The sequence below is a fragment of the Burkholderia sp. 572 genome, assembly GCF_040545135.1.
In the GTDB taxonomy this organism is placed as follows: domain Bacteria; phylum Pseudomonadota; class Gammaproteobacteria; order Burkholderiales; family Burkholderiaceae; genus Burkholderia; species Burkholderia cepacia.
The window spans coordinates 1-226427 of the sequence record NZ_JBEPLH010000005.1; the positions used below are offsets into that span (position 1 = coordinate 1).

208 protein-coding genes, 7 tRNA genes, 1 other RNA gene, 5 pseudogenes and 1 riboswitch are annotated in these 226427 nt (G+C 65.7%); of the genes and pseudogenes, 111 read left to right on the forward strand and 110 right to left on the reverse strand.

The window, feature by feature from the left end:
* The 6 genes and pseudogenes from ABIC51_RS10875 to ABIC51_RS10900 all read right to left on the reverse strand — a co-directional run.
* Nucleotides 1–368, reverse strand: a pseudogene (locus ABIC51_RS10875) (acyl-CoA dehydrogenase N-terminal domain-containing protein); the annotation flags it as partial.
* A 98-nt stretch (nt 369–466) separates the two neighbouring features.
* The gene (locus ABIC51_RS10880; protein WP_175853251.1) at nt 467–1402 is read right to left on the reverse strand and encodes an electron transfer flavoprotein subunit alpha/FixB family protein; all 936 of its coding nucleotides are present in this window, start codon (nt 1400–1402) and stop codon (nt 467–469) included.
* Nucleotides 1403–1418: 16 nt separating this feature from the next.
* A complete protein-coding gene (locus tag ABIC51_RS10885) occupies nt 1419–2168 on the reverse strand; it encodes an electron transfer flavoprotein subunit beta/FixA family protein (RefSeq protein WP_021157446.1) in 750 nt (249 codons plus the stop codon).
* 228 nt (nt 2169–2396) lie between these two features.
* Nucleotides 2397–3191: a MetQ/NlpA family ABC transporter substrate-binding protein gene (locus tag ABIC51_RS10890; RefSeq protein ID WP_027788052.1), complete on the reverse strand. Its 795-nt coding sequence runs from the start codon at nt 3189–3191 to the stop codon at nt 2397–2399.
* Between the two features lie 31 nt (nt 3192–3222).
* Complete coding sequence (locus ABIC51_RS10895) at nt 3223–3876, reverse strand: methionine ABC transporter permease (protein ID WP_006486982.1); 654 nt, start codon at nt 3874–3876, stop codon at nt 3223–3225.
* A complete protein-coding gene (locus ABIC51_RS10900) occupies nt 3866–4900 on the reverse strand; it encodes a methionine ABC transporter ATP-binding protein (protein WP_027788053.1) in 1035 nt (344 codons plus the stop codon). The genes ABIC51_RS10895 and ABIC51_RS10900 overlap by 11 nt, the downstream gene beginning before the upstream one ends.
* Before the next feature lie 216 nt (nt 4901–5116).
* On the opposite strand from ABIC51_RS10900, the gene ABIC51_RS10905 reads away from it, so the two are divergent.
* Nucleotides 5117–6037, forward strand: a complete 921-nt coding sequence (locus ABIC51_RS10905) for an alpha/beta hydrolase (protein ID WP_175897852.1) — start codon at nt 5117–5119, stop codon at nt 6035–6037.
* Nucleotides 6038–6067: 30 nt separating this feature from the next.
* On the opposite strand, the gene ABIC51_RS10910 is transcribed toward ABIC51_RS10905, so the two are convergent.
* The gene (locus ABIC51_RS10910) at nt 6068–6991 is read right to left on the reverse strand and encodes a histone deacetylase family protein (RefSeq protein WP_021157450.1); all 924 of its coding nucleotides are present in this window, start codon (nt 6989–6991) and stop codon (nt 6068–6070) included.
* Nucleotides 6992–7034: 43 nt separating this feature from the next.
* Here ABIC51_RS10910 and mltB point away from each other — a divergent pair, with 43 nt between their 5' ends.
* A complete protein-coding gene (gene mltB, locus ABIC51_RS10915) occupies nt 7035–8378 on the forward strand; it encodes a lytic murein transglycosylase B (protein ID WP_174414538.1) in 1344 nt (447 codons plus the stop codon).
* A gap of 66 nt (nt 8379–8444) precedes the next feature.
* On the opposite strand, the gene ABIC51_RS10920 is transcribed toward mltB, so the two are convergent.
* From ABIC51_RS10920 to gyrA, 17 genes are all read right to left on the reverse strand, one after another.
* Nucleotides 8445–9811, reverse strand: a protein-coding gene (locus ABIC51_RS10920; RefSeq protein ID WP_088506925.1) for an IS3 family transposase whose coding sequence is annotated in 2 segments (ribosomal slippage) — nt 8445–9349 and nt 9349–9811 — 1368 coding nt in all. Because the reading frame shifts where the segments join, the coding sequence is not laid out codon by codon here.
* A 100-nt stretch (nt 9812–9911) separates the two neighbouring features.
* Nucleotides 9912–10814: a cysteine synthase CysM gene (gene cysM, locus ABIC51_RS10925; protein WP_027788056.1), complete on the reverse strand. Its 903-nt coding sequence runs from the start codon at nt 10812–10814 to the stop codon at nt 9912–9914.
* Between the two features lie 214 nt (nt 10815–11028).
* On the reverse strand, nt 11029–11376 hold the full coding sequence (locus ABIC51_RS10930; protein WP_060083941.1) for a ComEA family DNA-binding protein: 348 nt from the start codon (nt 11374–11376) through the stop codon (nt 11029–11031).
* A gap of 73 nt (nt 11377–11449) precedes the next feature.
* Complete coding sequence (rfaD, locus tag ABIC51_RS10935; RefSeq protein ID WP_027788057.1) at nt 11450–12442, reverse strand: ADP-glyceromanno-heptose 6-epimerase; 993 nt, start codon at nt 12440–12442, stop codon at nt 11450–11452.
* A 63-nt stretch (nt 12443–12505) separates the two neighbouring features.
* Nucleotides 12506–13456, reverse strand: a complete 951-nt coding sequence (gene rfaE1, locus ABIC51_RS10940) for a D-glycero-beta-D-manno-heptose-7-phosphate kinase (protein WP_051363294.1) — start codon at nt 13454–13456, stop codon at nt 12506–12508.
* 7 nt (nt 13457–13463) lie between these two features.
* The gene (locus ABIC51_RS10945) at nt 13464–14864 is read right to left on the reverse strand and encodes a UDP-glucose dehydrogenase family protein (RefSeq protein WP_027788058.1); all 1401 of its coding nucleotides are present in this window, start codon (nt 14862–14864) and stop codon (nt 13464–13466) included.
* Between the two features lie 90 nt (nt 14865–14954).
* Nucleotides 14955–16127 (reverse strand): lipopolysaccharide assembly protein LapB, encoded by a 1173-nt coding sequence (gene lapB / locus ABIC51_RS10950; protein WP_059485227.1) that lies wholly within the window; start codon nt 16125–16127, stop codon nt 14955–14957.
* Nucleotides 16128–16180: 53 nt separating this feature from the next.
* Entirely contained in the window at nt 16181–16474 is a 294-nt protein-coding gene (locus tag ABIC51_RS10955; protein ID WP_021157458.1) for a lipopolysaccharide assembly protein LapA domain-containing protein, read from the reverse strand.
* Between the two features lie 212 nt (nt 16475–16686).
* Complete coding sequence (locus ABIC51_RS10960; RefSeq protein ID WP_175897853.1) at nt 16687–17010, reverse strand: integration host factor subunit beta; 324 nt, start codon at nt 17008–17010, stop codon at nt 16687–16689.
* A 22-nt stretch (nt 17011–17032) separates the two neighbouring features.
* Nucleotides 17033–18745: a 30S ribosomal protein S1 gene (gene rpsA, locus ABIC51_RS10965; protein ID WP_027788061.1), complete on the reverse strand. Its 1713-nt coding sequence runs from the start codon at nt 18743–18745 to the stop codon at nt 17033–17035.
* Between the two features lie 142 nt (nt 18746–18887).
* Nucleotides 18888–19574 carry a (d)CMP kinase gene (gene cmk / locus ABIC51_RS10970; RefSeq protein ID WP_006476573.1) on the reverse strand — a complete coding sequence of 229 codons (687 nt, stop codon included), beginning with the start codon at nt 19572–19574 and terminating at the stop codon, nt 18888–18890.
* Nucleotides 19575–19587: 13 nt separating this feature from the next.
* Nucleotides 19588–20892 carry a 3-phosphoshikimate 1-carboxyvinyltransferase gene (aroA, locus tag ABIC51_RS10975; protein WP_175897854.1) on the reverse strand — a complete coding sequence of 435 codons (1305 nt, stop codon included), beginning with the start codon at nt 20890–20892 and terminating at the stop codon, nt 19588–19590.
* A gap of 13 nt (nt 20893–20905) precedes the next feature.
* Nucleotides 20906–21832: a prephenate dehydrogenase/arogenate dehydrogenase family protein gene (locus tag ABIC51_RS10980; protein WP_027788063.1), complete on the reverse strand. Its 927-nt coding sequence runs from the start codon at nt 21830–21832 to the stop codon at nt 20906–20908.
* 186 nt (nt 21833–22018) lie between these two features.
* The gene (pheA, locus tag ABIC51_RS10985; protein WP_048024358.1) at nt 22019–23101 is read right to left on the reverse strand and encodes a prephenate dehydratase; all 1083 of its coding nucleotides are present in this window, start codon (nt 23099–23101) and stop codon (nt 22019–22021) included.
* 33 nt (nt 23102–23134) lie between these two features.
* Nucleotides 23135–24217: a 3-phosphoserine/phosphohydroxythreonine transaminase gene (gene serC, locus ABIC51_RS10990; RefSeq protein ID WP_027788065.1), complete on the reverse strand. Its 1083-nt coding sequence runs from the start codon at nt 24215–24217 to the stop codon at nt 23135–23137.
* Nucleotides 24218–24372: 155 nt separating this feature from the next.
* Nucleotides 24373–24972: a DUF2059 domain-containing protein gene (locus ABIC51_RS10995; RefSeq protein WP_021157463.1), complete on the reverse strand. Its 600-nt coding sequence runs from the start codon at nt 24970–24972 to the stop codon at nt 24373–24375.
* 83 nt (nt 24973–25055) lie between these two features.
* Nucleotides 25056–27659, reverse strand: a complete 2604-nt coding sequence (gene gyrA / locus ABIC51_RS11000) for a DNA gyrase subunit A (protein WP_027788066.1) — start codon at nt 27657–27659, stop codon at nt 25056–25058.
* A gap of 527 nt (nt 27660–28186) precedes the next feature.
* Here gyrA and ompA point away from each other — a divergent pair.
* The 4 genes from ompA (at nt 28187) to ssrA (ending at nt 30825) form a co-directional block, all read left to right on the forward strand.
* Nucleotides 28187–28855: an outer membrane protein OmpA gene (ompA, locus tag ABIC51_RS11005; protein WP_021157465.1), complete on the forward strand. Its 669-nt coding sequence runs from the start codon at nt 28187–28189 to the stop codon at nt 28853–28855.
* 154 nt (nt 28856–29009) lie between these two features.
* On the forward strand, nt 29010–29708 hold the full coding sequence (gene ubiG, locus ABIC51_RS11010) for a bifunctional 2-polyprenyl-6-hydroxyphenol methylase/3-demethylubiquinol 3-O-methyltransferase UbiG (protein WP_027788067.1): 699 nt from the start codon (nt 29010–29012) through the stop codon (nt 29706–29708).
* Nucleotides 29709–29721: 13 nt separating this feature from the next.
* Complete coding sequence (gene gph, locus ABIC51_RS11015; RefSeq protein WP_060357168.1) at nt 29722–30438, forward strand: phosphoglycolate phosphatase; 717 nt, start codon at nt 29722–29724, stop codon at nt 30436–30438.
* 17 nt (nt 30439–30455) lie between these two features.
* Nucleotides 30456–30825: a transfer-messenger RNA gene (gene ssrA, locus ABIC51_RS11020) on the forward strand.
* 269 nt (nt 30826–31094) lie between these two features.
* On the opposite strand, the gene ABIC51_RS11025 is transcribed toward ssrA, so the two are convergent.
* From ABIC51_RS11025 to ABIC51_RS11035, 3 genes are all read right to left on the reverse strand, one after another.
* Complete coding sequence (locus ABIC51_RS11025; RefSeq protein WP_027788069.1) at nt 31095–31448, reverse strand: DUF4148 domain-containing protein; 354 nt, start codon at nt 31446–31448, stop codon at nt 31095–31097.
* A gap of 378 nt (nt 31449–31826) precedes the next feature.
* Entirely contained in the window at nt 31827–32096 is a 270-nt protein-coding gene (locus tag ABIC51_RS11030) for a hypothetical protein (protein WP_027788070.1), read from the reverse strand.
* A gap of 101 nt (nt 32097–32197) precedes the next feature.
* Nucleotides 32198–33304: a substrate-binding domain-containing protein gene (locus tag ABIC51_RS11035; protein WP_027788071.1), complete on the reverse strand. Its 1107-nt coding sequence runs from the start codon at nt 33302–33304 to the stop codon at nt 32198–32200.
* A 131-nt stretch (nt 33305–33435) separates the two neighbouring features.
* Here ABIC51_RS11035 and ABIC51_RS11040 point away from each other — a divergent pair, with 131 nt between their 5' ends.
* From ABIC51_RS11040 to ABIC51_RS11055, 4 genes are read left to right on the forward strand one after another with little or no spacing between them, the layout of a single operon-like run.
* A complete protein-coding gene (locus tag ABIC51_RS11040) occupies nt 33436–33936 on the forward strand; it encodes an NAD(P)H-dependent oxidoreductase subunit E (RefSeq protein ID WP_027788072.1) in 501 nt (166 codons plus the stop codon).
* A complete protein-coding gene (locus ABIC51_RS11045; protein WP_059590198.1) occupies nt 33933–35510 on the forward strand; it encodes a formate dehydrogenase beta subunit in 1578 nt (525 codons plus the stop codon). The genes ABIC51_RS11040 and ABIC51_RS11045 overlap by 4 nt, the downstream gene beginning before the upstream one ends.
* A 17-nt stretch (nt 35511–35527) precedes the next feature.
* Nucleotides 35528–38479, forward strand: a complete 2952-nt coding sequence (gene fdhF / locus ABIC51_RS11050) for a formate dehydrogenase subunit alpha (RefSeq protein ID WP_146253461.1) — start codon at nt 35528–35530, stop codon at nt 38477–38479.
* Between the two features lie 7 nt (nt 38480–38486).
* On the forward strand, nt 38487–38738 hold the full coding sequence (locus ABIC51_RS11055) for a formate dehydrogenase subunit delta (protein WP_027788075.1): 252 nt from the start codon (nt 38487–38489) through the stop codon (nt 38736–38738).
* Between the two features lie 8 nt (nt 38739–38746).
* On the opposite strand, the gene ABIC51_RS11060 is transcribed toward ABIC51_RS11055, so the two are convergent.
* Complete coding sequence (locus ABIC51_RS11060; RefSeq protein ID WP_027788076.1) at nt 38747–40390, reverse strand: FAD-dependent monooxygenase; 1644 nt, start codon at nt 40388–40390, stop codon at nt 38747–38749.
* Nucleotides 40391–40520: 130 nt separating this feature from the next.
* On the opposite strand from ABIC51_RS11060, the gene ABIC51_RS11065 reads away from it, so the two are divergent.
* Nucleotides 40521–42359: a tetratricopeptide repeat protein gene (locus tag ABIC51_RS11065; RefSeq protein WP_404842227.1), complete on the forward strand. Its 1839-nt coding sequence runs from the start codon at nt 40521–40523 to the stop codon at nt 42357–42359.
* A 90-nt stretch (nt 42360–42449) separates the two neighbouring features.
* On the opposite strand, the gene ABIC51_RS11070 is transcribed toward ABIC51_RS11065, so the two are convergent.
* Complete coding sequence (locus ABIC51_RS11070) at nt 42450–43745, reverse strand: MFS transporter (protein WP_059695985.1); 1296 nt, start codon at nt 43743–43745, stop codon at nt 42450–42452.
* On the opposite strand from ABIC51_RS11070, the gene ABIC51_RS11075 reads away from it, so the two are divergent.
* Together ABIC51_RS11075 and ABIC51_RS11080 are read left to right on the forward strand one after the other, a co-directional pair.
* On the forward strand, nt 43744–43998 hold the full coding sequence (locus tag ABIC51_RS11075; protein ID WP_124839606.1) for a hypothetical protein: 255 nt from the start codon (nt 43744–43746) through the stop codon (nt 43996–43998). The two genes, ABIC51_RS11070 and ABIC51_RS11075, sit on opposite strands and share 2 nt — an antisense overlap.
* Nucleotides 43999–44103: 105 nt before the next feature.
* Nucleotides 44104–45045 (forward strand): hypothetical protein, encoded by a 942-nt coding sequence (locus ABIC51_RS11080; RefSeq protein ID WP_354006481.1) that lies wholly within the window; start codon nt 44104–44106, stop codon nt 45043–45045.
* A gap of 78 nt (nt 45046–45123) precedes the next feature.
* Here ABIC51_RS11080 and ABIC51_RS11085 read toward each other — a convergent pair whose 3' ends face one another.
* Complete coding sequence (locus tag ABIC51_RS11085; RefSeq protein WP_027788080.1) at nt 45124–45816, reverse strand: DUF2968 domain-containing protein; 693 nt, start codon at nt 45814–45816, stop codon at nt 45124–45126.
* Nucleotides 45817–45931: 115 nt separating this feature from the next.
* A complete protein-coding gene (locus ABIC51_RS11090; RefSeq protein ID WP_175853265.1) occupies nt 45932–47119 on the reverse strand; it encodes a gamma-glutamyl-gamma-aminobutyrate hydrolase family protein in 1188 nt (395 codons plus the stop codon).
* Nucleotides 47120–47398: 279 nt separating this feature from the next.
* Here ABIC51_RS11090 and ABIC51_RS11095 point away from each other — a divergent pair, with 279 nt between their 5' ends.
* The 8 genes from ABIC51_RS11095 (at nt 47399) to ABIC51_RS11130 (ending at nt 55457) form a co-directional block, all read left to right on the forward strand.
* Entirely contained in the window at nt 47399–48079 is a 681-nt protein-coding gene (locus ABIC51_RS11095; protein ID WP_136469907.1) for a GntR family transcriptional regulator, read from the forward strand.
* A gap of 6 nt (nt 48080–48085) precedes the next feature.
* Nucleotides 48086–49462 (forward strand): amidase, encoded by a 1377-nt coding sequence (locus tag ABIC51_RS11100; protein ID WP_027788083.1) that lies wholly within the window; start codon nt 48086–48088, stop codon nt 49460–49462.
* Between the two features lie 140 nt (nt 49463–49602).
* Entirely contained in the window at nt 49603–50115 is a 513-nt protein-coding gene (locus tag ABIC51_RS11105) for a disulfide bond formation protein B (protein WP_027788084.1), read from the forward strand.
* Nucleotides 50116–50753: 638 nt separating this feature from the next.
* A complete protein-coding gene (gene xdhC / locus ABIC51_RS11110; RefSeq protein WP_027788085.1) occupies nt 50754–51758 on the forward strand; it encodes a xanthine dehydrogenase accessory protein XdhC in 1005 nt (334 codons plus the stop codon).
* Nucleotides 51759–51776: 18 nt separating this feature from the next.
* Complete coding sequence (locus ABIC51_RS11115) at nt 51777–52802, forward strand: adenosine deaminase (RefSeq protein WP_354006482.1); 1026 nt, start codon at nt 51777–51779, stop codon at nt 52800–52802.
* Between the two features lie 27 nt (nt 52803–52829).
* Complete coding sequence (locus ABIC51_RS11120) at nt 52830–53177, forward strand: hypothetical protein (protein ID WP_080982091.1); 348 nt, start codon at nt 52830–52832, stop codon at nt 53175–53177.
* A complete protein-coding gene (gene guaD / locus ABIC51_RS11125) occupies nt 53174–54490 on the forward strand; it encodes a guanine deaminase (protein WP_059695859.1) in 1317 nt (438 codons plus the stop codon). Before ABIC51_RS11120 ends, guaD begins: the two co-directional genes overlap by 4 nt.
* Before the next feature lie 178 nt (nt 54491–54668).
* A riboswitch (yybP-ykoY riboswitch) is annotated at nt 54669–54806 on the forward strand.
* A 78-nt stretch (nt 54807–54884) separates the two neighbouring features.
* Nucleotides 54885–55457: a TMEM165/GDT1 family protein gene (locus ABIC51_RS11130; RefSeq protein ID WP_021163944.1), complete on the forward strand. Its 573-nt coding sequence runs from the start codon at nt 54885–54887 to the stop codon at nt 55455–55457.
* Between the two features lie 54 nt (nt 55458–55511).
* Here ABIC51_RS11130 and ABIC51_RS11135 read toward each other — a convergent pair whose 3' ends face one another.
* Nucleotides 55512–56210 (reverse strand): DUF4136 domain-containing protein, encoded by a 699-nt coding sequence (locus ABIC51_RS11135; RefSeq protein ID WP_027788088.1) that lies wholly within the window; start codon nt 56208–56210, stop codon nt 55512–55514.
* 187 nt (nt 56211–56397) lie between these two features.
* Between ABIC51_RS11135 and pepN the strand changes: the two genes are divergently transcribed.
* The 7 genes from pepN (at nt 56398) to ABIC51_RS11170 (ending at nt 64249) form a co-directional block, all read left to right on the forward strand.
* Nucleotides 56398–59091, forward strand: coding sequence for an aminopeptidase N (gene pepN / locus ABIC51_RS11140; RefSeq protein WP_175897857.1), 2694 nt, complete (start codon nt 56398–56400; stop codon nt 59089–59091).
* Nucleotides 59092–59371: 280 nt separating this feature from the next.
* The gene (locus ABIC51_RS11145; protein WP_006485729.1) at nt 59372–60385 is read left to right on the forward strand and encodes a class 1 fructose-bisphosphatase; all 1014 of its coding nucleotides are present in this window, start codon (nt 59372–59374) and stop codon (nt 60383–60385) included.
* 206 nt (nt 60386–60591) lie between these two features.
* A tRNA-Thr gene (locus ABIC51_RS11150) sits at nt 60592–60667 on the forward strand.
* A 170-nt stretch (nt 60668–60837) separates the two neighbouring features.
* The gene (locus ABIC51_RS11155; protein ID WP_175897858.1) at nt 60838–61647 is read left to right on the forward strand and encodes a helix-turn-helix transcriptional regulator; all 810 of its coding nucleotides are present in this window, start codon (nt 60838–60840) and stop codon (nt 61645–61647) included.
* 144 nt (nt 61648–61791) lie between these two features.
* Nucleotides 61792–63525: an FAD-dependent oxidoreductase gene (locus tag ABIC51_RS11160; protein WP_175897859.1), complete on the forward strand. Its 1734-nt coding sequence runs from the start codon at nt 61792–61794 to the stop codon at nt 63523–63525.
* The gene (locus ABIC51_RS11165) at nt 63522–63734 is read left to right on the forward strand and encodes a hypothetical protein (RefSeq protein ID WP_027788092.1); all 213 of its coding nucleotides are present in this window, start codon (nt 63522–63524) and stop codon (nt 63732–63734) included. The genes ABIC51_RS11160 and ABIC51_RS11165 overlap by 4 nt, the downstream gene beginning before the upstream one ends.
* 260 nt (nt 63735–63994) lie before the next feature.
* Entirely contained in the window at nt 63995–64249 is a 255-nt protein-coding gene (locus ABIC51_RS11170; RefSeq protein WP_027788093.1) for a GlsB/YeaQ/YmgE family stress response membrane protein, read from the forward strand.
* A gap of 79 nt (nt 64250–64328) precedes the next feature.
* On the opposite strand, the pseudogene ABIC51_RS11175 reads toward ABIC51_RS11170, so the two are convergent.
* The 4 genes and pseudogenes from ABIC51_RS11175 to ABIC51_RS11190 all read right to left on the reverse strand — a co-directional run.
* Nucleotides 64329–64603 (reverse strand): annotated as a pseudogene (locus ABIC51_RS11175) (TlpA family protein disulfide reductase); the annotation flags it as partial.
* A pseudogene (locus ABIC51_RS11180) lies at nt 64577–64942 on the reverse strand (exo-alpha-sialidase); the annotation flags it as partial. The pseudogenes ABIC51_RS11175 and ABIC51_RS11180, both read right to left, overlap by 27 nt.
* Nucleotides 64930–67293: a TonB-dependent receptor gene (locus ABIC51_RS11185; protein ID WP_175897860.1), complete on the reverse strand. Its 2364-nt coding sequence runs from the start codon at nt 67291–67293 to the stop codon at nt 64930–64932. The gene ABIC51_RS11185 and the pseudogene ABIC51_RS11180, both read right to left, overlap by 13 nt.
* Before the next feature lie 126 nt (nt 67294–67419).
* A complete protein-coding gene (locus ABIC51_RS11190) occupies nt 67420–67809 on the reverse strand; it encodes a DUF2946 domain-containing protein (protein WP_027788096.1) in 390 nt (129 codons plus the stop codon).
* A 240-nt stretch (nt 67810–68049) separates the two neighbouring features.
* On the opposite strand from ABIC51_RS11190, the gene ABIC51_RS11195 reads away from it, so the two are divergent.
* Both ABIC51_RS11195 and ABIC51_RS11200 read left to right on the forward strand, forming a co-directional pair.
* On the forward strand, nt 68050–68154 hold the full coding sequence (locus tag ABIC51_RS11195) for a chorismate mutase (RefSeq protein ID WP_162269111.1): 105 nt from the start codon (nt 68050–68052) through the stop codon (nt 68152–68154).
* Between the two features lie 223 nt (nt 68155–68377).
* On the forward strand, nt 68378–68971 hold the full coding sequence (locus tag ABIC51_RS11200; protein ID WP_175897861.1) for a chorismate mutase: 594 nt from the start codon (nt 68378–68380) through the stop codon (nt 68969–68971).
* An 18-nt stretch (nt 68972–68989) separates the two neighbouring features.
* On the opposite strand, the gene ABIC51_RS11205 is transcribed toward ABIC51_RS11200, so the two are convergent.
* Nucleotides 68990–70129 carry an exonuclease domain-containing protein gene (locus ABIC51_RS11205; protein ID WP_060193907.1) on the reverse strand — a complete coding sequence of 380 codons (1140 nt, stop codon included), beginning with the start codon at nt 70127–70129 and terminating at the stop codon, nt 68990–68992.
* Between the two features lie 141 nt (nt 70130–70270).
* Nucleotides 70271–70474, reverse strand: coding sequence for a cold-shock protein (locus tag ABIC51_RS11210; protein WP_011351289.1), 204 nt, complete (start codon nt 70472–70474; stop codon nt 70271–70273).
* A 398-nt stretch (nt 70475–70872) separates the two neighbouring features.
* Here ABIC51_RS11210 and ABIC51_RS11215 point away from each other — a divergent pair, with 398 nt between their 5' ends.
* Both ABIC51_RS11215 and ABIC51_RS11220 read left to right on the forward strand, forming a co-directional pair.
* Complete coding sequence (locus ABIC51_RS11215) at nt 70873–71145, forward strand: hypothetical protein (protein WP_175862103.1); 273 nt, start codon at nt 70873–70875, stop codon at nt 71143–71145.
* A 498-nt stretch (nt 71146–71643) separates the two neighbouring features.
* On the forward strand, nt 71644–72789 hold the full coding sequence (locus ABIC51_RS11220; protein WP_060083963.1) for a porin: 1146 nt from the start codon (nt 71644–71646) through the stop codon (nt 72787–72789).
* Between the two features lie 83 nt (nt 72790–72872).
* On the opposite strand, the gene greB is transcribed toward ABIC51_RS11220, so the two are convergent.
* Entirely contained in the window at nt 72873–73436 is a 564-nt protein-coding gene (greB, locus tag ABIC51_RS11225) for a transcription elongation factor GreB (RefSeq protein ID WP_021163929.1), read from the reverse strand.
* A 129-nt stretch (nt 73437–73565) separates the two neighbouring features.
* On the opposite strand from greB, the gene ABIC51_RS11230 reads away from it, so the two are divergent.
* The 3 genes from ABIC51_RS11230 (at nt 73566) to ABIC51_RS11240 (ending at nt 73923) form a co-directional block, all read left to right on the forward strand.
* A tRNA-Arg gene (locus ABIC51_RS11230) sits at nt 73566–73642 on the forward strand.
* Nucleotides 73643–73709: 67 nt separating this feature from the next.
* Nucleotides 73710–73786: transfer RNA gene (locus ABIC51_RS11235), tRNA-Arg, on the forward strand.
* A gap of 60 nt (nt 73787–73846) precedes the next feature.
* Nucleotides 73847–73923 (forward strand) — tRNA-Arg (locus tag ABIC51_RS11240).
* Between the two features lie 187 nt (nt 73924–74110).
* On the opposite strand, the gene ABIC51_RS11245 is transcribed toward ABIC51_RS11240, so the two are convergent.
* From ABIC51_RS11245 to ABIC51_RS11260, 4 genes are all read right to left on the reverse strand, one after another.
* Complete coding sequence (locus tag ABIC51_RS11245; RefSeq protein WP_021164124.1) at nt 74111–76477, reverse strand: RelA/SpoT family protein; 2367 nt, start codon at nt 76475–76477, stop codon at nt 74111–74113.
* Between the two features lie 63 nt (nt 76478–76540).
* On the reverse strand, nt 76541–76744 hold the full coding sequence (rpoZ, locus tag ABIC51_RS11250; protein WP_006025620.1) for a DNA-directed RNA polymerase subunit omega: 204 nt from the start codon (nt 76742–76744) through the stop codon (nt 76541–76543).
* Between the two features lie 58 nt (nt 76745–76802).
* Nucleotides 76803–77486 carry a guanylate kinase gene (gene gmk, locus ABIC51_RS11255; protein WP_027788102.1) on the reverse strand — a complete coding sequence of 228 codons (684 nt, stop codon included), beginning with the start codon at nt 77484–77486 and terminating at the stop codon, nt 76803–76805.
* Between the two features lie 88 nt (nt 77487–77574).
* Nucleotides 77575–78498: a YicC/YloC family endoribonuclease gene (locus tag ABIC51_RS11260; RefSeq protein WP_175897862.1), complete on the reverse strand. Its 924-nt coding sequence runs from the start codon at nt 78496–78498 to the stop codon at nt 77575–77577.
* A gap of 173 nt (nt 78499–78671) precedes the next feature.
* Here ABIC51_RS11260 and rph point away from each other — a divergent pair, with 173 nt between their 5' ends.
* From rph to ABIC51_RS11305, 9 genes are all read left to right on the forward strand, one after another.
* A complete protein-coding gene (gene rph, locus ABIC51_RS11265) occupies nt 78672–79403 on the forward strand; it encodes a ribonuclease PH (protein ID WP_059695881.1) in 732 nt (243 codons plus the stop codon).
* A 1-nt stretch (nt 79404) separates the two neighbouring features.
* Nucleotides 79405–80031, forward strand: a complete 627-nt coding sequence (gene rdgB / locus ABIC51_RS11270; RefSeq protein ID WP_027788105.1) for an RdgB/HAM1 family non-canonical purine NTP pyrophosphatase — start codon at nt 79405–79407, stop codon at nt 80029–80031.
* 34 nt (nt 80032–80065) lie between these two features.
* Entirely contained in the window at nt 80066–81280 is a 1215-nt protein-coding gene (gene hemW / locus ABIC51_RS11275; protein WP_027788106.1) for a radical SAM family heme chaperone HemW, read from the forward strand.
* Nucleotides 81281–81324: 44 nt separating this feature from the next.
* A tRNA-Ser gene (locus ABIC51_RS11280) sits at nt 81325–81412 on the forward strand.
* Nucleotides 81413–81554: 142 nt separating this feature from the next.
* Nucleotides 81555–81950: a hypothetical protein gene (locus tag ABIC51_RS11285; RefSeq protein WP_027788107.1), complete on the forward strand. Its 396-nt coding sequence runs from the start codon at nt 81555–81557 to the stop codon at nt 81948–81950.
* A 188-nt stretch (nt 81951–82138) separates the two neighbouring features.
* On the forward strand, nt 82139–82432 hold the full coding sequence (locus ABIC51_RS11290) for a hypothetical protein (protein WP_027788108.1): 294 nt from the start codon (nt 82139–82141) through the stop codon (nt 82430–82432).
* Nucleotides 82433–82767: 335 nt separating this feature from the next.
* On the forward strand, nt 82768–83259 hold the full coding sequence (locus ABIC51_RS11295; RefSeq protein WP_027788109.1) for an energy transducer TonB family protein: 492 nt from the start codon (nt 82768–82770) through the stop codon (nt 83257–83259).
* A 295-nt stretch (nt 83260–83554) separates the two neighbouring features.
* Nucleotides 83555–84865 (forward strand): MFS transporter, encoded by a 1311-nt coding sequence (locus ABIC51_RS11300; RefSeq protein WP_021164135.1) that lies wholly within the window; start codon nt 83555–83557, stop codon nt 84863–84865.
* A 104-nt stretch (nt 84866–84969) separates the two neighbouring features.
* On the forward strand, nt 84970–85149 hold the full coding sequence (locus ABIC51_RS11305) for a hypothetical protein (RefSeq protein ID WP_175897863.1): 180 nt from the start codon (nt 84970–84972) through the stop codon (nt 85147–85149).
* A gap of 19 nt (nt 85150–85168) precedes the next feature.
* On the opposite strand, the gene waaC (ABIC51_RS11310) is transcribed toward ABIC51_RS11305, so the two are convergent.
* A complete protein-coding gene (waaC, locus tag ABIC51_RS11310; RefSeq protein ID WP_175897864.1) occupies nt 85169–86167 on the reverse strand; it encodes a lipopolysaccharide heptosyltransferase I in 999 nt (332 codons plus the stop codon).
* A gap of 170 nt (nt 86168–86337) precedes the next feature.
* On the opposite strand from waaC (ABIC51_RS11310), the gene ABIC51_RS11315 reads away from it, so the two are divergent.
* Nucleotides 86338–87897: a chloride channel protein gene (locus ABIC51_RS11315; protein ID WP_175897865.1), complete on the forward strand. Its 1560-nt coding sequence runs from the start codon at nt 86338–86340 to the stop codon at nt 87895–87897.
* A gap of 118 nt (nt 87898–88015) precedes the next feature.
* On the opposite strand, the gene ABIC51_RS11320 is transcribed toward ABIC51_RS11315, so the two are convergent.
* From ABIC51_RS11320 to ABIC51_RS11340, 5 genes are all read right to left on the reverse strand, one after another.
* Nucleotides 88016–88417 (reverse strand): YXWGXW repeat-containing protein, encoded by a 402-nt coding sequence (locus ABIC51_RS11320; protein ID WP_059485255.1) that lies wholly within the window; start codon nt 88415–88417, stop codon nt 88016–88018.
* A gap of 160 nt (nt 88418–88577) precedes the next feature.
* Entirely contained in the window at nt 88578–88832 is a 255-nt protein-coding gene (gene minE / locus ABIC51_RS11325) for a cell division topological specificity factor MinE (RefSeq protein WP_006486661.1), read from the reverse strand.
* 12 nt (nt 88833–88844) lie between these two features.
* Nucleotides 88845–89660: a septum site-determining protein MinD gene (gene minD, locus ABIC51_RS11330; protein ID WP_027788114.1), complete on the reverse strand. Its 816-nt coding sequence runs from the start codon at nt 89658–89660 to the stop codon at nt 88845–88847.
* Between the two features lie 59 nt (nt 89661–89719).
* Entirely contained in the window at nt 89720–90499 is a 780-nt protein-coding gene (gene minC, locus ABIC51_RS11335; RefSeq protein ID WP_146253443.1) for a septum site-determining protein MinC, read from the reverse strand.
* Nucleotides 90500–90668: 169 nt separating this feature from the next.
* Nucleotides 90669–91310 carry a GNAT family N-acetyltransferase gene (locus tag ABIC51_RS11340; protein WP_226129419.1) on the reverse strand — a complete coding sequence of 214 codons (642 nt, stop codon included), beginning with the start codon at nt 91308–91310 and terminating at the stop codon, nt 90669–90671.
* A 538-nt stretch (nt 91311–91848) separates the two neighbouring features.
* On the opposite strand from ABIC51_RS11340, the gene ABIC51_RS11345 reads away from it, so the two are divergent.
* Nucleotides 91849–93009 (forward strand): alkane 1-monooxygenase, encoded by a 1161-nt coding sequence (locus ABIC51_RS11345; RefSeq protein ID WP_027788117.1) that lies wholly within the window; start codon nt 91849–91851, stop codon nt 93007–93009.
* Here ABIC51_RS11345 and ABIC51_RS11350 read toward each other — a convergent pair.
* The 3 genes from ABIC51_RS11350 to serS form a co-directional block, all read right to left on the reverse strand.
* The gene (locus ABIC51_RS11350) at nt 92928–93242 is read right to left on the reverse strand and encodes a methyl-accepting chemotaxis protein (protein ID WP_502916214.1); all 315 of its coding nucleotides are present in this window, start codon (nt 93240–93242) and stop codon (nt 92928–92930) included. The two genes, ABIC51_RS11345 and ABIC51_RS11350, sit on opposite strands and share 82 nt — an antisense overlap.
* A gap of 142 nt (nt 93243–93384) precedes the next feature.
* Nucleotides 93385–93475 (reverse strand) — tRNA-Ser (locus ABIC51_RS11355).
* A 136-nt stretch (nt 93476–93611) separates the two neighbouring features.
* The gene (gene serS / locus ABIC51_RS11360) at nt 93612–94913 is read right to left on the reverse strand and encodes a serine--tRNA ligase (RefSeq protein ID WP_175862098.1); all 1302 of its coding nucleotides are present in this window, start codon (nt 94911–94913) and stop codon (nt 93612–93614) included.
* A 263-nt stretch (nt 94914–95176) separates the two neighbouring features.
* Between serS and ABIC51_RS11365 the strand changes: the two genes are divergently transcribed.
* Nucleotides 95177–95443: a DUF2164 domain-containing protein gene (locus ABIC51_RS11365; RefSeq protein ID WP_021163431.1), complete on the forward strand. Its 267-nt coding sequence runs from the start codon at nt 95177–95179 to the stop codon at nt 95441–95443.
* A 39-nt stretch (nt 95444–95482) separates the two neighbouring features.
* Here the strand turns inward: ABIC51_RS11365 and ABIC51_RS11370 are convergent, their stop codons facing one another.
* From ABIC51_RS11370 to ABIC51_RS11380, 3 genes are all read right to left on the reverse strand, one after another.
* Entirely contained in the window at nt 95483–96793 is a 1311-nt protein-coding gene (locus ABIC51_RS11370; RefSeq protein ID WP_027788118.1) for a replication-associated recombination protein A, read from the reverse strand.
* Nucleotides 96794–96969: 176 nt separating this feature from the next.
* On the reverse strand, nt 96970–97659 hold the full coding sequence (gene lolA / locus ABIC51_RS11375) for an outer membrane lipoprotein chaperone LolA (protein WP_027788119.1): 690 nt from the start codon (nt 97657–97659) through the stop codon (nt 96970–96972).
* A 46-nt stretch (nt 97660–97705) separates the two neighbouring features.
* Nucleotides 97706–100015 carry a DNA translocase FtsK gene (locus ABIC51_RS11380; protein WP_021163434.1) on the reverse strand — a complete coding sequence of 770 codons (2310 nt, stop codon included), beginning with the start codon at nt 100013–100015 and terminating at the stop codon, nt 97706–97708.
* 413 nt (nt 100016–100428) lie between these two features.
* Between ABIC51_RS11380 and trxB the strand changes: the two genes are divergently transcribed.
* From trxB to ABIC51_RS11395, 3 genes are all read left to right on the forward strand, one after another.
* A complete protein-coding gene (trxB, locus tag ABIC51_RS11385; RefSeq protein ID WP_021163435.1) occupies nt 100429–101391 on the forward strand; it encodes a thioredoxin-disulfide reductase in 963 nt (320 codons plus the stop codon).
* Between the two features lie 136 nt (nt 101392–101527).
* Nucleotides 101528–102307, forward strand: a complete 780-nt coding sequence (locus tag ABIC51_RS11390; RefSeq protein WP_027788120.1) for a Smr/MutS family protein — start codon at nt 101528–101530, stop codon at nt 102305–102307.
* The gene (locus tag ABIC51_RS11395; protein ID WP_027788121.1) at nt 102294–102917 is read left to right on the forward strand and encodes a trimeric intracellular cation channel family protein; all 624 of its coding nucleotides are present in this window, start codon (nt 102294–102296) and stop codon (nt 102915–102917) included. Before ABIC51_RS11390 ends, ABIC51_RS11395 begins: the two co-directional genes overlap by 14 nt.
* Before the next feature lie 89 nt (nt 102918–103006).
* Here the strand turns inward: ABIC51_RS11395 and ABIC51_RS11400 are convergent, their stop codons facing one another.
* The 4 genes from ABIC51_RS11400 to ABIC51_RS11415 all read right to left on the reverse strand — a co-directional run bounded on the left by ABIC51_RS11400 (nt 103007) and on the right by ABIC51_RS11415 (nt 107408).
* Nucleotides 103007–104125: an ABC transporter ATP-binding protein gene (locus ABIC51_RS11400; RefSeq protein WP_021163438.1), complete on the reverse strand. Its 1119-nt coding sequence runs from the start codon at nt 104123–104125 to the stop codon at nt 103007–103009.
* 112 nt (nt 104126–104237) lie between these two features.
* Complete coding sequence (locus tag ABIC51_RS11405) at nt 104238–105095, reverse strand: carbohydrate ABC transporter permease (protein ID WP_006476648.1); 858 nt, start codon at nt 105093–105095, stop codon at nt 104238–104240.
* The gene (locus ABIC51_RS11410; protein WP_027788122.1) at nt 105085–106023 is read right to left on the reverse strand and encodes a carbohydrate ABC transporter permease; all 939 of its coding nucleotides are present in this window, start codon (nt 106021–106023) and stop codon (nt 105085–105087) included. Before ABIC51_RS11410 ends, ABIC51_RS11405 begins: the two co-directional genes overlap by 11 nt.
* Before the next feature lie 137 nt (nt 106024–106160).
* Nucleotides 106161–107408, reverse strand: coding sequence for an ABC transporter substrate-binding protein (locus ABIC51_RS11415; protein WP_027788123.1), 1248 nt, complete (start codon nt 107406–107408; stop codon nt 106161–106163).
* Nucleotides 107409–107840: 432 nt separating this feature from the next.
* Between ABIC51_RS11415 and zwf the strand changes: the two genes are divergently transcribed.
* The 3 genes from zwf (at nt 107841) to ABIC51_RS11430 (ending at nt 111984) form a co-directional block, all read left to right on the forward strand.
* Nucleotides 107841–109310 carry a glucose-6-phosphate dehydrogenase gene (gene zwf, locus ABIC51_RS11420; protein ID WP_146253441.1) on the forward strand — a complete coding sequence of 490 codons (1470 nt, stop codon included), beginning with the start codon at nt 107841–107843 and terminating at the stop codon, nt 109308–109310.
* 87 nt (nt 109311–109397) lie between these two features.
* Nucleotides 109398–110078 carry a 6-phosphogluconolactonase gene (gene pgl, locus ABIC51_RS11425; protein WP_059695897.1) on the forward strand — a complete coding sequence of 227 codons (681 nt, stop codon included), beginning with the start codon at nt 109398–109400 and terminating at the stop codon, nt 110076–110078.
* Nucleotides 110056–111984 (forward strand): bifunctional transcriptional regulator/glucokinase, encoded by a 1929-nt coding sequence (locus tag ABIC51_RS11430; RefSeq protein ID WP_124545214.1) that lies wholly within the window; start codon nt 110056–110058, stop codon nt 111982–111984. The genes pgl and ABIC51_RS11430 overlap by 23 nt, the downstream gene beginning before the upstream one ends.
* Before the next feature lie 98 nt (nt 111985–112082).
* On the opposite strand, the gene ABIC51_RS11435 is transcribed toward ABIC51_RS11430, so the two are convergent.
* On the reverse strand, nt 112083–113300 hold the full coding sequence (locus ABIC51_RS11435; RefSeq protein WP_027788127.1) for a Bcr/CflA family multidrug efflux MFS transporter: 1218 nt from the start codon (nt 113298–113300) through the stop codon (nt 112083–112085).
* 255 nt (nt 113301–113555) lie between these two features.
* On the opposite strand from ABIC51_RS11435, the gene ABIC51_RS11440 reads away from it, so the two are divergent.
* The 9 genes and pseudogenes from ABIC51_RS11440 to ABIC51_RS11480 all read left to right on the forward strand — a co-directional run bounded on the left by ABIC51_RS11440 (nt 113556) and on the right by ABIC51_RS11480 (nt 121137).
* The gene (locus tag ABIC51_RS11440; RefSeq protein WP_027788128.1) at nt 113556–114008 is read left to right on the forward strand and encodes a hypothetical protein; all 453 of its coding nucleotides are present in this window, start codon (nt 113556–113558) and stop codon (nt 114006–114008) included.
* A gap of 191 nt (nt 114009–114199) precedes the next feature.
* Entirely contained in the window at nt 114200–115483 is a 1284-nt protein-coding gene (gene hemL / locus ABIC51_RS11445; RefSeq protein WP_014897811.1) for a glutamate-1-semialdehyde 2,1-aminomutase, read from the forward strand.
* 15 nt (nt 115484–115498) lie between these two features.
* Nucleotides 115499–116620 carry a bifunctional diaminohydroxyphosphoribosylaminopyrimidine deaminase/5-amino-6-(5-phosphoribosylamino)uracil reductase RibD gene (gene ribD / locus ABIC51_RS11450; RefSeq protein WP_027788129.1) on the forward strand — a complete coding sequence of 374 codons (1122 nt, stop codon included), beginning with the start codon at nt 115499–115501 and terminating at the stop codon, nt 116618–116620.
* A 40-nt stretch (nt 116621–116660) separates the two neighbouring features.
* Nucleotides 116661–116906 (forward strand): annotated as a pseudogene (locus ABIC51_RS11455) (riboflavin synthase family protein); the annotation flags it as partial.
* Between the two features lie 146 nt (nt 116907–117052).
* Nucleotides 117053–117571, forward strand: coding sequence for a DUF1993 domain-containing protein (locus tag ABIC51_RS11460; RefSeq protein ID WP_027788130.1), 519 nt, complete (start codon nt 117053–117055; stop codon nt 117569–117571).
* A 147-nt stretch (nt 117572–117718) separates the two neighbouring features.
* On the forward strand, nt 117719–118861 hold the full coding sequence (gene ribBA, locus ABIC51_RS11465; RefSeq protein WP_060083970.1) for a bifunctional 3,4-dihydroxy-2-butanone-4-phosphate synthase/GTP cyclohydrolase II: 1143 nt from the start codon (nt 117719–117721) through the stop codon (nt 118859–118861).
* A gap of 53 nt (nt 118862–118914) precedes the next feature.
* Entirely contained in the window at nt 118915–119433 is a 519-nt protein-coding gene (gene ribH / locus ABIC51_RS11470; protein WP_011351235.1) for a 6,7-dimethyl-8-ribityllumazine synthase, read from the forward strand.
* The gene (gene nusB, locus ABIC51_RS11475) at nt 119430–119867 is read left to right on the forward strand and encodes a transcription antitermination factor NusB (protein ID WP_027788132.1); all 438 of its coding nucleotides are present in this window, start codon (nt 119430–119432) and stop codon (nt 119865–119867) included. Before ribH ends, nusB begins: the two co-directional genes overlap by 4 nt.
* A gap of 73 nt (nt 119868–119940) precedes the next feature.
* Nucleotides 119941–121137 carry a pyridoxal phosphate-dependent aminotransferase gene (locus ABIC51_RS11480; protein WP_027788133.1) on the forward strand — a complete coding sequence of 399 codons (1197 nt, stop codon included), beginning with the start codon at nt 119941–119943 and terminating at the stop codon, nt 121135–121137.
* Between the two features lie 123 nt (nt 121138–121260).
* Here the strand turns inward: ABIC51_RS11480 and ABIC51_RS11485 are convergent, their stop codons facing one another.
* Nucleotides 121261–122370, reverse strand: a complete 1110-nt coding sequence (locus ABIC51_RS11485) for a lytic transglycosylase domain-containing protein (RefSeq protein ID WP_059685614.1) — start codon at nt 122368–122370, stop codon at nt 121261–121263.
* A 596-nt stretch (nt 122371–122966) separates the two neighbouring features.
* Between ABIC51_RS11485 and ABIC51_RS11490 the strand changes: the two genes are divergently transcribed.
* Nucleotides 122967–124523, forward strand: coding sequence for a UbiD family decarboxylase (locus tag ABIC51_RS11490; RefSeq protein WP_027788135.1), 1557 nt, complete (start codon nt 122967–122969; stop codon nt 124521–124523).
* Between the two features lie 58 nt (nt 124524–124581).
* The gene (locus ABIC51_RS11495) at nt 124582–125250 is read left to right on the forward strand and encodes a LysE family translocator (RefSeq protein ID WP_027788136.1); all 669 of its coding nucleotides are present in this window, start codon (nt 124582–124584) and stop codon (nt 125248–125250) included.
* Between the two features lie 124 nt (nt 125251–125374).
* Here ABIC51_RS11495 and ABIC51_RS11500 read toward each other — a convergent pair whose 3' ends face one another.
* Nucleotides 125375–125677: a hypothetical protein gene (locus ABIC51_RS11500; protein WP_021157078.1), complete on the reverse strand. Its 303-nt coding sequence runs from the start codon at nt 125675–125677 to the stop codon at nt 125375–125377.
* Nucleotides 125678–126204: 527 nt separating this feature from the next.
* On the opposite strand from ABIC51_RS11500, the gene ABIC51_RS11505 reads away from it, so the two are divergent.
* Both ABIC51_RS11505 and ABIC51_RS11510 read left to right on the forward strand, forming a co-directional pair.
* A complete protein-coding gene (locus ABIC51_RS11505) occupies nt 126205–127134 on the forward strand; it encodes a Rossmann-like and DUF2520 domain-containing protein (RefSeq protein WP_027788137.1) in 930 nt (309 codons plus the stop codon).
* Between the two features lie 75 nt (nt 127135–127209).
* A complete protein-coding gene (locus ABIC51_RS11510) occupies nt 127210–127773 on the forward strand; it encodes a YggT family protein (protein ID WP_027788138.1) in 564 nt (187 codons plus the stop codon).
* 12 nt (nt 127774–127785) lie between these two features.
* Here ABIC51_RS11510 and ABIC51_RS11515 read toward each other — a convergent pair whose 3' ends face one another.
* The 5 genes from ABIC51_RS11515 to ABIC51_RS11535 all read right to left on the reverse strand — a co-directional run bounded on the left by ABIC51_RS11515 (nt 127786) and on the right by ABIC51_RS11535 (nt 130766).
* The gene (locus ABIC51_RS11515) at nt 127786–128136 is read right to left on the reverse strand and encodes a DUF190 domain-containing protein (protein ID WP_059695990.1); all 351 of its coding nucleotides are present in this window, start codon (nt 128134–128136) and stop codon (nt 127786–127788) included.
* A gap of 23 nt (nt 128137–128159) precedes the next feature.
* Nucleotides 128160–128546 carry a fluoride efflux transporter CrcB gene (gene crcB, locus ABIC51_RS11520; RefSeq protein WP_027788140.1) on the reverse strand — a complete coding sequence of 129 codons (387 nt, stop codon included), beginning with the start codon at nt 128544–128546 and terminating at the stop codon, nt 128160–128162.
* Nucleotides 128547–128727: 181 nt separating this feature from the next.
* Nucleotides 128728–129600, reverse strand: coding sequence for an SIR2 family NAD-dependent protein deacylase (locus tag ABIC51_RS11525; RefSeq protein ID WP_060193887.1), 873 nt, complete (start codon nt 129598–129600; stop codon nt 128728–128730).
* Between the two features lie 189 nt (nt 129601–129789).
* Nucleotides 129790–130170, reverse strand: coding sequence for a TIR domain-containing protein (locus tag ABIC51_RS11530; RefSeq protein ID WP_060083975.1), 381 nt, complete (start codon nt 130168–130170; stop codon nt 129790–129792).
* Nucleotides 130167–130766, reverse strand: coding sequence for an NUDIX domain-containing protein (locus ABIC51_RS11535; RefSeq protein WP_354006483.1), 600 nt, complete (start codon nt 130764–130766; stop codon nt 130167–130169). The genes ABIC51_RS11530 and ABIC51_RS11535 overlap by 4 nt, the downstream gene beginning before the upstream one ends.
* Nucleotides 130767–130848: 82 nt before the next feature.
* Here ABIC51_RS11535 and ABIC51_RS11540 point away from each other — a divergent pair, with 82 nt between their 5' ends.
* The 3 genes from ABIC51_RS11540 to ABIC51_RS11550 all read left to right on the forward strand — a co-directional run bounded on the left by ABIC51_RS11540 (nt 130849) and on the right by ABIC51_RS11550 (nt 132905).
* On the forward strand, nt 130849–131604 hold the full coding sequence (locus tag ABIC51_RS11540; RefSeq protein WP_059685625.1) for a DeoR/GlpR family DNA-binding transcription regulator: 756 nt from the start codon (nt 130849–130851) through the stop codon (nt 131602–131604).
* A gap of 150 nt (nt 131605–131754) precedes the next feature.
* The gene (locus tag ABIC51_RS11545) at nt 131755–132366 is read left to right on the forward strand and encodes a chromate transporter (protein ID WP_124839589.1); all 612 of its coding nucleotides are present in this window, start codon (nt 131755–131757) and stop codon (nt 132364–132366) included.
* Complete coding sequence (locus ABIC51_RS11550; RefSeq protein WP_354006484.1) at nt 132363–132905, forward strand: chromate transporter; 543 nt, start codon at nt 132363–132365, stop codon at nt 132903–132905. Before ABIC51_RS11545 ends, ABIC51_RS11550 begins: the two co-directional genes overlap by 4 nt.
* 83 nt (nt 132906–132988) lie before the next feature.
* On the opposite strand, the gene scpB is transcribed toward ABIC51_RS11550, so the two are convergent.
* The 3 genes from scpB to ABIC51_RS11565 form a co-directional block, all read right to left on the reverse strand.
* Nucleotides 132989–133798: a methylmalonyl-CoA decarboxylase gene (gene scpB / locus ABIC51_RS11555; protein ID WP_060193881.1), complete on the reverse strand. Its 810-nt coding sequence runs from the start codon at nt 133796–133798 to the stop codon at nt 132989–132991.
* Nucleotides 133795–135018, reverse strand: coding sequence for a CaiB/BaiF CoA transferase family protein (locus tag ABIC51_RS11560; RefSeq protein ID WP_060051941.1), 1224 nt, complete (start codon nt 135016–135018; stop codon nt 133795–133797). Before ABIC51_RS11560 ends, scpB begins: the two co-directional genes overlap by 4 nt.
* 61 nt (nt 135019–135079) lie before the next feature.
* Complete coding sequence (locus tag ABIC51_RS11565; protein ID WP_146253427.1) at nt 135080–136402, reverse strand: MFS transporter; 1323 nt, start codon at nt 136400–136402, stop codon at nt 135080–135082.
* A 170-nt stretch (nt 136403–136572) separates the two neighbouring features.
* On the opposite strand from ABIC51_RS11565, the gene ABIC51_RS11570 reads away from it, so the two are divergent.
* The 3 genes from ABIC51_RS11570 to ABIC51_RS11580 all read left to right on the forward strand — a co-directional run bounded on the left by ABIC51_RS11570 (nt 136573) and on the right by ABIC51_RS11580 (nt 138708).
* Nucleotides 136573–137493 (forward strand): LysR substrate-binding domain-containing protein, encoded by a 921-nt coding sequence (locus tag ABIC51_RS11570; RefSeq protein WP_060174674.1) that lies wholly within the window; start codon nt 136573–136575, stop codon nt 137491–137493.
* A 123-nt stretch (nt 137494–137616) separates the two neighbouring features.
* Entirely contained in the window at nt 137617–137958 is a 342-nt protein-coding gene (locus ABIC51_RS11575; RefSeq protein ID WP_021157064.1) for a DMT family transporter, read from the forward strand.
* A gap of 123 nt (nt 137959–138081) precedes the next feature.
* Nucleotides 138082–138708 carry a LysE/ArgO family amino acid transporter gene (locus tag ABIC51_RS11580; RefSeq protein ID WP_301765772.1) on the forward strand — a complete coding sequence of 209 codons (627 nt, stop codon included), beginning with the start codon at nt 138082–138084 and terminating at the stop codon, nt 138706–138708.
* An 11-nt stretch (nt 138709–138719) separates the two neighbouring features.
* Here ABIC51_RS11580 and ABIC51_RS11585 read toward each other — a convergent pair whose 3' ends face one another.
* From ABIC51_RS11585 to ABIC51_RS11595, 3 genes are all read right to left on the reverse strand, one after another.
* A complete protein-coding gene (locus tag ABIC51_RS11585; protein WP_354006485.1) occupies nt 138720–139880 on the reverse strand; it encodes an enolase C-terminal domain-like protein in 1161 nt (386 codons plus the stop codon).
* Between the two features lie 370 nt (nt 139881–140250).
* A complete protein-coding gene (locus tag ABIC51_RS11590) occupies nt 140251–140595 on the reverse strand; it encodes a cupin domain-containing protein (RefSeq protein ID WP_027788152.1) in 345 nt (114 codons plus the stop codon).
* A gap of 235 nt (nt 140596–140830) precedes the next feature.
* Nucleotides 140831–141736 (reverse strand): Imm71 family immunity protein, encoded by a 906-nt coding sequence (locus tag ABIC51_RS11595; RefSeq protein WP_354006486.1) that lies wholly within the window; start codon nt 141734–141736, stop codon nt 140831–140833.
* Between the two features lie 255 nt (nt 141737–141991).
* On the opposite strand from ABIC51_RS11595, the gene ABIC51_RS11600 reads away from it, so the two are divergent.
* Nucleotides 141992–142066, forward strand: a tRNA-Gly gene (locus ABIC51_RS11600).
* Nucleotides 142067–142199: 133 nt separating this feature from the next.
* A complete protein-coding gene (gene trmB, locus ABIC51_RS11605) occupies nt 142200–142967 on the forward strand; it encodes a tRNA (guanosine(46)-N7)-methyltransferase TrmB (protein WP_021157058.1) in 768 nt (255 codons plus the stop codon).
* Nucleotides 142968–143078: 111 nt separating this feature from the next.
* Here the strand turns inward: trmB and ABIC51_RS11610 are convergent, their stop codons facing one another.
* The 3 genes from ABIC51_RS11610 to ABIC51_RS11620 all read right to left on the reverse strand — a co-directional run bounded on the left by ABIC51_RS11610 (nt 143079) and on the right by ABIC51_RS11620 (nt 144886).
* Nucleotides 143079–143909, reverse strand: coding sequence for an undecaprenyl-diphosphate phosphatase (locus ABIC51_RS11610; protein WP_146253422.1), 831 nt, complete (start codon nt 143907–143909; stop codon nt 143079–143081).
* 81 nt (nt 143910–143990) lie between these two features.
* A complete protein-coding gene (locus tag ABIC51_RS11615; RefSeq protein WP_027788156.1) occupies nt 143991–144572 on the reverse strand; it encodes a DUF1439 domain-containing protein in 582 nt (193 codons plus the stop codon).
* The gene (locus ABIC51_RS11620; RefSeq protein WP_034195806.1) at nt 144569–144886 is read right to left on the reverse strand and encodes a YkgJ family cysteine cluster protein; all 318 of its coding nucleotides are present in this window, start codon (nt 144884–144886) and stop codon (nt 144569–144571) included. The genes ABIC51_RS11615 and ABIC51_RS11620 overlap by 4 nt, the downstream gene beginning before the upstream one ends.
* Nucleotides 144887–145059: 173 nt before the next feature.
* On the opposite strand from ABIC51_RS11620, the gene hemN reads away from it, so the two are divergent.
* The 18 genes from hemN to ureG all read left to right on the forward strand — a co-directional run bounded on the left by hemN (nt 145060) and on the right by ureG (nt 161788).
* Nucleotides 145060–146451 carry an oxygen-independent coproporphyrinogen III oxidase gene (gene hemN / locus ABIC51_RS11625; protein ID WP_060357141.1) on the forward strand — a complete coding sequence of 464 codons (1392 nt, stop codon included), beginning with the start codon at nt 145060–145062 and terminating at the stop codon, nt 146449–146451.
* Nucleotides 146452–146521: 70 nt separating this feature from the next.
* Entirely contained in the window at nt 146522–146779 is a 258-nt protein-coding gene (locus ABIC51_RS11630) for a hypothetical protein (protein WP_021157053.1), read from the forward strand.
* Nucleotides 146780–146883: 104 nt separating this feature from the next.
* Nucleotides 146884–147540 (forward strand): protein-L-isoaspartate O-methyltransferase family protein, encoded by a 657-nt coding sequence (locus ABIC51_RS11635; protein WP_027788158.1) that lies wholly within the window; start codon nt 146884–146886, stop codon nt 147538–147540.
* A 14-nt stretch (nt 147541–147554) separates the two neighbouring features.
* Complete coding sequence (locus tag ABIC51_RS11640) at nt 147555–147878, forward strand: rhodanese-like domain-containing protein (RefSeq protein WP_011351193.1); 324 nt, start codon at nt 147555–147557, stop codon at nt 147876–147878.
* A gap of 431 nt (nt 147879–148309) precedes the next feature.
* Nucleotides 148310–149617: an urea ABC transporter substrate-binding protein gene (urtA, locus tag ABIC51_RS11645; RefSeq protein ID WP_059685649.1), complete on the forward strand. Its 1308-nt coding sequence runs from the start codon at nt 148310–148312 to the stop codon at nt 149615–149617.
* Between the two features lie 139 nt (nt 149618–149756).
* On the forward strand, nt 149757–151376 hold the full coding sequence (gene urtB, locus ABIC51_RS11650; protein ID WP_027788160.1) for an urea ABC transporter permease subunit UrtB: 1620 nt from the start codon (nt 149757–149759) through the stop codon (nt 151374–151376).
* A 1-nt stretch (nt 151377) separates the two neighbouring features.
* Entirely contained in the window at nt 151378–152565 is a 1188-nt protein-coding gene (urtC, locus tag ABIC51_RS11655; protein ID WP_021161913.1) for an urea ABC transporter permease subunit UrtC, read from the forward strand.
* On the forward strand, nt 152562–153419 hold the full coding sequence (urtD, locus tag ABIC51_RS11660) for an urea ABC transporter ATP-binding protein UrtD (RefSeq protein ID WP_027788161.1): 858 nt from the start codon (nt 152562–152564) through the stop codon (nt 153417–153419). Before urtC ends, urtD begins: the two co-directional genes overlap by 4 nt.
* A gap of 4 nt (nt 153420–153423) precedes the next feature.
* Entirely contained in the window at nt 153424–154116 is a 693-nt protein-coding gene (gene urtE, locus ABIC51_RS11665) for an urea ABC transporter ATP-binding subunit UrtE (RefSeq protein WP_111940358.1), read from the forward strand.
* Between the two features lie 266 nt (nt 154117–154382).
* Entirely contained in the window at nt 154383–155114 is a 732-nt protein-coding gene (locus ABIC51_RS11670) for a type IV toxin-antitoxin system AbiEi family antitoxin domain-containing protein (protein ID WP_124545230.1), read from the forward strand.
* The gene (locus ABIC51_RS11675; protein ID WP_048024230.1) at nt 155114–156106 is read left to right on the forward strand and encodes a nucleotidyl transferase AbiEii/AbiGii toxin family protein; all 993 of its coding nucleotides are present in this window, start codon (nt 155114–155116) and stop codon (nt 156104–156106) included. The genes ABIC51_RS11670 and ABIC51_RS11675 overlap by 1 nt, the downstream gene beginning before the upstream one ends.
* Before the next feature lie 223 nt (nt 156107–156329).
* Complete coding sequence (locus tag ABIC51_RS11680) at nt 156330–157205, forward strand: urease accessory protein UreD (protein WP_354006487.1); 876 nt, start codon at nt 156330–156332, stop codon at nt 157203–157205.
* A 236-nt stretch (nt 157206–157441) separates the two neighbouring features.
* Nucleotides 157442–157744 carry an urease subunit gamma gene (locus ABIC51_RS11685; RefSeq protein WP_006491064.1) on the forward strand — a complete coding sequence of 101 codons (303 nt, stop codon included), beginning with the start codon at nt 157442–157444 and terminating at the stop codon, nt 157742–157744.
* Nucleotides 157745–157752: 8 nt separating this feature from the next.
* Nucleotides 157753–158058, forward strand: coding sequence for an urease subunit beta (locus ABIC51_RS11690; RefSeq protein ID WP_021161917.1), 306 nt, complete (start codon nt 157753–157755; stop codon nt 158056–158058).
* Nucleotides 158059–158086: 28 nt separating this feature from the next.
* Nucleotides 158087–159793, forward strand: coding sequence for an urease subunit alpha (gene ureC / locus ABIC51_RS11695; RefSeq protein WP_175862083.1), 1707 nt, complete (start codon nt 158087–158089; stop codon nt 159791–159793).
* Nucleotides 159794–159817: 24 nt separating this feature from the next.
* Nucleotides 159818–160459, forward strand: coding sequence for an urease accessory protein UreE (ureE, locus tag ABIC51_RS11700; RefSeq protein WP_059709737.1), 642 nt, complete (start codon nt 159818–159820; stop codon nt 160457–160459).
* Nucleotides 160446–161126: an urease accessory protein UreF gene (locus ABIC51_RS11705; RefSeq protein ID WP_042976674.1), complete on the forward strand. Its 681-nt coding sequence runs from the start codon at nt 160446–160448 to the stop codon at nt 161124–161126. Before ureE ends, ABIC51_RS11705 begins: the two co-directional genes overlap by 14 nt.
* 14 nt (nt 161127–161140) lie before the next feature.
* Nucleotides 161141–161788, forward strand: a complete 648-nt coding sequence (gene ureG, locus ABIC51_RS11710) for an urease accessory protein UreG (protein ID WP_027788168.1) — start codon at nt 161141–161143, stop codon at nt 161786–161788.
* A 63-nt stretch (nt 161789–161851) separates the two neighbouring features.
* On the opposite strand, the gene waaA is transcribed toward ureG, so the two are convergent.
* The 4 genes and pseudogenes from waaA to ABIC51_RS11730 form a co-directional block, all read right to left on the reverse strand.
* Nucleotides 161852–163210: a lipid IV(A) 3-deoxy-D-manno-octulosonic acid transferase gene (gene waaA / locus ABIC51_RS11715; RefSeq protein ID WP_354006488.1), complete on the reverse strand. Its 1359-nt coding sequence runs from the start codon at nt 163208–163210 to the stop codon at nt 161852–161854.
* A 37-nt stretch (nt 163211–163247) separates the two neighbouring features.
* Nucleotides 163248–164132 carry a Kdo hydroxylase KdoO gene (gene kdoO, locus ABIC51_RS11720; protein WP_021161704.1) on the reverse strand — a complete coding sequence of 295 codons (885 nt, stop codon included), beginning with the start codon at nt 164130–164132 and terminating at the stop codon, nt 163248–163250.
* 57 nt (nt 164133–164189) lie between these two features.
* Complete coding sequence (gene waaC / locus ABIC51_RS11725; protein WP_021161705.1) at nt 164190–165185, reverse strand: lipopolysaccharide heptosyltransferase I; 996 nt, start codon at nt 165183–165185, stop codon at nt 164190–164192.
* Nucleotides 165186–165336: 151 nt separating this feature from the next.
* Nucleotides 165337–166047, reverse strand: a pseudogene (locus ABIC51_RS11730) (transposase family protein); the annotation flags it as partial.
* 251 nt (nt 166048–166298) lie between these two features.
* On the opposite strand from ABIC51_RS11730, the gene ABIC51_RS11735 reads away from it, so the two are divergent.
* Nucleotides 166299–167948 carry an FAD-dependent oxidoreductase gene (locus ABIC51_RS11735; RefSeq protein ID WP_175897877.1) on the forward strand — a complete coding sequence of 550 codons (1650 nt, stop codon included), beginning with the start codon at nt 166299–166301 and terminating at the stop codon, nt 167946–167948.
* Nucleotides 167949–168116: 168 nt separating this feature from the next.
* On the forward strand, nt 168117–168323 hold the full coding sequence (locus ABIC51_RS11740; protein WP_080982151.1) for a hypothetical protein: 207 nt from the start codon (nt 168117–168119) through the stop codon (nt 168321–168323).
* Between the two features lie 2 nt (nt 168324–168325).
* Here ABIC51_RS11740 and ABIC51_RS11745 read toward each other — a convergent pair whose 3' ends face one another.
* The 3 genes from ABIC51_RS11745 to ABIC51_RS11755 form a co-directional block, all read right to left on the reverse strand.
* Complete coding sequence (locus tag ABIC51_RS11745; RefSeq protein ID WP_175862080.1) at nt 168326–169372, reverse strand: acyltransferase family protein; 1047 nt, start codon at nt 169370–169372, stop codon at nt 168326–168328.
* Between the two features lie 253 nt (nt 169373–169625).
* Nucleotides 169626–170504 carry a class I SAM-dependent methyltransferase gene (locus ABIC51_RS11750; protein WP_059695942.1) on the reverse strand — a complete coding sequence of 293 codons (879 nt, stop codon included), beginning with the start codon at nt 170502–170504 and terminating at the stop codon, nt 169626–169628.
* Between the two features lie 914 nt (nt 170505–171418).
* A complete protein-coding gene (locus ABIC51_RS11755) occupies nt 171419–172813 on the reverse strand; it encodes a phosphomannomutase/phosphoglucomutase (protein WP_059695944.1) in 1395 nt (464 codons plus the stop codon).
* Between the two features lie 263 nt (nt 172814–173076).
* On the opposite strand from ABIC51_RS11755, the gene ABIC51_RS11760 reads away from it, so the two are divergent.
* Genes ABIC51_RS11760 through ABIC51_RS11780 form a run of 5 tightly spaced genes read left to right on the forward strand, consistent with a single transcriptional unit; the run spans nt 173077 to nt 178513 of the window.
* Nucleotides 173077–174333, forward strand: a complete 1257-nt coding sequence (locus tag ABIC51_RS11760; RefSeq protein WP_027788175.1) for a lipopolysaccharide biosynthesis protein — start codon at nt 173077–173079, stop codon at nt 174331–174333.
* Nucleotides 174330–175154: a glycosyltransferase gene (locus tag ABIC51_RS11765; protein WP_060193859.1), complete on the forward strand. Its 825-nt coding sequence runs from the start codon at nt 174330–174332 to the stop codon at nt 175152–175154. The genes ABIC51_RS11760 and ABIC51_RS11765 overlap by 4 nt, the downstream gene beginning before the upstream one ends.
* 51 nt (nt 175155–175205) lie before the next feature.
* Nucleotides 175206–176342, forward strand: coding sequence for a glycosyltransferase family 4 protein (locus ABIC51_RS11770; RefSeq protein WP_146253414.1), 1137 nt, complete (start codon nt 175206–175208; stop codon nt 176340–176342).
* A gap of 14 nt (nt 176343–176356) precedes the next feature.
* Nucleotides 176357–177379 carry a UDP-glucose 4-epimerase GalE gene (galE, locus tag ABIC51_RS11775; RefSeq protein WP_175897878.1) on the forward strand — a complete coding sequence of 341 codons (1023 nt, stop codon included), beginning with the start codon at nt 176357–176359 and terminating at the stop codon, nt 177377–177379.
* A gap of 27 nt (nt 177380–177406) precedes the next feature.
* A complete protein-coding gene (locus tag ABIC51_RS11780; protein ID WP_027788179.1) occupies nt 177407–178513 on the forward strand; it encodes an MraY family glycosyltransferase in 1107 nt (368 codons plus the stop codon).
* Nucleotides 178514–178598: 85 nt separating this feature from the next.
* Here the strand turns inward: ABIC51_RS11780 and ABIC51_RS11785 are convergent, their stop codons facing one another.
* From ABIC51_RS11785 to ABIC51_RS11800, 4 genes are read right to left on the reverse strand one after another with little or no spacing between them, the layout of a single operon-like run.
* Entirely contained in the window at nt 178599–180482 is a 1884-nt protein-coding gene (locus ABIC51_RS11785) for a polysaccharide biosynthesis protein (RefSeq protein ID WP_027788180.1), read from the reverse strand.
* A 12-nt stretch (nt 180483–180494) separates the two neighbouring features.
* On the reverse strand, nt 180495–181511 hold the full coding sequence (locus ABIC51_RS11790; RefSeq protein ID WP_175853319.1) for an MraY family glycosyltransferase: 1017 nt from the start codon (nt 181509–181511) through the stop codon (nt 180495–180497).
* 5 nt (nt 181512–181516) lie between these two features.
* Nucleotides 181517–182479: a UDP-glucose 4-epimerase family protein gene (locus ABIC51_RS11795; protein ID WP_175853321.1), complete on the reverse strand. Its 963-nt coding sequence runs from the start codon at nt 182477–182479 to the stop codon at nt 181517–181519.
* Nucleotides 182476–183330, reverse strand: coding sequence for a glycosyltransferase family 2 protein (locus ABIC51_RS11800; RefSeq protein ID WP_059695953.1), 855 nt, complete (start codon nt 183328–183330; stop codon nt 182476–182478). Before ABIC51_RS11800 ends, ABIC51_RS11795 begins: the two co-directional genes overlap by 4 nt.
* A 746-nt stretch (nt 183331–184076) precedes the next feature.
* Between ABIC51_RS11800 and ABIC51_RS11805 the strand changes: the two genes are divergently transcribed.
* The 8 genes from ABIC51_RS11805 (at nt 184077) to ABIC51_RS11840 (ending at nt 195752) form a co-directional block, all read left to right on the forward strand.
* Nucleotides 184077–184904 carry an ABC transporter permease gene (locus tag ABIC51_RS11805; RefSeq protein ID WP_027788184.1) on the forward strand — a complete coding sequence of 276 codons (828 nt, stop codon included), beginning with the start codon at nt 184077–184079 and terminating at the stop codon, nt 184902–184904.
* Nucleotides 184905–185021: 117 nt separating this feature from the next.
* Nucleotides 185022–186449 carry a mannose-1-phosphate guanylyltransferase/mannose-6-phosphate isomerase gene (locus tag ABIC51_RS11810; protein ID WP_059695955.1) on the forward strand — a complete coding sequence of 476 codons (1428 nt, stop codon included), beginning with the start codon at nt 185022–185024 and terminating at the stop codon, nt 186447–186449.
* A 116-nt stretch (nt 186450–186565) separates the two neighbouring features.
* On the forward strand, nt 186566–187174 hold the full coding sequence (locus ABIC51_RS11815; protein WP_175897879.1) for an acyltransferase: 609 nt from the start codon (nt 186566–186568) through the stop codon (nt 187172–187174).
* 1 nt (nt 187175) lies between these two features.
* Complete coding sequence (locus tag ABIC51_RS11820) at nt 187176–188414, forward strand: glycosyltransferase family 4 protein (protein WP_059695957.1); 1239 nt, start codon at nt 187176–187178, stop codon at nt 188412–188414.
* Nucleotides 188415–188546: 132 nt separating this feature from the next.
* Nucleotides 188547–189854, forward strand: a complete 1308-nt coding sequence (locus ABIC51_RS11825) for an ABC transporter ATP-binding protein (protein WP_175853323.1) — start codon at nt 188547–188549, stop codon at nt 189852–189854.
* The gene (locus ABIC51_RS11830; RefSeq protein ID WP_226129415.1) at nt 189854–193528 is read left to right on the forward strand and encodes a polysaccharide pyruvyl transferase family protein; all 3675 of its coding nucleotides are present in this window, start codon (nt 189854–189856) and stop codon (nt 193526–193528) included. The genes ABIC51_RS11825 and ABIC51_RS11830 overlap by 1 nt, the downstream gene beginning before the upstream one ends.
* A gap of 14 nt (nt 193529–193542) precedes the next feature.
* Nucleotides 193543–194643 (forward strand): non-hydrolyzing UDP-N-acetylglucosamine 2-epimerase, encoded by a 1101-nt coding sequence (gene wecB, locus ABIC51_RS11835; RefSeq protein WP_027788190.1) that lies wholly within the window; start codon nt 193543–193545, stop codon nt 194641–194643.
* On the forward strand, nt 194634–195752 hold the full coding sequence (locus ABIC51_RS11840) for a glycosyltransferase family protein (protein WP_027788191.1): 1119 nt from the start codon (nt 194634–194636) through the stop codon (nt 195750–195752). Before wecB ends, ABIC51_RS11840 begins: the two co-directional genes overlap by 10 nt.
* 153 nt (nt 195753–195905) lie before the next feature.
* Here ABIC51_RS11840 and rfbD read toward each other — a convergent pair whose 3' ends face one another.
* From rfbD to rfbB, 4 genes are read right to left on the reverse strand one after another with little or no spacing between them, the layout of a single operon-like run.
* Nucleotides 195906–196790, reverse strand: coding sequence for a dTDP-4-dehydrorhamnose reductase (gene rfbD / locus ABIC51_RS11845; RefSeq protein ID WP_027788192.1), 885 nt, complete (start codon nt 196788–196790; stop codon nt 195906–195908).
* A gap of 7 nt (nt 196791–196797) precedes the next feature.
* On the reverse strand, nt 196798–197349 hold the full coding sequence (gene rfbC, locus ABIC51_RS11850) for a dTDP-4-dehydrorhamnose 3,5-epimerase (RefSeq protein WP_027788193.1): 552 nt from the start codon (nt 197347–197349) through the stop codon (nt 196798–196800).
* Nucleotides 197334–198227, reverse strand: a complete 894-nt coding sequence (gene rfbA / locus ABIC51_RS11855) for a glucose-1-phosphate thymidylyltransferase RfbA (RefSeq protein ID WP_027788194.1) — start codon at nt 198225–198227, stop codon at nt 197334–197336. Before rfbA ends, rfbC begins: the two co-directional genes overlap by 16 nt.
* An 11-nt stretch (nt 198228–198238) precedes the next feature.
* Nucleotides 198239–199300 (reverse strand): dTDP-glucose 4,6-dehydratase, encoded by a 1062-nt coding sequence (gene rfbB, locus ABIC51_RS11860; RefSeq protein ID WP_027788195.1) that lies wholly within the window; start codon nt 199298–199300, stop codon nt 198239–198241.
* A 340-nt stretch (nt 199301–199640) separates the two neighbouring features.
* Between rfbB and ABIC51_RS11865 the strand changes: the two genes are divergently transcribed.
* Entirely contained in the window at nt 199641–200480 is an 840-nt protein-coding gene (locus tag ABIC51_RS11865) for a symmetrical bis(5'-nucleosyl)-tetraphosphatase (RefSeq protein ID WP_124817141.1), read from the forward strand.
* A 45-nt stretch (nt 200481–200525) separates the two neighbouring features.
* On the opposite strand, the gene ABIC51_RS11870 is transcribed toward ABIC51_RS11865, so the two are convergent.
* The 8 genes from ABIC51_RS11870 to ABIC51_RS11905 form a co-directional block, all read right to left on the reverse strand.
* On the reverse strand, nt 200526–201383 hold the full coding sequence (locus ABIC51_RS11870) for a lysophospholipid acyltransferase family protein (RefSeq protein ID WP_059695972.1): 858 nt from the start codon (nt 201381–201383) through the stop codon (nt 200526–200528).
* 19 nt (nt 201384–201402) lie between these two features.
* Nucleotides 201403–202692: a dihydroorotase gene (locus ABIC51_RS11875; protein ID WP_175853329.1), complete on the reverse strand. Its 1290-nt coding sequence runs from the start codon at nt 202690–202692 to the stop codon at nt 201403–201405.
* Nucleotides 202693–202753: 61 nt separating this feature from the next.
* The gene (locus ABIC51_RS11880; protein WP_006476735.1) at nt 202754–203785 is read right to left on the reverse strand and encodes an aspartate carbamoyltransferase catalytic subunit; all 1032 of its coding nucleotides are present in this window, start codon (nt 203783–203785) and stop codon (nt 202754–202756) included.
* A 73-nt stretch (nt 203786–203858) separates the two neighbouring features.
* Nucleotides 203859–204371 carry a bifunctional pyr operon transcriptional regulator/uracil phosphoribosyltransferase PyrR gene (gene pyrR / locus ABIC51_RS11885; protein ID WP_059695976.1) on the reverse strand — a complete coding sequence of 171 codons (513 nt, stop codon included), beginning with the start codon at nt 204369–204371 and terminating at the stop codon, nt 203859–203861.
* On the reverse strand, nt 204358–204807 hold the full coding sequence (gene ruvX, locus ABIC51_RS11890; protein WP_027788201.1) for a Holliday junction resolvase RuvX: 450 nt from the start codon (nt 204805–204807) through the stop codon (nt 204358–204360). The genes pyrR and ruvX overlap by 14 nt, the downstream gene beginning before the upstream one ends.
* The gene (locus ABIC51_RS11895) at nt 204804–205382 is read right to left on the reverse strand and encodes a YqgE/AlgH family protein (RefSeq protein ID WP_027788202.1); all 579 of its coding nucleotides are present in this window, start codon (nt 205380–205382) and stop codon (nt 204804–204806) included. Before ABIC51_RS11895 ends, ruvX begins: the two co-directional genes overlap by 4 nt.
* 194 nt (nt 205383–205576) lie before the next feature.
* Nucleotides 205577–206878: a FimL-related protein gene (locus tag ABIC51_RS11900; protein WP_060372244.1), complete on the reverse strand. Its 1302-nt coding sequence runs from the start codon at nt 206876–206878 to the stop codon at nt 205577–205579.
* Nucleotides 206879–206981: 103 nt separating this feature from the next.
* On the reverse strand, nt 206982–207152 hold the full coding sequence (locus ABIC51_RS11905; protein WP_004186709.1) for a rubredoxin: 171 nt from the start codon (nt 207150–207152) through the stop codon (nt 206982–206984).
* 254 nt (nt 207153–207406) lie between these two features.
* Between ABIC51_RS11905 and ABIC51_RS11910 the strand changes: the two genes are divergently transcribed.
* Nucleotides 207407–208273: a hydroxymethylpyrimidine/phosphomethylpyrimidine kinase gene (locus ABIC51_RS11910; RefSeq protein ID WP_027788204.1), complete on the forward strand. Its 867-nt coding sequence runs from the start codon at nt 207407–207409 to the stop codon at nt 208271–208273.
* 188 nt (nt 208274–208461) lie between these two features.
* Here the strand turns inward: ABIC51_RS11910 and groL are convergent, their stop codons facing one another.
* The 4 genes from groL to ABIC51_RS11930 all read right to left on the reverse strand — a co-directional run bounded on the left by groL (nt 208462) and on the right by ABIC51_RS11930 (nt 212208).
* Nucleotides 208462–210102, reverse strand: a complete 1641-nt coding sequence (groL, locus tag ABIC51_RS11915) for a chaperonin GroEL (protein ID WP_021163332.1) — start codon at nt 210100–210102, stop codon at nt 208462–208464.
* Nucleotides 210103–210148: 46 nt separating this feature from the next.
* Complete coding sequence (groES, locus tag ABIC51_RS11920) at nt 210149–210442, reverse strand: co-chaperone GroES (RefSeq protein ID WP_011351136.1); 294 nt, start codon at nt 210440–210442, stop codon at nt 210149–210151.
* Between the two features lie 657 nt (nt 210443–211099).
* Complete coding sequence (locus tag ABIC51_RS11925; RefSeq protein WP_175897881.1) at nt 211100–211870, reverse strand: response regulator transcription factor; 771 nt, start codon at nt 211868–211870, stop codon at nt 211100–211102.
* A gap of 140 nt (nt 211871–212010) precedes the next feature.
* Nucleotides 212011–212208, reverse strand: a complete 198-nt coding sequence (locus tag ABIC51_RS11930) for a hypothetical protein (protein WP_027788206.1) — start codon at nt 212206–212208, stop codon at nt 212011–212013.
* A 204-nt stretch (nt 212209–212412) separates the two neighbouring features.
* On the opposite strand from ABIC51_RS11930, the gene ABIC51_RS11935 reads away from it, so the two are divergent.
* The gene (locus tag ABIC51_RS11935; RefSeq protein ID WP_175862076.1) at nt 212413–213096 is read left to right on the forward strand and encodes a GntR family transcriptional regulator; all 684 of its coding nucleotides are present in this window, start codon (nt 212413–212415) and stop codon (nt 213094–213096) included.
* 290 nt (nt 213097–213386) lie between these two features.
* Here ABIC51_RS11935 and ABIC51_RS11940 read toward each other — a convergent pair whose 3' ends face one another.
* From ABIC51_RS11940 to ABIC51_RS11955, 4 genes are all read right to left on the reverse strand, one after another.
* Nucleotides 213387–214280, reverse strand: coding sequence for an EAL domain-containing protein (locus ABIC51_RS11940; RefSeq protein ID WP_175897882.1), 894 nt, complete (start codon nt 214278–214280; stop codon nt 213387–213389).
* Between the two features lie 4 nt (nt 214281–214284).
* Nucleotides 214285–220404 (reverse strand): YadA-like family protein, encoded by a 6120-nt coding sequence (locus ABIC51_RS11945; protein ID WP_175897945.1) that lies wholly within the window; start codon nt 220402–220404, stop codon nt 214285–214287.
* Between the two features lie 675 nt (nt 220405–221079).
* A complete protein-coding gene (locus ABIC51_RS11950; protein WP_175853333.1) occupies nt 221080–221229 on the reverse strand; it encodes a hypothetical protein in 150 nt (49 codons plus the stop codon).
* 138 nt (nt 221230–221367) lie between these two features.
* Complete coding sequence (locus ABIC51_RS11955; RefSeq protein ID WP_167562607.1) at nt 221368–221676, reverse strand: H-NS histone family protein; 309 nt, start codon at nt 221674–221676, stop codon at nt 221368–221370.
* Between the two features lie 259 nt (nt 221677–221935).
* Here ABIC51_RS11955 and ABIC51_RS11960 point away from each other — a divergent pair, with 259 nt between their 5' ends.
* Nucleotides 221936–222865 carry a response regulator transcription factor gene (locus ABIC51_RS11960; RefSeq protein ID WP_226129593.1) on the forward strand — a complete coding sequence of 310 codons (930 nt, stop codon included), beginning with the start codon at nt 221936–221938 and terminating at the stop codon, nt 222863–222865.
* Nucleotides 222866–222954: 89 nt separating this feature from the next.
* On the opposite strand, the gene ABIC51_RS11965 is transcribed toward ABIC51_RS11960, so the two are convergent.
* The 3 genes from ABIC51_RS11965 to ABIC51_RS11975 form a co-directional block, all read right to left on the reverse strand.
* The gene (locus ABIC51_RS11965) at nt 222955–223125 is read right to left on the reverse strand and encodes a hypothetical protein (RefSeq protein WP_155627521.1); all 171 of its coding nucleotides are present in this window, start codon (nt 223123–223125) and stop codon (nt 222955–222957) included.
* A gap of 244 nt (nt 223126–223369) precedes the next feature.
* Nucleotides 223370–223507: a hypothetical protein gene (locus ABIC51_RS11970; RefSeq protein WP_155627520.1), complete on the reverse strand. Its 138-nt coding sequence runs from the start codon at nt 223505–223507 to the stop codon at nt 223370–223372.
* A gap of 537 nt (nt 223508–224044) precedes the next feature.
* Complete coding sequence (locus tag ABIC51_RS11975; RefSeq protein ID WP_175897883.1) at nt 224045–225607, reverse strand: tetratricopeptide repeat protein; 1563 nt, start codon at nt 225605–225607, stop codon at nt 224045–224047.
* Between the last annotated feature and the right edge of the window lie 820 nt (nt 225608–226427).

Here is a 226427-nt window from a genome sequence, read left to right on the forward strand (position 1 = left end):
GCGAACGACAGGTTCGACGCGTTCAGCATCTCGATGCACGGCGTCGCGATCAGCTTCGGCAGCCCCTGGCCGTCGTATTCGGACGGGTGCTGCAGTCCCTGCCAGCCGCCTTCGACGAACTGGCGGAACGCTTCGCCGAAGCCCGGCGTCGCGGTCACGACACCGTCCTTCCAGCTGCTCGGATTGCGGTCGCCTTCGACGTTCAGCGGCGCCAGCACCTCGCCGCAGAATTTCGCGGACTCGTCGAGCACGGCCTGCGCCGTGTCGTAACCGGCGTCCTCGAAACCCGGCAGTTGCGCAACGGCGTCGATGCCCGCGAGTTCCTTCAGCACGAACAGCATGTCCTTGACGGGGGCGTTATAGCTCATGGTGTGTCTCCCTCTTCTCTCTTCTGTCGATGGCGAAAAAAAGGGGCGCTCGTCGCGCCCCTCTTCTCGTGTGCTTACCGCCTGAGCGTCACACTGCGTCAGCCGAGCTCGTTCACGAGCTCCGGCACGAGCGTGAACAGATCGCCGACGAGGCCGTAGTCGGCCACGCTGAAGATCGGCGCTTCCGGATCCTTGTTGATCGCGACGATCACCTTCGAATCCTTCATGCCGGCCAGATGCTGGATCGCACCCGAGATGCCCACCGCGATGTACAGCTGCGGTGCGACGATCTTGCCGGTCTGGCCGACCTGGTAGTCGTTCGGCACGTAGCCAGCGTCGACTGCCGCGCGCGATGCGCCGAGTGCCGCCGACAGCTTGTCCGCCAGCGGCTCCAGCACCTTCGTGTAGTTCTCGCCGCTGCCCAGACCGCGGCCGCCCGACACGATGATCTTCGCGCTCGTGAGTTCCGGACGGTCCAGCTTCGTCACTTCACGGCTGACGAACTGCGACTTGCCGGCGTCTGCCGCCGCTTCGATCTTCTCGACCGACGCGCTGCCGCCAACGGCGGCCACCGGATCGAAGCCCGTCGCACGCACCGTGATGACCTTGATCGGGTCGCTCGACTGCACCGTCGCGATCGCGTTGCCCGCGTAGATCGGGCGCTCGAACGTGTCGGCACTGTCAACCGCCGTGATGTCCGAGATCTGCGCGACGTCCAGCTTCGCGGCGATACGCGGCGCGATGTTCTTGCCGTAAGCAGTCGCCGGCGCGAGGATGTGCGAATAGTCCTTCGCGATGTTCAGCGCGGTCGCTTCGACGTTTTCCGCGAGGCCCGCTTCGAGTTGCGGCGCATCGGCCAGCAGCACCTTCGATACACCCGCGATCTTCGCTGCCGCGTCGGCTGCGCCTTGCGCATTGTGGCCTGCGACCAGCACGTGAATGTCACCGCCGATCTTCGCTGCCGCCGCCACCGTGTTCAGCGTCGCGGCCTTGATCGACGCGTTGTCGTGTTCTGCAATCACCAGAATCGTCATTTCTTTCCGCTCCCTCTTACAGCACCTTGGCTTCGGTCTTCAGCTTCTCGACCAGCGTCTTCACGTCCGGCACCTTCACGCCGGCTGCGCGCTTCGGCGGCTCGGCCACCTTCAGCGTCTTCAGACGCGGCGCGACGTCCACGCCGAGGTCTTCCGGCTTCACCGTTTCCAGCGGCTTCTTCTTCGCCTTCATGATGTTCGGCAGCGTCACGTAGCGCGGCTCGTTCAGGCGCAGGTCGGTCGTCACGACCGCCGGCAGCGTCAGCGACAGCGTTTCCGCGCCGCCGTCGACTTCGCGTGCAACCGTTGCCTTGCCGTCCGCGATCGTGACCTTCGATGCGAACGTCGCTTGCGGGAGACCGGCCAGCGCGGCCAGCATCTGGCCCGTCTGGTTCGAATCGTCGTCGATTGCCTGCTTGCCGAGGATCACCAGTTGCGGCTGCTCCTTGTCGACCAGCGCCTTCAGGATCTTCGCGACGGCCAGCGGCTCGACGCTGTCGTTCGATTCGACGAGGATCGCGCGATCCGCGCCGATCGCCAGCGCCGTGCGCAGCGTTTCCTGCGCTTGCGTCACGCCCACCGACACCGCGATCACTTCGGTCGCGACGCCCGCTTCCTTCAGGCGCACCGCTTCTTCCACCGCGATTTCGTCGAACGGGTTCATCGACATCTTCACGTTCGCGATGTCGACGCCCGTGTTGTCCGACTTCACGCGGACCTTCACGTTGTAATCGACCACTCTTTTCACTGGCACCAGGATTTTCATGCACACGCTCCAAAGTTACGAATACGACCAGAGGCCATTCTATAGCGAGGCCTCATGACTGCGCGGCCAAGCGGACCCAACCATCATGGTTGTCGAGGATACCGCTTCTTGACGACGCGCCAATGATAGCGAACGATCGTTCTATTTTAAAAGAGAAAAAACCCGGACGCAAAGCCCGGGTTTTCGATCATCGACTCTAATCTCTCCGGGCGTCCCGTTGTTCGCCCGTTACCAGGCGGCAATGACCGCTCCGCCGAACTTGCCTTCGATGAACTGCTTCACATCGGCCGAATGATAGGCCGCGATCAGTTTCGCCACCCACGGCTTGTTCCGGTCCGCCTCGCGGATCGCCAGGACGTTCGCGTACGGGCCGCTCGGCCCTTCGATCGCGATCGCGTCCTGTTTCGGTTTCAACCCCGCTTCCATCGCGTAGTTGGTATTGATCGCGGCCGCGTCGACGTCGCCGAGCGAACGCGGAATCTGCGCCGCATCAAGCTCGACGATCTTCAGCTTGCGCGGATTGTCGACGATATCGAGCGGCGTCGCCTTCAGCCCCGCGTCCGCACGCAGCTTCAACAGGCCCTGCTTCTGCAGCAACAGCAACGCACGGCCGCCGTTGGTCGGATCGTTCGGAACCGCGATGCGCGCGCCCGGCTTCAGTTCGGCCAGCGACTTCACGCGCTTCGAGTAGATGCCCATCGGGAACGTGACGGTATCCGCGACCTTGATCAGCTTGTAGCCGCGATCCTTCACCTGCGCCTGCAGATACGGGTCGTGCTGGTAGCTGTTCGCATCGAGGTCGCCCGACGCAAGCGCGGCGTTCGGCTGCACGTAATCGGAGAATTCGACGATGCGGATGTCGAGGCCGCTCTTCGCCGCGACCTTCTTTACCGCCTCCATGATCTGCGCGTGCGGCCCACCCGTCACGCCCACCTTGATGGTTTCGGCCTGCGCGTGCGCACCCGCGAACAGCGCGGCTGCGCCGAGTGCCACCGCGAACTTCAGCATGAAGCGTCGTTGCATCGTCTCTCTCCCCTAACGGATCAATTTCGTCTTATTTGTGGCTCAGCCGGCGGACGAGCCAGTCGCCGAACGACTGCACGATCTGCACGAACACGATCAGGATCGCGACGACCGTCCACATCACTTCCGGCAGATAGCGCTGATAACCGTAGCGGATCCCGAGATCGCCGAGCCCGCCGCCGCCGATCGCGCCCGCCATCGCCGAATAGCCGACCAGCGACACGAACGTGATCGTCAGGCCCGCGACGACGCCCGGCAGCGATTCGGGCAACAGCACCTTGAAGACTATCTGCGACGTGGTCGCGCCCATCGATTGCGCGGCCTCGATCAGCCCGCGGTCGACTTCGCGCAACGCCGTCTCGACGAGACGCGCGATGAACGGCGCGGCCGCGAGCGTCAGCGGCACGACCGCCGCGGCCGTGCCGATCGACGAACCCGTGACGAGCCGCGTAAACGGAATCACAGCGACCAGCAGGATGATGAACGGCGTCGAGCGGACGGCATTCACGATGCCGCCGAGCACGCGATTCACCGCGAGGTTCTGCAGCACGCCCTGGCGGTCGGTCAGGTAGAGCAGCACGCCGAGCGGCAGGCCGACGAGCGCGCCGACCGCCCCGGAGATGCCGACCATGATCAGCGTCTCCCAGAACGACTGCACGAACATATCGAACATCTCACTCAACATACGAAAGCTCCTCTACCACCACACCTTGTTCGCGCAGGAACGCGAGCGCCTGCCCGACCTTGCCCGGCTCGCCGCCCGCGAGCACCGCGAGCGAACCGAATGCCTGACCCTGGATCTCGTCGATCTGGCCATGCAGGATGTTGAAATCGAGTTCGTACCGACGGATCGTTTCCGACAGGATCGGCTGGTCGACGCCCGAGCCCGTAAACGCCAGCCGCAGCAGATGCCCGCTGCCGGTCTTCAGCCGCTCGGCCACGCGCGCCTTCAGCGCGGGCGGCAACTCCTGCGCGATCACGTCGCCGATCAGCGCGCGCGTCACCTCGTGATGCGGCTGCAGGAACACGTCGATCACGCGGCCTTCCTCGACCACGCGCCCCGCATCGAGCACCGCGACGCGATCGCACACCTGCTTGATCACTTCCATCTGGTGCGTGATCAGCACGATCGTCAGGCCGAGTTCGCGGTTGATGCGCTTCAGCAGGTCGAGGATCGAGCGCGTGGTCTCGGGATCGAGCGCGGACGTCGCTTCGTCCGACAGCAGCACCTTCGGCTGGCTCGCGAGCGCGCGTGCGATGCCGACGCGCTGCTTCTGCCCGCCGCTGATCTGCGACGGATAGCGATCCTTCTGCGCGGACAGCCCGACGAGGTCGAGCAGCGGCAGCACCGCGGCCTCGATGTCGGCACGGCTTGCGCCGGCCAGCTCGAGCGGCAGCGCGACGTTGTCGAACACCGTGCGCGACGACAGCAGGTTGAAGTGCTGGAAGATCATGCCGATCTCGCGTCGCGCCTCGCGCAGCGCGCCAGCCGACAGCAGCGTGAGATCGAGCCCGCCGACGACGACATTGCCTTCGGTCGGCCGCGTGAGCAGGTTGATGGTGCGCACGAGCGTGCTCTTGCCGGCGCCGCTTCGGCCGATGATGCCGAACACCTCGCCCTGCGGGATCGTCAGGTTGATGTTGCGCAGCGCCTCGACCCAGCCGCCCGGCCCGGGAAATCGCTGCGAAAGATTGCGTAATTCGATCATGTAAACAAAACGGCGGCCGGCCGGCGAGTTGGCCCGCCAGTCGGCCGCCGATGCATCTGGAATAACCGTCGATTTTACCGCAAACCCCTCATTCCCCTTAATAATCGATTTCGATCTTTTCATAACCGCACGAAATTAGAGGGATGCCGCTGGCGCGCCACGACGATGCCGCGACTATGATCCGGAACACCAACCAACCGACAGGGGACACGCCAGATGACCGCCACCACCACGCCGGCCGCCGCACCTGCCACCGCCGGACCGGCGCCATCGCCCCCACCCGCGCCGACGATGGGCCGCCTGCGTACCGCCGACGGGCTCGAACTGGCGTCGTACCGCTGGCCGGCTGGCGACGGCACCGAGCCGCCGCGCGCGACGATCGCGCTCGTACATGGCCTTGCCGAACACGCGGGTCGTTATGCCGCGCTCGCCGGCCGGCTGAATGCGGCCGGCATCGAGGTGCTCGCGATCGACCTGCGCGGGCACGGCCAGTCACCCGGCAAGCGCGCCTGGGTCGAGCGCTTCGACGGCTACCTGAACGATGCGGATGCGCTGGTCGCCGAAGCCGCACGCGGCAATTCGCCGCTGTTCCTGATGGGGCACAGCATGGGCGGGGCGGTCGCGGCGCTGTACGCGATCGAACGCGCGCCGGCACGCGGCCACGCGCTGACGGGCCTCGTGCTGTCGAGCCCGGCGCTCGCGCCGGGACGTGACGTGCCGCGCTGGATGCTCGCTGTGAGCCGCGTCATCAGCCGCATATGGCCGACCTTCCCCGCAATCAGGATCGATGCCGCGCTGCTGTCGCGCGATCCGGCCATCGTCGCAGCCAATCGCGCCGATCCGCTCGTCCATCACGGCCCGGTGCCCGCGCGCACCGGCGCGGAGATTCTCGACGCGATGGCACGCATCGAAAGCGGTCGCGGCGGGCTGCGCGTTCCGGTGCTCGTCTATCACGGCACCGAGGACAAGTTGACCGAACCCGACGGCAGCCGTGCGTTCGGTGCGCGCGTCGGCTCGCCCGATCGCACGCTGACGCTGTACGAAGGCGGCTTTCACGAAACGATGAACGATCTCGAACGCGATCGCGTGATCGACGCGCTGATCGCGTGGATTCATGCGCACGTGCCGGCGCGCTGAGCGCGCCCGGCCCGGCCGGTCACGCGATCGTCAGATGCCGGCCAGTACGCGCAGGTGCGCGACGACGCTGCGCCCGAGCGCGGACAGGTTGTAGCCGCCTTCGAGGCAGCTCACGATGCGCCCCTGCGCATGCCGGCGCGCCACCTCGACGATCTGCGCGGTCAACCATTCGAAGTCGGCTTCGACGAGGCCGAGGTTGCCGATGTCGTCCTCGCGATGCGCATCGAAACCCGCGGACACGAACAGCATCTGCGGCTTGAACGCATCGAGGCGCGGCAGCCAGAACATGTCGACGGCTTCGCGGATCGCCATCCCGTTGCTGCGCGCGGGCATCGGCAGGTTGACCATGTTCGGCGCCTGGTGATCGACGCCCGAGAACGGGTACAGCGGATGCTGGAAGAAACTGCACATCAGCACCCGCTCGTCGTTCGCGAATGCCGCCTCGGTGCCGTTGCCGTGATGCACGTCGAAATCGATGATCGCGACACGCTCCAGACCGTGTACGTCGAGCGCATGTCGCGCGGCAATCGCGACGTTGTTGAAGAAGCAGAAACCCATCGCGCGCGCAGGCTCCGCATGATGGCCGGGCGGACGCACACCACAGAACGCATTCGCATAGCGGCCTTCGATCACCGCGTCGGTCGCCGCGATCGCGGCGCCGGCCGCACGCAGCGCCGCGCGCCACGTATCGCGGTTCATCAGCGTATCGGGATCGATCTCGACGTAGCCGTCGACCGGCGTCATGCTCCGGATGTAGTCGATGTGCGCCTGCGTATGCACCCGGCCCAGCGCCACCTCGCTCGCGAACGGCGCGGTTTCGTGCACGATCAGATCGTCGATGCGGCTCGCGATCAGTTGATCCTGGATCGCCGACAGGCGGGCCGGACATTCCGGATGCCATTCCCCCATCTCGTGCAGCATGCAGTCGGGGTGCGTATAGAAAGCGGTTGCCATAAGCTGTCATCCGCGGCGCACGGTGCGCCGCAGGTCTCCATCAATGATGTCCATCGTCTGCCGCGAATTCGCCGCTAACTTACCACAACGGGGGCCTGCCACGCCCCGGCGCGCCGGATCCGTCGGGTATACTGCGCCGAACCCAATCGCCCTGTCCGCCCGCTTCGACATGAATTCCAGCAAGCCTGCCGCCCTTCTCTCCGCGCTGTTCCGTGTTCGCGCTCCGCTCGTCGCGGCCGCTGTCGTCGCGGCCCTCGGCACCGCGCCCGCCGGCGCGCAGACGCAACCCGCGAAGCCCGCGGGCACGCTCGTCGCACAGGCCCAGCCGCAACAGCCGACGCCGCAAGGCCAGACCTTCGAAGAGGAAATCGTTCCGCAGCGTTACGCGAACAACGCGAAGGTCGACGCGTTCATCGACGAGATGGTCAGCCGCAACGGCTTCGACTCCGCGAGCCTGCATGCGCTGTTCTCGCGCATCAGCTATTCGGCGACAGCGGTCAAGCTCGTGAAACCGGCCCCGTCGCCGACGGTCAAGAACTGGCGCGTCTATCGCTCGCGCTTCATCGAGCCGATCCGCATCAACGCGGGCGTGAAATTCTGGAAGGCGAACCAGGCAACGCTGCAGCGTGCATCCGAGCAATTCGGCGTGCCGCCCGAGGTGATCGTCGGCATCATCGGTGTCGAGACGATCTACGGCCGCTACATGGGCAATTTCCGCGTGCTCGACGCGCTGACGACGCTCACGTTCGACTATCCGGACACGCCGAATCGTGACAGCCGCCAGGCGACGTTCCGCAAGAACCTCGAGGATTTCCTGGTCTGGACCCGCGACAACCAGCTCGACCCGACGACCGTGCTCGGTTCGTATACGGGCGCGATCGGGATTCCTCAGTTCCTGCCGAGCAGCATCCGCGAATATGCGGTCGACTTCGACGGCACGGGCCATGTCGACCTGCGCAGCAGTCCTGTCGATGCGATCGGCAGCGTCGCGAACTACCTGAAGCAGCACGGCTGGGAAACCGACCGACCGGTGGTCTGGCAGATCACGCCCGACACGGGCAGCCTGGGGATCGCACAGGCCGCCGCCGACGGCCAGCCCGAACCGCACTGGGCACTGTCGCAACTGCTGCGCGCGGGCATGACGCTGAACGAGCCGACGGTCAACATCACGACCGAAGCCGGCACGCCCGTGACGGTGGTCGACCTGCCGTCGCCGGGCCGCGCGACCGAATACATGCTCGGGCTCAAGAATTTCTACGTGCTGACGCGCTACAACCGCAGCTTCTTCTACGCGCTTACCGTGTACCAGCTTGGCGAGGCCGTCAAGGCGCAGATGGAAGCGAGCGGCGCACTTCAGCCGAGTACCACCGATACACAGTCGCAGTAAGCACCGCCCGCCCAATGAAAAAGCGCCGCACAATGAACTGACCCCACGAAGTTGGACAGTTAAAAATTAGGCGGCGGCCAAGGCCTGGGTCCTGTATTGCACGGGACTCAGGCCTTTCAATTTGAGCCTGATTCGTTCGTGGTTGTAGTAATGGATGTAGTGATCCAGCGTCTGGCGTAACTGCTCCACGCAAGTGAAGCGTTGTGGCCGATAGCACTCGGACTTTAGCGTCCCGAAGAAGCTTTCCATCGCGGCATTGTCAAGGCAGTTGCCCTTGCGGGACATGCTCTGGGTCAGCTTGCGTCGCTTCAACTGCCGACGGAACGCCGGCATCCGATATTGCCAGCCCTGATCCGAATGCAGCAATGGTCGCTCCTTGCGTCCGAGTTTGGTTAAGGCCTTCTTCAACATGTCGCTGACCAGCTCGAAGCTTGGACGTCGATCCATCTGGTAAGCCACGATCTCGCCGTTGTACAGATCCATCACCGGCGACAGATACAGCTTCTGGCCGCCGACATTGAATTCCGTCACATCCGTCACCCACTTTTGGTTGGGCTGCGTAGCACTGAACTGACGTTGCAGCAGGTTGGGTGCGGCTTGGCCAACCTCACCTCGCCAGGAGCGGTATTTCTTCGGGCGCACCAGGGACTTCAGTTGCAATTGCTGCATCAGCCGTTGTACGGCTTTGTGGTTGACCAGGTGACCGGCCTGCCGGATGGCAGCCGTGACGCGCCGATAGCCGTAGCGTCCCTTATGGCGTTCGAACACCGTCCGGATCTTCGTCTTGAGATCAGCGTGTCGGTCGTCGGCGTCCAACGTTCTGAGTTGGTAATAGAACGTGCTACGCGCCAAACCAGCCACCTTCAGGAGCGCGGCCACCGGATGATGTTGTCTGAGCTCACGCACTATTTGCGTTTTTTCTTTTGCGCTGCCTGATTCTTCGCTTGCAGCAGCGCATCGAGCTTTTTTAGGTAGGCCACCTCCGCGCGCAGAGACTCGATCTCTTTGAGTAGTTCCTCGCGTGGGCGGGTGTCCGGTGCTTTAGCTTCGGTGGGCTGGTCGGGCTGAGAGGCGGTCATCTTTCGAGGACGCCCTCGCGGCCGGGGCGTCAAAGCGTTCATACCGCCCTCATCATACAGACGCGCCCAGCGCGCCACGCTACCTGCATCGCGAATGTCATATAGCGCTGAGACTTCGCGCAGGGACAGCTCATCGCGCCACATGTGCTGCAACACCCGCAGCTTGAACTGTGCGTCGTAGCTGCTGTATTTCCTCTGCAGTCCCGCACGGCCATGCGTGCGGTACGCCGCAACCCAACGCTGCAGCATCCCGTGATGGATGCCGTGACGGGCTGCCAGTGCATCAAAACCAATATCGCCACGCAGATACGCGTTGACCACCTGCTGTTTGAACTGCTCGTCGTACTTCGTCATGAAAAACACCCCAAAGGTCGGATCGATGTCCAACTTTTGGGGTGCAGTTCAACAAGCGGCGCTTTCTTTTCGTACGCGCGCAACGCGCATCTGCTCGCGTTCAGGCAGGAAACACGCCCGTCGACAGGTAGCGGTCGCCGCGATCGCAGACGATGAACACGATCGTCGCATTCTCGACCTGACGCGCGATGCGCATCGCGACTTCGCATGCGCCGCCCGACGAAATGCCCGCGAAGATGCCTTCGACGGCCGCGAGGCGGCGCGCCATCGTTTCCGACGCAGCCTGGCTCACGCTCTCGACGCGGTCGACACGGCTGCGATCGAAGATCGTCGGCATATAGGCTTCCGGCCACTTGCGGATGCCCGGAATGCGCGAACCGTCTTCCGGCTGCGCACCGACGATCTCGATCGCCGGATTTTGCTCCTTCAGATAGCGCGACGTGCCCATGATCGTGCCCGTCGTGCCCATTGCCGACACGAAGTGCGTGACGCGCCCTTCGGTATCGCGCCAGATTTCCGGGCCCGTCGCTTCGTAGTGCGCAATCGGATTGTCGGGGTTCGCGAACTGGTCGAGGATCACGCCCTTTCCTTCGCGCTGCATCTCGTCCGCGAGATCACGTGCCAGTTCCATCCCGCCCTTCACCGGCGTCAGGATGATTTCGGCACCGTAGGCGGCCATGCTCTGGCGGCGCTCGACCGACAGGTCCTCCGGCATGATCAGCACCATCTTGTAGCCGCGGATCGCCGCTGCCATCGCGAGTGCGATACCGGTGTTGCCGCTGGTCGCCTCGATCAGCGTGTCGCCCGGCTTGATGCGCCCGCGCGCCTCGGCCTTGCTGATCATCGACAACGCCGGGCGATCCTTCACGGAACCGGCCGGATTGTTGCCTTCGAGCTTCGCGAGCACCACGTTGTTGCGCGCGCGAATCTCGTCGTCCGGCAAGCGGACCAGTTGGACGAGCGGCGTATTGCCGATCGTGTCTTCGATAGTTTTGTAAGCCATGGATATACCGTGAGTACGAGGCCGATCAATCGATCGATTGTAAACCAGCACCGCTGCTCGCGCCGGCAACCCCATTGCGGCGATGGAATACGCATGCCGCGCAACGCGTGGACGCCGCATGCGCCGTGCCCACGCAAAAAACCCGCGGCATGCCGCGGGAAGCCGTCGCAACGACGGCGACTGAAGGAGCTTGTTGTCGGCTGCGCGCGACGCGTTACTTCTGCGTGGTGGTGCGGGCAGGTGCGGCCGCAGGCTTGCCGGCGGCCGGCTTGCCCGTGGCCGGCTGCGCGGCACCCGTGCCGGCCGCACCGATCGTCAAGCCTTCCTGCTGAAGCCGCTCGACGGTATGGCCGCCCATGCCTTTCACGCGTGCGGCGAGATCCTCCGCATTCCTGAACGGACCGCGTGCGCCGCGTTCGTCGAGAATCGCCTTTGCCCGCGCCGGGCCGATACCCTTGATGCCGACGAGCGCATCCTCGTTGGCGGTGTTGACGTCGACGGCCGCCCAGGCCGAGGCAATCGTGCCGAGCATTGCCGCTGCGGCCAACCATTTTCTGATCATGTGCTGGATCTCCGATGAATACGGCCGGCGGCTGCCGACCGTGAGACCCAGTCTATCGATGCAACGCTTCCGTTTAAACCTGGCCGGATAGCCAACGCACGTAGCGGTCGACGCCTTCCTGCACGGTCAGGAACGGTGCGTCGTAACCGGCCGCGCGCAGTTTCGTCTGGTCGGCCTGAGTGAAGCACTGGTACTTGCCGCGCAGCGCATCGGGGAACGGCACGTATTCGATCAGCCCTTGCTCGACCTGCTGCGCGAGCGTCAGCGGCGGCAGGTTGTCGAGCGCGCGCAACGTATTCACGACCGTCGACGCGATATCGTTGAACGGCTGCGCACGGCCGGTTCCGAGGTTGAAGATGCCCGACTTCTCCGGATGATCGAAGAAGAACAGGTTCACCTTGGTCACGTCCTCGATCGACACGAAGTCACGCGTCTGCTCGCCCGGTGCGTAGCCGTTGTACTCGCCGAACAGCTTCACCTTGCCTTCCGCACGGAACTGGTTGAAGTTGTGGAACGCGACCGACGCCATGCGGCCCTTGTGCGTCTCGCGCGGGCCGTACACGTTGAAATAGCGGAAGCCGGCGATCTGGCTCTGCGCGGTCGGCAGCACACGACGGACCACCTGGTCGAACAGGAACTTCGAATAGCCGTAGACATTCAGCGGCGCCTCGACGTCGCGCTCCTCGACGAATCGCGTCGAGCCGCCGTAGGTCGCCGCCGACGACGCGTACAGGAACTGCGTGCCCTGTGCGAGGCAGGTGTCGAGCAACGCGCGGCTGTAGCGGAAGTTGTTGTCCATCATGTAGCGGCCGTCGGTTTCCATCGTGTCCGAGCACGCACCTTCGTGGAACACCGCGCGCACCTTGCCGAAATCGCCGCGCGCGAAACGTTCGACGAATTCCGACTTGTCCAGATAGTCGTCGATCTCGCAATCGACGAGATTCCGGAACTTGTCCGCGCGCGTCAGGTTGTCGACCGCGATGATGCGCGTCTCGCCGCGCTCGTTGAGCGCCTTGACGATGTTTGCGCCGATAAAACCGGCTGCGCCGGTGACGATGAGGGTCATGATCGTCCTGCCTGAAAAGTGCGAGCCATGCGTGCGGCGCGCTCATCGCGCCGCCGCATGCGCTCAATGAAACAGTTCGTCGTAGTCCACCGTGGCCGTGCCGAGCTTGCCGACCACGATGCCTGCCGCGCGATTCGCGAGCACGACGGCGTCGACGAGCGGCACGCCTGCACCGAGCATCGTCGCGACCGTGGCGATCACGGTATCGCCCGCGCCCGACACGTCGAACACCTCGCGCGCGAGCGCCGGTGCGTGCAGTTCGCCGGTGGCGGAAAACAGCGTCATGCCTTCTTCCGAACGCGTGAGCAGCAGCGCGTCGATGTCGAGTTCCGCGCGCAGCTTCGCGACACGTGCGCGCAGATCGTCTTCCGATTTCCACTGCCCGACCACTTCGCGCAATTCCGCGCGATTCGGCGTGATCAGCGACGCACCGCGATAGCGCGCCCAGTCGTCGCCCTTCGGGTCGACGAGGACGGACTTGCCGGCCGCGCGCGCCTTCTCGATCATCGTCGTGACGTGCGTCAGGCCGCCTTTCGCGTAATCCGACATCAGCACGACGTCGTGCTGCGGCAGCAGCGCATCGAAGCGCGCGAGCCCCGCGAGCAGCACCTCGTGCGTCGGCATGGCCTCGAAGTCGACGCGCAGCAGTTGCTGCTGGCGCGCGAGCACGCGCAGCTTGATCGTGGTCGGCAGCGCCGGGTCGCGCTCGAGATGCGGCGTCACGCCGCTGCTGCCGAGCAGTTCGACGATGCGCTCGCCGGGTTCGTCGCACCCGACGACGCACAGCAACCCGGCCTGGCCGCCGAGCGTCACGGCGTTGCGCGCGACGTTGGCCGCACCGCCGAGCCGCTCTTCCTGGCGCTGCACGTGCACGACCGGCACGGGCGCCTCGGGCGAAATGCGATCGACGTTACCGAACCAGTAACGGTCGAGCATCACGTCGCCGACGACGAGCACGCGCGAGCGCGCGAGTTGCGCACGCGGCACCGGAACGACCTCGCGGAGAGTATTCATCGTGTGATCAGCCACGGGAGGACGACTGGGGATCGACATACGGCCGGCCGATCGCGTAGTAGTCGATGCCGAGTTCGGCCATCGCATCCGGCTCGTACAGGTTGCGCCCGTCGAAGATCACCGGCGCCTTCAGTTCCGCCTTCAGGCGCGTGAAATCAGGGCTCCGGAATTCCTTCCACTCGGTCACGATCACGAGCGCGTCCGCGCCCGTCACGGCGATGTCCTGCGTGTCGACGAGATGCAGCCGCGCCAGCGCGTCCGGATCGGTACCGAAATCGAGCGCAAACACGCGCCGCGCCTCGTCGACCGCGACCGGATCGTACGCACGCACGGTCGCGCCGCGTTCGAGGAGCGCGGCGATCAGGCGGCGGCTCGGCGCCTCGCGCATGTCATCGGTGTTCGGCTTGAACGCCAGGCCCCAGACCGCGAACTCGCGGCCGGTCAGGTCGGCACCGAAGCGCTGCTCGATCTTGCCGATCAGCACGTCCTTCTGCGCATGGTTGGCTGCCTCGACGGCTTCCAGGATGCGCAACGGCTGGCCGTTCTCGCCGGCCGTGCGAATCAGCGCCTGGACGTCCTTCGGGAAGCACGAGCCGCCGTAGCCGACGCCGGCGTACAGGAAGTGATAGCCGATGCGCGGATCGGAGCCGATCCCGCGGCGCACGGCCTCGATGTCGGCGCCGACCTTGTCGGCGAGATTCGACATCTCGTTCATGAACGAGATACGCGTTGCAAGCATCGCATTCGCCGCATATTTCGCGAATTCCGCCGAACGCACGTCCATGTAGATCGTGCGCTCATGGTTGCGGTTGAACGGCGCGTAGAGCTTCTTCATCTTCTCGCGCGCGATCGTGCCCGTCTCGTCGTCGTCGACGCCAATGATGATCCGGTCCGGACGCATGAAGTCCTCGACCGCGGCGCCTTCCTTCAGGAACTCCGGGTTCGACACGACCGAGAAGCGATGCGCGACGCTGCCTGCCAACCCGCGGGCGGCAAGCGCTTCGTCGACCACGCCGCGCACGCGCTGTGCGGTACCGACCGGCACCGTCGACTTGTCGACGATCACCTTGAAGCCCGTCATGTGGCGGCCGATGTTGCGCGCGGCTTCGAGCACGTACTGCAGGTCGGCCGAGCCGTCCTCGTCGGGCGGCGTGCCGACGGCGATGAACTGGATCTCGCCGTGCGCGACGCTTGCCTCGATGTCGGTCGAGAAGCGCAGGCGCCCCGCTGCGCGGTTGCGCGCGATGATGTCCAGCAGCCCAGGTTCGTGAATCGGCATCCCGCCGTTGTTCAGGATGTCGATCTTGCGCGGATCGACGTCGAGGCAGAATACGTCGTGGCCGATCTCCGCCAGGCAGGCGCCCGTGACGAGACCGACATAGCCGGTGCCGATGATGGTGATTTTCATAGATGTTCCGGTACTTCCCGGTAATTGACTAACTTGGCCGCCGGGACGAACCCGGCGGCAACCGCAGCGCGTTGGCTCCGCGTGCCGGGATCAGCCCGGCATCGCAGGATCGACGCGACGCGGCGCATAGGTTTCCCAGCCGCTGCAGCCCGGACACTGCCAGTAGAAATTGCGCGCCCGGAAACCGCAATTCTGGCACGTATACCGTGGCAAATTCTTGGTGCGCTGCTTGATCAGCGCACGCATCATTTCAAGTTCCTTACGGCGCGGCTCGTCGGCCGCCGCGATCTGCGCATCGAGCAGGTGCAGCATCCCCGACAGGTTCGGCGACTTCTCCATCTGCGTGCGCGCGAGCGTGTGCGCCGCGTCCTGGCCGCGCAAGCCCGCGATGTGCTGGTATGCGATGTCGAGCAGGTCGTTCGACGGATAGCGGTCGACATAGCCCATCAGCAGCTCGGCGCCTTCGGCGTTCTTGCCGAGCGCGACGTACGCCTTCATCAGCTTGTCGGCGACGAGCGGCAGATACGCCGGATTCTGCGCTTCGACGCGCTTCCAGTGCTCGATCGCGGCCGCGTGGTTGCCCTCGGCCGCCGCGGCGTCGCCGGAGAGGATCGTCGCGCGAACGTTCTGCGGGTTCACGGTCAACGCGAGGCGCAACTGTTCGGCAGCCGCTGCCGCGTTCTTGCGCTGCAGCGCATCCTGCGCAAGTTCGCAGTGAAACTGCGCAATTTCGACGCCGAGCGGTTTGTCGCTCATCGACTCGATGCGCTTCGCCGTATCGATCGACTTGTTCCAGTCCTTCTCGATCTCGTAGATCGTCAGCAGCGCCCGCTGCGCGCCGAGTGCGTAATCGCCGTCGGCGAGTTTGTGGAACGCCTCCTCGGCGCGATCGAGCAGGCCGGCCTTCAGGAAATCCTGGCCGAGTTCGTACAGCGCGTGATCGCGCTCGTTGACCGGCAGGTCCGTGCGGCTCAGCAGGTTCTGGTGCACGCGGATCGCGCGGTCGGTTTCGCCGCGGCGGCGAAACAGGTTGCCGAGCGCGAAGTGCAGCTCGACCGTCTCGGGATCCAGCTTGGCGACCTCGATGAACGCGTCGATCGCCTTGTCGGGTTGTTCGTTCAACAGAAAATTCAGGCCGCGGAAATACGAGCGCGGCAGGTTGGCACTCTCCGACAGGAGATTCTTAAGGTCATAGCGTGACGCCGCCCAACCGAGCGCGAACGCGACCGGAATCGCGAGCAACCACCAGAAATCCAGATCCATGCGAAATATCGAAGCAGAGACGAAAACCGCGCGATGATCGCGCGGCGTCCGTGTTAAATGACGGGCGGCATCGGCGGCTGGTCGATGACGGCCGGCGTTTCGCGTGCCGCGCGCAGATCGCGCTTCAGGCGCCCGTTCTCGAGACGCAGGCGGAAGATCGAAGGCAGCGCGGACAGCAAGCCGGCCAGCAGCCCCACGGCGAAGAACGCGAGGCCGATCAGGATCAGCGGCGCCTGCCATGAATAGCCGGCCACGAAATTCAGCGTCGCGGTTTGCGTATTGGCCAGCGCAAGCACCAGCAGCAGTACGAACACCAATACCCGGATCAGCCAGACGATAAACTTCATGAAGCCCTCTCTTTGTTGAGGTTTGCCGCGGCGCGCGCGACTCCCCTTCGTCGCGCCGAATCGACCCGTATTGTAAAGGAAGCGTTTCCGCGGCTGCGCACATCCTGCACGCACCCGTTGCGTCGCAATCGCCGGAAATGAAAAAAGCGCCCGCAAGGGGCGCTTTTCTTTTCAGCCTTCGCCGGATGGGTTCCGGGCAATCCGGGTGACGCTCAACGCTCGTCGTCCGGATCGTCAGCCTTCAGCGGCTCACCGGTGCGGCCGTCGACGCGTTCCCGCAATTCCTTGCCAGGCTTGAAGTGCGGCACGAACTTCTCGGGCACCTGCACTTTCTCCCCTGACTTCGGGTTGCGTCCGACGCGCGCCGGGCGACGGTTGAGGCCAAAGCTGCCGAAACCCCGAATTTCGATACGATGCCCTTTCGCCAGAGCGTCAGACATCGCATCGAGCATCGTTTTCACCGCGAAATCCGCATCCTTGAGGACAAGTTGCGGAAATCGCGATGCCAGCTGCGCGACCAACTCGGATTTGGTCATACTTCAGCAGACCTCGTGAGGCTTACTGGTTCTGGCCGTCGAGCTTCGCCTTCAGCAGCGCGCCGAGGTTGGTCGTACCGGTCGCAGCAGCGCTGGTGTCCGACTGCAGGCCGCGGATCGCTTCCTGTTGTTCAGCCGAATCCTTCGCCTTGATCGACAGGTTGATGCCGCGCGACTTGCGATCGATGTTGATCACCATCGCGTTGACCTTGTCGCCTTCCTTCAGCACGTTGCGTGCGTCTTCGACGCGATCCTGCGAGATTTCCGACGCACGCAGGTAGCCTTCGATGTCGCCCGTCAGCGTGACGACCGCACCCTTCGCATCGACCGTCTTCACGACGCCGTCGACGATCGAGCCCTTGTCGTTCATTGCAACGTAGTTGCTGAACGGGTCGCCTTCGAGCTGCTTGATGCCGAGCGAAATACGCTCCTTCTCGACGTCGATACCGAGCACGATCGCTTCGACTTCGTCGCCCTTCTTGTACTTGCGAACGGCTTCTTCGCCGGCTTCGCTCCACGACAGGTCCGACAGGTGGACCAGGCCGTCGATGCCGCCCGGCAGACCGATGAACACGCCGAAGTCGGTGATCGACTTGATTGCGCCCGTGATCTTGTCGCCCTTCTTGAAGTTGCGGCTGAAGTCATCCCACGGATTCGGCTTGCACTGCTTCATGCCGAGGCTGATACGACGACGGTCTTCGTCGATCTCGAGGACCATGACTTCGACTTCGTCGCCCAGCTGGACAACCTTCGACGGAGCAACGTTCTTGTTGGTCCAGTCCATTTCCGACACGTGGACGAGGCCTTCGATGCCCGATTCCACTTCGACGAATGCGCCGTAGTCGGTGATGTTCGTGACCTTGCCGAACAGGCGCGTGCCCGACGGGTAACGGCGCGAGATGCCTTCCCACGGATCGTCGCCCAGTTGCTTGATGCCCAGCGAGACGCGGTTCTTCTCTTGGTCGAACTTGAGGATCTTCGCGGTGACTTCCTGGCCAACCGACAGGACTTCGCTCGGGTGACGCACACGACGCCATGCGATGTCGGTGATGTGCAGCAGGCCGTCGATGCCGCCGAGGTCGACGAACGCGCCGTAGTCGGTGATGTTCTTGACCACGCCGTTGACGATCGCGCCTTCCTTCAGCGTCTCGAGCAGCTTCGCGCGCTCTTCGCCTTGGGTTGCTTCGATCACTGCACGACGCGACAGCACGACGTTGTTACGCTTGCGATCGAGCTTGATCACGCGGAACTCGAGCGTCTTGCCTTCGTACGGGGTCGTGTCCTTGACCGGACGCGTGTCGACCAGCGAACCCGGCAGGAACGCACGGATGCCGTTGACCATCACGGTCATGCCGCCCTTCACCTTGCCGGTGATCGTGCCGGTGACGAGTTCGTTGTTGTCGAGAGCCTTTTCCAGCGACAGCCACGATGCAAGGCGCTTCGCCTTGTCGCGCGACAGGATCGTGTCGCCGTAGCCGTTTTCGAGTGCGTCGATCGCGACGGACACGAAATCGCCCGACTGCACCTCAACCTCGCCCTGATCGTTCAGGAATTCCTCGATCGGAATGTAAGCCTCGGACTTCAGGCCTGCATTGACGACCACGAAGTTGTGGTCGACGCGCACGACTTCGGCGGAAATCACTTCGCCGGCGCGCATGTCTTGGCGGGTCAGCGACTCTTCGAACAGAGCCGCGAAAGATTCAGTATTCGGGGTGGAGGTTTGCAGGTCGGACATAAAAATCTGATTGTGCATGGATCGCTGTGCCACGCCGGCCGGAATGGCAGGCTGAAAGGGCCAGATCGACGACCACACGGGGTTAAGGGTTCGAAACACGCTCCGCGCTTGCGACGCGGAACACCTACTGCTACCCGCCTTCTCAGGCGGGCTGGCCGAGCGCCCGGTACCACTGCAGCACCTGGTCGACCGCTTCATCGACCGAAAGCGCCGACGTATCGAGCAGCTTGGCATCTGCCGCAGGCTTCAGCGGCGCGGCCGCGCGATTGCTGTCGCGCGCGTCACGTTCACGAAGATCCCGGAGCAAGTCATCTATATTAGCAGAAAAACCTTTTTGCATCAATTGCTTATGCCGTCTGGTCGCGCGCGCCTCGGCGCTGGCCGTCAGGAACACCTTCAACACGGCGTCCGGGAAGATCACGGTGCCCATGTCGCGCCCGTCTGCAACGAGGCCCGGCGTCTTGCGGAACGCGCGCTGACGCGCGACGAGCGCGGTGCGCACCGGCCCATGCACGGCAATCGCCGATGCGCGGTTGCCGACCGCTTCGGCACGGATGTCGTTCGACACATCGACGCCGTCGAGCTGCGCGCAGCCCTCCCGGAACGTGATGTGGAGATCGTCGATCAGCTTCACCAGCGCGTCGATGTCCTCTGCCGCGATGCCGTAGCGCACGCTCGCGAGCGCGGCGAGGCGGTACAGCGCGCCGCTGTCGAGCAGGTGGAAGCCGAGATGCGCGGCGACGAGCGCGGCGACGGTGCCCTTGCCGGAAGCAGTGGGACCGTCGATCGTGATGACGGGAGTCGGGTGAAAGGGTCGGGTCGATTTCATCGGAACAGTCGGGTCAGGCTTTGGCGAGCGCGGCGAAGCGGTCGAAATAGTCGGGGAACGTCTTGCCGACGCACTTCGGATCGTTGATCCGCACGGGCACACCGCCCAGGCTGACGAGCGAAAAGCACATCGCCATCCGGTGATCGTCGTACGTGTCGATCGCCGCGTTCGGCGTGAGCTTTTCCGGCGGCGTGACGACGAGATAGTCAGGACCTTCCTCGACGATCGCGCCGACCTTGCGCAGTTCGGTCGCCATCGCCGCGATGCGGTCGGTTTCCTTCACGCGCCAGCTTGCGATGTTGCGCAGCGTGCTCGGGCCGGCGGCGAACAGCGCCGCGACCGCGATCGTCATCGCCGCATCGGGAATCAGGTTGAAGTCCATGTCGATCGGCTCGAGCTTGCCGTGGTCGTGGCCGATGCCGCGCACTTCGATCCAGTCGTCGCCCATCGTCACGTTCGCGCCCATCTGCATCAGCGCGTTCGCGAAGCCGACGTCGCCCTGGATGCTCGCGCGCCCCACGCCCTCGACACGCAGCGGCCCGCCGCCGAGCGCGCCGGCCGCGAGGAAATACGACGCCGACGACGCGTCGCCCTCGACCATGATCTGCCCCGGCGATTTGTAGCGAACCCCGGCCGGCACGACGAAGCGCTGCCAGCCGTCGCGCTCGACGGTCACGCCGAAGCGCTCCATCAGCCGGATCGTGATGTCGATGTACGGCTTCGAGATCAGCTCGCCGTCGATCTCGACGACGATCCGGCCGTCCTTCGCCTTCACGAGCGGCAGCGTCATCAGGAGCGCCGTCAGGAACTGGCTCGACACGTCGCCGCGCACGCGGATCGGCGCATCGACCGAGACCGTCGCGGGTTTGATCCGCAGCGGCGGGAAGCCTTCGTTCAGCTCGTAGTCGATCTGCGCGCCGATCTGGCGCAGGCCGTCGACGAGATCGCCGATCGGCCGCTCGTGCATGCGCGGCACGCCGTGCACGCGATAGTCGCCGCCGTTCACCGCGAGCGCGGCGGTCAGCGGCCGCACGGCCGTGCCCGCGTTGCCGAGGAACAGGTCGGCCGTCTTCGCGGTGAATGCGCCGCGCGTGCCCGTGACGACACAGGTATCGCCGTCGCGCGCGAGCTTCACGCCGAGCTTGCCGAGTGCGTCGAGCATCACGCGCGTGTCGTCGGAGTCGAGCAGGTTGGTGATCGTCGTTTCGCCTTCGGCCAGCGCCGCGAGCAGCAGCACGCGGTTCGAAATGCTCTTCGAGCCGGGCAGGCGCACGGTGCCCGATGCGCTGGAGTACGGGCCGAGATCGAGATAGTCCATGGGAATCGTCCTGTTATTTCTTGACCGGTTCGGCAGCGGGCGCGCCGCCGCGCTCCTGCCATGCCTTGCGCGCGGCGCGCGAACGCGTGAACACGGCTTCGAGCGCCGCGCCGTCGCCGGCGTCGATCGCCGCGCGCAGCCGCGTGAGCACGCGCGTATAGCCGTCGAGCTCGTCGAGCAGCGCCGCGCGATTCGCGACGCACACGTCGCGCCACATCTCCGGGCTCGACGCCGCGATGCGCGTGAAATCGCGGAAACCGCCCGCCGCGTACGAGAATTTAAGTTCCGCGTCGGCCTCGCCGAGGATCTGCTCGACGAGCGCGAACGACAGCACGTGCGGCAAATGGCTGATCGACGCAAACACGCGATCGTGCTGCTCCGTGCTCATCGTGCGCACGTCGGCGCCGGTCGCGCGCCACATCGCGTCGATCCGCGCGACGGATTCGGGCGCATTCTCCGGCAGCGGGCACAGCACCACGTTGCGACCGACGTACAGATCCGGCAACGCGGCCTCGACGCCGCTCGACTCGCGACCGGCAATCGGATGCCCCGGCACGAACTGCGCGATGCGTGCGCCGAGCGCGTCTCGCGCGGCCGCGACGACATCGGACTTGGTGCTGCCGGCATCGGTGACGATCGTCGCCGCTTCAAGCCACGGCGCGATGCGCTTGAGCAACGGGCCCGTTTGCGCAACGGGTGCCGCCAGCAGCACGAGATCGGCGCCCGCCAGCGCGTCGCGCAATTGCGCGTCATCGTCGAGTGCCGCCGCGCGATCGATCACGCCGAGCGCGAGCGCGCGCTCGACCGACGCACGCGAACGCCCCACGCCGACGACCTCGCCCGCACCGCCCGGCGCGCGTTCGCGCAGCGCGCGGGCTAGCGATCCGCCGATCAGGCCGACGCCGAAAATGACCAGTTTGTTGAATGCAAAGCCTGACACGACAAGAGCCAAGTTACGCGCGCGGAACGACGCCCCGCATGCGGAATTCCAGATTCCGGGCAACGGGCCCGCACCCGGCGCAACCTGCGCCGGACGCGGGCCGAACCCGCCTTCGGCAGCGCCAACCGGCCTGCCCTGCCTGCCTCGCCGCAACGCCTGCCCGAGCAGGCGACGGGCCGCCGCGCATCAGCGTGCGCGCGGATACGAACCGAGTATCTTCAGGAACGCGGCCTTCTGGCCGAGTTCCGCGAGCGCGGCCGCCACCGCCGCATCGTCCCGGTGCCCTTCGATATCGATGTAGAAGTAGTACTCCCACGTGCCGACGCGCGCCGGGCGCGACTCGAAGCGCGTCATCGACACGCCGTGCCGCGCGAGCGGCTCGAGCAGCTTGAACACGGCGCCCGGCTCGTTCTTCACCGACACGATCAGCGACGTCTGGTCGTGACCGCTTTGCCCGGCCGGCTGCTTGCCGACGATGACGAAGCGCGTGCGGTTGTGCGGATCGTCCTGAATCAGCGAGAACGCGATCTGCAATCCGTAGTGCGCGGCCGCACGGTCGCCCGCGATCGCCGCGACGGTCGGATCGGCCGCCGCGAGACGCGCGGCCTCCGCGTTGCTCGCCACGGCTTGCCGCTCGAGCTGCGGCGCATTCGCCGCGAGCCACTGCTGGCATTGCGCAAGCGCCTGCGCATGCGCGCAGACGCGCTTCACGCCGTCGAGCGTGCCGCCCTGCGTCAGCAGGTTGTGATGGATCGGCAGCGCGAGCTCACCGCTGATCAGCAATTGCGTCTGCAGCAGCAGGTCGAGCGTGCGCGACACGGCGCCTTCGGTCGAATTCTCGACCGGCGCGATGCCGTACGCAGCAGCCCCGGCCTCGACCGAGCGGAATACTTCGTCGATCGACGGGCACGGCAGCCCTTCGATCGACTGGCCGAAATACTCGAGCATCGCCTGCTCGCTGTACGTGCCGACCGGCCCGAGGAACGCGACGTGGATCGTCTGCTCGAGCGCGCGGCTCGCGGCCATGATCTCGCGCCAGATGGCGCTGATGTGCTCGCTCGCGAGCGGCCCCGCGCTCATATCCTGCAACCGCGCGATCACCTGCAGCTCGCGCTCCGGCCGGAACACCGGCGCGTTGAAATGCTTCTTGACCTCGCCCACCTCCAGCGCCACCGCGGCGCGCTGGTTCAGGAGCGCGATCAGCTGCGCATCGATCGCGTCGATGCGATCGCGCAGCGGTTTCAGGCGGGAATTCAGTTCGTCGTCCATGCGTTTTGCCGTGCTGTTTGAACAGCGCCGCCGTCAGGCGCCGCGCTGCTCGAAGTCCTTCATGTACTCGACGAGCGCTTTCACGCCCTCGAGCGGCACCGCGTTGTAGATCGACGCCCGCATACCGCCGACGGACTTGTGGCCCTTCAGCTGCAGCAGCCCGCGCGCCTTTGCGCCGGCAAGGAAGTCTTCGTTGCGCGTTTCGTCGGCCAGGAAAAACGGCACGTTCATTCGCGAACGTGCTGCCGGCTCGACCTTGTTCAGATAGAAACTGCTCGCATCGATCGTGTCGTAGAGCAGCTTCGCCTTTTCGATATTGCGGGCCTCGATCGCCTCGAGACCGCCCTGCCGCTTCAGCCACTGGAATACCAGACCCGCGATGTAGATCGCGTAGGTGGGCGGCGTGTTGTACAGCGAGTTGTTCGCGGCGATGGTCTTCCATTCGAACGCGGACGGGCAGATCGACAGCGAGCGGTCGAGCAGGTCCTCGCGCACGATCACGAGCGTCACACCGGCCATCCCGATGTTCTTCTGCGCACCGCCGAACAGCACACCGTACTTCGCGACGTCCATCGGACGCGACAGGATATGCGACGAGACATCCGCGACCAGCGGCACGTCGCCGAGATCGGGAATCTCGAACGTCTCGACGCCGTCGATCGTCTCGTTGGTGCACAGATGCACGTAGGCCGGATCGTCCGACAGTTGCCATTCGGCGCGCGCGGGCGCACGCGTGAAGCCGTTTTCCGTCTTGCCGGTTGCGGCGAGATGCGGCGTGCCGTATTTCTTCGCTTCGCTGAACGATTTCTGCGACCACGAGCCCGTCACGACGAAGTCGGCCGTCTTGCGCGAGCCGAGCAGGTTCATCGGCACGATCGCGTTTTCGGCAATACCGCCGCCCTGCAGGAACAGGATCCGGTGGCTTGCCGGCACGCCGAGCAGGTCGCGCAGGTCGGTCAGCGCGGCCTCGTGGATCGACATGAACTCCTTGCCGCGATGGCTCATCTCCATCACGCTCATACCGCTGCCGTGCCAGTCGAGCATTTCGTCGGCGGCTTGCCGCAGCACTTCCTCGGGCATCGCCGCAGGGCCGGCGGAGAAATTAAAGACGCGCATCGTGAAAACCTCGGAGGGACGCGACCGGCTCGCCGCCGGCAGAACGCGCCAGAAAAGAAATGGCCGCTTGCGCTCGCGCGCAAACGGCCATTATCGCACTGTCGTCAGGCTCCCGCCAAACCCGGCCGAACGGCCGGTGGCGTGCCCGGACGGCTTTACTTGCCCGGCTTGACTGCTGCGACTTCCTTGTCAGCCTGCGTACGCGTTGCCTGGATCGCTTGCGGCATGTACTTCTGCATCAGGCCGTTGACCACGTCGCGACCGACCTGATCCTGAACCTGGATGAACTTGCGGCCCGTCGGGCTCTTGTAGAACGTCGTCAGATCCTTGATCTCCGACGTGCTGTAGTACTTCGCGTAGGCGTCGTACTGAGCCGACATCGCGTCGTTCTGGAACTGTTGCGTACCGAACACCTTGCCTGCGCCGTCGACCAGCTTCGGCACCGCGTTCTTCTGCAGCGTCGGAACGGCAGCTTGCTTCTGCTTGTCGTTCAGCGTCTTGTTTTCCGACAGCGCGTCCGACAGGATTGCCGGCACGAGTTGCTTGGCCTGCATTTCGGCGCTGTTGCCGATTGCCGACACGAGCTTCGGCGCGTCGATCGCGTCGAGCAGATCCTTGATCGCAGCCTTCTTGTCGGCGTCGATCGGCGCAGCTGCCGCGGCAGGCGCCGGTGCGGAATTCGACAGCGCTTGCGCCATCGCGAACGTCGGCACCAGTGCAGCCAGCAGGACCAGTTGCTTGAATTGCTTTTGCATCATCACTCCCTTTTGGAAATATGAATGGTTGCTCGCCGGCCGCGGCGCTTCACGCCCGCGGCGGCCAGAGTCTCATCCGTTCTTCAGGCTTCGCCGTCCGACGCCTCGTCGGCCTCGCCATCGCCCTCTTCAGCCTCCGCGATCTGCTGCAGGCCGGAGAGCTTGGTACCCTCATCGAGACTGATGAGTGTAACACCTTGCGTGGCACGCCCCATCTCGCGAATCTCCGAGACACGGGTGCGAATCAACACGCCGGCCGTCGTGATCAGCATGATCTGATCTTCGGCGTCGACGAGCGTTGCAGCCACGACCTTGCCGTTACGCTCCGACGTCTGGATCGCGATCATACCCTTCGTGCCGCGGCCGTGACGCGTGTACTCGGTGATCGGCGTGCGCTTGCCGTAGCCGTTCTCGGTCGCGGTGAGCACCGTCTGCTCCTCGCTGCCGGCAACCAGCATCGCGATGACCTGCTGCCCGTCCTCGAGCTGCATGCCGCGCACGCCTCGTGCTTCACGCCCCATCGGACGCACGTCGTTCTCGTCGAAGCGCACGGCCTTGCCGGAATCGGAGAACAGCATCACGTCGTGCGCACCGTCGGTGATCGACGCGCCGATCAGGTAGTCGCCCTCGTCGAGGCCGACCGCGATGATGCCCTTCTTCATCGGACGGCTGAATGCCTCGAGCGGCGTCTTCTTCACGGTACCGAGCGACGTCGCCATGAAGATGAACTTGTCGGCCGAGAACTCCTTGACCGGCAGCACGACGTTGATCTTCTCGCCTTCCTGCAGCGGGAACATGTTGACGATCGGGCGGCCGCGCGAGTTCCGCGAACCCTGCGGCACTTCATAGACCTTGACCCAGTACACGCGGCCGCGGTTCGAGAAGCACAGGATGTAGTCGTGCGTGTTCGCGATGAACAGCGTCTCGATCCAGTCGTCTTCCTTCATCTGCGTCGCCTGCTTGCCGCGGCCGCCGCGCTTCTGCGCGCGGTACTCGGACAGCGGCTGCGACTTCACGTAGCCCGCGTGCGACATCGTGACGACCATGTCCTGCGGCGTGATCAGATCCTCGGTGTTCAGCTCGGTCGCGTTCAGCTCGATCTTCGAGCGGCGCGCGTCGCCGAATTCGGCCTTCACCGAGGTCAGCTCCTCGCCGATCATCGTCGTGATCCGCTCGGGGCGTGCGAGGATGTCCAGCAGGTCGGCGATCTGCGCCATCACTTCGCGGTACTCGCCGATGATCTTGTCCTGCTCGAGGCCGGTCAGGCGCTGCAGGCGCATCTGCAGGATTTCCTGGGCCTGCGTGTCGGACAGGCGGTACAGCCCGTCGCTCTGCATGCCGAACGCCGGGTTCAGGCCTTCCGGGCGGTACGCGGAGCGGCCGCCGGCCGCCGCGTTCTCGCTCTCGGCGCGCGTGAGCATCTCGCGCACGAGCGACGAATCCCACGGCTTCGCCATCAACTCCGCCTTCGCGATCGGCGGCGTCGGCGCTGCCTTGATGATCGCGATGAACTCGTCGATGTTGGCGAGCGCGACCGCGAGACCTTCGAGCACATGGCCACGTTCACGGGCCTTGCGCAGTTCGTAGATCGTGCGGCGCGTCAGCACTTCGCGTCGGTGCGACAGGAAGCACTGCAGGATTTCCTTCAGGTTCAGCAGCTTCGGCTGGCCGTCGACCAGCGCGACCATGTTCATGCCGAACGTATCCTGGAGCTGCGTCGCCTTGTACAGGTTGTTCAGCACCACTTCCGGCACTTCACCGCGCTTGAGCTCGATCACGACGCGCATGCCGCTCTTGTCGGACTCGTCGCGGATGTCGGAGATGCCTTCGAGCTTCTTCTCGTTGACGAGTTCGGCGATCCGCTCGAGCAGCGAGCGTTTGTTCACCTGGTACGGCAGCTCGTCGACGATGATCGCCATCCGCTGGCCGCGGTCGATCTCCTCGAAGTGCGTGGCCGCGCGCATCACGACGCGACCGCGCCCGGTGCGGTAGCCGTCACGCACGCCGGCGACGCCGTAGATGATGCCGGCCGTCGGGAAATCCGGCGCCGGGATGATCTCGATCAGCTCGTCGATCGTCGCTTCCGGGTTACCCAGCAGATGCTGGCACGCGTCGACGACTTCGTTCAGGTTGTGCGGCGGGATGTTGGTCGCCATACCGACCGCGATGCCCGACGAGCCGTTGATCAGCAGGTTCGGGATGCGCGACGGCAGGACCGACGGCTGCATTTCGTTGCCGTCGTAGTTCGGCTCGAAATCGACCGTTTCCTTGTCGATGTCGGCGAGCAGCTCGTGACCGATCTTCGCCATGCGAATTTCGGTGTAACGCATCGCCGCGGCATTGTCGCCGTCGATCGAGCCGAAGTTGCCTTGCCCGTCGATCAGCATGTAGCGCAGCGAGAAGTCCTGCGCCATCCGCACGATCGTGTCGTACACCGCGGTGTCGCCGTGAGGATGGTACTTACCGATCACGTCACCGACGATACGCGCCGACTTCTTGTACGCGCGGTTCCAGTCGTTGTTCAGTTCGTGCATCGCGAACAACACGCGCCGATGCACGGGCTTCAAGCCATCGCGGACATCCGGGAGGGCACGTCCGACGATCACGCTCATCGCGTAATCGAGATACGAACGGCGCATTTCCTCCTCTAGGGAGGTGGGCAGGGTCTCTTTGGCGAATTGATCCATGTATCCGTATCGTTTCGGAGCGAAGACGGCGAACGCCTTTCGCGTGGGCGCTGCATGCGCAACGCAACGCGAGATTCTAACATGCGCCCATCAGCCGCCAATTCGCCGCCCCCTCTATATATAAATAGCGAAAATCGCGGCCACGTCGATTCGACCGAAATCGCACGCGACTCGACGCCGCCGGCGATCCCGTCACACTTGTTTCATGCGCACGAGTAAACAACCACGCACATTCGCGCAATTTCGCCGACACACTCTTGACAATCTCTAAAAGTTGCGGCAGGGCGGTGTTGCGCATGCACCACAAAGTTGAAGCGATCTTAGGGTGGGGAGGATTTTTTTTCGTAGGAAGGGAACGATATGGCAAAATGCCAACGCACTGAAAGTTAGACGCTGCTCGAAGTCTACACAGAGCGGTGCCGCGTTTTTTGTGCCGCACCAATGTTATACTTCGAGCAATGTATGACTTGTCACCGTCAACAGGCTCGCAGTAAACCTGCGGTAATCTCAATTTCGAGAGGAGAAATATGAATAAACTTTCAAAGCTCGCGTTCATTGCAGCTACCGCAGTTATGGCTGCATCCGCTTCGGCACAGTCGGTGCCGGCGTCGCGTCAAGCCGTCAATGACAACTGGGTGAACGGCACGGGCGAATGGGTGTGGATGAACGGCACGAACGAGCTCTGCTGGCGCGATGCGTTCTGGACGCCGGCCACCGCCAACGCGAAGTGCGATGGCGCACTGGTCGCCCAGGCACCGCAGCCGCCGGTCGCTCCGGTCGCTCCGGCTATCTCGAGCCAGAAGATCACGTATCAAGCTGACGCACTGTTCGACTTCGACAAGGCAACGCTCAAGCCGCTGGGCAAGCAAAAGCTGGACGAACTGGCTTCGAAGATCGAAGGCATGAACACGGAAGTGGTCGTCGCAACGGGCTACACGGACCGCATCGGTTCGGACAAGTACAACGACCGTCTGTCGCTGCGCCGTGCGCAAGCCGTGAAGTCGTACCTGGTCAGCAAGGGTGTGCCGGCCAACAAGATCTACACGGAAGGCAAGGGCAAGCGCAACCCGGTCACGACGGGCTGCAACCAGAAGAACCGCAAGCAACTCATCGCCTGCCTCGCACCGGATCGCCGCGTGGAAGTCGAAGTGGTTGGTACGCAAGAAGTCCAGAAGACGACCGTTCCGGCAAACTAAGCCGCGGTTTTCGACTGCTTCAAAGCCCCGCCCCGGCGGGGCTTTTTCTTTGACGCCCGTCCAGGCGCCTGCCGCTTCGCCGCTCGTCTGCTTCTTATATACTCGGGGCTGACGAATCGCAGTACCGCCCTCCTCTCGTAGCCCGTTTGCCGACATGACCAACGCCGATCCGCACGAACTCCAGAAATTCAGCGACCTCGCCCATCGGTGGTGGGATCCGAACGCCGAATTCAAGCCGCTGCACGACCTGAACCCGGTCCGCCTCGGCTGGATCGATGCGCATGCGCACCTCGCCGGCAAGCGTGCACTCGACGTCGGCTGCGGCGGCGGCATCCTGTCCGAATCGATGGCCGGACTCGGCGCACAGGTGAAAGGTATCGACCTGTCGACCGAAGCGCTCGGCGTCGCCGACCTGCACAGCCTCGAAAGCGGCATCACTGTCGACTATGAAGCCATCGCAGCGGAAGCGATCGCCGCGCGTGAACCGGGCACCTATGATGTCGTCACGTGCATGGAGATGCTAGAGCACGTGCCGTCTCCCGGCGATGTCGTCGCCGCGTGCGCGACGCTCGTGAAGCCGGGTGGCTGGGTGTTCTTCTCGACGCTGAACCGCAACCTGAAGGCCTACCTGTTCGCCGTGATCGGCGCGGAGTACATCGCGCAAATGCTGCCGAAGGGCACGCACGACTACGCGCGCTTCATCCGCCCGTCGGAACTGGCCGGCTTCGTGCGTGCGACGGATCTGCACATCGTGGAGATCAAGGGCATCACGTATCACCCGATCGGCAAGCGCTTCGCGCTGTCGAACGACACCGACATCAACTACCTCGTCGCGTGCCGCCGCGGCGCGTGACCCTCCACCCTGCATGACGACTCCCCTCTCGACCGCGCGGGCTGCACTCGACGAACCGCGCCTGCTGCACTGCGATGCCGTGCTGTTCGACCTGGACGGCACGCTCGCCGACACGGCCCCCGATCTCGCGGCGGCCGTCAACAAGATGCAACGCGTGCGCGACCTGCCCGAAACACCGCTCGACGTGCTGCGGCCGCTGGCCTCGGCCGGCGCGCGAGGCCTGCTCGGCGGCGCGTTCGGCATCGATCCGCACACGCCCGGTTACGAAGCGATGCGCGACGAGTTCCTGGCCAACTATGCGACGGATCTGTGTGTGCATACGACGCTGTTCCCCGGCATCGGCGACGTGCTCGACGAACTCGATGCACGCGGTGTGCGCTGGGGGATCGTCACGAACAAGGTGATGCGGCTCACGGCGCCGCTCGTCGAGTTGCTCGGTCTCGCGCCACGCGCGGCCTGCATCGTCGGGGGCGACACAACGCCGCACCCGAAGCCGCATCCGGCCCCGCTGCTGCATGCGGCCGACCAGTTGACGCTCGCGCCCGCACGCATCGTCTACGTCGGCGACGATCTGCGCGACATTCAGGCCGGCAGCGCCGCCGGCATGGCGACGATCGCGGCCGCGTACGGCTACTGCGGCGACGGCGCCGCACCGGCCGACTGGCAAGCGCAACATCTCGTCGACACGACACTGCAACTGCGCGAACTGCTGCGCGATGTTGGGCTATAATGGTCGATCTTATCCGCGGGGGCGACCTGGTTTCGACAGGGGTTGTGAAGCGGCTAGGGCATGTCGAGGACCCGTCACCTCGTTAATCAATGGGAAAATCGTAACTGCAAACGACGATACGTTCGCACTGGCAGCCTAAGGGCCGCCGTCCTCTGCCTAGTTCACTGACGGGCTAGTGTCGCAAGACCGGTAGCAATACCGCCAGAGGTCATTTACGTCAGTTAAGCCCTGTCGGCGTCGCGACGCCAGGGTCGAAAACCTAGCGAATCGCCGTAGTGCAGCGTGTTCGTCCGCGTCGCTGCGGTTAAATCAAATGACTGAACTAAACATGTAGAACTAGTCGTGGAGCGCTTCTGGACGCGGGTTCGATTCCCGCCGCCTCCACCAAATTCCGCGCTCGTCGCACAAACCCCGCATGACGCAAGTCTGCGGGGTTTTTTGTTGCCGCCGAAACGCATGCCCCCTTCCCCTTCCGAAAAAGCGCCCAGCCACGGACGGGCCGGGCGGAATGCCACCGGTATTCCGGCGACAGGAGGTGACGGATGTCCTGCCGCGCCCGCACAATCATCGATCGCGCCAGGCGGCGGCCGGCCCGGGTGCCGCAGTGCCGGACGCGTCGTCGCACCAGCACTCACGCACACCGGGCGATGTGCGGCTTAGCTGCCGCGATACAGCGACTTCATTTCTTCAGCGGTGGCCGGGCGCACGCCCATTGCACGCGAACCCGATGCCGACGCACCTTGCGCCTGTGCACCGTAACCGCTGGCGTCGGCGCCTTGCGCTTGCGCCATCGCGCTGCGCTGTTGCTCGGCAACACGCGCCGTTGCGGCCTGGATCGCTTCCGGATAATGCGGATCTTCGCCGCGAGCGGAGTTGTAACCTGCCTGCTGCAACTGGACCAGTTCGGCGCGAACCTGCGCGCGGGTGATCGTCGAACCCGACTGGGCAAACGACACGACCGGGGCAACGAGAGCGGCAGCAACGACAACAGCTTGAACGAGCGACTTCATGATGACCTACCTCCAGATTTGTCTGTGTTCGCGGTGAACACCTTGTTCATCGCTGACAACCCGAAGTTTATGTAGGCGGATGCTTAAGAATAAGGCAGGTTTCTGGAAGACATCCTTCCTGATTTACGGGTTAACCCTAAATCCCCACCAGGCCGACGATGCGCGCATGCAGGCATCGCCCGACACCGAATCGCATGAAGATTCCGCCGGAAAGCAAAAGCCCCGCGAAGCGGCAACACTTCGCGGGGCTCGGACAGAACCGGAATCCCACGGGACTCCGGCAGTCGCCGGTCAACCGGCCAGGCCAGTACGTGGACGCAACGCCCGTCAAGCGAACCGGCGCCGCATGACCCTTGCGGACGTACTCCGTCCGCCCGGTTACTGGCTATCCATCGGACACTTCAGGTTGCAGCCGTTCGGATCGCCCAGGTCGCCCTTACGGCGCAAGGCCGACTTCTTGCCGCTCTGGTATTTCTGCGACGGCGTCGACGCTGCGAACGGCATCTGCGGATGCTCGTTCAGGCGAAACTGTTCGCTCAGGATACCGCCAGGCACACCGGGGGAATTCTGCGCGAGCGCGAACGGCGAAACAGCGGCCAGCAGCCCCGCGGTCAACGCTGCCGCGGCGAGGGGAACGGAAAATTTCATGGCGGGATGACGCTTGAACGGCGTACTTGTTGGAACGTTGGTCAAGCGGCAAGCGTAGCGCAAATCCCCCGCTGCTGCAGCGCGGTTCGATCGCGCGCGCGTTACCGCGAATTGCCGCCCGGCACGCTCGCGCCGTCGCCGCCGGCCAGCCCCGTCGCGATGCTCGTCAACGTTCCGCACGCAGCCGGATCGTAGCCGTCGAGATGCGCGACGCGCTCGACGAAGCGCGCGTCGCGCAGCAGCGCCAGTACGCCGGCAAGCGGCCGCGCGTCGAGCCGCGCGCGTTCGCACGCGAAGTAATAGTCCTCGTCGACGACCGGGATGAAATCGAGCCCGAAATGATGGGCGGCAGGTTCGACGCCGAAGCCGAGATCGGCCATCCCGCTCGCGACGAACGCCGCGATCGCCGAATGCGTGAGCTCGGCCGATGCGTAGCCGTCGATGCGCTCGGGATCAATGCCGATCGCGCGCAGCGCGAGGTCCAGCAGCATGCGCGTGCCCGACCCCGGCTGGCGGTTGACGAAGCGGATGTCATTGCGCGCGAGATCCGCGAGGCCGCGAACCTGCTTCGGGTTGCCGCGCGGGACGAACAGCCCCTGCTGGCGCCGAGTCAGGTGGATCAGCACATGGCGCGTATCGTCGAGCCACGGCCGGTAGATTTGCGCGCACTGTGCACGAAACGCACCGCGCGGCAGATGGAAGCCCGCCAGGTCGCACTCGCCGCGGGCAAGCGCCTGCACGGCCTCGACGCTCTCGCGATACTTGATGTCGACAGCCGCCTGCGCATCGACGAGCGCGGATACGAGCGTCGCGACCGCGTAGCCGTGCGACGCATGAATGCGCACGGCGCCGTCGCGCTGCGCGAGCCGCCGGTTCAGGTCGCTCGCCACCTCGGCCGCCAGCGTCCGCAGGTTACCGTCGAGCCGGCTGCGCGCGAGGCGTTGCGCATCGACGACCGCCTGCCCGAGCGCCGACAGCGTCGAGCCCTTGCCGCGCGCGGTTTCGATCAGTTCCCCGCCGATGCACGCCTCCAGCGCGCGCAGCATGCCCCACGCGTGCCGGTAGGACAGCCCTTTCGCGTGCGCGGCCTGCGCGATGCTGCCCGTGTCGGCCACGAGTTCCAGCAACGGCGCGACATCCGACAGGCTGGCCGCACGGCCTTCCGTGTCGCGTACGGTCAGATACGCGTCGCATTCGATTCGAACCAATTATGCACTCCGATTTCCTATTGCGACCGCCAAATCTTCCGCTTATCGTTGTTCAAAATCAATCAGAACGAAGTCGAAGTGCGCACTATATGAATTCAGAGCGCATATGAGATTTTGGAGGAGCACAACCGATGTCCCCGAATTCCGAAGCGCCCGACGCGCTCGTCGAGCGCCATGCGCGCGCCGGCCGGTCGCTCGTGGCGATCCTGCACGCGATCCAGGACGACGCGGGCTACGTGCCGCCGGGCTGCGTCGCGCCGCTCGCCAGGGCGCTCAACCTGTCGCGCGCGGAAGTGCACGGCGTACTGACTTACTACCACCACTTCCGCACCGCACCGCCCGCCCGCGTGACGATCCAGATGTGCCGTGCCGAAGCGTGCCGCAGCATGGGCTGCGAAGCGCTGGCCGCGCATGCGGAAGCCCGCACGGGTTGCCGGTTCGACGCGGCGCACGGCGATGTCGCGAACGCGCATGCGCCCGGCGACGTCGCGCTCGAATCGGTCTACTGCCTCGGACTGTGTGCGCAATCGCCGTCGCTGACGGTCAACGGCGTGCTGCACGCGAAGGTCACGCCGGAGAAATTCGACGCGCTGCTTGCCGAGGCGGTCGCCCATACCCCGGAGGCCGCATGACGACCCGCATCTACGTTCCGCGCGATTCGTCCGCACTGGCACTCGGCGCCGACGCGCTCGCCGCCGCCATCACGGCGGAAGCGCAGCGGCGCGGCGTCGCCGTCGAGCTGGTCCGCAACGGTTCGCGCGGGCTGCTGTGGCTCGAGCCGCTCGTCGAGGTCGGCACGGCCGCCGGCCGCGTCGGTTATGCGAACCTGTCGGCCGCCGACGTGCCGGCCCTGTTCGACGCAAACTGGCTCGACGGCGGCACGCATCCGAGCGGTGTCGGCCTCGTCGACGCATTGCCCTATCTCGCGCGCCAGCAACGCCTCACGTTCGCACGCATCGGCCTGACCGATCCGCTGTCGATCGACGACTACCTGCAATACGAAGGCCTCGCCGGCCTGAAGAACGCGCTCGCGCTCGACGGCGACGCCGCGTGCGAAACGCTGATCGAATCGGGGTTGCGCGGCCGCGGCGGTGCCGCGTTCCCGGCCGGCATCAAATGGCGCACGGTCCGGCAAGCCAGCGCCACGCAGAAATACATCGTCTGCAATGCAGACGAAGGCGATTCGGGCACGTTCTCCGACCGCCTCATCATGGAATGCGATCCGTACTGCCTGATCGAAGGGATGATCATCGCGGGCGTCGCGACCGGCGCGACGGTCGGCTACATCTACGTGCGCAGCGAATACCCGCATGCAATCGCCACGCTCGAAGCCGCGATCGTCCGTGCACGCGAAGCCGGCTGGCTCGGCGAGCACGTGCTCGGCTCCGCGCATGCGTTCGAGCTGCACGTCGCGAAAGGCGCGGGCTCGTACGTGTGCGGCGAGGAAACGGCGCTGCTCGAATCGCTCGAAGGCAAGCGCGGCGTCGTGCGGGCGAAACCGCCGCTGCCCGCGCTCGCGGGCCTGTACGGCCAGCCGACCGTCATCAACAACGTGATCACGCTCGCGACGGCGCCCGTGATCTTCGCGCGCGGCGCCGCGTTCTATCGCGACTACGGGATGGGCCGCTCACGCGGCACGCTGCCGTTCCAGCTCGCGGGCAACATCCGCCACGGCGGCCTCGTCGAGCTCGCGTTCGGCGTCACGCTGCGCGAGCTGCTGTTCGATTTCGGCGGCGGCACGGCAAGCGGCCGGCCCGCGCGCGCCGCCCAGGTCGGCGGCCCGCTCGGCACCTACCTGCCCGACCACCAGTGGGACGTGCCGCTCGACTACGAAGCGTACACGGCGATCGGCGCGGTCGTCGGGCACGGCGGCATCGTGCTCCACGACGATACGTCGAACCTCGCCGAGCTGGCCGAATACGCGATGAAGTTCTGCGCGATCGAGTCGTGCGGCAAGTGCACGCCGTGCCGGATCGGTTCGACACGTGGCGTCGAGACGATCGCGCGCATCCGCCACGGCGACACGTCGGAGCGGCAGGTCACGCTGCTGCGCGACCTGTGCGACACGATGCTGGCCGGTTCGCTGTGCGCAATGGGAGGCATGACACCCTACCCGGTGCTGTCCGCGCTCGACCATTTCCCCGAAGATTTCGGGCTCGCCGCCGGCAAGGACGCCGCGTCGGGTCCGGTCAAGGCTGCGGCCTGACCCAGAAGGAGCCCTGCATGTCCCTCGACACGAACAACGTCCGCCAAGGCGGCTGCGGCTCGGGCCAATGCGCGTGCAAGAGCGCCGCGCAAGCGCGTGCCCGCGACCCGTTCGACGATACCGACTACGGCACGCCGCAACGGCATGCCGATACCGACGTCACGCTCGAAATCGACGGCCAGCCGGTCACCGTGCCGGCCGGCACGTCGGTGATGCGCGCGGCGATCGAAGCCGGCGTCAACGTCCCGAAGCTCTGCGCGACCGATTCGCTCGAACCGTTCGGCTCGTGCCGGCTGTGCCTCGTCGAGATCGAAGGCCGGCGAGGTTATCCCGCCTCGTGCACGACGCCGGCCGAAGCGGGCATGAAGGTGCGCACGCAGTCGGACCGGCTGCAGTCGCTGCGTCGCAACGTGATGGAGCTGTACATCTCCGACCATCCGCTCGACTGCCTCACCTGCCCCGCCAACGGCGACTGCGAGTTGCAGGACATGGCGGGCGTCGTCGGGCTGCGCGAAGTGCGCTACGGCTTCGACGGCGCGAATCACCTGAAAGACCGCAAGGACGAGTCGAACCCGTACTTCACGTACGACCCGTCGAAGTGCATCGTCTGCAACCGCTGCGTGCGCGCCTGCGAGGAAACGCAAGGCACGTTCGCGCTGACGATCGCCGCACGCGGCTTCGAATCGCGCGTCGCCGCCGGCGAAAGCGAATCGTTCATGGCGTCGGAATGCGTATCATGCGGCGCATGCGTCGCCGCCTGCCCGACCGCCACGCTGCAGGAAAAAACGGTCGTGCAACTCGGCCAGGCGGAACACTCCGTCGTCACGACCTGCGCGTACTGCGGCGTCGGCTGCTCGTTCAAGGCCGAGATGAAGGGCACGCAGGTCGTGCGCATGACGCCGCACAAGAACGGCCTCGCGAACGAAGGCCATGCGTGCGTGAAGGGACGCTTCGCATGGGGCTACGCGACGCACAAGGACCGCATCACGAAGCCGATGATCCGCGAGAAGATCACCGACCCGTGGCGCGAAGTCAGCTGGGACGAAGCGCTCGCCTACGCGGCAACGCAATTCCGCAAGCTGCAGCAGAAGTACGGCCGCGACTCGATCGGCGGCATCACGTCGTCGCGCTGCACGAACGAGGAAACCTACCTCGTGCAGAAACTGGTGCGCGCCGCATTCGGCAACAACAACGTCGACACCTGCGCACGCGTGTGCCACTCGCCGACGGGCTACGGCCTCAAGACGACGCTCGGCGAATCGGCCGGCACGCAGACGTTCGCGTCGGTCGGCCAGGCCGACGTGATCGTCGTGATGGGCGCGAACCCGACCGACGGGCACCCGGTGTTCGGCTCGCGGCTGAAGCGGCGTGTGCGCGAAGGTGCGAAGCTGATCGTGATCGACCCGCGCCGCATCGACGTCGTCGACGGCCCGCACGTGAAGGCCACCCACCATCTGCAGCTGCGCCCCGGCACCAACGTCGCGATCGTCAACGCACTCGCGCACGTGATCGTCACCGAGGGGCTCGTCGACGACGCGTTCGTCGCCGAGCGCTGCGAGACGCGCGCATTCGAACAGTGGCGCGAATTCGTATCGCGTGCCGACAACTCTCCCGAGGCGACCGCCGACGTGACGGGCGTGCCGGCGGAACGGGTCCGTGAAGCCGCGCGCCTCTATGCGACGGGCGGCAATGCCGCGATCTATTACGGGCTGGGCGTGACCGAGCACGCGCAGGGCTCGACGACGGTGATGGGCATCGCGAACCTCGCGATGGCGACCGGCAACGTCGGCCGCGAAGGCGTCGGCGTCAATCCGCTGCGCGGCCAGAACAACGTGCAGGGTTCGTGCGACATGGGCTCGTTCCCGCACGAGCTGCCCGGCTACCGGCACATCAGCGACACGATCGTGCGCACGCAGTTCGAACAGGCGTGGTCGGCCACGCTGCAACCCGAACCGGGGCTGCGCATCCCGAACATGTTCGACGCGGCGCTCGACGGCAGCTTCAAGGGGCTCTACTGCCAGGGCGAGGACATCGTCCAGTCGGACCCGAATACGCAGCACGTCGCAGCCGCACTGTCGGCCATGGAGTGCATCGTCGTGCAGGACATCTTCCTGAACGAGACCGCGAAATACGCGCACGTGCTGCTGCCCGGCTCGTCGTTCCTCGAGAAGGACGGCACGTTCACGAACGCGGAACGCCGCATCTCGCGCGTGCGCAAGGTGATGCCGCCGCTCGCGGGCTACGCCGACTGGGAAGTCACCCTGATGCTGTCGCGCGCGCTCGGCTACGAGATGGACTATGCGCATCCGTCGGAAATCATGGACGAGATCGCGCGACTCACGCCGACGTTCTCGGGCGTGTCGTACGCGAAGCTCGACGCGCTCGGCAGCATCCAGTGGCCGTGCAACGAGCACGCACCGGAAGGCACGCCGACGATGCACATCGACGCATTCGTGCGCGGCAAGGGCAAGTTCGTGATCACGCAGTTCATCGCGTCGCCGGAGAAGGTCACGCAGCGTTATCCGCTGATCCTGACGACGGGTCGCATCCTGTCGCAATACAACGTCGGCGCGCAGACGCGCCGCACCGAGAACGTCCGCTGGCACGAGGAGGATCGCCTCGAGATCCATCCGCACGACGCGCAGGATCGCGGGATCCGCAGCGGCGACTGGGTCGGCATCGAGTCGCGCGCGGGGCAGACGGTGCTGCGCGCGCTCGTGACCGAACGCATGCAGCCGGGCGTCGTCTATACGACGTTCCACTTCCCCGAATCGGGTGCGAACGTGATCACGACGGACAGCTCGGACTGGGCGACGAACTGCCCCGAGTACAAGGTGACGGCCGTCCAGGTGCTGCCCGTCGCGCAGCCGTCCGACTGGCAGAAAGCCTACGCACGCTTCAACGCCGAGCAGCTCGATCTGCTCGAGCGCCGTGCGGCCGCGACCGCCGGCGTGACCACGGGCAAGTGAGGAAGCGATGGACAACGGACACCTGATCGACATGGCCAACCAGATCGGCGCATTCTTCGAATCGATGCCCGATCGCGACGAAGCGCTGGCCGGTATCGCCGACCATATCCGGCGCTTCTGGGAGCCGCGGATGCGCCGCGCGCTTCTCGCGGCGCTCGACGATCCGTCATGCGAGGCCGCGCAACGCGCGGCACCGATCGTGCGCGACGCGATCGCCGCGCACCGCGCGTCCCTCGTGCCTGCCGCGGCAAAGGCCTGACCGCCCCGCTACGCGGGCCGCGACATGCCCGCGAACCAGCTTTCGCAGTGACGCAGCAACGCGTTCGCGTCGGTCGCCGTGCGCCCGCGCGCGGCCACGTAACCGTCGGGCCGGAGCAGGTAAAACGACGGCCGTGAGCGGCCGTATTCCTGCGCAAGCCCGGCATCCCCGCCTTCGGCATCGGTGACGCGCCAGACGCGCACCGCGTCCGGCATGATCCGTTCGAGCCCCTGCGCGAGCACCTGCGCATCGGCCGGTATCGGCGGCAACGCGCCGGCGTCGACGTCCGGCGGCTCTTCCAGCAGCAGCAACGTGAAGCTCGCCGGATCGTGCAGGTCGTATAGCCGCGCCGTGCCGGGCGCCTGACCGAGCGGCCCGTCGACCACGCGCACGTATGCATCGGGTGCCCGCTCACCTGCGCGCGGCCCGCCGTCAAGCACGCGCTCCAGCGTGAGCGGGCTCTTCCGGTACTGCACGCCGAGTTCGCTGACCGTACGCCGCACGGCGTCGCGCATCGGCCCGAACGACGCCAGCAGCGGCACGACATGATCGCGCAGCAGCTTCATCGCGCCGCGCTCGGCTTCGACGACCTGCGTGACGAAACCGGTCTGTCGCAACACGTCGCGCTCGATCGGATGACGTTCCGCGTGATACGTGTCGAGAAGCCGCTCTGGCGTGCCCGCGCCGAGCACGCGCGCGAGCTTCCAGCCAAGATTGAACGCTTCCTGGATGCCGGTGTTCATGCCCTGCGCCCCGGCCGGGCTGTGGACGTGCGCGGCGTCGCCCGCGAAGAACACGCGGCCGTGACGCAGCCGGTCGACCATCCGGCTGTGCAGGTGAAAATAGGACGACCACGCGAGATCGCTCGGCGAGATCGACGCGCCGGCACGGGCACGCACGATCGCGTCGCATTCCGCGAGCGACGGGACCGGCGCATCGGACGACGCGTCGCTGCCGGGCGGCCGGTCGGCCACGAGCCGGTAACGGCCGCCGCCCATCGGAAACAGGCCGGCCATGCCTTCGGGCGTCGCGAACAGGTGGATCTCTTCGTCCGGCCAGTCGGGTATCGCCGCGAAATCGGCGAGCAGGAACGTCTGCTCGAACGCCTGCCCGGTGAAGCCCAGGCCGAGCAGATGCCTGACCGTGCTGTGCGCGCCGTCGGCGGCGATCAGGTACGACGGCGCGAACGATTCGTCACGACCGTCGGCGCGGCGGATCGACACGTCGAGCGACGCGCCGCCCGCATCGCATGCGGTCAGCGTCGCGCCGCGCTCGACCGTCACGCCGAGCCGGGCCAGATGCTCGGCGAGCAGGCGCTCGGTGACGGTCTGGTCGAGAAACAGCAGGTACGGATAGCGCGTATGCAGCGGATCGAAATCGAGCCGCGCGATCACGCGGCCGTCGGCATGGAGCGCGGCTGCATGCGCACGATGGCCGAGCGCGAGAAACGGTTCGACCGCGCGATGCTGCTCCAGCAGTTCGAGCGTGCGCGCCTGGATGCCGATCGCGCGCGAATGCGGCGCGGGCGCGGCAAGCCGATCGATGATGCGCACCGGCACGCGGGCTCGCGCGAGGCTCATCGCCGCGGCAAGGCCGGTCGGCCCCGCACCGACGATCAGCACGGGCAGGATATCGGGCAGTGTGTCAGCCATGAGAACCTCGATGACACGCGATCCTGCAAGTCTACGCCGCTCCACGTGACGGGGCCATATGCCGATCGGCCGACGCGCGGCGGCGCCGCGCGGTGTGGGAAAATACGCCCTTTCCGTCAGTTTTCGCGTCATGGATACCGCATTCGACCGAGCGTATGCCGCACACCGCGCGGGCCGCCTCGCCGAGGCCGAGCACGGCTATCGCAACGCGCTCGCCTCCGATCCCGCCAACGCCGACGCGCTGCATCTGTTCGGCGTGCTGCGGCACCAGCAGGGCCAGCACGCCGAGGCGGCCGACCTCGTCGGCCGCGCCGTCGCGCTGCGTCCGGACGATGCCGCGCTGCAGCTCAATCTCGGCAACGCGCTGAAGGCGCTCGGCCGGCTCGACGAAGCGGTCGACCGCTTTCGCAACGCGCTGACGCTCGCGCCCGAATTTCCGCTCGCGCACTACAACCTCGGCAACGCGTATGCGGCGCTGCAGCGCCACGACGATGCGATCGACGCATTCGGCCGCGCGCTGCGGCTCACGCCCGACGATGCATCGATCCACAACAATCTCGGCAACGCGCTGAACGCTCTTGGCCGCCACGACGATGCGCTCGCCGCGTTCCATCGCGCGCTCGAGTTGCGGCCGGGGCATGCGGGGGCGCACAACAACCTCGCGATGGCGCTGAACGCGATGGGCCGCGCCGACGATGCGATCGCGCACTTCCAGGCCGCGATCGCCGCGCAGCCGCGCTTCGTCGCCGCGCACTTCAATCTCGGCAACACGTTCGACGCGGTCGGCCGGCATGCCGAGGCCGCCGCCGCGTTCGAAGCCGCGCTCGCGCTGCATCCGCCGTTTCCGCTCGCGCTGTTCGGGCTCGCGAACGCACTGAGCGCGCAGGCGCGCCACCGCGACGCGCTGCCCTTCTACGAGCGAGCGGTCGGTCTCGATCCGTCGTTCAGCCTGGCCTGGCTGAACCTCGGCAACGCACATCACGCGCTCGGTGCGCACGAGATGGCGCTACGCGCATTCGACCAGGCGCTGCGTGTCGCCCCCGATCTCACGCTGGCACAGCTGCACCGCGCGGTCACGCTGCTGACGCTCGGCGACTTCACGCGCGGCCTGCCCGCCTATGAAGCGCGCCACGACACGCCGGGCGCGACGCCGCTCGGCACGCTGCCGCGCTGGCAAGGCGAACCGATTGCGTCGCGTACGCTGCTGATCCGCGCGGAACAGGGCTTCGGCGACACGCTGCAGTTCGTCCGCTTCGTGCCGCTCGCCCGCGCGCGCTGCGCGCGCGTCGTGCTCGAAGTCCAGCCGGAACTCGTTACGCTGCTGGCGCCGGCGGCCGCGCGCTGGCGCGTGACCCTCGTCGCACAGGGCACCACGAAACCGCCCGCCGCGGATGTCGCCTGCACGCTGATGAGCTTGCCGTTCCTGCTCGGGCTTCAGGCGGAGGACATCGTCGCGGGCTCGCGCTACCTCGACGCCCCCGACGGCGCCGGCAGGCGTTTTCGCGGCTCGCTCGGCGGGCAGTCGAAGCGCAAGTTCGGCCTCGCATGGTCGGGGCGCCGGCAGGCGCAGGAAAACCGCTCGATGCCGTTCGACGCGCTCGCGCCGCTGCTCGCGCTGCCGGATATCGACTGGATCGTGCTGCAACCCGCACTCGACGAGGACGAACGCGCGCGCGTCGACGCGCATCCGCGCGTGCACCGGTTCGACGGCCGGTTGAACGACTTTGCCGACACGGCCGCGCTGATCGAACGGCTCGACGGCGTCGTCACGATCGATACCGCGGTCGCACATCTCGCCGGCGCGCTCGGCAAGCCACTGTGGGTCATGCTGCCGTTCGCGCCCGACTGGCGCTGGTTCACCGGCGACAACTGCCCGTGGTATTCGCAGGCCAGGCTCGCCCGCCAGCCCGCACCGGGGCAATGGCTCGACGTGGCGGCAGCAGTCGCCGGCATGCTGCGCGAAGCCTGAACGCGGACGAAAAAAGGGAGCGCCGTTTACCCGGGCTCCCTTTGTCCATGCGACGCGCGCGGCCGGCGCCGCGCGACATGTGCTTGCCCGTCAGGCCGCCTTGTACTGGTTGCGAGCCTCGGGCGTGCGATACAGCACGAGTGTCGCGATCAGCCCGCAAATCGCGGCAACGCTCAGCCACAGCCCCGGCGCGGCCTTGTTGCCGGTCTGATGAATCAGCAGCGTCGAGATCGCGGGCGTGAAGCCGCCGATCGTCGTCGCCAGGCTGTATGCCAGCGAGAAACCGGCCGTGCGCACGTCGGCCGGCATCACTTCGGTCAGCGCGACGACCATTGCGCCGTTATACGACGCATACAGGAATGACAGCCACAGCTCGACCGCGAGCAGCCGCAGGAACGACGGATCGCCCACGAGCCACAGCACGGCCGGGTAAGCCGACAGCAGCGTCAGCACGGTAAACGCAATCAGCACCGGGCGGCGACCGATGCGGTCGGACAACGCACCGGACAGCGGCAGCCACACGAGATTGGAAATCCCCACGCAGACGGTCACGACGAGCGCGTCGAGCGACGACAGGTGCAGCACTTCCTTGCCGAACGTCGGCGTATAGGCGGTGATCATGTAGAACGACACCGTCGTCATGATCACCATCCCCATGCCCGCCACCACGACGCCCCAGTTGTCGAGCATCGAACGCATGATCTCGCCCATCGTCGGACGATGACGCTTCGCGAGGAACTCGTCGGTCTCCTTCAGCGAACGCCGGATCAGGAACAGGAACGGCACGATCAGGCAGCCGATCAGGAACGGAATGCGCCAGCCCCACGCGGTCATCTCCTCGACCGGCAGCGCACGGTTGAGCAGCACGCCGACGAACGCGGCGAACACCACGGCCACCTGCTGGCTGCCCGACTGCCACGACGTATAGAACCCCTTGTGGCCCTTCGTCGCGATCTCCGACAGGTAGACCGACACGCCGCCGAGTTCGACGCCCGCCGAAAAGCCCTGCAGCAGCCGGCCGAGCAGCACGAGCACCGGCGCGAGCACGCCGATCGTCGCGTAGCCGGGTATCGCGGCCACCGTGAGCGTGCCGAGCGCCATCAGCCCGAGTGTCAGGATCAGCCCCTTGCGCCGGCCGTGGTGATCGATGTACGCACCGAGCACGATCGCGCCGACCGGGCGCATCAGGAAGCCCGCGCCGAACACCGACAGCGACAGCATCAGCGACGCGAATGCGTTGCCGCTCGGAAAGTAGGTTTTCGCGATGGCCGACGCGTAATAGCCGTAGACCATGAAGTCGTACATTTCCAGGAAGTTGCCGCTGACGACGCGGAACACGGTGCGGAATTTCGATTCCTGCGTGATGGCGTGTGACGCTGTGGACATGTTTTTCTCGCTCAGCTCGGATGGCGCGAATCCGCGCCGCATGGATCCGACGACGCACGCGGCGCCGGGCCGGCGCGCACGGGCATCGCTGCCCGCCGGCGGCGCGCCGCGCGACGACGCGCGCACCGGCATGGTTCGCGCATCATGCCACGCCAACCCGACATTTGCCTTGTGCCGCCGCGACCGTTGCCATTGCCGTCGCGGCACTCTTCTCGTACGAGTCGCCCAGAATCGGAAGAAAAAATCGGATTGATCTGATCGACCTGCTCTCGCCGCCTGACCACAATGTCACGATTTGCGACGACATTTCCGCGCCGCGGCCGGCAAGGTTGCCCGTGTCGCACGGCGTACCGCCCTCATGACCCCATCGCCACTCGTCCCCGTCGAAGGCGCACTCGCCCGCCCTCGCGTCAAGCCGCTCGATATCGCTCCGTCGTTCGGCCGCGAATGGACCTTTCGCGGCGCGCCCGGTGCACAGCCCGACAGGCACTGTCTCGCCACGCTGACGACATCCTGCATCGACGTCGACCGGCCGCACAGCGCGTGCCGCTGGCAGCCGCGGCCCGTGGCGTTATCGATGCCGGTTTCGGCTGGCGCGCCGGTCGTGCCGGCCGGCGTTGCCGGCACGCGCATCCGCCGCTCTCACGACCGGCGTGCGCGGTACGCGATCTGCTGGAGCATCGGCGCGCTCGGCATCATCGGCTGGCTGATCGCCGCATATGAACCGCCCGCGGGCTTCGGGCCCACATACGCGATTCAAGCGGCCGGCAGCGTGCCGGATCACGCCAGGTCGTGGTCCGGCACCGTGCAGGTCGCGACGGTACAGCCGGGTACGTCGACGAGCACTCCACCGCAGCGCACGATGGCCGCGCCTGTCGCGACAACGGCCGAAGCGCCGCAGGTCATGCACCACGTCACGCGTCGTCCGGCACCGCTTCGTCCCGACGCAACGTCCAACGTGCCGCCCACGGCCGTTGCATCGTCACTCCGTTCGAACGACAAACGCGGCGCGACGGCAGCACCGGCCCGGCCCGCGACCCCGTCGCGGCTGGCCGCGCGCCCACCGGTCCGGAGCAGCGCGGTTGCCCCACGCGCACATGATCAGTTCGCCCCCGCGTCGCCCGCAATCGCCGAACCACGCGACTCGCTCGACGATCCGCTCACGCTGATCGCAATGGCAAGCGCGCTGCGCGCTACCCAACCCGAGCGCCCATCGCACACGCCCGCCGCCGGTTTCGACTGGACGGCACAACTGTCCCACCGCCGCCTGACCGATACGCCGGACGCGTTCGCGCGCTGACGGCCGCACCATGAAAAAACCCGGCGAAGCGCGCTTCGCCGGGTTTTGCCCGTCTCTCTCCGTCCGTCCGACGAATCGTTACTTGTGTGCCGGCAGCCCCGTCTCGGTCTGCTTCTCGAGTTGCCGCACCTGCTCCTGCAGATCACGCAACTGCATCTGCGCGGCCCGCTTCTCGACCTGCAGCGCCTGTGCCTGCTCCTGCGCCGAACGCTGCCGTTGCGCGACTTCGGCCTGCTGGCTACGCGCAACGCTCAGATCGGCCTGCAACTGCTGCGCACGGTTCGCCTGCAGCGCGATCACGCGCTCGAGAAACGCTTTCTGCGCCTCCAGCTCGGTACGACGGATCTCGATATCGGCGAGTTGTACGGTCTGCTGAACGAAGTTCGCGTACACCATCTCCGCGCGGCTCTTCTCCTGCGACCGGATCACACGCCACAGGTGCTTGTCCTGGAACAGCGCGACGTAGTACGTCATCTCGCGCGGATCGAACATCAGGCTCGCACCGTAGCTGCCGTTGTACGTCGTGCGCATTTCGACGATCCGGCCATCATGCAGCATCTGCGTCAGCTCGGCGACGTTGCCTTGCGCGGATGCATCCGTCGCCACCGTGGCGGACGCCGCCGCGTCGCCGCGCAGGCTCGTGACCGCCGGGCGCGTACCGGCGGCCGGCGCGGTCGCGTCGGCGGACCAGGCCGTGCCTGCTTGCGTGCAGGCAGCCAGCGCAACGATCCACGTTGCGCATCGTGCAGGGGAGAAATTTCGGAAAACCAACGTCGGACTCCGGCGAACGAATCGGAACTCGCGATTATCGTTCAAAACGAAATGGCCGCATCTCGAATTTATCGGGATGCGGCCGGCCTTCGTACGACGCGAAGAAAGTGGCTGGCTACAGGCGGGTTTCGCGCGCCGCGCGCAGGAACGCATCGAGCAGCGGCGTGCAGTCGAGCAGCTCCGAGCCGCCGGCGCGATGGAACTCGGGGTGCCACTGCACGCCGACGACGAACGGCGAACGCCGATGACGAATGCCCTCGATGATCCCGTCGCCCGCCGACACGGCCTCGATGTTCAGATCACGGCCGAGATCGCGGATCGCCTGATGGTGAATCGAGTTGACGATCGCCTCGCTGCGCCCGGGGAACATGCTCGCGAGCGTCGACGAATCGGGAAAGCGGATCGCGTGTCGATGCTGGTCGTAATGCTCGCTCACGTGCGCATTCGCGGTGGGCACGTCGGTGGCGATGTCCTGGTACAGCGAGCCGCCGAACGCGACGTTGATCAACTGGCAGCCGCGGCACACGCCGAGGACGGGTTTGCCGGATTCGACGAACTCGTGCAGCAGCTCGAGTTCGTACATGTCGCGCACGCGATCGCCCGGCCATTCGGGGCGGGCGTCGGACGCGGCGTAGGTTTGCGGCGATACGTCGGCGCCGCCCTGCAGCAGCAGCCCGTCGAGATGCTTCGCGTAGTCGCGCAGGCGGATGTTGCTCGGGTGAATCATGCCCTGGTGGCCGACGGTCGGAATCATGAACACGAGCACGTCGCGCGACATCACCCAGTGCGCGATCGATTCCTCGAGATACTGCAGTGTCTTGCCCCGCAGCCCCTTCGCTCCCGGTTCCGGATGGAAGATCCGCGCCGACACGCCGATGCGCAGCGTGCGCTGGGTGATGCGCTGGCCGGCGCGGTCGAACAGCCGGCGCGCGCGCGCGGCCACGATCCGGCCGAACACCGACCACGGCGTGTCGCTCTGCTTCAGGTAGGCCGGCGGCGCATTCTGCGCGCTCGCCGGCGGCGGCCGCGGCGTGTCGAAGTCGGGCTGCGCGCCGAACCCCGGCGGCGGCGCGCCATGCTTCGGCGGCGTGGCAACAGCGCCATCGATGGCGGTGCCCGTTGCACCGGGCGCACCCGGCTCGGACGCCGCCGTGACCGGCGACGCGCCGTCCGCGGCGACGTTCTGCGCGGCGGCCTGGGCTGCCGGCGCATCGGGCGCTTTCGCCGGATCGGTACGGGAGGAATCGGAAGAAACGGAGGAGGTGCCGGGCAGACCGGCCGGGGAAGGCGTGTTTTCGCTCATGACGATGGTCTGGTACGTCGCTCACGCGTATGGATAAACGAGGATTCATTATGCGTCAGCGCACGATCGCGCGGCAAACCTGCAACATCCTGTCGATATTGTTGCAAGTCGGCGGCAAACTGCGCCGGCAAGCGCCCCGTCCCTCGCGCCGGTAAGCCGGTGCACCGCCGCCGGTACTGGACACCAGTGATATATCACAATAATATCCAGCCATCGTCCACGCTTCCCGATCGCCCGCGCCATGATCGCGCCCCGTCCGGCCGCCGCGCCGCACCCCGCATGAATGCCCTGACCGACGTCACCCGCGACCGCCCCGCCGCACCGGCAGCCAGCCTCGCCGACCGCGCTTATGCGCTGATCCAGCGCGACATCATCACGATGCGCCTGAAGCCCGGCGCCGCACTCAACGAAGCCGACCTCGTCGCCCGCACCGGGATCGGCCGCACGCCGGTGCACCAGGCCGTGCATCGGCTCGTGCTCGAAGGGCTGCTGTCCGTGATGCCGCGCAAGGGATTGATGGTGCAGCCGCTGTCGCTCGACGACATCGTCGCGGTGATCGACGTGCGGCGCATCAACGAAGCGCACTGCGCGGAACTCGCCGCGCGCCATGCGGCGCCCGACGATCTCGCGCGCCTGGCCGCGCTGCTCGACGAAGGACAGGCATGCGTCGACACGCACGACGTCGAGGGCATGATGGAACTCGACCGCGCGTTCCACCAGGCGATCGCCGCGGCCGCGCGCAATGCGGTTCTCGCCGAGATCCTGCGCGCGCTGCACGAACGCTCGCTGCGCTTCTGGTTCGTCACGCTGTCCGAACCCCACCATCTCGCCGACGTCCAGCACGAGCATCGCGAACTGTTCGACCGGCTGTCCGCGCGCGATGCCGCCGGCGCACGCGCGGCCGTCGAAAACCATATCGACTCGTTCCGCTCCACGCTTCTTCAACATCTTCGCCCCTGAGCCGCCATGACCACTTTCACGCCCTTTCCCCCGCTCGCCCAGCTCGCCGCCGATCTCGCCGCCGGCCGGACCACGAGCCGCGCGCTCGTCGACACCGCGCTCGACCGGATCGCCGATCCGTCGGGCCAGGGTGCGGTCGTCTTCACCGAAGTCGATGCCGACAACGCGCGTGCCGCCGCCGACGCGCACGACCGGCTGCGCGCCGCGGGCACCGTGCTGTCGCCGCTCGCGGGCATTCCCGTGTCGGTCAAGGACCTGTTCGACGTCGCGGGCCAGGTGACGCGCGCGGGTTCGCGCGTGCTCGACGGCGCGCCGGCCGCGCGCACCGATGCGGTCGCCGTCGCCCGGCTCAAGCGGGCGGGCGCGGTGCTGGTCGGCCGCACCAACATGAGCGAGTTCGCGTTCTCGGGGCTCGGGCTGAATCCGCACTTCGGCCACCCGCGCTCGCCGTACCACCGCGACGTGCCGGGCGACGCACGGATTTCCGGCGGCTCGTCGTCCGGCGCGGCTGCATCCGTCGCCGACGGGATGGCCGCCGTCGCGCTCGGCACCGACACGGGCGGCTCGATCCGCATTCCGGCCGCGCTGTGCGGGCTGACGGGATTCAAGCCGACCGCGAGCCGGATCCCGACACAAGGCGGCGTACCGCTGTCGACGACGCTCGACTCGTTCGGCCCGATCGGCCTGACGGTCGCCTGCTGCGCGCTCGTCGACCGGATGCTCGCGGGCCTCGAACCGCACGTGCCGGCCGCCCGGCCGCTCGAGGGCGTACGGCTCGGCGTGCTGACGAACTACGTGACGGACGGTGTCGATGCCGACGTCGCGGCCGCGCTCGACGCCGCGCTCAAGCATCTCGAAGCCGCCGGCGCGATCGTCACGGAAGTGCGCTTCCCGGCGCTCGACCGGCTGCCGGACGTCAACCGCTTCGGCTTCTCGCCGATCGAGGCCTACGCATGGCATCGCCCGCTGCTCGCTCGGCATCGCGACCAGTACGACCCGCGCGTGCTCACGCGCATCCTGAAGGGCGAACCCGCGAGCGCGGCCGACTATCTCGACCTGCTCGCCGCGCGCACCGCGATGCTCGACGAAGCCGCGCACACGGTCTGGGCGCGCTTCGATGCGCTCGTCGCGCCGACGGTGCCGGTCGTGCCGCCGCGCATCGCCGACCTCGAAACGGACGACGCCGCGTTCACGCGCACCAACGCGCTGATCCTGCGCAACCCGAGCGCGTTCAACTTCCTCGACGCGTGTGCGCTGTCGCTGCCGTGCCATCCGCGCGACGCGGCGCCGGTCGGCCTGATGCTCGCGGCCGCACCGCATCGCGACGACGCGCTGCTCGCGATCGGCCAGGCCGTCGAGGCCGTGCTCAATACGATCCGCTGAACGCAGCCAGCCGAGCGCCGGCGGACAGGACGCGCGGTGCGGCAGGTTGCCGCACGCGCGCTGTCAGTTTCGTGCCAGACCGTTCGCGCTAAAATCGCGCGATTGTTTTCCGGACCGACCCCACGAGGAACCCCGCCGACATGAACGACTACACGCTCGCAATCCGCCGCGAACGCCGCCTGCTGATGCTGCTCGGCTGGGTGTGCATCGCCCTGCTGGCCGGTGCGCTCTACCTGCAGTACGTGAAGAACGAAGATCCCTGCCCGCTGTGCATCATCCAGCGCTACTTCTTCTGCGCGATCGGGATCTTCGCGTTCCTGGCCGCCGGGATCCGCAACTGGCGCGTCATCTGGGTGCTCGAGCTGCTGATCGCGATCGCCGCGGCCGGCGGCGTCGGCACGGCCGCCCGCCATCTGTCGATCCAGATGAATCCGGGCTTCAGCTGCGGCTTCGACACGCTGCAGCCGATCGTCGACAGCCTGCCGCCCGCGCAGTGGTTCCCCGGCATGTTCAAGGTCGCCGGGCTGTGCGAGACCGTCTACCCGCCGATCTTCGGCATCCTGCTGCCCGGCTGGGCGCTGATCGGCTTCGCCGCGATCCTGGTTGCCGTCGTCGCGAGCCTCTGGCGCCATCGTCGCAAGCTCGCGGCCTGACCGGCCGGTTTCGCACCGGCCTGCGCGCGGCCCGCTCACCCGGGCCACACGCCGCCAGCCGGCAAGCCCGGCACCGGAGCACTCGCCGAACCGGCCCGGCCGGTCGCCCCTGACCGGCCGTACCCGGGCGGCCCCGCGTAAACACCTACCTCGCCGCCACCCGGATAGCCGGGCGAACGCGCATCGCGCGACTTCCGCGCCCAGCCCCGCCACGCCTGCGTTTTGGCCCGATGTGCACGCATCGGCGCCCCGATCCCGGGCGGCGGGCCTATGATCGACATGATCGCCTCCTGATAGCCCGGATCACCGCCCCGCGATGTTCCCGCCGCCGTGCGGTGCTATCTTCGGGGCTGGATGGCGATCTACGTGCGCGAGGCCAGGCGGTCTCACCACCCCTGCGTAACGCGCGCCCGATCCGCAATGTCGACTGGATTCATCATGACAACGCAAACCATCCGCATCCGTCACCCTCATGGCGTCCGCGCATCCGGCGGTGCCGTCCGCGCGCACTGTCGCCGCGCCGCCGCACCGCATTCGCCGTGCGGCCGGCCCGCCCCGCCCCCGTCCGTCATCGTTGCCGCCACGCTCGCCAGCCCGCGCCGCGTGTCGTGCCGCGTCGTTTCGCACGGGGTGTGCTGATGGAAGCCTGGCTCGGCGATCTGCAGCAACTGCTCGCGCACGGCGAAGCCGCCGTGCTCGTGACGGTCGCGCACACCGACGGCTCCGCGCCGCGCGAAGCCGGCACCAAGATGCTCGTCACGCGCGACACGGCCCGCCATACGATCGGCGGCGGTCATCTGGAATGGAAGGCGATCGAGATCGCGCGGCATCTGCTGAAGGACGGCGCGCACGTGCCGCATGCGCGCCGGCTCGAACGGCTCGCGCTCGGCCCGAGCCTCGGCCAGTGCTGCGGCGGCGCCGTGGTGCTCGCGTTCGAGCGGCTCGACGTCGGCGATCTCGGCTGGATCATGTCGCTCGCGAAGCGTGTCGCGGCCGGCGCCGCGACCGTGCGTAGCGTATCATTCGGCCCCTCGCCGGGCGCGCCGCTGTTGAGCGAGCCCGAATCGGAAGCCGCGCGTGCCGACTGCCTGCTGTGGGAAACCGGCGGCGTGTCGCTGATGACCGAAACGATCGCGCCGTATGCGTTCCCCGTCGTGCTGTTCGGCGCCGGGCACATCGGCACCGCGCTCGTGAAGGTGCTGGCGACGCTGCCGTGCCAGGTGCGCTGGATCGACGGGCCCGATGCGGTGTTCCCGCCGGCCGACGCACTCGCCGGCATCGGCAACCTCGCGATCGAGGCGGCCGCTGCCCCGGCCGACGCCGTCGACACGGCGCCGCCGCAGTCCTACTTCGTCGTGATGACGCACGACCACGCACTCGATTTCGTGCTGGCCGAGCGCATCCTGCGACGCGGCGACTATGCATACTTCGGGATGACCGGCTCGCACGCCAAACGCGTGCAGTTCGATCATCGCCTCGCGGCGATCGGCATCGACCCGGCCCAGGTCGCGCGGATGCGCTGCCCGATCGGTGTCGAAGGCATCATCGACAAGGCGCCCGAAGTGATCGCGATCTCGGTGGCTGCGCAATTGCTGCAGGCCGTCGAAGCGAACGCGGCCGCGCAGGCTTCCCCTACCTACTGACCGACCAAGAACGACGCCATGACCCCGACACTCAAGGACAAGATCGCCCGCGCGCCGAAAGCGGAGCTGCACATCCACATCGAAGGCTCGCTCGAGCCCGAGCTGATCTTCGCGCTCGCGCAGCGCAACGGCGTGAAGCTCGCGTACGACTCGATCGACGCGCTGCGCGCCGCCTACGCGTTCACCGACCTGCAGTCGTTCCTCGACATCTATTACGCCGGCGCGAGCGTGCTGCTGACCGAGCAGGATTTCTACGACATGACGGCCGCGTACTGCGAACGCGCGCTCGCCGACAACGTCGTCCACACCGAACTGTTCTTCGATCCGCAAACGCACACCGAACGCGGCGTGCCGATCGAGACGGTAGTCGCGGGCATCGAGCGCGCACTCGCCGATTACGAGCAGCGCGGGCTGTCGAGCAAGCTGATTCTGTGCTTCCTGCGCCACCTGTCCGAAGAGGACGCGCTCGCGACGTTCGAATCCGCGCTGCCGCTGTTCGAGCGCTATCGCCATCGCCTGATCGGCGTGGGCCTCGACTCGTCCGAACTCGGCCATCCGCCGACGAAGTTCGCGCGCGTGTTCGACAAGGCACGCGCGCTCGGGCTGAAGCTCGTCGCACATGCGGGCGAGGAAGGCCCGCCCGCGTACATCTACGAGGCACTCGACGTGCTGAAGGTCGACCGGATCGACCACGGCGTGCGCAGCATCGAGGACGCGGCCCTGGTCGAGCGTCTCGCCAGGACGCGCACGGCACTGACCGTCTGCCCGCTGTCGAACCTCAAGCTGTGCGTGTTCGACGACATGGCGAAACACACGCTGAAGGCGCTGCTCGATCGCGGCGTCGCGGTGACGATCAACTCCGACGATCCGGCCTATTTCGGCGGCTACGTCAATGAAAACTACTTCGCGACGGCCGAAGGGCTGCAACTCACGGATGCCGAAGTCCATGCGGTGATCCGCAACGGCTTCGAGGCATCGTTCATCGAACCGGCGCAGCGCGACGCACTGTACGCGCGCCTCGACGCGTACTGGCAGGCCGCCTGACGGCCCGCATCGAGGAACGCCAGACAGATGAAACACGGCAACGGCATCCGCTTCGCAACCACCGGCCCGGCATCGCGCCGGAACGGTCGCGTGCGTGCCCGCGCGGCGAGCGCGCCATTCGTCGTCGCCCGCCCGTGCTTGCCGTCGCGGTTCGCCGCTGCGTTCGCTGCCGCTCCGGTCGCGAACGCAGCGGCTGCGAGGCCCGCCGGCAACCACTCGCCGGCGGCTTCGGCCGCCACGTTCGCCCGCGCAATCGCCTCCGGTCGTGCCGCACGCAGCATGCCGCTACCGCTCGCGAAACGCCGTCCCGCCGCCCTCCGGCGTCGATCGCTTTCTTCTGTTCGCCTTACCTTGATGCAGGACCATTTGTCATGACGCAAACCGCTTTCCGTTCCCAGCTGCTGACTTTCAACGGCGACCCGGCGCAATCGAGCCAGGCCGCGAACTACGAGACCGACGGCCTCCTGATCGTCGACGACGGCAAAGTCGTCGCGGCCGGCCCGTACGCGCAGCTCGCCGCGACGCTCGCGCGCGACGCGATCGTCCATGACCTGCGCGACAAGCTGATCGTGCCCGGCTTCATCGACACGCACATCCACTATCCGCAGACGGACATGATCGCGTCGCCGGCGCCGGGCCTGCTGCCGTGGCTGGACAAGTACACGTTCCCGACCGAGCGCCAGTTCGGCGATCCCGAGCATGCGCGCGAGGTGGCCGACTTCTTCGTCGACGAACTGCTCGCCTGCGGCACGACGAGCGCGCTCGTCTACTGCACGGTGCACAAGCAGTCGGCCGATGCGCTGTTCGCGGCGAGCGACGCGCGCGACCTGCGGATGATCGCGGGCAAGGTGCTGATGGATCGCAACTGCCCCGAATTCCTGCGCGATACCGCGCAATCCGGTTATGACGACAGCGCCGAGCTGATCGGCCGCTGGCACGGCAAGGGCCGCCAGATGTACGCGCTCACGCCGCGTTTCGCGCCGACGTCGACCGAAGCGCAGCTCGAGGCGTGCAGCGAACTCGCGCGCCGCCATCCGGACGTGTTCGTACAGAGCCACGTCGCGGAGAACGTCGACGAGGTGAAATGGGTGGCCGAGCTGTTCCCCGGCCATCGCAGCTATCTCGACATCTACGACCGCTACGGGCTGCTGCGCCCGCGCGCGGTGTACGGCCACTGCATCCACCTCGACGACGAAGACCGCCGCCGGATGGCCGAGACGCGCACCGTCGTCGCGCACTGCCCGACGTCGAACTTCTTCCTCGGCAGCGGGCTGTTCGATTTCGACAAGGCCGGTGAATACGACGTGCCGGTCACGCTCGCGACCGACGTCGGCGGCGGCACGTCGTTCTCGATGCTGCAGACGATGAACGAAGCGCACAAGGTCGCGCGGCTGTCGGGCCACCACCTGACCGCGACGCGGATGTTCTGGCTCGCGACGGCCGGCGCCGCGCAGGCGCTCGACCTCGCCGACACGGTCGGCACGCTCAAGCCGCGCACCGAGGCCGACTTCGTCGTGCTCGATCCGCAGGCCACGCCGCTGCTCGCGCGTCGCACGAAGCGCGCGGATTCGCTCGAGGAACTGCTGTTCGCGTTCGCGCTGCTCGGCGACGACCGCGCGGTGTACCGCACCTATGCGGCCGGCGAACTCGTCCACGAGCGCGGGGCGGCGCGCCGCCCCGCCGCGTAACGGCGTTCCGGGGGGTGTCACGGCAGGCGCGGGCGTCCGCCGCCGCGTCTGCCTGCGGCCGCTGCCCGCCTGCCGGGCCTGCTGTACGGCCGGAGCTTGCCGAACGCCAATCCCCGCCCGGACACCAGGCACCGCACCGCTCGACCGCTTTCCCGCGCGCGACACGCCGTGCTAGAATTCGCCGCTCATTGGGGAGTAGCCGCTCCGCTCGATGTCCCGCGCCCCCGGCGCGCATCGTGACGGAGGCGTCCGTCAACAGACTTGGCCTTGCGGCCATGGCGGGCGCAGCCACCTAGGCCTGGCGAGACCGATGGTTCACAGTGCGCCGCATCAGGGCCCGGCGCGCCGTGGATCGTCGCTCGCACGCACAACACCGGCCCGTGGAACCCCATACGTGTCTCAAGCCTTCCTGATCTCCACCGGCGCCGTCGCCCTCGCTGAAATCGGCGACAAGACCCAGTTGCTTTCCCTCGTCCTGGCCGCGCGCTATCGCAAGCCGGTGCCGATCATTCTCGGCGTGCTCGTCGCGACGCTCGTGAACCACGGTTTCGCCGGCGCGCTCGGCGAATGGCTCGGCGCGCTGGTCACGCCGTCGATCATGCGCTGGGCGCTCGCGTTCTCGTTCATCGCGATGGGGTTGTGGATCCTCGTGCCGGACAAGCTCGACGCCGACGAGGCCAATGCCAACCGCTCGCGGCTCGGCGTGTTCGGTGCGACCCTCGTCGCGTTCTTCCTCGCGGAAATGGGCGACAAGACGCAGATCGCGACCGTCGCGCTGGCCGCGCGCTTCCAGGACTACATCGGTGTCGTGGCCGGCACGACGTTCGGGATGATGCTCGCGAACGTGCCCGCGATCCTGCTCGGCGACCGTTTCGCGCACCGCCTGCCGACGAAGCTCGTGCACGGCATCGCGGCCGTGCTGTTCGTCGTGCTCGGCGCGCTGGCGCTGCTGGGCGTCGGGGTCTGACGGGGAAGAAAACGGCAGGCGCGGCCGGACGGCCGCGCCGAGGCTGATGCCGCGTTACTTGGCGGCGGCGCCCGAAGCGGGCGCAGCCGGCACCGCGCGCTCGTTGGCGGCCGGTGCCGCCGGGCCGCCGCGCTTGTCGACCGGCAGCCGGACCGAGCGGACCGCGCCGTTCGACAGCGGGAAATCGGCGAGCGCGCTGCGCGCGAGGAACGGCATCGCGTACAGCAGCGTGCCGTTGTCGCCGGTCGTGCGCGCGGACACGTTGTAGACCTCCTTGCCCGTCGCGCGCTCGGTGATGCGGATGCCGAGCGTGTAGTCGAACACCTGGTACGTCTGCGCGACATAACCGGCCGGCATCGGCCCCCAGGGCCCCCACGGGCCCCACGGCCCGCGCCGCCAGTACGGCCCCGGCCCGACGAACCACGGATCGTAATAGACGGGCTGCGGCACCGTCACGAGATCGCTGCCGACCGCATAGGTCAGCCCGACGAGATAGCGCGCCTGCGCCTGCGGCACCTGCCGGAACGCATACGTGGACAGCTCGTTCGCGACGATCGGCTCGTAGGTCGACTGCTCGATGCTGTTCTTCTGCGCATCGGTGCGGGTGAACGCATAGGTGCGTGTCGCGTCGCTGCCGCTCCAGTCGGAGAAGGCCGTGACCTGGGTCGTCACGTAGCTGGTGCAGCCGGTCAGCAGCGCCACGCACAGCACCGCCGCCCAGCCCGCACTGCGTTGAATCCATTCGCGTTTCATGTTGATCCTCTTCGATCCGTCACCCGTTCGTCGCACCGCGCGAACCGTAACGGGATGCCGATAATACGCGGACTCCCGGAACCGGTAAAAAGTTCGCCCGGCACGCAGCCGCAAGCCTTTGTACAATGGCCCGGTTCGCCCGGCCCGTGCCACGGGCCCGTCCCCCACTCCACCGATCTCGACGACCATGTCCGACAACGCTTCCTCCACCGTGATCCGCCGCGCCGACTACACGCCGCCGGCCTTTCTCATCGATGCCGTTGCGCTCGAATTCGATCTCGCGCCGGCCCGTACGATCGTCAGGAATACGATGCGCGTGCGCCGCAACCCGGACGCCGCGCCCGCGCCGCACCTGGAGCTGATGGGCGAAGCGCTCGAATTCGTCGGCGCACGGCTGGACGGCGCGCCGCATGGCGCCGTGCGCGCGCACGAGCACGGGCTGACCGTCGAGAACGTCCCCGATGCATTCGAGCTGACGCTCGAAAGCGCATGCGCGCCCGACCAGAATACGACGCTGTCGGGTCTCTATGTATCGAGCGGCAACTTCTTCACGCAGTGCGAAGCCGAAGGCTTTCGCCGCATCACCTACTTCCTCGATCGCCCGGACGTCATGGCGTCGTACACGGTGACGCTGCGCGCCGACAAGGCCGCCTACCCGGTGCTGCTGTCGAACGGCAACCTCGTCGATTCCGGCGACCTGCCCGACGGCCGCCACTTCGCGAAGTGGGAAGACCCGTTCCGCAAGCCGAGCTACCTGTTCGCACTGGTCGCCGGCAAGCTCGTCGCGATCGAGGAGAAGATCACGACCGGCTCGGGCAAGGAAAAGCTGCTGCAGGTGTGGGTCGAGCCGGCCGATCTCGACAAGACGCGTCACGCGATGGATTCGCTGATCCATTCGATCCGCTGGGACGAGAAGCGCTTCGGCCTCGAGCTCGATCTCGACCGCTTCATGATCGTCGCGGTCGGCGACTTCAACATGGGCGCGATGGAAAACAAGGGGCTCAACATCTTCAACACGAAGTACGTGCTGGCGAACCCCGAGACCGCGACCGACACCGACTTCGCGAACATCGAATCGGTAGTCGGCCACGAGTACTTCCACAACTGGACCGGCAACCGCGTGACCTGCCGCGACTGGTTCCAGCTGAGCCTGAAGGAAGGCCTGACGGTGTTCCGCGACCAGGAATTCTCGGCCGACATGGCCGCGGGCGACGCCGTCGAATCGGCGGCCCGCGCGGTCAAGCGCATCGAGGACGTGCGCGTGCTGCGCCAGTTGCAGTTCGCCGAGGATGCCGGCCCGATGGCGCACCCGGTGCGCCCGGAGAGCTACGTCGAGATCAACAACTTCTACACGATGACCGTCTACGAGAAAGGCTCGGAAGTCGTGCGGATGTACCAGACGCTGTTCGGCCGCGACGGCTTCCGCAAGGGGATGGACCTGTATTTCAAGCGCCACGACGGGCACGCGGTGACCTGCGACGACTTCCGCCACGCGATGGCCGACGCGAACGGGCGTGACCTCGCGCAGTTCGAGCGCTGGTACAGCCAGGCCGGCACGCCGCGCGTGTCGGTGCGCACCGCGTACGACGCGGCCGCGCGCCGCTATACCGTCACGCTCGCGCAGGGCTACGGCGACGCGTCGCCGGCCGCGCGCGAAACGCAGCAAGGGCCGCTGCTGATCCCGTTCGCGATCGGCCTGATCGGCCGCGACGGCCGCGACCTGCCGCTGCGCCTCGACGGCGAAGCCGCCGCGGCGGGCACGACGCGCGTGCTCGACTTCACCGACACCGAACAGACCTTCACGTTCGTTGACGTGCCGGAACAACCGCTGCCGTCGCTGCTGCGCAACTTCTCGTCGCCGGTGATCGTCGAGTACGACTACAGCGACGACGACCTCGCGTTCCTGCTCGCGCACGACAGCGATCCGTTCAACCGCTGGGAAGCCGGCCAGCGCCTCGCGACGCGCGCGCTGCTGACGCTCGCCGCGCGCGCCACCGCGAACGAGCCGCTCACGCTCGGCGAGAACTTCGTTGCCGCCTTCCGCCGCGTGCTGACCGACGCGACGCTGTCGCCCGCGTTCCGCGAACTCGCGCTGACGCTGCCGTCGGAAACCTACCTCGCCGACCAGATGGCGGAAGCCGATCCGGCCGCCGTGCATCGCGCGCGCCAGTTCGTGCGCCGCCAGCTCGCCACCTCGCTGCGCGCCGAATGGCTCGCCGCATACGAGCAGCACCAGACGCCCGGCGCCTACGAACCGACGCCCGAGGCTTCCGGCCGCCGCGCGCTGAAGAACCTCGCGCTCGCATATCTCGCCGAGCTCGAGGATCCGGCCGATGCCGTGCGCCTCGCGACCGCGCAATACGACGCGGCGAACAACATGACCGATCGCGCGGCCGCACTCGGCGCGCTGCTGTCCGCCGCGGCCGCCGGCGCGAACGAACCGGCCGAGCACGCGCTCGACGATTTCTACCGCCGCTTCGAGAAGGAAGCGCTCGTGATCGACAAATGGTTCGCGATGCAGGCCGCGCAACGCGGTACGCCCGCGCAGCCGACGCTCGCGAAGGTTCGCAAGCTGCTCGCGCACCCCGCGTTCAACCTGAAGAATCCGAATCGCGCACGTTCGCTGATCTTCAGCTTCTGCGCGGCCAACCCCGCGCAATTCCACGCGGCGGACGGCTCGGGTTATGCATTCTGGGCCGAACAGGTGCTCGCGCTCGACGCGATCAATCCGCAGGTCGCGGCGCGCCTCGCCCGCTCGCTCGAACTGTGGCGCCGCTTCACGCCCGCGTTGCGCGACCGCATGCGCGAAGCGCTCGAGCAGGTCGCGGCCGGCGCGAAATCGCGCGACGTGCGCGAGATCGTCGAGAAGGCGCTCGCGTAACGCAATCCTCCGCATCGCTCACACGCAAAAAAGCCGGTGCCGCCCATGGCGGCACCGGCTTTTTTTACTGCGTGAATACTGCCGGCCCCGGACGTAGTCGCGGGGTCTGACCGCGCCGCTTGCCGCCGCTGCATGGCGCGTCCCGTGCATCGTCGCTGCCGGAGACCGGGCCGATCCGGCCGCCCGGCCATGTAACCGGACGAAAAAAGCCGGCGGCACGGGAGGCGCGGCGGGTAAAATTGCGGCCATTCAAGGATTCTTTGGCCTTCTGGAGTCTGTCATGTCCATTGCCCGCCGCACCACGCTGTCGAAGTTCCTGATCGAACAGCAACGTGAGACCAACAACCTCCCCGCCGACCTGCGCCTGCTGATCGAAGTCGTCGCACGCGCGTGCAAGGCGATCAGCTACAACGTGTCGAAGGGCGCGCTCGGCGAGGCGCTCGGCACCGCCGGCAGCGAGAACGTCCAGGGCGAAGTGCAGAAGAAGCTCGACATCCTGTCGAACGAGATCCTGCTCGACGCGAACGAATGGGGCGGCAACCTCGCCGCGATGGCATCGGAAGAAATGGAAACCTTCTTCCCGATCCCGGCGAACTACCCGCGCGGCGAATACCTGCTCGTGTTCGATCCGCTCGACGGTTCGTCGAACATCGACGTGAACGTGTCGATCGGCACGATCTTCTCGGTGCTGCGCTGCCCGGACGGCAAGCAGGCAACCGAGGAATCGTTCCTGCAGCCGGGCACGCAGCAGGTCGCGGCCGGCTACGCCGTGTACGGCCCGCAGACGGTGTTCGTGCTGACGACCGGCAACGGCGTGAACTGCTTCACGCTCGACCGCGAAGTCGGCTCGTGGGTGCTCACGCAGAGCAACATGCAGATCCCGGCCGACACGCGCGAATACGCGATCAACGCATCGAACGCACGCCACTGGTACGACCCGGTCAAGCGCTACGTCGACGAACTGAACGCCGGCAAGGACGGCCCGCGCGGCGACAACTTCAACATGCGCTGGATCGCCTCGATGGTCGCCGACGTGCACCGGATCCTGAACCGCGGCGGCATCTTCATGTACCCGGCCGACAAGCGCACGCCCGATCGTCCGGGCAAGCTGCGCCTGATGTACGAAGCGAACCCGATGTCGTTCATCGTCGAACAAGCGGGCGGCGCCGCGACGACGGGCACGCAACGCATCATGGAAGTCCAGCCGACGGGCCTGCACCAGCGCGTGCCCGTGTTCCTTGGCTCGAAGAACGAAGTCGAGCGCGTGACCGGCTATCACGACGAAGCAAAATAATTGCACTGCAGCACTAGACGGAGGTGCGATGCGCAAGTACAATCGCGCCTCTTGATGTGGCCCTGACCGGTCGCATCACAGTGAAGTGAAAGCGGGAAGTCCGCCGGATCGATGGTTTCGCGAAGCAGCAGCAGCAAGCTGAAAAAAATTTCGCAAAACCTATTGCCAAGATCCCGGAAATCACCATATAATTTCATTTCTCTGCTGCCGGTGTAGCTCAGTTGGTAGAGCAGCGCATTCGTAATGCGAAGGTCGTAGGTTCGACTCCTATCTCCGGCACCAAGACATAAAGGCCTGACAAGCATCGCTTGTCAGGCCTTTTCTCTTTTCCGGCGCCGAAATCGTGCGCCCGCCCTCTCGCCTCACCCAGTCCGCTTGCGGGCATCCCCGGACTCCCGTATCACGCGCCGACGACTACAATCGCCGGACACTCCACCCTCGCCCCCTTCTTCATGCGCACCTGGCGTCTCGAGCGAGCGAATCTCGCCGCGCAGCTGGACGTGTCCCGCGCAACGTGCCTCGTCGCCGCGATCGGCGGCAACGAGCCGAACGCATTCGCGGCCGAAATCCTGAAGCTGTTCGACGACGCGCTGTCCATCACGCAGTGCACGATCTTCGCGTACGAGTTCGGCAATCGCCCGCGCACGATGTCGGTCGCCGATCATCGCGGAGGCCGCTACCTGCGCGATCTCGCCGACACCTACGCACGACATTTCTACACACTCGACGGCAACCAGCAGATCGTGTCGACCGCCCATCGCGGCACACACCGCCACGATCTGCTGCTGCACCAGCAGGCCGGCGACGAGATCGATCACGAAGCGTATCGTGCCGCTTGCTACCGCGGCCCCGACGTATCCGACCGGCTGGCGCTGCTGATGCAGCCCGGCGATGCGACGTGGCTGTCGATCAACCTGTACCGCGCGCATCGCAGCGGCGCATTCCAGCCGCGCGAGATCGCCGCGATCGAAGCGCTCGCGCCGCTGATCGCGCAGGCCGCAAGGCATCACTACGCGCTCGCCGGTGCCGCGCAGATCGGTATCCCGCAACGGATGCTCGCGCGACTGCGCCATGCATGCCCCGATTTGTCCAAGCGCGAGCTCGACGTGCTGCGCGGCGTACTCGACGGCCAGACCGCGCACGAGATCGGCGAGACGATCGGCGTGAAGGCATCGAGTGTCGTCACCTACCAGAAGCGCGCATACCGGCGTCTCGGCATCTCGAGCCAGCGCGAGCTGTTTGCGCTGTGCATGCAGCCGTGAAACGTCGCGGCCTGCGTTGAGCCCCTCGCTGTACCCGAATTGGGGACAACCGACGCACGACCGGCTTCCATACTGTCCCGACCTGTTGCGCGCATCTTTGCGTCGATGCGCGCACGTCGAGCCGGACAACCCTGGAAGCCAACGATGGATATCGACTTCAAGCCCTACCCGTTCGTCGCCGAGCGCCATCCCGCGCATCTGCCGGCCTGCGACGACGGTATCGATACGCACCGGCATCGCGTTGCGATCGTCGGCGGCGGCCCCGTCGGCCTGGCCGTCGCGCTCGGCCTTGCGAACCACGGCATCCGCAGCGTGCTGATCGAGGCCGACGACGCAGTCTGCCACGGCAGCCGCGCCATCTGCATCTCGCGGCGCAGCCTCGAGATCATCGAGCGGCTCGGTGCGCTCGACGACTTCCTGCGCAAGGGGCTGCCGTGGACCGGCGGGCGCAGCTTCTACCGTCGCGACGAAGTGCTGCATTTCACGATGCCGCAGGACGCAAACCAGAAGCTGCCGCCGATGGTGAATCTCGCGCAGTATCACATCGAGCAGTTCCTGCTCGACGCCGCGCTGCGCCGCCGCGAACTCATCGAGATCCGCTGGCAGACGAGAGTCACCGGTGTGACCCGGCAACCGGACGGCGTGCGACTCGACGTCGACACGCCGCTCGGCGGCTACGCACTCGACGCCGACCGGGTCGTCGCGTGCGACGGCGGGCGCAGCACGATGCGCGACGCGCTCGGCCTGTCGCTCCGCGGCACGAGCTACGAGGGCCGCTACGTGATCGTCGACATCGCGCTCGAAAGCGACCGGCCGACCGAACGACTGGCGTACTTCGACCCGTCGTCGAACCCGGGCTCGACGGTGCTCGTTCACAAGCAGCCCGACAACGTGTGGCGGATCGACTATCAGTTGCGCGACGATGAGGATGCCGAAGCCGCCGTGAAGCCGGAAAACGTGATCCCGCGCGTGCAGAACCTGCTCGACATGATGGGCGAGCGCGGCGACTGGTCGCCGATCTGGATCACGATCTACAAGGCGAATGCACTGACACTCGAACGCTATCGACACGGTCGCGTGCTGTTCTGCGGCGACGCTGCGCACCTCGTGCCGATCTTCGGCGTGCGCGGCGCGAACTCGGGCATCGACGATGCCGACAACCTGGCATGGAAACTCGCGTACGTGACGCACGGACTCGCATCGGACACGTTGCTCGACAGCTACTCGGACGAACGCGTGTTCGCGACGCACGAGAACCTCCGCTACGGCACCAAGAGCACCGAGTTCATGGCGCCGCCGTCGTTCGCGTTCGAACTGATGCGCAAGGCCGTGCTGTCGCTCGCGGTCCGGCATCCCACGCTGCGCTCGCTGATCAATCCGCGCCAGACGACGGCCATCGCGTATGCGACGTCGTCGCTCAACGCGGCCGAACACGACACGTTTTCGGCCGGCCCCGCGCCCGGCACGGTGCTCGCCGAATGCCCGCTGATGCTGTACACGGCACACGGCAGCGACGTGCGCCGCGGCCACCTGACCGACCTCGTCGCTCCGCGCTTCACCGCATTCTGCTTCACCGCCGACGGCGCGCCCGAGGCGACGCTGGCCGATCTCGAACGGCGCCTGCAGGCTGCGCGGATGCCGTTCGCGCTCGTCACGCTCGCACGGCATGCGGCGCCACGGCAACCGGCCTGCGGCGGCCATGACGTCGACGGCCGGCTGTTCGACATGTACGGCGCGCGCGACGGCACCGTCTATCTCGTGCGTCCGGACGGTCACGTACTCGGCCGCTGGCACGACGCGCGCGCCGGCGACGTGGCCGCCGCACTCGAACGCGCACTCCATCCTTGCGCATCGACCGATCCTCAGGAGACCGCATGATGACGGATACCGAACGCGACACCCTCTACACCGACCTGTGCCGCACGATGACGCGGATCGGTGAAGCCGATGCATCGCTCTTTCTCGCCCGCTTCGCACTGCTGTCGATCGAGGCGATCGGCGACACCGCGACCGTCGCACGGCTGATTGCCGACGCAAGCGACGGATTGCCCTCTGCGGGTATGCAGGCTTCGACGCTCGGACGATGACGCTCACGGCCGACCGGCTTCACCGGCAGTCATTCCTTACAGATTCATTTCGCCGCGCATCGCCCGTGCGCCAGCCTCGCCGTATGCAGACGAATTCCCTGGAAAATCCGGTTAAGGGTGCATAACATTACTTAACGATTCCGACCCGTCTATCGCGTTACATTGCGTGGGCGGCGCGGCGGGTCGCAATGCCGCCTTCATTCAGCTTGCGGCGACAGCCGACGTCCGGTCATTCGACACAACACAAGGAGAGGACCACCATGACTCATGGCTTGATTATGTGGCTCATCATCGGCGCGATCGCCGGCTGGCTTGCCGGCTTGCTCGTCAAGGGCGGCGGCTTCGGGCTGATCGTCGACATCATCGTCGGGATCGTCGGCGCAGTGATCGGCGGCTGGCTCGCCGGGCTGCTCGGCATCAGCATCGGCAGCGGTTTCATCGGATCGGTGATCGTCGCGGTCGTCGGTGCGGTGATCCTGCTGTTCGTGATCCGGCTATTCAAGCGAGCGGCCTGACGCTTCTCTCCACGCGCCTTCGGGCGCGTTTTCGCATCAGGCCGGCGCGCGGCCCGCTCGCCGCGCGCCACCGGCCCGTTCAGCGCCTGGCGCGCTGCAACCCGCCGTCGAGCACGTCAGCCGTCAGCAATCCGCTGCGCGTTTCGCGTGCGCCATCGCGCCCGATCCATACGGTGCGCGGCATCTCCCCTCTCCATCCCGCATCGAGCGCCGCGCTCAGCCGCTCGGGCATCGGCTCGGCGTTCGCGTACTGCGCGACCTGCGGCGGCAGATGCATCTGCACGAGTCCCGGGAGATCGCCGGGCCGTTGTCGTCGTACACATCCATTGCGACCATCGCGAGCTGCATGTCCGGACTCGTAGCGATCTTCGGACGATTCTCGACGCTCGTGTAGATCGGCTCCGGCATCGCGTTGACGGTGGCGGGCGCGGACAGCGTGCGGCCCGCGTCGTCGGACTGCGCGACGACGACATGCGCGCCTTCGACCCACGCGCCCCACAGCCGGTGATGCGCGTCGAATGCCGCCCCCGTCGCGAGCGGCTGCTGCTGCTGCGCGGGCGCAGCCTGCATGCTCATGTGCGCGGCGCGCGAATCGGCGGCCTTCGGCAGGACGTGGGCGTCGTGCGCCCCGGCAGTCGACAGCAACGCGCACCACAGCGCGCCGCCTGCCGCGGGCGATTTCACAGTGACCATTTCAGTTCTCCGTAGAAAGTACGGCCCGGATATGGGTGAAACACGTAGTAGCGGCGGTCCGTCAGGTTGTCGATGCCGACCGACGCGGTCCAGTGACGGTCGAAGCGGTAGCGCGCCTTCAGGTCGACGATCGTGAACGAGCTCGTACCGCCGTAGACGTCCGGGTTCACGTCGCTGTTGTCGAGCGTGTTGAACTGGCGGCCCGAATAGCGCACGCCGACGCTCGCGAGCCAGTGTTCGTCAAAGCGATACGACGCGAGCAGGTTTGCACGCATACGCGGAATACGCGGAAAGCGCGAGCCGACGTACGCGGGATTCGCGGCATCGGCGAAGATCTGCGCGTTGGTCGCCGACACGTTCGCGTCGAGACTGAGGCCGCGCAGCCCGACGTTCTCGCCGCTGAACGCAAGTTCGACACCGCGCACGCGCACGCGATCGACGTTCGAGATGTTGGTCACCGTCGTCGCACCCGACACCGTCGTCTGGCTGTAGATCGAATCGCGCAGATCGCTCTGGAACACGCTGGCACGCACGACGCCGACACCCACGTCGCGCTCGGCCGTGAAGTCCCAGTCGATCGCCTTTTCCGGCCGCAGGTTCGGGTTGTTGTTGACAATCGCGTTGTTCGAGATCGTGCCCTGGAACAGTTCGCCGACCGTCGGGTAACGCGTGCCCGTCGCGAACGACAGCCGGAAGCGCCAGACATCGGTCGCATCCCATTGCAACGCGACTTTCGGCGACAGCGCATTCGCGCTGCGATCCGCATAACCGAGCGTGCCGCTCGCGTTGCCGAGCGCGCCGCCGTACGCATCCCAGCGTTCGTAGCGCAGCCCCAGCGTCGCGAGCCAGCCCGGTGCGAAGCGCCACGCATCCTGCCCGAACAGCGCCTGCGTGCGCGTGTCGCCCCGATAGGTGCTCGCGAGCGACGTGGTCGGCCCGGCCAGCCAGTCGGCCGTGTTGTACGTGACGTTGCGCAGGAAGTAGTTGTCGTAGTGATAGCCGAACGTGAACGTGTGGCCCTTCACTTCCGGCGCCTCAGCCCTCAGGTCGAGCGTGCGCCAGCCGGTGCCGTCCCCCTGGAACAGCGTGCCTGCACCGCCCTGCACGATCGACGCCGAGCGCTGCACGTCGCGCGACACGTCGTACGCGGACACGACGCCCGACAGGCGCCAGCCTGAATCGAGCCGGCCGTTCAGCCCGAGCGCGTACAGCCAGTTCTCCTGGTCGCCGCGCTGCGGCGCGAAGGCATTCGGCGCAACGGTCATGTTCTGGCCACCGATCGACACGTTGCCGCCGTAGACCGGATTGCCGGCCGCATCGCGCAGAAAGGTTTCGCCGTGCTGCCGGTAATGGTTCTCCCAATGCCCGAGCGTGAGCGTCGCATCGACATGGTCGGTGAACGCGTAGCCAATCCGGATCGTCTCGTTGAGCTGTTCGGTCCGCTCGATCGTCTGCGCGCCGACGATCGTTCGCGGCTTGCCGTTGGGCCCGATGTCGGTCGCGGCGCCGCTCACGGGCACGGCGGCGCCGAGCTTCGGGTTGTACGCCGAATTGGGGCTCGCATATTGCATCGGCTGACCGTTGTTCTCGAGCCGGTCGAGCGACAGCGCGAACCAGAACCGCCCGACGCGGTTCGCGATCCGCGCGGTCTGGTGATTGCCGCCGAGGCTGTCCGCGAATCCGTAGCCGTCGTGGTAGCGCTGCGTAAAGAACTGCGTCGACAGCGACGCCTCGAGCTTTTCCGGCCGGCGCGTCGTGAGCAGCACGGTCGAGCCGATCGAGTTGCCCGGGTACAGCGCGGAAAAAGGGCCATAGAGCACGTCGACGCGCGCGATATCGTCAGGCGGAATCAGCGACCAGCGCGGTGGGTACGCGTAGCTCGAGCCGAGCAGGTTCGACAGCAGCACACCATCGGCGTAGACAAGCCCACGCGCGCTCTGCAGCTCGTTGAAGTCGCGACCGGCGAACACGCTGTTGCGGTCGCCGATATAGCGCTTGCGGACCATCAGGTTCGGTGCGTACTTGAGCGCGTCCTCGGTGGTGACGTTGGTATGCGATTCGATCTGCTCCCGCGTGATCGATGTGACGACGGCCGGCATATCCGGATCGACCGGTTGCCGCTGCGCGGTCACGCTGACCGTGGTCAGCGTACTACCGGTCGGCACCGGCGAAACGGCTGCAGCGGTGGATGCCGGCGCGACGGTATCGGCGGGACGCTCGACACCACGGCGGGCAGTGTCGACACGCGTATCGTCAGTTGGAGCCGCATGGGCGACAGGCCACGCGAAAGCGGCCGCGCATGCGAGCGCGAGCCGCCCGCGCGACGGCCGCGCGGCGAAGGAGGAGGACATGAGGGGATTCCTGAAAACGTGATCGAACGCCGCCGGACACGAGCGCGCGCACCACGCACGGACGGCGCGGCACGCGGCCCGGCCGCGAGCGGCACGCGCGCCACCGGGGCGCGCGGACGACATCAATCAGATCGGAGCGTTTTCAGGCGGCGCGCGGGGCTGCGCGAGACGGATACCCTTGCGGGGGCAATCGGGAATGACGGGTGCTGCCGCGCGGTAGGCGAACGTCCGCACGAAACCCGGCAGCGCGGGCAGGCTCGTACCGAGCGCCACGTTCGCCGCGAAGCCGGGGCAGTACACGCAGTGCGGCACGCCGGCATGGTCGAACGACGGCGCATCGTGATCGCCTCCGGCCTGCGCGAGCACGATCTGGCGGGCGCCCGCTGCACTGCACAACTCGAGCGTGAACTCGCCGGAGCCGCTCGAGGCGAGACGCGCATAGCCGACGACGGGCGACAGTACGTTCAGTACCAGCGCCAGCCATACGAGGCCGATCCATCGCGTCGTTCGTTTCATCGCGGTGCAGGAAAAAGTGCGCGCAAGTATAACAAGCGGCCCGATTGTTGCCGATTCCGCACGACTCGATAGTCGGCATCGCAGCGCGCGTCCGAGCGCATGTGCCGTTAATACAACAGAGACAAAATCTAACGATTCGCCACTGGCATAAATCCAAGCGCGAGGATGATAATCGTCGAACCTGCTGGAGAAATGACCATGGACGAAAGACCAACTCGCATGCCACCGCCGGAGCAAGTGATGAGCCCGGATCCGGAACCCGTCGGCGTGGAATTCCTCGCCGAATTGCCTGACCACGTACGGGCATTCTTCGACGAGCAGCACAAGCTGTACTCGCCGAAGTGAACGCCTGTTCGGTTCTGTAACCGCCACGTGTCGATCATCGCTATCGTGCGGTTCATCATTGCGCATCGCGCGCAACTCGCCTCGCACCCGGGCCGCAACAGCCTGACGGTGCCGGATCAGCTCGCCTGCTGATTCCTCTGTCGCGTCGCTACGCCGCGCGACTGTCTTCGTCTATCCTTCTGGTTTTCCACGTCCGGCCCGCCCGGCTCTCCCGATCGTTCCGATGAAGCAAGCCATTCGTGTCAGCGTCGCTGTCGCCGCGCTCGGCGTCGCCCTCTTTTCGTCCCCGCGCATCGCCGTTGCAGACGGCGACGACACCGCCCTCACCAACATCGTCGCACTCGCGTCGCAGCGCCTCGCGCTCGCTGAGCCGGTGGCTCGATGGAAATGGGCGAATCACAAGGCAATCGAGGACCGCCCGCGCGAAGCGGCGCTGCTCGAATCGGTCGGGAAGCGCGCGGCACAGGCCGGCGTCGATCCCGCGTTCGCGCGGACGTTCTTCGAGGATCAGATCGCGGCGAGCAAGGATGTGCAGAACGCCCTGTTCGCAACCTGGCGCACGACGCGGCCGCCGGAAGGCACGCCTCCCGATCTCGCGACCAGCACGCGCCCGGCGCTCGACCGGCTGACGCAGAAAATGCTCACGGGGCTCACGCAGGTTGCACCGCTGCGCGATGCGCCTGATTGTCAGGCGCGGCTCGCCCGCAGCATCGCGAACTGGAAGACACTCACGCGCTACGACTCCACGCAGACGCAGGCGCTCGACACCGCGTTGTCGCACATCTGCTCGGCCGGCGGCGCAAGCGCGATCGGCTGATACGGCGGTCGCGCCGGGTCAACCCGCTTGGCCCGCAGGCGTGAGTGCGGCGAGCGGAATCAGTTGCAGGCCGCGCGCGAGATGCGTCTGCAGCAGGCGGTGGGTGAAGGGTTCGAATGCGCCGGCTGCCCCGTCGGCCGCGAGCCGCGCGGCCGCGTCGAGCGATTCCGCGACGCCGAGATAGCGCCAGCCATCGATCACATGAAACAGGCGGCGCTCGCCGCTCGCCTCGAACGCAACGGCGCCTTCGAACGGCCAGGGTGCATTGCCGGTACGGGCGGTGTCGGCCGCAGGGCGCCGGTTGTACGACGGACGCAGCCCGGCGATCCATTGCGCTTCCGCGAGCATCGCCCCCAGTTCGTTACCCGTCTCGCGCCATTCAACGCGCCGTACCTGCTGCGCAAGCCGCATTTCCTTCGACGACCGACGCTCTCCCGTCAACAACGCGCGCAGCCGCTGCCGCACGCGTACGCTGCGGCCGACGTACAGTGGCGCGTCGCCCTCCCCGAACAGTGCGTACGCCCCGCACCCGGCCGGCGCGGTATCGAGCCAGGCTTCGGTCAGGTCGCCGCCCAGACGGAAGTGGCGCGTCGTGCGCGCGATCTGATCGCGCAGCCGCTCGAGCGGCACGATGTCGTGCAACTGGCGCCAGAACTGCCACAGGAGGTCGGCATCCGCCAGTGCCCGGTGGCGCGCAGCCGGCACGAGGCCGTGGCGCTCGATCAACGCGTCGAGCCCGTGCCGCGCTTCACGCGGGAACAGCGCACGCGACAGCCGCACCGTACACAGCACGTCGGGATTGAACGCGAAACCTGCGCGCTCGAATTCGGCCCGCAGGAAACCGCGGTCGAAGCTCGCGTTGTGCGCGACGAAAAGCTTGCCGTCGAGCCGCTCGAACAAGGCCGGCGCCAGCGATGCGAACGAAGGCGCGTCGCGCACCATCTCGTCCGAAATACCCGTCAGTTGCTGGATGAACGGCGGAATCGACTGCCCCGGGTTGACGAGCGTCGTCCACGTCGACACGCCGAGCGGGCCGATTTCGACCACGCCGATTTCGGTGATGCGGTGTTCGGCGGGCGAGCCGCCGGTGGTTTCAAGGTCGACGAAAACGAGCGGCTGTTCGCTGGCCGGATCGGACGGACGGGGGAAATCGGACATGAAAAGACTGGGAAACGATGCTTCCGTGAGTATGCACCGGCATCCCTGTTCGCGGCCAGCCCGAACCGTATTGTTCCGTCCCCGGAAAATGAAAAGCCCCCGCCATGCGGGGGCCGGACGTGATCGGCAATGCGTGGCGCGTCAGACGGCCTGGATATTCGCTGCCTGCTTGCCTTTCGGCCCGACTTTTACGTCGAACGAAACACGCTGGTTTTCCTTCAGCGTCTTGAAGCCGTCCATCTTGATTTCGGAAAAGTGCGCAAACAAATCTTCACCACCATTGTCCGACGTAATAAAGCCGAAACCTTTAGCATCGTTAAACCATTTCACGATACCGGTATCCATGTCTTCGTTCCCCACTCGATTAGATCAAAGAAGCTATTTTTATAGCCGTTTCCCGAAATCCCGAAACATCGCGCCAGCAACTGCACCAGCACCAGCACGCCGCCCGAGGACGGAGTGCTGACTTTATAAATTGGACAATCCGGGTGCGTCAAGAAAATTTTTGATGATCGTTTTATCAAAATAGTGCTAATGGCATTGGAATCGGTACACCATCGCCTTTTATTAATTGATTCGAGTCAAAAACCTGTCAACATTACCGGGGTGGGAGTTCCGATAATCTCGACCACGAAATTTCTACCGGGGACAAATCGCCTCGGTAAAATCCTCGGGTTTTTTCCGGGTTGCAGAAATGCGGGGACATTGCGATGCTCATCCAATGCGGAAGGAAGGAGAAGGTCATGTGGCTGGACGGAATCAAGCGCTTCGCGAGCCGGCTTGGGCGCGTACGCCGCAAGTCCCGCGCCCTGGCAGAGTCCGCGCGCGAAGCGCCGTGCGACACCGAGTTCGATACGACCTGGCACGGCGATCACTGGCAGAACCTGCTTGCATCGCCCCTCGATGCCCGTCACTACGTGATGGAAGACTGGACATACACGCCGCCCCCGAACGAAGCCAAGGAGGCCGCGCCTGCGGCCAAGCGCAAGCGCAAGCGGCGCTCGTACACGCAGTAGTGCGCAGCGGCGGGGCAAAAAAAAGCGCGACTGGGAAGTCGCGCCGACAAAGGTTTGGAGATCTTTTCCGTCAACGAAAAAGTCTGCTTCGGAAAGCAGAGATCGCAGTATAGCGAGAGAACAACCTTTCATTATCCATGCTCCACACAAACCTCTATTGCCGATGTGTCAATAATCGCGCTATGACCGCCGTCGCCAGCTGGTGATTACCTGTCGCGATCGCGCAACGTCCGTTACGCAGTCCTGAGCGCCATTTTCTTTCGCTGCATCGCCGCAAACCCTTGCTGGACAACCGTTTGCGCTCCCCCCTAGATCTTTGCGGATTCCAAAATACATTATTGCTTAAAGCGCGCCCCATCCCCGCTCCACGCACTCCTTACACTGCAGATGGCCTTTTGAAAAGCGCACCGCCGCTCTGCCGGACCGGCCGCAGCGTCAAGCACAACATGCCAGTCCGCAGCAGGTTCGATCGACATCATCCTGTTTGGAGACAGATCCATGAAAAAAACTCTGATCGTCACCGCGTTGTCGGGTGTATTCGTTACGGCAGCCCATGCCCAGAGCAGCGTGACGCTCTATGGCCTGATCGACGCCGGCATCACCTACACGAACAATCAGCACGGCCACAGCGCCTGGCAGGAAACGAGCGGTTCGGTCAACGGCAGCCGCTGGGGCTTGCGCGGCACCGAAGATCTCGGCGGCGGCATGAAAGCGATCTTCACGCTGGAAAATGGTTTCGGCATCAATAACGGCGCGCTGAAGCAGAACGGCCGCGAATTCGGCCGGCAAGCGTTTGTCGGTCTCGCACACAACAGCTACGGTTCGCTGACGCTGGGCCGGCAGTACGACAGCGTCGTCGACTATCTCGGGCCGCTGTCGCTGACCGGCACCCAGTACGGCGGCACGCAGTTCGCTCACCCGTTCGACAACGACAACCTGAACAACTCGTTCCGGATCAACAACTCGGTCAAATATCAGAGCGCGAACTACGGCGGACTCAAGTTCGGTGCGTTGTACGGGTTCTCGAACTCGACGTCTTTCGCGAACAACCGCGCCTATAGCGGCGGCGTGTCGTACAGCTACCTGGGCTTCAACTTCGCCGCGGCCTACTTGCAGTTGAACAGCGATGTGAACGCGCTCGCGCAGGCCGCGACCGACCCGGGCGCGGTGACCGGCGACTGGACCTTCGCCTCGCGCGTGCAACGCACCTGGGGCGCCGGCCTGAACTACGGGTTCGGCCCGGCCACGGTCGGCTTCGTGTTCACGCAGACGCGCCTCACCGGCATCCGCGCAATCAGCGCGGGGCAGTCCGGCGTGTCCGGTGGCATCACGGGCCTCGGCGGAACCGCGCGCTTCAGCAACTACGAACTCAACGGCCGCTACGCGCTGACACCGGCGCTGTCGCTTGCCGGCTCCTACACGTACACGCAGGGCCGCCTGGCCGGCGACAAGCCGACCTGGCACCAGTTCAACCTGCAAGCCGACTATGCGCTGTCGAAGCGCACCGACGTCTACCTGCAGGGCGAGTTCCAGAAGGTCAACAACGACGGCCTCGACCTCGGCGCCAACATCAACGGTCTGGGCGCCGCGTCATCGACCAACAAGCAGATCGCGGTCACGGCCGGCATGCGCCATCGCTTCTGAGCGACCGGCACATCCGCTGCATGCCGGATGACGAAGCGCCCCGTCGGGGCGCTTTTTCTTTGCCGGACTGCGCCGGGTATCGCTCAGGCGTTGTCCCGCGGCGGGTAGCGAACGTCGAGCACGTCGATCGGCTGCGGGCCGGCCGGTGTCATCAGCATGACGGTATCGCCGATCTTCGCCTTGATCAGCGCACGCGCAACCGGGGAAATCCAGCTGACGCAGCCGCGATCCAGATCGACCTCGTCGATCCCGACGATCGTGATCGTATGATCCTCGCCGTCCGGCGTCTCGTAATCGACCGTTGCACCGAAAAACACCTGGTCGACATTCTCCTGCCGGCTCGCATCGACGACTTCGGCAAGATCGAGCCGCTTCGTCAGGAAGCGGATGCGGCGATCGATCTCGCGAAGCCGTCGCTTGCCGTAGATGTAGTCGCCGTTTTCCGACCGGTCGCCGTTCGATGCGGCCCAGGACACGAGCCGCACGACCTCGGGACGCTCGACGTCGATCAGGTTCAGCAGTTCGTCCCTCAGCCGCTTGTGACCGGCCGGCGTGATGTAGTTCTTCGCGCCCGCCGGGATCGCGGGCTGGGCCTGGTCGAGATCGTCGTCGTCGCCGTCCGACTCTTTGACAAACGCCTTGTTCATGATGCAGATTCAACGTGGATGACTGATGCTCCAAGGGTACACGATGGGGGCCCCGGCAAGGCCGCGCAGAACAATTCGCGAATAAGGCTTCCCTTTTTATACAACCCTGCTATAATTTCGCTTCTGCGTGCGGCTGTAGCTCAGTTGGATAGAGTACTTGGCTACGAACCAAGGGGTCGTGGGTTCGAATCCTGCCAGCCGCGCCACTTTTTTCGAGGGCCTTCTGAACCGAAGGCCCTTTCAGTTCGAAGCAGTAGAAGTTTTGTTTTGCGTGCGGCTGTAGCTCAGTTGGATAGAGTACTTGGCTACGAACCAAGGGGTCGTGGGTTCGAATCCTGCCAGCCGCGCCACTTTTTTGGGGGCCTTCCCATCGCAGAAGGTTCCGACAGTCAAGCAGTACCGTTTTGCGTGCGGCTGTAGCTCAGTTGGATAGAGTACTTGGCTACGAACCAAGGGGTCGTGGGTTCGAATCCTGCCAGCCGCGCCACCTTAAAAGGGCTTTCCTCCGGGAAAGCCCTTTTTCTTTTCCACCTCCTCTTCCCTTGCTCACGACACGGCCCGGTCACAGGCGCCCTTGTCCAGCCACGCCGCACGTTCGCTCTTCGTACCGCACAAATGAAAACGGCGGCCATATTGGCCGCCGTCGATCAATCGCCCGCTTGTGCTGGCAAGCGTCAATAATCCTGCCGCTCGCGCTCGATCCGCATACCGCCGTCATGGCGCGCATGCGCGCCGTCGTCGGTCGAACGCTCGCGCATGATCCGCATCACGTCCGGATTGGTCCGCACGCGCCGCATCACGTTCGCGAGATGCACGCGGTCGCTGACCTGGATCACGAAGCGCAGTACCGTCGATTCGTGTGTCAGATCCTCGTCCATCGCGATATGCACGATGTTCGCGTCGGCCGACGTGATGTCCGCCGCCACGCGCGCAAAGATACCCTTGGTGTTCTTCACGAGCGCCTTCACCGCGACATCGAACAGGCGGCCCGGCTGCGGCGCCCATTCGACGTCGATCCAGCGGCCCGGATCGCGGCGGTGAATCCGCTGCGCCACGCGGCAATCGGTCGTATGAATCGCCATCCCCAGGCCGATGCCGATGTAGCCCATGATCGCGTCGCCCGGAATCGGCCGGCAGCACGCGGACAACTGCACGGACATCCCTTCGGTACCGGTAATCACGACCGGCGGCGCATGGTGCGCGGGATGCCGCTCGGACTTCGGCAGATCGTCGTCCGCGTCGCGGCCGCTCATCAGCACCTCGATGCGCTTGGCCATCACCGCGGCAACGCGACGGCCGAGGCCGATGTCCGCGAAGATTTCCTGACGGCTCTTGTTGCCCGTCCACTGCACGAGCTTCTCCCACACCTCCGGCTCGACATCGGCCAGCGCGAGACCATAGCCTTTCAGGCTCTGGTCGACCAGCCGCTCGCCAAGCTGCACCGACTCGTTCAGGCGCATCGTCTTCAGGTAGTGACGGATCGCCGAACGCGCCTTGCCGGTACGCACGAAACCGAGCCATGCGGGGTTCGGCTTCGAATACGGCGCGGTGATCACCTCGACGATGTCGCCGCTCTTCAGCTCGGTGCGCAGCGGCAGCAGTTCGTTGTTGATCTTCACGGCCACGCACTGGTTGCCGAGATCGCTGTGGATCGAATACGCGAAATCGAGCGCCGTCGCGCCGCGCGGCAGCGCCATGATCTTCGACTTCGGCGTGAACACGTAGACCGCATCGGGGAACAGGTCGATCTTCACGTGCTCGAGGAATTCGCTCGAATCGCCGGCTTCGCTCTGGATGTCGAGCAACGACTTCAGCCACTGGTGGGCGCGCTTCTGCACGTCACTGAGATCAGCGCTGCCGTTCTTGTACAGCCAATGCGCGGCGACCCCCGCCTCGGCAATCTCATGCATCTTGCGCGTGCGCACCTGAAACTCGATCGGTGCGCCGAACGGACCGACGAGCGTCGTGTGCAGCGACTGATAGCCGTTGATCTTCGGGATCGCGATGTAGTCCTTGAACTTGCCGGGCACGGGCTTGTACAGCGCGTGCAGCGCGCCGATGCACGTGTAGCAGTCGAGCGGGCTGTCGACGACGACGCGAAAACCGTACACGTCGAGCACCTGCGAGAACGACAGCTGCTTGTCGCGCATCTTGCGGTACACGCTGTAGATGGTCTTTTCGCGGCCGGTGATCTCGGCGTCGATCTTCGCGTCGGCCATCGCGCGCTGCGCGGCCTCGAGAATCTTGCTGATCACTTCGCGGCGGTTGCCGCGCGCCGCCTTGACGGCCTTCTCGAGCGTCGCGTAGCGATGCGGGTTGAAGTTCGCGAAGCTCATGTCCTGCAGCTCGCGATACGTGTTGTTCAACCCGAGGCGGTGCGCGATCGGCGCGTAGATATCGAGCGTCTCGCGCGCGACGCGGCGGCGCTTTTCCATCGGCACCGCGCCGAGCGTGCGCATGTTGTGCAGGCGGTCGGCGAGCTTGACGAGAATGACGCGCACGTCGCGTGCCATCGCGAGCAGCATCTTGCGGAAGTTTTCCGCCTGCGCTTCCTCGCGGCTGCGGAACTCCATCTTGTCGAGCTTCGACAGGCCGTCGACCAGTTCGGCGACCTTCGGGCCGAACCGTTCGGCCAGTTCGCTCTTGGTCACGCCCTGGTCTTCCATCACGTCGTGCAGGAGCGCTGCCATGACGGCCTGTGCGTCGAGCTTCCAGCCGGCACAGATTTCCGCGACGGCGACGGGATGGGTGATGTAGGGTTCGCCGCTCTGGCGATATTGACCGAGGTGGGCTTCGTCGCTGAAGTGGAACGCCGCCTTGACCTCTTTGATTTCTTCCGGAGCGAGATACTCGGCCAGCACGGCCGTCAGTTTCGCGATCGAAACGACGCCGTGCTTGCGCGGCTGCTCCGGTGTGGCGGTCGGCCCGAACAGATGCCGGAAGGACTGTTCGAGGACCGCGTCGATGTACTGGCGCGCAGGCGACTGGGCCGTGGCTTCGGTGGTCGAATCCGCGGAGGCGGACGATGGGGTGGTGCTCATATTCGCCTCCAGGTCGAGTCGTTGCGCGCGTGGATTACATGGCTGGAACGGGCCGGATGCGCGTTACACCGGCACCTTCTTCAGCATCTCGACGCCGACCTGGCCGGCAGCGATTTCGCGCAGCGCGACGACGGTCGGCTTGTCGCGGCTTTCGATCTTCGGCGTATGGCCTTGCGCGAGCTGCCGCGCGCGATAGGTGGCGGCGAGCGCCAGTTCGAAGCGGTTCGGGATTTGCTTCAGGCAGTCTTCGACGGTAATGCGAGCCATGTTGGTAATTCCTTCTGAATATAGTCCTTATTCTACCTTATGTCCCTCGTCCCCCGCGTCATTCCGCGTGGGGCAGATGGATGCCGAGCTCGATGAACAGCTCCGTGTGTCGCGCGTACTGCGAAGCAAAGCGCAGGCGCGTGGCGGCGACGATGCATTCGAGCTCCGCGAGCGCACGCTCGAAATTCTCGTTGATCACCACGTATTCCGCTTCCGACGCGTGCGCGATCTCGCTGCCGGCGGCGAGCAGGCGGCGCGTGATCACGTTCGGTTCGTCCTGGCCGCGCTTCTTCAGGCGCTCCTCGAGCGCGTCGAGCGACGGCGGCAGGATGAAGATGCCGACCGCGTTGCGGAACTGCTTCTTCACCTGCAGTGCGCCCTGCCAGTCGATCTCGAGCAGCACGTCGTGGCCGTTCTTCATCTGCTCTTCGATCCAGACGCGCGACGTGCCGTAGTAGTTGCCGTGCACTTCCGCGCTCTCGAGGAATTCGTGCGCCGCGTGACGCGCGCGGAAATCCTCGACCGTCGTGAAGTGATAGTGCCGGCCGTCCTGCTCGCCCGGGCGCGGCTTGCGCGTCGTGTACGAGATCGACAGGCAGATGTCGTTGTCCTTCGACAGCAGCGCATTCACGAGCGTCGACTTGCCGGCGCCCGACGGCGCGACGACCATGAACAGGTTGCCGGGATAGACGCCGCCGTGCAGCGAATGCGACGCGTGGACGTCGCGATGGGAATCGGTCATGACAGCCTCCGCCGGGCAGCCCCAAGGAGGCTGGCCGCCCCCTCGGGGGGCAGCGAACATAGTGAGCGTGGGGGTCGTTTCATCTCTGTTACTCCAGGTTTTGCACTTGCTCGCGCATCTGCTCGATCAACAGCTTGAGCGCCATCGATGCGTCGGCCAGTTCCTTCGCCGCCGCCTTCGAGCCGAGCGTGTTTGCTTCTCGATTCAGTTCCTGCATCATGAAGTCGAGACGCTTGCCGACGCGGCCGCCCTTCTCGATCACATGACGCGTTTCGTTCAGGTGCGCGGTGAGACGCGACAGCTCTTCCGCGATGTCGATCCGGATCCCGTACATCGTCACTTCCTGACGAATGCGCTCCGCGGCTTCCTCGCGCGTGACGATCGTCGCGCTGCCTTCGGGCGCCGCGATGCCGAGCGCTTCCTGCAGCCGTTCGACGATCTTCTGCTGATGCTTCGCGATCAGCTCCGGCACGAGCGGCGTGATGCGCGCGACGATCGCTTCCATCTCGGTGACGTTCGACAGCAGCATCGTCGCCAGTTGCGCGCCTTCGCGCGAACGCACGACGACGAGCTCGCCGATCGCTTCCTTGCCGCACGCGAGCACCGCGTCGCGGATCGCTTCCGCCGACACGCCGCTTTCGGCGATCACGCCGGGCCAGCGCAGGATCTCGCCCGCGCGCAGGCGGCCGACGCCCGGGAACGTGTCCAGCACCGAGCGCTCGAGCTCGGCGAGCTGGCCGAGCGCCGACTGGTTCAGCGCGCCGGCGCCGATGCTCTGCTCGCCGCGCTGCAGGTTGATGCGGATGTCGACCTTGCCGCGCGACAGCTTGTTCATCAGCATTTCGCGCAGCGCGGGTTCGCACGCGCGCACGTCGTCCGGCATCCGGAAATTCAGGTCGAGGAAGCGCGAGTTCACGGTGCGCAGTTCGACCGACACGCTGGTGCCGCCGTTACCGGTGGCCATCGCGAGTTCGCGCGTCGCGCTCGCGTAGCCCGTCATGCTGTAGATCATGGTTCGTCTCGCCGTCTGGGTGCCCTCGCGGGCGGGGATATGTCGAGGCGCCCGGCGCATCGGAAAGCGCGGGGCGGGAAGCGCGCATTATCCCATTTTTGGGAACCACCCCGCCGGGCAAGCCCGCCGTTCGGCGCTAAAATCGGGGTTTCCTCTCGTTCCGCGATTCCCACATGACGTCCTCCGTTTCCCGCCCGAGCGGCCGCCGCGCCGACGAACTGCGCAAGGTCGCCCTCACGCGCCACTACACGAAACACGCCGAAGGCTCGGTGCTGGTCGAATTCGGCGACACCAAGGTGCTCTGCACCGCGAGCGTCTCCGAACGCGTGCCCGATTTCCTGCGCGACCGCGGGCAAGGCTGGCTGACCGCCGAATACGGCATGCTGCCGCGCGCGACGCACACGCGCAGCGACCGCGAAGCCGCACGCGGCAAGCAGACCGGCCGCACGCAGGAAATTCAGCGCCTGATCGGCCGCGCGCTGCGCGCCGTGTTCGACCTCGAGGCGCTCGGCCCGCGCACGATCCACATCGACTGCGACGTGATCCAGGCCGACGGCGGCACGCGCACGGCGAGCATCACCGGCGCGTTCGTCGCCGCACACGACGCCGTATCGACGCTGATCGCGGCCGGCAAGCTCACGCGCTCGCCGATCACCGATCACGTCGCCGCGATCTCGGTCGGCGTGTACGAAGGCGCGCCCGTGCTCGACCTCGATTACGCGGAAGATTCGCGCTGCGACACCGACATGAACGTCGTGATGACGGGCGCCGGCGGCTTCGTCGAAGTCCAGGGCACGGCCGAAGGCGTGCCGTTCTCGCGCGCCGAGATGAACGCGCTGCTCGACCTCGCGCAAGGCGGGATCGCCGAACTCGTGCAGCTTCAGAAAGACGTGCTGGGCGCCTGACATGCCGGACGACCACACCATCGCACCGCTGTCGCGCATCGTCCTCGCGTCGAACAACGCCGGCAAGCTGCGCGAATTCACCGCGCTGTTCTCGACGGTCGGCATCGAGATCGTCCCGCAGGGCGACCTCGCGGTGCCCGAGGCGGAAGAGCCGTTCGGCACCTTCATCGAGAACGCGCTGACGAAGGCGCGTCACGCGTCGCGGCTCACCGGGCTGCCGGCGATCGCCGACGATTCGGGCCTGTGCGTGCGCGTGCTGCGCGGCGCGCCGGGCGTCTATTCGGCGCGTTATGCGCAGCGCGCGGGCCGCGACAAGGGCGATGCGGCGAACAACGCGTATCTCGTCGAGCAGCTGCGCGGCGTCGACGACCGGCGCGCATACTACTGCTGCGTGCTCGCGCTCGTGCGCCATGCGGACGACCCCGAGCCGCTGTTCGCCGAAGGGCGCTGGGCGGGCGAGATCGTCGATACCCCGCGCGGCGAGCACGGATTCGGCTATGACCCGTATTTCTATCTGCCTTCGCTCGGCGCGACGGCCGCCGAACTCGAACCGGCCGTGAAGAACACGCACAGCCACCGCGCGCTGGCGCTGAAGGCGCTGCTGGCGCGGCTCGCGGAGGAGGCATGAGCATGCCCGATACCCCTTCGCTGCGGGAGGTTGCATGAGCCAGGCCGCGGAAACCGGCGCACGCGTCGTCGCGACCTTCACGTCGCCCGGCCAGGTACGGCTCACGTCGCTGCCGCCGCTCGCGCTGTACGTGCATTTCCCGTGGTGCGTGCGCAAGTGCCCGTACTGCGATTTCAACTCGCACGAGTGGAAAGGCGAACGGTTTCCGGAAACCGAGTATCTCGACGCGCTGCGCGCCGATCTCGAGCAGGCGCTGCCGCTCGTGTGGGGCCGGCAGGTGCATACGGTGTTCATCGGCGGCGGCACGCCGAGCCTGCTGTCGGCCGCCGGCCTCGACCGGATGCTGTCCGACGTGCGCGCGCTGCTGCCGCTCGACGCCGATGCCGAGATCACGCTCGAGGCGAATCCGGGCACGTTCGAGGCCGCGAAGTTCGCGCAGTTCCGCGCGAGCGGCGTGAACCGCCTGTCGGTCGGCATCCAGAGCTTCAACGAAACGCACCTGAAGGCGCTCGGCCGGATTCACGACACCGCGCAGGCTCGCGCGGCCGTCGAGATCGCCGCGAAGAACTTCGACAACTTCAACCTCGACCTGATGTTCGCGCTGCCGAACCAGACGCTCGACGAATGCCGTACCGACATCGAAACCGCACTGTCGTACGCGCCGCCGCATCTGTCGCTGTATCACCTGACGCTCGAGCCGAATACCCTGTTCGCGAAGTTCCCGCCGGTCGTCCCCGATGACGACGCGTCGGCCGACATGCAGGAATGGATTCACGCACGTACGGCCGAGGCCGGTTACGGGCGCTACGAAGTGTCCGCGTATGCGAAGCCGAATCATCAGTGCAAGCACAACCTGAACTACTGGCGTTTCGGCGACTATCTCGGGATCGGTGCGGGCGCGCACACGAAGCTGTCGTTCCCGAACCGGATCCTGCGGCAGGCACGCTACAAGCATCCTGCGACCTTCATCGAGCAGGCGATGGCCGGCACGGCCGTGCAGGAAGAACGTGAAGTCGGCGCGCGCGACCTGCCGTTCGAGTTCATGCTGAACACGCTGCGGCTCGTCGAGGGCTTCCCCGTGCACAGCTTCGCCGAGCGCACCGGCCTGCCGATGAGCACGATCGAGCCGGCACTGCAGGAAGCGGAACGGCGCGGACTGATCGCACGCGATTTCGCGCAGATCGCGCCGACGCCGCTCGGCCAGCGTTTCCTCAACGACCTGCAGGAATTGTTCCTGCGCGACGATTGAGGGCATGAAGATCGCGGCATTTCGGTTACAATGCCGCCTCGTGTGGAAGCGTGGCCGAGCGGTTTAAGGCACCGGTCTTGAAAACCGGCGACGGGAAACTGTCCGTGAGTTCGAATCTCACCGCTTCCGCCAGGAAGTTTGCCAAACCCCGTCCATTCAGCGAATGACGGGGTTTTTTGTTGGTTCTCGTACGGCTTTCCCCCACGTTCCGACGCGTCCCGCCGGATGCCGTTACAATCCGGCGCTCCGATTCGCGAAACGGGAAACCCACGTCATGAAGCCCCTCATCGTCTCGTCGCTCGTCGCCTTGCTCGCGGCCGTCAGCACGCACGCGGCAGCCGACACCGCGTCCGGCAGCGACGCGCAAGCGTCGTGCGCGATCGCATACGTGTCCGGCGTCGGCGGCTCGCCGCGCGGCCTGAGCGAATACCTCGCGAGCCCGTCGCCGTACAACTACCTGAAAGACAACGACCTCCAGTGCAAGGTGGGAGACGACGGACGCACGTCGAACTGCACCGGCGTGACCTACCTGCGCAACGAACAGGTGAGCGTGTACGACGATTCCGATCCGGCGACGCTCACCGTCGTGGCACGCGTGGAGCTCGACCACGGCCAGAAATACCCGGTGATCATCGTCGTGCAGCGCAAGGACGCCCGCTGCAAACAATGATGCAGCGCCGCGCGCGAACCCGTTCGTCGAAACGGCACGGGCAGCAGCCCGTCATCGCGCCGCAGCGCGCCGGAAGCCTCCCGGCCAGCCGCTCGATCACCTAGAATTCGATCAACACGGCGACACGACCGCCGCCGCGTACTCGATGCCGCGCGCGCCACCCCAGCGTGCGGTACACGGAGATCGCCATGACCGAACTGTCGATACCGACGGAACACGTCGATTACGAAGGCTTCGAGGTCCATGTCGTGCCGGCTGCCGTGCCCGGCAGCGACACGCGCTACACCTACACCGGCTACGTATGCCATCCCGGCGCGAATCCCGCGTTACCCGGCCACGCGGTACCGTTCCATGCGGACGGCGAGGAAAGCTTCGCCAGCCTCGATGAAGCCGTCCACGAAGCCGTGCATGTCGGCAAGAGCATCATCGACGGCACGCACCCCGACCTGTCGGTCCTGTCACTCGTCACGCACGGTTTCTGAACCGGGCGACACGCGTCGCTGACGATTGCGCGGGCATCCGCCGCGGTGCTTGCCCGCTGCGCCGGATGCGCGCTGCCGAACCATCGCCAAGCGCCTGCGCGCCGGTCGCGTTCCTCGCCATGCTTTCAACCGTGCAACACGCGCACCGGGATGCGGACGTGCGGCAGCCGCGCGAGCGTGCCGTCACAAGTCACGTCACATTGCGATACGCAAGCGCACACTGCCTCGCCATCAGCGATCGCGACACCCGGCATCGCCCGTTATGTGTTTCTCCCGATGCCGGCTCGCGCCCGTGCGTCTATCATTTTTTTATAGTCACTTCTGGCTAGCCTCCCATGCGCCCCCTTTCCCGTTCGCGCGTCGACCGGCTGCGTGCAGTTGCACTGGCCGTCGTCGCCATGCTCGCGGCGTGCACGATCACGCCGCCTCCGTCGCTGCACTCGATCCTGACGATTCCGTCGATCACACGCAGTGGCAGCCTCGACCAATACCGCGTCGAAGTCGCGCAGCGTGTCGCCGAACGCAATCCGTCCGGCCTGCTGCACGGCACGCCGCAGGCCATGCTCCGTTCGCTCGTCGTCGTGGCCTTCACCGTCGATGGCAGCGGCCGGCTCGTCAACGCGTCCGTCTATCGCAGCAACGGCGACAGCGAAGCGGAAGCGCTCGCGCTCGCGTCGCTGCGCCGCTCGGCGCCGCTGCCCCCGCCACCGTCGCGGCTGCTCGACGGCAACGGCCGGCTCGAAATGATGGAAGGCTGGCTCTTCAACGACGACGGCCACTTCCAGTTGCAAAGCACCGCGTCGGCGCAGGCGCAATCGATCGACTGACCGGCCGCCGCACCGCGATTGCCGGTGCGCGGCAGCGCTGGCTATAATTTTCCGCAATCGCGCGGCCATCACGCCGCGCGCGCGTTCGTGCGCCCCACCCGGCATGCGAGCCGACCACGCCGGCACCGGGCGGCGGCGACGTACCCGTCTCCATCGTCGACCGGCGGGTGACGTCCGCGCCATGGCGCGCGTCCACGCCGCTACCGCATCGTCCGCTCGGCTGCCCCCCCGGCAGGTGTCCGCCTGTCCGACCGCACGCCCAGCCGACCGCCCTAACGACAAAACGGAGACATCCATGTCCGCATCCCCCCCGACCGTTGCACACGCAACCGGTTCGGCCGGCGCCGTCAGCCACCGGCGCATCGTGTTCGCGAGCTTCATCGGCACCGCGATCGAGTTCTACGATTTCTATGTGTACGCAACGGCTGCCGCGCTCGTCATCGGCCCCGTATTCTTTCCACACGGCTCCGCGACCGCACAGGCGCTGTCCGCGTTCGTCACGTTCGGCATCGCATTCATCGCGCGCCCGATCGGCTCGTTCCTGTTCGGGCACTTCGGCGATCGCATCGGGCGCAAATCGACGCTCGTCGCGTCACTGCTCGTGATGGGCGTATCCACCACCGCAATCGGCTTCGTGCCCGGCTACGACGCGATCGGCACGCTCGCGCCGGTGCTGCTGTGCGTGCTGCGCTTCGGCCAGGGGATCGGCCTCGGCGGCGAATGGGGCGGCGCCGCGCTGCTCGCGACCGAGCATGCGCCGCAGGGCAAGCGCGGCTGGTTCGGCATGTTCCCGCAGCTCGGGCCCTCGGTCGGCTTCCTGATGTCGAACGGCCTGTTCTTCGCGCTCGCGTTGTCGCTGTCGGACGAGCAGTTCCGCAGCTGGGGCTGGCGCATCCCGTTCCTGGTCAGCGCGGTGCTCGTCGCGCTCGGCCTGTACGTGCGACTCAAGATCACCGAAACGCCCGCGTTCCAGGCCGCGCTCGATCGCAACGAGCGCGTACGCGTGCCGGTCGCGACCCTCGTCACGCAACACTGGCAGCCGACGCTGCTCGGCGCGCTCGCGATGGTCGTCTGCTACACGCTGTTCTATATCTCGACGGTGTTTTCGCTGTCGTACGGCGTGTCGGCGCTGCATATTCCGCGCCAGAGCTTCCTCGGCCTGCTGTGTTTCGCGGTCGTGTTCATGGGACTCGCGACGCCGCTGTCCGCGTGGGCATCCGATCGCTTCGGCCGCAAACCGGTACTCGTCGTGGGCGCGATCGCCGCGCTGCTGTCGGGTTTCGCGATGGAACCGCTGCTCGGCAGCGGCTCGATGCCGCTCGTCGCGCTGTTCCTGACGATCGAGCTGTTCCTGATGGGCGTGACGTTCGCGCCGATGGGCGCGCTGCTGCCGGAACTGTTCCCGACCAACGTCCGCTATACGGGTGCGGGGGTCGCGTACAACCTCGGCGGGATCCTCGGCGCGTCGATCGCGCCGTACATCGCGCAACTGCTGGCGGCGCGCGGCGGGCTGTCGTGGGTCGGCGGATATGTATCGGTTGCGGCGGCCATCAGCCTGATCGGCGTGCTGCTGATGCGCGAAACGCGCGACGCGTCGCTCGTCTGAGTCTCCGGGGCGACCCGGGTTGCGCGGTGGCCGGCGCTGCCTATACTCGATCCCGGGTGCGCCGCCGCGCGCCCCCGGGATCCCGCCCCGAAGGAGCCGCCGCCATGAACATCCGCCTCGGCAATGCCGATCTCGTCCTGATCCTCGCGCTTGCGCTCGGTGGCGCGCTCCTGCTCGCGCTGCGCTTCCGGCCGAAGACGTGGCGCAGCCTCGTGTTCGAGGCGCTGCTGGCGAACCTGGCGGCGATCGCCGCCGTCGTCACGGTCGAGGCGCTGCTCGCCTGAACCGGCCCGCCCCGCTTCGTCAGGCGGTCAGTCGCGCGCGCTGCGCGCCGTAGGCCGGGCAGACCGTATCGATCGCGTCCAGCGCCTCCTCGACCAACGGCATCGCGCCCGGCTCGCCGATGGACAGGGCATTCGGCGCGCCGCCGATCCCGCAATGGTGCCGCGACGTCGCGACGAAAATCATCACGGTCGGCCGCTGCAACGCGTGCGCCATGTGCACGAACCCCGTATCGACCCCCACCACGAGCGCAGCCCGGCCAAGCGCCGCACCGAGTTCGCGCACCGTCATCGCGGGCAGCACGACCGCCCCCGGCGCGCGCGCGGCGATGTCCTGCGCGTCATCGTGCTCGGCAGCCGATCCCCACGGCAACAGCACGCGCACGCCGCGCGCCATCATCTGCGTGGCGAGCGCGGCCCAGTGATCGGCCGGCCATTTCTTGTCGGGGTTGGACGTTGCATGGAACAACAGCATGAACGGTGCGCCGTCGGTCACGGCCGTCGGCAGGTTCGCGTCCTGCGGCGGGACGATGCCGTACGTGGCGACACCCTCGGGCGCGTAACCGAGCGCCTCGCCCGCGCTCACGCGCATCCCGTGCCAGGCGTCGCAATCCGGCCGCGGGCCGAAGCGATGCGAATACGCGAAGCGTGCGCCCGTTTCGCCGAGATCCTGCGTCTGGTAGCCGATGCGGCGCGCGGCGCGCGCCAGCACCGAAATGATCGCGCTCTTGTAGACGCCGTGCAGGTCGATCACCGCATCGTAGCGGTGCGCCCGCAGCGCGCCGATCGACGCCGAGATCGCCTTCAGGTCGCCGCGATTGCGCATCTTCTTGAAACGGCGCAGCGGCGCGCAAAGGACATGGCTGACGCCCGGATGCCAGCGCACGACCTCCGCGCACGATTCGTCCACCGCCCAGTCGACCGTTACGCCGGGAAAGGCGCGATGCAGATCCGCGACGACAGGCAGCGTCTGGACGACGTCGCCGAGCGACGTCACTTTCACGATGAGGATGCGTTTCACGTTTGCGGGGAAGAGCCAGCCATTTGGGGATGCTAACGACGGATACCCGCCGCGAACATTACTCTTGAATTACATTTGCAACGAAATGCTACAAGCTTGCGAAACCCTGTCGCCCACTTTGCGGCCCCGGTTCCTTTTTATAATGTCTCCTTTGCCCGATGGCCCCGCCGATGCCACGCCCCGCTCTTGCCGCCCTTCCCGCCCTGTTTCCCGCCCTCACCCGACGCTCGCTGAGAATCTGGCGCCAGTACGGCGTTTTCTGGCTCGGCGCGATCGTCGTCGGCCTCGCGGCCGTGCTCTACGCGCGACTGATCGACTGGGGCTATGAAAGCTTCCGCACGATGCGCGATCACGCCGCGTGGCTGCCGCTGCTGCTGACGCCGGCAATCGCCGCGGTGTCGGTATGGATCACGCGCCGCTTCTTCCGCGGCGCTGAGGGCAGCGGCATCCCGCAGGTGATCGCGACGCTGCATGCGCGCCCGAGCGCGTTCGGCTCCCGGCTGCTGACGCTGCGCATCCTGTTCGGCAAGGTGCTGGTGTCGTTCCTCGGCATCCTGGGCGGCTTCACGATCGGCCGCGAAGGGCCAACCGTGCAGGTCGGCGCGGCGCTGATGTTCAACCTGCGGCGCTTCTACCCGCGCTCGAACGCGCAGATCGAACGCCAGCTGGTGCTCGCCGGCGCGGCGGCCGGGCTGTCGGCCGCGTTCAATACGCCGCTCGCCGGGATCGTGTTCGCGATCGAGGAACTGACGCGCAGCTTCTCCGCGCGCGCCAGCGGCGTGCTGATCACCGCGATCATACTCGCCGGCGTCGTCGCGCTCGGCCTGAACGGCAACTACACGTATTTCGGTACGATCGATGCCGGCCCCCATTTCCCGAAACTGCTGGCGCTCGCGGTGCTGGTCACCGCGATCGTGACGGGAATCGCGGGCGGGCTGTTCTGCTGGCTGCTGCTCAACACGGGACGCTGGCTGCCCGCGCGGCTGCTGGGCCTGTATCGCGAGCGGCCGATCGCGTTCGCCGCGCTGTGCGGCTTCGCGATCGCCGTCGTCGGCCTCGTATCGGGCGGCACGACCTTCGGCAGCGGCTATGCCGAAGCACGCGGCCTGCTCGACGGCAGCCAGCATCTGTCGGTGTTCTACCCGTTCCTGAAAATGGTGTCGATGGTCGCATCGTACCTGCCGGGCATCCCCGGCGGGATCTTCGCCCCTTCGCTGTCGATCGGCGCAGGGTTCGGCAACCTGCTGCACGTCGTGTTCAGCAACATGAGCCTGCCGATGCTGATCGCGCTCGCGATGGTGGGCTACATGGCGGCCGTCACGCAGTCGCCGATCACGTCGTTCGTGATCGTGATGGAGATGATCAACGGTCACGCACTCGTGATTTCGCTGATGGCCACCGCGTTGGTGTCGAGCCGCGTATCGCGCTTCTTCGCGCCGCCGCTCTACGAAACGCTCGCGCTGCGCTATCTCGCGCCGCCCGTCGCGGCCGCGGAACCGGCCGCGGCAGCCGCGGCGAGCACGACGGTGGCAACCGGCATCACCGAGCCGCAGGATGCGGCCGCCGCGCCCGCCGACCCGCTCGACACGCTGCGCGACGAAGGTGGTGAAGTGCCGCCCGCCGCCGCACCGACCGAAGGCGCCGCCGATGCGCCGGCGCCGCACGACGACGAGCCGGCCGCGGCCGGGACCAACGGCGCGGCGCAACCCGGCCCGCGCAACGCTCAGTAGATCACGACGGGTGCCGGCCGGTAGTACACGGGCCGCGCCGGCACGACGATGCACCCGGCCAGCGTGATCGCGACGAGCACGATGGCGATTGCGGTTCTTTTCATCGCCCGCCCCCCCATCACGCCCAGTGGCCACGGGTCCAGAACCAGTTCGGACCGCGCTGGTCCCAATGGCCCGGCACCCATTGCATGCCGACGCGCTCGGCCTCCCAGTGGCCGCCGATCCACACGTAGCGGCCATGCTCCCAGTGCCAGTGCCCGCGATCCCACACATAGCCCACGCGCGCGGACGGCACGACCTCGTAGCGCACCGGCGGCGGCGCATTCGGCGCGACGATGACGACTTCCTCGGTGCGCACGGCGACCGGCTCGGCGACGACCACGCGGCCCTGCGGCGCGATCACGGGTGTGCCGACGAGAATCTCGTCCGCATGCGCGGCGAGCGGCGCGACGACGGCTGACAGGCTCGCGGCAAGCAGGGCGAGCGAAACGATACGACGTTGAACAGTAGAGACAGCCATCACAACCTCCAGGTTGAACAAGTTACGCGAGCGTATTCGTTCAATGCGGGAGGACCGGTAACGGCCGACAGGCGCCGTGTTACGGCGTGCCCGAAAGTGCAACAGGGCGTAAGACGCGCACGGCGGCGAGTGCCGCCGTGCGGAGGGACACAGGTAGCACTCAGGCCTGCGGGATCTCGATCTTCACTTCGAGGACTTCGAGATCGTCCTGGCGCTCGAGGCTCACGCGGATGTCATCGTTCGAAATATGGACGTACTTCGAGATGACCGCGACCAGCTCCTTCTGCAGCGCCGGCAGGTAATCCGCCGGCGGGCGGCCGCCGACGCGCTCGTGCGCGATGATGAGCTGCAGGCGCTCCTTCGCGACCGATGCGGACTTCTTCTTCTCACCGAGGAGAAACGAAAGGATGGACATTGGCGGCCTCCGTTACTTGCTGCCGAAGAGGCGCTGCAGCAGGCCCGGCTTCTGGTAATCGGTGAAGCGCAGCGGCTTGTCTTCACCGAGGAAGCGCGCGACGACGTCCTTGTACGCTTCCGCCACGTCGGTGCCGTCGATATGCACGGCCGGCAAGCCCTGGTTCGACGCATGCAGGACGGCTTCCGACTCGGGCACCACGCCGATCAGCTTGATGCGCAGGATCTCGCTGATGTCCTCGAGCGACAGCATCTCGCCTTCGCTGACGCGCTTCGGGCTGTAGCGCGTGATCAGCAGGTGTTCCTTGATCGGATCCTTGCCTTCGGTCGCACGCTTCGTCTTCGACGACAGGATGCCGAGAATGCGGTCGGAGTCGCGCACCGACGACACTTCCGGGTTCGTGACGATCAGCGCTTCATCCGCGAAGTACATCGCGTGCAGCGCGCCCGCCTCGATGCCGGCCGGCGAATCGCAGACGATGTATTCGAAGTCCATCGCGGTGAGGTCGTTCAGCACCTTCTCGACGCCTTCGCGCGTGAGCGCATCCTTGTCGCGCGTCTGCGACGCCGGCAGGATGAACAGGTTCTCGCACTTCTTGTCCTTGATCAGCGCCTGGTTCAGGTTCGCTTCGCCCTGGATCACGTTCACGAGGTCGTACACCACGCGGCGCTCGCAGCCCATGATGAGATCGAGGTTGCGCAGGCCGACGTCGAAGTCGATCACGGCCGTCTTGTGGCCGCGCAGCGCGAGACCGGACGCAAAGCTCGCGCTCGTCGTCGTCTTGCCCACGCCGCCCTTGCCCGAGGTCACCACGATGATTTTTGCCATTTACCCAATACCCTGTGTTCGTCAATGAGAGCCGATCGATCCGGAGCGCACCGCGTGTATTACGTCAGGCGCAGCGGTTCAATCATCAGTTTTTCCTCTTCGAGCCGGATCTGCACCGCTTTCCCCAGTACATCGGCGGGCAACGGGTTCTCGGTTGTTCGATAGATACCCGCGATCGAAATCAGTTCCGGCTCGAGACACGTGCAGAAAATGCGCGCGTCGTGATTGCCGTGCACGCCCGCGAGTGCGCGGCCGCGCAACGGCGCGTAGATGTGGATATTGCCTTCCGCGATGATCTCCGCGCCGTGACTGACCGGCGCAAGCACCACGAGGTCTCCTTTCGCGTAAATCTGCTGCCCCGAACGCAACGGCCGGTCGATCACGAGCGTCTGGCCGCCCGGCTGGTTCGACACCGGCACCGACTCGGACGCCTGGTCGGGCGCCGCCGCGGCTGCTGCTGCGACGACGGCCTCGGCGACCGGCGACGCCTCCGCGCCCTCGGCCGGTTTCGCGGCCGGCACGCGGCGATCGCGCGCCTCGAGCAACGGCAGGCCGGCTTCCCCCGCCCAGCCCTGCGTGGCCAGCGCGACGACACCCACCGGGCGCATCCGCACGTCGTTCAGCATCTGGCGGATGTCCGCCAGCGCGACGCGTTCGCCGTCCGCCAGGCGGCGGACGTCGATCGCGACGACATCGTCGGCGAAAAACTCGGGAGTCGCTTCGAAGCGCTTGACCAGTTCGGTACGCAACGCATCGAGATCGGTCGTCTTCACGGTGAACAGCAACGTGTCGACCGATCCGCTGCGCAGCTCGAAGAATGGCGATTTTTTAAGCGACATGGACACTCTGCAAAAATTTTTTGCGTATTTTACAGGCGTCCACGCGCGCGGCCATTATTTTTGGGGAACCGGGTTGCAGCGGCCCGGGCGGGCGCGCAACCGGAAAGCGGGCTGGCAAGCGGGCGACCGGACCTTCATCGCGCCGCGCGGCCCGCGTTCTGACGTCGCGTCAGTGCTTCACCTGCGACACGTACAGCGATTTCATCGCGCCGGGCATCCGCGCGATCGGCGCGTGTTCGCCGGTGTTGCCGAAACCCGCGCGCTCGTAGAAGCGGATCGCGTTGCGGTTCGCATCGGCAATCCACGCGTAGACGTCCTGGGCGCCGCGCTCGGCGAGCCAGGCGGTGGCCGTCTCCAGCAGCAGCACGCCGCCGCGCAGATGGCGCACCGCGTGCGCGACCCACAGCTCGCTGACGAACGCACGCCGATCGGGCGTATTGTCGAAATACGCGCCGATCATGCCGGCCGGATGGCCTTCGGTATACAGCAGGAAAGTCGTCGACTCGTCGGACACGGCGCGCTGCGCGGCAATCGCCGACGCTGCGTTCGTTTCGACGTTCAGCAATTCGGCCTCCGGCGCTTCGCCGGGCGCGTAGGGCTCGCGCAGCGATGCAGCGCGGAGTTCGCGATACACGCCGCCCTGGTCGGCAACGATACGACGAACGGTCAAGGTCGAACTCATGCAGGCACAGCCCCCTTCGGACAGCAAGCTACTAGCTTCAACCGAAAGCGGGGCATGAGTCAAATCGTAATTTTCAAATGGCAGCGCGAATCGAAAGGCGGCAGGCACTGCGGGCGGCCATGCGGCCAGCCCGTGTGCAGGTGCAGCATCGGCGCATCGACGCGGCAAACGGATGACCACCGTGACGGCTTCATTCGACGCCTGGCACCAGTCGCCTTGCGGCAAGAGGCAGTCGCAGGTCGGGCCCCGTGAATTTCATCATGAAGGGCGTAATGATCCGTAATATTGGTAACACCGAAGCAAGCGACATGGGTCGCCATCCCGCTCCGTATATTGCGACGCAACATTTGTTGCGAACCTGCAGCGTCGACGCCAGTTCTCGTCACGGCACGCCATCCGTCTGACAAACCTGCCGCCCGCGCGGGCCGATCCGGTCATTCCCGCATGTTTCAATCGGCGTGCGCGGGCCCTTCCCTGCCTGCGCCGCACGCGCGCCGCCGTTTGGAGCCGCACGCCTAGTGCCGGAGTTTGGCAAGCGTGCACATGGGTCGTATAACAGGCAGAACCGGACGACGATCCGGTTCAACCGCGCGTGCGTCGCGGGCCAACGAGAATTCGAACAACCGTACAGGCGGCCGCCTTCGGGCCGGCCGGCAGGAGGGAGACAATGGCAATGACCGACGGATCGGCTTCGGGCTGGTCGGATGGCAAGCGTTACCTGTGGCTGCTCGGCGCACTGACGATCACGCTGCCGATTCTCGCCGCCCAGCTCGCGCTGTCGACGGGCCTGCACGTGTTCTGGTGGTTCGGCCCCCTGTTCGCATTCGGCGTGATCCCGATCCTCGACACGCTGATCGGCGACGATCGCGACAATCCGCCCGAGGCCGTGGTGCCACACCTCGAACGGGAGCGCTACTACCGGCTGATCGTCTATCTCGCGACCCTCGTCGAATACGTCGCGTTCTTCGCGTGCGTATGGATCGTCGGCACGCACGCGCTCGCCTGGTACGACTACGTCGGCTTCGCGCTGTCGCTCGGCGCCGCGACGGGCATCTCGATCAACACCGCGCATGAACTCGGGCACAAGACCGACCGCTTCGAGCGCTGGCTCGCGAAGATCACGCTCGCGCCGGTCGCATACGGCCATTTCTACGTCGAGCACAATCGCGGCCACCATGTACGTGTCGCGACGGCCGAGGATCCGGCGAGCGCGCGCTACGGCGAATCGTTCTGGGCCTTCCTGCCGCGCACCGTGACCGGCAGCATCCGCTCCGCGTGGCGGCTCGAGAAGGCCCGCCTCGAACGGCTCGGGCATTCGCCGTGGACCTGGCGCAACGAGGTGCTGCACGCATGGGCGATGACCGTCGTCGTGTGGGGCATCGCGATCGCGATGGCCGGCAAGGTCGTGATCCCGTTCCTCGTGATCCAGGCCGTCTACGGCGCGTCGCTGCTCGAAGTCGTGAACTACGTCGAGCACTACGGGCTCGGCCGCCGCAAGCTGCCGAACGGCCGCTACGAACGCTGCACGCCGCAGCATTCGTGGAACAGCAATCACGTCGTCACCAACCTGTTCCTGTACCAGTTGCAGCGGCATGCCGACCATCACGCGAATCCGACGCGCTCGTATCAGGCGCTGCGCCACTTCGACGATTCGCCGCAACTGCCGGCCGGCTACGCGACGATGATCCTGTTCGCGTACGTGCCGCCGCTCTGGTATCGCGTGATGAACCCGCGGGTGGTCGCGCACTACGGCGGCAACATGGCGCAATCGAACATCAAGCCGTCGATCCGCGCCCGGGTGCTCGCGCAATATCCGGCCACAGTTTGACTCTGCTCCTGCGACGCGGACGAGATCTCGCCGACGATCGTCGTGACGCGCTGCACCGCATCGACGATCTCGTGAATCGACTCGCCCGCGCGGCCGATCAGCACGGCGCCTTCGTCAACCCGCTGCGTCGACTGCTCGATGAGCCTCTTGATCTCCTTCGCGGCGACGACACGCGTCCCCGCGATCCGGACAGACTGAACTGCCGACGCTGGCCACTGCGCAGCAAGACGTATGGAACACGGTCGCTATCGTATCGGCACATTCCGATGCATCGATGGTCGATGCTGTTGCCACCGCAACGCCTTGCGACACACGATTTAGCAAGCCCAAAACGAAAAACCCCTTGATCCTTCCGGATCAAGGGGCTTCGTATTTTGGCGGAGAGGGTGGGATTCGAACCCACGGTACGGGGAAACCGTACGCCTGATTTCGAGTCAGGTACATTCGACCACTCTGCCACCTCTCCTTCCTTGCTGCTTTACTGCATTTCGCGTTTGGTCGTTTCCGCGAAAGAAAAGATTATAGAACGATCTCTTCGAATCTCACAAGCCCTTTTTGCAAATTTTTTTGCGAGGGCTTGAAGCGATCGCCGGCGCGCGACCTTACGACGCCTGTGCCGGCGCGTCGATACGCTCGATGCCGCCCATGTACGGACGCAGCACTTCCGGCACCGTGACCGAGCCGTCCGCGTTCTGGTAGTTCTCCAGCACCGCGACGAGCGTGCGGCCGACCGCAAGGCCCGAACCGTTGAGCGTATGCACGAGTTCCGGCTTGCCCTGTGCGTTGCGGAAACGCGCCTGCATCCGGCGCGCCTGGAACGCCTCGGTGTTCGAGCAACTCGAGATCTCGCGATAGGTGTTCTGCGCAGGCAGCCACACTTCGAGGTCGAACGTCTTCGCGGCCGAGAAGCCCATGTCGCCCGTGCACAGCGTGATCACGCGGTACGGCAGGCCGAGCTTCTGCAGGATCGCTTCCGCATGGCCGACCATCTCGTCGAGCGCCGCGTACGACGCATCCGGCGCGACGACCTGCACCATCTCGACCTTGTCGAACTGGTGCTGGCGGATCATCCCGCGCGTGTCGCGGCCATACGAACCGGCTTCCGAGCGGAAGCACGGCGAATGCGCGGTCAGCTTGATCGGCAACGCGGAGCCTTCGACGATCGACTCGCGCACGGTGTTCGTCAGCGAGATTTCCGACGTGGAGATCAGGTATTGCGTGACCTTGTTCTCCTCGCCGCCCTTCTCGACGCGGAACATGTCGTCCGCGAACTTCGGCAGCTGGCCCGTACCGTACAGGATCTCGGGGTTCACGATGTACGGCGTATACGCTTCGGTGTAGCCGTGCTGCTGCGTATGCGTGTCGATCATGAACTGCGCGAGCGAGCGGTGCAGGCGCGCGATCGAGCCGCGCAGCATCGTGAAGCGCGCGCCGGCGAGCTTTGCGCCGGTCTCGAAATCGAGGCCGAGCGGCGTGCCGACGTCGACGTGATCCTTCACCTCGAAGTCGAACTGGCGCGGCGTGCCCCAGCGGCGCACCTCGACGTTGTCGGCTTCGTCCTTGCCGACCGGCACGCTTTCATGCGCGACGTTCGGCATACCGAGCATCAGGTCGGACAGGCGCGCCTGGATGTCGCCGAGCTTGGCTTCCCCCGCCTTCATTTCGTCGCCGATCCCGCCGACCTCGGCCATCACGGCCGACGTGTCCTCGCCCTTGCCCTTCATCGCACCGATCTGCTTCGACAGGCTGTTGCGGCGCGCCTGGAGCTCTTCGGTGCGGGTCTGGATCGCGCGGCGTTCCGCTTCGAGGGCGGAGAACGCGGCGATGTCGAGGGTGTAGCCGCGATCGGCGAGGCGCTTCGCGACGCCGTCGAGGTCTTTGCGCAGCAACTGGATGTCGAGCATGGGAGGACTTGGAGAATCGTTGTGTAAGACGGGAATTCTAACGCACCGCAGGGCCGCCAAGGCACTGGACGGACGGACTATGCTGCAAACGGGCGATGACCGTGGCGCGATGGCCATGGCAGTATCGCGTTGCCGGCCCGCCCGTCGGCACCCGCGAAATCGCGCGGCATCGAAGCGCCGCGGATCGCGAAACGCCCGCGCGGGCCCGCGGCGGCGCATCGAGCAAGGCGCCCGCCCCACGTCACAGCACCCCAAGGAAGCCGATGGCCATCGAACTGGACAAGGAAATACGCGACCGCGCGATCGCGTCACTGCAACGCTATTTCACAGAAAACATGGATGAGCCGATCGGCAATATCCAGGCCGGCGCGCTGCTGCATTTCTTCGTCGAGGAGATCGGCCCGGTGATCTACAACCTCGCGATCGCCGACGCGCAGTCGAGCCTGCACACGCGCATCGCCGAACTCGACATCGAATGCCATCAGGAGCCGTTCGACTACTGGAAGAAGCAGCCGGCACGCAAGCGCTGACGCGAGCCACGAGCATGCCGGCCGCTCCGGGCCGCGCCGTCAGTCCTTCTTGCCAGCTTCGCGATCGAGTTCGCGCAGCCACGCAAGCTTGTCGGCGATCTTCGATTCGAGCCCGCGCGGCACCGGCTTGTACCAGCGCGGTTCGCGCATCCCGTCCGGCAGGTACGTCTCGCCGGCCGCATACGCATTCGGCTCGTCGTGCGCGTAGCGATAGGCGTGACCGTAGCCGAGTTCCTTCATCAGCTTGGTCGGCGCGTTGCGCAGGTGCACGGGCACCTCGCGCGACTTGTCCTGCTTCACGAACGCCATCGCCTGGTTGAACGCGTTGTAGCCCGCGTTGCTCTTCGCCGCGCACGCGAGATAGATCACCGCCTGCCCGAGCGCGAGCTCGCCTTCCGGCGAGCCGAGCCGCTCGTAGGTTTCGGCCGCGTCGTTCGCCACCTGCAGCGCGCGCGGATCGGCCAGGCCGATGTCTTCCCACGCCATCCGCACGATCCGCCGCGCGAGGTACTTCGGATCCGCGCCGCCATCGATCATCCGGCAGAACCAGTACAGCGCACCGTCCGGGCTCGAACCGCGCACCGACTTGTGCAGCGCCGAGATCTGGTCGTAGAAGTTGTCGCCGCCCTTGTCGAAGCGCCGCGCGTTCAGCGTCATCGCGCTGCTGACGAAATCGGCGTCGATCGTCGCGACGCCCGCCGACGTGGCCGCCGTCTGCGCCTGCTCGAGCAGGTTCAGGAAGCGCCGCGCGTCGCCGTCCGCATAACCGACCAGCGTATCGATCGCCTTGTCGTCGAACGCGAGGCCGTCGAGCGCGATTTCCTGTGCGCGCTTCAGCAACTGGCGCATCTCGTCGTCGTCCAGCGACTTCAGCACGTACACCTGCGCACGCGACAGCAACGCCGAATTGACCTCGAAGCTCGGGTTCTCGGTCGTGGCGCCAATGAAGGTCACGAGCCCCGACTCGACGAACGGCAGCAACGCGTCCTGCTGCCCCTTGTTGAAGCGGTGGATCTCGTCGACGAACAGGATCGTGTGGCGGCCGGTGCGGTTCAGCGTGTCCTTCGCCTGCTCCATCGACTCGCGGATGTCCTTCACGCCGCCGAGCACCGCGGACAGCGCGATGAATTCGCAGTCGAACGCGAGCGCGGTGAGCCGCGCGAGCGTCGTCTTGCCGACGCCGGGCGGCCCCCACAGGATCATCGAATGCGGCTTGCCCGATTCGAACGCGAGCCGCAGCGGCTTGCCTTCGCCCAGCAAATGCGTCTGGCCGATCACCTCGGCGAGCGTCTTCGGCCGCAGCGCCTCGGCGAGCGGCCGGCGCGGCTCGACTTGAAACAGATCGGACATGAACCCTCGCTCCACATCAAACAGTCGCGGCCGAACCGGCCGCCGGACCCGACATTATGACAGCCGCGCGACGGCACCGCCGTGCCTGCCGCCCGCGCCCGGTGCCCGCGCCCGAAAACAACACGGGCCTGCCGTCGCCGGCAGGCCCGTTGCGAACAAACGGCGTGCGGCGCCGGTCAGCCGGTAATCACGTCGGCGCCCTTCGGCACGACGAACTTGAACGTATCGCCCTTCAGCGGCGGATTCGTCTGGATGTTCGTAAACGTCAGCAGCGTGACGTTGCCGAACACGTCGTGCAGCTCCATCGCGGCGAGCGTGCCGTTGCGAAAGCCGATGCCGATCCGCTGGAACTGCGTGTCCTGCGCCTTCGGCAGCATCTCGAGCCACTCGATGCCACCCTTCTCGCCGGCATCGCGCAGCGTGTAGTTCTTGTCGAGATCGTTGCTGCCGAACAGGATCGCGGCCGGGCTCGCGCCCAGCGCGCCGTTCAGCTTGCGCTCGGTCACCTGGTTCAGGTCGCGGTCATACACGTAGAGCTTCTCGCCGTCGGCCTGCAGCACCTGCTGGTACGGCTTCTGGTACGTCCAGATGAACTTGCCCGGGCGCGCGAACACGAACGTGCCGCTCGAATTGTCGGTGGGCTTCGGCACGGCCTGCGCGGCGCTCGCGCCCTTCGCCGGCGCCTTGACGATCTGCTGCGTGAAGTCGCCCTTCGCCGAACGCACCTGCGACACGAACGCCTTCAGTTGCTCGGTGCCGCCCGCGAACGCGTGCGTCGCCGCGAGCATCAGCGATGCGCCGGCGAGCGCCGCGCCGAGCCAGCGCCGCGTCGAACGGAGGGACATTGCGAACGAATGTTGCTGCATATTGCGGTTTTCTCCCTGGGTGGCCGGCGCCGCGAACGCCGCGGACTCATTCCGCGTCGCGCGCCGGCACAAGAATTTCGCGGTTGCCGCTCGACGACATCGCCGACACGAGCCCCGACTGCTCCATCTGCTCGAGCAGCCGCGCCGCGCGGTTATAGCCGATCCGCAGGTGCCGCTGCACGAGCGAGATCGACGCGCGGCGGTTCTTGATGACGATCTCGACCGCCTGGTCGTACAGCGGATCAGACTCGCCGCCGCCTTCGCCGGTTCCCGCGCCGGCCGAGCCCTCGTCGCCGTCGGCGGTGCCGCCTTCGAGCAGGCCCTCGACGTAGTTCGGCTCGCCCTGCTCCTTGAGCTTCTCGACGACGCGGTGCACTTCGTCGTCGGCGACGAACGCGCCGTGCACGCGCACCGGCAGCCCGCTGCCCGGCGGCAGGTACAGCATGTCGCCCATCCCGAGCAGCGATTCGGCGCCCATCTGGTCGAGAATCGTGCGCGAGTCGATCTTCGACGACACCTGGAATGCGATCCGGGTCGGCACGTTCGCCTTGATGAGGCCCGTGATCACGTCGACCGACGGACGCTGCGTCGCGAGGATCAGGTGGATGCCGGCCGCGCGCGCCTTCTGCGCGATCCGTGCAATCAGTTCCTCGACCTTCTTGCCGACGACCATCATCAGGTCGGCCAGCTCGTCGATCACCACGACGATGTTCGGCAGGCGGCCGAGCGGCTCGGGATCTTCCGGCGTCAGGCTGAACGGATTCGGCAGCTTCTCCTCGCGCTTCGCGGCCTCGTCGATCTTGTTGTTGTAGCCCGCGAGGTTGCGCACGCCGAGCTTGCTCATCAGCTTGTAGCGGCGCTCCATCTCCGCGACCGTCCAGTTCAGCGCGTGGCCGGCCTGGCGCATGTCGGTGACGACCGGGCACAGCAGGTGCGGAATGCCTTCGTAGACGCTCATTTCGAGCATCTTCGGATCGATCAGGATCAGGCGCACCTGCTCGGCGGTCGCTTTATACAGCAGCGACAGGATCATCGCGTTGATCCCGACCGACTTGCCCGAGCCGGTCGTACCGGCGACCAGCAGGTGCGGCATCTTCGCGAGATCCGCGCACACCGGCTTGCCGCCGATGTCCTTGCCGAGGCTGAGCGTGAGCGCCGACGATGCGGCCGCGTACACCTCGGAACCGATGATCTCGGACAGGTGCACCGTCTGGCGGCGCTGGTTCGGCAGCTCGAGCGCCATGTAGTTCTTGCCGGGAATCGTCTCGACGACGCGGATCGACACGAGCGACAGCGAGCGCGCGAGATCCTTCGCGAGGTTGACGATCTGGCTGCCCTTCACGCCGGTGGCCGGCTCGATCTCGTAGCGCGTGACGACCGGGCCCGGATACGCGGCCACGACGCTCGCCTCGACGCCGAAATCCTTCAGCTTCTTCTCGATCAGGCGCGACGTGAATTCGAGGGTATCGGCCGAAATCGCCTCCTGCGCCTTCGGCGCGGGGTCGAGCAGCGACACCGGCGGCAGCGTCGAATCGCCCGGCAGGTCGGTGAAGAGCGGCACCTGGCGCTCGCGCTCGACGCGCTCGGACTTCGCCGGCGTGACGACCGGCGGCACGATCGTCACGGGCTCGTGATCCTCGATGCGCACGCGCTCCTCTTCGACCTTGCCTTCGCGGCGCACGGCCGCGGCCTCGCCGAGCTTGCGGTCGCGCTCGGCCTCGCGGCGCAGCTTCGCGACATTGACGGCGGACAGGATCGCACCGCCGACGCGCTCGGCGACCGACAGCCACGAGAAGCGGAAATACAGCGACAGGCCGATCGCGAGCAGGATCAGCAGCAGCAGCGTGCCGCCGGTGAAGCCGAACGCGTGCGACATCGCGCCCGCCACGGCCTCGCCGATCACGCCGCCCGGCGCGCGCGGCAACTGCACCTTCAGCGACCACATGCGCAGCGCCTCGATGCCGTCGCACGCCAGCACGACGAGCACGAACGCGAAGATTTCGGTGAGCCAGCCGATCGGCCGCTCGGGTTCGTCCACGACCGCCTCGTGACGCGTGATGCGGCGGTAGTTGACGGCGATGCGCCGCGCGAGCGGCACGATCAGCCAGTAGGCCGACAGGCCGAACAGCAGCAGGATGATGTCGGCCGTCCAGGCGCCGACGCGGCCGGCCCAGTTCGAGATGTGGTCCACCTGGGCGGCGTGCGTCCAGCTCGGATCGCGCCGGCTGTAGCTCAGCAGAGCCATCACCAGAAATGCGCAGAGCGCGACCTGGAGAATCCAGCGGATCTCCGTGAGGAGCTTCGACATCCGGTGCGGCAACGCCTGTGCCTGGGCGGAATAAGGAGCTTTTGCCATGAATCCGTATAAAGAGGACGGGCTGCGCGCCCGCCTGTCGTTCGATCCCGCATATTGTAAGCGCTGCACCGGGCCGCCAAGTGTAAATGACGGTTACATAACAGGGCCGGGGTACGGCCGGCGCGGCGCATGCTCTCCGCGGCGGCCCTTTCCGCCCTTTCACTCCGGTGCGCGGTCCGGCCGGCCGCCCGCAGCCGCGCCGCCCCGGGCGGGTGCCTCGCCCCGCCCGCCCCGCGTGCGCGACCGTTGCGCCGCGAGACACTATCGCCGCGATTGAAACTCTCGTTCGGCAACGCAGCAACGGGGCCTTTATAATGCGCGTCTGATACCCATCTATGACGGCATCCCGGTCAACCCGGATCGTACGGCGAGCCCTACCCCGCCCGCCGCAGCCGACTTTTACGGATTCGCACATGTCCACGCCCAAACACGCCAAAGTCCTGATTCTCGGTTCCGGCCCCGCCGGCTACACGGCTGCCGTCTACGCGGCACGTGCCAACCTGTCCCCGGTGCTGATCACCGGCATCGCGCAGGGCGGCCAGCTGATGACCACGACCGACGTCGAAAACTGGCCGGCAGACGCGAAAGGCGTGCAGGGTCCGGAGCTGATGGCGCGCTTCCTCGAGCACGCCGAGCGCTTCAACACCGAAATCGTGTTCGACCACATCCACACCGCGAAGCTGCACGAGCAGCCGATCCGCCTGATCGGCGACTCGGGCGAATACACGTGCGACTCGCTGATCATCGCGACCGGCGCGTCCGCGCAGTATCTCGGCCTGCCGTCCGAAGAACATTTCATGGGCAAGGGCGTGTCGGCCTGCGCGACCTGCGACGGCTTTTTCTATCGCGGCCAGGAAGTCGCGGTGATCGGCGGCGGCAACACGGCCGTCGAGGAAGCGCTCTACCTGACGGGCATCGCGAAGAAGGTCACGGTGATCCACCGCCGCGACAAGTTCCGCGCGGAGCCGATCCTGATCGACCGCCTGCTGGAAAAGGAAAAGGAAGGCGCCGTCGTGATCAAGTGGGATCACGTGCTCGACGAAGTGACGGGCGAGGATTCGGGCGTCACGGGCCTGCGCATCAAGAACGTGAAGACCGGTGCGACGGAAGACCTCAGCGTGCAGGGCGTGTTCGTCGCGATCGGCCACAAGCCGAACACCGACCTGTTCCAGGGCCAGCTCGAGATGAAGGACGGCTACATCCTGACGAAGAGCGGCCTGCACGGCAACGCGACGTCGACGAGCGTGCCGGGCGTGTTCGCCGCCGGCGACGTGCAGGACAACGTGTACCGCCAGGCAATCACCAGCGCGGGCACGGGCTGCATGGCCGCGCTCGACGCGCAGCGCTACCTCGAAAGCCTGCACGACAAGAAGTAAGCCGCGAGACCGCTCGCGCCGGGCGCTACAATGGCGTCCGCTGCCGCGAAGCGGGCTCGACCGGAAAGCCGCTGCCGCCGTGCAGCGGCTTTTTTTTGCCCGCGCGCCCGAACGCGCCTGCCCTGTGTACCGAATCATGGCGAAGAACCAGCCCCATCCGAGCGATCCCGCGAAGCGGCAGATCGCCGCCCGTCCCGCGAACCCCGCGCCCGTCGCGCCGGCGCCCGCGCCCGATCCCGCCGCATTGCGCGGCCAGGGGCTCGCGGGCCTCGGCGCATTGCGCAAGTCGCTGCAAGGCGAAGCCGATCGCCGCGAACGCCAACGCGTCGAAACGGCCAAGGCCGAGCGCAAGGCGGAAGCCGACGCGAACCTGTTCCGCAACGAGATCGGCGCGATCCAGCCGCTCAATGCCCCGCCGCGCGCGGCAGCCGGCCGCACGCCGCCCGACCCGGTGCCGAAGCAGACGCAGCGCGACGAGGAAGCCGTGCTGAACGCGACGCTGTCCGACGAATTCGATCCCGAGACGCTGCTCGACAGCGACGACTCGCTGTATTACCACCGCCCCGGCATCAGCCGCGACGTCGTGCGCAAGCTGAGGAGCGGCGCGTGGATCGTGCAGGCGCAGATCGACCTGCACGGGATGCGGCGCGACGAGGCGCGCGACGCGCTCGCCGAGTTCATCCGCGAAGCCGGCAAGAAAGGGCTGCGCTGCCTGCGCGTGATCCACGGCAAGGGGCTCGGCTCGATCGGCAAGGAACCCGTGCTGAAGGGCAAGGTGCGCGCGTGGCTCGTGCAGAAGGAAGAAGTGATCGCGTTCTGCGAGGCGCGCGGCCACGACGGCGGCGCGGGCGCGGTGCTGGTCCTGCTGCAGCCGTTCGCGGCACCCGCCGACCGGGGGCCGCGTGCCGCATCCTAGGCTGACGCTCGCGATCGCGGTACTGGAGGCGATCGCCACGCTGGCCTTTGCGATCTCGGGCTTCATCGAGGCGCGCAAGAACCGTCTCGATTCGGTCGGCACGTTCGTCGTGGCGCTCGCCACCGCGTTCGGCGGCGGCACGCTGCGCGACATCCTGCTCGAGCGCCGCCCGTTCTACTGGGTCGTGCACGACGACTACGTGATCGCGATCTTCGTGCTCGCGCTGTTCGCGCCGTTCGTGCTGCGCATGCTGTCGCGGCTGTCGGCCGAGCGGCTGCTGCTCGTCGCCGATGCGATCGGGCTCGGGATCTTCAGCATCTCGGGCACGGCGATCGCGCTCGATGCCGAGATGCCGCGCTTCATCGCGGTGATGATGGGCGTGATTACCGGCGTGGTCGGCGGGATCATCCGCGACGTGCTGTGCAACGACATCCCGCTGATCCTGCGCGATTCGCGGCCGTACGCGACCTGTGCGTTCGTCGGCTGCTGGTTCTACCTGCTGCTCGTGTGGCTGCAGTTCGATTCCGTGTACAGCGTGCTGCTCGCGACCGGCTTCATCCTCGTCGCGCGGCTCGCGACCTTCAAGTTCGACGTGCGGCTGCCGCACTGAGCGCCGCCGCAACGCCGGACGCATCGCCAGAAACAAAAGGGGCCGCTCACGTCGAGACGGCCCCTTCTTCGTTCAGCGCGAACGCTGCCTCACGCGATCCGCTCTTCCGACGCCGGATCGAACAGCACGGCCTTCGACACGTCGAACAGCAGCGACTGCGTCTGCCCCGGCTGCGGGTTCGCGGCCGGATGCACGCGGCTCACGATCCGCTTGCCGTTCACCTGTGCGAACACGTGCGTGTCCGGCCCGGTCGGCTCGGTCACGTCGACGCGCACGTCGATCGGCTGCAGCTTCGACGCCTCGCCGTGGTGTGCGTTGCGCGCATCGGTGATGCGCTCCGGACGCAGCCCGAGGATCACCTCGCGGCCGACGTGGCCGTTCATCCGCTTCGCGTCGAACGGCAGGTTCAGCGCGCTGCGCGCGAGGCCCGTGTCGATCTCGAGCGCGATCCCGCTGCCCTGCTCGACCAGCTTGCCGTTGATGAAGTTCATCGGCGGCGCGCCGATGAAGCCCGCGACGAACAGGTTCGACGGCGAATCGTAGATCTCCTGCGGCGCGCCGAACTGCTGGACCACGCCGTCCTTCATCACCGCGATCCGGTCGCCGAGCGTCATCGCTTCGATCTGGTCGTGCGTCACGTAGACGATCGTCGTGCCGAGGCGCTGGTGCAGCAGCTTGATTTCCGCGCGCATCTCGATGCGCAGCTTCGCGTCGAGGTTCGACAGCGGCTCGTCGAACAGGAACAGCGACGGATCGCGGGCGAGCGCGCGGCCCATCGCGACACGCTGGCGCTGGCCGCCGGACAGCTGGCCCGGCTTGCGGTCGAGCAGGTGCTGGATCTGCAGCATCTGCGACACGCGGTCGACGATCTGCTGCTGTTCGCTCTTCGGCACCTTGCGGATGTTCAGGCCGAACGAGATGTTCTCGCGCACCGTCATCGACGGGTACAGCGCGTAAGACTGGAACACCATCGCGATGTCGCGATCCTTCGGCGACAGGTCGTTGACGACCTTGCCGTCGATGCAGATCTCGCCGCTCGTGACCGTCTCGAGCCCGGCGATCATGTTGAGCAGCGTCGATTTCCCGCAGCCCGAGCCGCCGACCAGGATCAGGAACTGTCCGTCCTCGATCTCGATGTCGACACCCTTCAGGACCGGCACCCCGTTCGGGTAGGTCTTGTACACGTCACGGATGGAAAGGCTTGCCATGCTGTGAATCCTCTGTCTCGTCTCGCGCGGCGCACTCCGGCGCCGCGTCGGGTTCGTTTCGATGCGCCGCGCGCGAGGCGCGGCCGGTTCGTCGTATCGGATGAAGCCGCGCTTACCCCTTCACCGCGCCCGCCGTCAGCCCGCGCACGAAATAGCGGCCGGCGACGATGTAGACGAGCAGCGTCGGCAGCGCGGCGATGATCGCGCCGGCCATGTCGACGTTGTACTCCTTCACGCCCGTCGACGTGTTGACGAGGTTGTTCAGCGCAACCGTGATCGGCATCGAATCGACGCCGGAGAACACGATCCCGAACAGGAAGTCGTTCCAGATCTGCGTGAACTGCCAGATCAGGCACACCATGAAGATCGGCAGCGACACCGGCAGCAGGATCTTCGTGAAGATCGTGAAGAAGCCGGCGCCGTCGATGCGCGCGGCCTTCACCAGCTCGGCCGGCACGCTCACGTAGAAGTTGCGGAAGAACATCGTCGTGAACGCGATCCCGTACACGACGTGCACGAACACGAGGCCCGGAATCGTGTTGGCAAGGCCGAGCATCCCCTGCAGGCGCGCCATCGGCAGCAGGATCACCTGGAACGGGATGAAGCAGCCGACCAGCATCATCGTGAACAGCGCGTCGGCGCCGCGAAAGCGCCAGTGCGTGAGCACGTAGCCGTTGAACGCGCCGATCAGCGACGAGATCAGCACGGCCGGAATCACCATCTGCAGCGAGTTCAGGAAGAACGGCTTCATCCCGTCGCAGCGCACGCCGGTACAGGCGCCGCTCCACGCCTTCACCCACGGGTCGACGGTCCAGCTGGTGGGCGGCGTCAGCAGGTTGCCGGTACGCAGCTGGTCGAGATCCTTGAACGACGTCGACAGCATCACGTAGATCGGGAACAGGAAATACAGCGCGAACAGGATCAGTGCCGCGTAGATCACTGCCCGGCTGATCGTCATCTTAGGCTGCATTGCGGGTGCTCCTCGATTCCATATACATCAGCGGCACCAGCACCGCGACCACGGTCGCGAGCATCATCACCGAGGATGCCGCGCCGAGCCCGAGCTGGCCGCGGTTGAACGAAAACGTGTACATGAACATGGCCGGCAGCGACGACGACGTGCCCGGCCCGCCCGCCGTCAGCGCGACGACGAGGTCGAAGGTCTTGATCGTGATGTGGCAGAGGATCAGCAGCACCGAGAAGAACACCGGGCGCATGCTCGGGATCACGATCTTGCGGTAGATGGTCGGCAGCGTCGCGCCGTCCACCTGCGCGGCCTTGAAGATCTCGCTGTCGACGCCGCGCAGCCCCGCGAGGAACAGCGCCATCACGAAGCCGGTCGACTGCCACACGGCCGCGATGACCACGCAGAAGATCGCCTTGTCCGGATCGTCGAGCCAGCCGAACGAGAAGCTCGTCCAGCCCCAGTCGTGCATCACCTTCTCGAGGCCGAGGCCCGGGTTCAGGATCCACTGCCACGCGGTACCCGTGACGATGAACGACAGCGCCATCGGGTACAGGAAGATCGCGCGCAGCGCGCCTTCGTTGCGGATCCGCTGGTCGAGCAGGATCGCGAGGAACAGCCCGAGCGCGACGCAGATCGCGATGAACGGAATCCCGAACCACGCGAGGTTCGCGGCGGACGTCCACCACACGTCGTTCTGGAACAGGTCCGTGTAACGGCCGAAGCCGTCGAATTCGTAGTTCGGCAACAGCCGCGAATTGGTCAGCGACAGATAGCCGGTAATCAGGATGAAGCCGTAGATGAACACCACGGCGATCGCGACGCTCGGCGCAAGCACGAGCTTCGGGATCCAGCGATCGGCGAAGGCCGACATCGGCGACGTACGCCGTGCGGCGGCAGCGCCGGATCCGTTTCCGCTAAGAGGGGCAGCCACTTGATTCGACTCCTGGAACGAGGGCGGCGCAGGCCGGGCCGGCGCCGGTACGGCACGGGCCCGCGGGCGAGCCCGTTTGCTGCACATGCAAAAACGCCCGGCCGAGATAGCGTGTCCGGCCGGGCGCCTGTCGCGCGTTACTTGACCTTCGCGGCCTTCGCGAGCGCGGCGACCGCGCTCTTCGAATCCTGCTGCGAGTTCATGAACTTCGTCACGACGTCCGTGATCGCGCCGGCGGTCGCATCGCTCTGCGCCATCCCGTGTGCGAGCGACGGCACGAAGCCGCCCGACTTGATCGCGGTCTGCTCGTCGGCGTACGACTTCTTCGCGCAGTCGTCGAACTTGTCCATCTTCACGCCGAGGCGCACGGGCACCGAACCCTTCAGCAGGCTGAACTGCTCCTGGAAGTCCGGCGTCATGATCGTCTTCGCGAGCGCGAGCTGGCCCGGCGTCGCGGCCTTCTCGCCCTTCTGCTGGAAGAACACGAACGAGTCGACGTTGAACGTATACGCATTCGCCGTGCCCGGCACCGCCGCGCAGATGTAGTCCTTGCCCGCCTTCTTGCCGGCGTTCTCGAACTCGCCCTTCGCCCAATCGCCCATGAACTGCATGCCGGCCTTGCCGTTGATGACCATCGCGGTCGCGAGGTTCCAGTCGCGGCCGTTACGGCCGGTATCGAAGTAACCCTGGATCTTGCGCACCGTGTCGAACACGGACAGCATCTGCGGCGACGTCAGCGTCGCCTGGTCGAGGTCGACCAGCGCCTTCTTGTAGAACGCCGGGCCCTGCGACAGCACGACGTCTTCCCACAGCGTCAGGTCCTGCCACGGCTGGCCGCCCATCGCGACCGGCTGGATACCCGCGGCCTTCAGCTTGTCGGCCACCGCGAAGAATTCAGGCCAGGTGGTCGGCACCTTCGCGCCGACCTTGTCGAGCGCGGCCTTGTTGATGTACAGCCAGTTCACGCGGTGCACCGAGAACGGCGCCGCGACGGTGTGGCCCTTGTACTTGATGATCTTGTCGATTTCCGGCGGCAGGTTCTGCTTCCAGTCGCCGGCAGCGGAATCGATGTTGACGAGCACGCCCTGGTCGGCCCAGTCCTGGATCAGCGGACCCTTGATCTGCGCGGCCGACGGTGCGTCGCCGCTGATCACCTTGGTCTTCAGCGCGGTCATCGCCGCTGCGCCCGCGCCGCCCGCGACCGCGAAGTCCTTCCACACGTAGCCCTGCTTCTGCAGGTCGTCCTTCAGCACGCCGACGGCCTTCGACTCGCCGCCCGAGGTCCACCAGTGCAGCACCGTTACGTTCTCGGCTGCCTGCGCCGCCACGGCGCCAGCCATCAGACCTGCCGCGCAGAGCGCGCCCATGATCGAGCGAACTTTCATTACTTATCTCCTCCAGACTGAATCAACTCGTGAGGTTCCCTGACCGGGAACCGGCTTCTTGATAAACGACGGGGAAATCGAGCCGCGGGACGCATGCAGCGTACGGGGCCGATGACCGGCCGGGCTCTTACAGAAAGCGTGAATCGAGATTCAACGGCGTGTCTCCTCTTTGTGTTTCTGGCCCGCCGCGATGCTGCGGCGCGAGCCCGGGGCCGACGGCGCGCCGACGATGCGCGCCGTCAATGTCCGATAACATTCGGCACAAGGCGTTCCCGAAGGCGAAGCTCGCGCAGTTCATCGACCGCACTTCTTTTTTTCTTCACCCAGGTGCTACCCCTTGCGGCGGATTGTAGTTAAACTACAATTCAGTGTCAAAAATATTTTTATCGCACTACGGATCGCTTCCCAGCACCCCCAACACGGCGGAGACACATGCATACCGATTCCAGCTTTACCTTCGTACTTTTCGGCGGCACCGGCGATCTGTCGATGCGCAAGATCCTGCCCGCGCTGTTCGAAGCGCACCGTGCGAACATGCTGGCGGAGAGCGGCCGGATCGTCGCCGTGGCGCGTCACGAATCGGACCGCGCGGGTTATCTCGAGTGGGTCGACACGCACGTGAAGCCGCACGCGGAGAAAGCCGCCGGCAAGGCGCTCGACGAAACCGCATGGAAGTCCTTCCTCGATCGCATCGAGTACGTGAAGCTCGACCTCGGTCGCGCGGAAGACTACGTCGTGCTGCGCGACGCGATCGCATCGCTGCCCGGCATCCGCGTGTTCTATCTCGCGACGGGCCCGTCGCTGTTCGTGCCGATCTGCAAGGCGCTCGCGTCGGTCGGCCTGAACGAAGGCTCGCGCATCGTGCTCGAGAAGCCGCTCGGCTACGACCTGAAGTCGTCGAATGCGATCAACGACGCGGTCGGCGAGATCTTCACGGAAGGCCAGATCTACCGGATCGACCACTACCTCGGCAAGGAACCCGTGCAGAACCTGCTCGCGCTGCGCTTCGGCAATGCGCTGTTCGAGCCGCTGTGGCGCCGCGAATGGGTCGAGAGCATCCAGATCACGATCGCCGAGGAGCTCGGCGTCGAGGCACGCGGCGATTTCTACGACAATACGGGCGCGCTGCGCGACATGGTGCAGAACCACCTGCTGCAGCTGCTGTCGATCGTCGCGATGGAGCCGCCGCATTCGATGGATTCGGATTCGGTGCGCGACGAGAAGCTGCGCGTGCTGCGCGCGCTGAAGCCGGTCGATCCGCGCGACATCGGCAAGGTGGCCGTGCGCGGCCAGTATCATGCGGGCGTGATCAAGGGCGCGCAGGTGCCCGCCTACGCGACCGAGCCGGGCGTGAAGCCCGACAGCCAGACCGAAACCTTCGTCGCGCTGAAGGTCGAGATCGAGAACTGGCGCTGGGCCGGCGTGCCGTTCTTCCTGCGCACCGGCAAGCGTCTGGCCGACCGCGTCGCGGAGATCGTCGTCAATTTCCGCCCGGTGCCGCACTCGGCGCTTGGGCCCACCGCGTTGCGTCCCGGTTCGAACCGCCTCGTGATCCGGCTGCAGCCGAACGAGACGATCCGCCTGTACTGCCTCGCCAAGCAGCCGGGCGAAGGGATGAACCTCGCGAGCGTGCACCTCGACCTCGCGTTCGACCAGTTCTTCAAGGAAGGGCAAATGGAGGCGTACCAGCGCCTGCTGCTCGACGTGATCAACGGCCGTCTCGCCCTCTTCGTGCGCCGCGACGAACAGGAAGCCGCATGGCGCTGGGTCGAACCGATCCTGAACGAATGGGCCCGCACGTTGAAGCCGCCGAAGCCGTACGCGGCGGGCACGTGGGGGCCGGCCGCGGCGAGCGCGATGCTCGCGCAGCACGACACCTGCTGGCTCGAAGAAGAGAACTGATGTAAACGTCACCGCGCACGCCTTCGTACGCGGCGACGTGCCCCACGATTCGTACGATTTGAACAGACAAAGCAGTCCGGAGGAGATGTGATCGAGATCCACGCTTTCGACACCCAGGAAGCGCAAAGCGAAGCGCTCGCGCGCGCCGTCGGCGATGCGCTGCGCGCCGCGCTCGCCGGCCCCGCGCGCCCGACGCTCGCGGTGTCCGGCGGCACGAGCCCGCGCCCGTTCCTGCACACGCTGTCGCACGCGGCGCTCGACTGGGCCGGCGTCGACGTGACGCTGGTCGACGACCGCTGGGTGCCGGAGGACGACGCGGCCAGCAACGCGCGCCTGGTGCGCGACACGCTGCTGCAGCACGCGGCGGCCCCTGCCCGCTTCCTGCCGCTCGTCGACACGCGCAGCGCGCTCGACGCGCACGTCGCCGCGCTGAACGCGAACGCCGACTACCGCGTGCCGACCGTCGCGGTGCTCGGCATGGGCGAGGACGGCCATACCGCGTCGATCTTCGCCGATGCGCCCGAATGGGATCACGCGATCACGACGCCCGAGCGGTTCGTCGCCGTGCATCCCGGCGCCGCGCCGCATGCGCGCGTGAGCTTCTCGCTCGATGCGCTCAAGCGCGTCGACCGGCTGTTCCTGCTGATCGCGGGCGAACGCAAGCGCGCGGTGCTCGACGCCGCGGCCGCATCGCTGCAGAAGAACGCGATTTCCCAACTGGCCAACGACAAGGGGACCCAGCTCGATGTCTACTGGTGCGCAAAGTAAGGCCGTTGTCGCGGGCCAGCATGCCGACGGCCCGCGCCTGCTCGCGGACGTCGGCGGCACCAACGCGCGTTTCGCGCTGGAAACCGGGCCGGGCGACATCACGCAGATCCGCGTGTATCCCGGCGCCGACTATCCGACGCTCACCGACGCGATCCGCAAATACCTGAAGGACGTGAAGATCAGCCGCGTGAACCACGCGGCGATCGCGATCGCCAATCCGGTCGACGGCGACCAGGTCACGATGACCAACCACGACTGGAGCTTCTCGATCGAGGCGACGCGCCGCGCGCTCGGCTTCGACACGCTGCTCGTCGTCAACGATTTCACCGCGCTGGCCATGGCGCTGCCGGGCCTGACCGACGCGCAGCGCGTGCAGATCGGCGGCGGCACGCGCCGCCAGAACAGCGTGATCGGGCTGCTCGGGCCCGGCACCGGGCTCGGCGTGTCGGGGCTGATTCCGGCCGACGACCGCTGGATCGCGCTCGGCAGCGAGGGCGGCCACGCGTCGTTCGCGCCGCAGGACGAGCGCGAGGATCTGGTGCTGCAGTACGCGCGCAAGAAGTTTCCGCACGTGTCGTTCGAACGCGTGTGTGCGGGCCCCGGCATGGAGATCATCTATCGCGCGCTCGCCGCGCGCGACAAGAAGCGCGTCGCCGCGACCGTCGACACGGTCGAGATCGTCGAGCGCGCGCATGCGGGCGACGCGCTCGCGCTCGAGACGGTCGAATGCTTCTGCGGGATTCTCGGCGCGTTCGCGGGCAGCGTCGCGCTGACGCTCGGTGCGCTCGGTGGCGTGTACATCGGCGGCGGCGTCGCGCTGAAGCTCGGCGAGCTGTTCACGCGCTCGTCGTTCCGCGCGCGCTTCGAGGCGAAGGGCCGCTTCACGCACTATCTCGAGAACATCCCGACCTACCTGATCACCGCCGAATACCCTGCGTTCCTCGGCGTATCCGCGATCCTCGCGGAGCAGTTGTCGAACCGCTCGGGCGGTGCGTCGTCGGCCGTGTTCGAACGGATCCGCCAGATGCGCGACGCGCTGACGCCGGCCGAGCGCCGCGTCGCCGATCTCGCGCTGAACCATCCGCGCTCGATCATCAACGACCCGATCGTCGACATCGCGCGCAAGGCCGACGTGAGCCAGCCGACGGTGATCCGCTTCTGCCGCTCGCTCGGCTGCCAGGGGTTGTCGGACTTCAAGCTGAAGCTCGCCACCGGCCTCACCGGCACGATCCCGATGAGCCACAGCCAGGTGCATCTCGGCGACACGGCCACCGACTTCGGCGCGAAAGTGCTCGACAACACGGTGTCGGCGATCCTGCAGCTGCGCGAGCACCTGAACTTCGAGCACGTCGAGAACGCGATCGAGATCCTGAACGGCGCGCGGCGCATCGAGTTCTACGGGCTCGGCAACTCGAACATCGTCGCGCAGGACGCGCACTACAAGTTCTTCCGCTTCGGGATCCCGACGATCGCGTACGGCGACCTGTACATGCAGGCCGCATCGGCCGCGCTGCTCGGCAAGGGCGACGTGATCGTCGCGGTGTCGAAGTCGGGACGCGCGCCCGAGCTGCTGCGCGTGCTCGACGTCGCGATGCAGGCGGGCGCGAAGGTGATCGCGATCACGTCGAGCAACACGCCGCTCGCGAAGCGCGCGACCGTCGCGCTCGAGACCGACCACATCGAGATGCGCGAATCGCAGCTGTCGATGATCTCGCGGATCCTGCATCTGCTGATGATCGACATCCTCGCGGTCGGCGTCGCGATCCGCCGGGCGTCGACGAACGGCGAACTGCCCGAGGCCGTCGCCCAGGCAAAGGCACGCGCGAGCGACGACGAAACGGCCGACGTGCTCGACTGGCTGAGCCACGGCGCGTCGCCGGCGGCGAAGGACGTCGCGCGGGATTGACGCACGGCGCGGCGCAAGCCGCTTCCTGCCCCCAACGAAAAACGCCACCGGCGCATCGCGCGCGGTGGCGTTTTTCATGGTGCCGCCCGGCTGGAGGATCACGCCCCCGCTTTCACCGGCCGCCCGTGCCAGCGCAGCACGAGACAGCGCCCGGCGAAACACAGCACGCCCGTAACACCGATCGTCACCCCCATCGCGAACGGCGTGCCGTCCGCGAGCGCGCCGATCGCCACGCTCGCGATCGCGCCGAGCGCCAGCTGCATCGCGCCGAACACGGCCGCCGACGCGCCCGCATTGTGCGGATAACGATGCATGAGGTCGGTCGTGCAGTTCGCGGACAGGATCCCGACCACGCCGACGACGAAGAACAGGCACACGACGATCGACCACAGCCCGCCCCACCCCGTCAGCGCGACGAGCGCGACCGCGAGCGACGCGATGCAGCTCACCAGCGACGCGGCCGCGATGATGCGCAGCGAACCGACGCGGCCGACCAGCCGCGTGTTCGTGAAGTTGCCGATCATGATGCCGACCACGTTCAGGCCGAACAGCAGCCCGTAGTGCTGCGGCGACACGTGGAAATACTCGATGTAGACGAACGGTGTCGCGGTGATGTACGAGAACATCGACGCGAACGCCATCCCGCCGCACAGCATGTGCCCCCATGCGACGGGGTCGGACAGGATGCGCCCGTACGACGCGAACGACGCGAGCACGGCCGCGCTCTTGCGCCGCTCCTTCGGCCAGGTTTCGGGCACGCGCAGGTACGCGGTCGCCGCGCACACCGCGCCGAACACGGCCAGCACGACGAACACGCCGCGCCAGCCCGAGAAACGCAGGATCTGCCCGCCGATCAGCGGCGCGAGCAGCGGCCCGACCGCGGTGACGATCGCGACCATCGACAGCACCTTCGCCGCGTCGGTCGGCTCGTGCGCGTCGCGCGCGATCGCACGCGACAGCACCGACGCCGCGCCGGCGCCGAGCGCCTGCAGGAAGCGCACGAGGATCAGCATGTCGATCGAGTTCGACACGAAGCAGCCGATGCTCGCGAGCGTAAATAGCGCGATGCCGCCGAGCAGCACGGGACGGCGGCCCCACGTGTCGGACAGCGGGCCGTACAGCAGCATGCCGATCGAGAAGCCGGCCATGAAGCTCGTCAGCGTGCGCTGCGCGGCGCCGGGGCTGACGGAGAAGCCGTCGGCGATCGACGGCAGGCTCGGCAGGTACATGTCGGTAGCGATCGGCCCGCAGGCGGCGAGCGCGCCGAGCAACAGGATCAGCCGGGCATCGGGCCGGCGCCGGACGACGTGAGACATGGGTATCCGGAATGAAGCGCCGCGCGCATCGGGGCGCGCGTGGTGGTGAAGACGGGAGACCGCGCCGCGAACGGCGCGCTCGGGCCCATGATTGTACGCGCAACTTTTTTTAGTGCCGCCGGCCCGGCGCGCGACCGGCGGAAAAAACACCGGCACGGCGCCCGCCGCGCGGGATCGCGAGCAAGGATTCGATTAAGCTTGCAGCGCCTCGCTGCCTATTGTCTGATCCATTCAATTCGACACACGACCGAACCGATGACCGCTTTCCTGTTGATCTGGAGCCCCAAGAAATGGCCGTGGCCCGAACTGCCCGACGTCGCCGCGCGCGTGAAGGCCGGCGAGGCCGTGCATGACGTGTGGGGCTGCGGCTTCGCGCGCGGCGTCCTGCCGGGCGACCGCGTGTTCCTGCACCGTGTCGCGAAGGAACCCAAGGGCGTGTTCGGCTCCGGCTACGTGACGCGCGCGCCGTACGAGGTACCCGATCCAGCGACGAAGCGTGGCTACCGGCTGTGCATCGACTTCGTATACGACTGGCTGGTCGATGCGCACCAGGACGTCGTGATCCCGCGCGATGCGCTGCGCGTGCATCCGTACTCGGTACAGACCTGGGACGCGCAAAGCTCCGGCACCGTGATCAAGCCGATGGTCGAAGGCCCGCTCGAGAAACGCTGGGCCGAGCTGACCGGCAAGCGCAAACCGCCGCGATAACCGAAGCGGCCGCCGTGCCGCATCTGCCCCTCCTTTCCGGCCCCGGCCCGTGCAACCCCGCACGCGCCGAAAGGCCGCGGACCGCGCCGCGGGCCCGCCGCGCGCGTCTCCGGTACAATCGGACGATCGTTCCGCCCAGGCGCCGCGGCCCGTGCACAGGCCCCCGCGCCCTTCTCTCGCAGGTTTCGCTCATGTCCAACAATCAGATCCTCTTCGAACGCGCCCAGAAGACCATTCCCGGCGGCGTCAACTCGCCGGTGCGCGCATTCCGTTCGGTCGGCGGCACGCCGCGCTTCGTCGCGCGCGCGCAAGGCCCGTATTTCTGGGATGCCGACGGCAAGCAGTACATCGACTACATCGGCTCGTGGGGCCCGATGATCGTCGGCCACGTCCATCCTGAAGTGCTGTCGGCCGTGCAGAACGTGCTCGCCGACGGCTTCTCGTTCGGCGCGCCGACCGAAGCCGAGATCGAGATCGCCGAGGAAATCTGCAAGCTCGTGCCGTCGATCGAGCAGGTGCGGATGGTGTCGAGCGGCACCGAGGCCACGATGAGCGCGCTGCGCCTCGCGCGCGGCTTCACGGGCCGCAGCCGGATCGTCAAGTTCGAGGGCTGCTACCACGGCCACGCGGACAGCCTGCTCGTGAAGGCCGGCTCGGGCCTGCTGACGTTCGGCAACCCGACGTCGGCCGGCGTGCCCGCCGACATCGCGAAGCACACGACCGTCCTCGAATACAACAACGTCGCCGCGCTCGAGGAAGCGTTCGGCGCGTTCGGCGACGAGATCGCCGCCGTGATCGTCGAGCCGGTCGCGGGCAACATGAACCTCGTGCGCGGCACGCCGGAATTCCTCAACGCGCTGCGCGCACTGTGCACGAAGCACGGCGCCGTGCTGATCTTCGACGAGGTGATGTGCGGGTTCCGCGTCGCGCTCGGCGGCGCGCAGGCGTACTACGGGATCACGGCCGACCTCACCTGCCTCGGCAAGGTGATCGGCGGCGGGATGCCGGCTGCCGCGTTCGGCGGCCGCCGCGACATCATGGCCCACCTCGCGCCGCTCGGCGGCGTCTACCAGGCCGGCACGCTGTCGGGCAACCCGATCGCGGTCGCCGCGGGACTGAAGACGCTGCAGCTGATCCAGGCGCCGGGCTTCTACGACGCGCTCACCGCGCAGACGAAGCGCCTCGCCGACGGCCTCGCGGCCGAAGCGCGTGCGGCCGGCGTGCCGTTCGCGGCCGATTCGATCGGCGCGATGTTCGGCCTCTACTTCGCCGAACGCGTGCCGACCAGCTTCGCCGAAGTCACGAAGAGCGACACCGAGCGCTTCAACCGCTTCTTCCACCTGATGCTCGACGAAGGCGTGTATTTCGCGCCGTCCGCGTACGAGGCCGGCTTCGTGTCGAGCACGCACGACGACGCGGTGATCGACGCGACGCTCGCGGCCGCGCGCCGCGCCTTCGCGGCACTCGCTGCCTGACCCGGGGCCGCGCGCATGTTCTCGGATATCGATTTCGCCCACATGCAGCGTGCGCTCGCGCTCGCCGCGCGCGGCATGTACACGACGGCACCGAACCCGCGTGTCGGCTGCGTGATCGTCAAGGACGGCGACGTGATCGGCGAAGGCTTCACGCAGCCGGCCGGCCAGGATCACGCGGAAGTCCAGGCGCTGAAGGACGCGCGCGCGCGCGGCTACGACGTCGCGGGCTCGACCGTCTACGTCACGCTCGAACCGTGCAGCCATTTCGGCCGCACGCCGCCGTGCGCGAACGCGCTGATCGACGCGCGCGTCGCGAAGGTCGTCGCCGCGATGGAAGACCCGAACCCGCAGGTATCGGGGCGCGGCCTCGGGATGCTGCGCGACGCCGGCATCGACGTACGCTGCGGGCTGCTCGCGCATGAAGCCGGCGAACTGAACATCGGCTTCGTGTCGCGGATGACACGCGGCCGCCCGTGGGTGCGGATGAAGACCGCCGCGTCGCTCGACGGCCGCACCGCGCTGCCGTCCGGCGAAAGCCAGTGGATCACCGGCGAGGCCGCGCGCCTCGACGGGCATGCGTGGCGCGCGCGCGCCTGCGCGATCCTGACCGGCATCGGCACCGTGCGCGAGGACAACCCGCTGCTGACCGTGCGCGGGATCGACACGCCGCGCCAGCCGCAGCGCATCCTGGTCGACAGCCGCCTCGACCTGCCGCTCGACGCGCGGCTGCTCGAAGGCGCTCCGCTGCTGATCTTCTGCGGCCGGCTCGACGCCGCGGGCGAAGTGCGGGCGAAGGTGCTGAAGGCGCGCGGCGCGGAAATCGTGCCGCTCGCGAATGCGCACGGCAAGGTCGACCTGCCCGCGATGCTGGCGGCGCTCGGCGCACGCGGCGTCAACGAGCTGCACGTCGAGGCCGGCCACAAGCTGAACGGCTCGCTGCTGCGCGAACAGTGCGTCGACGAGTTGCTCGTCTATCTCGCACCGAGCCTGCTGGGCGCCGATGCGGCCGGCATGTTCGACCTCGCCGCGCCGGCGAGCCTCGACGCACGCACGCGGCTGTCGTTCCACGGGGTCGAGCGGGTCGGCGACGATCTGCGGATCCTCGCGCGCTTCACGCCGACGGACGCCGCGCACTGAACGGGATCGTCGCGATGTTCACCGGAATTGTCGCGGCCGTATCGAATCGATCCGGCCGCTCGACGCGTCGGCCGACGCCGGCGTGCGCCTGACCGAGCTGGCCGGCGGCCTCGACCTCGCCGATGTCGCGCTGGGCGACAGCATTGCGATCCAGGGCGCGTGCATGACGGTGATCGACAGGAGCGACACCGCGTTCGACGTCGACGTGTCGCGCGAAAGCCTGAACCGTACGGTCGGCCTCGCCCACCCCGGCGAAGTGAACCTCGAGAAGGCGCTGCGCGCGCACCGGCCCGCCCGCCGGCTCCATCGACCGAACGGCCAACGACGCGCACGGGTCATGCGGTCGCGCTAAGATGCGTCGACAGCGGTCTCGATACCGCAATGCACGACGCGCCGCGTAGCGGCCGCCCTCTTCCTCAAGGAGTCGCCCCCATGTCCATCTCGATGTACCAGGCTTCACTGCCCGTGCTGATCCGCGGCCTGACCAATCTTCAGCACATTCTCGGCAAGGCGCAGGCGCATGCGGCCGAAAAGCAGATCGATCCGTCGGTGTTCGTCGGCGCCCGCCTGTACCCGGACATGCTGCCGCTCGTCCGCCAGGTCTATATTGCGACCGACACGGCCAAGGGCTGCGCCGCCCGCCTCGCCGGCGCCGAGATCCCGAGCTATCCGGACGTCGAGCAGACCTTCGACGAACTGCACGCACGCATCCAGAAGACGATCGACTACCTGAAAAGCTTCGACGCCGCGCAGATCGACGGCAGCGAGACGCGCCAGATCGTGCTGAAGATGCGCGTCGGCCCGATCGAGTTCACCGGCCAGTCGTACCTGCTGAATTTCGTGCTGCCCAATTTCTTCTTCCACGTGACGACCGCGTACGACATCCTGCGCCACAGCGGCGTCGAGCTCGGCAAGCTCGACTACCTGGGCGGGCGCGACCAGCACGCCTGACGCGCGGCCGGGCAAGGCCCGGCCAGGCCTGCCGCGCAGGCCGGCCGCGGCGCTTTCCGGAGCGCTTGCCGGCGGCGCGCGGCCCCTGCCAGCCGAAACGCCGCCCGGCTGGCGTAAAATACGCACTTTCCTCTTTCTCGCCCCCTTATGACGCTCGCCTCCACGCTCGACATCATCGCCGAGCTGAAAGCCGGCCGGATGGTGATCCTGGTCGACGAAGAAGACCGCGAAAACGAGGGCGACCTCGTGATCGCCGCCGAATTCGTCACACCGGAAGCGATCAACTTCATGGCCAAGTACGGCCGCGGCCTGGTTTGCCTGACGCTGACGCAGGAACGCTGCAAGCAGCTGCACCTGCCGCTGATGACCTACCGCAACGGCACGCAGTACGGCACCGCGTTCACGGTCAGCATCGAAGCGGCCGAAGGCGTGACGACCGGCATCTCGGCCGCCGACCGTGCGCACACGATCGCCACGGCGGTCGCGCACGACGTGCGCCCCGAGCACATCGTGCAGCCGGGCCACGTGTTCCCGATCATGGCGCAGCCGGGCGGCGTGCTCGTGCGCGCGGGCCACACCGAGGCCGGTTGCGACTTCACCGCGCTCGCCGGCCTCACGCCGGCCGCGGTGATCTGCGAGATCATCAAGGACGACGGCACGATGGCGCGCCTGCCCGACCTGATCGAATTCGCGCAGGAACACAACCTGAAGATCGGCACGATCGCCGACCTGATCCAGTACCGCAGCCGCACCGAATCGATCATCGAGCGGATCGCCGAGCGTACGATGCAGACCGCGCACGGCACGTTCCGCGCGGTGCTGTACCGCGACCAGCCGAGCGGCTCGCCGCACATCGCGCTGGTGCGCGGTGCGCCCGCGCCCAACGTCGATACGCCGGTGCGCGTGCACGAGCCGCTGTCGGTGCTCGACCTGCTCGAAACGGGCGTGTCGACGCACTCGTGGACGCTCGACGCCGCGATGCGCGAGATCGCGGAGCGCGACCTCGGCGTGATCGTGCTGCTCAACTGCGGCGACACGAAGGAACACCTGATCGACGTCTTCAAGGCGTTCGACGAGGAAGAAAAGGCCGCTGTGCTGAAGCGCCGGCCGGTCGATTTCAAGACGTTCGGCATCGGCGCGCAGATCCTGCGCGATGTCGGCGTCGGCAAGATGCAGGTGCTGTCGAATCCGCGCAAGCTGGGCAGCATGTCCGGCTACGGCCTGGAAGTCACGGGCTTCATTCCGATGCCCGGCGGCGAAGCCAAGTCCTGCCCGGCGTCCAACGCGTAACCCGCCACGGCGCTTTCGCCCTATAACCGTTCATCCACACCACGGACAAGATCATGGAAATCGGACAATACCAACCGAATCTCGAAGGCGACGGCCTGCGGATCGGCATCGTGCAATCGCGCTTCAACGAGCCGGTGTGCAACGGCCTCGCCGACGCGTGCGTCGAGGAACTGGAACGCCTCGGCGTCACCGGTGAAGACGTGCTGCTCGTGTCGGTGCCCGGCGCGCTGGAAATCCCGCTCGCGCTGCAAAAGCTCGCGGAAAGCGGCCAGTTCGACGCGCTGATCGCGCTCGGCGCGGTGATTCGCGGCGAGACCTATCACTTCGAACTCGTGTCGAACGAGAGCGGCGCGGGCATCACCCGCATCGGCCTCGACTTCAACCTGCCGATCGCCAACGCGGTCCTGACGACCGAAAACGACGAGCAGGCCGTCGCGCGCATGACCGAAAAGGGTCGTGACGCCGCACGCGTCGCCGTCGAGATGGCCAACCTGACGATGGCGCTCGACCAGCTCGGCGATGACGACGAGGACGAAGAAGAAGACGAAGACGACGAAGAGGAGCGCGCATGAAGAAGAGCGCCCGCCGACAATCGCGCGAGCTGGCGACGCAGGGGCTGTACCAGTGGCTGCTGTCGAACGCGTCCTCCGGCGAGATCGACGCGCAACTGCGCGGCGCGCTCGGTTACGACAAGGCTGACAAGGAGCTGCTCGACGCGATCCTGCACGGCGTGATCCGCGAGCACACCACGCTCGTCGAAGCGCTGACGCCGTCGCTCGACCGCCCGATCGACCAGTTGTCGCCGGTCGAACGCGCGGTGCTGCTCATCGCGACGTTCGAGCTCACGCACCACGTCGAAACGCCGTACCGCGTGATCATCAACGAAGCCGTCGAACTCGCGAAGACGTTCGGCGGCTCCGACGGCTACAAGTACGTGAACGGCGTGCTCGACAAGCTCGCCGCGAAGCTGCGCCCCGCCGAAACGCAGGCGCGCCGCAACGGCTGATACCGTTTGGTCCGGAACGGGCGCGCATGCGCCCGTTTTTTCTTTCGTCACGCCCCCTCCCCCTGCCCGCCCGATGAATACCGCCACCGATTCGCTCGTCAAGCTCGCCGCACGCGTCGACGCGATCCAGCCCTTCTACGTGATGGAACTGATGAAGGAGGCACAGCGTCTCGAGTCCTCCGGGCGCGATGTTATCCACATGGGCATCGGCGAGCCGGATTTCACCGCGCCAGAGCCGGTCGTCGAAGCGGCTGCGGCCGCGCTGCGCCGCGGCGTCACGCAATATACGAGCGCGCTCGGCATTGCACCGCTGCGCGAGGCGATCGCCGCGCACTACGCGCGTGCCTACGGCCTCACGATCAGCCCGGAGCGGATCGTCGTGACGGCCGGCGCGTCGGCTGCGCTGCTGCTCGCGTGCCTCGCGCTCGTCGGGCGTGACGACGAGGTGCTGATGCCCGACCCGTCGTATCCGTGCAACCGGCACTTCGTCGCGGCGGCCGAAGGCCGCGCGGTGCTCGTGCCGAGCGGCCCGGACGCGCGCTTCCAGCTCACCGAGGACGACGTCCGCACGCGCTGGGGCGACCGCACTCGCGGTGTGCTGCTCGCATCGCCGTCGAACCCGACCGGCACGTCGCTCGAACCGGACGAGCTGAAACGGATCGTCGAAGCCGTGCGCGCACGCGGCGGTTTCACGATCGTCGACGAGATCTACCAGGGGCTCAGCTACGACGCGGCGCCCGTGTCGGCGCTTTCATTCGGCGACGACGTCGTCACCGTGAACAGCTTCTCCAAGTATTTCAGCATGACGGGCTGGCGGCTCGGCTGGCTGGTCGTGCCGCCCGCGCTGGTCGGCACGTTCGAGAAGCTGGCGCAGAACCTGTTCATCTGCCCGTCCGCACTCGCGCAGCACGCGGCGCTCGCCTGCTTCGAGCCCGCCGCACTCGACATCTACGAAGCGCGCCGGCTCGAATTCAAGCGCCGCCGCGATTTCATCGCACCGGCGCTCGAACGGCTCGGCTTCACGGTGCCCGTGATGCCGGACGGCGCGTTCTATGTGTATGCGCACTGCGGCGGCGTCGCCCACCCGGCGGCCGGCGACAGCGCCGCGCTCACGACGGCGATGCTGCACGATGCGGGCGTCGTGCTGGTGCCCGGCATGGACTTCGGTGTCCATGCGCCGCGCGACTATATCCGCCTGTCCTATGCGACGGCCTACTCGCGACTCGAGGAAGCGGTCGAACGGCTCGCGACGTTGTTCGGGCAGCACTGAGCCACGACTGAGCCTCGGCCGGCACGCCGGCGGCTTCTCGCGCCGCAAAAAGCAAAAGGCACCCTGATCGGGTGCCTTTTTCATGTCCTGCCGGCGGAACCGAGCAGTGCGTAGCGCCGGGCGTTACGCGCCGAGCTCCGAACGGTCGCCGTGCGACTTCGCGGTATCGACGCTCGCGTCGTCCTGCGGCGCGGCTTCCTTCGATGCCGCCGACTTCGCCGACGTCGTGGTTTCGAGCGTCGCATGCACGCGCTTCGCGCCGCCCGCTGCCGCCGTCACGGCGGCGGCCGTGACGATCGGCTTCGCCGGCGCCTGCGGCGCGTTGACCGGCACGCTGCGGCCGTGCGACACGTCGCGCAGGCGACCGCGCTCGGCCATCACCTTCGCGCCGTATGCGGTGTCGTCCGGGTTCGTCGAGCCGTTGTACAGGCGCAGGCCGTTCGCGAGCGAACCGCCACGTGCAATGCAGTCCTTCAGCACGAGCGCACCGACCTGGAGGTTCGCGAGCGGCTGCAGTGCGGTATCGGTGCCGCCGAAATACTCGAACTTGTCGGAATGGACCTTCGACATGACCTGCATCAGGCCCTTCGCGCCGACGCCGCTTTCGGCATACGGGTTGAAGCCCGATTCGATCGCCATCACGGACAGCAGCAGCAGCGGATCGAGGCCGACGTCACGGCCGGTCTGGAACGCAGCCTTGACGAGCTGGCCGAGCGGCTCCTGCGCGACGCGGTAACGGCGCGACAGGTAGGTCGCGACCAGCGCCTGCTCGCGATTCGACGCAAGCGCACGGTCGTCACGCGCATCGGCCGCCACGCGCTGGGTCGGGATCAGCTTCGCCAGCGCGACGGGCGACGGGCCGTTGCGGGCCGGATCGGATGCATCGCCCTGCGCGTTGGCTTCCGGTGCGACGTCGAGGCCGACCGCAAGCGCGTCCGTTTCAGGGCTGTCTTCCTGCTGCGGCTGCGCGCCGGCGGGCGCGAAGTTCGGCAGCGGATGGCCGGTCAGCAGACGGGCCGGGCCGGCTTGCACGGCCGCGGATACGACCGGCATCAGCTTCGCGGCAAGCGTGCCGCGCACGGTTGGCAGCAGCCACAGTGCGAGTGCAACCGCGACCGCGAGACAGCCGACAACGCTGAATAGATGGTGACTGACACGCGTCCCGCGACGCAGCATGCTGCGCACGAATTGCGCATGCTGCTCACTAGGACGCCACGATAACCAAGCGTTCATTCAGATCATCTCCCATGAACATGACTCGTGCGGCTCGCTCAGCTCGATGGCGAGACAGGTAACGCGCCGCGGAATCACGACGCCGCACGCCTTGGTTGGGACGTGCAGACATCGGGGAAACGGTATAAGTACCGTTCGAGGCCACGGTGTAAGAGGGCCGGCACCTTCGCACACTGGGCGAGGCGGGCATACGCGGTGGCACCCACGCAAAAAACCAGCGTCTGGTGGCGCTGGCTGAGACTACGACTAAGGCCGTCGGATACGCCGTGCAGGTATCGGCGGACGGTGACGCGCTGCGTCAAAGATCGGTGATTGGCGGCTCGAAGCCTTTTACCCTGCAGCCAATGTGAGCGGATTCTAGCAGGGTTTTATAGATCGTCAACACTATAAAACCTTGAAATTATAACAAAAAGTAATTTACGGACACTCTTCAGATCGCGAGCCCCGTGCCGTGGGGGGTTTGCGCGCGGTCGACTTTTTTCTCCGCCGGGCGGGCATGCGGCGGCGCGGGTAAAATCGTCGGTCGATTCGGGGCCGCAGCCGGCCGCTGCGCCCGCCCATCGCTGCCCGCCACCCGGGTGGCCCGGACCATCTTCATGAAATACAAAGACTTACGCGATTTCATCCAGCGCCTCGAGGCGCTCGGCGAACTGCGGCGCGTCACGCAGCCCGTGTCGCCCGTGCTGGAAATGACCGAGCTGTGCGACCGCGTGCTGCGCGCCGGCGGCCCTGCGCTGCTGTTCAACGCACCGACCGGCTACGATTTCCCGGTGCTCGGCAACCTGTTCGGCACGCCGCGCCGCGTCGCGCTCGGGATGGGCGTCGACGCGGGCGACGACGCCGCGCTCGATTCGCTGCGCGATCTCGGGCGCCTGCTCTCCGCGCTGAAGGAACCCGATCCGCCGAAGAGCCTGAAGGATGCCGGCAAGCTGCTGTCGCTCGCGAAGGCCGTGTGGGACATGGCGCCGAAGTCGGTGTCGTCGCCGCCCTGCCAGGAGATCGTCTGGGAAGGCGCCGACGTCGACCTGAACAGGCTGCCGATCCAGACCTGCTGGCCCGGCGACGCGGGGCCGCTCGTCACGTGGGGCCTGACGGTCACGCGCGGGCCGAACAAGTCGCGGCAGAACCTCGGGATCTACCGGCAGCAGCTGATCGGCCGCAACAAGCTGATCATGCGCTGGCTCGCGCATCGCGGCGGCGCGCTCGACTTCCGCGAATTCGCGCTGCGCAACCCCGGCAAGCCGTATCCGGTCGCGGTCGTGCTCGGCGCCGATCCGGCCACGACGCTCGGCGCGGTGACGCCCGTGCCCGATTCGCTGTCCGAGTACCAGTTCGCCGGCCTGCTGCGCGGCAGCCGCACGGAGCTCGCGAAGTGCCTGACGCCCGGCGTCGACACGCTGCAGGTGCCCGCGCGCGCGGAGATCGTGCTCGAAGGCTTCATTTATCCGCAGGAAGGCACCCCCGCCCCCGCTCCGGCCGGGGCACCGCCGCGCCCGGCCGGCAACGCGTCGGCCGCGTACGAGCACGCGCTCGAAGGGCCGTACGGCGACCACACCGGCTATTACAACGAGCAGGAGTGGTTCCCCGTGTTCACCGTCGAGCGCATCACGATGCGCCGCGACGCGATCTACCACTCGACCTACACGGGCAAGCCGCCCGACGAGCCCGCGGTGCTCGGCGTCGCGCTCAACGAGGTGTTCGTGCCGCTGCTGCAGAAGCAGTTCACGGAGATCACCGACTTCTACCTGCCGCCCGAAGGCTGCAGCTACCGGATGGCCATCGTCCAGATGAAGAAGAGCTACGCGGGCCACGCGAAGCGCGTGATGTTCGGCGTGTGGAGCTTCCTGCGGCAGTTCATGTACACGAAGTTCATCGTGGTCGTCGACGAGGACGTGAACATCCGCGACTGGAAGGAGGTGATCTGGGCGATCACGACGCGCGTCGACCCCGTGCGCGACACCGTGATGGTCGACAGCACGCCGATCGACTATCTCGACTTCGCATCGCCGGTGGCCGGCCTCGGTTCGAAGATGGGGCTCGACGCGACCAACAAGTGGCCGGGCGAGACCAGCCGCGAATGGGGCCGCCCGATCGAGATGGATGCCGCCGTGAAGACGCGCGTCGACCGGCTCTGGCAGGAGATCGGACTCTGACGCCACGCGGCCGGCGCCCGCCGGCCCGTGGATTGCCATTGCAACAAGAACAACGAAGATGACCTTTCCGCCCGCCTCCATGCTGTCCGACGGCTTCTTTCTGTCGCTGTCGCTCTGTCTCGACATCGGCCTCGTGAACGTCGCGATGCTGTCGCTGACGCTGTCACACGGCTTCCGGCCGGGCTTCTGGCTCGGCATCGGATCGTGCGTCGGCGATCTCGTCTATGCGGCGCTCGCGCTCGCCGGGATGGCCGTGCTGCTGCAGTTCGAGCCGGTGCGCTGGATCGTGTGGATCGGCGGCGGCGCGGTGCTGCTGTTCCTCACGTGGAAGATGGCGCGGGAAGCGCTGGCGCCGGCCAAGGCGGCGGGCGACGATGCCGAGGAGACGCCGCAGCCGCGCGCGAGCGCGCGGCGCAGCTTCCTGCGCGGCATGCTGCTCGCGATGTCGTCGCCGAGCGCGATCCTGTGGTTCGCGGCGGTCGGCGGCGCGCTGATCGCGAAAGCCGGCGCGACCACGCCGGCCACCGCATCGGTGTTCCTGTCGGGCTTTTTCCTCGGCGGCCTCGCATGGACGCTCTTCATGTGCACGCTCGCGAGCCAGGGCCGCAAGCGCGCGGGCGCGGGGCTGATGCGCGCGTGCCACATCGCGTCGGCGCTGCTGTTCGCGTATTTCTCGTATAGCGTGATCGTCGGCGGCTACCGCGACCTGATCGTGAACGCGGTGTAATCGCAGCCGGCCTGCACGGGCCGCGCACCGAGGCCGGGCGGCGGCCCGAAAAGAAAAACGGCGCAGCGCCCCGCTCGGGACGCTGCGCCGTTTTGCCACGCGCGGTCAGGCCGCGCGGGACGAATCAGCGACGCCAGCCGTGATGGCCCCAGCCGCCGTAACCATGGCGCCAGTACGGGCGACCGTAGTAGCCACCATAGCCGCCGACGACCACGGCGGGCGGCGGCGCGTAGTAAGCCGGCGCCGGCGCGTAATAGACGGGCGGAGGCGGCGGCGCGTAGTACACGGGCGGCGGCGGTGCATAGACGGGATACGCGGGTGCGACCGGGATACCGATGCCGACCCCGATCGACACGTGAGCCTGCGCAGCGCTTGCGGCACCCAGGCCCAGCGCGGCGGCGGCGATGAACGGAATGAGCTTTTTCACTTCGATTCTCCTGCTGGAGCGGTATTTTATGCGCCCCTGTCGGCAACGGCGGGCATGCACGTCGCATGGAAGCAATGTAGCGAAAACGCGCTCCTCACGTATCGGGCATTTGTTGCAAATTGCAATCGCACGCGGCCGGAACCGCCGTGCGGCGCGGCTCGCAGCACCTTCGGCGACCCTTGCGGGCCGCGCGGTTCCGTCCGACGAGTCGGGTCGCAACATCATGGCCGGTCAGTCTTACCGGATACGGCGCGTGCGGCGGGCGCGCGATCGTAATGAACGATTACAAATTTGAGACAAGATGCCGACGTTTCAAGCCGGACGCGGGTGCGATATGTTTCGGGGTCGGATTCCACGATCGTGAATCGACCGTGGTGCCGGGCGCCGATACACGCGTCGATAAATGCGTCGCTCGCGCCGCGTAGCGGCCGGCCACGCACGTGTCCGCACGGAAGTTGCCCTTTCGCGGACCCGCCGTCATTCCTGCGATACTGGCGGTTGCTTCGTTTTCGCTTACGTTCGCTGCCATGTCCGTCCCCGACACACCCCGCCTCGGCTTCATCGGCGCCGGCCGTCTCGCACGCTGTGTCGCGCAGCGCTTCGCGCAGGCCGGCTTTCCGGTCGTCGCGATCGCGAGCCGCACGCCCGCGTCGGCCGCGGCCCTCGCCGCGCGCATCGACGGCTGCCAGGCGGTCGACACGCCGCAGCAGGTCGCCGATGCCGCCGACCTGATCTTCCTGACGGTACCCGACGACCATCTCGCGTCCGCCGCCGCGGCGCTGCGCTTCGACGCATCGCGCGCCGCGCGGCAGGCCGTCGTTCACTGCAGCGGCGCGTCGGCCGTCGCGCTGCTCGATCCGGCGAAGCAGCAGGGCACGGCCACCGGCGGCTTCCATCCGCTCTACCTGTTCGGCGGCACCGACGCCGACCTCGCCCGCATCGACGGCTGCTCGGTCACGATCGAAGCCGACGGCGCGCTGCATGCGACGCTGATGCGACTTGCCGCCGCACTCGGCTGCCATCCGCTGTCGATTCCGGCCGGCGGCCGGATGCTTTATCACGCGGCCGCGCACTACGCGGCGAGCTTCGCGCTGTGCGGGCTCGCGGAAGCGGTCGAGCTGTGGCGCGGCCTCGGTTTCGACGAGGAAGCCGCGTTGCGCGCGCTGCTGCCGATGCTGGCCGGTACGATCGAGACCGCACGCGACAAGGGGCTCGCGAACGCGCTCTCGGGCCCCGTGTCGCGCGGCGATACGGGCATCGTCGAACGCCAGTTGGCACTGCTTGAAACGCTCGGCGGCGATCACGCGACGCTGTACGCGTTGCTGACGCGCCGCGCGGTCGCGCTCGCGGCGCAGCGCGCGGCGCCGCCGGCGTCGCTGCCGGCACTCGCCGAAGCCGTCGAAACGTCGCTCGCGCGCACGGCCGCGCACCCCTCCCCGTCGCGAGACGAGGCGTGATAAGGTGTCGGCCGATGCGCCGCCATCCGGCGTTGGCGGCCGCACGCTACTGACCGTATAAAAAGGATGCCAACGATGTTCGGCGAGATCGCCCGTTTTCTGCTCAATACCATCTTCACGCTGTTCGGCGCCGCGCTGATCCTGCGCGTCTGGATGCAGGCCGTCCGCGTGCCGCCGTACAACCCCGTCACGCAGGCCGTGCTGCAGGCGACCAACTGGCTCGTGCTGCCGCTGCGCCGCGTGATCGCGGGCGTGCGCGGCATCGACTGGGCCAGCGTCGTCGCCGCCCTCCTCACCGCGCTCGTCTATGTCGTGCTGATGGTCGTGATGGCCGGCTTCGACCCGGCCGCGGTGATCGCGACGCTCGTCGTGGTCGCGCTGCTCACCGTCGTGAAGTGGGCGCTCAATCTCGTGATCTGGATGACGATCCTGATGGCGCTGCTGTCGTGGCTCAACCCGCGCTCGCCGGCCATGCCGATCCTCTACCAGCTCACCGCGCCGTTCCTGAACCCGCTGCGCCGCGTGATCCCGAATCTCGGCGGCATCGACCTGTCGCCGATCCTGCTGTTCGTGATCGTGCAGGTGCTGCTGATGATCGTCACGCGCGCCGCCGTGTCGCTGACGATGTTCGGCATCTGACGCCGTCGCACCCTACACCGCCGGCCCCTGCGCCGGCGGTGCGCCGAGCGTGTCGATCACGCCGAATTGCGCCGGCATCATCGCGTAGCACACGCGCACCTTTTCCTGCGACAGCCTCGCGAGCAAGCGCTGCGCCTCGTCCTCGGTGACGATGAATTCGACCTCGATCGCGAGCGACCCCTGAAGTTCGAAGAAGCGGTCCTCGTGCAGCACGCGATGCTGGCCGAAGCCGGCCATCGCGCGAAACGCGGAACCGCCGGCGACGCCCATCCGGTTCGCCTCCTCCAGCAGCCATTCCCACAGCGGCTTCCAGTGCAGCCGGTGCTGCTCGTGCACGTAGAAGCGCAAGAAGACCCTGTCCATCGCTCCCTCCGATGGCGGCACGCTCAGGCCGCCGCGAGCCATGCGCGCGCGGTCCACATGCCGAGCGCCGTCAGCGCGAACGATCCAGTCAAGTGTAGGGCAGCCACCGCAAACGCCCATCCGAATTCGCCCTGCAACGCATGCGTCATCACTTCGACCGAATAGGTCGAGAACGTCGTGAGGCCGCCGAGAAAGCCCGTGATCACGAACAGCCGCCACTCGGGCGGCAACCCGACGCGGGTCGTGAACACGACGGCGGCAATGCCGATCACGTAGCCGCCGATCAGGTTCGCGGCGAGCGTGCCCAGCGGCACGGCGGGAAAGAATTCGTTGAGCGCGAGGCTCAGGAACCAGCGCAGCAATGCGCCGAGTCCGGCGCCGACGAAGATCGCGACGATCGAATAGAACAAGGGCGCTCCCGTTCGATGAAGCGGCTGGATTCAGCCGCCGGCCCCGGTCGCCCGGGATGATGTCCGGGCCGCACGCGGGCGGCACTGGCTGAACTGTATGCGGATTCGCGTCGCGCCTGCAACGGCCGCCGCCGGGATGCCCGCCCGTTCGCGTGGCGGGTACCCGCCCGTTCACACACGGTCACGCGCGTTGCCAGGCGGCGTCGAGCGCGCCCAGCGTCGCCAGCGCGCCGCCCTTCAGGCCGATCACGTCCGCCCGGCGCGCATGCGCTTCGCGCGCGTTGATGCGGATCACGTCGGCGCCGAGCCGTTCGCTCAGCAGGCGCACGGTCGGGATCGCGGTGCCCGCGCCGATCTCGACCACGGCGACACGCCCGGCCCGCGCGATCCAGTCTTCCAGCGCGCGTTCCTGCGCGTCGTAGCGCGCACCGAGCCAGCCGGTGTCGCCGAACATCAGGATGTTCGGCCGCGCAAGGCCGCCGCAGCGCGGGCAGCGCGGCATTTCGCCGACGAGGCGGCAGGTGGTTTCGTCGACGTCCGGCACGAACGGCGCCGCATCCCACGTGTCGTCCGAGCAGGGGCGCAGGCACTGCATGGCGTGGATCGAACCGTGGATCTCGACGATCCGCGCCGGATCGAAGCCGGCTTTCTGGAACTGGCCGTCGACGTTGCTCGTCAGGACGAAGCCGCCGTTCGGCATCGCGTCGATCCAGCGGCGCAGGATCGCGAAGCCCGCATGCGGCACCGTCGCACGGTAGAGCGCGAGGCGGTGCCCGTAGAAGCCCCATGCGAGCGGCGCACGCGCGCGGAACGCGTGCGGCGATGCGATCTCGTGGAATTCGAAGCGCTCGTGGCGCAGCGCCGGATACGCGCGCCAGAACCCGTCCGTGCCGCGAAAATCGGGCAGCCCGGAATCGACGCCGATACCGGCGCCGGCCGTCACGAGCAATGCGTCGGCGCGCGCGAGCGCGGCAACGGCGGAAGCGACGAGATCGGCGGGCAGTTGCGCGGCGGCAGTCGCGGCAGTGAAATCGGCGGAATCGGAGAGCGGCATGACGGGGCGTCGGTGGCGTCGGACGGTGCGCGGGTGGCGTCGCGATCATACGCCGGTTCGCGCGCGGCGCGGCATGCATGACATGCACGATGCAACGGCATGACGCGACGCTCGCCCGGCCGCGGGCGGTGCGGGCGAGCGACGCGCGGAGCCGCCTGCATCGCCATGGCCGGGCGCCTCCCCGCCTGTTCAGCGATCCGGATCGTCCTGCACGACCGGAATGTCGTCGACCGAGAAGTAGACGGCCTTGCCGAGCTGCCGCGCGAGGGCGACATCCGCGTCGGCGCCGCGCGACGCGCCGTCGATCCGCCATACCGCATCGCAGCGGCGCAGCAGCCGGTGCGCGGCCGGATACAGGAACGCCTCGCTGACTGCATCGCCGACCTGTCGCGACCCGGCCGCGACGGCAAGCGGCAGCGACACCCACTCGCCGATCATCGGCACATGCCCGCGGCGATACACGGCGAGCGCCGCCTCCTCCAGCCGGTGCAGGTTCGCGGCGATGCGCGCGGGGTCGCCGTCCGTGCCGCTGCGGTAAGGGCCGGCGACCAGCACGAGCAGCGGCGTCATGCCGTGCGCGCGCCGGCGGTTTCCCGCAGCGCGACGTACTGGAGCAGCATGATCGTCTTCGCATCGACGATCTCGCCGCGCTCGACCGCATCCAGCGCCGCCTGCAGCGGCATCTCGACGACCTCGAGATCCTCGCCCTCCTCCGCGACGCCGCCGCCGTCGCCGGTGCGCAGCGACGCATCGTATTCACCGACGAAGAAATGCAGCCTCTCCGTCACCGAGCCCGGGCTCATGAACGCCTCGAACACCTTGCGCACGCCGCGCACGCGGTAACCGGTCTCCTCCTCGGCCTCCGCGCGGATGCGCGCTTCGGGCGTCGCGTCGTCGAGCAGGCCGGCGGCGGCCTCGAGCAGCATGCCGTCGTGTCCGCCGACGAACGCCGGCATCCGGAACTGCCGCGTCAGCAGCACGTCGCCGGTATCGGCATTGCGCAGCAGGATGGTCGCGCCATTGCCGCGATCGTAGGTCTCGCGGCTCAGGCGCTGCCACGTTCCGTCGCGGCGCAGGAAATCGAACGTCACCTTCTTCAGCACATACCAGTCATCGGACAGCACCGTCGTATCGACGATGCGGACACGGTCCCGCGTTGCAGCCATCGCAGCCTCCGGTTCGACAAAAGACGGCGCCCATGGTAACGTGCAGATTCGTGCAATTTCAAGAAAATTCGTGCAAAACCCGATGCTGACGACACAACGCAAGAAAGCGATCCTCGACGCACTCGCGCGCGACGGCCAGGTGCTGGCGGTCGAGCTGAGCGCGCAATTCGGCGTATCCGAAGACACCGTCCGCCGCGACCTGCGCGAGCTCGCGGCCGAGGGCCTGCTGCAGCGCGTGCATGGCGGTGCGCTGCCGGCGTCGCCGGCCGTTGCGCCGTTCGCGCAGCGCGAAACGCTCGAGACGGCGGAAAAGCGGCGCATCGCGCGCCGCGCCGCGGAGATGATCGCGCCCGGGCAGGTGGCGATCGTCGATGGCGGCACCACCTCGGCGCTGCTCGTCAGCCAGTTGCCGGCCGACCTGCGCGCGACGATCGTCACGCACAGCCCGAGTGTCGCGGTGGCGCTCGCCGCGCATCCGTCGATCGAGGTGATCCTGATCGGCGGGCGGCTCTACAAGCATTCGATCGTCGCCGTCGGCGCGGCGGCCATGGAAGGCATTGCGCGCATCCACGCGGATCTTTATTTCATGGGCGTGACGGGCGTGCATCCGGTTGCGGGGCTCAGCACCGGCGATTTCGAGGAAGCGGCGATCAAGCGCGCACTGGCCGAACGCGCGGCCGAGACCGTCGTGCTCGCGTCGCAGTCGAAGCTGCGCGCGGCGTCGCAGTTCGTGATCGGCGAGCTCACGCTGGCGCACACCGTGGTGGTCGAAAAGGAAACCGACGCCGCGTTGACGAAGCCGATCGAAGCAGCGGGCGTGACGGTCGTGCGCGCGTAGCGTCGGTTGTGGCCGTGCCGGATGGGCCGGATATGTCCGTCGTATCACCTGCGTGCTTTCATCACGCCAACCCCTCGCCGATGTCAGCGTGCTGACAGCGTCCGCTTGCTAACATGGGCGCCCGCCCAATCGCCACGCACCGCACGCCCGATGCCACCGCCCTCCGCCACCTCCTCGTCGGCGCCGCCCGCAGGCAATGCGCCGCCGCCCGGCGTCCTCGCGCTTTTCATTGCGTTCTCGCAGATCGGCCTGACCAGCTTCGGCGGCGGGCTCAGCGGCCGGATGATGCGCGACTTCGTGTACGAGCGCCGCTGGCTCGACGAGGAGGCGTTCCTCAACGGCCTCGCGCTGTCGCAGGCGCTGCCGGGCGTCAACGTGAAGAACCTCGCGATCTGGATCGGCTACCGGCTCGCCGGATGGCGCGGCGCCGTGGCCGGCTTCACCGGCATCATCGCGCCGCCGGCCGTGCTGATCGTGTTGTTCGGCATCGCGTTCTCGACCCTCACGCGCTTCCCGCTCACGCACGTCGCGCTCGCCGGCGCGGCGGCCGCGGCGATCGGGCTGTCGATCTCGATGGCGATCACGGCCGTGCGTCGGCTGCCGCGCCGCGCGCTGCCGTTCGCGGTGACGGCGCTCACCTTCGTGTCGGTTGCGGTGCTGCACTGGCCGCTGGTGTGGACCGTGCTGGTCGGCGGCACGCTGAGCGTCGCGCTCGAATACCGCCGCGCGGCCGCCACACCGACCGGGCGCGACACACGATGACCGCATCGCAACGCTACGCCGCGCTGTTCGGCGTGTTCGCGCCGCTGTCGATCGCGACGATCGGCGGCGGGCAGGCGATCATCGCCGACATCCAGCGGCAGGTGGTCGACGTGCATCACTGGATGACCGCCACGCAATTCGTGAACGATTTCGCGATCGCGCGAATGGCGCCGGGCCCCGGCTCGCTGCTGGCGACGCTGATCGGCTGGCAGGTGGCCGGTTTCTGGGGCGCGGTGATCGCGACGCTCGCGCTGTTCGGCCCGACGGCGTTCCTGATCTACGGCGTCGCGCATCTGTGGCGGCGGCACCAGGGCGCGCGCTGGCAGATCGCGCTCGAGGCCGGCCTGCGCCCGGTCGCGGCCGGCATGATCCTCGCGTCGGTGTGGGTGCTGCTGCAGGCGCTCGACGGCGGCTGGGCCGCGCGCGCGATCGCGGTCGCGTCGACGCTGTGCGTGATGTATACGCGCGTCCATGCGCTGTTGTTGATCGCCATCGGCGCGCTGCTGCTCGTCGGCGCGCACGCGATCGGCGGCGCATAGCACACGCCGCCTCGCACCGCGGAACCGCTCGGGCACGTGAACGCAGGGAGCCTGTTCACGCCAATGGCGGGCCTGCGCCGGTCCTACCCGCCGCGAAACACCGGCGCGCGCCGCTCCGCAAACGCGCGCAGCCCTTCGTCGAAGTCCTCGCCTTCGCACGCGTGCCGGCGCAACTCGGCGATCCGTTCGAACGCGTCGGCCGGCAACGGCCGCGCGTCCTGCAGCACGCGCAACTGCTCCTTCACCGCGTGCACCGCGAGCGGCGCCTTGGCGGCGATCGTGCGCGCGACGTCGAGCGCCGCCTCGTCGACACCGCCCGCTTCCGCCAGCCGGTTCACGAGCCCGTGATGCGCGGCGCGTTCCGCATCGAGCGGCTGCGCGCAGAAGAACATCTCCTTCAGCACGTGGATCGGCAGGTTGTCGTGGAAGCGCAGCAGGCCGCTCGTCGAATACGGCAGGCCGATGTTCGCGGGCGTCATCGCAAAACGCGCATCGCGCGCCGCGACCACCAGGTCGCAGCTCATCACGAGATCGACCGCCCCGCCCCACGCCGACCCCGACACCGCCGCGATCACCGCACCCGGATAAGTCCGCACGCGCCGCAGCGCCCGTTCGAGCGGCTTGCCGTACGCGAGCGGATCGCGATCGTCGGCCAGCTCGCGCAGATCGTGCCCCGCGCTCCACACGTCGCCGCTGCCGTCGTTCGACAGGATCACGACGGGCGGAGGTCGGTGTTCGGCCAGCGCATCGAGGCGCGCGACGAGCGCATCGAGCAACGGCGCGTCGAGCGCATGCCGGCGCGCCGGATTCGCGAACCGCACGCGCGCGATCCGTTCGCCGACCATGTCGACCGTCACGCGCGACGCGCCATCGTGTTTCGTCGTGTCGCTCATTGCACGGCCTCCGCCACCGCTTCCGCCTGGAAGATCGCGCGCCCGGCCAGCAGCGTGTCGATCGCGTCGTCGTCGTAGCCCGCTTCGCGCAGCACGTCGACCGTATGCTCGCCGAGCAGCGGCGGCGCATGGCGCGTGCGCGGCGCCGGCACCGCGTCCCCCATCCCGCCGAGCGGCGTGACGACCTGGCGCAGCGTGCCGAGCGTCGGATGCACGACCGGTTCGACCAGCCCGCAATGCGCGAGCTGCGGATCGTCGAACACTTCGTCGAGCGTATTGATCGGCCCCGCCGGCAGCCCGGCATCGACGAAGCGTTGGGTCCATTCGCGCTTGCCGCGCGTGCGCAACCGGCCTTCAAGCAGCGCTTTCAGTTCGTCACGGTGCGCGACACGCGCATCGTTGGTCGCGAAGCGCGGATCGTCCGGCAGTTCGGGCAGATCCAGCAACTGGCACAGCCGCAGCCACATGTCGGTGGTGATCGGCGCAAGGTTGAGCGGCCCGTCGGCCGTCTCGAACACGCCGTACGGCGCGATCACCGCATGCGCATTGCCGGTGCGGCGCGGCACGTCGCCGAGGCTCAGGTAGCGTTGCCCGTGCACGCTCAGCAGCGACACGAGGCTTTCGAGCAGCGACGTGCCGACATGCTGCCCGCGCCCCGTGCGCTCGCGCTCGAACAGCGCCGCCATCACGCCGGTCGCGACCCACATCCCCGAGCTGAGATCGCCGATCGCGGTGCCCGTGCGGGTCGGCTCGCCGTCGGGAAAACCGGTGAGGCTCATCAGCCCCGCGTAGCCCTGCGCGATCTGGTCGAAGCCCGGCCAGTCGCGCAACGGGCCGCGCGGGCCGAACGCGGTGACGCTGCCCATCACGAGCCGCGGATCGCGCGCGCTCAGCGCGGCGTAACCGAGCCCCATCGCGTCCATCGTGCCGGCCTTGAAATTCTCGATCACGACGTCGGCCTGCGCGATCAGCCGGCGCACGACGTCGAGGCCGGCCGGCTGCCGGAAATCCACGCAGATGCCGCGCTTGTTGCGGTTGCAGGACAGGTAGTACGTGCTCACGCCGCGATCGAACGGCCCCCACGCGCGGCTCATGTCGCCGTGCGGCCCCGACTCGACCTTGATCACGTCGGCGCCGAGATCGGCGAGCACCATCGAGCAGAACGGCCCCGACAGCGCGCGGCTCAGATCGACGACCCTGATTCCTTGTAATGCCTGCATTCCGGACTCCTGATATTGACGACTGGGTGTGGCTTGTTTCCGAACGATCGCGGCGCACCGCTCATTCGGGCAGCGTCTGATGGCGCGTTTCGACCGCGAACGGCAGGATCAGGATGCCGAGCCCGAACGCGGCCGCGGTCCATGCGACCGGCACGCCGAGCGATCCGTAACCGTGAATCGCGGCGCCGAGCAGGAAGTTCACGCCTGCGCCGATGAAGCGGCCGACCGATGCGTTGAACGCGAACGCGGTGGCACGCACGCGTGTCGGGTACTGCTCGGGCAGCCACAACGAGAAGATCGCGAAATTGCCGCCGAAGAAACCGAGGAACGCGAGCGACACCATGAATGCCGCGAGCCCGTTCGGCTGGTAGAACGCCCAGCCGAACGCGAACACGATCGAACCGGCCATGCCCGCGAAATACACACCGAGCGCCGTGCGCCGGCCAAACCGTTCGGAGAGCCACGGCGCAACCAGGCAGCCGGCGATCGTCGCGCACGACAGGATCGCCGCGCCGATCGACGCGAGCCGCAGCGCGCCGATGTGATCGATGCCAGCACGCGCCGCCAGCGTCGTGACCGCGCTCGCCTCGTACACGGAGCCGGCCCACAGCCCGACGATCGCGACGCCGACCAGGCTCGCGCTCGTCAGCGTGCGGCGCAGGAAGGCCGGCGCGAAGATCTCGCGCAGCGGATGCGCGCGCCGCGCGTCGGCCACGTCGCCGTCGCGTGCGTCGTGCCGGCGCCACTGGCCGGGCTCCTTCACGCGCATCACGGTGAACACCGCGAGCAGCGCGGGCGCGAGCCCGCACAGGAACATCGCGCGCCACCCGTAGGTCGCGCCGATCGTGTAGTTCAGGCACGCCGCGATGAAGAAGCCGAAGTAGTAGCCCGTCTGCAGGTAGCCGGCGCCCATCTTGCGGCGATCTTCCGGCCAGCTCTCGGCCACGTAGGTGCCCGCGAGCGCCCATTCGCCGCCGACGCCGATCCCGGCGATCAAACGGCACGCGGCCAGTGCCCACACGTCGTGCACGAACGCGGCCGCGCCGGTGAACACCGAATAGATCAGGATGCTCGCGGCGAGCGTGCGCACGCGGCCGAAGCGGTCGGCGAGCGGCCCCCAGATGAACGACAGCCCCCAGCCGATCAGGAACAGCGCGAACAGGATCGAGCCGTACATCCCGAGATTCGCGGGCGTCGCCGCGATGCCGGACGCCGGCAGCAGTTCGGTCAGCGCGGGAATCAGCACGAGCGCGTAGATCACCGAATCCACGCCGTCGAGCACCCAGCCCGCATACACGGCCCAGAAGCCCTTGACCTGCTCGCGCGTGAGCGGCGTGCGCCGCGGCTTCGCGCCGGCCGCCGGCGCGTCGATCGCCTTGAACATCTTCGTCTCCTTGCCGGCGGGGCCGGCACTTTTGCCGCGTCCGGTCCGGGATGGCCGGCAGGCTGGCTCTTGTGTGAGACGAGTATAGAAACCCCATCGATCGGGGAAAAATATGATATTCATCTTGCTCGATCGGATTGGCTTATGGCTTGAATCGGGAGGCGGCGGCGATGGACTTGAGGCAGTTGCGCTATTTCGTGAAGGTCGTCGAATGCGGCAACGTCACGCATGCGAGCGAGGCGCTGCATGTCGCGCAGCCGGCGGTGAGCCAGCAGATGCGCAATCTCGAACAGGATCTCGGGATGCAACTGCTCGAACGCAGCGTGCGCGGCGTCGCGCCGACCGCCGCCGGCCGCACGCTGTACCGGCATGCGCTCGAACTGCTGCGCCAGGCCGACGGCACGCGCGAGCTGCTGCGCCGCGATGCCGACACACCGCAGGGCCGCGTGACGGTCGGGATGCCGTCGAGCACCGCGCGCGTGCTGGCCATTCCGCTCGCCCGCGCGGTGCGCGACCGCTACCCGGGCATCATGCTGGAACTGATCGAGGCGCCGAGCGCCGATCTCGACACGCTGCTCGAACGCGCGCGGCTCGATCTCGCGATCGTCGTCGACGCGGTCGAGACGCGCGGCATCGCGATCCACCGGCTGCTGACGGAAACGCTGTACCTGATCACGTGGCCCGAATTCCCGGTGCCGGACGATCCCGTGCCGCTCGACGCGATCGCGCGGATGCCGCTCGTCCTGCCGAGCGCGCCGAACACGATCCGCAACCGTGTCGAATGGGCGATGCGCGAGGCCGGGCTGTCGTACGAGATCGGCTTCGAGGCGAGTTCGACCGGGCTGCTGTTCGCGGCCGTGATGGCGCAGCTCGGCGTGACGATCCTGCCGTGGACGGCCGCGCACGTCGAGATCGAGGAGCGCAAGCTCAAGCTGTCGACGGTCGCGCACCGGCTGTTCGCGCGCGACCTGTCGCTGTGCTGGCACGATACGGCGCTCGTCAGCAACGCGGTGCAGAAGGTGAAAGCCGAGATCGTCCGGCTGTTCGACACACTCGGGCAGCGGCCGGAGTGGGCGGCCGGGCAGGCGTGACGGGCAGGCGGCATGCGTTGCCCTGCCGCGCCGTGTGGACTAAGCTCCTTTCATCCTGGGTACCGCTGACACCTCCACTTCTCCTCGCCGCTCGGTATAAGCGTCGGGGGAAGGAGGCCGTTCGTGTCCCCGCTCCAGTCTGCCTGGCTTCTGCTGGGCGTCAGTGTCCTCGCCGAAGTGCTCGGCTCCGTCGGCCTCAAATACTCGGCCGGCTTTTCCCGCCCGCTCCCGTCCGCGCTCACCGTCGTCTGTTATGCCTGCGCCGTCTGGCTGATGGCGCTCGCGACGAAGCGGCTCGAAATGGGGCTCGCGTACGCGAGCTGGGCCGCCGCCAGCACCGCGGCCACGGCCGTGATCGGCATCGTCTGCTTCGACGAATCGGTGTCGTCGCTGAAGCTCGCCGGCATCGCACTGACCGTTTGTGCGCTCGTCGCGCTCAACCTCGGCGAGGCGGCGACGCACTGACCGGTGGCGGGCCGGTCGTCGACGCATGGGCACCCGAGGCATTGACAGCGCCCCCGCGCGCCCCTTAACGTTTCGTTCATCGTAACCATCACCGGTTCAGCTTAAGAGGTTGTCGGCCCGCTCGTGCTCGACACCTCCGCCTTCATCGAAGGCCTGCTGCTTGGCGCCGGCCTGTTCACGTCGGTCGGCCCCAAGGACGCCTTCGTCATCAAGCGCTCGATCTCGAGCCCCCACCTCCTCTCCATCGCCCTCGTCTGCGCAGGCAGCGACGCGCTGCTGATCGTGCTCGGCGCGCAGGGGTTGTCGGCACTGCTGTCGCGGCATCCCGGTGTGGTATCGGCCGCGCTGTGGGCCGGTATCGCCTATCTCGCCGGTTATGGCCTGCTCGCGCTGCGCTCGGCGATCCGGCGGCGGCAGCCGGAGCACGTCGACGACTCACACGCGCGCCACGCCCCCGCGCTGTCGCGCACGCTGCTCGCGACGGCCGCGGTGTCGCTGCTCAATCCGTATGCGTGGATCGATACCGTGCTGCTGCTCGGCACCGTGATCGTGAGTCACGCGCCCGCCGAACGCGCGCCGTTCGCGTTCGGTGCGATGGCGGCTTCGCTCGCGTGGTTCCTGACGCTCGCCTATGGCGCACGCGCGTGTCGCGCGTGGTTTGCCCGTACGCTGGCGTGGCGCGTGCTCGATTTGTTCGTCGCGACGATGATGCTCGGTTTCGCTGCGCGTTTCGCGATCGACGCGCTTTAGCGCTTCGGGTGTCAACGGCCCGATACCGCGCGAAACGCGCGATGCGCGCCGGCATGCAGCTCGAAACCGATGCCCGACGCCTGCGGCGTGCGCGCAAAACCTGCGTCGACGGTTTCGCCATCGGCGAGCCCGCTGAACGGATCGAACGCGAACGGATTGACTTCCGCACCGCCGAGCCCGAGCGCTGCGACGACATGCAGCGAGAACAGGTGGCCGCCATGTGGCCAGAACGCGTCGCGCCGCCAGCCGCGCGATGCGAAGTGCTCGACGATCTGCAGGTATCCCGGCAGCCCGTAGCAATGCACCGGGTCGAACACGAGTACGTCGCGGTCGGGACGCAGGCCGCCGTAGCGGTCGAGCAGCTTCGCTTCCGCGAGCGAGAACAGCGCTTCGCCGGCCGCGATCGGCGGAGCGTAGCGCGTGGCGACGCCTGCCTGGAGCGGCAGGTCGAGCGGATCGCAGATGTCCTCGAACCACCAGAGGCCGAACGGCTCGAGCATCGCGGCCGCAATATCGACGGTCGTCGCGTCGTACGTGTTCATCGCGTCGACCGCGAGATGCGAACTGTCCGCCAACTGCGTGGCGGCCGCTTCGATGCGCCTGCTGTCCTGAGCGACGTCCGCGCCACCGATCTTGATCTTCGCGTGCGTGTAGCCGAGATCGGCAACGCGGCGCATCTCGTCCGACAGGCGCGCGAGATCGTCGTGCGGATAACGATAGCCGCCGCCCGCGTACACACGCACGCGCGGTGCCGCCGTGCGTCCAAGCCGGTCGGCCAGAAAGCGATTGAGCGGCAGGTCGGCGATTTTCGCGGCGGCGTCCCAGATCGCCATGTCGAGCGCGCCGATCGCCACGCAGCGTTCGCCGTGTCCGCCGGGCTTTTCGCCGGCCATCATCGCGCGCCACGCGCGGAACGGGTCGAGGTTCGTGCCGGCTTCGTCGGCGAGCGCGTCGGCGGCGGCCAGCAGGCGCGGCGCGAACCGTTCGCGGATCAGGCCGCCCTGCGCGAAGCGGCCGACCGATGCGTAGCCGTAGCCCGTCACGGGGCGGCCGTCACGCACGACGTCGGTGGTCAGCGCGACGACACTCGTCGTCAGGCCGCCGGATGGAATGGCCGGGTCGGCATAGCGGGAGACGGAAATCGTGCGTTCGCGGATGTCGGTGATACGCATGGTCGGGATTCCGGGGGTGGCGACCGGCGCAAGCGAACGAGGTACGCGATGCGACCGGAACGGTGGGCGGATCGCTGCATCATAGGGGTTTGGGCGATGACGCGCAGGCCGGCGCGGCGATCGCCTTTTCGAATCGGCCGGCGCACCGCCTGGACGGAATGCGCCGGTGTGTGCCGGCTTGAACGAGCACGCGGTCGACCGCGTCGCCGGGGCTGGCGCTTTGACCGCGCCCCTCGATACGAATGCCCCGGCCCACCGCGCACACCGCATCGGCTACGCTGTCGCGCGAAAACGTGCAGTCGCCCGGAGGGCGCGAACCTCGAAGGTATCCGGACGACGACGGTACGCGTGGTCGAATCTACCGGCCCGCTCAGGCAAAGACGAAGTACTTGCGCACCGTCTCCACCACTTCCCAGGTCCCCTTCATGCCGGGTTCGATCACGAACACGTCGCCGGCTTTCAGGTGCACCGACTCCTCGCCTTCCGGTGTGATGATGCAGTAGCCATCGAGGAAGTGGCAGTACTCCCATTTTTCGTAGTTCACCTCGAACTTGCCCGGCGTGCAGATCCAGGTACCCATGATCTTGCTGCCGTCCTTGGAGAGGTACGCGTTGAGGTTCACGGTGTGCGGATCGCCGCCGATACGCTTCCACTTGGTCGCGTCAAGGACCGGCGTCGGGCAGGTTTCGCGCAAAACGGTGATGAAATCGGACATGTCAGCTCCAGACTAACGTTCGTGTAAGAGGCTTGTCACGTTAGTGCGAAAGCGTGGTCGGGACTTGCATGCTTCCGACACCGACTCGTCTATTTTCGACACCGGCCCGCGGGCACACGCACGGCCGGCGCGTTTCGTTCGGCGTTGGCGCTGCGGTGCTGCCTGACGATGCGGTCGGGCTTTGTCAGTAACCGGTGCGCGGACAAGGCTCTCCTGGCAGGCCCCATAGCGTCGGTCAGGCGACAGGCTTGGGGAAGTAAGTTTCCTCCTCCGCCGGAATGCTGCCATCCCGGTAACGCTCGTCTTCCCACAGCAGCCGCCAGCGCACCGCATGTTCGTCGTTGGACCCTTCCAACAGGTACTTGTGGGCAACACTGCCTTTGAGGAAGTAACTCGGACAGCCCACCTTGCCGGACGGAAACCACGGCTCCCAGATCCCCTCGACAGGAATCTCGTGGTCGCTGCAAACGTCGCCGCTTGCGGATTCGTTCTTCGGCGGACAGGGAGGAAGCGATGCAGGATAGGTGCGACCGGGTGGCCAATATCGCCAAGCAGGAAGCGGCGCGTTTTCGAACATGGATTCATAGGTCCAGTGCTCAAATACGCGGGTCCCGCCATCCGCACGTGCTCCGTATGCAAGCATCCCGGTATAACCGAATCCGACCGTGCACTTGAGCGCGTAGCAAATCAATCTCTCGATCCATACCCCCTCCACGAACCCGGTGGCATACACCGGGTCCGAAAAACTGGTGTCCTTCAGTCCCAGCGAATGAAAAAACGGATCGTATTTACGACCGATTTCAAGCGCACTCCGTCCAAACAACAGGTCGCCACCGTGCTGGCTTCCTCTAACCAACGCGTCGTATGCGGCTCGTTTGTCGAGACCTCGGCGCAGTGCATCGATGCCCAGATCCATGCGCACCAGTGCCCCCGAGAAATCATGCGTGTAGGCTTCCTCAAGCTCGACCTGATTTGGGCTCGGTGTGTCCAGTTGTTTTGCGTACGCGCCGAGAAAGTCCCGATATCGTCCAACGGCGTATTCCAGGAACGTGACACTCGTCCATTTCTTGAGCAGATAAAAAGCCTTTGCCCGCGCATCCTGTTCCTGCTCGGGGGTCATGGTCAAAATATTCAACATCATTGAACCTGTTCGTCCGTCGATTGTTTGCCGCCATCGGCTATGCGGCACATCCATTGGGCCGTTGAAATTCGGCTCCGATGCTACAGCGCGCCGAAGGGATGTGCCTTCAGCCTGGACGGTAGATCCCGTGAATAGCGCGGGCTCATCCGCCACTGCGCGCGACGCCGCCGGTCCGGCATCGAGCCCTGTCAGTTGCCCTGCGCCAAACCACCCGCTTGCCATCCCCACCCGAACCCCTGTAGAATTGCGCGTTCTGCGGGCGTCGTATAATGGCCATTACCTCAGCTTCCCAAGCTGATGACGTGGGTTCGATTCCCATCGCCCGCTCCACTTTTCGGCTGCATCGCAGCCTGCGCAAAAGCCGCCTCGTCGAAGGCGGCTTTTTTGTACCATGTGCCGGTTCACCCGGCGCACTGCTGCGCGCAACGGGCCCTCGCCCGCAACCGAGCCTTTCTCTGTACCGATGATGCACGACGATCCGAACGAAGCCGGCCTGCCGCCGCACGACGACGCCATTCCCGACGAAGCCGCCGAAGGCGCCGACGCCGTCAATCCGCTGCACCACCGCCGCATCCGCAGCTTCGTGACGCGCGCCGGCCGCGTGTCGACCGGCCAGCGCCGTGCGCTCGACGAACTCGGCCCGCGCTTCGTGGTGCCGTATGCGCCGGAGCTGCCCGACTGGAATGCGGTGTTCGGCCGCAGCGCGCCGCGCATCCTCGAGATCGGCTTCGGGATGGGCGCGTCGACCGCGGAAATCGCCGCGAACCGCCCCGGCGACGATTTCCTCGGCGTCGAAGTGCACGAGCCGGGCGTCGGCGCGCTGCTGAAGCTGATCGGCGAGCAGGACCTGCCGAACATCCGCATCATCCAGCACGACGCGGTCGAGGTACTCGAGCACATGCTTGCGCCGGAAAGTCTCGACGGCGTGCACATCTTCTTCCCCGACCCGTGGCACAAGGCGCGCCATCACAAGCGCCGGCTGATCCAGCCGCCGCTCGTCGCGCATCTCGCGTCGCGCCTGAAGCCCGGCGCGTACATTCACTGCGCGACCGACTGGCAGAACTACGCTGAACAGATGCTGGAAGTGCTCGGCGCGGAACCGACGCTCGAAAACACCGCCGCCGACTACGCGCCGCGCCCCGACTACCGCCCGGTCACGAAGTTCGAACGGCGCGGGCTGCGCCTCGGCCACGGCGTGTGGGACCTGGTATTCCGCAAGCGCGCAGGCTGAGCCTTCCCGCTGCGGCGGCGCATGCCGCCCGAATCCGGATAAAAAAAGCCCGATCGGTTATCTGCCGATCGGGCTTTTCTCATTGGAAGCGCGCCCGCCTCCGTGTCCGCGTCACGCCCAGTTCAGCCAGCCGCTGTACCCGACCAGCAGCACGAACAGCCCGAACGCGATCCGGTACCACGCGAACACCGTGAAATCGTGCGTCGCGACGTAGCGCAGCAGCCAGCGCACGCACACGAACGCGCTGACGAACGCGGCGACGAGGCCAAGCGCGAACAGGCCGAGCGAATCGACGGTGAACGCCTGCCAGTCCTTGACGGTTTCATAGAGCGTCGCGCCGAAGATGATCGGAATCGCGAGGAAAAACGAGAATTCGGTGGCGACGCGCCGGTCGAGACCGAACAGCATCCCGCCGATGATCGTCGAGCCCGAGCGCGACATGCCGGGAATCAGCGCGAAGCACTGCGCGATGCCGACCTTGAGCGCATCGAGCGGGGTCAGCGCGTCGACCGACACCACGCGCGGCGGCTCGCTGCGTTCACGCTGCCGCGCCTCGGCCCACAGGATGATCGCCCCGCCCACGACGAGCGCGAACGCGACGGGTACCGGCGAGAACAGCACGGCCTTGATCTTCTTCTCGAGCAGGAGGCCGAGTGCGATCGCGGGAATCGTCGCGATCACGACGTTCAGCGTGAAGCGCCGCGCATCGGGCCGGCTGGGCAGCCCGGATATGATGGACGCGATCCGTTGCCGGTATTCCCAGCAGACCGCGAGAATCGCCCCGAACTGGATCACGACGTCGAAGGTCTTCGCGTGCGAATCGTTGAAATTCAGGAAGCTGCCCGCGACGATCAGGTGACCGGTGCTCGACACCGGCAGGAATTCCGTCAGCCCCTCGACGACGCCGAGGATCAAAGCCTTGCAGATCAGGATCCAGTCCATCCGTGGCCCAACTCCGAAATGGTCGAATGAATGGGCCACTCTTCCACGCGCGGCCCCCCTCCGGCCGGGCGCGGTTCGTCGTCACTTTTCGACGATCGCCACGCGTATGCCGTTTGTAAGAATCGTAATTGTACCGGGTTCGTAGTTCACCCCGGCAAATTGCAGCTGTTCGGGCTTGAACGTGTAGATCGGATAGTTGGTCAGCAACTGCGTCGCGAGCAGGCCCGCGGCCGCGCCGACCTGTTGCGCGTACATCTGCGCGTCGCCGTCGAGCGCGAGGCTGTCGACGGCCGGCGACTTCAGCACCACCGAACGGCTCGGTGCGTCGTAAGCAAGCTGGCCCGACACGGTGAACTTGCCGCTGACGGGCGCGCGCAGGAACGGGCTCGCGAAATGCGCGTCGAGCTGCACGGCGACGCGGTTCTGGTCGGGCAGCAGGTTGACGGCCGGGTTCGCGAGCGACACGTCGACGACCTGCGCGACCGTCTTCTGGTACGGGAACTTGCGGGCGACGGCCTTCTGCACGTCGCCGCGCGAGAAGGTGTAGTGATCGGGGATGAACGGGAAGGTCGACGCGCACGCGGCGAGCGACAGCGTCACGCCGACGGCGCCGACGGTTGCGGCGAGGAAACGGCGCCGGCCCGGCGCGCAAGGTGCGGTCATGCTGAACACTCTCCTGGTTGCGACGGCCGCGTCGCGGCCTCGAGACGCGTGAGCCACGCGAGCGCGTCGTCGCGCGACGCGCCGCACATGTCCGCGGCCGGCTGCAGCCCGGAACAGCACGCGGGCCGCTCGGGGCGGCCGAAGATCCGGCAGCGCAGGTCGTCGCCGAGCTGCACGCAGCGCACACCGGCCGGCTTGCCGTCGGGCATGCCCGGAATCGGGCTGGAAATCGACGGCGCGATGCAGCACGCGCCGCAGCCCTCGCGGCACGCATGCGGCGGCGGGACATCGGCAGGCGCCGGGCGGACAGGCATTTCGACGGACACTCGGCTCTCTCGAACGAACAACAAAAAAACGGTGCGGCAACCGGACGCGGTGCCGGCAGCCCCACCCCGCATTGTGCCATCGCCGGCTGCGACGTTATTACACAATGCAGCCCAATCGCGCGTTTATATACTCGAAAGCATCTAAAAAGCGCGAGACCACCATGCGTTCCGGTTCTGCCGACTCAATGTTCCGTCCCGATTTGCTCGCGAAATACGGCGCGAACGGGCCGCGCTATACGTCGTACCCCACCGCGCTGCAGTTCCGCGACGATTTCGACCCGGCCGACTACCTGCGCGCGGCGAGCGACCCCGGCGCCTCGTCGAGCGAGCTGTCGCTGTACTTCCACATCCCGTTCTGCAATACCGCGTGCTTCTACTGCGGCTGCAACAAGATCGCGACCAACAACCGCCGCCGCGCGCGCCCGTATCTCGAGCAGCTCAAGCGCGAGATGGCGCTGCAGGCCGCGCTGTTCGATCCCGCGCGCCCGGTCACGCAGCTGCACTGGGGCGGCGGCACGCCCACCTTCCTGTCCGACGACGAAACGGCCGAGCTGATGGTGGCCACGCGCGAGCACTTCGCGCTCGCACCGGATGCCGACGCCGAATTCTCGATCGAGATCGATCCGCGCACGGTCACGCCCGCCACGCTCGTCCACCTGCGCAATATCGGCTTCAACCGGCTGAGCCTCGGCGTGCAGGATTTCGACCCGGCGGTGCAACAGGCGATCAACCGCGTCCAGCCGCGCGCGATGACGGCCGACCTGCTCTCCGCCGCGCGCACGACGGGGTTTCATTCGGTGAGCGTCGACCTGATCTACGGGCTGCCGCACCAGACCGTTGCCGTCTTCGCGCGCACGCTGGAAACGATCATCGAACTCGCGCCCGACCGGCTGTCGGTGTTCGGCTACGCGCACATGCCGCACCTGTTCAAGATGCAGCGGCAGATCGACGATGCGACGCTGCCGCCGCCGGAAACGCGCATCGCGCTGCTCGGCCTCGCGATCGACATGCTGACGTCGGCCGGCTACGTGTACATCGGGATGGATCACTTCGCGCGGCCGTCCGACGAGCTCGTGCGCGCGCAGCGCAACGGCACGCTGCAACGCAATTTCCAGGGCTACAGCACGCGCGCGGATACCGACCTCGTCGGTTTCGGCGTGTCGTCGATCGGCAAGGTCGGCGACGTCTACGCGCAGAACGCGAAGGACCTGCCCGCCTACGGCGCCGCGCTCGACGCGGGCCGGCTGCCGATCGCGCGCGGCGTGCGGCTCACGCCCGACGACCGGCTGCGCCGCGACGTGATCACGCAGCTGATGTGCAACCTCGAACTGCCGTTCTCGCATGTCGAGGCCGCACACGGCATCCGCTTCGCCGATCATTTCGCGCGCGAGCTCGACGCGCTGCGCCCGTTCGAGCGCGACGGGCTGCTGACGATAGCGGGCGACCGCCTGACGATCCATCCGGCCGGCCGGATGGTCGTGCGCAACATCGCGATGGCGTTCGACGCGTATCTCGGCCAGACGCAGCAGCAGCGGTATTCACGCACGGTCTAGGGTCGGCCGGGCGCATGCGGACGGCCGGTTTGATACAGTGTGGGGCTTACGCCCCGCCAGAATCCGCACGATGCGCACCACCAAAGCGACCCACGCGGTCGAACGCCTGAAGACCCGCTCCGGCAACCCGCATTTCGCGGCCGTCGCGATGGCGGGCGGCCTGTTCTATCTCGTCGACCGCTCGGGCGGCACCGCCGAGAAGCGCTGCGAGCCGCTGCCGCTCGACGAGTTCGTCAAGTTCGTCGACGAATTCGGCCCCAAAAAACCGCGCAAGGCGAGCAAGCTCGACCTCGCATTCGAGGCGCAGATCAGGAAGAGCAAGGGGTAAAGGTCTGTTGCAGGCCGCCTGAAGGCTTTGCAGCCGCCCCGTTTGGTACAATCACGAAGTTTCTCTATCCCCGCTGATGGCCGACCAGGCTGCGTGACCACACCATGAATATCGAAAACGCGCGTTTCAACATGATCGAACAACAGATCCGGCCGTGGGACGTGCTGGATCTCGACGTCCTGGGCCTGCTGTCGATCGTCAAGCGTGAAAACTACGTTCCGGCCGAATACCGCGATCTCGCGTTCGCCGACCTCGAACTGCCGCTGCCGGGCGGCACCAGCAAGATGCTGTTCCCGCGCGTCGAAGCGCGCGTGCTGCAGGAGCTGGCCGTCAAGAAGCACGAGAACGTGCTCTTGATCGGCGCCGGTTCGGGCTACCTGGCCGCGCTGTTCGCGCATCGCGCCCGGCACGTGACGGCCGTCGAGATCGATCCGGCCATCGCGAAGTTCGCGGAAGACAACCTGCGCAACGACGGCGTGACCAACGCGGAAGTCGTCCTCGGCGACGGTTCGCGCGGCTGGGCCGGCAAGGCGCCGTACGACGTGATCTGCGTCGCGGGCGGCCTGCCCGTCGTGCCGCAGGAAATGCTCGAGCAACTGAAGGTCGGCGGCCGCCTGTCGGCATTCGTCGGCGGCCGTCCGGTGATGAAGGCGCAGATCATCACGCGCATCGACGACAAGCAGTACCGCGTCGCCGACGTGTTCGAAACCTACATCGATCACCTCGTCAACGCGATCGAGCCGTCGCGCTTCAAGTTCTGAGCAGCGGAGCCTCCATGCAGATCCTGACCGCCGCGATGCTCGCGGAATGGCTCGGCGACAAGGCGCGCCCCGCGCCGGTCGTGCTCGACGTGCGCGAACCGTGGGAAATCGCGACCGCGCACATCGCCGGCAGCGTGTCGATCCCGATGCAGCAGATTCCCGCGCGCAGCGAAGAACTCGACGACGAAGCGGAAATCGTCTGCGTGTGCCATCACGGGATGCGCAGCGCGCAGGTCGCGATGTTCCTCGAGTCGCGCGGCTTCACGAAGCTGTACAACCTGCAAGGCGGGATCGACGCGTGGTCGCGCGACGTCGATCCGTCCGTACCGCGCTACTGATCCCGCCGGTGGCGCATCGCGCGCCGCCGCACCGGCCGGCACATCGCCGCCGGTCATACCGACCCGCCGAACGGGCGCGCATGGCGCGCCCGTTTTTCTTTCCCGCTCCGGTTCGTCTCGGCGTCATCCGACCTGCGACGGCACCGCGCCGCCCCGCCCCGCTTGGCGTGAAGTCATGGTGCACGACCGTTCCCGCACCGCACGCAGGCACCGGAACGGGGAACCCCGACCGTGCACCATTTCCGCCCGCGCCCCTGCACCGCGACGGACCGCGCATGCTGCACGACGCGTCATGTGCCCCGCCGCGACGCCCCGCCCTGCCCCGCGCAGGCACGCCGGGCGTGCATCCGCACGACTGGCACATGCCTTGCGTTATCCGTTGGCCGACGCCGTCAAGGCGCACGCATATCCAACACGTCAAGGGGAACCCGATGAAACGTCGCAGTCTGTTGAAGTTCGGTTCGATGGCCGGCGCGCTTGCGCTCGCGGGCAAGAGCCCGTTCGCGCACGCGGCCGATGCGGGCACCGGCCCGATCAAGGTCGGCATCCTGCACTCGCTGTCGGGCACGATGGCGATCTCGGAGACGTCGCTGAAGGACACCGCGCTGATGACGATCGCCGACATCAACAAGAGCGGCGGCGTGATGGGCCGCAAGCTCGAGCCCGTGGTGGTCGATCCCGCGTCGAACTGGCCGCTGTTCGCCGAGAAGGCGCGCCAGCTGCTCACGCAGGACAAGGTCGCGTGCGTGTTCGGCTGCTGGACGTCGGTGTCGCGCAAGTCGGTGCTGCCGGTGTTCGAGGAGCTGAACGGGCTGCTCTACTACCCGGTGCAGTACGAAGGCGAGGAAATGTCGCGCAACGTGTTCTATACGGGCGCGGCGCCGAACCAGCAGGCGATCCCGGCCGTCGAGTACCTGATGAGCGCGGAAGGCGGCAGCGCGAAGCGCTTCTTCCTGCTCGGCACCGACTACGTTTATCCGCGCACGACCAACAAGATCCTGCGCGCGTTCCTGAAATCGAAGGGCGTGAAGGACGCCGACATTCAGGAGGTCTACACGCCGTTCGGCCACAGCGATTACCAGACCATCGTCGCGAACATCAAGAACTTCTCGCAGGGCGGCAAGACGACCGTGATCTCGACGATCAACGGCGACTCGAACGTGCCGTTCTACAAGGAGCTCGGCAACCAGGGGATCAAGGCGACCGACGTGCCCGTCGTCGCGTTCTCGGTCGGCGAGGAGGAACTGCGCGGGATCGACACGAAGCCGCTCGTCGGCCACCTCGCCGCGTGGAATTACTTCATGTCGGTGAAGAACCCGACCAACACGAAGTTCAAGGACCAGTTCGCCGCCTGGGTGAAGGCGAACAACCTGCCGGGCGGCGCGAAGCGCGTGACCAACGACCCGATGGAGGCGACCTATGTGGGCATCCACATGTGGAAGCAGGCCGTCGAGAAGGCGAAGAGCACCGACGTCGACAAGGTGCGCGTCGCGATGATCGGCCAGACGGTCGCCGCGCCGTCGGGCTTCACGCTCGCGATGGACGGCAACCATCACCTGCACAAGCCGGTGATGATCGGTGAGATCCGCGGCGACGGGCAGTTCAACGTCGTGTGGAAGACGAAGACGGCCGTGCGCGCGCAACCGTGGAGCCCGTACATCGCGGGTAACCAGGGCAAGCCGGACATCGTCACGTCGATCCCGGCGTTCCTGCGCCGGCAGCGCACGGCGCTCGCCTGACGCGACGCGGGGCGTCGCGCACCGGCGCGATGCTCCGCCCGCTTGCAGGCGCCGCCGTACCGGGCGCGCTTGCCGACGCACCGCAAGCGCCCGCGCATCGCCGCCCGCATCCGCCTTCCACGTCCGACAGGATTTCCCGATGCCTACACGCTTTCGCCGAGCCGCCGTCGCGATCGTCGCGTGCGCCGCCCTCGCGGGCGGGCTGCCGCGCGCCGCATTCGCGCTGACGGCTGCCGATACCGCCGCGCTCGCCGGCGACGACTTCGACGCGAAGACGGCCGCGGTCGAACGGCTCGCCGCCGATCCCGATCCGCGCGCCGTCGCGTTGCTCAACGCGCTGTCGAACGGCGACGCGCTCGCGACCGGCGACGGCCGCCTGCTGATCCAGTCCGGCGACACCGCACACGACGCGCTCTCGCAGGCCGCGACGCCGGCCGGCGACGCGCAGCCCGTGATGCTGAACAACCTGCTGCGCACGAAAATCGCGGGCGCGCTGTCGGGGCTCGCGCTCGCGTCGCCCGACGTCGCCGCGCGCCGCGACGCGATCGATGCGCTGCTGAAGTCGCCCGACCCGGCACTCAAGCCGATGATCGACCGAGCGCGCGCAAAGGAAACGGATCCCACGCTGAAGCGCCGCCTCGATGCATTGTGGGCGATCGCCGCGCTGCACGACGCCGATCCGGCGAAGCGCCTCGAAGCCGTGCAGGTGGTGGCCGCGCGCCGCGATCTCGACATGATCGAGCAGTTGCGCCCGCTCGTCGCGAAGAATGCCGACGGCAGCTACGCGGAGCCCGACGCGCGTGTGCGCGACGCCGCCCAGCAAGGGCTCGACGCATTGCACTCGCTGCAGCGCCGCGGCGAGATCGCGGGCACGCTGTTCGCGGGGCTGTCGCTCGGCAGCGTGCTGCTGCTCGCCGCGCTCGGCCTCGCGATCACGTACGGGCTGATCGGCGTGATCAACATGGCGCACGGCGAATTCCTGATGATCGGTGCGTACGCAACCTATGTCGTGCAGACGCTGATCCAGCGCTACGCACCCGGCGCGTTCGACTGGTATCCGCTCGTCGCCGTGCCGGTGTCGTTCGTGACGGCCGCGTTGGTCGGCATCGTGCTCGAACGGCTCGTGCTGCGGCACCTGTACGGCCGCCCGCTCGAGACCCTGCTCGCCACCTTCGGCGTGAGCCTGATCCTGATCCAGGCGACGCGGATGCTGTTCGGCGCGCAGAACGTGCAGGTCGTGAACCCGTCGTGGATGAGCGGCGGCGTGACGGTGATGCAGAACCTGATCCTGCCGTACAACCGCCTCGTGATCCTCGCGTTCGCGCTCGCGGTGGTGTTCGTCGCGTGGGCCGTGCTGACGAAGACGCGCCTTGGCCTGTTCGTGCGCGCCGTCACGCAGAACCGCCGGATGGCTGCGTGCGTCGGCGTGAAGACCGCACGCGTCGACGCGTACGCTTTCGCGTTCGGCGCCGGCATCGCGGGCCTCGGCGGCTGCGCGCTGTCGCAAATCGGCAATGTCGGCCCGGATCTCGGCCAGAACTACATCATCGATTCGTTCATGGCCGTCGTGCTCGGCGGCGTCGGGCAGATCGCCGGCACCGTGCTCGGCGGCTTCGGGCTCGGTCTCGTCAGCAAGGCGATCGAGCCGTTCTGGGGCGCCGTGCTCGCGAAGATCGCGGTGCTCGTGATGATCGTGCTGTTCATCCAGAAGCGTCCTCAGGGCATGTTCGCCCCGAAGGGCCGCAGCGCGGAGGCGTGACATGACTTCAATCACCGATTCGTTGTCGAAGCCGCTCGCCGACGCGCCGAAGCCCGCTGCCGCCGCCCGTGCGGAGAACGGTTTCGCGCTCGGCCTGCCGCCCCGCCCCGCGCTGCTGTCGCGCCGCGCGTGGCTCGCGCTGATCGCGCTGTGCATCGCGATCGGCATCGGCGTGCCGCTCGCCGCGCTGGTCGCGCCCGAGTCGAGCGCGTTCCATCTGTCCGCGTATGCGATGACGCTCGCCGGCAAGCTGATGTGCTACGCGATCGCCGCGCTCGCGCTCGATCTCGTGTGGGGCTACTGCGGCATCCTGAGCCTCGGCCACGGCCTCTTCTTCGCGCTCGGCGGTTATGCGATCGGCATGTACCTGATGCGCGAGATCGGCCGCGACGGCAAGTACGGCAGCGACCTGCCCGACTTCATGGTGTTCCTCGACTGGCACCAGCTGCCCTGGTACTGGAGCGGCACGCAGCATCTGGCCTGGGCGCTCGCGCTCGTCGTGCTCGTGCCGGCCGTGCTCGCCTGGGTGTTCGGCTTCTTCACGTTCCGCTCGCGCGTGAAAGGCGTGTACCTGTCGATCATCACGCAGGCGCTGACGTTCGCCGCGATGCTGCTGTTCTTTCGCAACGAGACGGGCTTCGGCGGCAACAACGGCTTCACCGACTTCAAGCGCATCGCGGGCTTCGCGATCACGTCGCCCGGTACGCGCACGGTGCTGTTGCTGCTGACGTTCGCGACGCTCGTGCTCGCGTTCATCGCCGCGCGCGCGATCGTCACCAGCAAGCTCGGGCGCGTGGTCACCGCGGTGCGCGACGGCGAGACGCGGCTGATGTTCCTCGGCTACAGCCCGCTCGCGTACAAGCTGTTCGTGTGGACCGTGTCGGCCGTTCTGTGCGGCATCGCGGGCGCGCTGTACGTGCCGCAGGTCGGCATCATCAATCCCGGCGAGATGTCGCCCGGCAACTCGATCGAGATGGCGATCTGGGTCGCGGTGGGCGGCCGCGGCACGCTGATCGGGCCGATCGTCGGCGCGTTCGCGGTGAACGGCGCGAAGAGCCTGTTTACCGCCTACTTCGCCGAATACTGGCTGTTCTTCCTCGGCCTGATCTTCGTGCTCGTGCCGCTGCTGCTGCCGCGCGGGATCATGGGCCTCGTCGAAACCGTGCTCGCGAAGGGGAAACGCGCATGAACGGAACGGCCCTCTACCAGTTCACGCCGCCGCCCGAGGACGAGCTGCTCGCCGTCAGCGGCACCGCATCGATGGGGCGCGTGGTGCCGCCGGGCATCGACACGTCGCACGGCACGATCCTCTACCTCGAGGATATCGAGGTGAGCTTCGACGGCTTCCGCGCGCTGAAGAAGCTGTCGCTCGCGATCGACGCGGGCGAGCTGCGCTGCGTGATCGGCCCGAACGGTGCGGGCAAGACGACGATGATGGACGTGATCACCGGCAAGACGCGCCCCGATGCGGGCAAGGTGTTTCTCGGCCAGACCATCGACCTCGCGCGAATGAACGAGCCGGAAATCGCGCGCGCGGGCATCGGCCGCAAGTTCCAGAAGCCGACCGTGTTCGAGCAGCATCCGGTGTGGGAAAACCTCGAACTCGCGATGCAGACCGACAAGGGCTGGCTCGCGTCGCTGCGCGCGCGGCTCGACCGCACCGCGCAGGCGAAGATCGAGGAGACGCTCGCGCTGATCGGCCTCGAAAGCGACGCGTATCGCGCGGCGGGCGAGCTGTCGCACGGGCAGAAGCAGCGGCTCGAGATCGGCATGCTGCTGATGCAGCGCCCTGCGCTGTTGCTGCTCGACGAACCGGCGGCCGGGATGACCGACCACGAGACGATGGAGCTCGCCGAGCTGCTGAACACGCTGCGCGGCACCTGCTCGATGATGGTCGTCGAGCACGACATGGAATTCGTCGCGGCGCTCGCCGGCGACACGGGCCGCGTGACGGTGATGGCCGAAGGCGCGGTCCTCGCGCAAGGCACCCTCGACCAGGTCAAGCGCGACGACGCGGTGATCGAGTCTTATCTCGGACGTTGATGCAATGCTGAAGATCGAAGCACTGAACCAGTACTACGGCGGCAGCCATATCCTGCGCAACGTGAGCCTCGCCGCCGACGACGGCAAGCTCACCGTCCTGCTCGGCCGCAACGGCGTCGGCAAGAGCACGCTGCTGCGCTGCCTGATGGGCGTCGTCGCCGCGAAAAGCGGCAGCGTGTCGTGGCGCGGCACCGCGCTCGGCGCGATGCCGCCGTATGCGCGCGTCGCGGCCGGGCTCGCGTACGTGCCGCAGGGCCGCGACATCTTTCCGCGGCTCACCGTCGAGGAGAACCTGCTCGTCGGCGCGGCGAGCCGGAAAGCACCGTCGAAGGTGCCCGACCGCATCTACGACCTGTTCCCGGTGCTGAAGGACATGCGCACGCGGCGCGGCGGCGACCTGTCGGGCGGCCAGCAGCAGCAGCTCGCGATCGGCCGCGCGCTGATGAGCGAACCGCAGCTGCTGATCCTCGACGAGCCGACCGAAGGCATCCAGCCGTCGATCATCCAGGATATCGGCCGCACGCTGCGCCAGCTCGTCGACGAAGCGAAGATGACCGTGCTGCTCGTCGAGCAGTATTACGACTTCGCCCAGTCGATCGCCGACCGCTACTGGGTGATGAGCCGCGGCGAGATCGTCGCTGGGGGTGATGCGCGGGACATGGAGACGAATGGCGTGCGCGAGTTGATCGCGGTGTGATGGACACCGGCTGGCCATCCTGCTGCCGGCAATCAGGTCTTTTTATTCAGACCCTTATTATTCGAGCGTTGAATATTTTCGGATTATCAAATAAGCAGTGCATTTCTCGCATGCAGTCAACGTGTCAGCCGGATCATCTCCTTCCCGAGGCGTGGCTTGAGGCATGACGGGATCCGGTGAATCTGGCGCGATAGCGTTATAAAATTGCAGATAATCAAACATACTCTGTATATACTGCAATCAGACAACGCTCTGATCACGCCACGATGAGCAATAAAACAGTCCAGCGGTTGATGCAGGAGACCCTGCGCGGTTACCCCATCGATTCTGAAATGCTTCGAAACATGGGCGTGAGCGCGGCTTTGGCGTCACATATGGTCAAGTCCGGCTGGCTGCAACGCCTTTCGAAAGGTACCTACCTGCTGACCGGCGACACGCCCTCTCGGGACGGCATCATCGCGCATCTTGGCCGACGCGTCCCCGGCATCCACGTCGGCGGCAAAACAGCCCTCGCCTGGCAAGGCGTTCGCCACAACATCGCATTCAAAGAGAAAGTCATTCTCTGGGGCCCGAGACCCTATCGCATCCCCTCATGGGTCGCGGAGCACATGCACTACACGTACCAGACCACTGCGTTGTTCGACGAATCGTTGCCCTATTCGTTCGGGCTGACGCAGCTTCCCGCCGGGGGACCCGACGTGCTTGTTTCCGTGCCGGAGCGAGCCATACTGGAGCTTGCAAGCGACATCGGAAAGGGACAATCATTAGAGGAAGCATCCAACCTGGTGATCGGATTGCGCAACCTGCGCGTCAAAACGCTGGACGTACTTCTACATCACTGTACGAGCGTGAAGGTAGTACGACTGGTGCGGGACCTTGGACAAGGTGCGGATTTTCCGTGGGCACGAGAACTCCAGAAGCACGTCAACCGTCTCGGCGAAGGCACGCGATGGTCGAACAAGATGAAAAACGGCAAGCGACTCACACTCAAACCGTGATGAACCAGACCTACGTAGACACCGTCCGGCTGATGCTCTCGATTGCACCGATCGTCTTCGACACGCCGCGCTTCGCGATGAAGGGCGGTACCGCACTCAACCTCTTTCTCCATGACATGCCACGTCTGTCGGTCGATATCGATGTCGTGTTCACCGATCGAGGCCTGAACCGCGAAGAAGCGCTCGATGCGATCGACCAGGAGCTGGATCGAACCCGGAAGCAAATCGAGGCCGAGGGACATGCGACGGAGTTCTCGGCCGCCTCGTCGTCCGGGAAAGCGAAGGGCGACGACGTGAAGCTCGTCGTCATTTCCGGCGCGACCGCCGTCAAGGTCGAGGTCAACTACATATTCCGGGGCACATTACTCGACCCCGTGCGGCGCCTCCTCACGAAGCAAGCCGAGGACACCTTCAGCACCAGCGTCGAAGTCCCGACGCTTCACGACGCGGAGCTCTATGGCAGCAAGCTGGTGGCCGCATTGGACCGCCAGCATCCGCGCGATCTTTTCGACGTGATGCATATGTATGCGCACCACGGGTTGCGCCCGGATATCGTGGATGCGTTCGTGGGCTATCTGTCCGGGCATAACAGGCCGATTCACGAAGTGTTGTTTGGACCGAAGCACTCGATGGCAGAGGCCTATGACTCCGATTTCGTCGGCATGACGGTCGAACCCGTCGACCTGGCGGTGCTCGAAACAACTCAAGAACGGCTCCATCGGGAACTACCCGCATCGCTCACGGAGAATCATCGTCGATTCCTGATATCGCTGGTCCGGGCCGAGCCGGACTGGTCCTTGATGCCATACGCGCATCTGCGCGAGTTGCCGGCCCTGAGATGGAAGCTCATCAACCTCGAGAATCTCAAAAAGAAAAAGCCGGAGGTGTTCGCACAGCAGGAGTCGGCGCTCCGCGAGAAATTCGCCGCGCTGGACAGCGAACACGCGTCAGCCGACACGGAGACCGACACCATGCCACCGAGCCAGGCGTAAACGCGCCAGCAGCGTGCCACCATTCTCGCGTCGCGTGGGCCCGTCGCACTGCTCTGACGCTCCACGGCATGGCGCGCCATCGGACATGTACGGCCATGCTTGTCACGCAGAAGATTGGGGATTCGACCCAACCCGGCGCTTTCAATGAAAGCCGCATCTGCATTATTGTTCCGGTAGCATCCACGTTCTTCGCACCCGCTTCCTCGTTTCCCGTTCGCCGCCGATGTCCGCCCCCGATTCGCATGCCCCGCTGTCCCGCCCCGCCGTCGCCAAGTCGTGGCGCGGCCGCCTCGAACTCGGCTTCGAGCGGCACGGCGTACGCACGACGCTCGCCCACCGGCTGCACGACGGCCCGTTGCGCGTGCAGCGGCCGCTGTATCCGGAAGGCGACGCGATCTGCCATGCGGTGATCGTCCACCCGCCGGGCGGCGTCGCGGGCGGCGACCGGCTCGACATCGACATCGCGCTCGGCAGCGGCACGCACGCGGTGCTGACGACGCCCGGCGCGACCAAGTGGTACAAGTCGAACGGCCTCGACGCGACGCAGCGCATCGGCGTCACGGTCGGCGACCACGCGAAACTCGACTGGCTGCCGCAGAACAACCTGTTCTTCGACGCGGCGCATGCGTCGCTCGCTTTCACGGTGACGCTCGGCACGGGCGCAAGCGCGATCGGCTGGGACGCGACGCAGCTCGGCCGGCAAGCAGCCGGCGAAACCTGGTCGGCCGGCCGCATCGTGTCGAGCGCGGCGCTCGTCGATGCCGACGGTCGGCCGCTGTGGACCGAACGCGCGCTGCTCGACGCGCACGATCCGCTGCGCGGTGCGCTGCAGGGCCTCGCCGGCTTTCCGGTATACGGCACGTTGTGGGCCGCCGGTGCCGCATGCGACGCCGCGCTCGCCGAATCGCTCGCGGCGCGGATGCCGTTCGATGCCACGCTGCGCGCGAGCGCGACCTGCGTGACGCCCGGCGTCGTGCTGGTGCGCGCGCTGTCGACGTCGATGGAAGCGCTGCAACGCCACTTCACCGACTGCTGGCTGCATCTGCGGCCGATCGTGCACGGCGTCGACGCACGGCCGCTGCGCCTCTGGCAAACCTGAGCACGGTCGCGCCACGCACCGTTTCGATGCAGCGCCGCGGCCGGCGCTGCACGTTGCCCATGCATCGCGCACCAGAAGCGCGCATCGCGCCGCGTTCCATGCACATGGCACGCGCCTTGCTGCTTACATAACCGATACACGACGCACGCAAAACGGCGCGGTGCTACGATGACCCGCGCGTCCGCCCCGTCGCCCACGCACCGATAAAAATTACGTTTTACTGAACGTTTGCCTTCATGAAACTGACTCCCCGAGAGAAGGACAAGCTGCTGATCTTCACGGCGGCGCTGCTGGCCGAGCGCCGTCGCGCACGCGGCCTGAAGCTCAACTATCCGGAGGCAGTCGCCTTCATCACCGCCGCGCTGATGGAAGCCGCGCGCGACGGCAGGACGGTCGCCGAGGTGATGCATTACGGCACGACGCTGCTCACGCGCGACGACGTGATGGACGGCGTGCCGGAGATGATTCCCGACATCCAGGTCGAGGCGACCTTCCCCGACGGCACGAAGCTCGTGACCGTCCATCACCCGATTCCGTGAGGCCCCGCATGATCCCCGGCGAAATCCTCACCGACGACGGCGAACACGAACTGAACGCAGGCCGCGCGACGCTCGCGCTCGTCGTCGCGAACACCGGCGACCGCCCGGTGCAGGTCGGCTCGCACTACCACTTCTTCGAAGTCAACGACGCGCTGTCGTTCGATCGCGCGGCCGCGCGCGGCTTCCGCCTGAACATCGCGGCCGGCACCGCCGTGCGCTTCGAGCCGGGCCAGACGCGCACCGTCGAGCTGGTCGCACTCGCGGGCGATCGTGCCGTCTACGGTTTTCAGGGCAAGGTGATGGGGCCGCTGTAAGCCGCGCCCCGCTCTTCAGGAACAGCACATGACATTACGCTTGAGCCGCCGCGCGTACGCGGAAATGTTCGGGCCGACGACGGGCGACCGCGTCCGGCTGGCCGATACCGAACTGCTGATCGAGATCGAACGCGATTACACGACCTACGGCGAGGAAGTGAAATTCGGCGGCGGGAAGGTGATCCGCGACGGGATGGGCCAGTCGCAGCGCGTGGCCGCCGACGTGCCCGACACGATCATCACGAACGCGGTGATCCTCGATCACTGGGGCATCGTGAAGGCCGACATCGCGATCAAGCACGGCCGCATCGCCGCGATCGGCAAGGCCGGCAATCCCGACATCCAGCCGGGCGTGACGATCGCGATCGGCGCGGCCACCGAGGTGATCGCCGGCGAAGGGCTGATCGTGACGGCCGGCGGCATCGACACGCACATCCACTTCATCAGCCCGCAGCAGATCGACGAGGCGCTCGCGTCGGGCGTGACGACGATGCTCGGCGGCGGCACCGGCCCCGCCACCGGCACCAACGCGACGACCTGCACGCCGGGCCCGTGGCACATGGAGCGGATGCTGCAGGCCGCCGACGGCTGGCCGATCAACCTCGGCTTCCTCGGCAAGGGCAACGCGAGCCTGCCGCAGCCGCTCGTCGAGCAGATCGCGGCCGGCGCGATCGGGCTGAAGCTGCACGAGGACTGGGGCACGACACCCGCCGCAATCGACAACTGCCTGTCGGTGGCCGACGACACCGACACGCAGGTCGCGATCCACACCGACACGCTGAACGAAGGCGGCTTCGTCGAATCGACGGTCGCCGCGTTCAAGGGCCGTACGATCCACACGTACCACACCGAAGGCGCGGGCGGCGGCCATGCGCCCGACATCCTGAAGGTGTGCGGCGAGTCGAACGTGCTGCCGTCGTCGACCAACCCGACGCGCCCGTACACGATCAACACGCTCGACGAGCATCTCGACATGCTGATGGTGTGCCATCACCTCGATCCGTCGATCGCCGAGGATCTCGCGTTCGCCGAATCGCGGATCCGCCGCGAGACGATCGCGGCCGAGGACATCCTGCACGATCTCGGCGCGCTGTCGATGCTGTCGTCCGACTCGCAGGCGATGGGCCGCGTCGGCGAAGTGATCATCCGCACCTGGCAGACCGCGCACAAGATGAAGGTGCAGCGCGGCGCGCTGCCGGAAGACGGCGCACGCAACGACAACTTCCGCGCGAAGCGCTACGTCGCGAAGTACACGATCAACCCGGCGCTCACGCACGGCATCGCGCACGAAGTCGGTTCGATCGAACCCGGCAAGTGGGCCGACCTCGTGCTGTGGGAGCCGGCGTTCTTCGGGATCAAGCCGACGATGATCCTGAAGGGCGGGATGATCGCCATGGCGCAGATGGGCGACCCGAACGCGTCGATCCCGACGCCGCAGCCGGTCCACTATCGCGAGATGTTCGCGACGCGCGGCGGTGCGCTCGCGCGCACGTCGCTGACCTTCGTGTCGCAGATGGCGGCCGATGCCGGTATCGCGGAACGCTACGGCCTCGCGAAGCGGATCGTGCCCGTGCGCAACTGCCGCAACGTGACGAAGGCCGACATGATCCACAACGCATGGCGCCCGTCGATCAGCGTCGATCCCGAAACCTACGACGTGATCGCCGACGGCCAGCTGCTCACCTGCGAGCCGGCCACGGTGCTGCCGATGGCGCAGCGTTATTTCCTGTTCTGATTGCCGGTTTCCGGTTCCTGTTTCATGCGCACCCTCGACAAACGTATCGCCCCGAACGTGAAACTCGCCGCGTCGCTCGTCGCGCGCGCGCCGACGCTCACGCTCGCCTATGACGCCCGCTGCAAGAGCCGCCTCGCGGCGACGCTCGACACCGGCGAAGATGTCGCCGTGCTGCTGCCGCGCGGCACGATCCTGCGCGACGGCGACGTGCTCGTCGCCGACGACGGCGCGCTCGTGCGCATCGCCGCGGCCGCCGAAACCGTGCTGCGCGTGCGCGCCGCCGATCCGCTCACGCTGATGCGTGCCGCGTACCACCTCGGCAACCGTCATACGCCGGTCGAGATCGGCGACGGCTACCTGAAGCTCGAGGCCGACCCGGTGCTCGCGGACATGCTGCGCCGGCTCGGCACGCAGGTCGAGGAAACGCAAGCGCCGTTCCAGCCGGAAGCCGGCGCGTACGGCGGCGGACACAAGCACGGGCACGATGCGACGTTCGCCGAGGATTACGCGCTCGCGCAGCAGGTGTTCGGCGAGCATCACGGCCACTCGCACTCGCACTCGCACGATCACGATCACGATCACGATCACGATCACGATCACGATCACGATCACGATCATCAGCATGGTCCCGGATGCACGCACGGCCACGGCCATGACCACCACTGAACTCGTCGCGCTGCTGCATCTCGCGTCGCCGGCGCTGCCGATCGGCGCGTACAGCTATTCGCAGGGCCTCGAAGCCGCGCTCGACGCGAACCTGATCCACGACGCCGATTCCGCGCGCGACTGGATCGCCAGCGGCCTGACCGACGTGCTCGCGCACGGCGAGCTGCCGTTCCTCGCGCACCAGCTCGCACGCTGGCACGCGCACGACACGCACGCGCTCGTCGCCGAAAATGCATGGTTCGTCGCGAGCCGCGAATCGGCGGAACTGCGCCGCGAGACCGAACAGATGGGCTGGTCGCTCGCGCAACTGTGCGCGTCGCTCGAATGGGGCGATGCCGCGCGCCGCGCGACGCTCGCGGCGATGTCGCCGATCGCGCTGCCGACAGCGTTCGCCTACGCGGCCGCCGCGCACGACGCGAGCGCCGACGCCGTGCTCGCCGCGTACGCATTCGGCTGGGTCGAGAACCAGACGTCCGCCGCGCTGAAGGCCGTGCCGCTCGGCCAGCTCGCCGGGCAACGCATCATCGTCGCGCTGCGCGGCGCGATCGACGCGGCCGTACGCCGCGCGCTCGCGACGCCGCCCGACGCCGTCAACACGTTCGCGCCGCAGCTCGGCATCCTGTCCGCACGGCACGAAACCCAGTATTCGCGGTTGTTCCGCTCCTGAACACGACACACGCCATGAACGCACCCGCTCCGTCCCCCGCCCGCCGCACGAAGAAACTGCCGCCGCTGCGCGTCGGCATCGGCGGCCCCGTCGGCTCCGGCAAGACCACGCTGCTCGAAATGCTGTGCAAGGCGATGCGCGAGCGCTACGACCTCGTCGCGATCACCAACGACATCTATACGAAGGAAGACCAGCGGCTGCTGACGGTTGCCGGCGCGCTGCCCGAGGAGCGCATCATGGGCGTCGAGACGGGCGGCTGCCCGCACACGGCGATCCGCGAGGATGCGTCGATCAACCTCGAGGCCGTCGACCGGATGCTGTCGCGCTTTCCCGACGCCGACATCGTGTTCATCGAATCGGGCGGCGACAATCTCGCGGCGACCTTCAGCCCCGAGCTGTCGGACCTGACGATCTACGTGATCGACGTCGCGGGCGGCGAGAAGATTCCGCGCAAGGGCGGCCCCGGCATCACGAAGTCCGACCTGCTCGTGATCAACAAGACGGACCTCGCGCCGCTGGTCGGCGCGAACCTCGACGTGATGGCGTCCGACACGAAGAAGATGCGCGGCGAGCGGCCCTACGTGATGACGAACCTGAAGGCGCTCGAAGGCGTCGCGGACGTGATCGCGTTCATCGAGAAGAAGGGTTTGCTGACGGTGTGAGCGGCGTGGCGGCGCCCTGCGACGCCGCCACGCGTGCCGGGGCGGCATCGCGCCGCCCGCCGTCTATGCTTCGTCGGCAGCGTCCTGCACGCCCGGCAGCGCATGCGCGCCGGCTTCGGCGGGCGGCAGCAGTGCCGCGAGCACGTCGACCGTGCGCGCGGTCGCGCCGCGGTGACGGGCAGCGAACGCCGCGCCGGCCGCACCCATCGCGATGCGCCGCGCGTTGTCGGCAAACAGCGCGTCGAGCACGTGCGCGAGATCGAGCGGATCCTCGACCTGCAGTGCCGCGCCGGCCGCGACCGCGTCGGCGGTCGCCTGCGTGAAGTTGAATACGTGCTTCCCGATCAGTACCGGCACGCCGACCGCGCACGCTTCGATCAGGTTCTGTCCGCCGAGCGGCAGCAGGCTGCCGCCGATGAACGCGATGTCGGCGGCCGCGTAATACGCGCCGAGCTCGCCCATCGAATCGCCGAGCAGCACCGTCACGTCGTCCGGCAGCGGCTCGGCGGCCGGACGGCCGGCCGCGAGTGCCGCCGCGTCGGCCGCCCATGCGGAGCGTCGCACGCACTTGAACCCGTTGCGCCCGACGAGCGCCTCGACCTCGGCGAAACGTTGCGGATGACGCGGCACGAGCACCAGCAGCGCGCCGGGCGTACGCATCGCGGCGAACGCCTGCAGCACCAGCGCCTCCTCGTTCTCGCGCGTGCTCGCGGCGACCCACACCGGCCGCGCGCCGATCGCGTCGCGCCACGCATGGCCGCGCGCCGCCAGTTCCGGCGGCGTCGTCATGTCGAACTTCAGGTTGCCGAGCACCGTCACGTTGCGCGCGCCGAGCGACGTCAGCCGCTCCGCATCGGCCGGGCTCTGCGCGAGCACGCGCGAGAAGCCGCCGAACACGTCGCGCGTCGCCGCGCCGAACTTCGCCGCGCGCCGGAACGAACGCGCGGACATCCGCGCATTGGTCAGCACCAGCGGCACGTCCGCGCGGCGGCACTCGTCGATCAGCGTGGGCCACACCTCGGTTTCCATCACGAGGCCGAGCGTCGGCCGCCACGCACGCAGGAAGCGTCGCACCGCGCCGGGCATGTCGTACGGCAGGTAACAGCGCAGCACGCGATCGCCGAAGATCTGTTCGCCGGTCGCGCGGCCGCTCGGCGTCATGTGCGTGAGCAGGATGCGCGCATCGGGACGCGCGCGCATCAGCGCGTCGATCAGCGGCTGCGCGGCGCGCGTCTCGCCGACCGACACCGCATGCACCCAGATCAGCGGCGCGCGGTCGTCGCGCGAGCGGCCCGCCACGTGGCCGAAACGTTCGGCGATGTGCTCGCGATAGCCGCGCTCCTTGCGCGAGCGCAAGTAGAGCCGGATGACCGCGGCCGGCGCGACGAGCCACCACAGCGCGCGATAGATCACCCGCAGCATGCAGCGGCCCTCGTGTTGCTTCGGAGAAGAGGCGCGCTCAAACCAGCGCCCTGCCCTTCAGGCGTTCGAGAATGCCGAGCGGCGCGCATTCGCGGCGAACCATCGCGTCGACCGGCAGGAAGAACGTCTGTTCGAGCATGAACTGGCCGGACATCACAGCGTGCGAAGTCTGATCCGAGAAACATATCCACACGCAACCCGGCGGAAACGGCATCGTCTCCTGCGGGCTGGTCTTCTGGTAGTCGAGATCGGCCTTCATGCTGTCGTGCAGGTTCAGCATCAGGTGGTCGTACGCGCTGCGCGGCGACTTCGTCACGTGCAGCAGGTTCAGCAGCCACGCGGCGCCCGGCAGCTGCGGCTTGATGCGCGGCAGGAAGCGCTTCGCGACATCCTCGAACGGCTCGCCGACGCGCCACACGCGCGGCACGCCGGCCGGGTTCACGTTCGTGAACACGCGCAGGATGCGCTCGCCGTAGTTGGGCCGCGACGGGAACGCGTCGACGTGCAGCCGGCTGTCGTCCTTGCGCCAGGATGTCTGGCGCGTCTCGACCTGCATCAGCCGCAGGCTCGTCGGCGCGACGCGCAGCTTGCCGCGGTATTCGGGAAACAGGCCGTCGACGAGCGTGCCGGCCTGCTGCTGGAAACGCGCGACGAGCGCGCGCACCGCCGACTGCGTGACGCTGTCGCCGAGCACGCCGGCGAGCGCGCCGCCGTTCGGCGCGAGGCTGATGTTCTTGCGTTTCGGGTCGGCGAGCGCCGGATCGAGCAGCGCTTCCTCGCCGCCTTCGATCGCGAAGCGTAGGTGCGGAAAATACAGCACCTTGCCTTCCTCGACGGCGGCCAGCAGCTGCTCGCGCGGCGCCGACAGGTTGTGTCCGCTCCAGTCGGCGGACGGGACTTCGATGATCTGGGATTCGCTCATGATCGGTTCGCTTGGGTTCGCGCGGGTGCGTGCGGGTTCGTGCGTATGGCGCGGGCGTTACAGGAGACCGAAGCCCGCGAGCGCCGACTTCACCTGCGCGATCGACGGGGGTTGCCCCGCCGTGCCGAGATTGACGACGTTCGGCGACCAGTAGCCGCCGGTCCGCCAGGCCGTCGCGAAATTGTACAGTTCGACCGTCGGACGCTTCAGCGCCGCCGCGATGTGAACCAGACCTGTGTCAACCCCGACGGTGGCGGCCGCGCCGTCGATCAGGCCGACCACGGCCGGCAGCGACAGCTTCGGCGGCACGATCGCCGCCGCGCCGAATTCCTTCGCGAGCCGCTCGCTGGTCGCGCGCTCCGCGTCGTTGCCCCACGGCAGCACGAGCGATGCGCCGCGCCGCACGAGCGCCTGGCCGAGCTCGATCCACGCGGCATCCGGCCACTGCTTGTCGGCACGCGACGTCGCGTGGACGAACACCACGTACGGCACCGGCAGGTTCAGGCCGAGCGCGGCCACCGCGAGCGCCGCCGCGCGCGTATCGAGGCCGAAGTCGACCGGATCGGCCGGCGTCGGCGCCGGGTCGCCCAGCGCGGCCGCGACGAGTTGCCGCGAGCGCTCGACGACGTGCGTGCGCGGCGCGATCGGCACCCGCTTGCGGTAAAAGAAACGCACGGGCCACTCGTAGCCGGCGCCGTCGGTGCGGTTGCCGAGCCCGACGAGCGGGCCGCGCGCCCAGCTCGCGACCCAGGCCGTCTTGATGAGACCCTGGCAATCGATCACGAGGTCGTACTGCTCGGCCGCGAGGCGCTGGCGGAACGCGCGGATCTCGCGCCACGTGGCGCCCGAGAACGGCTTCTTGCGCCAGCGCCGCAACGAAAACGGCAGCACGTTGCGCACGCCGTCGACGAGCTTCACAAGGTCGACGAAGCTTTCCTCGACGAGCCAGTCGATCTGCGCATCGGGGTGGCGGCGCCGGATATCGGCGATCACCGGCATGTTGTGCACGACGTCGCCCAGCGACGACACGCGCACGATCAGGATCTTTTGCACGCTGAAAAAACGCCGGCTGGCAGCCGGCGACAGGCATAAAGACGCGATTTTATCGCGCCCGGGGGGCCGATCAGGCGAAAAACTGAGGTCGGACTGAATTAGTGGCAGTCAACCGGTTCACGAGCAGTTGATAGCCCAACGCACAGTGTTACGACGCGCGCTCGGTGTGGCGAATCAGACCTGCTGGTGGCCTGCGAATCGCGACAGCGCGAAACAAGGCCTGCGTGACCAGATGTTTCGTCAGCCGTTCGCTCATCGCGTAACTGGCGATTTCACCGCGGTGCAGGTACCTCTGGCCGGCAGGACACAACCAACCCTCATCGATCACAAAAGAGGTGACGTCACCACACCAGACTTGATTGGGCACCGTCACCGAGACATCCTGGTTCAGCGGATTCGACGCGACAGGCAGGTCGTGCTTCGAATTCGTCGTGGCCTTGATCCGGCGCTTCTGCTTGCAGCGCTATCCTGATTTTCTGCGCAGCCTCCTGACCCGGTGCAAGCCGATTCGCACGCCACGTTCCTCCAGATGTCGCCGCAGGCGCTCCGGCCTGAAACTTTCCCGGATTCGCCGGTGGACCGTGAGCACCTCCGCTTCCTTGGCGAGGTTCCTACATGGTGGCCGCTCATCGGTACCCCCGGCACTCGGCACATTGGCGGCACGGGGTAGTCTCGTCGCATTTGTTCAATCCGCACCTCACCTCGACGCCTTCGCGAAGTACGTCGCGAACCTTTTGAGGAGGGCGCGCTCCGTTCTGACCTCGACCAGCCAACGCTTGGCCTGTGCCAGCTCGGCCTCCATTTCTGTCAGTGGCTTCCGGTGTCGGTCGACGACATCTTTCAGCTTGCCGGCCTTCGTCGCCCCCGCCCCCGGTTTGCCAGCATCTTGATCTGACCCTCACCATCTCCTGCCCCGTTTCGCCGCTCCTCGCGCGGCAAGGATCCGCAGGGTTCCAGTCGATAGTTTTGTGTCATCCGCAAGTGATAAACTCCGCGAACCTTTCGTAATACATCGTAACGTTTTTAATACGTCGTAATATTAAAGGCGCTCGCCGAGCCTGGTTCCTCGTCGCTCGATTCATCTAACCCTGTTTCTCTAACACTCGCGGTCACATGTTCGTAGTATTCGATAATGTTGCAAGCAGATTGCTGCTGGTCGGTTCGGTGCTCATTCTCGCGGCGTGCGGCCACGGTACCGACGAGGAACCACATGGGACGCCCGCTCCGCCCGTCGCCATGCCGGTGCCCGCGCCAGGATCCGACCCTGCGGATGTCCTCGTCTACGGTGCGACGCCGGGCGGTATATCCGCGGCACTGGAAGCCGCGAAACTGAAAAAGCGGGTCGTCATTCTGGAACCGACGAAACACGTCGGTGGGATGACGACGAGCGGGATCGGCGTGACAGACGCCTATCCCCAGGATCGTCTATGGGCAATGGGCGGTTTCGCGCATCGTTTCGTCGACGCGGTAAACACGCGCTACGGGAAGACCTGGACGATGGGCGGCATATTTCACGAGCCGCATGTCGCCGAGAGCATTCTGCTGCAGATGCTTGCCGACGCCCCGTCCGTTTCCGTCGAATACGGTGCCGAACTGGCGAGCGTTCAAACCGATAATCACGAGATCAAGGTCGTCCAGACGAGCAACGGACATAGTTACGCGGCGAAGATGTTCATCGATGCGAGCTACGAAGGCGATTTGCTCGAGAAGGCCGGCGTCGACCATACGCTCGGGCGCGAAGCGAAATCACAATATGGCGAACCCCTCGCCGGCGTTGGCCCCATTTCCATCAAGGACGGCGCGCGCGTGGATCCCTACGTTGTGCCAGGTCAACCGAACAGCGGATTGCTTCCGCATGTGGCGCCCAACAATCTCGGCGCACCGGGCACGGCAGACTCGGCCGTGCAGGCATATGGCTATCGGCTTTGCCTCACTGCGGATAAGGGAAACCAGATTCCCGTCGTCAAACCGGCCAACTACGATCCCAAGGAATTCGAACTGCTGGGGCGCGTCGCCCTGGCTCACCCGGAAATCGTCAAGACGTTCAACTACATCGCGAACGTTCCGATTCCTAACAACAAGTTCGACGTCAATAGCCTCGGCCTGCTATCTACGGACGAGATCGAGGGAAGCGCGGAGTATGCCAATGCGAATGCGAACGGTCGTCGCCAAATCGAGGCGGAGCACAAGCGTTATACGCTGGCGCTCCTGACGTTTCTCGCGACGGATCCCCGCATTCCGCCAAACGTACGCGATGACGTTCGCTCGTGGGGATTCTGCAAGGACGAGTTCCAGGATAACGGCGGGTTCCCATGGCGTCTTTATGTACGGGAAAGTCGCCGGATGATCGGTAGCTATGTGATGACACAGCACGATCTGTACACGGAAACCAGGATCCCGGATCCCATCGGTCTTGGTGCATTCCCAATCGATCAGCATACGGTCAATCGCATTGCGGTAGACGGACAGGTCGGTACCGAAGGTGCCATTTGGCAGCCGCTGCCGCGTCCGTACCCGATCTCGTATCGATCGATCGTCCCCAAGTACAGCGAGATCCGGAATTTGCTCGTGCCGGTTGCACTGTCCGCGTCGCACGTCGCGTATTCATCGATACGCGTCGAGCCGACATTCATGATTACCGGTCAGGCGGCTGGAGCCGCCGCAGCGCTCGCCATAGATTCGCGAAGCAGTGTTCAAAACATCGACTATGCAAAGCTGTCCGCGACACTGGTGAGCGAAGGCGCGGTGTTGGCGAACAGATAACGCCGACGGGACAGCATGGCTGCTTGTACTTTCTGAGGTTCCCGATGGAATTCTTGGTCGCCTTCACTGACTCAACCGAGAAAGTAGTCGACCTTGAACAATCCTTGAAGGCATATACAGCAAGGCTGCAAGGTCGAGACGATACGGGAGTTGCAGTGAACGGGCATATTGGCGCGTAAAACCTGCAACTCTTTACAAGGCGACTACAAGGACGTTGCCATCGACGGCAAACTCGATCGGAGCCGGCTCAAGGGCGCGCTGGGTGACGCGATCCACGCAGTGCCGTGCGGCGCCAAGCACAACCTGCGGATGGTCCTGCGCAAGCTGATCCACGATGGACGTCTTACGCTGCCCAGTTTCCGCCAGACACATTAAATTCACCTGGTGCCTGATTGGCTCATGCTCGGTGCGCCGCCAGACACGACGCCACCTTTTGCGCGAACCACATTTCTGCAAGGGTCAACTATCTGCCTGTTCAAGTATTCGAGCGCCGCCGATAAAGCCACGGCCAAGGGGAGCGTGAACCAGAACAACGTCCAGCCAGTTGCCTTCGTAGAAAGAAGGAGCTGGATGGCGAAGGCAGCCTGATAGTGGATGAGATAGATCGGATAAGACAGACCTCCGATATTTCGATCAATCCATCTGAAATAGCGCCCTTCCGTCGCGGATGCGATGAAGAAGAATGCCACCGCGAATCCCGCCAGATTCAGGTAGTAAGGGATTCCTGCGGCATCGAGCGGGAGGAAATGCAGCGCGCATATAAATCCTGCGTACAGGAGCGTAGCGGTAACCGAGGCATACGTAGTGACGGAAGCCCGACATGCCTTGACTGCGAAATAGAGGCATATTCCGATGCCGTACGGAAGTGCAGCCGCAGGTATCGCATATATCCGCTCGTTCACGTCATGAGCCATCGCAACATGGAACAACACGCCGACAAGCAGGCACAGCACGCCGGTTTTGATGTTGCGCGCAGCACCCAATGCGAGCACCACGTACATGGCAAATTCAACGGCTAGCGCCCATGCCGGCGGCACGACGTGCGATACGCTCGGCTTGCCGGGCAGGGGGAAATCCGGGCGCCAGTACCAGTTCATGGCCAAGCAAGCCCACGATCGCAGCGAATCGGGCAGCAGAAAATTTCGGTGATATGCCTCCGCAAGCGTGGGCTCAAGGGCAATCAGCAAGACCGACATGCCAGCTGCAATCCAGTACATCGGATAGAGCCTCAGGAAGCGGTTCAGGAAGAATCGAAAGAATCCCGATGACCCGAACCCATAATTGCGATGGAGCGTTGCGGTCATCAGATAGCCACTGATCACGAAGAACGTCGACACAGCATAGGTTGCCGTGAGATCAGTCCATCGCCCAAGATGGGCGGCCATGACGATCAGCGCTAGAAAAGTGCGGAGTGCTCCGAGCATGTTGACGGGTCGAATCGGGAAGGGGCGCAATCGCATGTTGCGGGTTGCGCCAATTTTCTCACATCGCGAATCGCCTCTGGTTCGCTCGTAGTGCGCTGATCACAATCGGCCGCAGAACCGTTTCGGCATACCGTCTCGTTCGGTTGCGTGCAGGATCTCGAGACGTGGCCGTATCAAGGGGCCCGATCAGACACTGGCGAGCGGCGGGATGCTTACGCCGATTTTCTCCCCGCCGGACATTTGGTTTCGTAAATTAATTACGCCCAGCGAATCGCCTCGCTGCAAGCTTTAGCCTAAGGTCGAGGTTATATAACTTCCGTCGAATTTGATTCTTGACCAGCCGTAGGCCACCCTCTTTCCAGATTTTCTCGGACGGCAGGTTGAGATTGTGCGGCCTCCGGATTCGCTGGGCCGGCTTCTCGATGATCATGAACTGATCATCCCCCCGGTCGGACAATTCGTAGTTTGAGTTCCTCATGAACTCTTCAACCGGACTGAAATCCCATAAATGCCACACAAACTCGGCGTTATGTTCAACGACCTCAAATCCGGCATATTCAACGATCTGACGCATTTCGTGTTTCGTGAATTCACGGAAGTGCCAGTCATACATCAATGGCGCTTGTTGCATCATCGCCCGCTGAATTGCCCATAGGCTGGTCGCATTCGGAGTTGAGATTAGCGCACGCCCCCCAACTCGAAGAACCCTGTAGACCTCATCGAGGAAAAAGAATATTCCGTTCAGCGTCGTAGCCTGCCGATAAGAAATGTCCGAAATATGCTCGATGACTTCGGTACAGATTACGTTGTCGACTGAATTATCGGCAAAAGGAAGCGGATCATATCGCAGATCGCTTTCGGTACCGCGGACGGTTGAGCCTGGAAAGAACGACCATATCACTTTGGAGCTCAAGTATTCGAGGCTACCGATTTCGACACAATACCCTCGGTGAAGCTCGAACGCTTTCATGTATTCGACCGTCAGCGCGAAACGCCTCGTATCGAAATGAAGACCTCCGCCGCCGACGCCAAGACGTCGGCCCTCCTCGTCGACGCGCCTCGTCGCTTCGGTGATTGTCTCCTGATTTATATATGGCGAATCAAACCTCATTCCTGCGGCAATGGTTTCCATATGTCAATGCTCTGTTGACAGCTGGTGGGAATGTTCGGTCAGGACATTGTATAGCATCCTCCGCTATTTCCGGATTGCACCAACCAACGCAGTGATGATAGGGCGCAAACTCGTCTCTACGTTAGCCGCCTTATCGGCATATTCCACGGATGAGTCAGATATTCGGAATAGCCATGAACGCCAGCCCGGGAGCCTTTAGGCTCGTCGAATACACAGATTTTCCCGTATTTGCGCGCTATCTGGCCCGCTTGGATTCTGGATCCGATATGAACCTATATAAATGAAGTCGATGATTTGGGTGTGCATCCGACAGGCGAAGCTGCACTCGACTACCCAATGTCTGGGCAGCAACACGAAACGCGAAGCTGTCCGGGATCATTGCACTGGGTTGAGCTTTGCATTCATCGCACACGCGCAGCTGTTCTCGCAGGTCACGCACCATCTGAAGCAAGGTTCGTAACACGCTCCGGCGTGAGCTGACGTTCGCCGACACCGAGCAAGCAGCCAAGGCCGCATGCAACCCGGTGCCACCGGCGCAGCGTTCACAGCAAGCGCAAGACAAGGTGGTCAACCGCAACGCCCGTCCACCGCTTCTCCACGCTGATGGCTGAGCTGGGCGGCAGCGTGCGCCACATCTGTCGCCCCCCGGACCGGGCGCCGACCTTCGACATTGCCACCACGCCCAACGCAACGCACTCGATCTGATCAGGCAGGCCTGGCCGTAGACAGAAACCGGGACCTCAAAATCACATCGAATGCTTGCGGCACAAGGACAAACCCGCCCCGCTGCGACTGGAATTGCAGTCTAGCCGCACACAGTGCGAAAAGCGGCCTCACGCGATGCGCGTGCGCCGCTTTTCGGACCCAGCCCTGAGGGCGTTTAGCACCAATGGCGGCCGCGCCGCCACCGGCACTCAGAACGGCAGCTTGACGTCCGGCTTCGCGGCCGTCAGCACGCGGCGGAAGTCTTCCTGGATGCGCTCGAGCCCTTCCTGCGTCTCGGCCTCGAAACGCATCACGACGACCGGCGTCGTGTTCGACGAACGCGCGAGGCCGAAGCCGTCCGGGTACTCGACACGCAGGCCGTCGATCGTCACGACTTCCTCGGCGCCGTCGAACTTCGCCTCCTTCTGCAGCTTGTCGATCAGGCGGAAGTTCTCGCCTTCGTCGAGCCAGAGCTGCAGCTCGGGCGTGCTCATCGCGTCCGGCAGGCTGTTGAGCAGCGCGCTCGGGTCGGCCGTCTTCGCGAGGATCTCGAGCAGGCGTGCGCCCGTGTAGAGGCCGTCGTCGAAGCCGTACCAGCGATCCTTGAAGAACACGTGGCCGCTCATTTCACCGGCGAGCGGCGCACCCGTCTCGCGCAGCTTCGCCTTCACGAGCGAGTGGCCCGTCTTCCACATCAGCGGCTCGCCGCCCTTCGCTTTCACCCATTGCGCGAGATGGCGCGTGCACTTCACGTCGTAGATGATCTGCGCGCCCGGGTTGCGCGACAGCACTTCTTCCGCGAACAGCATCAGTTGGCGGTCCGGATAGATGATCTGGCCGTCCTTCGTGACGACGCCCAGGCGGTCGCCGTCGCCGTCGAACGCGAAGCCGATCTCGGCGTCGGTGTCCTTGAGCGCCTGGATCACGTCCTGCAGGTTTTCCGGGTGGGCGGGATCGGGGTGGTGGTTCGGGAACGTGCCGTCGATGTCGGTAAAGCGCTCGACGAGCTCGCAGCCGAGCGCCTTGAACAGGCGCGTCGCGAGCGGGCCGGCCACGCCGTTGCCGGCGTCGACGACGAGCTTCATCGGACGGGCCGGCTTGATGTCGCCGACGATGCGCGCGATGTATTGGTCGGCCACGTCAAACTGTTCGTACGAGCCGCTGCCCGTTTCGAAGCGCTCGTCGACGATGCGGCGGTATAGCGCCTGGATCTGCTCGCCGTAGATCGCGGCGCCGCGCAGCACCATCTTGAAGCCGTTGTAGTCGGGCGGGTTGTGGCTGCCCGTGACGACGATGCACGAATCGACGCGGCGCTCGCCGCCCTTCAGCGCGAGCGGCACGTTCGCCGCGAAATAGCCGACCGGCGTGGGCACCATGCCGACGTCGACGACGTCGACGCCCGCCGCACGCAGGCCGTCGGCAAGCGCGCCGACGAGCTCCGGCCCGGACAGGCGGCCGTCGCGCGCGACGACGACCGCATCGCCGCCCTGCGCACGCACTTCGCTGCCGAATGCGCGGCCGATCCCGCGCGCCGTGTCGGTGTCGAGCGTCTTGCCGACCACGCCACGGATGTCATATGCCTTGAAGATGGATTGGGAGATCATCGATTCACTTCTCTCAGTTGCGTGCATGGAAAATTGTCTGGCTTGCCTGGCCGCCGCTCGCCGGTGCCGCGCATGATACATGCCCGCCCGGCGAGGAGCGCACCCGCTGGCGCAGAACGGCGGAAGCCACCCCGATCCCACTTATAATCGCGGGTTTTGATGACGCGCATGCCGCCCATTTTAATGCCTAGCCGTCCCGCCGCCGCCGACCTGCAGCCTTCGGGCGCCCTGCCGGCCCCCTTGCGCGCACGCCGCCACAGCGCATGCTGAAGCGCTTCGGCAACCCGGACGTCGCGAAGGCCGTCGCGAATCTCGTCTGGCTGGGGCTCGAACGGCTCACGCAGATCGGCGTCGCGATCGCGATCAGCGGCCTGCTGGCCCGTTATTTCGGGCCGGATGTGTTCGGCAAATGGCAGTATGCGAATACGCTCCTCCTGGTACTGGCGCCGCTCACCTGGGTGTGCGGCGCGGAAATCCTCGTCCCGACCATCGTCCAGCGCCCGCCCGCCCAGCTCGGCGCGGTACTCGGCAGCGCATTCGCGCTGCGCATCGCCGTCTCCGCCGCCGCACTCGTCGCGACCTGGATCGCGATAGCCGCGGGCGCCTTCGATCCGCTGGTCGGCGCGATGCTCGCGGGCCTGGCGGTCACGATGGTGTTCCGCGAGCCGTTCGTCGGCGTCATCAACGCGTGGCTGCAGAGCATGACCTACAGCAAGCCGCAGCTCGTCACCAGCATGGTCACCGCGCTGGCGAAGGCGCTGCTCGTCTGGCTGCTCGTCCGTGCGGCCGCGGGCCCGGCCCGCTTCGCATGGCTGTGGGCGCTCGAGGCCGCCGCCATCGGTTTCGCGCTGATGCTGTACTACCGGCATCGTAACGGCGGCTCGCTCGGCTGGACGTTCGACAAGCCGCTGTTCAGGCACTTTGCGACGGCCGGCACCGTGTTCTGGCTCGGCCTCATCTGCATGTACCTGTTCCTGAAGCTCGACCGCCTGATGCTCGAGCGTCACGTGTCGTTCGCCGATCTCGGCCGCTACTCGGCCGCGCAGCAGCTCAACGAGAACTGGATCACGCTCGCGCTGATGCTCGCGCAAACGATCGCGCCCGCCTTCGTCTATCGCGTGCAGGACGTCGCGCGGCTGCGCCGCAACATCGTCCGGCTGATCGCGATGACGGCCTGCCTGATGACGGCCGGCGCGCTCGTGCTCGACGCCGCCGCCCCGCTGATCGTCGGCAAGGTGTTCGGCCGCGGCTACGAGGCGTCGGTCGACATCTTCCGCTGGGCGGTCTGGCTGTCGGTGCCGGCCGGCATCGAGGCGATAGGCAATCTTATCGTTCTCAAATATCAAGCAAAATTCGTGTTGCTGTCGAAATGGCTGCTCGCGCTCGCGATCGCCGCGCTCGTCAACCTGTTCGCGATCCCGCGGCTCGGCCTGTACGGCGCGCTCGTCGGGCTGGCGGCCGGCTATCTGGCCGCCGCCGCCGTCAATTTTTATTACATCCGTTTCAAGCTGCGACCATGACGTCCCCTGATTGCCCGACCCCGCTCGACGACGTGGCCGTGCTGATGCCGGCCTACAACGGGCACGACGACGTCGTCCGGACCCTCGCATCGTTTCGCGAGGACGCGCCCGTGCACGTGCTGGTCGTCGATGACGGCAGCACGCCGCCGATCGTCGCGCCCGACCTGCCCGGCCTCACGATCGACGTGCTGCGCATGCCGGAGAACGGCGGCATCGAGCGCGCGCTCGCGGCCGGCATCGACGCGCTCGCCGCACGCGGCTTCCGCTTCGCGGCGCGCATCGACGCGGGCGATCTCGCTGCGCCGCAGCGCCTCGCGAAGGAGCGCGCGTATCTCGGCGCCCACCCGCGCGTGGCCTGCGTCGGCATGTGGACGCAGGTCGTGTCGCGCGCCGGCGAACCGCGCTTCATGCTGACGCCGCCCGCCGATCCGCGCACGCTGCGCCGCACGCGCTTTCTGCGCTCGCCGCTCGTGCATCCGTCGGTCATGCTGCGCATCGACGCCGTGCGCGAAGTGGGGAACTATCGTGCGAAATACCGTGCGGCCGAGGATCTCGATCTTTTTTTGCGGTTAATGCAACGCTACGATTGCGCGAACCTGCCGGAACTCGGCCTCTATTACGAACTGAACGAGGGCGGGATCAGTGCGACCAAGCGCCGGCGCCAGCTGGTGTCGACGCTCACGCTGCTGTTGAGCCACTTCAACGCGCTGAACCCGTACGACTGGGCCGGCCTCGCCAAGAACCTGCTGCATTTCGTGACGCCGTACCGTACGTTGCAGCGGATCAAGCAGACGCTGTTCGCCGCTCGGCCGTCCGCCTGACGCGCAGCCGGCGTTTTCGGCCATTTCGACGCTTTATTTTTTCTTTTTTTCATGTCCGCCACCTCCCCGCTGCGCATCGCGCTCGTCTGCAACACGGCCTGGGCGATCTACACGTATCGCCACGGGCTGATCCGCGCGCTCGTCGCGCGCGGCGCCGACGTCATCGTGATCGCACCGCACGACCGCACGGTGCCCCTGCTCGAGCAGATGGGCTGCCGCTACGTGGCGCTCGCGGTCGCGTCGAAAGGCACGAGCCCGCGCGAGGACCTCGGCACGCTTGCCGCACTGTTCCGTCATTACCGCGCGCTGCAGCCCGATCTCGTGTTTCACTACACGATCAAGCCGAACATCTACGGCTCGGTCGCCGCGTGGCTCGCGCGCGTGCCGTCGATCGCGGTGACGACCGGGCTCGGTTACGTCTTCATCCAGAAGAGCCGCGCGGCGAGCGTCGCGAAGCGCCTGTACCGGTTCGCGTTCCGCTTCCCGCGTGAAGTGTGGTTCCTGAACCGCGACGATCTCGCCACCTTCACCGACGAGCAGTTGCTCGCGCATCCCGATCGCGCGCGGCTGCTGCACGGCGAAGGCGTCGATCTCGAACAGTTCGCGCCGGTGCCGCTGCCGGCCGGCAGCGCCCCCGTCTTCATCCTGATCGGCCGCCTGCTGTGGGACAAGGGCGTGCGCGAATACGTGGAGGCCGCGCGCGTCGTGCGCGAGCGCTTCCCGAACGCGCGCTTCCAGCTGCTCGGGCCGCTCGGCGTCGACAATCCGAGCGCGATCGGCCGCGCGGATGTCGACGCGTGGGTCGGCGAAGGCATCGTCGAGTATCTTGGCGAAGCGCACGACGTGCGCCCGCACATCGCGGCCGCCGATTGCGTCGTGCTGCCGTCATACCGCGAAGGCGTGCCGCGCACGCTGATGGAAGCCTCGGCGATGGGCCGCCCGATCGTCGCGACCGACGTGCCGGGCTGCCGCGACGTCGTCGCCGACGGCGAAACGGGCTTCCTGTGCCGCGTGCGCGACAGCGCGAGCCTCGCGGAGCAACTGCTCCGCATGATCGAACTCGGAACGGCCGGACGCGACGCGATGGGCGTGCGCGGCCGGCAGAAGGTCACGGCGGAATTCGACGAGCAGCAGGTCGTCGAACGTTACCGGCAGACCATTCATTCGTTGACAGGCATCACCCTCTGAAGGAGCGCATCAGCATGACCGCTAAAGGCACCATCCTCGTTACCGGCGGTGCGGGCTACATCGGCTCGCACACGGCCGTCGAGCTGCTCGACAACGGCTACGATGTCGTGATCGTCGACAACCTCGTCAACAGCAAGGCCGAATCCGTGCGGCGCATCGAGCGGATCACGGGCAGGACGCCCGCGTTCCACCAGGTCGACGTGTGCGACGAAGCCGCGCTCGCGAAGGTGTTCGACGCGCACCCGATCACCGGCACGATCCATTTCGCGGCGCTCAAGGCCGTCGGCGAATCGGTCGCGAAACCGCTCGAGTACTATCAGAACAACATCGGCGGCCTGCTCGCCGTGCTCAAGGTCATGCGCGAGCGCAACGTCAAGCAGTTCGTGTTCAGCTCGTCCGCGACCGTGTACGGCGTGCCCGAGCGCTCGCCGATCGACGAATCGTTCCCGCTGTCCGCGACGAACCCGTACGGCCAGTCGAAGCTGATCGCCGAGCAGATCCTGCGCGATCTCGAGGTATCCGACCCGTCATGGCGGATCGCGACGCTGCGTTACTTCAACCCGGTCGGCGCGCATGCGAGCGGGCTGATTGGCGAAGACCCGGCCGGCATCCCGAACAACCTGATGCCGTATGTCGCGCAGGTCGCGGTCGGCAAGCTGGAAAGGCTGCGCGTGTTCGGTTCCGACTACCCGACGCCGGACGGCACGGGCGTGCGCGACTACATCCACGTCGTCGATCTCGCGAAGGGGCACATCGCCGCGCTCGACGCGCTCGCGAAACGCGACGCGAGCTTCGTCGTGAACCTCGGCACGGGCCAGGGCTACAGCGTGCTGGAAGTCGTGCGCGCGTTCGAGAAGGCATCGGGCCGCCCGGTGCCGTACGAACTCGTCGCGCGCCGCCCGGGCGACATCGCCGAGTGCTACGCGAACCCGCAGGCCGCGGCCGACATCATCGGCTGGCGCGCAACGCTCGGCATCGAGGAAATGTGTGTCGACCACTGGCGATGGCAGGAGGGGAACCCGCGCGGTTTTGTATAATCCGCTGTCCATTTTTCGAGCGATCCCATGCTCAGCTTCGCGTCCGGCTTCATCGTCTCCCTGCTCGTCACGCTGTTCATCGTGCGCTACGCGCACCTTCACGAGAAATTCTCGGTCGACAGCGACCTGGCCGGTGTGCAGAAATTCCACGTGCGGCCCGTGCCGCGCGTGGGGGGCATCGGGATCCTCGCCGGGGTCGTCGTGGCCGCGCTGATTCTGTCCCGGCACTATCCGACGATCGCGGGCAGTATTCTCGGCATCGCGGCCTGCGGGCTGCCGGCGTTTCTGTCCGGCCTCGTCGAGGACCTGACCAAACGCGTGTCGCCGCGCGCGCGGCTGCTCTGCACGATGGGCGCAGCCGCACTCGCGTTCTGGCTGATGGGTATCGCGGTCACGCGCATCAGCGTGCCGCCGCTCGATTTCCTGCTCCACTACGCGGCCATTTCGGCGTTCATCACCGTGCTCGCGGTCGCGGCGCTCGCGAACGCGGTCAACATCATCGACGGCTTCAACGGGCTCGCGTCGATGGTCAGCTTCATGATGTTCGCATCGCTCGCTTACGTGGCGTTCCAGGTCCGCGACCCGGTCGTCATGTCCGCGTCGATCATCATGATGGGTGCCGTGCTCGGCTTCTTCCTGTGGAATTTCCCGGCCGGGCTGATCTTCCTCGGCGACGGCGGCGCCTATTTCATCGGCTTCATGCTCGCGGAACTCGCGATCATGCTCGTGATGCGCAACCGCGAAGTGTCGGCCTGGTACCCGGTGCTGCTGTTCATGTACCCGATCTTCGAAACCTGCTTCTCGATCTACCGGAAGAAATTCATTCGTGGGATGTCGCCGGGGATTCCGGACGGCGTGCACCTGCACATGCTCGTGTACAAGCGGCTGATGCGCTGGGCCGTCGGCACGAAACACGCGCACGACCTCACGCGCCGCAATTCGCTGACGTCGCCGTACCTGTGGCTGCTGTGTCTCGTCGCGGTGATACCCGCGACGCTGTTCTGGCGGCACACGGTGCACCTGTTCGTGTTCGTCTTGCTGTTCGCGCTGACCTACGTGTGGCTGTATCTCAGCATCGTGCGGTTCCGCGTGCCGCGGTGGATGGTGGTGAGGAAGGAGCGGCGCAGCCACTGAACGGCCTGCCGGCTTCATCAAAAAAACGCCCCGCGGGGCGTTTTTTTCGTCATTGCCATGCGGTTCGAACCGCCGCCCGGCCAAGTTACCCGTTCGATACGACGCGCACCGACGGCACGCTCTGCAGCGTCGGGGTAACGGCCGTTTGGTATTCCGGCACCCAGCGCCGCAGGTCTCGCCGCACTTCGTCATCGGGCAGGACACGATGCTGCATCAGCCACGGCAGCAGCTCGTCGAGGAAATTGTCCGGTACTTCCCGCGCACGCGCGATCCGCAATTTCGGGTGCGGCGTGCGCGTCGTCGCCTCGTCGTCCGCGAGCAGCTCCTCGTAGAGCTTCTCGCCGGGCCGCAGCCCGGTGAACTCGATCTGGATCTGATCTTCCGAGAAACCGTACAGGCGGATCAGGTCGCATGCGAGATCGACGATCTTCACCGGCTCGCCCATGTCGAGAATGAAGATCTCTCCGCCGTGCCCCATGCTCGACGCCTGCAGCACGAGTTGCGACGCCTCCGGGATCGTCATGAAGAAGCGCGTGATCTCCGGATGCGTGACCGTCACCGGGCCGCCCTTCGCGATCTGCTGCTGGAACTTCGGGATCACACTGCCCGCGCTGCCGAGCACGTTGCCGAAACGCACGGTTTCGAACTGGGTGCGCCCGCTCGTCTGCTGCAGCGCCTGGCAGGCCATTTCCGCGAGGCGCTTGCTCGCGCCCATCACGTTGGTCGGATTGACCGCCTTGTCGGTCGAGATCAGCACGAAGTGACGGACGTCGTGGCGGATCGCCGCACGGGCCACGCGATACGTGCCGAGCACGTTGTTGCGCAGCGCCTGCCATGCGTTGTGCTCCTCCATCAGCGGCACGTGCTTGTAGGCCGCCGCATGGAACACGATATGCGGTACATGGCGGGACATCACCTGATCGAGCAGCAGAGAATCCTTCGCGTCGCCGATGATCGGCACGACCGGCTGATCGGGGAAGCGCTCGCGCAGTTCCTCGGTCAGGCGGTACATCGCGTACTCGGACAGGTCGAACGCGACGAGTTGCGCTGGCGCGAAACGCAGGATCTGCCGGCACAGCTCGGAACCGATCGAGCCGCCAGCGCCCGTCACCATCACGACACGACCGCGAAGCAGCGCCTCGACGTGCGGCGTGTCGATCGTCACGGCGTCGCGGCCGAGCAGATCCTCGAGGTCGATCTCGCGGATCTGGGACAGGAAGCCCTGCCCCGGCATCAGTGCGGTCAGCGACGGCAGCACCATCACTTTCAAGCCGGCGCGCACGCAGAGGGTCGCCGTCCGGCGCTGCACCTCGACCGACGCGGACGGAATCGCCACGATCGCGTATTCGATCTTCAGTGCCTCGGTCCAGTGCGCGACGTCGTCGAGCGAGCCGAGCACCTTGTAGCCATAGATTTCGCGGCCCTGCTTCGTCTTGTCGTCATCCAGCAGGCCGACGAGACGCCATTCGCCCGAGCGCGACAATTCGCGCGCCAGGTTCGCGCCTGCTGTACCCGCGCCGATCACGAGCACCGGCTTGCCCTGCCCGACGAGGCCGCCGTACAGGTAAAACTCCTTCATCGCGCGATACAGCGCACGAGCGCCGCCCATCATCAGGAACAGCATCAGCGGGGAGACCAGCAGCACGGAACGCGGGATGATCGGCGACGGCTGGAACATCACGGCGCCGATCATCACAATCACGCCGCCGCCCGCAAGCGCCTTCGAAATCCGCACCAGGTCCGGCAGGCTCGCGAACACCCACAGTCCGCGATACAGGCCGAACAGGTGGAACGTCAGCGCATAGACGGGAAGCACCCAGGCGAGTGCAGTCAGCGAGCCCCTCAGGAAATCGGGCGGAACGCTACCGTTGAAGCGAACGAGATAGGCGAACAACCACGCGACGACAACCGCCAGCAGATCGAACAGGAAAGCACTGAGTGACAGCCATGATGCTTTGGATCGCAACATCGGCGAGAGACCTCACGAATTGTTATCAATGACCGTCCGCAGCCGGCGCCAGCGCATGTCGATCGCCACGCCGATACACATCAGCACGCCATACCACGCCAGGAACACCAACCATTGCAGCAGGACAGGACGACCGAGCGCCCAGAAAGCGACGACGATGCCCAGGAGCATGATGAGGTACCAATAAACGGCAGTACGCTCGTGACTCATGCCGGAACGCACCATCCTCTGATAATAGTGCTCCCGGTGCGCTTGCCAGAACTTTTCTCCGCGTAACAAACGTCTCAGAAGCGTTACAGATGCATCGGCAATAAACGGAGCGAACACCGCCGCCGGAAACCAGACCGGCCAAATGCCACCGTGCCAGCCCCAATAGCCGAGCGCGCCGGCCATGAATCCGAGAGGGATCGAACCTGCGTCGCCAAGAAACAGTCGCGCCGGATGGAAGTTCAGCAGCAAAAAGCCGAACGCGGCCCCCGCGATCGCCCCGCCCGCGACGACGAGATCCGGGGACGGTTGCGCGCCGGCCAGTGCCGCAACGGCGTAGGCTCCGAAGCCGAACAGCGCCATGCCGCCTGCGAGGCCGTCCGCTCCGTCCATGAAATTGTAGAGATTGGTCAGCCAGACCATCACGAAACCAATCCCCACGAGCAGCCACCATGGGGCGGCGGCCGGGTAGATGACGATCAGCGCCACGACCGCGGTCAAATGCGCCGCAAACCGCACACGAGCGGGTAGCCCGCGCCGATCGTCGAGCTGCGACAGGGCCGCCAGCCCCGCCGCCGCCACGGCGATGAACCACATCTGTGGCGCGAGCCACAGCAATGCGACAACGCAGACCGGCACGATGCCCCAACCACCGACGCGCGGCGTCGGGCGCGTATGCAGCGAGCGTTCATTTGGGATGTCGGTGGCAAGTCGCCACGCCAGTCCGGTGGCGAGCAGCACGCGCAGGATCGTCGTCGTGGCGACGGCCGCGCCCGTTGCCACTGCTACCGCGGCAAACCACGTGTTAATCGTGAAGTGCATGTTGCCTATTTCTGTAAGTGGCGCGAACGATACCATGCGGCCGTTGCCTCGAGGCCCTGCCGCGTCGTATAGGGCGGATGCCAATTCAGTACCCGCCTCAAGCGCCCCGTGTCGAGCTGCAGGCTGCCCGTCAGGCGATCGACGACAGCGCTTCGACCGGTCAGCCGACCGAGCGCGCGCAACGCACCTGCCGGCACCGGGAACAGCCTTGCCGGCTTGCCGAGCGCGTCACCGACCATCCGCAGCAATCCGGCAACCGAGGGCGCATCGTCGTCAGCGACGTGGAAGCACTCGCCCGCCGCACGCGGATCGATTGCGCAGTGCAACAGGGCATCGGCAAGGTTGTCGACATAGACAACGCTGCGACGAGCAGGAATCGAGGCCAAGGGCAATGGCGCACCGCGGAATACGGCATCCATCATCCGGAGGAAATTGGCGCGTACCCCCGGCCCGTAGACGAGCGGCGGACGGACGACGACGACTTCGAGACCGGCCTCACCGAGCCGGGCCAGCTGCTGCTCGGCACGCAGCTTCGAGCGCCCATATGCATCCTGCGGGTCCGGGACTGCATCCTCCGCGAGCGGTACGCCCGCGTCGCCCTCGCCCACTACCTTGATGCTGCTCGCGAAGACGAACCGGCGCACACCATGCATGCGCGCGGCATCGGCAACCCGCAACGTGCCCATTACGTTGGTCGCATCGAAGGCGGCGTCCGGATCGGAGGATTTGTCGTGCATCACGTGTACCCGCGCGGCCAGATGGATCACGCAATCGGCCTGCAAATCATCGGGCCACGCACCAGCGACTCCCTCGAAGTCAGGTGCGTCGTGCACCCACTCTCGCACGCCCTCGATACACCCACCCGGCCGGCGCACCAGCGCCGTGACGGTATGCCCCGCCGCCAGCGCAAGTCGGCACACAGCGTGGCCGACGAAACCGTTCGCACCGGTGACGACAATGCGGCTCACCACAACCTCCAGCCGAACCGGCTATAGAACTTCAGCGCAGACACTGCGAACATCCGAATGTGCGCGAAGCCCTTGCGCGAGGCGCCTCCGCCGTGATGAATCACGCGGATGGACGGGACATAGGCGACACGCGCGACATTGTGGGTGCGCAAGCTCAAGTCATAGTCCTCGAAATACAGGAAATAACGAGGGTCAAAGCCCCCTAGCGTCTTCAGCACGTTCGTTCGAAACAGCATGAAACAACCGCTGATGATTGGGGGATCCCAGACGACGGACATGCCGTCGATGGTATCGCGCATTTCATAGCGGGCAAGTCGCTTCCGGAACGGCCGTCTGGCCCAGGTCGGCAAGAAGCCGCGAACCAGCAGGTCGACGATCGACGGAAACCGGCGACAGAGATACTGAAACCCGCCTGCTCCGTCCCCGACCCAGGGAGCGATCAAGCCCGTATCGGCGTGCGATTTGAAAAACGTACGGGCCAACACCAATGCCTGCGGATCCAGATCGATATCCGGATTCAGGATCAAGTGCAACGACCCGCTGGAATGCTCGATCGCAAGATTGTGGCCACGCCCGTAACCGACGTTGCCATGCCCCGTCAATATTCGGCATGTCACGCCTTGCGCGCTGAGCCGGTCGACCGCCCCCGAAATGTCGCAAAGTCCGCCGTTGTCGACCAGGAACAGCTCGACGGGGTATTCAGGTGAAACCACCCGCAGGTTCTCGCACGCTGCGCCGAGGCTGTCGAGCGTCTGCCGCAGCTGCGCGATATCGGGGCGGTATACGACCAGGGAAATGGAGAGACCATCGACGTCATCGGACTGACGTTGTGGGGCGCTTATGACATTCATCCGGAATTCGGCTAAGCGCTTGACTGCAGCAAGCGCGATGGGTTGGCTGGCCCGTCTGGGAGACAGCGGGCTTACTCATTTGTCAGGCGTGCAGGGAATGCCTGCCGCGTGCTCGCGATACGGGTGCAATTCTAACTGCTCGCACCCTTGCCGGACGCGCCCGTCCCGGGACGCCGTGCAATGCCGCTGCCCTCGATCCGTGCCGGCCCAACGCGTTCGGCCCTGATCGGCGACCAGGGCGAGCCACGGCCGGACGGGTTCCAGCACGAGATACGCGCCCCTTCCAGGACGCGCCTCTCTCGCGGCGCCGAATGCCGTATCTCATAAACACCAGGAGGCCTGAGCATGTCAATCCCCCGCCGGACGCCTAGTTGTTAAAAGATGTGAAAACATTAACATCTATTGCGCGTCATCGGCATTCCGGCGATCATGCTTGGTTTCCATGGGCGAGCCGTCGTCAGTCGGTACCGGTCCGGTCTCAACCCAGCGTCACCAAGCGCCGCCGATCAAGGCAGAGAGCGCTTCAGTCCAGGGCTGGACGGATGGCCTGCATTAGAATACGTTGCGGGCGATGGCACCTTGTTTGCCCGATCGCTCAGGATTGAAGTCGGGAGCACATTGAAACGTCGCGGCCAACTGGATTGCCGCCTTTTTCAGACTCACGACACCCCGCAACAATGGCTGCGCCACGTGGGCGAGGGGTTGGGGGCTCCATCACCGATCCGAATGCAACGACACGCAACTTGATGAATCCGAACTCGAAGCACCCGGCATCGCCGATGGCGATCGCCCGTAGCATTTACCGTAATCGCGGACTGATTCTGCAAATGACTCAACGCGAGGTCGTCGGGCGCTATCGCGGGTCAGCAATGGGTCTTGCGTGGTCGTTCTTCAATCCCGTGCTGATGCTCGTCGTCTACACCTTCTTCTTCTCCGTCATCTTCAAGTCGCGGTGGGGTACCACGAGCGACGACAAGGCAAGCTTCGCGATCGTCCTGTTCGTCGGCCTGATCCTCCACAGCCTGCTGGCAGAGTGCATCAACCGGGCGCCGACGTTGATCCTTGCAAACGTCAACTACGTCAAGAAGGTTATTTTCCCGCTCGAGATACTGCCGGTGGTCGCGCTCGCGTCAGCGCTGTTCCACAGCGCGATCAGCCTGCTGGTCCTGATCATCGCCGAGTGCATCCTTATCCACTCGCTGCCCTGGACCGCCATCCTGTTCCCCGTCGTCATGCTGCCGCTGATCGTCGGCTCACTGGGGCTCGCATGGTTTCTGTCGGCTTTGGGCGTCTACATTCGAGACATTTCGCAGATTACCGGTGTCATCACGTCAGTGCTGATGTTCCTGTCGCCGGTTTTCTACCCCGTGTCGAATCTGCCGCCACAGTATCGATCCTGGATCGAACTCAACCCCCTTACGTTCATCATCGAAGAGGGACGCAACACGCTGATCTTCGGGCACCCCCCCGACTGGACGAACTGGCTAACCTGCATGATCGCATCGCTGCTTCTCGCGTGGTTCGGATTCTGGTGGTTCCAGCGGACCCGAAAGGGATTCGCAGACGTCCTGTAATCCATGCCAGCGCGCTCGCCTGCCGCCTTGCATCAGTGGCAGTGGCCGTGCACGCGGATAGATCGCCGACCGATCGGATCATGACGCGATAGAGCAATCACCGGAGATATTCTGCACATGTCGACGCAGCCCCAAATAGTTCCCACCATCCTGTGTGGCGGCGCAGGCTCTCGCCTGTGGCCCGTTTCGCGCGAATCCCATCCGAAGCCGTTCATCCGCCTCGAAGATGGCGAGAGCCTGCTGCAAAAGGCATTCAAGCGCGGCGCCCAGCTTCCGGGCGTCACCGAAGTCGTGACCGTCACGAACCGCGAGTTGTACTTCAAGACAAGCGACGAATTCAGCACCGTCAATACCGGGCATCTGTCGACGTCGTTCATCCTCGAGCCGTTCGGCCGCAATACGGCCGTCGCGATCGCCGCCGCCGCGCTGCGTGTTGCCGCAACGCTCGGCGAAAATGCAATCCTGCTGGTGCTTCCCGCGGACCACCTCGTGACAGACGATGCCGCCTTCGCGACCGCCGTCCAGGAAGCTGCCGCCTTGGCGCTCAAGGGTGCGCTGGTCACCTTCGGCATCACGCCGACGTTTGCGGAAACCGCATACGGATACATCGAGGCAGACGGCACGCGGGTCAAGCGATTCGTGGAAAAGCCCACGGTGGACGTGGCCAGACAATACGTCGAGTCGGGATCGTTCCTGTGGAACTCCGGCATGTTCTGCTTTACCGCCGCATTCCTGCTGGCGGAAATGGCAAAACATTGCCCTGACGTGCTCGAAGCCACGCGTGCATGCATCGCGCAGTCTCGTCAGTCGGAAGGCGGCGGCGTTTCATTGGTCGAACTGAACGGTGACCTGCTGAATCGCACGCCCGATATTTCGATCGACTACGCGCTGATGGAGCGCTCCGACAAGGTTGAGGTCGTGCGCTGCGATATCGGCTGGAGCGATATCGGTTCGTGGAATGCGCTCGGCGACCTGTTGAAACCGGACGACCACGGCAATCGTGTGGACGGCGAAGCACTGCTCCACGATGTCAGCAATTGCTACATCCGTAGCGACAACCGGCTGGTCGGCGCCGTAGGCGTCAAGGACCTCCTGGTCGTCGACACCCCCGACGCACTCCTCATTGCCGATCGCAATCGCGCGCAAGACGTTCGGCACGTCTACGCGGCCCTCAAGTCGCAAGGCCACGAAACCTTCCGGGTACATCGAACGGTAGGCCGTCCGTGGGGCATGTATACGGTTCTCGAAGAAAGCACCCGCTTCAAGATCAAGCGAATCGAGGTCAAACCGGGCGCAAGCCTCAGCCTGCAGTTGCATCATCATCGCAGCGAACACTGGATCGTGGTGAGCGGCATGGCCCTCGTCGTCAACAACGATGAGGAGTTTTACCTGCGCACCAATGAATCGACCTATATCCCGGCCGGACACAAGCACCGTCTGACCAATCCGGGCGTCGTCGACCTCGTGATGATCGAAGTCCAGAGCGGCGACTACCTCGGCGAAGACGACATCGTCCGCTTCGACGACAACTACGGTCGAAGCTAGCCTTCCGCCATCGCGCAAAGGCGGTTGCAGTCGTCGTCCTTTCCGGCGCGCGACGACAGCAACCGTCTGATCAACCGCTCCCTCACATCATGACCAATGCAAGCTTCCGAGGCCGCATGAAAAGCAGGATCAAGGCCCGCCTGCTAGCGTCGTCGACGTATTTTTTTCTGGCCGCGTTCAAGTACTACATCGGCAACAACTTCATTGCGCGCATGCCGATTGAAAGAGTCCGCAACTTCTACTATCGACGCGTGCTGGGTATCGTCATCGGCCAACGAACGCACGTCAGCATGCGGCAGTTCTTCACCGGGTACCACACACGCTGCAACGTGCGCATCGGCGACAACTGCGTGCTCAATCGTGAGATCTACCTGGACGGTCGCACGGGCATCGAGATCGGAAACAACGTCAACATCTCGTTCCAGTGCTGCCTTCTCAGCCTGCATCACGATCACAACCACCCGGGTTTCATGTCGATCGGCGGCGTCGTGACCATCCACGACCACGCATGGCTGGGCGCGCGCGCCATTATCCTGCCAGGCGTGACGATCGGCAAAGGCGCAGTCGTCGCGGCCGGCGCGGTCGTCACGAAAGACGTCCCGGATTTCACCGTGGTCGGTGGTGTGCCCGCAAAAATCATCGGTCAACGCAATCCCGACATTGCCTATCTGACCGACTTTTCTCCTTTCTTCGACACCGACGTGTTTGACGAATCCCGTGGCTAATATGCAGAAAAAGAGCATCCTCGTTTTTACGCTGTCCCCGCCGCTTCCTGCCAGCGCGGGGGGCCCGATCTACGTGATGAATACGCTCGCGCCGCTGGTCGACGAGTATGATTTCCATCTGTTCACCATCGGTGGAGACGAGGAAAAAAAGAAGATCGAGGAAAATCGTTCGCTATATGAACGACATTTCAAATCGGTCCACGTGGAGCCGCGGGCTGCCATGCCTGCCGACATGGGTACGCCCGGACGAGCATGGCATTCACTGGTCCACTGCTTCCATGGCCTTCCGTTCATGGATGCGAGCTACTTCAGCCCTGCGGCAATTCGCAGTGCCCGCCGGATCGTCAAGGAAAAGAAGATCGACATGCTTGAGGTGCACAGCAGTCATCTGGCCTTTTTCCGCAAGTTCTTCCCGGCGTTGCCGGCCGTCCTGGTCAGTCACAACATCGAATCCGATCTCTTCCCGTTCTGGATTCCCGCGCAGCTGACAGGCTGGAAAAAAGCAGCGGTCGCGCGCATCGCCGAGATCAGCCGCCGCAACGCCCGACGCGTCGAAATCGACAACGTCTGGCGCTTCGACGCCATGACGTTCATTTCACGCGAAGACATGGAGCGCGTGAAGGCGCCCGTGGAGAAGCACTATTTGCCGCTGTGCTTCCCGATCAAGGACACCGACTACCGAGCGAAGCCGACCAACGAGGTCAACCTGCTCTGGATGGGTGGCTTCTGGTGGTATCCGAACGCGGAGGGCGTTGCGTGGTTTGTCCGCGACATTCTCCCACTGGTACGCGACAAGCTCGAGACGCACAACATCAAGCTCCATTTCACCGGAGGCAACCCGCCGGACGATCTCAAGGCGCTGCACGACGGACGACACATCTTCGTTCACGGCTTCGTGCCGTCGCTCGACCCGATTCTGGCGGATGCACATCTACTGTTTGTTCCCCTGCTTTCAGGCGGCGGCGTGCGCGTCAAGATTCTGGAAGCGATGAGCAACGGCATTCCCGTTCTCAGCACGGCAAAGGGCTGCGAGGGGCTGGGCGCCGTCAACCGTCGGGATATCGTCATTTGCGATACGGCGGCTGAATTTGCCGACTCGATCATCGAGCTCGCCCAGAATCGCGAGATGCTGGCGACGCTGTCCACGAACGCCCGTCAGCTCCTGAAGGACAAGTATGATCTCGATGCGTGCGTTCGCACCAAACGGGACCTCTACAATAGGCTGATGCATTCGCGGTAACCGAACGAATGCTGACCTCGCGGTGCCACCGTGGTGGCCGCGAGGCAAGTCAGCATCCGACCCCTGAGCCTACTGTGCGATCGTCTTTTTTCCGCCTGCGCTGAACACGTGAAAGCTAACTCGCTCCCTCTCATGCAAACTCGCGAGCCTGAACCTACAAGCCAAACGGAACAGCTGCTCGTCAACGTCGAGCACCTTTCCAAGTGCTTCCGTATCTACGACAAACCGGCGGACCGGCTGCGGCACTCGCTCGCGACTCGCATCAAGCTCCCTGGGAGCAACTCCCGGCAATACGGTCGCGATTTCTGGGCGCTGCACGACGTCTCTTTCCCCGTCCGGCGGGGCGAGACCATCGGAATCATTGGCAGAAACGGTTCCGGAAAGTCGACGTTGCTGCAAATCATTGCCGGCACGCTGTCGCCGAGCGACGGCTCGGTCACGGTCAACGGCCGGATTTCCGCACTGCTGGAACTCGGCGCCGGGTTCAATCCGGAATTCAGCGGCCGCGAGAACGTGATGCTGTCTGCACGGATCATGGGCATCACGTCGGAAGAAATCCGCGCGCGTTTTCACGAAATCGAAGCGTTCGCCGACATCGGCGAATTCATCGACCAGCCCGTCAAGACCTACTCGTCGGGCATGTACGTCCGGCTCGCATTCGCGGTAGCCATTCACGTCTCCCCCGATATCCTGGTGGTCGACGAGGCACTTGCGGTCGGCGATACCGCGTTTCAGACCAAATGCCTGACGCGGATCCGGAAGATGCAGAAGGAAGGCGTCACGATCCTGCTGGTAACACACTCCACCAACACCCTCGTCGAGTACTGCGACCGGGCCATCTACCTGAAGCGGGGCCGGCTGGTAAAGGACGGTCCGTGCCGCGACGTGGTCAAGCTCTATGCGAACGACCTCGTCGATGAAGAAGGCGGGAGCGCGATCGACATCGAGGTGCCGACACAGCACACCGACACCGATTCCCCCGCCAGCTCGGCGGTAAACGATGCCATGACGGCCATGTCGGACCGGACGTCGATTCTCGACGTGAAGATCGAGGATGCGAACGGCAAGGAACGCACGACCTTCTCGTTCAATGAAGCGTTCCGCGTCGTCGTATCGATCAGCGTGTCCGAGCCGAACCCGAAGCCTTGCTTCGGACTTCAGATCAAAAGCATCGACGATATCGTGCTGTGGAGCGCGACCACCCAGCACATGAATATTGCGCTGCCGCCCCTGTCCGCCGGAACGTACCAGTTCACCTGGAAGATGCGCGCGAGCTTCTCCGGCAACCGCTATGTGCTGGCGGTCGGCGTCGGCGATATCGCCTCCGGCGAATACAAGCGGCACGCGCGCCTGCCCTATGGCGGCCACATCGACGTGCTTCCGGAAAACAACAGTGGATCGGGGTGGCTCGCGCCGTGTCCGGTATTCGAGTTCGAATGATGACGGAGAACGACACCATGCAAGCGCGCAGCATCAAGGTCGTCGCGGTCGGCTATTACGGCGCACCCAACGTCGGCGACGAATTGTTGCTGGGCCTGCTCGCTCGCCAGGTTCGGGAGCGCGGCGGCGAGCTCGTCGCACTGAGCATCAACCCCGAATATACGACGCATGCCCACGGCATCGCCGCCGTCGACTATTTCAATCTCGGTGCCGTCGGCCGCGCACTGTCCGACGCCGATCTGCTGGTATTCGGCGGTGGCGGCATCTTTCAGGATCATCATCCGTTCAACGTCGAGGCACTTTACGACCCGACCCAAAACGATATCGCGGGCTATGCGCGGATTTTTTACATGGCTCGGCAGTTCGGGGTCCGCACGGTCATCTGGGCACACGGCGTCGGACCGCTGGTCAACCCGGACAGCCGCGACATCACGCGCGACGTGTTCACGCATGTGGATCACGTTTCGCTGCGCGATACGGACTCCGAGGCGCTTCTGCACGATATCGGCGTAAGTCGGGACATTCCCGTCGGCGCCGATCCGGGCTGGGCATTCGTCAGCCGCCCGCCCGCCGAAGTCGACGTTTCCGGCACACTCGCCCCGTTGGGGACAAAGAAGAAGCTGGCGGTCATTGCCCGATCGTGGGAGTTCAACCGGAACTGGGAAGAAAAACTCGTCTCCGCGTTGAATGAAGCGCTGGACGACAGCTGGTCGATCGTGTGGCTCGGCTTCCAATGGAGCGTCGGCGACCACGAGCGTCTCACCGATCGATCCTTTCTCGAGCACCTCAAGCTCGCGGTGTCGCCCCATATCGAAAGTGTCATCATTGACGGGATCACGCCCGACGAGGCATTCGCGGTTATCGGCGAGTGCGACGCCGCGTTCTCGATGCGCCTGCACGGAAGCATCCTCGCACTCGGAAAATCGATCCCGGTCGCGGCGCTGGAATATGACGTCAAGATGGCGCGTGCGCACGATATGGCGGGCCTTCCGGCGTCGCTGCGCCTTCAACTGAACGACGACGCAGCAGACTTCACTGCCGCGGTGCGCAGGCTGACACACCCGGATGGCGCGCCCTGGATCATCGCGCAGGAAAAGCTCGATGCGCTAAACGCTTCGGCCTGCGTACATTCAACCGTCCTGGACCACGCTTTTACGGCCGTTCGCTCCGCGTCGGGCGGAGCCCCGCGCCGCTGGAGCAGCCAGCAGCTGGATTGGATGAGCACATGGCTCGAGCAGCTCGTCTGGCAAAAGAATGGCGCCGCTCGCATGAGCGAGAAGGCGCTCGACCTGCTGCGCTACCGCGATTCACAACTCGCCGAGAAAGACGCACGGGTCGGCCAGCTTGAGACGGAACTCGGGAAAACAGTGGATTTGCTGCATTTCCGCGACGCACAGCTTGCGCAACAGGAAGAACAGGTCGCCGAGCTTCAGAACCGATTGGAACTGGCGAACCATAAACTGCTCGCGGCGGAAGCGTTCGTCAAGCACGCGTCACAAGTGCATGCCGCGCAAACGACGACGCTCAAGGACTCCGCTCGAAAAGCGGCGGAGGAACAAGCTGATAAAATTTCAAGCCTCAAGGCAACGATCCGGCAATTCGAGCAGGGTCACGCCGAGTCCGAAGCACCCCCGCAACCCAATGTGGCCGCAGCCGCAATTCACTCCACTTCGGGATCCTCTATGCTTTTTCGCCGGTACATGTCCGCCCCTCTCACCTACATGAGCCGTGCCGCCTATATTCTGCGCAATGGCGGCGTACGCGCGCTCGTGTCTGCTGCACGACGCCATTACCGGTATCAGCAAGCACAGCAGCAGATCCAGCAGGCCGCCATCGAAGTGGCAAGCGGCACTCCGACTGCGGAAGATCAACGCCTCTCGTTCCGCGCAGCAGCCAAGCTGCAACGCGAAGAAATCATCGTCATCGCCGCTCACGCGTACGACTGGGCTGGTTCCGGGCATCGCTACGCACAACTGACCACGACGGCGCTCGCCGCGGGCCATCGCGTTGTCTATCTGGTCGCGCCTCCGGATACGGGATCGACGCCCGCGCCGCTCACGCCCCGCATTCCCGGATTGATTCACGAATATATCGATCCGACGAAGATCGAGGACATTTTCGGTCAGGTATCGGAAAGCGCGAAATTGATCATCGGCGTGCCCGACTCCCGGGTCACACCCTTTTTCGAGTTCGCGCGCAATCGCGGGCTCGAAACAATCCTCGACGTCGCACAGGACTGGAGCCACGATGGCCAGGCCATGCGCATCCTCGAGTCGATCGCCGTCGATGCCGATCGATGCACCGTCGGCATGCCGGCACTTGCAGACACCATCCCGCAGCGTGCCCGGGAAAAAATCGAGCTGCTGCCCGGTGCCGCGGTTCATACGGTCTTCGACGTCTACAAGCAGTACAACCGTCCGGGCGACATGCCGTCCAAGCGCCGCAGCGTCGCACTGTTCTACTCGGTCGACGGACTCGACTCGGTGGATTACCAGTGGCTCAAGGAAACCGCGGAGCGCAACGTCAACGTCACGTTCTGCGTGATCGCCGACGGGCAACTGACGCCGGGCCTGCCGGATAACGTCGTCATGCTTGGCATGCGGCACACGAGCGAAGTGCCGGCCTACATCGCCCATGCGGATTTCATGTTCTTCCCGCTTGGCGCGCGGAGCCTGCGCAGCGCCGACTCCACCGCAGGTATTTATGCAGCGCTGCTTCAGCGCAAGCCGGTCGTGTGTTCGATGGAACTTGGCGTGACAGCCACCCCGCTGTTACACGTTCGCACGGACCTTGCGTCGTTCGCGGCGCAATGCGGCGCACTCGCTGCGGCAGAACCCGTCATACAAAACGACGACATCTTCGTTGCGGGCAACAGTTGGCTCGGCCGCGTCGAGCAGCTGTGCCCGCCGCAGCCCCGGCACGACGTCAGCGTCGTTATCCTGATTCACAACAACGCGGGCATCATCGCACGCTGCCTGCAGACCCTGCTCCAGCATGCTGCGCCGTACATAGCGGAAGTGATTGTCGTCGACAACGCAAGTTCCGATGGTGGTGCAGAGCTCGTCGAGCGCGAATTTCCCAACGTCAGGCTGGTCCGCAACCCGGAGAATGGCTGCTCGTCGGGACGTAATCTCGGCGTTCAGCACAGCACGGGCAAGTACATCGTCTTCTTCGACAGCGATCAGTGGTTTGTGGGCGCATCGGGTTTCGAGGAAGCGCTGCACGTCCTGGAAAACGACGCGAGCGTCGGCGTCATCGGATGGAATGCAGGCTGGTTCGACGCCACGCGCACCGATCTCGGCGGCATGATCGCCGACTATTGTCCGAATCGGGCGATGAACGCGGCGGCAATCCGCGACGGCTATCGTGCCGACATCGGCTTCCTCGGCACCAGCGGCTTCTTCATGCGTCGGCGCACGTTCGATGCGACGCAAGGATTCGATACCTTCTATGACCCGACCTGCTTTGAAGATACGGACCTGTGCTTCCAGGTCAAGGCACTCGGAATGAAGGTCACTTACCGGGATTTGTCCGGAATCCGCCATCAGCCCCATCAAACGACCGGCGCCGACAGCGGCAGCGAGGCCTATCGCAAGCTATTCCTTCGCAACGCGAACTACTTCAAGGAGAAGTGGCGCGATTACTCGCATTTCTATCTGGACTACATCGATTGATTCGTAGCGACAGCATGTCTAGAACCATACTGTGCGTCGTAGGTACGCGACCGGAGGCCATCAAGATGGCGCCGGTCATCCTGCGTTTGCGAGCGGATCCGGGATTCAAGGTGCACGTGCTCGCGACCGCGCAACACCGCGATCTGCTCGACCAGATCCTGACCTGTTTCGATATCAAACCGGATGTCGATCTCGACATCATGCGTCCGAATCAGGGGCTTGCCAGCCTGACGTCGCGTCTGCTTGACGGTATCGATGCCGTGCTCGTGGACAAGCGTCCCGATCTCGTACTGGGACAAGGCGACACCACGACGGTCATGGCCACGGCGCTTGCATGCTTCTATCGGCATATACCGTTCGGTCATATTGAAGCAGGCCTGCGTACCCGCGATCTCGGCAATCCGTTTCCTGAAGAGATGAACCGCGTTTTCGCGGGGCGCCTCGCAAGGCTGCATTTCGCGCCGACAGAGAGTTCGCGCGACAACCTCTTGCATGAAAACATCCCCAGCGACCAGATCTGGGTGACCGGGAACACCGTCATCGACGCGCTTCACACTGTCTTGCGGACACATCCGTCCTGCGGCGTCGATATCGACGACACGAAACGGCTGATTCTGGTCACCGCGCATCGCCGGGAGAATTTCGGCGCCCCGCTCGAACGGATCTGCCATGCCATTCGCCAGATTGTCGACGCCAACGACGACATCGAGGTGCTGTTTCCCGTACATCCCAATCCGCACGTCCAGCGTACGACGCGCGAACTGCTGTCGCACCACGCCCGGATCCGACTCTGCCCGCCGCTCGACTATGTGCCGTTCGTCGCCGCCATGCAGCGCTCGTACCTCATCCTCAGCGACTCGGGCGGCGTGCAGGAAGAAGCACCAGCTCTGGGCAAACCGGTTCTGGTGTTGCGCGACGAGACCGAGCGCCCGGAAGCTGTCGAAGCCGGTGTTGTCAGGCTCGTCGGCACTCAAACCGATACGATCGTCAATGCGGTCCAACTGATGCTCGACAACGCCGACGAATACGGCAAGGTTGCACGCGGCGTTTCGCCCTACGGTGACGGAAAGGCAGCCCAGCGGATTTTCGACGTCATCCGGGAACAATGCGTGTGATCGAACAACTCGTCTATCTGTCGCCGGTGCCATGGAGCAGCTTTGCACAGCGACCTCACAAGTTCGTCGAGTGGTTTCATCAAGAAACCCATGGCCGTGTGCTCTGGATCGATCCGTATCCAACCCGCCTGCCCATGCTTCAAGACTTGCGCCGTCCATCCGGCGAAGGCAAGTCCGACGCGCATACGGCCGCGCCGCCTTGGCTCGACGTCGTCCGCATCCGCAGCCTTCCGCTTGAGCCACTGCCCCTCGGCACCGCAATCAATCGATTCGGATGGCGTGACATCACGCGTCGCGTCGTGCAATTCTGCGCCGAGCGCAACACGCTTCTCGCGGTCGGGAAGCCGTCCGGGCTCGCGCTCGACTTGTTACGAGCGGCTCGTCCCGCCCGGTCGCTCTACGACAGGATGGACGACTTCCCGTCGTTCTATCGAGGCGTTTCGCGCTCGGCGATGAAACGCACCGAACTCGCTGTCGCGCGCGAGGTCGACACGGTTTTCGTATCGTCTTCGGGCTTGCGCTCGAGTTGGAGCAGTATTCGGCCTGACGCCAGGCTGGTCCACAACGGGCTCGATCCAGCCGTCCTTCCGGCGTTCCGCGAAAAGACGTCGGATCATGCCGGGCCGCATGTACTGGGTTACTTGGGCACCATGGGGCCTTGGTTCGACTGGCAATGGCTCGCTGCGCTTGCGCAATGCCGCCCCGCGGACACGATTCGATTGATCGGGCCGTTATTCCATCCCCCGCAAATCGCGCTGCCCGAGAACGTGCAGATTCTTCCGCCGCTGAAACACGCCGCCGCTCTTGCCGCGATGTCGGACTTCGACGTCGGCCTGATTCCGTTCCTGCGCAACCCGCTCACGGACGGTGTCGATCCGATCAAGTATTACGAGTACAGAGCGCTCGGATTACCGGTCATCTCGACCCCCTTCGGAGAAATGGCAACACGGTGCGACGAACCCGGTACATTCCTCTCGAGCGGATCCGAGAACCTGTCTTCAATCGTTGTCGAGGCACTCGAATACCGGACGACGCACGACGAGGTATCGCGGATCCGGAGCGCAAACAGCTGGGCCGCCCGTTTCGCGGCAACAGGCATTCTCGGCTAGTGTTCTATCGTTCTATCCCCGCTCGATCGCGGTTCGCTTCGGCATGCAAGGCTGACAAGACGGTAAAACTCGGTGACGGGATCCGCCGCTTGCTCGACTGCCCGTTACCCTGACGCGCCCGGTCAATACCGAGCAATGCACCGGCGATCCCTTTCAGTCGGCCATGCAGAGGCCCAGCGCGTATTCCCAATCGGGCAGGTGCAAACCGAACGTCTCGGCGAGTTTGCCGTGGGACAAGCGCGAATTCGCCGGGCGACGTGCGCGCACCGGAAACTCGCTCGCGGAAATCGGCACCACAGCGGGTGCGTCATCCCCCATCGCGATGCCGAGAATCGCCTTGGCGAAACCGTGCCAGGACGTCTCGCCGGCCGCACTCAGATGATAGGTTCCGGAGCGCGCCTGCCACCAGGCCTCATCATGGGCCGCCAGCCCTTTGGAGAGGATGTGCGCAGTCGCGGCTGCAATTGTTTTCGACCAGGTCGGCGCGCCGACCTGGTCGGCAACCACACGCAATTCGGGTCGCTCCGCGCCCAGCTTGAGCATCGTGCGCAAGAAATTCCTGCCACGTCGCCCGTATACCCAGCTGGTTCGCAAGGTCAGGTACGCGCACCCTGCGTTCTCGATCGCACGCTCGCCCTCAAGCTTGGTCATCCCATACACGTTCAGCGGATTCACTGCATCGGTCTCGGTATACGCGCCCGCCTTGGCTCCGTCGAACACGTAATCGGTCGAGTAGTGAATCAGCACCGCACCGCTGCGCGCAGCCTCTTCCGCCAGGACCCGCGGCACATCGGCATTTATGCGTCTTGCCGCATCGACGTCGTCCTCGGCATTGTCGACGGCCGTATAGGCAGCCGGATTCACGATGAAGGCCGGCTGCAACGCCCGCACGACAGCACGGATCCGGTCGAGATCAGACAGATCGAGCATCGAGCGGTCGCACTCCACCACGCGGCCGAGCCCCTGCAGCGAGCGCAGCAGCTCAAAGCCTACCTGACCCGTGACACCGGTTACGAGGATCGTCGACTCGGAATTCATCACGACCTCACTCAAAAAGATCAGCGTCCATCAACCGCATGCCCGCGGCATCCTTGACGGCCAGCAGCGGCTCGCCATCCAGCGGCCACGCGATCCCGATGTCCGGATCGTTCCAGACAATGCTGCGCTCGTGCTCGGGAAACCAATAATCGGTCGTCTTGTAGAGAAACTGAGCAGACTCGGACACCACAAGGAAGCCATGCGCGAACCCCGGCGGAACCCAAAGCTGCCGATGGTTGTCGGCGGACAGCGTCACGCCGACCCACTTGCCGAAATTGGGCGAACTGCGGCGCACATCGACTGCGACGTCGAACACCTCGCCCTCAACCACGCGCACCAGCTTGCCCTGCGTGTGTTCGATCTGGTAGTGCAGCCCGCGCAGCACGCCTTTTGCGGATCGCGAGTGATTGTCCTGCACGAACTCGATACCCGGAGCGACGTGCTCCGCAAACTCGCGCGCGTTGAAGCTCTCGTAGAAATACCCGCGCGCGTCTCCGAATACCTTCGGCTCGATAAGCTTGACTTCGGGCAGTGCCGTTGACGTTACGTGGATTGCCATGCGACCTGATGGGTGAGTAGGTTCCGGAGATACAGCCCGTAGGCGTTCTTCGCGAGCGGCTGTGCCAGTTTCAGCACCTGCTCCGCGTCGATCCAGTTGCGGCGGTACGCGATCTCTTCGGGGCACGCAACCATGAGCCCCTGACGCTTCTGCAGCGTCGCGATGAACGTCGCCGCCTCGATCAAGGAATCGTGCGTACCCGTATCGAGCCACGCATAACCGCGCCCCATGAGCTCGACGTCGAGCTGGCCCGCCGCCAGGTAGCGCGAATTGACATCGGTGATCTCGAGCTCGCCGCGCGCCGACGGCTTGATGTCGGCTGCGATGTCGCAAACCTGCCTGTCGTAGAAATACAGCCCCGTGACCGCATAGCTCGAACGCGGCTTTGCCGGCTTCTCTTCAATCGATATCGCGCGGAATTCGCGGTCGAACTCGACCACGCCATACCGCTCGGGGTCCTGAACGTGATACGCAAATACGGTCGCGCCCGTATCCTTCGCGCTGGCCCGCTCGAGCTGCTTCGCGAGATCGTGCCCGTAGAAAATGTTGTCGCCGAGGATGAGCGCCGACGGCTCGTTGCCAACGAAGTCCCGGCCGATGACGAACGCTTGCGCGAGCCCGTCCGGCGACGGCTGCGTCGCATACCGGATATTCATCCCCCACTGGCTGCCGTCGCCGAGCATCGACTCGAAGCGCGGAGTGTCCTGCGGCGTCGAGATGATCAGCACGTCCCGGATGCCGGCAATCATCAGCGTCGACAGCGGATAGTAGATCATCGGCTTGTCGTACACCGGCAGCAGCTGCTTCGATACTGCATGCGTGATCGGATAGAGCCGTGTGCCTGAACCGCCGGCGAGAATGATGCCCTTGCGTGCCATCGCCTCTCCTGTCAAACGCGCGCTGCGTAATTGGTCTCGACCCACTTGCGGTATTCGCCCGAAGCCACCTCGTCCGACCACGCCTGGTTGTCGAGATACCAGGAGACCGTCTTCGCGAGGCCGGTTGCGAACGTCTCGGCCGGCTTCCAGCCGAGTTCGCGCTCGAGCTTGCGCGCATCGATCGCGTAACGGCGATCGTGCCCCGGACGATCCTTCACGTACGTAATCTGGTCGCGATACGTGCCTTGTGCCTTGGGTCGGGCATCGTCGAGCAGATCGCACAGCGTATGCACGACGTCGAGGTTCGTCATTTCGTTCCAGCCGCCGACGTTGTAGGTCTCGCCCGGCGTGCCGCGTGCGAGCACTTCGCGAATCGCGCTGCAGTGATCGCCGACATACAGCCAGTCGCGCACGTTCTGGCCATCGCCGTAGACCGGCAACGGCTTGCCCGCGAGTGCATTCGCAATCATCAGCGGAATCAGCTTTTCGGGGAACTGGTACGGGCCGTAGTTGTTCGAGCAGTTGGTCGTGAGCGTCGGCAGGCCATACGTATGGTGATACGCACGCACCAGGTGATCGGAGCCCGCCTTCGTCGCCGAGTACGGGCTGTTGGGCGCGTACGGTGTCGTTTCAGAGAACTGCGGATCCGTCGCGGACAGCGAACCGAACACTTCGTCGGTCGACACGTGCAGGAACCGGAAGCCGGCCTGCTCCGCGTCGGGTAACGCGCTCCAGTACTGGCGCGCGGCCTCGAGCAGCGTGAAGGTGCCGACGACGTTGGTCTGAACGAACTCGGCCGGACCGTGAATCGAGCGATCGACGTGACTTTCCGCCGCGAAATGCAGGATCGCGCGCGGCCGGTGCTCGGCCAACAGCGCGTCGAGTGCCGCGCGGTCGCAGATGTCCACGCGGGCGAATACGTGCTTCGGGCTTCCGTTCAGCGATTGCAGCGTGCGAAGGTTGCCTGCATAGGTCAATTTATCGACATTGAGCACGGCCTCGTCGGATTGACTAAGCCAGTCGATTACGAAATTGGCGCCGATAAAACCCGCGCCGCCCGTCACCAGAATCATGAGGCTCCCTCTAGTCATGCATGGCGTGCCTCAAGCGCGAGCCGCCACGAACTCCGGACGCGACGATGACGTGCACGTCCCCCCAAGGCGGGCATTCTAACTGCTGACCGTAACCCTCAAAACCATGAAATGCTAATTTTGTTGAAGGGCCACCAATTATAAGAAGCGGGTTGGGTCAAAATCCACGTCGCTAACAACTTGAAACAGCGCCCCGGACCCTCCCCAGAAAAAATATTCATTCAAATCAATACGTTAAAATTCCCCGAATACGCTCGCAGTTGAGTTGCAGCGATCGCATCCTTTTTCGACCCGCGTCAGGATTTGTAACAACCTACCTCTCATGACCCGCACCCCCATCGCAATCGGCGACATCCAGGGCTGTCATTCCGCTCTCCAGTCGCTGCTCGACAAGCTGTCCCCGCCTGCCGACACCCCGCTATGGATCGCCGGCGACGTCGTCAATCGCGGCCCCGGCTCCCTCGCCGCGCTGCGTGCGCTCGTCGACCTCGGCCCGCGCGCGACCGTCGTGCTCGGCAATCACGACCTCCACCTGCTTGCGGTCTCCGCCGGCCTGCGCACCGAGCGCCCGGGCGACACGATTGGCGAAATCCTCGACGCCCCCGACGCCGACGCGCTGCTCGACTGGGTCCGCCATCGCCCGTTCGTGCATGCGGAAAACGGAATGCTGCTCGTGCACGCGGGCGTGCTGCCGCAGTGGGACACCACGCTGGTGCTCGAACTCGCCGACGAACTCCAGCGCGCGCTGCGCGCGCCCGACTGGCGCGATACGCTGCAGCAGCTGTACGGCAACGAGCCGAATCGATGGAGCCCCGACCTGAAGAAACGCGACCGGATGCGCGTCGCGTTCAACGCATTCACGCGCGTGCGCTTCTGCACGCCCGATGGCGCGATGGAATTCAAGGCGAACGGCGGCCCCGACAGCGCGCCGCCCGGCTACCTGCCGTGGTTCGACGTACCGGGGCGCCGCACGGAGGACGTGACGGTCGTGTTCGGGCACTGGGCCGCGCTCGGCCTGATGCTGCGCGAGAACCTCGTCGCGCTCGATTCGGGATGTGTGTGGGGTAACCAGCTGTCGGCCGTGCGGCTGACGGCCGATCCGGCGCAGCGCACGGTCACGCAGGTGCAGTGCGAAGCGTGCCGCTCACCGGGCGGAGAGTGACGAGAGACTGATTCGCGGGGCCGGAGGTGGGTCGGCCCCGACGCGTCAGCCCTCTCGCCCCGGCACGGGTGCGTCGGCCGCCTCGTTGCGCGCCGCACCGGTGCCGACCTCGGTCGCCGGATACGCATGCTTCGCCAGTTCCGCGAGCGACTCGGCCGACGGCTTGCCGACCTTCTCCTGCAGCGTCGCAAGCGCGGCCGCGATCGCATCGCGCGCCGCGGCGGACGTCGCCCGCCGGTCGCCGCCCGGCGCGATCGGCTCGCACACGTAAAGATGCGCGACGATCGGGCCACCGCGCAACACCATGTCGAGCGACTTGCCGAGCGCCAGCTCGCCCGTGTAGGCCGGCGCGACCGACTGCCGCCGCTGCGCGTCCTCGTACATCAGGCAGATCGGCTGCACCGCGCAGCCCGCCGATACCGCGGCCTGGAACAGGTTCGCATGGAACGGCAGCAGCTCCTGCCCGTCGGTCGTCGTGCCTTCCGGAAACACGCACATCAGCCCGCCGTTGCGCAGGCGCTCGGCCATTTCGTGCATGACCCGCATCGCCTCGGTGCGCTTCTCGCGCTGCAGGAACACGGTGTCGAGCTTCTCGGCGAGCCAGCCGACGACCGGCCATTGCCGCACCTCGGCCTTCGACACGAAAGGCGTCGGCCGCCACGCGTTGATCGTGTAGATGTCGAGCCAGGACACGTGATTGCCGACCACGAGCGCGCTCGCGTCAAGCCGCGCGCCGTCGTTGTGGACGACGAGGCGCATCCCGCAGATCCGCAGCAGCTTGAGCGACCAGCGGCGCGTCATCTCGGCACGCCGCGCGGGCGTGACGTGCGAAAAACGCAGCGCGACGATCGCCATGCCGCGCAACAGGTGAAAGACGAGACGCAGCTTGCGAAGGGCAATCATGGCGAAGGTCCGGCGTGGTTCAGGGGCGCTCGAACGCGATCTGTCCGGCGACGAGCGTCGTGCGCACGCAGGCGGGCAGTTCGTAGCCGAGGAACGGCGAGTTGTGGCCCTGGCTCTTCAGCGCACGCGGCTCGACGCGCCAGTGTGCGCGCGGGTCGAACACGCACAGGTCGGCCGCGCCGCCTTCGGCGAGGCGGCCGGCCGGCAGCTGCAGCACGTCGGCCGGCGCGGACGTGATGCGGCGCAGCGCCTGCGCCAGCGGCGTACGCGTTTCGTCCGCCCACTTCAGCGTCAGCGACAGCAGCAGTTCGAGCCCCGTCGCGCCCGGCGTCGCTTCGCCGAACGGCAGCAGCTTCTCGTCGTCGTCGACCGGCGTGTGGTCGGAGCAGATCGCGTCGATCGTCCCGTCGGCGAGCGCCACGCGAATCGCTTCGCGATCGCGCTCGCTGCGCAGCGGCGGATCGAGCCGGAACTGCGAATCGAAGTAGCCGATGTCGACATCGATCAGGTGCACGTGATTCACGCCGACGTCGCACGTCACGGGCAGCCCCTCGGCCTTCGCCGCGCGCACGAGTGCGAGGCCGGCCGCCGACGACAGCCGCGCGAGGTGCACGCGTGCGCCCGTCACGCGCATCAGTTCGAAGATCGTGTGCAGCGCGATCGTCTCGGCCGCAACCGGCACGCCGGACAGCCCGAGCCGCGACGCAAGCGCGCCGCTCGCGGCAACGCCGCCACGGCCGATGAATGCGTCCTGCGGGCGCAGCCACGTCGTGTAGCCGTAGGTGCTCGCGTACTGCAGCGCACGCAGCAGCACCTGCGTGTCGCGCACCGGCACGTTGGCATGCGTGAAGCCGACGCAGCCGGACTCGGTCAGCGCGACCATCTCGGTGATCACTTCACCCTTGAGGCCGACCGTCAGCGCGCCGAGCGGATGCACGTTCGCCTGGTGGAGGTTGCGTGCGCGGAACTTGAGCATCTCGACGAGGCCCGGCTCGTCGAGCACGGGGTCGGTATCCGGCGGGCAGACGAGGGTCGTGACACCGCCCGCGACGGCCGCGGCCATTTCGGACGCGAGCGTCGCCTTGTGCTCGTAGCCCGGCTCGCGCAGCCGCGCGCACAGGTCGACGAGGCCGGGCGCGACGATCAGGCCCGATGCGTCGATGGTCTTCCCGGCGTTGAAACCGGCCGGCACGGCGGTGCCAGCGTCGGCAATCGCGGCGACCTTGCCGTCCGCGACGAAAACGTCGGCCTGCCGTTCGGTGCCGGCGACCGGGTCGATCAGCGTGCCGCCTTTGATATGAATCTTCATGCGCTGTCTGTGAATGCGTTGAATGCGTTGAGTGCCTGGATCAGGATGCGCGAAAGCGGGCTCAGTCGCTGTTGCCGGCGACGATGCCCATCACCGCCATCCGCACGGCGATGCCGAACGTGACCTGGTTGAGGATCACCGACTGCGGGCCGTCGGCGACCTGCGAGTCGATCTCGACGCCGCGGTTCATCGGGCCGGGGTGCATCACGATCGCGTCGGGCGCGGCGAGCGCGAGGCGCTCGGGCGTCAGGCCCCAGGTCTTGAAGTATTCCTGCGCCGACGGCAGCAGCGCGCCGCTCATCCGCTCGTTCTGCAGGCGCAGCATGATGATCACGTCGACGCCCTTCAGCCCTTCGTCGAGGTTGTGGAACACCTTCACGCCCATCTGCTCGAGGCCGCCCGGCAGCAGCGTGCGCGGGCCGATCGCGCGCACTTCCGGCACGCCGAGCGTGGTGAGCGCGTGGATGTCGGAGCGGGCGACGCGCGAATGCAGGATGTCGCCGACGATCGCCACGCGCAGCTTCGTGAAGTCGCGCTTGTAGTGACGGATCGTGTACATGTCGAGCAGGCCCTGCGTCGGGTGCGCATGACGGCCGTCGCCTGCGTTGATCACGTGCACGTGCGGTGCGCAGTGCTCGGCGATCAGGTACGGCGCGCCGCTCGACGCATGACGCACGACGAACAGGTCGGCATGCATCGCCGACAGGTTGTTGATCGTGTCGAGCAGCGATTCGCCCTTGCTCGTCGACGACGCATTGATGTTCAGGTTCAGCACGTCGGCCGACAGGCGCGTCGCGGCGATCTCGAAGGTCGTGCGGGTACGCGTCGAGTTCTCGAAGAACAGGTTGAACACGGACTTGCCGCGCAGCAGCGGCACCTTCTTCACTTCACGGTCCGTCACGCTGACGAACTGCTCGGCCGTATCGAGGATGTGATTGACGATCGAGCGCGGCAGGCCCTCGATCGACAGCAGGTGCTTCAGCTCGCCGTTTTTCGTGAGCTGCGGATTGCCCTTCAGGAAGCCGTAGCGGAACCGGTCGGGGCTCGCGGCCGCAGCGGGATTGCCGGTGCGGCCAGTGGTGTCGGTGGTCATGGTGTGCGTGATTCCAACTATGCAAACGGGCCGCGGTGCAAACCAGCGGCCCGGGATACGGTTCGCGTGCCGCTCAGGCGCCGTGCGCCTCGACGCGTAGCGTGAACTGCGCGTCGTCGCGCGCGAGCACGAGCGTCGCGCCGGCCGGCACGTCCAGCGTGCCGCCCGCGAAGCGCGCGGCGACCGGCAGCTCGCGGCCGCCGCGATCGGCGAGCACCGCGAGCTCGACCGCGGCCGGACGGCCATAGTCGAACAGCTCGTTGAGCGCCGCGCGCACGGTGCGCCCGGTATACAACACGTCGTCGACGAGCACGATGCGCGCGCCGTCGATTTCGAACGGCAGCGACGTCGGGCTGGCCTGGCTGTGAAGCCCCTTTTTCGCGTAATCGTCGCGGTGCAGCGCGACGTTCACGACGCCGAACGCCGGCGCGCCGAGATCGCGCGCGAGGCGCTCGGCGAGCCATGCGCCGCCGCTGTGAATGCCGGCGAGCCGCGGGCCGCCCGGTTCGGCGAAAGCCGTGCCGTACGCGGCGCGGATCTGGTCGAGCAGGACGCGGTAAAGCGCCTCGGCGTCAATGGTGCTCATGGTCGGACAATTGATCGAGATACTGTTGAAGGATGACGCGCGCGGCCTCGGCATCGAGCATCTCGGCCCGGGCACGGCCGCGCACGTTACGCTCGCGCAGCCCTGCCTCGGCCTCGACCGACGAATAACGCTCGTCGACCCAGGTGACGGGCAGCCCGAAGCGGCCGTTCAGCTGGTTGCCGAAGCGCTTCGCCTGCTGCGTCATGTCGTGCGGCGTGCCGTCCGGATGCATCGGCAGGCCAACGACGAGCGCGTCCGGCCGCCATTCGGCCAGCAGGTCGCCGACCGCCTTGAAGCGGTGTTCGCGGTTCAGGTTCTGGATCACGACGAGCGCACGGGCCGAGCGCGTCAGCGCATTGCCGATCGCGACGCCGATACGTTTTTCGCCGTAGTCGAACGCGAGCAGCGTCGCATCGCGCGCGCTCGCGCCACTCATGCGTGCCCTGCTTCGCCGGACAGCATCGACGAACTGACGCCGAGCAGGCCGAGCGCAGCTTCGAAGCGCTCTTCGGCCGGCGTGTCGAACACGATGCGCGGATCGGCGGCCACGGTCAGCCAGCCGTTGCGGGAAATTTCTTCCTCGAGCTGCCCGGCCCCCCAGCCCGCATGGCCGAGCGTCAGCAGGAAGCGTTTCGGGCCGTTGCCGGTCGCGACCGCCTCGAGCACGTCCTTCGACGTGGTCATCTCCAGCCCGCCCTCGACGGACATCGACGAGTTGTAGCTCGCGCCCTCCACCGGTTCATGCAGCACGAAACCGCGCTCGGTCTGGACCGGGCCGCCGAAATACACCGGGATGTGCAGCAGCGGCTCGATGTCGAGCTTCAGGTCGATGCGGTTGAACAACGATTCGAGGTCGATGTCGGTAGGACGATTGATGACGAGGCCGAGCGCACCGCGCTCGCTGTGATCGCAAAGATAGACCACCGTTCCTGAAAACGTCGGATCCGCCATGTTCGGCATGGCGATCAGGAACTGGTTGGTGAGATTGATGCGATCGGAAGGCTTTGACATGGTTTGAATTTTAGCAAAGACGCCGCGGCCTGACCGGGCCGCGATCAACAAGCAACGCCGCGCCGCGCTGGCAACGGCGCGCGCGGATCACACGGCACTCTAACACGCGCGCGGGCGCTGTCGGCAGCGTGTTGCAGGCCCGCGCGGCAAGGGCCGCCGCCGCGTGTTCGTCCCCTTGCTCGTCCCCCTGTTCGTCAGGCCCGGCCGAGCGCCGCGCCGAGCGCGCCGGACGCCGCGGTGAGGTCCGGCGGCGCCACGCCGGCCGCGATCTTCAGCAGCGCCGCGCGAAGCATGTCGGAGGCGTGGCCGTGCGCATCGAGGCCGCCGTCGGCGAGCGGCACGCCGTGCGCCGCACGCCGCCACGCCAGGCCCAGCGTGTCGGCCAGGAGCGCCGCATGGCCGAGCCCGAGCGCGCATGCGGCCGTACCGACCCGGTAGGCAGCGCCGGACGCGTGCCACGCGGCCCCCGCGTCGGCCGCGGCCGGATCGGCAGCGAGGTCGGCCATCGACGCATCGGCCGTCTGCAGGAAATCCTCATAGGCATGCGCATTGACCGTCACGACGCCAAGCGCGCGGGTCGGCGCGGCGGCAACCGCATCGTGCTCGGCCCGGGCGGCATCGGCCTCCCACAGCGCCTCCGATGCGGGCGTGCCGGCGACGTGCCAGTCGACCGTCAGCCCGTAGTCGTGCAGCACGTCGACGAGTGCGACATCCTCGGCTGCGGCGCCGAACAGCGCGAAATCGCGCCACAGCAGCGCCACCGTCTCGCGCACGAGTTCCGGCGGCGCACTGCGCCGGCCCTGCGCGTGCTCGCCGAGCAGCAAATTCGTCCGCGCGAGAAAGCGCTTCAGTTCCGGCGCGCCGCTGGCGCGCAGCGCGCGCACGCACGCGGCCGCGAGCCGCCAGAAATCGTAGGGATCGTCGCCCGCCAGCACGGCCAGCATCGCGTCGAGTTCGGCGAGTGCCGCATCAGGCGCGCCGTGTCCCGCGCGCAGCACGCCAAGCAGCGCCTGTTCGTAGCGGGCACGAATCCGGGTCGCAAACGCATCGGGCAACGCGCGCAGCGTGGCCGGCGGCACCGCACGGCCGACGAGCGCGAGCGCGTCGAGCGGCGCGCTCGCGCGCAGGTCGGCGGCGCTTTGCGCGCGCAAGGCACGGAAATGCTCGAAGAGAACGGGCGAGCAGGCGAGCTCGCGCAGGTTGTGGCGGCCGACGGCCGCGCGGAAATCGCGCAGCGCGGCCCGCCAGCCGGCCGAAGTCGGCTCGACGGCGACGAGCGGCACGGCGGCCGACAACTGCCCCGCGAATCGCGCGGCCGGCAGCCAGCCGGCTTCCGCCAGCACGGCCGCCGCGGCGGACAGCGGCGCAGCCGCGTCGTCGCGACGCTCGAACGCGTCGGCAGCCGCCGCAAGCCACGCGTCGGCCGCGCGCACGGCCCCGCCGCGCGGGTTGGGCAATGCGTCAGGGTGGGGAACGTTCGCCGGTTCGGGCCTCATGCACACGCGCGCCTGTCATCGTCAAGCCGCTCGCGCAGGCCTCGGCGCGCGAGCGCCGGGCCGATGCGAGGCCTGAGCTGTGTGCCGTGGGCCGAGGGTCCGGTCAGATCTGGACCATCTCGAAGTCTTCCTTGCGGGCGCCGCATTCAGGACACGTCCAATTGATCGGGACGTCTTCCCAGCGCGTGCCCGGGGCGATGCCCTCTTCGGGCAGCCCGGCTTCTTCGTCATAAATCCAGCCACAAATCAGGCACATCCAGCTCTTGTATTCCATCTTAAGCCGCGTCGGGAAAGTCGGTAAATTCGGGAGCCATGATGGTACCGTGTCGGGGCCGGACTGCCTAGCAATCGCGCTGGAGTAAGGCGACTACGTTGCGCTGCGCTAAAAAATCCGTCGTGCGGGCCGGATTCCGCCGCATAATGGCTGAAAAGTGCGGCCTGCCGGGCAACACAGGGCCGAAAACGCCCATTTCGCCTCGCCGTCCGCATGTCCGTCGCTTTCCCGTTTTTCTCTTGCCCCATTTTTACATGTCCAGCAACGCCCCTCCGATCGTCCTCACCTTCGGCCTGTCCGATCCCACCGGCGGCTCCGGCCTCCAAGCCGATCTGATGACCCTGGCGAGCATGGGCTGTCACGGCGTGTCCGTCCTGACGGGCTACACGGTGCGCGACTCGGCCGCCTGCGACGAAGTCACCGGCCTCGATCCCGACGTGGTCGCCGCCCAGGCGCGCATGCTGCTCGAAGACATGCCGGTTGCCGCGTTCAAGATCGGCGCGGCGACGCGTGCGGAAGTCGTGAGCGCGATCGCCGAGGTCGTCGCCGACTACGACGGCGTGCCGCTCGTACTCGCGCCGGACTTCACGCTCGACGACGAACACGTGCTCGCCGCCGACGACCTGCGCGAATCGATCGCCGACCTGCTCGCGCCGCAAACCACGCTGCTGGTTGCCGACTACGCGACGCTGATCGCGCTCGCGCAGCCGGACGGCGACGCCGAGGCGCCGAATCTCGACGCAGCCGTGTCGCACCTGCTGTCGCAGGGCTGCGAGTACATCCTGTCGTCCGAGACCGGCTCGCATCGGCTCGTCAACACGCTGTACGGCGAAGAAGGCCAGTTGCGCGAGGACATGTGGGATCGTTCGCCGCATCGGCTGATGGGCATCACCGACACGCTGGGCGCGGCCATCGCGGCACTGCTCGCGAACGGCCAGGAGCCGCCCGAAGCGGTTCGTGAGGCACAGGAATACCTGTACCAGGCCGTGCGTGACGCGTTCCGGCCCGGCATGGGCGCGTATTTGCCCGACCGGTTCTTCTGGGCGCGCAGCAATGAAGACGCGGATACCCCGCCGGCGGTGAAGGTCGACCCGGTGCCGAGGACGTCGCACCGGCATTGAGCCGGACACGGCGGGCCCGTCCCGCCGTCGCGGCGAACTCGCGGCGCCATCCTTGCCGCACCCCGGCCGTCCCGCGCCCGCCGCCGATTCAACGGCACCAATAAAAAAAGACCCGCATCGCTGCGGGTCTTTTCTTTTGGCTGGAACGCGCATCGCTGCGCGCTCCGGACACCATCGACCGAAGTCGATTACATGTCCATGCCCATGCCGCCCATACCGCCCGGCATGCCGCCCGGCATCGGTGCATCTTCCTTCGGCAGTTCGGCAACAGCTGCGTCCGTCGTCAGCAGCAGGCCTGCAACCGAAGCTGCGTTCTGCAGTGCGGTACGCGTGACCTTGGTCGGGTCGACGACGCCGGCTTCGACCATGTCGACGTACTCGCCCGTCGCTGCGTTGTAGCCGTAGTTGCCCGTACCTGCAGCAACTGCCGCCACCACGACGCTGGCTTCTTCGCCGCCGTTCGTGACGATCTGGCGCAGCGGCTCTTCCATTGCGCGCAGCACGATCTTGATGCCGGCGTTCTGGTCGGCGTTCGCGCCGGTCAGGCCTGCGATCGCGGTGCGAGCGCGGATCAGCGCAACGCCGCCACCTGCCACGATGCCTTCTTCCACAGCTGCGCGCGTTGCGTGCAGTGCGTCTTCGACACGTGCCTTCTTTTCCTTCATTTCGACTTCGGTCGCTGCGCCGACCTTGATCACTGCAACACCGCCGGCCAGCTTGGCCACGCGCTCTTGCAGCTTTTCACGGTCGTAGTCCGACGTCGCTTCTTCGATTTGCGCGCGCACTTGCTTCACGCGTGCTTCGATGTTCACGGCTTCGCCTGCGCCGTCGATGATCGTCGTGTTTTCCTTGCCCACTTCGATGCGCTTCGCCTGGCCCAGTTCTGCCAGCGTTGCCTTCTCGAGCGTCAGGCCGGTTTCTTCGGCGATCACTTGGCCGCCCGTCAGGATCGCGATGTCTTCCAGCATCGCCTTGCGACGATCGCCGAAGCCAGGCGCCTTGACCGCAACGGTCTTCAGGATGCCGCGGATGTTGTTCACGACCAGCGTTGCGAGCGCTTCGCCTTCGATGTCTTCCGCGATGATCAGCAGCGGACGGCCAGCCTTCGCGACTTGCTCGAGCACCGGCAGCAGATCACGGATGTTCGACACCTTCTTGTCGTGCAGCAGCACGAACGGGTTGTCGAGGACGGCGACTTGCTTTTCCGGGTTGTTGATGAAGTACGGCGACAGGTAACCGCGGTCGAACTGCATGCCTTCGACGACGTCGAGTTCGTCGGCCAGCGACTTGCCGTCTTCGACGGTGATGACGCCTTCCTTGCCGACCTTGTCCATCGCTTCAGCGATGCGATCGCCGATCGACGTGTCGCTGTTCGCCGAGATCGAGCCGACCTGTGCGATTTCCTTGTTCGTCGTGCACGGCTTGCTGATCTTCTTCAGCTCGTCGACAGCCGCTGCGACTGCCTTGTCGATGCCGCGCTTCAGGTCCATCGGGTTCATGCCCGATGCGACGTACTTCATGCCTTCGCGAACGATCGATTGCGCGAGGACGGTTGCCGTCGTCGTGCCGTCGCCTGCGTTGTCGCTGGTCTTGGAAGCAACTTCCTTGACCATTTGCGCGCCCATGTTCTGGAGCTTGTCCTTCAGCTCGATTTCCTTCGCGACCGACACACCGTCCTTGGTGACCGTCGGGCCGCCGAAGCTGCGCTCGAGCACCACGTTGCGGCCCTTCGGACCCAGCGTGACCTTGACTGCGTTGGCGAGAATGTTCACGCCTTCGACCATCTTCGAACGGGCGGAATCGCCGAATACGACGTCTTTAGCTGCCATCTTCTAACTCCTTGAATTCTTGGGAATATGTACCGTCGGTGGACGCTTACTTGGCGTTGACCACGGCCATGATGTCTTCTTCGCGCATGACCAGCAGTTCGTTGCCGTCGACCTTCACGGTCTGGCCTGCGTACTTGCCGAACAGGACGCGATCGCCGACCTTCACGTCGAGCGCGATCGGGGCGCCCTTGTCGTCACGCTTGCCCGGGCCGACGGCCAGGACTTCGCCCTGATCCGGCTTTTCAGCAGCGGCGTCGGGGATCACGATGCCCGAGGCGGTCTTGGTTTCCTGATCCAGGCGCTTGACGATCACGCGATCGTGCAAAGGACGAAGGTTCATATTCACTCCTCTCTTGACTGAGATTGAAGAACGCTTAGGGAATCTGCCCGGCTTATCGCCCGGCAGAGAATTGTTAGCACTCTCGTGCAGCGAGTGCTAATTATATGGACGGGTTTTGACAAATTCAAGAAGGGGGATTGACGGTTTTTTTCGGGCCGGCGAAGCCCGCTCGACCTCGAACGTTGCTCACCCGAACGTGAACCCGGGACAACCTCGACGAACCAGGAACCCCCCATATGTCCTGCAAAAACAATGGCTTGGACATAAACCCGGGCGACAGCCCGAGAAACCTGGAAGACGCCGCGCGCCACTTGCCCGATCCGTCCCCACCGGAAAACCACACGGCCACGATCCCTCAGGGATATCCCGCGTATCCGGGCAAACCCAGGCAAATTATATGGGGTACGAATACCCCACTGCGCCCGCGGGAAGGAGGCACCGCCCCGCATTCGTCCCCTCTAGACAAGAGAAGTTCATCATCTTGCTGCGCCATGGCTGGCGCACGGAATCGCACAGGACCCGGACGACCTGCCCGTCGACACGTCATGCATCGGATCCACGAAATCGCTGGCGCGAAACGGGCTGCCCGCGCGATAACCGCCGAGAGCAGCCCGGATCACCTTCACACAATTAGACGGACGAATTTCCCGGAATTGTCTAAACCAGCGCGGAAGCAGGGCTCTCGGCAATCGCACGCTGCGGGACCGGGCCGGGGGCCGCAAAATTCTCCGCCGTTGAAAAGTCGTCGACCATATCGAGCCGGTAGCCATGCGTATACACGGCACTCAATTGAAGCCCGTTTTCCGGACGAAGCGCCAATTTTTGTCGAAGTCGATAGATGTGCGTGTCGAGGCTCCGCGATGTTCCATCGAGCGCTCGCCCCCACGCCAGCGTCGACAAGGAATCCCGGGAAAGCACGCTCCCGATGTTGGTGAACAGGAAATTTGCCAGCGCAAATTCCTTTGCCGTCAAGTCGATGATCTTTCCGTGCACGGCGATTGTGCGCGCCAGCGGGTTCAACACATACGCTCCGACCTCGACCCTGCTGTCGGGTTTCTTGTTGCGGCCATTTCGACGCAACAGCGCGTTGACGCGAGCGGCCAACTCGATCTCGCGGAACGGCTTGCCGATGTACTCGTCGGCTCCTGCGTCCAGCGCGGCGGCAACATCTGCTTCAAGCGTTCTCGCGGCAAGGAACAAAACGACCGGTTCGTCTCCGACGTTGGCCCGAATCCAGTGCAGCAAATTCAGGCCGTTGGCATCTGGAATTCGCCAATCGAGCACAATGAGTTCGACCCTCTCCTTTTTCAGAAACTGAACAGCCCGCGTGCTATCGCACACCCGGAAAATTTCCTGACCCGACCCGCGCAGCGCCCTTTCAAGGGCCGACGCCTGATCGTGATCCCCTTCCACTAACAAGATACTCATAACACCCCCAGCCTTCGTCGACCCGAATGATTTTCATCGCACTCCAAATCGATCGCCTGAATACACAGGTCTGAACTTATGTCTTGTTTTTGATAATGCCGACCGATTGAAACCAACCTCGCCTCACCCCAACATCAACCTCAAAATCCAGCGATACACGACCTTGCAACCTTGCCCGTCATCAACTTCTCCAAGTACCCGCTGTTCCGTGCCCAACACCAAAGAGCGGCGTCGACGATGCGGATTGGCAGACCGTCGCGAGCCTGCCAGGCAAGCCGGCGCCTGGATTGCCATTTCATGCCGGCCTCGATAGCGAACGACGCGTCGAGCAAACTCATGGCCCGTCCTGGCTTGAAATGGCGCATCCACATACCATGCCACTCAAATGTTACTGACATATCAGTAGGATATCGAGACACCTGCCAGAGATCAAAGGGGGGTAAACCCGTTCCTTGACCTTGCCCTTTTTAAGTCTCGAGTTGAAAACAAGGGGGGACCTGACTAATATGTTAGTGATATTCTTCAGGCAAACACTTAGGCAAATGAACGGACTGACTGGCAGTACCCTGGCCGAACAAGCCCACGAGAAACTCGAGGAACTCATCGTCACGCTGGAGCTTGCACCCGGCAGCGTCTGGTCCGAGGCCTCTCTCGCAGAAAAGCTGAATACCGGGAGAACGCCGGTTCGCGAGGCCGCGCAACGACTGGCTGCGTCGCATCTCCTTCAGATCGTTCCGCGACACGGCATCATGATCACCGTCCCGAACATTCATGATCAGTTGCTCGTACTCGAAACGCGCCGTGAACTCCAACGCCTCATCGCGCAACGCGCTGCACGGCGGTCATTGCCGGAGGAGCGCGAACAGATCCGCGAAATCGCCCAAAAACTCGACGCGGCAGGCGAATCCCGAGACGTCGTCGCCTACTTGAGATGCGTCTATGCGCTCAATCAACTCATCGCGCAGTTTTCACGGAATCGGTTCGCCGCCGAGGCCATCGCGCCGTTACACGCCCTGTCGCGACGCTTTTACTTCATGTATCACAAGCAGCTGGATGATTTGCCGTCGGCGAGCCTGCAGCACACGAGAGTCGCGCGCGCAGTCGCTGCCGGTGACGAGCAGGAAGCCGGACGCTCATCCGATTTGATGATGGACTATATCGACGCATTCACGCGAGATTGCTTTACTCGCGACTTTGAACCGCATCACTCGCGAGTATCGGCCTGATCGTACTTTTCGGTTTCGATTCGCGATATCGAATCAAGGTTGCGGCCTGTCCTTTCATGCGTCACATGGCACGTTCGATCCCGCGCCTTCGATGAGTCGAGCCTGCGCCTATGCCCGGCAAATAATGCGCACGCTCGCTCGTAAGCATGCCGGTTTTGACGCAACGGCATCATCCCCTGAAGGCATCGCGTGGACACCCCGCCCATGTCGACCCGTCACGGAGTGCAACACTCGTCACGCCCTGCCAGGCCGCGGTCAAGTGGATTCCCCTGAACAACAACGCCCTCGCTTCACCCCGGAATTCCGCATCGTTCGATCAATCGATCCACCTGCTCCTCTCGAACGGGTTCGGAGATGTAGTATCCCTGGCAATCAATCTGCATCATTTCTCTCAGCCACTCGAACTGAGCCCTGGTTTCGACACCCTCCACGACGACGTTCTTCTTCAAGCGGCTCCCAAGCTCGACGAGCGCTTCGACCATCGCTCTCGATTCAGCACTTTCATGAACGTCGCGCATGAAGGATCGATCCAGCTTGAGTGTATCGACAGCCAGGCCATGCAATTTGGTCAACGACCAGCACCCCGAACCAAAATCATCGATCGCAACGCTCGCCCCAAGATCTCGAATCGATGACACGGCCGCGGCAAGTGCCTCTATCGGGCCAGGATCGATGGACTCCGTCAGTTCAATCTGAAAATTCGCGGCACGGACGGCGTAGGAATCCAGAACGAGCGCCAGTCTTCTTGCCATTCCCGGCCGCGTGACTTCATGAGCGGGCAAATTGACGGACAGAGACAATTCGTCATAGCCGAGCGCAGCCCAACCGGCGAGCACGCGCGCGGACTCCTCGACCACATAATCAGTGAATCGGCCTGTCAGATGCGAATCTTCGACGAGGTCAATGAACGCCGCCGGCATCAACACGCCGCGCTCCGGATGCTGCCAGCGTATCAATGACTCGAATCCGGACAACAATCCGGTCTGAAGGCGGAGCTTTGGCTGATAAACGAAAAAGAACTCCTTCCGCGCCAATCCACGCTCCGCGTCTTCGACAAGATCATCGGTATTGCAACGCACGGCCGCACCATCCACAGCGATCTCCAATGCACGCACTCGAAATTCCGGTGCCCGCCGATACGCCTTGCTCCCGCTCCGGGCTTTCAGTCGGCCGTGCGCGAACATGCAATTATTTCCACTGATACAGCATGCCGGCGCCGATCACCTTCTGACCGCCGCTGAAGCCGCCGTTGATCGACGCCTTCAGGTTGTCCGTGATGCGCGCCTGCATGTTGACCGCCATCGCCTTCTGGCCGAGGAAGGTCGACGTGCCCACACCCATCCCGAAGTTGGCGTCGCGATCGAGCTGCGGGATCGACGCCATCGCGCCGACGGCTGCGATACCCTGCTTCGCCATCTGGTCGGTCTGCTGCAGTTGCGAACCCAGCGAGTTGATCTGCGCCTGCTGGCCCGACAGTGCCGTCGACAACGTCGTCTGCACCTGCGTCAGCTGGTTCACGTTCACCGCGTCGGTGCCTTGCGTACCCGGCGCGACGTTCGTGATCTGGCGCTGCTGCGTGTCGCTGCCGACCGACACCACGTTCGAGCGACCGCCGTCGTTCGAATTCGCGCCGATTGCCACCGAGTTCGAGCCGGCAGTGACGGTTGGTTTGTCGGAGCCGGTGCCGTTCATGTCGGCGGCGACGCCGGCGGTGTTCGTCGTGTTCGTCGTCATCAACGTGGAAAGCTGACTCAACTGGTTGTTGATGTTCGTCACGCCAGTCGACAGCGAGGCCACGCTGTTGTTCGTCGTGCTCAGGCCGGTGGACAGGGAACTGAGACCGGCCGCCGTCGATGTCGACAGCGCGTTGATCGCGGTTGAGGTCGAGGTGGACAGCGCAGACACGTTGCTATTGGTCGAGCTCAGGCCCGTCGACAGCGAGTTGATACCCGTCGAAAGTGATGCGACGTTCGTTGCGGTCGACGTCGACAGGTTGTTGACCGCCTGGTTCGTCGCGTTCAACTGGCTGCCGTTGATCGCGTCCGTGCTGGTGGCCGAGACCTGGCCGGCAGCGACGTTCGTGATCTGGCGTTCCGCGCCCGGCGCACCGACGCTCAGAACGCCCACCGGACTGGTGCCGGCGACCGAGTACGTGACGCCGCCGACCGTGACGCTCGACACCGCGACCGCATTGCCGGTGACCGCGTTCGCACCGAGCGCGATCGAGTTGGCAACGTTCGCGGTGGCATTCGAACCGAGCGCGAGCGCGTTGGTGGCGCTGGCCGTCGCGCCCGAGCCGTAGGCCTGCGCGCCGATGGCGCTGGCCGTGGCCTGGTTGCCGAGTGCGATCGTATTGTCCGCGGTGGCCTGGCTCGAGTTGCCGAGTGCGAGCGCGCTGTTGCCGGTTGCCGTGCTCGCGTTGCCGAGCGCCACTGCGCCGGTACCGGTCGCCGTGTCGTTCGCACCCATCGCGACTGCGCCGGTACCGGTCGCGACGCTCGGGTCGCCGATCGCGACCGCGCCGTCGCCGCTCGCGGTATTGCCGGAGCCGATCGACACGGCCTTGCCACCTGTTGCCGATGCGCTTTGACCGATCGCGACCGAGCCGTCCGATTGTGCGTTCGAGCCGTAGCCGACCGCGACGCTGCTTGCGCCCGCGGCAGTTGCGGCTACGCCGGCGGCCAGCGAGTAGAGACCGGTCGCCCCGCTGTTGGCGTAGTTCGAGGATTGCGTACCGCCGTCGTTGACGCTGTAGTAGTGCGTTTTCGCGGCTTCGATCGCGGTTGAGGTCGACGTGGACAGCGACGTCATCGAACTGTTGGTCGAACTGAGGCCCGTGGACAAGGAGCCGATACCGGTCGACGTCGAGGTGGACAGCGACAGGATCGTGCTGTTCGTGCTGCTCAGGCCGGTGGACAGGGAACCGATGCTGGTCGAGGTCGACGTGGACAGTGAGGAGATCGAGCTGTTCGCCGACGACAAGCCGGTCGACGTCGAAGTCGACAGCGACGTGATCGAGCTGTTCGCGGACGACAGACCCGTCGAAGTCGACGTGGACAGCGAGGAGATCGAGCTGTTGGCCGACGACAAGCCAGTTGACGTCGAAGTCGACAGCGACGACACCGTGCTGTCGGTTGAGCTCAGGCCAGTCGACAACGAGCTGATCCCCGTCGAAGTCGAGGTGGACAACGACGTGATCGAGCTGTTCGCCGACGACAAGCCGGTCGACGTCGAAGTCGACAACGACGACACCGTGCTATCCGTCGAGCTCAGGCCCGTCGACAACGAGTTGATGCCCGTCGAGGTCGACGTGGACAACGAAGAAATCGAGCTATTCGCCGACGACAAACCCGTCGAGGTCGAGGTGGACAGCGAAGAAATCGAGCTGTTGGCCGACGACAAGCCCGTCGACGTCGAGGTCGACAGCGACGACACCGAGCTATCCGTCGAGCTCAGGCCAGTCGACAACGAGCTGATCCCCGTCGAAGTCGAGGTGGACAACGACGTGATCGAGCTATTCGCCGACGACAAGCCGGTCGACGTCGAAGTCGACAACGACGACACCGTGCTGTCGGTCGAGCTCAGGCCGGTCGACAGCGAACCGATGCTGGTCGAGGTCGATGTGGACAGCGAGGAGATCGAACTGTTGGCAGACGAGAGGCCGGTCGAGGTCGAGGTCGACAGGGACGTGATCGAGCTGTTCGCGGACGAGAGACCCGTCGAGGTCGACGTGGACAGAGAGGAAATCGAGCTATTGGCCGACGACAGACCGGTCGACGTCGAAGTCGACAGCGACGACACCGTGCTATCCGTCGAGCTCAGGCCCGTCGACAACGAGCTGATGCCCGTCGAAGTCGAGGTGGACAACGACGTGATCGAGCTATTCGCCGACGACAGACCGGTCGACGTCGAAGTCGACAACGACGACACCGAGCTATCCGTCGAGCTCAGGCCAGTCGACAACGAGTTGATGCCCGTCGAGGTCGACGTGGACAACGAAGAAATCGAGCTATTCGCCGACGACAAACCCGTCGACGTCGAGGTCGACAGCGAAGAAATCGAGCTGTTGGCCGACGACAAGCCGGTCGACGTCGAAGTCGACAGCGACGACACCGTGCTATCCGTCGAGCTCAGGCCCGTCGACAACGAGCTGATGCCCGTCGAAGTCGAGGTGGACAACGACGTGATCGAGCTATTCGCCGACGACAGACCGGTCGACGTCGAAGTCGACAACGACGACACCGAGCTATCCGTCGAGCTCAGGCCGGTCGACAACGAGCCGATGCCCGTCGAGGTCGACGTGGACAGCGAAGAAATCGAGCTGTTCGCCGACGACAGGCCGGTCGACGTCGAGGTCGACAGCGACGACACCGTGCTATCCGTCGAGCTCAGGCCGGTCGACAGTGAGCTGATGCCCGTCGAGGTCGACGTGGACAGCGAAGAAATCGAGCTGTTGGCCGACGACAAACCGGTCGACGTCGAAGTCGACAGCGACGACACCGTGCTATCCGTCGAGCTCAGGCCGGTCGACAACGACGAAATGGCGCTGGTCGCAGTACCAACCTGTTGTGCAACCGAATAAAGCTGGCTGCCGTTGACCGCGTCGGTACTGGTCTGCGTCACCTGGCCGGCGGCAACGTTGGTGATTTGTCGCTCGTTGCCCGCGCTGCCGACACTTACGGTGCCGACCGGTGCGGTGCCTGTGAATCCACCGAACGTGACGCCGTTGACGGTCGCTCTGCTCGTGGGATTGGCGGCAGCGGTCTGCGAGTTGGCGCCGAGCGCGACGGAATTGTTGGTGCCGGCGACGGCGCCGCTACCGATGGCGACGGCGTCGGTGCCGGTCGCGGTGCTGTCGGTGCCGGTCGAGTTCGCGTGGAAGTACTTGATGCCCTGGCTGTTGATATTGTCGATCGCAGAGCCGACGCTGTTGGCCGTGGTGGTCGTGCCATTTGCGTTGTACGTGGTGTAGGAGGGGGCAGAAATCGTGCCGGTGGCCGGGTTGTAGGCCGCACCACCGCCGAGTGCCGTGGCGGTGCTATTGCCGAGGTTGTTGGTCGTGGCGGTGACCGTGCTCAGGCCGGTCGACAGTGAGCCGATCGAGCTCGTGGCCGTCGACAAGCCGGTCGACGTCGAAGTCGACAGCGACAGAACCGAACTGTTTGCCGAGCTGATGCCGGTGGACAGCGAGTTGATGCCGGTCGAGGTCGACGTGGACAGCGAAGAAATCGAGCTGGTGGCCGACGACAGACCGGTCGACGTCGAGGTCGACAGCGACGTGATCGAGCTGTTCGCGGACGAGAGACCCGTTGAAGTGGAAGTCGACAGCGACGACACCGAGCTATCCGTCGAGCTCAGGCCCGTCGACAACGAACTGATGCCCGTCGAGGTCGACGTGGACAACGAAGAGATCGAGCTGTTCGCCGACGAAAGACCGGTCGACGTCGAGGTCGACAGCGACGTGATCGAGCTATTCGCGGACGACAGACCCGTCGACGTCGAGGTGGACAGCGAAGAAATCGAGCTGTTCGCCGACGAAAGACCGGTCGACGTCGAGGTCGACAGTGACGTGATCGAGCTGTTCGCGGACGACAGACCCGTCGACGTCGAAGTCGACAACGACGACACCGAGCTATCCGTCGAGCTCAGGCCCGTCGACAACGAGCTGATACCCGTCGAGGTCGACGTGGACAGCGAAGAAATTGAGCTGGTGGCCGACGACAGACCGGTCGACGTCGAGGTCGACAGCGACGTGATCGAACTGTTCGCGGACGACAGACCCGTCGACGTTGAGGTGGACAGCGAAGAAATCGAGCTGGTGGCCGACGACAAGCCGGTCGACGTGGAAGTCGACAGCGACGACACCGAGCTATTGGTCGAGCTCAGGCCGGTCGACAACGAGCTGATACCCGTCGAAGTCGAGGTCGACAGCGAGGTAATCGAGCTATTCGCCGACGACAAACCGGTCGACGTCGAAGTCGACAGCGACGACACCGAGCTATCCGTCGAGCTCAGCCCGGTCGACAACGAGCTGATGCCCGTCGAGGTCGACGTGGACAACGAGGAGATCGAGCTGTTCGCCGACGACAGACCCGTCGACGTCGAAGTCGACAGCGACGTGATCGAACTATTCGCCGACGACAGACCCGTCGACGTCGAGGTCGACAGCGACGTGATCGAGCTGTTCGCAGATGACAAGCCGGTCGACGTGGAAGTCGATAGCGACGACACCGAGCTATTGGTCGAGCTCAGGCCGGTCGACAACGAGTTTATGCCCGTCGAGGTCGACGTGGACAACGAGGAGATCGAGCTGTTCGCCGACGACAGACCCGTCGACGTCGAGGTCGACAGCGACGTGATCGAACTATTCGCCGACGACAGGCCCGTCGAAGTCGAAGTGGACAGCGAAGAAATCGAGCTGTTCGCCGACGACAAGCCGGTCGACGTCGAAGTCGACAGCGACGACACCGAGCTATTGGTCGAGCTCAGCCCGGTCGACAACGAGCTGATACCCGTCGAGGTCGAGGTGGACAGCGAAGAAATCGAGCTGTTCGCCGACGACAAACCGGTCGAGGTCGACGTCGACAGCGAGCCGATCGAGCTGCTGGCCGACGAGAGACCGGTCGACGTAGACGTCGACAACGACGTAATCGAGCTAACAGCCGACGACAGGCCCGTCGACGTCGACGTGGACAACGACGTCAATTGGGAAAAGTTCACCGCATCGGTCGGATTCGTACCCGGCGCCAAATTCGTGATCTTGTTGTTGTTCAGCGACGTCGTGTTTTTCAGGTTAATAGTGCCGCTCGTACCAGCGTTCAGCGTTATGCCGCTTGGGCCGTACAGTGTAATCGCGCCCGCGGCATTACTTCCGGTCGCCCCGACCAACATGTAGGCATTAGTGCCAGTTACACCGCCGTTAGCACTCGGATTCTCCGAGATGACTACCCCCGTGCCTCCGCTTGCGCAGGCCCCCTCACCGTTGACAGCGTTAACGCTCGTTACACTAATGTTCGAGCCGCTAATAGACGCCGTGGACGAAGGAGTGCCATTACAGTTCTCAATCGCACCCGCCCATGCCTCGTTGGGCAACACGCCCACGGTCAAGATTCCTGCCACAGCCAGAAATCCCAACACGCCATGCGCAAGCCGCATCGTCGGCACACGGCATACGCTCTGGCCAGGCGAATTCACACTTCCCTGCTCGCAAACGCTCTTGGAAGCCTTACCGCGCGCGTTCGTCAGCTCGGACGCTGCCACCCACACACCCAGCGCCTCATTCCATATGCTTCGATAAATTTTATTCATGGTAATTAGGTACCCGATATTACTTTTTAGAATTTGACGCTCTCGCCGATCATCGGATTGGCATGCTTCGCGTCAACGGCTCTCGTGGTTCGTGGGGTGGAGCGTCACCATCCATATTTCAAGTGTCGCCACACGATCTCGAACTTTTTGGCCTGGTGCTTTTTCCACACTTATAGTCAGGAAAACTTATTAATTGACATCGACTGGCTTCCCGCCGCTTCGTCATTGCCGTGATCGATCGCGATCACGGTTGGACTCTCATCATCCTCCGCGAGCAGATCGCCAATGAAGCGGACGACGTTGAGGCCGATGATGTTGTGCGTACATGAGTGACACGGATCAATGCGTTCGCGCCGTGGTCTGGAGCGCCAGGAACAATGCGTCGGTAGTTCCTACGGTTCGATTTCTTGACGCAACCTCCCGAGAACCAGCTACGACGATCCGCAAAGGCCGGTCTCGTGGAGATGGAGCCGGCGAATCGGGACGTCATGCAAAGCCCGCTATAGCTTGTCGAGACTTATCTGCTCCGCGACAAATACCCGCTGGTCACGTTCTGTGTGCAACATCCTGTTGTGTTTGACCATAAAGCCCTCCCTGTTGAGCGCTACGCTCGGCTTATCGAAATGCCTGGACCGCAACAGATCGAAGTCAACTGAGAAGGGCCAAGCGACCTGCTCACTCGTCGACGTTTCGATCGAGGCCGTACGCACGGCCACGGCGATCATCTCGCTCCTCAAAGCATGCGGCCCAATAGCAACCCGACTGACCGCTCATGCCGAATTTCACGACAACAGATACCGGATGCAGCTTGTCGACCGTCAGCATCAACAGATGCCGCTGCCCGTATCCCCTGATACAGGCTATCGACAGCGTTACAGAGTCCGACTGCCAATTTCGCAAGCCACGGAAACGCCTCGGCACACCAAACACCGGACCTTCACTTCAATGCAAAGATCAAATGCCTCAATCCTCACGCTCGAAATTGGATATCTCAAACTGCTTGCGATCTTTATCGCGAATCCATTCGGGCGCGCGACCCACCCCTGACCACGTTGCTCCGCTAACGGGATCGAAATAGCGGGGGCGCCGTTTGGTCGCACGACGCAGGACATCGACCGCGAAAATATCCTCAGGAGAAAAACCAAACTCGCGGACGCAATATCTGATCTCCAGCAAAATTTCCTCCGCAGCCGCTCGCCGCTCCTCGGCAATCCGCGACTCCAGCTTCGCCCGTCTCTCCAAATACCGCCGATACGACTCCAGGTTACGCATTTAGATAATCACGTCTCGCCATTCTTGGAAATAGACTCTGATCGAGACGGCAATCTGGTAACCGCTCGCCACTCGCCTGTCCATCGCTATCAGCCGCAAAATATTTCCGGATGCTTCAACGCCATCAATGGCGAATGACCCACATCTATTTCGTCATACAAACCATTCAGACGGCAAATTCGCCTGAAAGGCAATCGCACCCGCTTCATCAATCCACATGAAGCATGCTATATGGAGGGCAAATTGAAATTGACAACATTTGTCACGAATCAATCACGCCCTAGAATTTATTCCGTTCATAAAAGTTGACAAAAAAACAGCCAAAAAATGCCACTCTATTTCGCAAATCAGTCATGCCATCCAGGCGCACGAGGCCCAGGCATATTGTTTCAATTTACTTTCAGTTAAATCCGGCCACCAAACCACCCCATGCACGAGGGTATTCCCGGATTTAAACGACACGATAAAAATGGTGCCAATGAAGATTCTTGCCGTTGACGACGAGCCAGCACAGGCGGCGTTCATCCGCGATTCCCTGATCGCCGAAGGGTTCGATGTCCGAGGCGCCACACGGGGTGCGGAAGCCATACGCCTCCTCGAAACCGACAACTTCAATCTGGTTGTGCTCGACTGGAACCTGCCGGATATTTCCGGACTGGAAGTCCTCGCCTGGATTCGTGCGCGAGTGGGCAGAGATCTCCCCGTGCTGTTCCTGACGAATCGAGTGCGCGAGGAGCAGCTTGTCATTGCGCTCGATGCAGGTGCCGACGACTATATGGTCAAGCCCGTTCGTCGCCATGAACTGATCGCAAGAGTACGCGCGCTCCTGCGGCGTGCCTATCCAGTGAACGCAACGCCAACATCGATCAACATTGGGCGTTATCGTCTGGACCTCGTGACCGAAACCGCGTTCCTGAGCGATGAGCCGATCAAACTGACATCGAGAGAATTCAACGTCGCCGTCGCCCTGTTTCAAAACTGTGGCCGCGCGATGCCAAGAGAAGCATTGATCAAGTCGATATGGGGCCGCCATAGCGACCATATTTCTCGAACGCTCGATACGCATATCTATCGTGTGCGATCGAAGTTGCGAATCGGCCCCGAAAACGGTGTTCGACTTCGCGCTGTCTACAATCACGGTTATCGGCTGGAGTTGCTCGATCCCAACCTCACGCACGATGCAGAATAGCGGCTGCCGTTACCCGCGCCAAAGACAACCTACGTGACCGAGGGGCTGTCAAGCTGCGTTCCTGCCGGGTGAACACCGAGGGCTTGCAGTCAGGAAATGGTGTCACCCTGACCGCTGCGCAAACCATGTGCTGGTTGCACGATACGGCAGCCGGCATCGTTGATCGAAGCGCCGTTGCCGATGGTTACCCTCTCAGCGGGTACCGCCAATTTCCAGGCGAACGCCGTGACGCTCAGAATTCGATACAGGGAATGTTGCATTTTTCAACCTCACATCGGAACGTCGCTTCTGGCATCGGTACGATCGTGACCGGCACGGGGGACTGCACGAACCGCCGTTACCGAGCCTGCTCGCGCGGCGGCCTGGTCACCGGCTTCGTCGAACCTTGAATCAGTCGAGCCGCAAGGGGCATGAGCTCACCATGTTTGGGGCGATCGGCTAGCCAGGCCACGCAGACGGCCAGCGCAATCGCGCTCCCCCACAATGTCAACAGGACACGCATCCTCACCTCACCTTCACCGGTTTGGCCGCGACCTGCGTGATTTTCGCCCGCGGTTTCGGTGCCGTTTCGAGGACAACCACCAGCGTCACGACAAGCCCGCAGATCAGAAGTCCGCACATTCCGAGCATTGCCTTATTCATTTCTGCGCCTCCCCCTGCATCGTTTGAACGAATGCGCCAATCGAGCCGCACGGGCGACCGTGCATGGACGCTCGAATCACACCCGAAAGGCTCGACGCGATTCGATCGCCCGATGGCCGGCCACGGAATGCGTCCTGGTGACGGTCGCGACGCTCTTGATGCCGTGGATCGCGATGAAGTTGCCGTTGGCATGACGAGGCGCATCGGTCGTTGGCTATCTCGAGTCGCGACGGCAAACCGAGCCTTTCGACGATCCCCGAACGCATCTGCGGCGATCTCACTTGTTGCCTGTAAAGAGGTTCTTCGTTGATCTTCGGGGAATAGGTCAGCTTCAATTTCTTGCCACCCAAACTATCAGGAATGCAGAGTAATATTCCAAGAACCCGACTTCACCCAAGATACCGAAGCATCATCAGATTGGAGTGGACTCTCGACGATTCACGCGTTCGCGTCGCCCGGCACGGTCGCCTGCCCCCCCCCCGAAAACCGCCCGCTGGAATGGCACGAGAGACGGTTCCGCTTGCTCCACTTGGTCGACTAGTCGCGCCGATGCGCCCTCTCGGCCGAGAAAGCCGTAGCGTTGAACTCCAGTTCGGACAAGACGCGCTCGATTACCTCGGACCAATTTCCGCGCGTGGTTTGGGTAAAGATTCGCATGCCGGGATACCACGGACTATCTTCACGATTGCGCAACCAGCGCCAGCACCCCGAGTATCGGTTCAGTAACCAAACGCGCTTACCCATGGCTGCCGCAAGATGAGCGACCGCAGTGTCGACTGAAATGACAAGATCCAGTGTGTCGATGAGGGCCGCGGTATCGGCAAAATCCCTCACCTCGTGCATCCAGTCGACTACATGCGGGTACTTCTCGTGGGGCAACGCTTTCGAAATGTCTTCTGCCTTCTGCAGACTGATCCAGTGCGCACCAGGCCACGCGAGCAATGGCGCCATCGTCTCCAGGTTGATACTGCGCCGTCGATCTTCGGGCATGGCCAAATGCCCTCCCGCCCAGACCACCCCGATGCGAGGCAAAGTCCCTGGTAACAAGGTTGCCACTTTCGATGACCATTTTCGCGATCGTCGCCGATCAGCGTGCAAATATGGCAAGTTGACGGGAATGTTGTCTACTCGCGTTCCGAAGGCCATGGGCATCGACAGGAGCGGGCAATACCAGTCCCATCGAAGCGCGTTGAATGGCTTGTCTTCGAGCAGCGTCAGATTCGGCCACCGGGAGCAGAATGAATCGGTCAGCAACCGGCGCAGCGGTTTCGGGCATATGAATCCAACTGCCGTGAAATGTCCGAGGGCCATTTCGAGATATCTGCAAAATTGCAGCGTATCGCCAAAGCCCTGCTCGGCAAAAACGAGCAGGCGGTTTTCCCCTGGCGGTAGCGCTTGCCCCAGCCATCGACGGATCGAAATAGCAGGAGGCTTGATCCCTGAAGGCGAATCGCCCTCTCGAATGGTTGCCCATCGGTGTTCGAAATGTGGCCACGCTTCCCCATAGTCGCCGGCGCAAAGCAATGCATATCCGAGATTGGCGTGAGCTACGAGATGGTTTGGATTCAACTTGATTGCTTGACGATACGCATTGATCGCCAGATCGATTTTTCCTAACTGGTAGAAACTCACGCCCAGATTGCTATGAGCATCCGGACGCGCTGGATAACGTTCGATCATGCGTCGGCAAATATCACGGGCGTCTTCCGGCTTGTCATCCAGATCCAAGGCCATAAACAAGTTATACAGCAGCTTCGAAGTGTCCAGATCCGGCTGATGATCTTCGGCAAACGCCAGACCGCTTCGCGCGCTTGCTGCCGCCTGAGGAAACGCGTTCAATCGGACTTGCGTCACGCTCAGGCTGTTGTAGAAAGTGGCATCAGGAGACACATCAATAGCCCGTGTGAACCAGTCCTCGGCCTCCTCAACGTCATTCAACGACAGAGCGATCAGCCCTCTCAGATGCAGGACATCACCGCTCGACGGGTACTCCTTCAGAACGTCTTCGACCAGCCGAAGAGCAAGTTCAGGCTGGCCAGCGTTATAAGCCTCGATGGCCTTGTCATAGCACAACTGGATATCTTCAAGATTCGATTCCACGGCAACCCCGATCAGCAGTCCAAAGCAGTGAACGTTCCGCAGCGCAGCTCGGACCCGGAAGATGGACGCTGGATATCCATTACCGCCTCAATGCCGATTTGCCAACGTTGCATGGGGCGCGCGTCGGAAACCGGGAATTTCCTGGGGCCCTTCCAACGTCGACGTGTCGGTTTGAAAATTCAACCAGACCTCGATCCGTCGTTGAACAGACTCGATCCAGCGATCGGTCGTAACCGGATGCCGTCCGAAAGCATCCTGCCCCGCAAAAACCCTCGATCAGAAAAAAGCCAAGCGTGAGCTTGGCGTCAAATCCGAGGGGAAGTGCTCCAGTTACGGAGCAACAACGATGGTACGCGTCGTCACACGACGAGATTTGAACGATTGTCACATTCAGAAAGAGGGAGGCATTTGCGGCCTTCGGCGATCACCGTCACCGGCCTGCGATAACCGGCCATTCAAAATCATGCGAACCATCGACTCAACGACGGAAGCGTGCCTCGTCCGGAAGCCTTGCTTCGACAACAGGGCCGTCCGAATCTGAACGAGCCTCGACGTCAGCCGCCGGAACCCGCACGAATACGACAAATAATCCCTTAACAACGCAAACCCTGAGGAGCGCCCGCGGGCCAACCTGGCAGGCCCGCGCGGCCCAGAAATCTCATCCAGCCCCGTTGGGACACCGGGAAAGCACGGAGTTCCTGCGATCGACGCCATCACACAAAAACTTCCGTAACGGCACCGCTTCCGTCCGCTGCCCCCCCTCTGGCACCAGCCGAATACCTCGCGCGCCCCACCGCGCAGATCCATCGACTCGCATCCA

What these genes read in the sequence shown, in the direction of transcription:
- ABIC51_RS10900 (WP_027788053.1), bottom strand. Translation starts at nt 4,900, where the DNA reads ATGATCGAATTACGCAATCTTTCGCAGCGATTTCCCGGGCCGGGCGGC.
- ABIC51_RS11435 (WP_027788127.1), bottom strand. Translation starts at nt 113,300, where the DNA reads ATGTCTCACGTCGTCCGGCGCCGGCCCGATGCCCGGCTGATCCTGTTG.
- ABIC51_RS11875 (WP_175853329.1), bottom strand. Translation starts at nt 202,692, where the DNA reads ATGAAGATTCATATCAAAGGCGGCACGCTGATCGACCCGGTCGCCGGC.
- ABIC51_RS11690 (WP_021161917.1), top strand. Translation starts at nt 157,753, where the DNA reads ATGATCCCCGGCGAAATCCTCACCGACGACGGCGAACACGAACTGAAC.
- ompA (WP_021157465.1), top strand. Translation starts at nt 28,187, where the DNA reads ATGAATAAACTTTCAAAGCTCGCGTTCATTGCAGCTACCGCAGTTATG.
- ABIC51_RS11610 (WP_146253422.1), bottom strand. Translation starts at nt 143,909, where the DNA reads ATGGACTGGATCCTGATCTGCAAGGCTTTGATCCTCGGCGTCGTCGAG.
- ABIC51_RS11305 (WP_175897863.1), top strand. Translation starts at nt 84,970, where the DNA reads ATGAACATCCGCCTCGGCAATGCCGATCTCGTCCTGATCCTCGCGCTT.
- pyrR (WP_059695976.1), bottom strand. Translation starts at nt 204,371, where the DNA reads ATGAGCACCATTGACGCCGAGGCGCTTTACCGCGTCCTGCTCGACCAG.
- ABIC51_RS11260 (WP_175897862.1), bottom strand. Translation starts at nt 78,498, where the DNA reads ATGATCTACAGCATGACGGGCTACGCGAGCGCGACGCGCGAACTCGCG.
- ABIC51_RS11570 (WP_060174674.1), top strand. Translation starts at nt 136,573, where the DNA reads ATGGACTTGAGGCAGTTGCGCTATTTCGTGAAGGTCGTCGAATGCGGC.
- ABIC51_RS11165 (WP_027788092.1), top strand. Translation starts at nt 63,522, where the DNA reads ATGATGACGGATACCGAACGCGACACCCTCTACACCGACCTGTGCCGC.
- ABIC51_RS10895 (WP_006486982.1), bottom strand. Translation starts at nt 3,876, where the DNA reads ATGTTGAGTGAGATGTTCGATATGTTCGTGCAGTCGTTCTGGGAGACG.
- ABIC51_RS10945 (WP_027788058.1), bottom strand. Translation starts at nt 14,864, where the DNA reads ATGAAAATCACCATCATCGGCACCGGCTATGTCGGTCTCGTCACGGGC.
- ABIC51_RS11550 (WP_354006484.1), top strand. Translation starts at nt 132,363, where the DNA reads ATGACCGCATCGCAACGCTACGCCGCGCTGTTCGGCGTGTTCGCGCCG.
- gyrA (WP_027788066.1), bottom strand. Translation starts at nt 27,659, where the DNA reads ATGGATCAATTCGCCAAAGAGACCCTGCCCACCTCCCTAGAGGAGGAA.
- fdhF (WP_146253461.1), top strand. Translation starts at nt 35,528, where the DNA reads ATGTCCCTCGACACGAACAACGTCCGCCAAGGCGGCTGCGGCTCGGGC.
- ABIC51_RS11195 (WP_162269111.1), top strand. Translation starts at nt 68,050, where the DNA reads ATGAGCCCGGATCCGGAACCCGTCGGCGTGGAATTCCTCGCCGAATTG.
- ABIC51_RS11515 (WP_059695990.1), bottom strand. Translation starts at nt 128,136, where the DNA reads ATGGACAGGGTCTTCTTGCGCTTCTACGTGCACGAGCAGCACCGGCTG.
- zwf (WP_146253441.1), top strand. Translation starts at nt 107,841, where the DNA reads ATGCATACCGATTCCAGCTTTACCTTCGTACTTTTCGGCGGCACCGGC.
- ABIC51_RS11025 (WP_027788069.1), bottom strand. Translation starts at nt 31,448, where the DNA reads ATGAAGTCGCTCGTTCAAGCTGTTGTCGTTGCTGCCGCTCTCGTTGCC.
- ABIC51_RS11040 (WP_027788072.1), top strand. Translation starts at nt 33,436, where the DNA reads ATGTCCCCGAATTCCGAAGCGCCCGACGCGCTCGTCGAGCGCCATGCG.
- xdhC (WP_027788085.1), top strand. Translation starts at nt 50,754, where the DNA reads ATGGAAGCCTGGCTCGGCGATCTGCAGCAACTGCTCGCGCACGGCGAA.
- ABIC51_RS11745 (WP_175862080.1), bottom strand. Translation starts at nt 169,372, where the DNA reads ATGCTCGGAGCACTCCGCACTTTTCTAGCGCTGATCGTCATGGCCGCC.
- ABIC51_RS11935 (WP_175862076.1), top strand. Translation starts at nt 212,413, where the DNA reads ATGAACGGACTGACTGGCAGTACCCTGGCCGAACAAGCCCACGAGAAA.
- urtC (WP_021161913.1), top strand. Translation starts at nt 151,378, where the DNA reads ATGACTTCAATCACCGATTCGTTGTCGAAGCCGCTCGCCGACGCGCCG.
- ABIC51_RS11950 (WP_175853333.1), bottom strand. Translation starts at nt 221,229, where the DNA reads ATGCTGACGGTCGACAAGCTGCATCCGGTATCTGTTGTCGTGAAATTC.
- ABIC51_RS11615 (WP_027788156.1), bottom strand. Translation starts at nt 144,572, where the DNA reads ATGACCGCACCTTGCGCGCCGGGCCGGCGCCGTTTCCTCGCCGCAACC.
- ABIC51_RS11045 (WP_059590198.1), top strand. Translation starts at nt 33,933, where the DNA reads ATGACGACCCGCATCTACGTTCCGCGCGATTCGTCCGCACTGGCACTC.
- ABIC51_RS11635 (WP_027788158.1), top strand. Translation starts at nt 146,884, where the DNA reads ATGAATATCGAAAACGCGCGTTTCAACATGATCGAACAACAGATCCGG.
- ABIC51_RS11800 (WP_059695953.1), bottom strand. Translation starts at nt 183,330, where the DNA reads ATGAATGTCATAAGCGCCCCACAACGTCAGTCCGATGACGTCGATGGT.
- ABIC51_RS11205 (WP_060193907.1), bottom strand. Translation starts at nt 70,129, where the DNA reads ATGTCCGATTTCCCCCGTCCGTCCGATCCGGCCAGCGAACAGCCGCTC.
- ABIC51_RS11540 (WP_059685625.1), top strand. Translation starts at nt 130,849, where the DNA reads ATGCTGACGACACAACGCAAGAAAGCGATCCTCGACGCACTCGCGCGC.
- rph (WP_059695881.1), top strand. Translation starts at nt 78,672, where the DNA reads ATGACGTCCTCCGTTTCCCGCCCGAGCGGCCGCCGCGCCGACGAACTG.
- rfbD (WP_027788192.1), bottom strand. Translation starts at nt 196,790, where the DNA reads ATGAATTCCGAGTCGACGATCCTCGTAACCGGTGTCACGGGTCAGGTA.
- rfbA (WP_027788194.1), bottom strand. Translation starts at nt 198,227, where the DNA reads ATGGCACGCAAGGGCATCATTCTCGCCGGCGGTTCAGGCACACGGCTC.
- ABIC51_RS11560 (WP_060051941.1), bottom strand. Translation starts at nt 135,018, where the DNA reads ATGCAGGCATTACAAGGAATCAGGGTCGTCGATCTGAGCCGCGCGCTG.
- ABIC51_RS11200 (WP_175897861.1), top strand. Translation starts at nt 68,378, where the DNA reads ATGAAGCAAGCCATTCGTGTCAGCGTCGCTGTCGCCGCGCTCGGCGTC.
- ABIC51_RS11565 (WP_146253427.1), bottom strand. Translation starts at nt 136,402, where the DNA reads ATGTTCAAGGCGATCGACGCGCCGGCGGCCGGCGCGAAGCCGCGGCGC.
- ABIC51_RS11585 (WP_354006485.1), bottom strand. Translation starts at nt 139,880, where the DNA reads ATGCGTATCACCGACATCCGCGAACGCACGATTTCCGTCTCCCGCTAT.
- ABIC51_RS11620 (WP_034195806.1), bottom strand. Translation starts at nt 144,886, where the DNA reads ATGCCTGTCCGCCCGGCGCCTGCCGATGTCCCGCCGCCGCATGCGTGC.
- ABIC51_RS11185 (WP_175897860.1), bottom strand. Translation starts at nt 67,293, where the DNA reads ATGTCCTCCTCCTTCGCCGCGCGGCCGTCGCGCGGGCGGCTCGCGCTC.
- rpsA (WP_027788061.1), bottom strand. Translation starts at nt 18,745, where the DNA reads ATGTCCGACCTGCAAACCTCCACCCCGAATACTGAATCTTTCGCGGCT.
- ABIC51_RS11075 (WP_124839606.1), top strand. Translation starts at nt 43,744, where the DNA reads ATGTTTTTCTCGCTCAGCTCGGATGGCGCGAATCCGCGCCGCATGGAT.
- ABIC51_RS11970 (WP_155627520.1), bottom strand. Translation starts at nt 223,507, where the DNA reads ATGAATAAGGCAATGCTCGGAATGTGCGGACTTCTGATCTGCGGGCTT.
- ABIC51_RS11630 (WP_021157053.1), top strand. Translation starts at nt 146,522, where the DNA reads ATGCGCACCACCAAAGCGACCCACGCGGTCGAACGCCTGAAGACCCGC.
- ubiG (WP_027788067.1), top strand. Translation starts at nt 29,010, where the DNA reads ATGACCAACGCCGATCCGCACGAACTCCAGAAATTCAGCGACCTCGCC.
- ABIC51_RS11115 (WP_354006482.1), top strand. Translation starts at nt 51,777, where the DNA reads ATGACCCCGACACTCAAGGACAAGATCGCCCGCGCGCCGAAAGCGGAG.
- groL (WP_021163332.1), bottom strand. Translation starts at nt 210,102, where the DNA reads ATGGCAGCTAAAGACGTCGTATTCGGCGATTCCGCCCGTTCGAAGATG.
- ABIC51_RS11170 (WP_027788093.1), top strand. Translation starts at nt 63,995, where the DNA reads ATGACTCATGGCTTGATTATGTGGCTCATCATCGGCGCGATCGCCGGC.
- ABIC51_RS11405 (WP_006476648.1), bottom strand. Translation starts at nt 105,095, where the DNA reads ATGCAGCCTAAGATGACGATCAGCCGGGCAGTGATCTACGCGGCACTG.
- ABIC51_RS11945 (WP_175897945.1), bottom strand. Translation starts at nt 220,404, where the DNA reads ATGAATAAAATTTATCGAAGCATATGGAATGAGGCGCTGGGTGTGTGG.
- ABIC51_RS11640 (WP_011351193.1), top strand. Translation starts at nt 147,555, where the DNA reads ATGCAGATCCTGACCGCCGCGATGCTCGCGGAATGGCTCGGCGACAAG.
- ABIC51_RS10880 (WP_175853251.1), bottom strand. Translation starts at nt 1,402, where the DNA reads ATGACGATTCTGGTGATTGCAGAACACGACAACGCGTCGATCAAGGCC.
- ABIC51_RS11370 (WP_027788118.1), bottom strand. Translation starts at nt 96,793, where the DNA reads ATGTCCGATCTGTTTCAAGTCGAGCCGCGCCGGCCGCTCGCCGAGGCG.
- ABIC51_RS11870 (WP_059695972.1), bottom strand. Translation starts at nt 201,383, where the DNA reads ATGATTGCCCTTCGCAAGCTGCGTCTCGTCTTTCACCTGTTGCGCGGC.
- ABIC51_RS11755 (WP_059695944.1), bottom strand. Translation starts at nt 172,813, where the DNA reads ATGATCTCCCAATCCATCTTCAAGGCATATGACATCCGTGGCGTGGTC.
- urtA (WP_059685649.1), top strand. Translation starts at nt 148,310, where the DNA reads ATGAAACGTCGCAGTCTGTTGAAGTTCGGTTCGATGGCCGGCGCGCTT.
- ABIC51_RS11390 (WP_027788120.1), top strand. Translation starts at nt 101,528, where the DNA reads ATGGCGAAGAACCAGCCCCATCCGAGCGATCCCGCGAAGCGGCAGATC.
- ABIC51_RS11840 (WP_027788191.1), top strand. Translation starts at nt 194,634, where the DNA reads ATGCGTGTGATCGAACAACTCGTCTATCTGTCGCCGGTGCCATGGAGC.
- ribBA (WP_060083970.1), top strand. Translation starts at nt 117,719, where the DNA reads ATGACGCTCGCCTCCACGCTCGACATCATCGCCGAGCTGAAAGCCGGC.
- ABIC51_RS11965 (WP_155627521.1), bottom strand. Translation starts at nt 223,125, where the DNA reads ATGCAACATTCCCTGTATCGAATTCTGAGCGTCACGGCGTTCGCCTGG.
- ABIC51_RS10905 (WP_175897852.1), top strand. Translation starts at nt 5,117, where the DNA reads ATGACCGCCACCACCACGCCGGCCGCCGCACCTGCCACCGCCGGACCG.
- ureC (WP_175862083.1), top strand. Translation starts at nt 158,087, where the DNA reads ATGACATTACGCTTGAGCCGCCGCGCGTACGCGGAAATGTTCGGGCCG.
- ABIC51_RS10910 (WP_021157450.1), bottom strand. Translation starts at nt 6,991, where the DNA reads ATGGCAACCGCTTTCTATACGCACCCCGACTGCATGCTGCACGAGATG.
- ABIC51_RS11460 (WP_027788130.1), top strand. Translation starts at nt 117,053, where the DNA reads ATGTCCATCTCGATGTACCAGGCTTCACTGCCCGTGCTGATCCGCGGC.
- hemL (WP_014897811.1), top strand. Translation starts at nt 114,200, where the DNA reads ATGTCCAACAATCAGATCCTCTTCGAACGCGCCCAGAAGACCATTCCC.
- ABIC51_RS11685 (WP_006491064.1), top strand. Translation starts at nt 157,442, where the DNA reads ATGAAACTGACTCCCCGAGAGAAGGACAAGCTGCTGATCTTCACGGCG.
- rpoZ (WP_006025620.1), bottom strand. Translation starts at nt 76,744, where the DNA reads ATGGCTCGCATTACCGTCGAAGACTGCCTGAAGCAAATCCCGAACCGC.
- ABIC51_RS11830 (WP_226129415.1), top strand. Translation starts at nt 189,854, where the DNA reads ATGACGGAGAACGACACCATGCAAGCGCGCAGCATCAAGGTCGTCGCG.
- ABIC51_RS11090 (WP_175853265.1), bottom strand. Translation starts at nt 47,119, where the DNA reads ATGAGCGAAAACACGCCTTCCCCGGCCGGTCTGCCCGGCACCTCCTCC.
- cysM (WP_027788056.1), bottom strand. Translation starts at nt 10,814, where the DNA reads ATGGCTTACAAAACTATCGAAGACACGATCGGCAATACGCCGCTCGTC.
- ABIC51_RS11880 (WP_006476735.1), bottom strand. Translation starts at nt 203,785, where the DNA reads ATGACCACCGACACCACTGGCCGCACCGGCAATCCCGCTGCGGCCGCG.
- minC (WP_146253443.1), bottom strand. Translation starts at nt 90,499, where the DNA reads ATGTCGCTTAAAAAATCGCCATTCTTCGAGCTGCGCAGCGGATCGGTC.
- ABIC51_RS11290 (WP_027788108.1), top strand. Translation starts at nt 82,139, where the DNA reads ATGACCGAACTGTCGATACCGACGGAACACGTCGATTACGAAGGCTTC.
- ABIC51_RS11900 (WP_060372244.1), bottom strand. Translation starts at nt 206,878, where the DNA reads ATGAGGCCCGAACCGGCGAACGTTCCCCACCCTGACGCATTGCCCAAC.
- ABIC51_RS11295 (WP_027788109.1), top strand. Translation starts at nt 82,768, where the DNA reads ATGCGCCCCCTTTCCCGTTCGCGCGTCGACCGGCTGCGTGCAGTTGCA.
- ABIC51_RS11790 (WP_175853319.1), bottom strand. Translation starts at nt 181,511, where the DNA reads ATGCACTTCACGATTAACACGTGGTTTGCCGCGGTAGCAGTGGCAACG.
- rfbB (WP_027788195.1), bottom strand. Translation starts at nt 199,300, where the DNA reads ATGATTCTGGTGACGGGCGGCGCGGGTTTTATCGGCGCCAATTTCGTA.
- ABIC51_RS11785 (WP_027788180.1), bottom strand. Translation starts at nt 180,482, where the DNA reads ATGTTGCGATCCAAAGCATCATGGCTGTCACTCAGTGCTTTCCTGTTC.
- ABIC51_RS11160 (WP_175897859.1), top strand. Translation starts at nt 61,792, where the DNA reads ATGGATATCGACTTCAAGCCCTACCCGTTCGTCGCCGAGCGCCATCCC.
- ABIC51_RS11490 (WP_027788135.1), top strand. Translation starts at nt 122,967, where the DNA reads ATGAAATACAAAGACTTACGCGATTTCATCCAGCGCCTCGAGGCGCTC.
- ABIC51_RS11440 (WP_027788128.1), top strand. Translation starts at nt 113,556, where the DNA reads ATGACCGCTTTCCTGTTGATCTGGAGCCCCAAGAAATGGCCGTGGCCC.
- ABIC51_RS11510 (WP_027788138.1), top strand. Translation starts at nt 127,210, where the DNA reads ATGTTCGGCGAGATCGCCCGTTTTCTGCTCAATACCATCTTCACGCTG.
- hemW (WP_027788106.1), top strand. Translation starts at nt 80,066, where the DNA reads ATGAGCCAGGCCGCGGAAACCGGCGCACGCGTCGTCGCGACCTTCACG.
- ABIC51_RS11145 (WP_006485729.1), top strand. Translation starts at nt 59,372, where the DNA reads ATGTCCATTGCCCGCCGCACCACGCTGTCGAAGTTCCTGATCGAACAG.
- minD (WP_027788114.1), bottom strand. Translation starts at nt 89,660, where the DNA reads ATGGCAAAAATCATCGTGGTGACCTCGGGCAAGGGCGGCGTGGGCAAG.
- ABIC51_RS11365 (WP_021163431.1), top strand. Translation starts at nt 95,177, where the DNA reads ATGGCCATCGAACTGGACAAGGAAATACGCGACCGCGCGATCGCGTCA.
- ABIC51_RS11105 (WP_027788084.1), top strand. Translation starts at nt 49,603, where the DNA reads ATGAACGACTACACGCTCGCAATCCGCCGCGAACGCCGCCTGCTGATG.
- ruvX (WP_027788201.1), bottom strand. Translation starts at nt 204,807, where the DNA reads ATGAGTGGCGCGAGCGCGCGCGATGCGACGCTGCTCGCGTTCGACTAC.
- ABIC51_RS11245 (WP_021164124.1), bottom strand. Translation starts at nt 76,477, where the DNA reads ATGAGCACCACCCCATCGTCCGCCTCCGCGGATTCGACCACCGAAGCC.
- ribH (WP_011351235.1), top strand. Translation starts at nt 118,915, where the DNA reads ATGGAAATCGGACAATACCAACCGAATCTCGAAGGCGACGGCCTGCGG.
- minE (WP_006486661.1), bottom strand. Translation starts at nt 88,832, where the DNA reads ATGTCCATCCTTTCGTTTCTCCTCGGTGAGAAGAAGAAGTCCGCATCG.
- ABIC51_RS11135 (WP_027788088.1), bottom strand. Translation starts at nt 56,210, where the DNA reads ATGAAACGCGAATGGATTCAACGCAGTGCGGGCTGGGCGGCGGTGCTG.
- ABIC51_RS11505 (WP_027788137.1), top strand. Translation starts at nt 126,205, where the DNA reads ATGTCCGTCCCCGACACACCCCGCCTCGGCTTCATCGGCGCCGGCCGT.
- ABIC51_RS11065 (WP_404842227.1), top strand. Translation starts at nt 40,521, where the DNA reads ATGGATACCGCATTCGACCGAGCGTATGCCGCACACCGCGCGGGCCGC.
- rfaE1 (WP_051363294.1), bottom strand. Translation starts at nt 13,456, where the DNA reads ATGAATACTCTCCGCGAGGTCGTTCCGGTGCCGCGTGCGCAACTCGCG.
- ABIC51_RS11760 (WP_027788175.1), top strand. Translation starts at nt 173,077, where the DNA reads ATGCTGAAGCGCTTCGGCAACCCGGACGTCGCGAAGGCCGTCGCGAAT.
- ABIC51_RS11495 (WP_027788136.1), top strand. Translation starts at nt 124,582, where the DNA reads ATGACCTTTCCGCCCGCCTCCATGCTGTCCGACGGCTTCTTTCTGTCG.
- ABIC51_RS11670 (WP_124545230.1), top strand. Translation starts at nt 154,383, where the DNA reads ATGAGCAATAAAACAGTCCAGCGGTTGATGCAGGAGACCCTGCGCGGT.
- ABIC51_RS11780 (WP_027788179.1), top strand. Translation starts at nt 177,407, where the DNA reads ATGCTCAGCTTCGCGTCCGGCTTCATCGTCTCCCTGCTCGTCACGCTG.
- ABIC51_RS11430 (WP_124545214.1), top strand. Translation starts at nt 110,056, where the DNA reads ATGTCTACTGGTGCGCAAAGTAAGGCCGTTGTCGCGGGCCAGCATGCC.
- waaA (WP_354006488.1), bottom strand. Translation starts at nt 163,210, where the DNA reads ATGCTGCGGGTGATCTATCGCGCGCTGTGGTGGCTCGTCGCGCCGGCC.
- ABIC51_RS11955 (WP_167562607.1), bottom strand. Translation starts at nt 221,676, where the DNA reads ATGCGTAACCTGGAGTCGTATCGGCGGTATTTGGAGAGACGGGCGAAG.
- ABIC51_RS11705 (WP_042976674.1), top strand. Translation starts at nt 160,446, where the DNA reads ATGACCACCACTGAACTCGTCGCGCTGCTGCATCTCGCGTCGCCGGCG.
- ABIC51_RS11285 (WP_027788107.1), top strand. Translation starts at nt 81,555, where the DNA reads ATGAAGCCCCTCATCGTCTCGTCGCTCGTCGCCTTGCTCGCGGCCGTC.
- ABIC51_RS11380 (WP_021163434.1), bottom strand. Translation starts at nt 100,015, where the DNA reads ATGGCAAAAGCTCCTTATTCCGCCCAGGCACAGGCGTTGCCGCACCGG.
- urtE (WP_111940358.1), top strand. Translation starts at nt 153,424, where the DNA reads ATGCTGAAGATCGAAGCACTGAACCAGTACTACGGCGGCAGCCATATC.
- wecB (WP_027788190.1), top strand. Translation starts at nt 193,543, where the DNA reads ATGTCTAGAACCATACTGTGCGTCGTAGGTACGCGACCGGAGGCCATC.
- lolA (WP_027788119.1), bottom strand. Translation starts at nt 97,659, where the DNA reads ATGCAGCAACATTCGTTCGCAATGTCCCTCCGTTCGACGCGGCGCTGG.
- ABIC51_RS11095 (WP_136469907.1), top strand. Translation starts at nt 47,399, where the DNA reads ATGAATGCCCTGACCGACGTCACCCGCGACCGCCCCGCCGCACCGGCA.
- scpB (WP_060193881.1), bottom strand. Translation starts at nt 133,798, where the DNA reads ATGAGCGACACGACGAAACACGATGGCGCGTCGCGCGTGACGGTCGAC.
- ABIC51_RS11940 (WP_175897882.1), bottom strand. Translation starts at nt 214,280, where the DNA reads ATGTTCGCGCACGGCCGACTGAAAGCCCGGAGCGGGAGCAAGGCGTAT.
- ABIC51_RS11100 (WP_027788083.1), top strand. Translation starts at nt 48,086, where the DNA reads ATGACCACTTTCACGCCCTTTCCCCCGCTCGCCCAGCTCGCCGCCGAT.
- ABIC51_RS11215 (WP_175862103.1), top strand. Translation starts at nt 70,873, where the DNA reads ATGTGGCTGGACGGAATCAAGCGCTTCGCGAGCCGGCTTGGGCGCGTA.
- ABIC51_RS11155 (WP_175897858.1), top strand. Translation starts at nt 60,838, where the DNA reads ATGCGCACCTGGCGTCTCGAGCGAGCGAATCTCGCCGCGCAGCTGGAC.
- gmk (WP_027788102.1), bottom strand. Translation starts at nt 77,486, where the DNA reads ATGACCGATTCCCATCGCGACGTCCACGCGTCGCATTCGCTGCACGGC.
- galE (WP_175897878.1), top strand. Translation starts at nt 176,357, where the DNA reads ATGACCGCTAAAGGCACCATCCTCGTTACCGGCGGTGCGGGCTACATC.
- serC (WP_027788065.1), bottom strand. Translation starts at nt 24,217, where the DNA reads ATGCGCGTCTTTAATTTCTCCGCCGGCCCTGCGGCGATGCCCGAGGAA.
- kdoO (WP_021161704.1), bottom strand. Translation starts at nt 164,132, where the DNA reads ATGAGCGAATCCCAGATCATCGAAGTCCCGTCCGCCGACTGGAGCGGA.
- ABIC51_RS11895 (WP_027788202.1), bottom strand. Translation starts at nt 205,382, where the DNA reads ATGTCAAAGCCTTCCGATCGCATCAATCTCACCAACCAGTTCCTGATC.
- ABIC51_RS10930 (WP_060083941.1), bottom strand. Translation starts at nt 11,376, where the DNA reads ATGATCAGAAAATGGTTGGCCGCAGCGGCAATGCTCGGCACGATTGCC.
- groES (WP_011351136.1), bottom strand. Translation starts at nt 210,442, where the DNA reads ATGAACCTTCGTCCTTTGCACGATCGCGTGATCGTCAAGCGCCTGGAT.
- ABIC51_RS11930 (WP_027788206.1), bottom strand. Translation starts at nt 212,208, where the DNA reads ATGAGTTTGCTCGACGCGTCGTTCGCTATCGAGGCCGGCATGAAATGG.
- gph (WP_060357168.1), top strand. Translation starts at nt 29,722, where the DNA reads ATGACGACTCCCCTCTCGACCGCGCGGGCTGCACTCGACGAACCGCGC.
- ABIC51_RS11545 (WP_124839589.1), top strand. Translation starts at nt 131,755, where the DNA reads ATGCCACCGCCCTCCGCCACCTCCTCGTCGGCGCCGCCCGCAGGCAAT.
- ABIC51_RS11080 (WP_354006481.1), top strand. Translation starts at nt 44,104, where the DNA reads ATGACCCCATCGCCACTCGTCCCCGTCGAAGGCGCACTCGCCCGCCCT.
- ABIC51_RS11595 (WP_354006486.1), bottom strand. Translation starts at nt 141,736, where the DNA reads ATGATGTTGAATATTTTGACCATGACCCCCGAGCAGGAACAGGATGCG.
- ABIC51_RS11320 (WP_059485255.1), bottom strand. Translation starts at nt 88,417, where the DNA reads ATGGCTGTCTCTACTGTTCAACGTCGTATCGTTTCGCTCGCCCTGCTT.
- ABIC51_RS11765 (WP_060193859.1), top strand. Translation starts at nt 174,330, where the DNA reads ATGACGTCCCCTGATTGCCCGACCCCGCTCGACGACGTGGCCGTGCTG.
- ABIC51_RS10890 (WP_027788052.1), bottom strand. Translation starts at nt 3,191, where the DNA reads ATGCAACGACGCTTCATGCTGAAGTTCGCGGTGGCACTCGGCGCAGCC.
- ABIC51_RS10955 (WP_021157458.1), bottom strand. Translation starts at nt 16,474, where the DNA reads ATGAAGTTTATCGTCTGGCTGATCCGGGTATTGGTGTTCGTACTGCTG.
- urtB (WP_027788160.1), top strand. Translation starts at nt 149,757, where the DNA reads ATGCCTACACGCTTTCGCCGAGCCGCCGTCGCGATCGTCGCGTGCGCC.
- ABIC51_RS11735 (WP_175897877.1), top strand. Translation starts at nt 166,299, where the DNA reads ATGTTCGTAGTATTCGATAATGTTGCAAGCAGATTGCTGCTGGTCGGT.
- ABIC51_RS11345 (WP_027788117.1), top strand. Translation starts at nt 91,849, where the DNA reads ATGGCAATGACCGACGGATCGGCTTCGGGCTGGTCGGATGGCAAGCGT.
- ABIC51_RS11190 (WP_027788096.1), bottom strand. Translation starts at nt 67,809, where the DNA reads ATGAAACGAACGACGCGATGGATCGGCCTCGTATGGCTGGCGCTGGTA.
- ABIC51_RS11805 (WP_027788184.1), top strand. Translation starts at nt 184,077, where the DNA reads ATGAATCCGAACTCGAAGCACCCGGCATCGCCGATGGCGATCGCCCGT.
- lapB (WP_059485227.1), bottom strand. Translation starts at nt 16,127, where the DNA reads ATGGATCTGGATTTCTGGTGGTTGCTCGCGATTCCGGTCGCGTTCGCG.
- ABIC51_RS11485 (WP_059685614.1), bottom strand. Translation starts at nt 122,370, where the DNA reads ATGAACGCTTGGTTATCGTGGCGTCCTAGTGAGCAGCATGCGCAATTC.
- ABIC51_RS11820 (WP_059695957.1), top strand. Translation starts at nt 187,176, where the DNA reads ATGCAGAAAAAGAGCATCCTCGTTTTTACGCTGTCCCCGCCGCTTCCT.
- ureG (WP_027788168.1), top strand. Translation starts at nt 161,141, where the DNA reads ATGAACGCACCCGCTCCGTCCCCCGCCCGCCGCACGAAGAAACTGCCG.
- ABIC51_RS11060 (WP_027788076.1), bottom strand. Translation starts at nt 40,390, where the DNA reads ATGGCTGACACACTGCCCGATATCCTGCCCGTGCTGATCGTCGGTGCG.
- ABIC51_RS11535 (WP_354006483.1), bottom strand. Translation starts at nt 130,766, where the DNA reads ATGGCTGCAACGCGGGACCGTGTCCGCATCGTCGATACGACGGTGCTG.
- ABIC51_RS11315 (WP_175897865.1), top strand. Translation starts at nt 86,338, where the DNA reads ATGCCACGCCCCGCTCTTGCCGCCCTTCCCGCCCTGTTTCCCGCCCTC.
- cmk (WP_006476573.1), bottom strand. Translation starts at nt 19,574, where the DNA reads ATGAAATCGACCCGACCCTTTCACCCGACTCCCGTCATCACGATCGAC.
- ABIC51_RS11750 (WP_059695942.1), bottom strand. Translation starts at nt 170,504, where the DNA reads ATGGAAACCATTGCCGCAGGAATGAGGTTTGATTCGCCATATATAAAT.
- trxB (WP_021163435.1), top strand. Translation starts at nt 100,429, where the DNA reads ATGTCCACGCCCAAACACGCCAAAGTCCTGATTCTCGGTTCCGGCCCC.
- hemN (WP_060357141.1), top strand. Translation starts at nt 145,060, where the DNA reads ATGCGTTCCGGTTCTGCCGACTCAATGTTCCGTCCCGATTTGCTCGCG.
- rfbC (WP_027788193.1), bottom strand. Translation starts at nt 197,349, where the DNA reads ATGGCAATCCACGTAACGTCAACGGCACTGCCCGAAGTCAAGCTTATC.
- ABIC51_RS11300 (WP_021164135.1), top strand. Translation starts at nt 83,555, where the DNA reads ATGTCCGCATCCCCCCCGACCGTTGCACACGCAACCGGTTCGGCCGGC.
- ABIC51_RS11525 (WP_060193887.1), bottom strand. Translation starts at nt 129,600, where the DNA reads ATGCCGCTCTCCGATTCCGCCGATTTCACTGCCGCGACTGCCGCCGCG.
- ABIC51_RS11480 (WP_027788133.1), top strand. Translation starts at nt 119,941, where the DNA reads ATGAATACCGCCACCGATTCGCTCGTCAAGCTCGCCGCACGCGTCGAC.
- ABIC51_RS11030 (WP_027788070.1), bottom strand. Translation starts at nt 32,096, where the DNA reads ATGAAATTTTCCGTTCCCCTCGCCGCGGCAGCGTTGACCGCGGGGCTG.
- rdgB (WP_027788105.1), top strand. Translation starts at nt 79,405, where the DNA reads ATGCCGGACGACCACACCATCGCACCGCTGTCGCGCATCGTCCTCGCG.
- guaD (WP_059695859.1), top strand. Translation starts at nt 53,174, where the DNA reads ATGACGCAAACCGCTTTCCGTTCCCAGCTGCTGACTTTCAACGGCGAC.
- ABIC51_RS11815 (WP_175897879.1), top strand. Translation starts at nt 186,566, where the DNA reads ATGAAAAGCAGGATCAAGGCCCGCCTGCTAGCGTCGTCGACGTATTTT.
- ABIC51_RS11925 (WP_175897881.1), bottom strand. Translation starts at nt 211,870, where the DNA reads ATGAGTATCTTGTTAGTGGAAGGGGATCACGATCAGGCGTCGGCCCTT.
- ABIC51_RS10995 (WP_021157463.1), bottom strand. Translation starts at nt 24,972, where the DNA reads ATGCAAAAGCAATTCAAGCAACTGGTCCTGCTGGCTGCACTGGTGCCG.
- ABIC51_RS10885 (WP_021157446.1), bottom strand. Translation starts at nt 2,168, where the DNA reads ATGAAAATCCTGGTGCCAGTGAAAAGAGTGGTCGATTACAACGTGAAG.
- ABIC51_RS11120 (WP_080982091.1), top strand. Translation starts at nt 52,830, where the DNA reads ATGAAACACGGCAACGGCATCCGCTTCGCAACCACCGGCCCGGCATCG.
- ABIC51_RS11905 (WP_004186709.1), bottom strand. Translation starts at nt 207,152, where the DNA reads ATGGAATACAAGAGCTGGATGTGCCTGATTTGTGGCTGGATTTATGAC.
- ABIC51_RS11415 (WP_027788123.1), bottom strand. Translation starts at nt 107,408, where the DNA reads ATGAAAGTTCGCTCGATCATGGGCGCGCTCTGCGCGGCAGGTCTGATG.
- ABIC51_RS11055 (WP_027788075.1), top strand. Translation starts at nt 38,487, where the DNA reads ATGGACAACGGACACCTGATCGACATGGCCAACCAGATCGGCGCATTC.
- ABIC51_RS11590 (WP_027788152.1), bottom strand. Translation starts at nt 140,595, where the DNA reads ATGTCCGATTTCATCACCGTTTTGCGCGAAACCTGCCCGACGCCGGTC.
- ABIC51_RS11770 (WP_146253414.1), top strand. Translation starts at nt 175,206, where the DNA reads ATGTCCGCCACCTCCCCGCTGCGCATCGCGCTCGTCTGCAACACGGCC.
- aroA (WP_175897854.1), bottom strand. Translation starts at nt 20,892, where the DNA reads ATGGACTATCTCGATCTCGGCCCGTACTCCAGCGCATCGGGCACCGTG.
- rfaD (WP_027788057.1), bottom strand. Translation starts at nt 12,442, where the DNA reads ATGACCCTCATCGTCACCGGCGCAGCCGGTTTTATCGGCGCAAACATC.
- greB (WP_021163929.1), bottom strand. Translation starts at nt 73,436, where the DNA reads ATGAACAAGGCGTTTGTCAAAGAGTCGGACGGCGACGACGACGATCTC.
- ABIC51_RS11220 (WP_060083963.1), top strand. Translation starts at nt 71,644, where the DNA reads ATGAAAAAAACTCTGATCGTCACCGCGTTGTCGGGTGTATTCGTTACG.
- mltB (WP_174414538.1), top strand. Translation starts at nt 7,035, where the DNA reads ATGATGTCCATCGTCTGCCGCGAATTCGCCGCTAACTTACCACAACGG.
- pepN (WP_175897857.1), top strand. Translation starts at nt 56,398, where the DNA reads ATGTCCGACAACGCTTCCTCCACCGTGATCCGCCGCGCCGACTACACG.
- ABIC51_RS11865 (WP_124817141.1), top strand. Translation starts at nt 199,641, where the DNA reads ATGACCCGCACCCCCATCGCAATCGGCGACATCCAGGGCTGTCATTCC.
- ABIC51_RS11680 (WP_354006487.1), top strand. Translation starts at nt 156,330, where the DNA reads ATGTCCGCCCCCGATTCGCATGCCCCGCTGTCCCGCCCCGCCGTCGCC.
- urtD (WP_027788161.1), top strand. Translation starts at nt 152,562, where the DNA reads ATGAACGGAACGGCCCTCTACCAGTTCACGCCGCCGCCCGAGGACGAG.
- ABIC51_RS11675 (WP_048024230.1), top strand. Translation starts at nt 155,114, where the DNA reads ATGAACCAGACCTACGTAGACACCGTCCGGCTGATGCTCTCGATTGCA.
- ABIC51_RS10960 (WP_175897853.1), bottom strand. Translation starts at nt 17,010, where the DNA reads ATGACCAAATCCGAGTTGGTCGCGCAGCTGGCATCGCGATTTCCGCAA.
- ureE (WP_059709737.1), top strand. Translation starts at nt 159,818, where the DNA reads ATGCGCACCCTCGACAAACGTATCGCCCCGAACGTGAAACTCGCCGCG.
- nusB (WP_027788132.1), top strand. Translation starts at nt 119,430, where the DNA reads ATGAAGAAGAGCGCCCGCCGACAATCGCGCGAGCTGGCGACGCAGGGG.
- ABIC51_RS11810 (WP_059695955.1), top strand. Translation starts at nt 185,022, where the DNA reads ATGTCGACGCAGCCCCAAATAGTTCCCACCATCCTGTGTGGCGGCGCA.
- serS (WP_175862098.1), bottom strand. Translation starts at nt 94,913, where the DNA reads ATGCTCGACATCCAGTTGCTGCGCAAAGACCTCGACGGCGTCGCGAAG.
- ABIC51_RS11070 (WP_059695985.1), bottom strand. Translation starts at nt 43,745, where the DNA reads ATGTCCACAGCGTCACACGCCATCACGCAGGAATCGAAATTCCGCACC.
- pheA (WP_048024358.1), bottom strand. Translation starts at nt 23,101, where the DNA reads ATGGACGACGAACTGAATTCCCGCCTGAAACCGCTGCGCGATCGCATC.
- ABIC51_RS11210 (WP_011351289.1), bottom strand. Translation starts at nt 70,474, where the DNA reads ATGGATACCGGTATCGTGAAATGGTTTAACGATGCTAAAGGTTTCGGC.
- ABIC51_RS11530 (WP_060083975.1), bottom strand. Translation starts at nt 130,170, where the DNA reads ATGACGCCGCTGCTCGTGCTGGTCGCCGGCCCTTACCGCAGCGGCACG.
- ABIC51_RS11825 (WP_175853323.1), top strand. Translation starts at nt 188,547, where the DNA reads ATGCAAACTCGCGAGCCTGAACCTACAAGCCAAACGGAACAGCTGCTC.
- trmB (WP_021157058.1), top strand. Translation starts at nt 142,200, where the DNA reads ATGATGCACGACGATCCGAACGAAGCCGGCCTGCCGCCGCACGACGAC.
- ribD (WP_027788129.1), top strand. Translation starts at nt 115,499, where the DNA reads ATGTTCTCGGATATCGATTTCGCCCACATGCAGCGTGCGCTCGCGCTC.
- ABIC51_RS11400 (WP_021163438.1), bottom strand. Translation starts at nt 104,125, where the DNA reads ATGGCAAGCCTTTCCATCCGTGACGTGTACAAGACCTACCCGAACGGG.
- ABIC51_RS11910 (WP_027788204.1), top strand. Translation starts at nt 207,407, where the DNA reads ATGTCCAGCAACGCCCCTCCGATCGTCCTCACCTTCGGCCTGTCCGAT.